Genomic DNA, 230,686 nt, shown 5'->3' on the forward strand with positions numbered 1-230,686 from the left:
CGGCTGATCGCACGACGCTGTCGCCCATAACCAGAACCGTCACCGTTGCCCCGCTTACGATGTCCACCTGCGGCGGCCGCTCAGCTCCCGACGCGACCAACTTCATGTCCTTGCCGATCAGGGTATTCATCGCATCGACGATGCGATGCTCGGGGATGCCGATGAGAACGATGGGTTCCTTATGGTCTACGAGCTTGACCTTAGTTACGATTCCTTTGGTATCAATTCCGACAAGAAGATTAATCGCTTTTCCGGAGTACCCGGTCGCGTTCGTGATATCGGAATTGAGATAGACATAGCCGAGCAGACGGTCTCCCTGATAAGCTGGGACGAGTGGCGGGTCTCCCTCGGGGGAACCGAATCTGTCTGCGCCTGGGAAGAACTCGCCAGGCCGTGCTTTTGGCAGAAACTCCTGCACGCGGCCTGCCGCCAGGGTTTGTCCAGACCACAGCAGCAGCATCACGGTTCCCAACAAAAGCAGAAACCGTAAGGGTGGCAGACCCAAGTCCGGTACGGACCAGACAGAATATGGAAGATGTGACCGCGCCAATAGGGACCATCCAGCCTGAGAACAATGTCCCCAAGCGAAAAAGAGAAACGCCGAGAAACTGAAACGTTTTGTCATTTCCGGAGCCGGTTCGAGAACGAACCTTAAGCCTGAAGCTTTATGGAGCAGCTGTAAGAGGAGCTCATTGATCCAAGTCAAACTGCGAAGATGATATTCGTGGTTCAATCCCATCTCGTTCCACCTGCCGGAGCCGCAGATGTCATTATTGAGAGCTGAACCACCCGGGCCTGTGAAATCACTTCAGGAGCTCTTCGCTATTGCCTCCGCCATGGAACAGGAGGCAGCAGTTCGTTACGCCGAAATCGCAAACCGCATGAGAAGAGACGGCCAGCCTTCTCTGGCGGATGTGTTCGAACGCCTGTCCGTCGATGAGCGGGGGCATCTCGACAACGTCATCGAATGGTCACAGAAAACCAAAGGGGAATTTCCTGATCCGGCCCGAATTCGTTGGCAAATGCCCGAGACCTTCGACGATGAGGGGATAGCAACGACGGACCCACGACTGCTGGGCGCGTATCGGGTCCTATCGATGGCCGTGCGTAACGAGGAGCGGGCATTCGCTTTCTGGAGCTATGTCGCCGCCCACGCGGAGGAGACGGAAATCCGCCAAGCGGCTGAGAAAATGGCCCATGAAGAGCTGGAGCATGTTTCGATTCTCAGGCGCGAGCGCAGGAAAGCGTTTCATGGAGAACGCAGACAGCTGGGCACGGACCCGGAAGGTGACAACATCGGGAAAGGTCTTGCAACGTTGGAACGGACGCTTGCTGAATTGCTCGAGACTCTCGCAGGTGAAGCGCCAGACGTGGAAAGTTCGCGCCTTAGAGATTTTGCCAGCGAAGCAAGACGCCACGCAGATGAACTCACCCGATTGCCAATTTTCATAGATAGGGCAATTTCGCTTCGCCAGATATCAAACGATCCATTGGTCATCGCCGAACTGCTCGCCGACCGATATCTCGAAGCCGGAGATATTCTTCGCGATGAGAAGGACATGGAACGTGCGCAGGCGCTGGCCGGACACGCTATAGCCCGGCTGGCGTGGTTGAGATCCGATCTCCCAGAGCTACAGAGGCCCTGAAAGAGGCACATTCTGCCTGTCGCACAAGAAGCATGACCGATTGTTCCTGCAGAAGCTGCCGCGTAAATCCGTCGTGCTGACTGAATGAGAAGTCATCATGACACCAACAGTGTCATGGGTCATAGTCCGACTGTCGTTCCCTGATATTCGCGCTTCATCTGAAATGGCATTATTCAGCCTATCTTAGAAATCATCTAAGATATTGATATTATTTGATTTTTATAGATCGCCTTGTTATCGGCCTAGAACATGACAAGGAGGAGACGATCAACGGAAGAACCTGGGCTGCATGTAAGGCCCCCGGTCTCGATGCACTTCTTCTCAAAGAAGGTCAGCTAAGGAGCGGATGCTGTTCCATGAGCGTATGTCTTACGGAAGGTCTGGGCCAAAAGGTATGGGCAACGCGCGAAATTCAATCCTGGTTTGACAGGCCAGCCAGGAAGCCTCTTCTCCTTATATTGCTTTCGACGATCACATGAGCTGCTGCGGATCGAGTACAGGCCCAGCCCGAGCTGGTTCTTGACCCCGTCGAAGTTCAGGCCGAGGCTGAGCGCACTAGCGGTCCGGTTGACGGCTATGTGGCGCGGCGCAGCGAATCTGCAACCAAGTCCGACACGCCACTCATCGAAACGCCGCAATCCGTTACCGTTGTCACTCCCGACCAAATGGATGATCAGGCAGTACAGAGCGTTGTACAGGCGCTCCGCTATTCTGCGGGCGTTCAATCCGAAACAAGACTCTCATCCGGGCGCTACGACAGTGTTTTCATCCGTGGTTTCGGCGGCGGTGGCTCAAACGCCGGTTATGTGAACTTTCTGGACGGCCTTCACCTTCAACGTGGCATCAACTATCTGGTCCCGACAGTAGAGCCATATAGCCTCGAGCGTATCGAGGTGCTGAGGGGGCCTGCGTCGGTCATCTTCGGACAGGTTAAGCCCGGCGGCATCGTCAATCTGATCAGCAAGCGCCCGGTTGAGGAGCGTTTCGGTGAGGTAGAGCTTCAGGTCGGTTCCTATCAGCGCGGACATCTTGCGTTTGACGTCGGTGGCCCGGTGAACCAGGACAAAGCAGTGCTTTACCGCATTGTCGGCTTGGGCTGAGCCGGCGATACCCAGGTGGATTTCACCCGAGAGCAGCGCATTTACTTCGCCCCCTCTCTGACGTTCCGTCCGGACCCCGTGACCAAGTTGACGCTCCTTGCCTCTTATCAACGAGATCCTAAGACCGGGTTCTATGGCTTTATTCCAGCCGTGGGAACGGTGCTTCCAAGCCGAGGCGGGAGGATCCGTAGTTCGTTTTTCCCGATTTTCGAGTACTCACCGTCTGCGAGGTCAAAAATATTACTCCGTATATGCGCCGCATGACCTTCCGTGGAGAGGGCCTCGCACGCTTTGACACTCTTGCGGCGCTTCATGTGAGACTCTTTATTCCTCCTGCGGTGTTAGCGGAGCCGGTCTGGCCGATGCTTGGAAGAGATGGCCTGCTGAAGCTGCCTTCGGGGGATGAGCGGCCGGCCGTACGGAAATACACGATCAGAACGATCGATCCTACAGCCGGAACAGTTCAAATTGACTTCATGCTGCACAACGTCGCTGGGCCAGGTTCGATGTTCGCCGTGCGTGCCAAGCCCGGTGATCGGGTCGGTCTGGCGGGCCCGGGTGGGCGCGGGCTGCGCACGGCCGATTGCTATGCGTTTCTTGGTGACGAAACGGCGGTTCCCGCCGTCGCGCGCATGTTGGAGAATCTGCCGTCGAACGCGCGGGGCATTGCCGTGCTGGAAGTCGACAATGTCGGTGAGGAACAAGGCCTTATCGCACGTCCCGGAATCCACGTTCGTTGGTTACATCGCAATGGAGCCGAGGCCGGCACGACCACATTGCTTCAAGATGCCTTCTCGACCTTGATATGGCCCGATCATGACGTCCAGCTGTATTTGTGGCCGGGATGGAACACTCTTCGTTCAAGGCCGTTCGGATGACCGCTCAAGAGCATCCGCGTTTGCATAGAAACGACCGTCTTATCGTCAGCTATTGGCGGCATGGAAACACTGAAACGTAGCGCATCCCGAGCAAGTTGAAAGGTGCCCTCCATTTATAAGACTCGACTCCTAGTCGGTAAAGAAACTAAAACCCCGACAGAATCTTGGGAGTGAATGGAGGTTGGGTGCTCCTCCTGTTCGCGGCGCGATAGCGAGCGGTGCTCTCAAATAGAACCAGAAAGGTCACGGCATGGTTGTCCGTATTCTTGCGTCCCTCATTGTTGGTGCCATCGTTGGTATCGGTTGGATGTATATTGATCGCGTTCGCGGCGCGGAATGGGAAGTCTCACCTCAGCAAATCGCAGACGCCAAAGCGCAAGGCAAAGTAGGTTATGAAAGCCGGCCGGGAACTGTGGCGGTGTTGCCCATTCGGAGTGAGAAGGCGGATATTCTCCCCTTTAAATGGGCAATTGGTGGAATTGTTGCCGCGGGGCTTGCGTTCTCTGCATTGAAACGTAGGAAATCGGCTTAAGGACGAGCTCTGCAAGAGAGGAGGGAGAACCCTCCTTCCTCGGTTGCGCAAGAGGGGCTACCGAAATATATCGAATGCGGTCGTGCTCAACGTCAGCGTTATTTAGTTATAGCAAGTAGCGTTTAGGCGGTCACCCTGAATAGCTTACTTGCCATTCATACTCGAAAATCTGTGTCGGTTGTTGAAAGCCCTTGAGGTATCTCGAACCTCGATCGATGAATTTGAATATTTCTGCGACCTCCGCGCGAACATTTGGCGAAACAAGAACCTGATCGGAACCAGCTTCCATACACATCCGGGATGCGCATTGCACAGTCGATCCAAATAGATCGTGACTATCCTCCACGGGCTCGCCGCAATCTAACCCGATGCGGATATGAATAGGCTCCGCGCTCGCGCGGTTATAGTATTCGAAGGAGGTTTGAATTTCGCCCGCGCATTTCAATGCGGCTTCGCTCGAGTCGAATGAGCCCATGATGCCGTCGCCAAGGTGCTTGATCTCGCGTCCGTCATGATGGGCGAGCGCGCGCCGCACCAAGGCATCGTGGACGCGAACAAGTTCGGTGGCAGCTTTGTCGCCAAGCCGAACTGTCATCTCTGTCGATCCTACGATGTCGGTGAACATAATGGTGCGATGCGCGGATTCCTTATTTCGGTTGTCGGCTTGAGGAGAGGAGTGCGGATCGCTAATGCGTCCCAGAAACGCCTCCACTGTTGAGAGTGCAACCTGAATGACTTCGCCGGCTACGTGTCCATGGGCATCCTGATGAACCCGCTGGGCTGTCTCATGGTCTGGGGCATCGATCAGACAGAAGACGGTTCCCCGCTCTTCGTCGAACCAATAGGTCAGGAACTTGACCCCATAGCGATCCTGAATCGACAGGTCTTTGAGGTGCGCTTCCGCAACCTCCGTTGCGTTCGTGCCTTTCATGTCATGACGGTCTAGGAAGATTGGCATTGTCGTCTCCTTCCCGGTTTCCAACATGGCGGGCGAGCCTTGCTGATGGGAGATCATAACCTGTTGCGAAGGTCCTCGTATCCACCCGATCTGCCACATATGAAGTGACTAGAAGGTCCAGGACCCGCCGGCCGAGAGGCCACGCTTGGAGGCCCGCACGCCGTTCGGTAATCGGACATGAAGATGGCTCCCGAAGCGGTTTCGATATTCCGCGGGACCAATGCCCGTGTGGCGCCTAAAGAGATCGCGGAAGAACATGACATCTCCGTAACCAACAGCTTGGCTGACTTCCTGAATGGTTTGATGTTCCTCCTCAAGAAGCCTTTTCGCCATGTTCATGCGGATGGCATGCATATAGCTCAAGGGCGTATGGCCGGTTGCCGCCTTGAAGCGGCGAACGAAGTTTCGCGGACTCATGCCCACCTGCACGGCAATGGCGTCCAGACTGATGGACCGCTGGAAATGGGTGTGAATCCAGTCCTGAGCGCGCCGGATGCTCTCATCGCGGTGATCGGTGCGGAGCGCCACATCTGCGAAGGCGACCTGCCAGGTCCGCGGCATCTCCAGCAGGAGAGCCCTGGCGCATTCGCGGGCAAGATCGTGGCTGCCGAACCTTTCGACCAGGTAGAGGCTCAAGTCCGCGGCGGAGTTGACGCCGCCGCCGCAGAACACATTGCCGGCATCCGTTATGAGATACTCCGGTTGCCAGTCCACATGGGGAAACCGCTTCTGGTAGGTGTCGGTAAGCCCCCAGTGCGTGGTCGCTCGCTTACCATCGAGCAGGCCCGCTTCGGCCATGAGAGCGACACCGGAGCAGACCCCCGCGATCTTGGCACCCTCTGTAGCCCAGCGTTGAAGCCAGGGAATGACCGCGGCATTGCGCTCGATCACTGCGTCGATGGCATATCCCGTGCGCACCAGCGTCTCGAAGGGCAATCCGCCGGCAGGGACGAAAACGATGTCCGGGCGTTCTACGTTTTCCATGGCGCAGGACGGGATGAGCGAAACCAGCCGGTCCGTCACGGCCGGTTCGCCGCCCGGAGAAGCGGTGGTCACGCGGAACCGGGGGGCGGGGGCACGCCCGGTAAGCAGATTCCACAGTACGCCCGCGTTCCGGAAGATCTCCAAAGGGAGCAAGGCAGTCGAGGCGCATCCGCCATTGAGAAGTAGAACAGCCACATGGAGCATCGGAAATCTCCCCTTGGCAGTCTCGCCCCTCCAGTTTGTCATGATCGCCCGTTCCGGAACAAGGCCGATGTGAGGCAATTTAGGGCCACTCGCTTCCGGCCTGCGAAGGCGCGGACCGATCCGCCGGGCCCCGGCGCGGCCCTCAACCCTCCCAGCGAGGAGAGCCCAGATGACGCCCGTCTCGATTGCCACCGTCAATGGACAAGCTGCAACCATTCCGCCTGAGATCCTGTCGGCCCTCAAGAGCGGCTTGCGGGGCCGGACACTGACCCGGGACGAGGATGGGTACGACACGGCGCGCAGCATCTGGAATGGCATGGTCGACCGTTCGCCTGGGCTGATCGTGCGCTGCCATGGCGCTTCCGACGTCATCCAGGCCGTGAACTTCGCGCGGGAGCACGAGCTGGTCGTGGCCATTCGGGGAGGTGGGCATAACATCGCCGGGAACGCGGTCTGCGAGGGTGGACTGATGATCGACCTGTCGCCGATGAACTTCGTCCGGGTGGGCCCCACGGCCAAGCGCGCCTGGGTAGGGCCCGGCGCGACGCTGGGAGATCTCGACCGTGAAACCCAGGCATTTGGCCTTGCCGTGCCGACGGGGATCAACTCGACCACCGGGGTCGCTGGGCTCACGCTCGGTGGCGGGTTCGGTTGGCTCACGCGGAAATACGGTCTTACCATCGACAGCCTCGTCTCGGCCGACATCGTGACCGCCGACGGACAGCTCCTGACGGCCAGCGCCCGTGAAAACCCGGATCTGTTCTGGGCGATCCGGGGCGGTGGGGGAAACTTTGGGGTCGTGACGGCCTTTGACTTCAACCTGCATCCGGTCGGACCAGAGGTCCTGTCCGGGCTCGTGGTGCATCCGTTCGATCATGCCAAGGAGCTTTTGAGATCCTACCGGGAGGCTGTGATCAACGCGCCTGAGGAACTCACATGCTGGGTGGTGATGCGCAAGGCGCCGCCGCTCCCGTTCCTGCCGGCCGAGTGGCATGGGCGCGAGGTGATGATTTTCGCCATGTGTTACGCGGGTGACTTCGCCGAAGGTGAGCGGGCAACGCGGCCAATCCGCTCTCTCGGTCAGCCGATTGCCGATGTGGTCGGCCCCCACCGGCTCGTGGACTGGCAGGCCGCGTTTGACCCGCTCCTGACGACGGGGGCTCGCAACTACTGGAAGAGCCACGACTTCGAGACCCTTCCTGACGAGGCCCTCGACGTGCTCACCCAGGCCATCCGTACCCTTCCTGGGCCGGAATGCGAGGTCTTCATTGCCCAGATCGGTGGCGCCATGAGCCGGGTCGCGCCCGATGCGACGGCCTATCCGCAGCGCGCCGCGCATTTCGTCATGAACGTCCACACCCGCTGGCGCGAGAACAAGGATGACAATGCCTGCGTCGCCTGGGCGAGAAACCTGTTCCGGGCGACTGAGCCCTTCGCGATGGGCAGCGCTTATGTCAACTTTATCCCCGAGGATGAGACCGACCGGATCGAAAAGATTTACGGGCACAACTACAACCGCTTGGCTCACATCAAGGGACGCTATGACCCGCGCAATATGTTCCGGATGAACCAGAACATTCCGCCCATGCAGTGAGCGTCGCTTCATCTTCCGATGTCCGGCCCTGGTTCGGGCCTGCTGGAGGCGGGACGCTAACTCCCCTTGTCATTCCGGGACGGCCCTGCGGGCCGGGCCCGGAACCCATTGCCGCTGACGGCGCCGGAAAGGAACGCAGCGGCTGCCATAGCTCTCTATCTTGAACTGCCAGCACTTATGGGTTCCGGGCTCTCGCGATGCTCGCCCCGGAATGACAGAGCACCGCCGCTGAGTGTGGTGCTGGAACAGCGAGCACTATGAGGAAGAGTGCTGTGAGGGCTTGATAAATGAGGAGCAGTGCGGCTCACATCTCAACCTGCGAGGATTGCAGGTGAAATTACGATGAGCTTCCGCGCAAGGTCGGATCGAGGCGGTCTCTAATCCAATCGCCCAGGATCGAAATTGACATGGTCGTCAGGAAGATCACGGTGCCGGGCAGAACTGCGATCCACCATGCGGTCGTCAGGTAGGCGCGTCCGGCGCCTAGCATCTGGCCCAGGCTAGTGAGAGGCGGCCTGATTCCAAGTCCAAGAAAACTCAACGAGGTTTCCAGAAGGATGACCTGCGGAAAGTTCAGCGTGAATTGGACGATGAGCACGCTCATAATGTTGGGAAGGATATGCCGGGTGTAGATCGTCCATGGTGTGGCTCCGAGGGCCGTCATGGCAGTAGCATAACCCTGGCCCTGCGCCGAAATGACGACACCGCGTGTCAGACGGGCGAAGATCTCCCAACCGTAGAAGCCCATGATGAAGATGAAGAGCAGAAAGCTGCCGCCAAAAGCCGCGATCAGAGCGAGCGCGATGAGCATGAACGGCAGGGAGGCCTGCACGTCCGCCAACATCATGATAATTTCCTCAACCAGTCCCCGAAAGTGAGCCGCCAGGAAGCCCAGCATCGTCCCGACCAAGGCGCCGATCGCAGTGCCCCCGAGTGCCACGAGAATGCTGAACCGGATCGCGTAGATCAGGCGGCTTAGGACATCGCGTCCGAGTTCGTCGGTGCCTAGAAAATGGGTGCCTGTGCCGCCCAGAAAGATCGGAGGCGCCAAGCGATGACGCAGGGATTGGGCGCGGTAGTCATACGGGGCCAAAACGTCAGCGAAGCAGAAGATGCAGAAAAGGAAGACGATAAACAGCATCGCCAGCACGACAACGGCAGGGTAGCGCTGTCTGGTTTTAGTCGGAGCCGTACGGCCCCACCGGCGCCAGGGGAGAGCGAGGGTCATGGCCTCCTGCCTTCCTGCGGAACCGCCCGCATCCGGGGATCAATCAACGTATAGATGAAATCGACCGCGAAATTTGCCAAAACCATCGTGACGGCCACCATGATGAGAATGGCCTGCACGACGGCGAAATCCCGAGATGTGACCGCGCCTACGAGGAGGCGTCCGATGCCTGGCCAAGCGAATACGGTTTCGACGATAATCGATCCCGCCACGAGGTCGCCTAGCTTGAGCCCGACCACAGTCACGATGGGGATCGCGGCATTGGGCAGGGCGTGCCACAGGATGCGACGCAACCGTGGCGCACCCTTGGCACGGGACGCCACCATATATTGCTTGTTCAGCACCTCGAGCATGGCCGACCGCGTGAACCGCGCGAAGATCCCGGCGAAATGCGTGCCAAGCGTGATAACCGGCAGGACGAGATGCCATGCCGTGTCGGCCCCCGCGCTCGGCAGGACCCGCCAGCGGAGCGCGAAGAGGAGGATCAGAAGAATTCCCAAAAAGAAGTTGGGAAGGCTAAAGCCCAGAACCGCAAAGCTCATGACGAAGCGGTCGATCCAGCTGTTGCGGTTGAGCGCGGCAACGATGCCCAGCACGATGCCCAGTATCAGGCCGAATATGAAAGCTGTCAGACCCAGACGCAGAGTGTAGGGCAGGGCTGCCGCAATCAGATCCACGGCGGGCTTCTGGTCGGATAGGGAAAGACCGAAATCGCCCTGCACGATGTTGCCCAGATACGAGAGGTATTGCTCCCAAAGAGGCCGGTCGAGCCCGAACTTTTCGCGATAGTGAGCAATGACGGCCGGGGAGGCCTGATCTCCCACCAATGCCTCGATCGGATCGCCGGACAGGTTGAGGGCGATAAACGTGAAGGAGACTATGAGCCAAATCGTCAGGAGGCCCCGAACGAGCTTCGTAGTGAGCATTCCCTTGTTCATGTCGTTGAGCCACCCTCACTGTCGTCCGGTGCAGACATCGTCGCCATCCCGGCCAGCATCAATGGATCGTTAAGCAGGATGGCGCTGGGTCGGTGGTCAAGGATGCGCCGGAGACGGTCGCGAGTCGTGTCGCCCACGTCCAACCGGGTTCCACGCCCTCCTGCCGTTACCCAGACCTGCCTTTCCTTGAGAAGCGCCGCAGTCTCCGGCCGGTCGAGGTCACCCTCCCAAACCCTCAGCACGGTGGCGCCTGCGCTTTCGAATGTGTCTGCCAAGGTGTAGTCCGGCAGAAAGGCCAGGAAGGAAAGGCGCGGCTCAAGCCTTCGTGCCCGGCGCATCTGATCGGGACTGCGCATCCCGATCCACACTCGATCCTGCACCTGCGCCTCTTTGACATCGCGCACGATGGCATAGATGAGGTCTGACTCGACGGTCTTCACGTCGATCAACACTTTTCGCTCCGGTGCAACCTGAGCCAGAACATCGCGCAGCATGACAAGGCGCTCATTACCCGGAAGGACGATGCTCCCCAATTCCATGCTGGTGAGGTTCGCGACGGCCCGTTTATCCCCTGTAAGGCGTTCGAGGGTCGCGTCGTGGCATGACCAAACTGCGCCATCTTTCGAGAGACGTGCGTCGCTTTCGACGAGGTCAACACCCGCAGAGATCGCAGCGCGGTAGGCCGTGAGGGTATTCTCCGTATAGCGTGCCGAATAACCTCGATGGGCGATGACGAGAGGACGGGTCATGACGCGACTTTCAGCTCTTCCGCAAAGTGGCACCGCGCCTTGTGTGTGATGCCTTCTCCAGCAATGGCTCGGAGGGCCGGCATCTCGTGCCGGCACCGCTCCCGGGCAAAGGGGCAGCGGGTGTGGAAATGGCACCCGGCCGGCGGGGCTGCGGGGCTTGGCGGGTCTCCCTGCAGCACGATGCGCCGGGAATCATGCCGGCGCAACGCCATGGCAATATCTGGAATCGCCGACAGAAGCGCTTTGGTATAGGGATGTAGCGGTTCGTCATAAAGCTCGTCGGTCAGTCCTTCTTCGACGATCTGACCGAGATACATCACCGCGACCCGGTGGCTGAGCATCTTCACCACGCGCAGGTCGTGAGAGATGAACAGATAGGAGACACCCAGCCGCGCTTGTAATTCTTCCAGCAACGCGACGACTTTAGCCTGCACGGAGACGTCAAGGGCTGAGACGGGTTCGTCGCATACGATTAGGCTCGGCTTCAGGGTGAGCGCGCGGGCGATGACCACACGTTGTGCTTGTCCGCCACTAATCTCATGAGGAAAGCGGTTACCTAATTCGTGCGGTAGAGACACGGCTTCCATGAGTTCCGTGACAGCGGCCTCGCGCTCGGAGGGAGCGCCGATCCGGTGCAGGTCGAGAGGCTCGCGGATTTGCCGCCGAACGGAGAGGCGTGGGTCAAGAGCGGATTGCGGGTTCTGGAAAACGATCTGCAATTCGCGGCGCTTGGCGCGCCATTCCTTCGCAGACAAGCCCGAGAGATCTTGTCCGCGGAATGCGATTGCTCCGGTGGTAGGTTGCTCGAGGCCCACGATCATACGCCCTGTCGTGGATTTTCCGCATCCGCTCTCGCCCACAAGACCCAGTGTCTCGCCTGCTCGGAGCTGGAAGGTCACATCCTCGACGGCCTTGATGGTGGCGTGCTTCGAGGTCTCATGTCCCGACCCGAAATAACGCTTGAGGCCGGTGACCTGCAAAAGCGGGCCGGACCGTTGGGGTTCCTGCATCTCAGGCATTCTCCCGGTAAATAGGCGCCTTGCGGTTGAGGTGTGGCATGGAGGCCAGCAGCTCCTGCGTGTAGGCCATTTGGGGGCGGACAAAGATGTCCTGAATTGAGCCAACTTCGACTTGGCGCCCGTGCCGCATGACGACCACGTCGTCTGCCATTTCGGCTACGACACCGAGATCATGCGTAATGAAGAGGATTCCCATGCCGATTTCCGTCTTCAGGCGGTTCAGAAGATCGAGGATCTGTGCTTGGATCGTCACGTCGAGAGCCGTTGTAGGCTCATCGGCGATGAGCAGCTTCGGATTGCAGGCGAGCGCCATGGCAATCAATACGCGCTGTGCCATGCCACCCGAGAATTGGTGTGCATACGAAGCCAGGCGTCGCTCCGGTTCCGGGATACCTACCATACGCAGTAGCTCGACCGCGCGGCGCTGCCGCCCTCTCTCATCTAAGTCCGTGTGCAGGATGAGCGTTTCACGCAGCTGCCGCCCGACCGTATGAATCGGGTTCAGCGAGCCAAGTGGGTCTTGGAACACCATTCCAATCCCCTTGCCCCGGATTGTCTCCATCTCACGTTCGGAGAACGTGCAAAGGTCGCGCCCCTCGAACAGGACACGCCCGCCGGTCCGACGCCCATTTCGGGCTAGGATGCCGAGGATCGCTTGGCAGACGACACTCTTCCCGCTGCCGCTTTCTCCGACGATGCAAAGGGTCTTGCCCCGCTCGACGGAGAAGCTGACCTCATGTACGGTTTCCCTGAAGCCGAGGTCCGTCAGGAAACCGACGCTCAAGCCCTCGACTGATAGGATCGGCGCCACCTATTTGGATCCAAAGGAGAGATTCGAGGGGCGAAAGTCCATATAGTACTGAGCATAGGGCTGCCACTGCACCGTCTTCTTCATGGCGTAACCCGTCACAGGGTTGTAGAGCATGGTCATGGCCATATCGTCCTCGAACAAGTCCAGCATCCGCGTGTAGGTCGCTTTGCGCTTAGCCGGATCGGTTTCCGAATAGAGCGTCTTGGCGAGAACGTTGAACTCGGGATTCGCCTTGTAGAGGTTGTGCGATTTTTGCGTATCGGTATCGGGTCCCCAAAGCACCAGCAGAGAGCCTGTGGGGTCGGGGATGCGGTAGGTGTTCGACCATGGGAAGATCTGGACGCCGGCCTTGCGGACTTCCTTGAAGCTGTCCACGAAATCGATGCGTATGTTCACCCCGATGGCGCGCCACATTTCCTGTATGATTTGCGCCGCCTCGACGTTGTAGAGGTAGTAGTTGGGGATAAGGCGATAGGAGATTTCCTGGCCATTGTATCCGCTTTCCTTGAGGAGTTGCCGGGCTTTCTCGGGGTCATATCCGTAAGCGTTTCGGTTCTTGTCGTAGAGAGGTCCGAAGCTTGGAAGCTGGTAGCCGTTGGGTGTAAAAGTCTGGCCCTTCCAGAGCGCGTCGATAAGCGCCTTGCGGTCGATGGCGAGGTTCAGCGCGTGACGCAGCTTCTTGTTGGAGAGTAATGGATCGTTGGTGTTGAATACGACGATATGGCTGTTCTCAAGCGGCACGACCTTCAAGGCTATGTCGGGATAGGCCTTGAGGCTTTCCCACTGGTCCGGTGGGATCTCGACCGCAAGGTCGTAATCCCCTGCAACGAGTCCGGCGATGCGGGCCGCCACTTCCGGCACGGATTTGAAGGTAATCGCCTTGGCGGCCTGCCTGCCTTCATAATAGCGGTCGAACGCTTCGAGCTTGACGCGATCGTTCTTTTGGTAATCCACGAACTTATACGGGCCTGTTCCGACAGGGTTCCAGCGCAGCGCCTTCGCAGCCTCGTCCATCCAGACCTTATGGTCGACACCGTCTTTCTTGAACTTGGTCCAAGCCTCATCGCAGATCACGAAGGACTGGTAGCTGGAAAGTCGATGCTCCAGGGATGCGTCAGGCTCGCTGGTGATAAATCGTACCGTGCTGTCGTTGACCTTCTCGACGCTCTTGAGCCCGCCGAAATAGGCCTGCCCATCAGGATAAAAGGCGTTAGGCCCCCAAAGACGCTCAGCCGCGAAGGTCGCAAGAACGTCGTTGGCGTTGAAAGGGCTGCCATCGTGGCAGGTGACGCCCTGCCGAAGCTTGAGCTCAAGGGTCGTGGGCGTTGTCCAGGACCAGCTTTCCGCAAGGCCAGGTACGAGCTTGGCGCCGCCATCGGCGGTTGGGTGGGCGAAGTCACGCCGGATAAGCGTGTCAAAAATCGAATAGTAGATCCGCACGTCCACGTTACCGGTGTTCTCGCCGGGATCGAGGCTGCGGGCCAGTTCGTTCACCGCGACCGTGAGACTGGGACGGTCATCGTTCTGAGCCATCGCCGGAAACGTGGTGGCCAAAAGGACTGCAAGGCCGGCATGCAGGGTGTGGGATCTTTGTCTCGACATTGCTTCCTCCTTTGTCCCGCTCTGGCGGTGGGCGTAACGGCTTGCGCGTTTCAACGCCTGCGCCGTGGGGTCTTCGCGGTTTCGAAAATGCGACGCAGGGTCTCGAACCGACCCAGGGCTTCAAGGGAATGCCCTTTGTCAGCCTGCGAGAGTTCGAGGATCAGGGTGTTGCAGATCGCCATGGGCACCGTAAGAGAGTGGAATTCCCCGGCCTCGCCCCGGCGGACAGTCATGACAAGGCTCGCTTCTGGCGGTGCCGCACGGTCCGTTAGAAGGACGGTCCTGGCACCGAGTTCGGCCGCCAGCGCGAAAGCGCGCTCGATGCCGGGATCTTCATGACGAAAGATCATCCCGAACAGGAGGTCGTCTTCCGTCAGGCCCATCAGATCATCCGCGGCTTCCCAATCCAAATGGGCGAGCGCGGAAGCCTGGTAGCCCGAGCGCTTGAGGCGACGAGCGAATATCTCCGCAAGGCTGCTGGCATGACCCTCGCCCAGCACGAAGATGCGCCGGGCCGCTCCGAGCCATTGGGTCGTGCGGTCGAGGGTCGATTGGTCGACCTGGGACGCAAGGGCGCTGAGTGCCCTGATTTCCCCGTCGATGACCGATTGGAGCAACGTCTGGCCGGCCGCCCGGTCCACGCGTTTTCGGACCCGCTTGGAAGCGTCGAGGTCCGATAGCACCGCATTGCGAAGCTCTTCCCGCATGGCGCGGTAAGATTCGAAGCCGAGCTTGCGGGCGAGGCGCCCTGCCGTGGAAGGGTGGACACCAGCCCGCTCGGCAATCTCGTGCGCTGGAAGAAAGCTGCCTTCCGTCTTGTCGAGCAGAAGCACATCGATCAGACGAAGGTCGGATGCGGTGAGTTCGTCGCGGCGCTCGGCGATGACTTCTTCCAACAGCATTCACCATCCTAACGGCTAAGATGCTGCAAGATAAATTGCAGAATATGAAGATTGCAAGACAATTTGCCGCCTTGCTATTATTCTTTGGTCTGGATGGTCGAAAGCAGGAAACGGACATGCCACGTAGGACGAAAATCGCAGCCCATCGCGGCGGGGCTCAGCTGTGGCCCGAGAACAGCCGCATGGCGTTTCGCAACGCTATTCTGCTGGACGTGGACTTTATCGAGTTCGATGTTCACCGAACCAGGGACGGCGTCTTGGTTGTCCATCACGATGCGGTTCTAGGGCGGACTTGCGAGGGCACCGGCCCCATCGCGGATCAGGACTGGAACACCCTGAAGGCCCTCAAGTTGCACGACACCGACGGGGAAGGGCTTCCGAGCCTGTCCGAGGTCCTGGATATCTTGGCGGAGGGACGTCCGGCTTTGCGGTTGGAGATCAAGTACCGGGCGGATCGGAGCCGATATCCGGGTCTGGAGAGAGAGACCCTGGCGGCGTTGCGCGAGCATGACTTGCTCCAGCGCACGACGGTGACGGCATTTGAGCTTGAGGTGCTTCGAGAAGTGGTGGCACAGGCTCCAGGCCTGCCGACCATTCACTTAGTTCGCGAGCAGGAATACCAATCCGAAGGGCGCCAGGTTGCTCCTTACGCGGAGCGGGCACGCGCTGCGGGCGTACGCGAAATCGCCTTGCGAATTGAACATATTCAAGAAAGAGACCGAGAGTTATGTGCAGCGTTCGGAGTGGAATTAGGGGTGTTCGCCGCCCATGATATTCCTGCAATCAGACATGCCTTCGATCTCGGCGTGTCGGCTTTTACGACTGACAGGCCCGACCTGGCGCTGCTTGTGGAGCGAGACCGCTCTGTATCCGAAACTACGGCTCACAGATAGTTCATCCTGTGACCAGCTTCGACTTGGTGCAGTTCCGTTCACGACATGTTTGACAATTCAACGGTCATCGCCAGCCTAATGCCGGGGCGACATGCTTCAGAATGGCTTCGATCACATGAACGTTGTAATCGACACCAAGCTGGTTCGGCACGGTTAGAAGGAGCGTGTCGGCTTCGGCAATGGCCTCGTCCGTCTTGAGCTCTTCCACAAGTCTGTCTGGCTCTGCGGCGTAGGAGCGGCCGAAGATCGCCTGCATTTTGTCGATGACGCCAATCTGGTCAGTGTCCTTGCCATGCCCGAAATAAGCGTGGTCGCGCTCATCCACGAGCGCGAAGATCGAACGAGAGACTGATACCCGAGGCTCACGGGCATGTCCTGCTTCCTTCCAGGCTTCCCTGTAACGGCGGATTTGCTTGGCCTGTTGGACGTGGAAGGGCTCGCCTGTCTCATCCTCCTTCAGGGTCGAACTCTGCAGATTCATGCCTTTCTGCGCGGCCCAGACAGCGGTCGCGTTGGACGCTGACCCCCACCAGATGCGCTCGCGCAGGCCCTCCGCGTGCGGTTCGAGGCGCAGCAGGCCGGGTGGGTTCGGAAACATCGGACGAGGGTTCGGTTCGGCAAACCCCTCACCCTTGAGCACATTGAGGAGCACTTCCGTATGATGGCGGGCCATATCGGCGTCGCCTTGTCCCTCTTGAGGCACATAGCCGAAGTAGCGCCAGCCATCGATCACCTGTTCAGGTGAGCCGCGGCTGATGCCAAGCTGCAGACGTCCTCCGCTGATCAGGTCGGCCGCCCCGGCGTCCTCGGCCATATACAGAGGATTCTCGTAACGCATGTCGATGACGGCCGTACCGATCTCAATACGCTTGGTTTTTGCCCCGATCGCGGCCAGCAGCGGAAACGGCGAGGCGAGCTGGCGCGCGAAGTGATGGACGCGGAAATACGCGCCATCCGCGCCGAGTTCCTCGGCCGCTATTGCAAGGTCGATGGACTGGAGGAGGGCGTCACGAGCCGAGCGTGTCTGCGAGTGCGGGGAGGGGGACCAGTGCCCAAACGAGAGAAATCCAATCTTCTTCATGAGCGGGCCCTATCCATATGCGTTCCGTCAGTTTGATACGACAGCAGCCTGTTGGGCTGATCGTGCCAAAAATAGACTACGAGTGTTGCGGCATTGTTGCAGTAACCCGGCCAGGGCACAACGAACTTCGCCGTAGAGCCGTCAAAAGTAAACTCCGGTCGGAGCGAACAATAGATGCGCGGCAGAACCCTTAGAATCCACTCTCTCGTATGAGGACCGTGACGAAACGCCTCCAGGCCTGCCTCAAAAGACTTTCCGGCTCGCTGCTCAGAAGGACGGTCCCAATCTCAACCCTGGACGACGCGGTCGGCTGATGAGGCTCCAGGATGACACGATAGACCGGAAGTTCTGGAATGACCGTTTCATTGGCACCCTGCCGGGAGGCGATGGGGCCGCCGTTGATTGATGCCAACTCCGGATGGGACATTGATCGCAGAGCGGTCTTGTCGACAGAAACGACTGTCGCTCCGATCTTCGCGTTGGTCGCGTCATAAGGGATGAACGTCGCGGGCCTATCGGGCCGTATCCTGGCCAAATCGGTTTCGTCCATGTAGGCTTCGATACGATCTGCAGAAAGGTCGGCGATTGACGCGAGTTTCTCTCCCAGCTTGACCCATTCGCCCTGCGCCAACGGATCAGCAAGCTCAACGATGGTTCCGGAAACCGGAGCCCTGATGTCGAGACGGTTGAGCTCAACCGCCAGGGCGTTTCGCTCCGCTTTGGCACCGTCCCATTCACGCATCAGGATCCGCGATCGTGCCAAAGACTCCGCATCCTGGGGCATTGCCGCAATCTGATCCGCGAGGTTCTGTACCTTCCGCTCAGCTTGCGCGGCCTTGTAGGTGATATCTGGAGAAGCGATCCGGAACAGGATGTCGCCCTCCGAAACCCGTTCTCCGACCTTCACGCGAATTGCGGTGATCTGACCGGCCGCATGGGCGAAGACGTCGGATCGGACTTGAGCGATGAGCAAGCCCGGTGCGTGGATGTTGCTGCGCCACGGGAAGACGACGATGACGAAGGCAAGAACCACAAGCGAGAGAGTGACAATCGTTTGGCGATTGAGCTTCATGGATTCGCGCCGACGCCCCCAGGTGACAAATTCTCTGATGATTGGGCCTGCAATGAACCACCAAAGCTCAACCGCGAACAGCGCGATGCCGAGCGCCTTGAAGAACATATGGTAGACGAGAAACGCGATGCCGAGAAAGAGAACAAGCCGATAGATCCAGGTCGTGACCGCATAGAGAATGAGGATGCGGCGCATGCTTCCTGACCAGAATTCTGGGGGAGGATCGCCGAAAGCGAACATGATCTCGCGGAGGAAATGGCGTGCGAGGGCGAATGAGCGCTCCTGAAGGTTCGGCACATCGAGAATATCCGCCAACAGATAGTAGCCGTCGAAACGCATGAACGGCGACATGTTGATCAGAACCGTCAGGAACCACGTCGTTGTCGCCCACACGAAGACGACGCTGCGGAGAATACCGTCAGGCAGAAAGCTCCATAGCAACAGGGCATACGCGGCGAGGCAGCACTCAGCTGCGACGCCTGCGCTGCCGATCGCCAGGCGTTTGGATCTCGCACGCAGGCGCCAGGCCTCGGTCGTGTCCGTGTAAAGCACGGGTGTCAGGACCAGAAACGCAACGCCCATGCTCGGAACGCGACAGCCGAAGCGCTTTGCGGTCAGCCCGTGGCCCAGTTCATGGAGGCATTTGGACAGAAAGAGCGACAGCCCCGCAATGGATGCGCCCTCCAACGAGAAGAACCACGGAAATGAAGCCGAGAACACATCCCACTGACGAAGAGCAAGGTAGAGGCCTGCAAGCGCCGCGATAATCGTGATCAGGAGAAACCGGAACGAATAGAGCCACTTCAATCGCGGCAATGCTGTCGCGAGTGCGCGATCCGGCCGCAGGATCGGAACACGGATGAACAGGTAATGGTGCAGAAGCCAGGCCCAGACACTCTGCTTGCGTGCGGCCTTCTGTGTCAGGAGGCGTTTCGTCCCTTCCGCCGTTGGGAGGCGTAGCAGGTTGGCTGTGAGAAGAAAACGCCCGAAGGTCTCCACATCATCCTCGTCGGCATCGAGCGCAGTCTCCGCTCGAATGCGTTCTGCGATGTCTTTCCCCGAGCCCAGATGCCAGCGGCAAAGGATCTCGAACTCGCGCCACCCAATGCGAAAAAAGCGGTTGGCGGCAGGATCATGGAGGGTCCAGGACGGTGATCCATCCCGGAGGCTCGGTCCAGGTTCAAGGGTGAGTTCGTCTCGCAGGGGCGCGAAGGAAGACCGTGACGTCTCCTCCGTGAGGCCGACCGCGTCTGTGATGGGCGAATTTAGAGCCCCAGCCATTGACGCGCAGCCGCAATGGGACGCCGGAACAGATAATAGGCGAGGGTCACCTGTTCACCATAGAGCTTGGCAGTTCCTTTCAAACCAATCCGCAGGGGCGACTCATTCTCGCTCAACTGAGCCTTGATCCGAAAAGTCAGTAGATTGTCTGCGCCGCGTTGGGCGCGATAGGACGCAAAGGTCAGGGTTCCGTCGCGCGGGTTCTCAGGATCTGAGTTGAGGAAGAGGCGAACCGGAGCACCGGCGTCCAAGTCAATCGCATCCGCAACGGGCAGTCGAACCTCGATTTCCACCTTCTTCGGATCAGCCACCTGCATGACCCTCTCGCCGATGGCAACGGGACGGCCAAGCCATTCGTTCGGGTCGTCGAAGACGGCCAAACCGTCCTTCGGGGACTTGACGACGATCCGCGACAGCTGGTCCGTGAGATATGCCGCTTCTGCTGCCTGTTGGTCGAGCTTGCCCTGAAGGACGGGCAGGGATGCGCGTGCCTTCTGGTCCGCCACGGAAAGCTGTCGCGCTTGGCGGAGTTCCGCCTCGGCAACCTCGCGCGCCCGACGGGCGATCTCCAATTGATTTTCCAGACGGCGCGGGTCGAGGGTGAAGAGCACTTGTCCCTCGAGGATGGCTTCGTTTGGCCGCACCGCCACCGTCTCGATGACACCTTCTAGCGGCGCACGGATCACAGCAGGATCGCGCGGAATGATTTCGGCCGGAGCCAGCACCGACTGGCGCACCGGAATAAAGCCGGCGCACATGATGAGAAGGGCAGCTCCTCCTGCGAGAACCCGGTATCTGGTCGGACCGACTTGCGCCAGACGCTCGCCAAGGCCACGCCGCGAGAGATGCGCCATCCATGCATGTCCATAGCAATCCCGGAGGATGTCGAGAAGTTGGGTGTCGCTCGTAGCCCAGGGTTCCTCACGTGCCAGAAGCAATCCGCCGAGCGATGGATCGCCGAGCGGCACCCATAAGACCTGTGGGGGCAGCCACTCCGACCATTCCTGCGCAAGAGCTTCTGGGAGGTCAGACGGCTGGAAAGCCCTGATCTCGTTCATTGTACCGAGATGCCAGTGTGCCGCAATGCGACCGATCCATGCCAGAAAGGGCGAGTGCGGATCCGTCGACGACAGGCCCGAAACGGCCGCGACCTTTCCCTGCCGCCCATTGTTGCGCCACAGAAGCGCTTGGCGATAGGGAACAATCGCGTGCGTCTCGTTGACCATCACGAACATCAGTTCGTCGAGCGACGCGTTTCGGGCACGCCCTTCCAGCTGCACGAGCAACGTCATGCGCAGAAGCTGCCGCGCCTGTGGTTCGCTCATGGCTGCTGGGCCGCCAGCCCCGTGTGAGAAAACTGCGCGAGGCCGCTCATGCCGGTCCGAAGCTCAGGAAAGACACCATCGATCCGTGCATAAATCTTGACGGTCTGGCTGACCGGGTCGATGCGAGCGCCGATGCGCGTGACGATTGCCGGAAAGGTCCGTTCCAGCTCGTCAACTCGCACACTCAGCTTCTCGCCGGCCTGCAGCCATGCGAGCCAGCGTGATGGCGCCACGAGCTCAAGTTCGAGCTCCTTGTCGCTGAGTATATCGAGCAGCGGCTGACCTACCGTTACATATTGATAGCGCTGGACCTTCGATTCAGACACTCGACCCGAGAACGGAGCCGGCACACGGCAATGCGCAACGTCGATCCTGGCAACCTCGAGATCTGCCTTGGCGGCCGTGGTATCGATCACTGCAAGATCGAGATCGACCTTTCCAGTCGCTCCGCGCTGATCGAGCTGCTTCAACGCGACGAGTTTGCGCTCGGCACGGTCGAGCTGAGCCTGGGCAAGCGACAGACGAGCCTGTAATGCCGAGCAGTCGAGTCCAGCAAGTTCCTGGCCTGCCTCGAAGGCATCGCCCTCTCGAAAGGGGAGCGAGACGACCTTGCCGGCAATCTCGCTTGATAGGATCGTCATATGCCTCGGAGTCAGCTGCGCGCGAACCTCCGCCTCATCGGCAGGCGCCTGTGCGAGCGTAGGCCCGCACCATGCGCTGAAGAGAATGAGGCCGATAACGGCAACGGGCTTCACGAGGCTTCGCTCCTTCCAGTCAGATCAGGATTGCGCTCCTGAGGCTCCTGTTGCGTCGGATTAAGGCGCCACTACGGCCGCTGCGGTGACATTATTCTGAACGATGTCGAGCTTGGGTACATCCATCTTGCCTGCGGCCCATTCACGCGACTTCTGCTTGATGGCTGCGACAAGGCTGGGGAGATCCGTGCTATCGACGTCGATCGGCAGTGGATCGAGCCCGAGAGTAACGAAGATCGTCGCATAGGAGTTCTGCAGTTCGGCATAGTTTCGGCTGCGGGACAGTTCTGCGAGTACGGCATTGGCCTGGTCGCGGATCCGGTCGAGTTCGGACGAGGTCTGGGCGTCGCTCGCGTCTTTCGACAAGGAGGCGATACGCTGGTCAATCCGCGCTATGGATTGGGCGCGCTCGTAACCCTTGCGGGACAGCTGATATTGTTGCGCGGCTACCTGCACCTGAGCCAGAACCGCCATGCTCATCGCAAGACGACGGGTTTCCGCGATGTCTCGCTGGGCTTCCCCGAGTTTCATGACGGTCGGCACGGACATGAGATTCACGAGGCTTGCCGTGACTCGGGCTCCGGCCTCGGCCCAGTTATTGTAGAGAAGGTAGCTGTTGCTGTCGGCATTCAGCGATGCCAACATCGAGACACCCGGCACGAGCTTGAGAAGAGCGCGCCGGCCCTCGAGCTGGGCGATGCGTGTATTATAACCTTCTTCTCGGATCTCGGGACGATTGACCAGGGCAATCCGCTCCATCTGGTCAACGGTCAGGCGAATGCCTGGCAGCGCCGGATTGCTGGCCGGGAGTGCGAGACGATACGGTGTTCCCGGACGCAGGCCCATCAGCTGTGCGAGCTGAATCTTGGCGATAGCGAGCTGATCGTCCACGGACTCGAGCTGTTGGATGAGTTCAAGGAGACCGCGTTGATAGCGCAGCGAGTCCATCGGCTGTTGCGCGCGCTGTTCCTCGAGCGCACGGGAATTGCCAAGTGCGCGCCTGGCATCGGCCAGGATCGGCCTGATGCTTGGGCGGATCCGCTCTGCCGCCACGGCGGTCCAATAGGCGGAGCGCACCTGCTGGAAGATATTGTTAACCACGCGACGGCGCTGCTCCCGGGCGACCAGCGCGCGGTCAGCCTGCTGACGCGACTGCAGGTAGCTGACGCCGAGGTCGATGACGTTCCACGTGACGCTCAAGTCGCCGAAACCGCGTGTCCGATCCACTGAAACCGTTTCGTCTTCGGAAATCTGTCCAGTGAGAATGCTGCGGCTTGAGCTTACAAGTTCCTTGTTGCGGGCAACATAGCCGGCATTCGCCGTAATGCTCGGAAGAAGATCGAACTTTGTCAGATCGAGCTGCCGGTCCTGCAAGACGGCGTTGAACATCTGGAGCCGATTGTCGAGGTTGTATGCAACGGCGCGGGCCTGAGCTTCCTCAAGGGTGATCGGCGCCACCGGCACGGGCGAGATCCCATCCAGCTGCGCACGGTCGACCGACGCGCGCAAGAGGTGTTCTTCAGCCGTAAAAGGCTCTGGTGTGAGAGCGCAGCCTGCCATCCCCAGGCAAAGCAGGGCGACGCTCAATAACTTCGGGCGCATCGGGACCTCGAACTCAAAACATCATAAGGAAAGCGGGTTTCATTTAGCTCGCGCGATCAAGTTCGTCCGCCATCGCCTGCATGAGGCGTGCGGCTTCTATGAATTGACCGGTGCGACCCGCATTGAAGAGAACCGCGGACAGGGAGAGTTTACCGTTAGTGGTTTCTTGGCGGGTTTCTACACGTGACTCATCCGTTTTCTTAGGCTGAGGTGATTTCGTCTCTGGCTGTTGCGGAACTTCATCACTCTTGCCCGTCTCAGGCTCGTTGTCGTTGGCCTTCGGCTGGTCAGCCGGTAGTTGCTTCTGTTCATCGTCCGACGAGGGAAGTTTCTCCGCAGGCTCGCCGTTCTTGCGATCGTTGACGCCTTCGCCTTGCGACGGCGTGACCTGGTGGTTGTCGCGGATCACGTGCACCGTAAAGGTCGCCTGGGCCTCGTTGCCTGCCACGTCTCGAGCCACGACCCGGATCACGTAGACACCGGGCGGCACGAAGTCGCCGGGCGTTGCCGTGACGGTCTGTGTCGATGCATCGAAGCTGACCCAAGCCGGCAGCGGCATGTTGTCGCCCATACGGGCTTCATAGAACAACGGACCCTGTTGCAGCGCATTGATCTGCCGGAACATCAACTGATGGGAGATCGTCTGCCAAGTTGTCGCAACACGCTCCACTGAGCGCGCTTCGAGATACGGGAAGCTGTCGAAGGCCTTCTCAGTCAACGCCTTGTCGGACTGCCAGAACGGTGCTGTTCCGGGCGTATAGCTCTCCGGTAGACGGCCGACCGGGGTCATCGTCGGCTGCACGCGTGCAGCCGGGTTGATGAAGACATTGAATGTTCCCAAGCTCATGGCCGCGGGAGCGCCCTGATCGACGCTGATACCGCGCACGGTCAGAACGAGTGTCCGACCGCCATTGTGATCGCGGCTATTCCAGCCTGCCGCCGGCACAAAGGTCAGGCCGGCCAGCATAGCCGGATCGATGGGGGCCGACTGACCGTTCTGTACTGTGATGAGCGTCTCGCCGCTACGCAGCACCCAGCCGGCCGGGATCCCGGAGATGACGACCGACAGTGTCTCGCCGGGGCCGTTGAGGTCAACGTCCCCGATTTGAATGCCGATCGGGAACGGCTGATCCTGGTTCACGACCACATCCAAGGGAACCTGCAGCGACGGTGCATTGGAAACCGGCGTTACGGTGATGGAAATGGTCCGCGTGGTTACGAGCGCGCTCGAGGTGCCATCGGCAAATGCGAAGTCGCCGGGATTTGCCAAAGGATTATTGGTATCGAAGTAGGATCCGCTCACGGGATGATCCGGACGCGCGCCCGTGGATCCGCTGTCCGACACCTTGAGGGTTACGGCGAAGGTGCCGCTATAGTGGGCAGCCGAGCCCGGACCGGTGCCATCTGGTCCCGAAAGGGCGACGTGCAGCGCGTCGAGGTGGGCCTGGAGCTGTGCCTGTGTGACGCCAGCGATGACGACCGTCCCAGTCCCAAGGCCTGTCACAATGCCCCCCGCTCCTCCAAGGGAGAGGATCCGGAAACCTTCTGGTACCGAGAGGGTGGCACTCAGGAGACCTTTTCCGAGATCCGGATCGGAGACAGCGAAGAGGCCAGCCAGGGAAACGCTCGGGCTGCCCTCCGGCACTGTCAGATCCTTCCCGATGATCTGCGGGGCGTCGTTGACGGGATCGATCGTCGTCCCGAGGGCGACCTGAGAGGCTGACCATGCGCCGGTCTGCGTGCCGAGCGCCCCGTTCGCAGCATCAGACAGGTTGCGACGGTCTGCGACGTCAGTGGAAACAGGGACCACGACCGTCCCGTCCGAAAGGCGAACCGACAGTTCTCCAGGCTGGCCCGTGAAGTCACGAGCCGGCACGAACCGGATCAAAGCGGTTGTTGGGAGCACCAGTGCGTGTGCGTCGTCGAGACCGGATGCCGGAACGGTCCGCCAGCCTGCTCCATCGCCGAGATCGTACTGCCAGACGCCCTGCCTGACAGTAGCTGCATTGCCGACGATCGCGATCGCCACCAGTGGGGTCGCAGCATCGGTACCATGGCTCACGGCGGCGGAGTCGGCTACGTCAGAGTAATTGCCGCCGAATAGGTCCGCAACGGTACGCCCGGGGGGATTCACCGCATCTTCCGCGACCGAGGGAAGTGTTGCCGAGCCTGTCGCCACGGGCCGATCGTTCGCGGGCATCACGTCGATGACCATCGTGCCGTTGGCCGAAGGCGCAGTTCCGTCGCTCACTTTGTAGACGAAATTGCCGTAGCCGCTTCCGTTCTGGTCTCCCGCGGGTCGGAACACGAGCTTGCCGGCCGCTATGTCGGCCGCCGAGATTGTTGCTCCATCCGGGACGAGGATTCCGTCGAGGTAAAGGCCGCCATTGATCGGCTTCGTCACGATGATAACCGATGCGAGTGCGTCTCCCGTGTCGACATCGGCGAAGTGGAAATCGGAGACCGACAGCACGATCTGTCCGTCTTCGACGGTGCTGAGCACATTGCCGCCGCCCGAGATCGTTGGCGCATTGTTGATCGGATCGATGGTAACGCCGAGAGAGTGCGGGTCGGACCACTGGCTCGTCTGGCCGGGAACGACCACGCCGGGACCAGAAGCGGCGATGGGTACGTCGGAAACCCGCATCGTGAGCGCGGGCGGTGTACCGTTGTAGTACTGGACGGGCAAGAACCGAATTTCGGTCTCGTTCGTCAGAAACAACGCGTTGCTGTCTGTTAGACCAGTTGGAATGTCGATCCAGGCTCCACCATCGCGGCACTGCCACCGGCCTTCCGTTGTCGGATTGGCATTGTTTGCAACGATCGCGATGCCGCCGAGGGGAGTCGAGGAGTCGATGCCACCGACGATGCCTGCCTTGTTGTCCGTTGCGTCGCCATAGCCGGAGCCGAAAAGGTCCCGTACTTTCGCGATCGAGGGGGCTTGATCCTCATTGAAGGTCGGAAGCGTTGCGTCCGTACCGATCGGCCGGTCATTCACTGCGTTGACAACCGTCGAGAGATCGACGGTTGCAGCCGACCAGCGTCCCGTCCGGGTGCCGAGGGCGCCATTTCCGGCCATGCCGAGGTCTCTCAGATTGGCCGGATCCACCGAGATGTTCAGTGCTTCAGTGCCGTCGGCGAGACGAACCGTGAGTTTGCCGGGCGTGCCCGCGAAATCCGCCGCTGGTACGAAGCGGATCAGGGCCGTTGCCGGAATGATCAGCGCGTGGCCATCGTCCAAGCCGGAGGTGGGGATCGTCTGCCAATGTCCATCCCCGAGGTCGTACTGCCATACGCCCTGCGCCGCCACGGCGGCATTGCCCGTGATCGCGATGCCTTTGAGCGGTGTCGCTGCCTCGGCCCCTTTGCTGACCGCGGTCGAGTCCGTGGTATCCGAGTAGTTCCCGCCGAACAGGGAAGACACGGTCTGCCCAGGTGGATTGGCAGTGTCCTCATTGACCGAGGGCAGGATCGCGTTACCGCTGGCTATTGGCCTGTCGTTGATAGGTCGAACTGTAACCTCAATGGTGCCCGAGAGGGTTGCTGGTGTCGCCGCCCCGTCCTTGCTCACGGCCGTTAAGCCCAGAACAAGCGGTGTACCGGGAGCCGTATTCACGTCGTTCGGAGCGTGAATGGAAAGACCCCGTGCCAAATCGGTGCCGGAGAATGTGAAGATTTGGCTTGAACCTATGCTTGTCAGCGCCGCGTCGTTGCCAATCCGAATCTGCCATCCGGCGGGCAGGTTCGTTAGTTGGAGCGACAATGTCTCGGAACCGTCCGGATCTGTCTGTCCGACGACGATGTCTAGTGGGATCCACGTATCCTCGTCACCTGCTGCAGCCGATACGGTCAGGGTCGGCGTGTCCGAGACAGGCGTAATCGTAATGTCCACGGTCTTGCTGGCTGTTGGTGAGCCAGCGCCTGGTCCGCCACCGCCGTTCGTGCCGTCATCTACCAGGAGGATCAGTTGGTCGGTGCCGCTGTAGCCGCTTGTCGGCCGGTAGGCCAGGGTCGCGAGAGCTGCCGTCAACTCCGCCTGGGTCCCACTTAGTGTCACGGACGTGCCGTTCACGAGACCTGAAGGCCCGGTCATCGAAACCGTTCCATGGGACACGCTGACCGTGATGGTGAAGTGGTCCGTCGCGCCTGTCTGGCTCAGGTCGATGACATCCGTGAAGGACAGGCCACCCGCGTGATTGGCCCCGGCAACCCCATCGAACACAAGAGTCGTGTCTTCAGTCACGCTCGCCGTGGACGGACCGGATGGGACCGGTGTGTCGTTCACAGGTGTCACGTCGATGGTCATCGTTCCGGTTGATGAGAAAACCGTTCCGTCGCTAACCTGATAGCCAAAGCTCACAAGTGCAGGGCCATTGCGGTTGGTTGCTGGTACGAACGTGAGCTTGCCTGCATTGATCTCCGCCACGGTGACGACCGTGCCGGCAGTCACGGCCACGCCGTTGCGCAACAGAGTGCCGCTGGCAGGAAGGCTCGTGATCTTCACCGATGCCAGAGTGTCACCGGAATCGACGTCCGCAAATTTGAAGTCCGACGCAGTAAGTGTGAGGGGCGTATCCTCGCGGCCGGATAGCGTATTTCCGCCACCGTCGATAGCTGGGGCGTCGTTTACGCCGTTGATGGTGATGGTCAGCGTCGCAGTCTGGGCAGCGCTTGTTCCATCAGTCATCGTATAGGTGAACACGTCGGTAATGGTCTGTCCCGAGCGCAAAGCTAGAACTGCCGGATCAGCGTTGTTCAACGTGTAGACATAGGAGCCATCTGCCTGGAGTGTCAGGGTTCCATGTGCACCTGTGATTGCAGAGCTGACTCCGGCAGATGATGCAGCGCCCGTATTCCCGGCTGCGACACCCTGAACGCTTAGGTTCTGACCATCGACCTCCTTGTCGTTCTGCAGTACACCCGTCGCGGCGTTCTTGCTGATGCTGGTCGCTCCGGCCGTAATGGTGTTCGTATCGTTGACCGGCCGAGGCGTATCCTCAACCGGCGTGATCGAGACGCCAATCGTATGAACTGTCGACCAATGCGAAGTTTGAGTGAGCGTGCCAAGATTGGTTGACGCGCTGAAGGAAACGGGCGTGTCTGACGCGAGAACTTGAAGAGCGGGCGGCGCGCCGTTGTAGTCCGCGACAGGAAGGAATCGAACTGAGTATCCCGCGCCCAGCAAAATCGCATTTGCAGTCGATACCGTGGTCCGGATATCGGTCCAAGTGATCCCGTCAGCCGAATATTGCCACTTGCCCTGTGTGGTCGCGTTGGCGGTGTTGCCAATGATGGCTACGCCGCCAAATGGAGTTCCGGCGGAGCCGGGCTGGTCATCCGTCGCGTCAGAATAGTTCGTGCCGCTGAACAGATCTGACAGCCTGCCTGACGATGGCGTCGTATCCTCGTTGAATGCAGGGAGCTGTACGTCCGATGCCGTCGGCCGGTCGTTCACCGGCGTAACAGTCATCTGAACGCCGACCGTGTCGGCGCTCCAACTGCCAGTGCCGAGATTCAGGTTGCCATTGGCCGGCAGCGTCAGATCGAAGAGTTGCGCCGGCGTCGTGGATTTGGTCAGGGTAGTAGAACCGTCTGCGAGGCGGACTGTCAGTTTGCCTGGCGCTCCGTTGTAGTCGGCATTCGGCACGAAGCGGATCTGAGCCGAGGCATCGAGCACCAACGCGGAGGAATCGCTCAAGCCATTGACAGGAATATCCGTCCAGGTTCCTCCTTGGAGCCATTGCCATTTGCCCTGTGCGGCGGTCGCGGCATTGCCGATGATCGCCACATAGGCCATCGAGGTACCCGGCCCAGCGCCATCGACAGCATCGCTAAACCAGCTCGCGAGTAGGACGCCGAGGGTTTGCGGCGTGCTCGTCGCGTCCTCTGCGGTCGAGATGGCTGCGTCTGTTCCCACTTTGGCGGGCGGAACAACCGGTCGGTCGTTCACAGGCGTGATGTTGGTCTGGAGCACCACGGTGCCGGCACTGTAGATGGTCGTACCGCCGCTCTGGGTAAGATTGGCGATCCGACCGCTGATATAGTCGGGCGTCCCACCAGTCTCAACAATCCGGACGGTGAGCGTTGGGGCCGCACCATTGTAGTTTGCTGTTGGAACGAAACGCACCTCATCCGTGGCATTCAGGATGAGGGCCTGACCGTTGGCGACCGTACCGATAAGTACCCAGTCGGTAGAGCCCTGAGGGCGGTAGTACCACTGCCCCTTTGAAGCATCGGCCGTATAGCCGACGACTGCCACGCCAGCAAAGGAGTTCGATGTCGAGCCGCCGGGGTTCGTGGCTCCCCCGATCTTCGTCGCGTCGTCGCCTGGATCGCTGAACCGGCTGCCAAAGAGGTCTTGGACCGTCTGAGGAACGGTGCCAGCCGAATCTTCCTGTACCGAAGGGATGACGACCGCGCCCGTGTTTGTCCACACCGGCGCATCGTTCTCAGCCGCGACCGTAAGAGTGAAGATGCGCGTCGTCACGAGAGCGGAGGATGTGCCGTCCGCATAGTCATAGGTGCTCGGGTCCGATCCGTCATAGTCGATCGGCAGCGGTGAGCCAGGTCGTGAACCGACGCTGCCGCCGTCATTCACGACAACTGTGATGTCGACTGGGCTACCGTTGTAGTTGTAAGCACTGTTTCCATCCGGCGTCGGGAAGAAGATCGAAAGACCAGCCAGCCAGGTGTTGATCTGAGCGGGCGTCGCATTCGTGAGCGTGATGGTCCCTGACGCGCCGCTCCGTCCATCGAGAGTCTTGCCGATCAGGAAGTTTTGCGGGACCGAGATCGTGATGCTCATGGTTCCGTTGCCGCCGTTGTCCACGTCCGTGACCGTGATGCCCGTCAACACGACGCTGTCCACAGTGCCATGCTCGGACACAACGATGTTGCCGGCCGTAATCTCGGCAGGGTCGTTGATGCCGGAAACGAAGACGTTTCGGGTTCCGGTAACCACGTTATAGACGGCGGGAGCAGCCTGGTAGGGTGTGAAGTCCGTCGAAGGGACAGCTTGGGGGAAAGTGCCCGGGCTTCCGGAGTTCGTCTGATTGACGTTGCCGCCGTTGGCGCCTCCTGCAAGCATGCCGCTTGCATCGCGGGCCCGGTCGTCGACGACTACTTGCAAGCTGTAGTACTTGCCATCCCCAGCCGCGCCGAGACCGAACGACAAGGTTAGCGACTGGAGGATCGCATTGACCTCCGATACGCTGCCCTGGATCACGAGCGGCTTTCCGGCGCCATCGAAGCCCTGGATGATGCTGACGCCGCCGAGCGCTCCGTATCCGAAACTCACGCCCGAATAGCCACCAGAGGCGACCGGGGTGCCGCTGTCCAGCAGGCGAACCGTCACCGTAACCTGACCGTTGCCGTCGGTGTCGGCAACGGCGTTAGGGCCGAAAATCCCGCCGACCGTGTTGCCGGCCACATTGATCTGCCCACTGCCGACATTGAGGGTCGGCTTGTCGTTGACGTCAACTGCGTCGAGAAGCGTGAGAGTCAGGGTCGAGGTTCGGATATCTGATGTCCCATCATGATCCGCATCGCCGCCGTTCCGCTGGTCATCGATGGTGAGGGTGACAGTGTCGCCGCCGTTGTAGTTGGAATTGCCCCGATAGGTGACACCAGCATCGAGCAGGGCTTGGATCTCCGTGATCGTGCCGGTAATCACCACTGTCCCGGTAGTGCTGCCGCTGACGTTGAGGGTCCCACCTCGGGGGCCATTGGCTCCCACGTCGAGAATGCCGTTGTCCGCTTTCAGGGTCAGCGTCACGACGTTGTTGAGATCCTGGCCCTCTACGTCGCCGATTACCACCCGGTTGGCCCCGTCATTCCTGATGATGACGATATTGGTGTCTTCCGTCGGTTGAATCGGAGGAGCGGTACTCGTCAGAGTCGGCGGGTTATTGATGTTCGTCGCGTAGATCCGGAACGACGCGAGGGCCACGTTTCCGGCAAGTTCCGTAAGTGGCGTCTTGCTCGCTGCGTCGCCAAAATTGCCAGACGTCGGGTCCGGATCGGTTGCCGGAATGTCCGTCAGATCTCCGCCAGGTGTCGCCGGAGCGTTCTTCGAACCACCATTGGCGCTCGCCTGGATCGTATTCGTGGCTGCGTCACGGGTGCGATCGTCCGCGATAATCTCAACGCGATAGAAGTGGTTCCTATCGGTATCGAAGGTAATGCTGAGGCCGGCGAGCGCCGCATTGATCTGGTCCAAAGTGCCGTAGAGCGTGAGAACGGAATCGACGCCGGAATTGACGACGCGTACTCCGGCGGAGGCCGCAGCATCATAGCCGATGGTGATGCCTGCATAGTTCGACAGAAGCACGCCGGTCGCGTCGTCGCGCAGGCGAATTGTTACCTGAATCTCGGAGTGTTCATTGGAGGCGCCCGCCGCGTAGTTCGGATATGTCTCGATATCTACGTCCTTGATCGAGATGCCCGGGATTTTGTTGAGTCCGGAGGCTGGATCGCTGCTTCCGACTACTTTTACGACGGTCGGAATGCCGCCGATCGTCGGCGCGTCATTGGTGGGCAGAATCTTGATGTTGAAGACGTTGCCCGTGGTCTCAGCGGAACCGTCGGCGAGCGTGAACTTGAAGTTGTCCTGCGGGACGGTCTTTTCCTGGTAGGTTTCCTGCCCGTCCTGGATGTAGAAAATCCGACCGGCCAGGAGATCCGCGTAGGTAAAGGCGGACCCGATCCCGATCACATCGTAGCGACCATCGGCAATGCTTCCATCGCCGTCGCGGTCGCGCACGATGCGACCGTACTTCGTGGCCTCGGTGATTCTGACCTGTACCTGTAGGTTCGTGCTGTCGGGGTCATCGAGGTTGAGGAAAGCCGTCGTCAGTTGAGCCGCTTGGCCCTCGTAGACGATCTGCTCCACATTGACGATGACTCTCGGAGGGTCGTTGACAGGCGTGATATCGAAGCCGACCGACGTAGCAGCAGTCTGGCCGAAATTGTCCACGACTTGCACGTCGAAGGAATCCGCATTGGCTTCGCTGCCACCGTTCACATACCGCAGGCCGGTCGTTCCAGTGGTTCCGGCGATCACGATGATGGGCGCGCCGAGACCAGTATTGTTGGGATCTCCGTTGAGCGTGTAAATAGTGTTTGCCTGGATGGCTACCCAGGCGGATCCGTTCCAGAATTCCAGCGTTCCGGCGGAGGGCAAGCGCGTAAACATGATCTGGAGCGGCTTAAAGCCAGCGGATCCGTTGTTGCGCCCGGAATTGCCCAGGTATGTGGAACCGTCCGGGTAATTTTCCGGGTGTTCGATATAGTCTTCGCTGTTAGCGTCGTCCGGATCGCTGAAGTTCAGCATTCCGGTAGTAATATAGCGAACGCCTGTACCGTCCTGAGCTGGGGCCGATACGCCTGTGCTAGTATCGCGCTCGGTCAGAACATTTCCAGATGAACCATTGGCAGTCGGGGCGTCGTTGACAGGCGTCGCGTAGAGATCGAAGGTTCCGGTCGTCGCAAGCGGGGACCCGCCGGACATGCCGCCAGCCGTGACGCTGAAGCCGAACTGCGATTTGAAGACTTCGTTGCCGTCATGAGTGAAGCGTAGGTTGCCGGCATTGATATCAGCCTGCGTGAAAGTCGCGAAGGCGCCGAGTGCAACCCAGCCTGCCCCGACCTTCAGTTCCAGGGCGCCATTCGACGGGAGGCCGGTCAGTGTGTAGACAATCTGCTCCGGTGGTACGGTTCCCGACGAATAACTAAGCATCCCCTGCGTGATCACGGAGGAGGCGCCCTCCAGGAACTGAGTGTTCGTACCGGGCACGGACGGATTGTCGCCCATGTAGAGACTGCCCGCCGGAACGGGAGCCGTTACGGTCGGGAAGTCGGTTCCCGTGAAGGTTCCGTCGCCGGACATGACCGCGAGGTCGATGTTGAACCGGAAGACCGTGAGCGCGTCGGAGGGGGAAAGGCCGCTGTTGTCGTAGACGCCGCCCGGCCGAGTGAAATCGGTTCCGTTAGCCTGCCATGCCAAGCGCAAGGCGCCATCAGTCACAGTATAGGTGAAATGATCGAGCGGGCGCGAATCGTCACTATTCGACGTCAGCTGCAGATAGATAACCCGGCCGTTTCGGATGTCTGCCATCGAAAAGGCATCTCCGGCCTTGAGGCGGTACCAGGCGTCGTCCGAGCCCTTTATCAGGATTACGCCATCGGTTGGAGCTTCCTTGATGTTGAATGTCAGGGATTTATCAGTGGAATCGACATCCGTTACATTAAGCATATCGGGGGTCAGGATGACGCCCTGGCCTGGAACTCCGAGAACGTCGCTTCCGACGCTGGCGCTGACGACATTGTTGTTGGTCGGAATATCGATGAGGCCACTATGCTGCGGATCGTCATCCACGGGGCGGACATTGATCCCGATGGTCCGAGACGCGCTCTTCTGTGTGCCAGTCCCGCCGCCTGCGTCGGTGACCGTGATGCTGAAGCTGTCTTCCGCGCTAGCCGGATCCTGATCCGGCTCGGCGCCAAAATGGCGATATGTCAGTTTCGCGCGGTCGGCATAAGCAAAGGAGAACGACGTGCCGGTAATCTTCACGCCGTTGAAATAGAGTTCGCCTTTCGTCGGCAAAGCGGTGACCGTAACCGTCAGGGTGTCGCTCGACAGGTCACCGCCATTCGTCGCGACGATCTGGTCGCCGATTGATGTATAGGTCCGGCCGCTGCCACCGGCAGGAGAGGGGTTGTAGGGTTGCCCTTCATAAACGGAAACGATCGAGGTCCCGATAGTCGGCGAACTGTTGACCGGTACGATCTGAAGATTTATCCGCGCGTCCGCCGATTGCGCGATCGGTGTCGCGCCGTCGTTGACGCGCACACGGAAACCATCGGTCGTGTTCTGCGATTCGCCGGTTGCCGTGTGAGTGTATTTCACCCGGTTCGCCTCGACATCCGCTTGCGTGAAGATCGATCCGACTCCGAGTCTCTGCCCGTTCAGAGTAATATAGCCGTGGGCCGGACCTTCGGTCACGGTATAGACGATTTGGCCCGCTGTCTGATAGCCGCTGCTTCCGGTGCCGACCTCCGGATCGATCACGGTCGGCGATCCACCTGCCCGTGTCAGAACCGTGATATCGACATTGGCTGCGCCCTCCGTCACGTTCTGGGTGATTGTGCCCGAGAGAACTGTCGGATCGTTGGACGGCGTCACGGTCACGTCGATGGATTTCGAGGTGCTTACGCTGTCGGCATCCGTAATCGATAGGGTAATGGCAGTTTTCGCCGAGGTCGTTCCGAGTTCGACGTCCTTTGCTCGGAAAGTCAGTGCCTGAAGCCAGGTATTGGCTTCCGCAAGCGTGCCGGTGAACCGCCAGCCGCCGGTGATTGTCGTTCCTCTGCCGGACGCGTCGAAGAGGGATCCGACCGAAGTATCGCCAACAACAGCTGTAACTGTCACGTTGCCGATAGCGGTGGTGCCAAAGCTCCAGTCGTGCAGCGTCACGCGGTCAGCCAGCGCGTCAGCATTGAGCGCGCTTGGCTCGACAACGGTGAGAGACTCTTTCGTAGACGTGATCGAAGGAGGATCGAGCAGGTGGTCCCAGGCGGCGAGAGACGAGGCCTCGAACGGCGCGGTCGTTTCGATGGAACCCGTTGCGTGCTCTAGGGTCCAGTTTCCGCCGCGTTCAGCACTGCCGGTTAGGTCGACAGATGCCGCTACATCGGCTCCAGTGAGGGCCGAGAGGCCGCTGATAAGTGCGTCGCCGGCTGGGACGGCTGCAACGTCGCAACCCCAGATCATGATGTCGGAACCGGACTTCAGGGCTGCGCTCCAGCCGGCAATGGCGGAGGCGCGTGCGCCGAGTGTATCGGCATTGAGGTTTGTAGTCCCGAAGCGTATTTCGCCGCCGTCTCCGTGGCTGACCACATGAATGGCCGTCAGGTCGTGACGCTGTGCAAGAACTTCCGAGATCTGAGCAATGCCGTCCCTCGTCGGATCAAGCATGACAATCTCGACATTCCGGCGGGCCGCCAAAGTCTGTACATCTGCAACGGTGGAGTCTACGAATGCGATCTCGGAAGGCTTTTCCACATGGGAGACGCCCGTGTTCTGCGCTTGAGCGAGGGCGGCTGCACCCTTGTCGCCGAACGGACCAACGTCGGTCGCATGTTCCGGCTGCTGCCCGGATCCGCGGGTATCTACAGGCTCGCCGGAGGCGCGCTCAACTTTTCCCTGATCTGCTGCATGCTGAGCCGTGTCAGCGAGTGTTTTTGCGGTCGCAGCGATTGCTGCGTCATACATGAATCTCGGCTCAAGCGCTATTGCGAACGAACTACTAGCTCCAGTGGATCTTCTGCCAGCTTTCGCCTTCGCGCTCATTTTTCTGCCCCGCGTCAATGACTATTGGCATCGGGAACGGCCGACGCCCTGACGGAGCCGATCCAGACACCTCCCTCCGGGCCAACTCTGGTCATTGCTGCAACGTGGACAAGCGATCCAGCTGAGCCCGATACAAGGACCCGCACTTGCTGACTGAAACGGGGCCAACACAGCTGCAAGCAGCCTCTGCAGACACCCGTCAAGACACAGCGCCGCGTAAGCGTGCTGCGCACACGGTGAAACGATGTCCAAGGTTTGTGAGGAAACCCGGAAGATCAGGGAACACTTACCAGTCGACCAGCATTTCCGTATCACCCTGTAGGGGGACAAATAGGACAATTAACTTGTAAGAATGCAATCATATCCAGTATGTCGGGGGCTAATGTTGTGATGCAAAGTAATTGCCAAGCCACGTTCATGATTCTGGAAGAATTGCTCCATATCTTTTCTTAGCGCTGCGTAGGGCGCGCAACTTATCCAGATACATCGGGACGGAGGCGAATGGCTGGTCGAGAGGACAGCGGTAACAAGCTGAGTAGCAATCTTCGCGCGGCTGAACTCGAGCCGCAGTATTGGCCAAAGGTGCTGGGGCAAATTGCGCAGGAAACGGGGAGTACCGAATGTGTGCTGCTCATTAGGAGTCAAAGAGGATACCGGTGGCTCGCGGCTGCCGGGGCAAACGTATCGCATGCTGCTCAACGAAAAAGGGACGGCGCAGCACGTCAGGAAATACCTTTCTCGCTCAATGTCGGAGCAAAGCGGGACTTCCGCTTTTTGGAGGCTGACGAAGTTAGGTTGATCGTATCGGCGATCGACGCGAGCGACGATGCAAACTTTCGAGGAGCCAGCACAGGCACGGTTGCGCGACTAAGCAGCAATGACTCTCTCATCACGGTGATCCGGAATAGCGGCAATGCACGAACTTTCGATGCACGCGCAGTCGAGCAGCTTGAGAGGCTTCAGCCGCATATCATACATGCGGCGGAGAGGTCGCGCATTCTGGCTTCCCAAAGCATGAGTGCGACACTGGACACCCTCGCAGCGCTCGGGTATTGCGGCGTGGTTATCGACGCGCAAGGAGCTGCGCTTCTCGTCACGCCGGGTTTCAACGAAATCCTCGGATCGACGTTAGCTGTTCCAAACCAGGTCTTGTCTTTCGCGGACACGAGGACTGATCGTGTGTTTCGCCGACTTCTCGCTGAGACGCAGCAAAAGGCGGACTCTGCGGCCCGTTCGATTGCATTGCAGCCGCAAGCGACGGGGGGCCCTGCAGTTATTCATCTTGTTCCATTGCACGGCATCGGGGTGGAACTCTTCTTCGGTGGAAAGTGGGTGCTGGTTCCAGCTCTCCCCGAGGCATCCGTCGTGCCGCGACGAAGCGTTCTGGCTGCTTTGTTCGGTCTCACCCCAGCGGAAGCAAAAGTCGCCAAGCTGCTTGCGAAGGCCATGACGGCAAACGAGATTGCGGCGGCCTTGAAGATAAGCCGTGAAACAGCACGGACGCACATTAAAGCGGTACTGGGAAAATCAGGCAGTCATCGGCATGCGGATTATGTTGCCAAGATCGCGGGACTTCATGCTGCACCGGCGCTTGGTCTCCGGAAGTCAATTTGATCTCCGCTAACCGGGGCGCTGCCGGAAAAGAATGCGACGAATACCATAGCGCATTAACCGAGCCATTGGCGTCTATGGGTTCCGGGCTCTTGCGACGCTCGCCCCGGAATGACAAGCGTGCCGCCGCCGTCATTCCAGATTGACGTCTAGCAAGTCCGGAACCCTGAACAGCAATGCGTGCGAGGGACACTGAGGTCGCCGCAGCTCTTGATGCTGAACCGGGGTAGCTGTGAGTTCCGGATCCTTTTACCTTCCCATCGAGAATAGAAATCAGAACAAGAGCTCGGTGAGAGCGTGAGCTCTTTGGTCTCGCTTTGAAAGACATGCGGTCCCATCCCGGCACTTTCATCTCCGCGCAGGCAGGGATCCGCGCGGAGATGGCAGGCTGGGCGAAGGGGAGCCGTACCATAGTGCTGTTCCTGACATTGGTTGCGGTGATAGGTCAGCGCCTGAGCGGGCGATAGCAGTACGGCATAGATCAGGGGCAGTGTGGCTTCAGACGTTGAAAGCCAGGTTGCCGAATGTGATATCGTTAGAAAGAGCGTTCGAAAGCGCACCGCCATGTTGTCGAACCAGATTGCCAGTCGAACGCCACAGGACCCCAGCGTTGCTTGTCTCAAACTGCAAAGTGCTTGTCCCGAAGTATCAAGCATAGTGATGTGAACCCAGGATGCTTATCCAAGAGCAGGGACTGCTCCGCGGAGGCAGTCCTTCCTGGACCTCTGATCCAGCGGCAGCGCGGGTGCTGCGCTCTGGCTCGCTCAATGTTGAGGGGAGAGGTGCATGCACAACCAGCGTTCAGGCCAGGTCATCGTTCGGACGTTCGGAGCAGCCTGTATGTTCGGTGTGCTGACTGTCATTGGGACACCAATCGAGGCGAGCTCCCTGCCGTCCGACGAACGAATGAAGTTACCGTCTAAACTGCCTGAAGTCGTCAAGAATGGGAACCTTGAGTACGCGAGAGCGGCAGCGCGCGGTCCCCGGGGCGGCGCAGTTGCACGCGGGCCGAGGGGAGCGGTGGCGCGCGGCCCTCAGGGCGGGGTCGCAGCGCGGGGACCTTATGGTGGGGCCGCTGCGCGCGGTCCTGCCGGCAATGTCGCTGTCCGTCCCGGATATCGGCCTCCTGTGCCGGCAGGCGGGTGGTACCGGCCTCCGTCATACTGGTGGCGGCCCGGAGCTGCGGTGGCCGCTGGAGCGGCACTCGGTTTCGTGACGGCAGCCGCGGCTACGGCCTATGTGAGTTCACCTGCGCCAGCAGCCGGGTCTTGCTGGTACTATACCAATCCGCAGCGCACCCAGGGTTTTTGGGATGTCTGCCCAAAGTAACTGGAGCACGCGGGCATGGTCTAGCCTATGGCATGTCCTGAAGCCTGTGTCCGCGCGGTACTGGGTGCCAAGATCCCTTGCGACTGACGGACTTCTACTTGGCGCGCGACGGCCAGGGGATCACGTGCTAGCGTAAATTCGCCGGGGCTCCGCGGTTGTAGGCAGCTGCCACGCAGTCCTCAGATCGGTCCTTCGAACCCGATGGGGTACGACGATGAGCGATGATACAAATCCGGCACGCAACGGCGCACGGGTTAGTCCCGGCCAGCCGATTATGGTCCCATCATTCGCATCGGCGCTCGATGGGCGAACAATTCCTCCCGGCTACATCCACCTCGGTGCCAACAAGGAGATCGCCCCAGTCCTGCGCGAGCTCGGCCTTGATCCTGACCCGATTATCAGCGCTGCCGGACTTGATCCCAACTTGTTTGCTGATGGCACGAACATCGTTTCGTTTGCCGCCTTGGCCCGGTTGTACACCCTGTGCGTGGTCCATACCGACTGCCCGCACTTCGGATTGCTGGTGGGCTGCCGCGCCAACATCCTGTCAATGGACCTGATCGGGCGCCTGATGCAGCACTCGGAGACTGTGGGCGCGGCGTTGGATGGACTTGTGTCGAATCTAGGGGTCCAGGATCGTGCCGTAGTTGCCTCTTTGACGACCGCTGACGGCATGGTCTCGCTCACATTTGCTGTCCTTTCACCGCAGGACGAGAGTGCTGATCAGATCATCGATGCGTCGATAGCTATCGTGGTCAATGCGCTGCGAGCTTTGTGCGGCTCCGAATGGAGACCGGCCGAAGTGCTCCTGTCTCGTGCGAAACCGGCTGATCCGGATCCCTACCGGCATCATTTCCGGGTTCCGGTTCGGTTCAGCCAGAAGAGCGCCACGCTGGTGTTCCCAGCTGAGGAGTTGCAGCGCAAGGTGGCCGGGGCCGATCCGCTCCTGCGCACCGTGCTGGAGGAGCGCATGCGGCGATTAAGAGCCGATGCGGGCTCCGGGTTCTCTGACGACATCAGGCGATTGTTGCGTACGCGGCTGATGAGCGCCGGCTGCTCGGCAGAAAACATGGCTCGGTTGCTGGCTGTGCACCGCCGGACCCTGAGTCGTCGTCTCAAGGTTAGCGGCCAGGGATACCGGTCCATGACGAACGAGATTCGGTTTGAGCTTGCTCGGCAATTGTTGGAGGAGACCGAGTTGCAGCTTGGGGAAATCGCAACGGCCCTTGGCTACTCCGAGCCGAGCGCGTTTACGCGCGCCTTTCGCCGTTGGTCGGGCCAAACTCCAACGGCCTGGCGTGCAGAGCGTGTTTTCAGTGCATAGCCCACCATCGGAACAGATAGCAGCCGTCGATCAGCAAAACCCGGCTAACCTTCAGCGGCTATGGCGCTCATCGAGGCTAAAGGCCTTGGAGGCCGTGGCACATTGGGGCCTTGCTCTCAGGACCAGTCGCCCGCGGACACTTCATCCTGACGATGTTGCGTCATCGCCTCGCGATCATTGAGCTGAGTCGAGCCGGTCTGAAAGCGGATTCAGGCCGGTTAGGCCCAATCTGTCAATGGATTGTCCCGGCCGATCAAGCAAGGCGTAAGGTCCGGCCTAAGGTGGTGCTTTCGCCACCCCTTGCCGAAATAGGGCATGAGGCCATGATGGATAAGTCGCGTCTCAAAATACGTCCCGTGACTGCAATGGGAATGCCGCGGTCAGTTCCATTCAGACCCTCCCTCCTGTGGCTCCTGGTTCTCGCGCCCGTTGCAGCTTTGTTCCGGTATGCCGGCACCGTGCCGGCGGGGGTAGTCTTCTTCTGCGCCGCTCTAGCGATCGTACCGTTTGCCAAGCTCATCGTTCAGGGCACAGAACAGGTTGCCGCCCACACCGGCGCCACTGTAGGAGGCCTCCTCAACGCCACCTTCGGCAACTTGCCAGAGCTGATCATCGCCACGGCGGCCTTGCGGGCAGGCCTGTTGGAAATGGTGCGTGCCTCCGTCGTTGGAGCGCTTCTTGCCAACCTGCTGGTAGCGCTCGGCGCTTCCTTCTTGTTCGGCGGCTTGCGCTACCACAATCAAGAGTACAATCCGAACGCGATCCGGAGCTACTCCTCGACCATGATGTTGGCGTGGATCGGCCTTGCGCTGCCGAGCGCATTTCACCGCGCCTTGGAGTCCGAACCTCACTCTGGCGTGCACGCCACCCTGGACCTCCTCGTGGCCGTCGTGCTGCTCGGCCTCTACGGGCTCTTCCTGTTGTATTCCCTGAGAACTCACCCGGAGACCTTCGCTGAGCTGAACTCGCCGTCATCGGAGGAGAATACAGGCGAGCACCCGAGTCTTGTGTGGGGAATTGTAACCCTGCTGGTTGCATCGCTCGGCGCAGCCTGGATGAGCGAGATCCTGGTCGGGGCCGCCGAGCAGGCCGGGCACGCGCTGGGCATGTCACAGATGTTCATGGGGGTGATCGTGCTCGCGCTTGTCGGCGGCGCTGCCGAGTCCGGCTCCGCCATCGCCATGGGCCGAGCCAACCGTCCCGATCTCAGCATTGGCATCGCCCTGGGAAGCTGCGTGCAGATCGCTCTGTTCGTAGCTCCGATTCTGGTGCTGATCGCGCCGGCCATGGGACAGCCGCAGTTCCGGCTGATGTTCTCGCAGGCGGAAATGTGGATGCTGTTCGGGGCAGTCCTGCTCGGGGCGACCGTGACTACGACAGGCCAGTCCAATTGGTTCAAGGGTGCGCAACTGCTTGCGCTCTACCTGATCATCGCGGCTATCCTTTACCTGATCCCGGCGGGTACACAGTAGGAGTGGGATCATGCTGCGACAGCTTCTCCTCGGCGGAGCCATCAGTCTCGGCAATATCGCCATCCATGCCGTGGTGATGGCCGGGGTTGTCGATATCGCCCGCCGCTCCCTAAAGTGGCGCCGCGGTGGATCCCAACCGTGGCTCGCTGTCGTTATGGTTGCAACAGTTGCCATCCTGATGATGGCTCATGCCGCCGAGGTGACGACCTGGGCGCTCGCCTATGCGATCCTGGATGTGGCGCCTGCTCGAGCGGATGCCATGTATTTCGCGTTCGTCAACTATACGACGCTCGGCTATGGCGACGTTGTGCCGGTCGAGCGCTGGCGCCTGCTCGGGCCGGCTGCCGCTATGAACGGGGTGTTGCTGTTCGGCTGGTCAACGGCAGTCATCTTCGAGGTGCTGAGGCAGGCCATGCGTAACCGGTCTTGATGCCTGGAAGGACGGGCTGCGGTCCACAACGCTCAGGGAGGTGCGTTGCTCAGCAATCCCAGATTTGACCGTGAGGCCCACTACTATTCCGGCGCTGCTGAGGCGAGAACAGCCTGCCGCTTGGCCTTTCGTTTTTCAGATTTCGGCGAGGATGGAGCCTCATGCGCGAAAGTCCCGACGTTCGTTCGATCTCGTTGTTCATCCCCCTTGGGCTGCGAACCATTCCGCTGACCAGAGAGCCGACGCAACTGCGGCAGCGCCTGCTCCAGTTTCTTGAGGAGTGTTCCGATTGAAGCGTCATTAAGGTCGCCCCTGACCGTCAGCTTAGTAAGCGTGCTAGCCAGTTTTTCGCTGCGGCGAAGAGCTTTCGCCGTCAAATCCTGAAGCTTCCGTTGTTTCCTTAGGGATTTCTCTCGCTTCATGACACATCTTCTCCCTCGTGGGCTTCGTTCCACATCCCCAGGGTTGCCCCTAGTCTGTCGGCAAGGCGCCAGCTTCGGTAGCGCTCGTCATCCGTTGCCTCCTCGCTGAATCGCGACGGCGATCTTGCCGCTGCAAAGATAGCCCTGGTGATGTCGGTCGCCGGATTCTGGCGTGCACCATCCATCGTGCTTCATTATGACCTGCTCTCGATCTCGATAGTCATCGCCGGGCTCCCTTCATGTCGTTCCGTGAAATCGCGACACGGCCGCGTCGATCGTGGGAAATAATCGCGCTTCACCGAACCTTTCGAATAGCCCAAATCTTCTCAGCTTGTCCTTGACCGGGTCCTTCAGTTCGGCAAATCGAAGCTCGATCTCGCGCGCCAGTAGGGCATCGTCAAGTTCGGTCAATGCGTCGGCCGCAGTCACGTCAACACTCGTGACGGGCGCTGCTGCGACGACGACGCAACGCACCGGAGTGGGGGATTCAGCGACGGCCGCAAGCACGCGCTCGCGGAACAGTTCTGCGTTGGCAAAGAACAGGGGTGCATCCCAGCGGAACAGCACGAGACCGGGAATCCGGTGGGCTTCCGGATAGCGTGTGACGTCGTGGTATCCCTCGATGCCGGCTGGATGCCCGAGAACCGCAGAGTACGGACGCCAGCCGTCCCACAGAAACTCAATAATGGCGATTACGATCGCCAATCCGATCCCCGGAATGGCACCAAGTACAGCGACGCCGGCGAAACAGACGATCGAGAGCCAGAATTCCCACTGCTGGATCTTATAGATCCGCTGCAGCTCGGCCACCTCGAATAGCCCGATGGCTGACGCGATTACCACGGCTGCCAAGGCGGAGGTCGGCAGGTTGCGCAGGAGGTCGGGTGCCGTCATCAACAGCAAGGCGATGGCGAGTGCTCCGACGACGCCAGTCAGTTGCGTTCGCGCTCCAGCAGCTTCTGCCACAGGAGTACGCGAGCTGCTGCTACTGATCGGAAATCCTTGGAAGAAGCCGGTGACCAGATTGGCGGCTCCGAGCCCCGCCATCTCCTGGTTGGGATCGACGTCGGTGCGGGTTCGCGCAGCGTAGGCACGGGAAAGCACACTGGTGTCGGCGAATGACACCATAGCAACTGCACAGCCCCCGATTAGCACCGGAACGATGTCGCTGATCCCGATCCAGGGAATCGCAAAGCGGGGCAGACCCTGGGGCAGGGAGCCGAGGATCGAGACGTCATGACGCTCCGCAAGGTTAAACATACCGACGAGGATGGCGGCACCAACGACCGCAACGAGGATGCCGGGCACACGCTTGCTGCCCCGCAGCAACAGGATGGCCGTCAAGGCGCCGAGACCGATCGACAGGGCTGCCCAGTTCGTCTTGCCGGACAGAATGGCCCCACCGATCGCCCACAGGTCCCGCAATGGTCCCATGTTCTCGATCGAAAAGCCAAAAAGCTTGGGAAGCTGGCTGATCAAGACGGTCAGGGCGATTCCGTTCATATAGCCGTAGCGGATCGGCTTGGACAGAAGTTCGGTCACGAAGCCCAGGCGTCCCAGCCCTGCCAAGATCAGGACCGTTCCGGACACAACAGCCATCATGCCGCCGAGGATGACCGCACGCTGTGGATCGCCGCCGGATAACGGAAGCACAATTCCGAGGATGACGGCCGCGAGGGCAGAGTCCGGCCCAAGGACGAGGATGCGGCTCGGACCGAACACCGCGTAGACGAGTAGAGGGACGATCGTGGCATAGAGGCCGCAAATCCCTGGTAGGCCGGATGCCTCGGCATAGGCGATTCCGACGGGGACGAGCATAGTCGCTAGTACGAGACCGGCCACGACATCGTGTCTGAGCCATGCCGCCTTGTAATGGAGGAGAGTGCTGAGCCCAGGCATCCAGCGCAGCCACTTGGCCCTGCCGCTGATTCCAAGGGAGGCCGATGCCGCGCTCTGTATGCCTGCGCACTCATGCCCCTCGGTTTTATTACCTTTACCGGCGGGCGCCGTTGTATCTCCTACCGGGCCGGAGGGAAGCGGATCCACTGAATGCATGCCGGTCATAACCGCGCTCCAGGATTCTCCCTCGTGACTGCTTAGTACTCGGACGGCACGATATTCGCCGTGTGAAGTCCTTCCTTGGCACCCTTAGGCCTCGGCTCGGCTTTGGGTACTTTCGGCAGGTCGACTTTAACTTTCTTGTATGGAATCTTGCTCAGCATATGGGCGATCAGGTTTAAGCGAGCACGCCGCTTATCGTCTGACGGAACGATGTACCATGGGGCATGTGGGGTGTCGGTGCTACGTAGCATGTCCTGGTATGCAAGAGTGTAGTCCCACCAACGGCGCACTGACTCCGTGTCCATCGGGCTTAGCTTCCAGTGCTTTACGGGATCCTCGATCCGGTCGGCAAAGCGCCGCCTTTGCTCGTCCTGGCTGACATCAAGAAAGTACTTGAGAAGGATAATACCGTTGTCGACGATCTCTTTCTCGAACGATGGCGCAAGACGCATGAAGCGCTCGTACTCGTCGTTCGTACAGAAGCCCATGACACGCTCAACCCCGGCACGGTTATACCAGGATCGGTCGAACAGGGTGATTTCGCCGGCGGCCGGGAACTGGGCGATGTAACGCTGGATATAGAGCTGACTTTTCTCCCGCTCCGTCGGAGCGGGAAGGGCGACATGTCGGAACACCCTCGGGCTAACCCGTTGGGTGATCCGGCTTATCACGCCGCCCTTGCCAGCGGTGTCGCGACCCTCGAACACCACAATGATCCTGGCTCCTGTCGCCTTGACCCAGGTTTGCAGTCGCACGAGCTCAACCTGAAGCTTTCTCAGTTCGCTCTCGAATTCTTTCCGCTTCATCGTCCCTCGGTCATCGGCAACAACTGTCGCGTCGACCTCGGCTCGCTCGTTTTCCGAAGGCTTCTGATGCTTCATGGCATGCACCGCGTCGCTGAAATGCTGGAGTCGTACGTCCACAGGTCTGGGCGCTATTCAGGCTCGCTGCGAATGCCGACCAACGGCCAGTATAGCCAGGTTCGCTTTCATCGCTTGACCGGACGTGACGATGGCTTGCCATTTTTGGACATCCCTCTCCGGTTCCTGCGACCCTAATGAACCACCTATGGTCCATGCGTCATGGCATGGGTACCAGGAATTCGACGTCCTCCCCATCATCTATTTCCATTCGGCGGTTTTCCACAGCGGCGCGCAAACCCTCTATCGCATGCACGGTTACGAGCCTTAGCCGCATCTTCTGGTCGGGGCTGAGGCTCTGGTAAAGCGGTTGCCATGCATCAGCAAGTTTCTTCAGACCTGCTGCACGGTCCGTCAAGACTTCGGCACGGGTGCGGTAGAATTGAACCGGATCAATGTCGCGCCATTGGCCCATGGCCTCTCCCAGGGAAGTCAGCCGACGGTAGCGTGTCTCGGCTCTAGCGCGGATCGCTTCCTCAACCGCAGGCCAGAGCTTCTCCTGCTCCGGCGTGAGTTGCAGCGCTGCTCTGATCACGCCGACCCGAATATCAGTGAGCATCTTGAATTCCGACGGATTCAGCCGTTCGCTCTCGGGTTTGTTTCCAGCGCCCGGGGGCGTTTGCTGGGCATGGACCAAGGACGCACTGACGATGAACAAAGCTGTGATGGTACCGATCATTCCCTTCCGCATGGTCGCCTCCTGATTGCAACGCGTGCCAGCCTAACGATTGGGACACAGGCTGCTTGATGCCTTGAGACGCTGCCTTGTCAGTTTGGGACGCGTCATGGTTGCGATACGACCTTGGCGTGGTTCGTCCCGTAACGAGCGCTTCTTTCAGCATCGTTCTCGTACGATCCGCGTCCGACGCGACTGCCAGGATAGGCATCCGGGCTTTTTCGGCGAGGTTGAGGCCCGAAGTGCAAAGCGATTGTCCCAAGCGGACAAGAAGAAACTCCGGATCCAGGGATAATAGCGGCGCGGTTGACGCTGTGTGGGAATGGGAGGAGTCCATGCCTCGCTTCTTCTTTCATGTCAGGGACGCTCACCGGGAACTCAGCCGCGATGAGTTTGGACTAGACTTTCATGATGTTGAGACCGCCTTCGTCATGACATGCTTTGCAGCCCGGCATATGCGGATCGCGTTCACGGTCTGCGGCCGGGACCCACGAGATTACATCATCGAGGTCATGAATGCCGCGGACGAGCTGGTCTTCGAACTTCCGTTCTCGATGGTCTTTGACCATGAGATCGTACGGCGCCCAATCCTCTCTTCTTAGGGCGCCCCCAGCAGGCAACGCCGCGTCGGACCTTGGAGGGTCGTTGCTATCGGATCGGCGGGGCGTAGAGGATGCCCCCCATGCTCCAGAGCTGGTTGAGGCCACGCGGGATGCCAAGCCGCGATCCGACACCGAGATTACGCTCGTAGATCTCGGCGTAATTGCCCGCCGCCCGAACAGCGTACAGGGCCCAGTTGTCATCCAGGCCCAGCATTCTTCCGGTTCCGCCCTCCAGCCCCGCGAAGCGACGCACGTCGGGTTTGTGCGAGGTCCTTGCCTCGTCTGCATTTGCTGACGAAATGCCAAGCTCCTCAGCATTAACCAGAGCAAAGTTCACCCACTTCACGATGGTGAACCATGAGAAATCATCTGCCCGCGTCACCGGCCCAAGCGGCTCCTTCGAGATGATGTCTGGAAGGATGATCGCATCGTTCGGGCGAGATAGCTTCAGACGCTCGGCGAAGAGCGCCGATTGGTCGCGCGTCAGAACATTGCACTGACCTGACTGGAAGGCGGCAAGAGCCTCTGCCGCATTCGGAAAGGCGCGCTCCTCGAAGGTCATCGAGTTGGTGCGGAAATAGTCCGCCAAATTGAGTTGGCTCGTGGTTCCCGTCTCGACGCATATCCTGGCACGCTCAAGTTCGAGCGCCGAGGTGACAGAGAGATCCTTCATCACCATGAAACCTTGTCCATCATGGTAGGTAATGCCGGCGAATGCGAGCCCAAGCCCGGCCTCCCGTTCGAGGGTCCAGGTTGAGTTTCGGGACAGCAAGTCTACCCGATTGGCACGCAGAGCATCGAACCTGTCCCCGGCGGAGAGTGGCACGAACGTCACCTTGGCTCGGTCCCCGAAGATGGCGCCGGCGACAGCCCGACAAAAATCGACGTCGAAGCCTGACCACTGATCCTGATCGGTGCGTTCTGAGAACCCGAACAAGTTCTCGCTGACACCGCATTGCAGAGTGCCTCGTTGCTTCACCGTATCGAGAGTTCCCGCGCCTGCAGGGACGGCTAGAATAGTCATCAATCCCGCGCGTATAAGGGTTTTTGCTACGCTCAACATGATCCTCGGTCTCCGACGCATGATAGGCCCTTTTTGTGGTTATTCAGGCTCCGGCGGGGTCGGCCGTTTACAGGCTAGCACCGTGGCGGATCACCACTTTCGTTCCGATTGGCACCCGTCCATAGAGGTCGATGATGTCGCCGTTAGCCAAGCGGAAGCAGCCGGACGAGATGGCGTGGCCGATCGTCTCCGGCTGGTTTGTGCCGTGAATGCGAAACACTGTCGAGCCGAGATAGAGTGCCCGTGCGCCCATCGGATTGCCCGGCCCGCCAGCCATGAAACGCGGGAGGTAAGGTTGGCGAGCGATCATCTCCGGCGGCGGCCGCCAATCCGGCCACTCGGCTTTGCGGCTCACCTGCACCAGTCCGGACCATTGAAACCCTTCGCGTCCAACGCCAATGCCGTAGCGCAGGGCCCTGTTGTTACCCTGGACGACATAGAGGAAGCGCTCCGATGTATGGATGACAACTGTGCCTGGCGCCTCGCTCGATCTGAAGAACACCATCTGCCGGGCATAGGGGCCGTCGCTGATGATGACCTCCTCCGTCGAGATGCGGCCTGGCTCGTCACCGATCTCAAACGTCTCCTGCGAAAGCTTGGCCTGGGCCTGGGCCGCAGCCGGGTCGGCGAGGCTTATCGTCAGCGAGAGCCAAGCGATTACTGCCAGCGCCTTGCAACCTACGGAGGTTTGGTGATGGCTGGTTCGTTGGTGCTGCAAGGTGCTATCCTCCGATTGCTGGCCTACCGGGGTTACGCGCCGCAGCGAACGTACACGAATGTGCCATAGCGTCGGTTTGCGTCCGGATCGACGAAGCGCATGGTCATCAAATTGTCGGTCGCTGTCAGGATTTCACGATCCTGCGGGTCGCCCGGAGGAGCCTCGAAGCCGAGGAAGGTTCTGTTTGAGGTATCGCCCTTGAGCCTGAGCTCATAGATCTTGGGATCGTCTGCGACGTGCATCATCACGCCGTCGGTCGGGCCTTTGGCAATTCTATAAGGCTGGCTGCACTGTGCCCGAGCCTCGCGCTCCGTCCTTTGTCGATCCTTATCGGTGTGGAATGACGCGACCCCCCACTGCCCAACCAAGCGCTCCCGCGCAAAGGCTGCTGGAGCCGCGGCACTGGCCGACGGAGGCGCGTCGTTAGATGTGAGGGTGCAGCCAGCAGCCAGAAACGTAACGGCCGCTGCAGCGGCACATCCCATACGTGGTCGATTCCACCGGAAGAAAGGCCAGAGGGAAGCCAAATGCGATCCGTGCCTCTCCCGCATTTCCTCGGCATCGTTTTGGGTGACCCAAATTTGTTGTGACATATCCCGTTCCAAGCAGTTGCCCGTCACTTGCATGGCTTTGGTGCGTTGCGCCTGTGCGGCACGGGCGCATTTTGATACTTTCCTCGCAGTTTGCCTTCCCAGCTTGACCCGTTCACCTCACCCGCCGGACGAGACGCTAGGGTGCTCCATGTGAGATTGCTTGACACTTCGGGACGATTGCTTGGCAGTTCGGGACAACCAGGATGCTTGGGAGACGGATGGTCCCGAGATTGTGGCGATCGCGGCGGCATTACCAATTTGTGAGCACAAAGCTTGGCCGGGAGAACGGCTGGACCGTATCGACTAAGAGAAAAAGGAGTAGGTTTGTTCCTCAAGCTTGGGTCAAAGCTGGATTTAACTATGTTAATCTGATGTAAATCAAAGCGAGCGCGTCCGGCTACGTCAGCCTCATAGTCGTGCGATCGCTCTCGGCATGACGCGAGGGGTGACGACGATGAAGGACATTGTGCTTTCGTCCACGGCCGCCGAGGAACATGATCCTTTCTCGACTCAGCGATCCGGCCGGACGCTTCCTCCTGGCTACATACACTTGGGGGTGGTCAAGGAGATTGCCCCGATCCTGCGGGAATTCGGCATCGATCCGGAGCCGATCATACGCGAGGCTGGGCTCGACCCGCGCCTTTTCGACGACGGCGCGAACGTGATCCCACATGCCTCATTGGGGCATTTGCTCACCCTATGCGTGGCTCGCACTCAGTGCCCTCATTTTGGCCTGCTGGTGGGCCAGCGAGCCACGATCCTGTCACTGGGCATAGTCGGGCGGCTGATGCAGCACTCGGAAACGGTTGGAGACGCCTTGCGGGCTCTCGTGTCCAACCTCAGCATACAAAATCGCGGTTCCGTGCCATCTCTGACGACAATGGGCGACGTGGCCCTATTCACCTTTTCGGTCTACCAACCAGAGACGGAGAGCGTCGACCAGATCACGGACGGATCCCTGGCGGTGGCCGTTAATGCCCTTCGAGCGGTGTGCGGACACGAATGGAATCCGGTGGAGGTCCTGTTGCCGCGTGTGGCGCCTGCGGATTCCGAGCCCTTCCGCCGCCATTTCAGGGCTTCTGTTCGGTTCAATCAGGAGGTTGCGACCTTGGTCTTTGCGTCCCGCGACCTGGAGCGCAAGGTGGCCGGGGCTGATCCTCTGCTACGGGCCGTGCTAGAGGAGCGGATCAAGGGAATGAAGGGACCTACGGCTTCCGCTTTCGCGGATGACATCCGACGGCTGCTACGTGCTCGGATGACGAGCAATCGGTGCTCGGCGGAGGACGTGGCCGACCTGCTAGAGATGCATCGCCGCACGCTGAGCCGTCGCCTCAAGGGCAACGGAGTAGGATACCGGTCCATCACCAGCGAGATCCGGTTTGAGATCGCCCGTCAACTGTTGGAGGATACCGAGGTGCCGCTTGCCGAGATCGCGGCCGCGCTCGGTTACTCAGAGGCCAGCGCGTTCACTCGGGCGTTTCGGCGCTGGTCCGGCCGCACTCCCACGGCTTGGCGGATAGACGGCCGTCAAGGCTGACGCGACGACGGCCCAAACTGTCAAAGGAATGTCACAGCTGGTCAAGCGCGCCCCTTGGGCGTGGCTAAAGTGATCCGACTGGCTGTTCCCGGTCGGCCGAGCGTGGGTACTCCTCCTCACTCCGGGAAGCCAGGGAGGATGACAGCATGAACCGATGGATCCGTTCGCGTCCAAACGCGGCGTCGGCGATATCGGCGCTGGCTATTCCCGCCAGCACGACCATCGAGAATATCATCGTGTGTATCGTGGGGTTCGCAGAAAGCGCAGCCAGGTCCCACCGTCATGCCACGCCCCGGTCCCGGCAGGCCACAAACGCCCACACCCAGATCGTCTATCGCTGTCACTAGGCAGCGGAACCGGAGCAGATCATGAGAGTGGCAAGTTTCCGTCCGTTGGCCGGGGCCATGTGGTGCTTGGTGTTCCTGGCTGTAATCCAGATCGAAGCCAATCCCGCTCGCGCGCAAACTGCGGCCGCTCCCGCAGTGACACAGGGTGAGGAGGCGGCCCCGCTACAGGACATCCACTCTGAGATTCTGGCTGCCCGTGTGGAGGCGATCCGGGCGCATCTTGCTGCCTTGGGTGCGGCGGTGCCTCGTCTTTCGCAGGAGGTCAGCGGGGCTGCCGACTTGCTTTCTCAGGAACTCCGGGGCCGATCGCTGTTGGATATCATTCTCCTCATGCTTGGCTCCCTCAGCCTCGGCGCAGGGGCAGAGTGGTTTTTTAGGAGGGCCACGGCCACCGCGCGCCAGCGGGCCGTCTCACGCATGGTGAGCACAGCAGGGGAACGTGCGCGCGCAGTCGGCTCGCGCTTGGCCTTCGGTCTGGCCGATCTGTCAATTTTCGGATTGGGAAGCATCGCCGCGTTCCTTATCCTTGACTGGCCGCCGCTGCTGAGGCGTACCGTTCTCGCCTATCTGTTTGCGGTCCTCCTGCTTCGGGTCGCTCTCCTAGGAGGCCGGATCCTGCTCGCGCCCCGGTCCGCGGCCCACTCCGATCCTGAAGCTCTTCGCGTCATTCCCATGACCGACGAGGCGGCGCGGTTCTGGTATCACCGCCTGCTGCTGTTCGCCGGCTGGTTTGTTTTCGGCTGGGCCACCGTAGAGCTCCTGCGAACCCTTGGGTTCTCGCCGGATGGACGCCGGCTTGTGGCCTACGCGCTGGGAATCGGCCTCTTGGCTATCGCGATAGGGACCGTTTGGACATGGGCTGATCAGCCTTCGGCTGTCGCAACCGAAACGGAAAATCGTCCTCGGCACTATGCCCTTAGAATGTGGTTGCTGTCCCTCGGCTTGCTTGTGCTGTGGGGGCTGTGGGTTGCAAGCTTGATGGGGCTGTTCTGGCTGCTGGTCGTCGCGCTCATTTTGCCGCAAGCAATCAAGATTACGAAGCGGTCCGCCCGTCACCTGCTGCGACCTCCGGAGGGTGCAGAGGCTTCCCACAACCATGAGCTTGCTGCCGTTTACCTGGACCGGGGCGTGCGCGCGCTTCTCCTGGTTGGCGCTGCCTTGTTCCTCGCTTGGGTGTGGGGGATCGACCCGAGCGAAATGACGACCCGCGATACGGTCGCGACGCGACTTGTGCGAGGTGTTCTGAGCAGCGTGGTGATCCTGCTGGTGGCAGATTTCATCTGGCAGGTCGTGAAGACGCAGGTTGATCGACGCCTTGCGGCCACTCAGGTCACCGGCTTGCCGGGTAGTGCTGAGGCATTACGACAAGCACGGCTTCGGACACTGCTACCGATGCTGCGGATGGCCGTATTCATCGTGCTGGCTACCGTGGCCGTTCTCATGGCGCTCTCATCATTGGGAGTGGAGATCGGCCCTCTGATCGCTGGCGCGGGTATTTTCGGCGTCGCAGTAGGGTTTGGATCGCAGACGCTGGTGAAAGACGTCATCAGTGGGATCTTCTACCTGCTCGACGACGCCTTCCGGGTGGGCGAGTACGTCCAAAGCGGCAGTTATAAAGGGACCGTGGAGTCGCTTGGATTCCGCTCCGTCAAGTTACGACACCATCGTGGCCCGATCTTCACTGTTCCATATGGACAGCTCGGGGCAGTGGAGAACATGAGCCGCGACTGGGTCATCGACAAGGTGACTATCAATGTCACCTACGACACCGATCTCGACAAAGCAAAGAAAGTCATCAAGCAGGTTGGCAAGGAACTAGCTGCGGATCCGGAGTTCGCCCCTAACATTATCGAGCCCCTGAAAATGCAGGGCGTCGAGCAATTCGGCGAATTCGCCATCCAGTTGCGAATGAAGATGACGACGCGTCCTGGCGAGCAGTTCGTCATCCGTCGCAAGGCGTTCGCGATGCTCAAAACGGCCTTCGACGAGAACGGTATCCGGTTTGCGTTTCCCACTGTGCAAGTGGCTGGCCGTGATGAGGCTGAGCCAGCCGCCGCACGTCAAGTTCTTACCCTCGTCAAGGGAAAGCAGTCCGAAGAGGGTGTCCAGCCAGGATAGCAGCCGTTGGTTTGGTGTTATCCCGGAGAGGTATCGAGGGACCAAGCACCCGGATCCGGGAGTGCTTTGCTGTGGTGGGTCGGCAACCGGCCGGTGACACGACGAAGGAGGGTGCGGTGGAGACGTCATTCGCCGACAAAATAGACGGCCTGAGGGTACCTCAAGCATCCGACGCACTCCTTGAGGATCTTCGCAGGGTACTTCGGATCGAGCTGCTCCGGGACGCCTGCTCGGCCGCCCGGATTGCGCACCTTTTCTCAATGCATCGCCGCACCATGAACCGATACCTGCGTACTCGGGGGCTAGCGTTCCGGCAGGTGGCTAACGAAGTACGCTTCGAGATCGCGTGCGAATTGCTGGAGAACACGGATATGGCGCTGGGTCAGATCGCGGCGGCGCTGAGATACTCCGAGCCGAGCGCCTTCACGCGTGCTTTCCGGCGCTGGTCTGGAAGAACTCCATCTGAATGGCGCGCTGGCCATCCCAGGGTTCCGAGATCCAAGCGCTCCCGGAAATTACTCCGCCCGGATCCCGTGCCGGTTTCCGACCGGATAAGCCGAGATAAGTCACAAGACAAAGCTCCTGGATCCCGATGATCATATTGCTTGCGTGCTGGACGGCAGTCCCAAACTGTCAATGCAATGGCCCAAGGGGTCAAGCAGCCTGGAAGGGAAGGGACATACTCGCTTGGATCAACTGGCCGGGCGGTCACATACACGGGCTTGAGCCCCAAAACAGTAAGTTCCTCGGCACATCTGTCTTAAGCTGCGACAGCACAGGGGAAGACCATCATGACGGCTGCGGTTCCTGTCCATGACATGTCTCAGCAGACCCTGCGACGGCATGACAAGTACGACCGGCTGATCGCGGCGGCCCAGTCCCTTCCAAAGCTGAAGGTGGCCGTGGCGCATCCGTGCGATTCAGCCTCGCTGTCCGCGGTGTTCGAGGCGATCGGACTGGGCCTGATCGAGCCGATTCTCGTGGGGCCTCAGAGCAAGATAGAGGCCGCCGCAGAGGCGCTCGGTCAGGATGTTGCTCAGGTCCGGATCGTCGACGCGCCGCACAGCCACGCTGCGGCCGATGAAGCCGTCAATCTTGTGCGAGCGGGTCAAGCCGAGGCGCTGATGAAGGGCAGCCTGCACACGGACGAACTCATGGGCGCCATTGTTCGTCGCGAGGGGGGACTGCGCACCGCCCGCCGGATCAGCCACTGCTTCGTCATGGACGTTCCGACCCATGAGACTGCCCTGATCATCACCGATGCCGCAGTCAACATCGCACCGACGCTCGAGGATAAGGTCCATATCGTTCAGAACGCCATCGACCTTGCTTGCGCGCTGGGGGTCGATCTTGTTCGGGTTGCGATCCTGTCCGCGATGGAGACCGTCAATCCGAAGGTCCCCTCGACCATCGAAGCCGCGGCTTTGTGCAAGATGGCCGACCGAGGGCAGATCACAGGGGGGATCCTGGACGGACCGCTTGCGCTCGACAACGCCATCGATCTCGGGGCCGCCACGATCAAGAGGATCCAATCCCCGGTGGCCGGACAGGCCAACGTCCTTGTGGTTCCGGACCTTGAAGCCGGCAACATGCTTGCCAAGAGTCTGACCTTTTTGGCCAACGCGGACGCCGCGGGCATCGTGCTGGGGGCTCGTGTACCTGTCATCCTGACGAGCCGGGCAGACTCGACAATCACACGCCTTGCTTCCTGCGCAGTCGCCTCGCTGGTTGCCGATGCGCAGCGCAAACAGCTCGCCCTTGCGGAGGTCTGAGCCATGATCCCCGTCCTGATCGTCCTCAACGCGGGGTCATCAAGCCTCAAGTTCCAGGTCTTCGACATGCCGGACGGAGCAGAGCCGGAGCTAGTCTGGAAAGGCCTCTATGAAGGTCTGGGGGGATCCGCGCATTTCATCGTCAAGGATGCGAGCGGAGCCCCGCTTGACGAGATGACCTGGAGCTCCGGCGACCCGATTGGACACGAGGAGGCGCTGATGCACCTTGTGTCGTGGTTGAGCCGGTTTCGGGAGGAACGCAGGCCCATCGCCATCGGGCATCGGGTGGTTCATGGTGGCGACGCCTTCTCCAAGCCGGTTCTGGTCGACGACGGCGTCATTCAAAGGCTTGAGGCGCTGGTGCCGCTTGCTCCCCTGCACCAGCCCCACAACCTGGAACCGATCCGGATCGTGCGCCGCCGCCTGCCCGGAATGCCGCAGGTCGCCTGCTTCGATACCGCCTTTCACCAGACCCAGTCCGATATTGCCACCCTGTTCGCCTTGCCGAGCGGGATGCGCGAGCGCGGCGTGCGGCGTTACGGCTTCCATGGCCTCTCCTACGATTATATATCGTCCGTGCTCAAGGATTATGATCCGCGCCTGGCAGCCGGGCGGGTGGTCGTCGCGCATCTTGGCAACGGTGCGAGCCTGTGCGCTCTCAACGGCGGCACCAGCGTCGCGACCACGATGGGTTTTTCCGCTCTCGACGGCCTGCCGATGGGTACCCGGTGCGGCGCCATCGACGCCGGCATCGTCTTTTACATGCTTCGCGAGATGAAGCTCAGTCCGGAGGATGCGGAGCGCATGCTTTACACCAAGTCCGGCCTCCTCGGTGTGTCCGGAATCTCGAATGACATGCGAATCTTGCGATCTAAGGCGAAAGGAGATGTGAACGCCAAGCGCGCCATTGACCTGTTCGTGTATCGCATCGGTCGTGAGATCGGATCGTTGGTAGCGGCACTCGGTGGGATCGACGGTCTCGTCTTCACGGCCGGCATCGGCGAGAACGATGTGGCCACCCGCGCGGAGGTGATGACTGGCCTGCCATGGGCAGGCTTCAACCTTCACGAGGCCGCCAACAGCGCAGGCGGCCCTCAGATCGCATTCGGGCCTGGACCTACTGCGTGGGTCATTCCGACCAACGAGGAACTGGTGATCGCCCGGCAGACACGGAGCGTGCTCGATGCCGGGCAGGCTCGGCTCGCGTCCTGAATAGGGAGACTGAAGTCATGGAAACACTGAACACAAAGCCCGAAGACGGCAAGGTCAAGCACGAACTTGCTGACGAAACGTTCATGTCGGCTGCCGATCTGCGAAACTACATGGCCGAGATGCAAATGGCGAAGGCTTCAAAGTCGCTCGAGGGCATGGACCGGGCTGAGAAGGCACGTGAGAGCCTGATTAGACGGATGTCCGAGCCGCTTGAGCTCACGCCTGAGCAGTTGAGAGACATTCTCGTGCCGCTGAAGGCAAAGCTGCGGGCGGCGGCGGAACGCGGCCAGACCGAGCTCATGGTCATGCGCTTTCCCAATGCCATCTGTACGGACCATGGTCGGGCCATCAACAATGCAGACCCGACATGGCCGGACACGCTGACCGGGCGCCCACGTCAGGCTTATGAACTCTGGCGTGATCAGCTTCGAGACGCCGGATTTAAATTGAATGCCATGATCATCGAATGGCCGGGCGGTATGCCCGGTGACGTCGGCTTCTTCCTCAGGTGGAGTGAAACCAAGCGATAACCTCGATCAGTCGGGTGGTACCATGCAGCCGAGCGACCAGACGAACGGGTTCAATATGGTTAAACCGCAAGCTCGGTTGCGCGAATTCATCCCCATAGAGATGACGATCGCGCGGGAGGTGCAGCGCTACCTCGATGACATGCGTCTCGCTGCGGCATACCTGTCGGTTACCTTTCGCGTGACGGCTAACCTGGACGACCTGTGTCGACAGCGGCCTCAGCATCATTACAAGGATGTGCTCAGTGTGGAATGAAGAACGGAAATCTGCAGGAGAGCATGCATGACATCTTCGCTGAATCCCGTGGCGCCGCACCACCTTCCGATGTTCATCACCGCGCCCGGTGAGACCGATGTCCTAATGGTCGTTATGGCGTTGGTGCTCGTGCTGGCGGTGTTGGGTGTCGGTATCCTGTTTCTCCGCCTGCACACGATGCCCGAGCGCATGGCTCACAAATCACAGAAGATCCAGTTCGAGATCGTTGCGGTATTGGGCTTACTCGCGCTCTTCACCCACATGCACATCTTCTGGGTGGCAGGGCTTCTGCTCGCCTTGATCGATGTGCCAGACTTCGGCAATCCGCTGCGGCGCATCGCCGGATCGCTCGAGAAGATGGCGGGGCTGAAACCCGGCGAGGGGATGGGGCAAGCACCCGACGAAGTCGGCATTTCAGAGCCGCTGCCGGAAGTGCAAAAAGAAGAAGCCGCTGTGGTTCCTCCTTCCATCACTCCATCCCGGATATCGAAGGGAAAGATCCATGCTTGAGCTTCTTCTCTGCTCGCTGCTGACCATTCTACCGGATTATCTCTACCGCCGCTACGGCCAAGGCAAACGGCTCGGCAAGGAGATCACGCTGTTCTCGGTCTGGTTCGAGTTGAGGTGGGGCATTACCGCCTGCCTAATGCTCACCATTGGGCTGATCACGGTGATCTTCTACAATCACCCCTCTACAACGAACGCAACGGCTTTTTTCCGCACCATCCCGATCCTGCCGGAGACCAACGGGCGGGTCGCGCAGGTCTATGTCGATGGCGTGAGCGGCCCGGTCAAACAAGGCGCACCGATCTTCAGGCTCGACAATTCAAAACAGGAGGCAGCAGTGGAGACGGCCCGCCGCAAGATCGTCGAGAGCGAAGCGGCGATGACGGTTGCACAAGCGGACATCGTGGGTGCGGAAGGGCGGATCATCGAGGCGAAGAGTGCCTACCAGCAGGCAGTGGACGAACTGGAGACCAAGCAAGAGATCTACAGGCGCAATCCCGGCGCCGTTGCCACGCGAGACATCGAGAAGCTCCAAGTCGCCGTTCAGGGGCGTCAGGGCAGTATCAATGCCGCCATGGCCGCAAAGGCGCAGGCGGAAGCACGCCTCTCTATTCTTTTGCCCGCCGAGAAGGCCAGTGCAGAGGCTGAAATGGCGCAAGCGCAGGTGGAGCTCGACAAGACCGTTGTAAAAGCGGGTATCGATGGCCGGGTGGAGCAGTTCACCTTGCGTGTGGGCGATATCGTCAACCCGCTCATGCGTCCGGCCGGCGTGCTGATCCCGGATGGTGCCGGAAGGGGACGACTGCAAGCCGGGTTCGCGCAGGTCGAGGCACAGGTGATGAAGATTGGAATGGCGGCCGAGGTGACGTGCGCATCAAAACCATGGACGGTGATCCCGATGGTGGTGACAGGAGTGCAGGATTTCATCGCCGCCGGCCAGATCCGAAGCGGCGAGCAGCTGATCGACCCGCAGCAGGTGGCCCGGCCGGGTACAATCCTGGTTTTCATGGAGCCGCTCTACGAGGGTGGGCTCGACGGGGTCACTCCGGGTAGCAGTTGCATTGCCAACGCGTACTCCAGCAACCATGATTTGATCGCCTCGGGTCAGGTTGGCAATCTCAAGGGGATCATCCTTCATGGAGTGGACGCTGTCGGGCTCGTGCATGCCATGATCCTGCGCATCCAGGCGCTGATGTATCCCATACAGACCTTGGTGCTGGGGGCGCATTGAAAGAGCTGCCGCAACCAATGGGACGAGATGAATCGACACAGTCAGCAGCTGTCAGGGAACGGGCACGGATTCTTTCGCATTATCGGTCGAACGACGGTGCATAACCGCTCGACATGAGACCTTGGCGCTTCCGATCAGGCTTTCGGGCGGGATGTAGACGCCATCTTCACCGCGAACACTGCCGGTATTCGGTTCCGACAGTATCCTGGTCGTTGAAATAGCGTCTGAGCGAACCTCCTGGCTGTGGCGCCATGAGCACTCGCACCTGCTCGCTAGCAACGGCGTTGGCGCAGCTGAGAAGGAGCAACTGCCGGTCTCCACTAGGCTGGACCGATTTTATGCGGCACGAGGCTTGGGGTGTTCTCAGGCGGTTGCCGGAGATGACGAATGCGGGCGCAAAGATGTTGATCGGTCGCTTGAACGATGTGCCCGACCCTGCTGTTGAGTAGATTTCGGCGCAGTCGGGGCCTCCGGCAAGCCAAGCGCCTTGGTAGGGTGTGAGGCTTGCCTGCGCGATCGCTTCTTCCATTCCTGTGGGTGGCACCAGTATTAGACCAAGAGCAGCGGTTCCGATGAATCGCGCAATCCGCATCGTATCCTCCCCAGGGACGTTGCGCTTGACCTGATCACGCCGTCATCGGAGATCGTTAGCGCCGATGATGGCACTCTAGGTCAGTGAGAGTACGACGCTTGACCGGATGGGACATCGCCTTGACAGTTTTACCCATCGAACTCGGCGCAGGTCTGGACATCCTCTATCGCGCTGCAGCTTTGTCCGGCGGATCGGCTGCCTGTGCCCGGCCGGTGACAATCGCCGCGCATCCAAGCAGAGTTCAGACAGACTCCATGGTGCAAGCGTCATGGAGAGGCCTAGCGGCGTCGTTCAGCTCAGAAGAACCTGAACGGCGATGATTTTGACGATGGTCATGCTCGGAAAGCAGATCGCATAGCCGATATCCGTTCGCTCGGTCGGAGCCAAGCGCCCTGCGGCAACGACAATCGCGGGATTGCCCGTCGAGCCGGCGCAGACCCCAAGCAGATCATCGAAGGGGATGCGCAACAGATATCCTGCGACCAGCACAATCAGCACCAGGGTGAACAGCACAGCGGCACCCCCAAGCAGGATCTGGATGCCGTTGGTGGCCACAGTCTGGACGAAGGGGGTGCCCGCGCCGATGGCGACGGAGCCTATGAACACCGACAGGCCGAGATTGCGCAGAACCAGATTGGCGACCACGGGAATCTTCCAGCCGAGCGGACCGGTACGTCCAAGCCAGCCAAGGACAAGCGCCATCATGAGCGGTCCGCCTGCAACACCAAGGCTGAAGGTGCCACCGCCCGGTAAGGGAACCGGGATCATTCCGAGCAGGAGACCCAGTGCAATTCCCACGCCTATGGAAACGAACGAGAGTTCGGCGTTGCCCTTGATGCTGTCGCCGAAGTGCCGTTGAACGTCGGCCTTTCGATCCGAGGGTACAGCCGCCACGAGCACGTCGCCAAACTCGATTGTGAGATCGGACGATGCGACGAGGTCGGCGTCGCCGCGGCGGATGTGCGAAATCAGAACAGGAAAGTCGGGAAGCGGGAGTTCGCCGATAGTTCTGCCGACGAAGGTTCCTTTTGAAACGTACACGCGAACCGCGTCGTAATTGGCACGGTCGCGGCTTATGCGGCCCGGGTCCTCACGCCCCATGACCGCCTTTGCCTGTTCGATGCTTGTAGGACTGCCGACCAGCAGCAATCCATCTCCTTCATGGAGCCTCATTTCGGGAACAGGTGGCGCGTTGACATGATGCTGGCGGACGGCGACGATCTTGGTGTCGGATGGCAGAATCGCGGAAAGATCTGCGACCGTCCGGTTCTCGCATTTGGTCTCAAGGGTCAGTTCGGCGATCCGAACATTCTGCGATGGCGCCTTGAAGGTCGGCTTGACCCAAGCAGTCATGATGGTCATCAGGACAATCGGCCCGACAACCCCGAAGGGATAGGAGACTGAGTAGCCGATTGCCGGGTCCTGATTTCCTGCTGCCACCAAGGCGGCCTGGAGGGTCGGCGTGCTCGTGCCCGAGCCTGCGAACAATCCGGCCGCCGTGGCCAGCGAAATGCCGAGCGGTTGGGCAAGCGACACTGCCACGAGGAGCGAGGCGATCACAGCAACCGCGGCGAGGGCGATGTACTTAAGGCCGGGTCCCTTCAGGCTTGTGAAGAACTGCGGCCCGTACTGGATACCGACGCCGTAGACGAACATGACCAGTCCTAACGTCCCGACCAATCCAGGGGGCGCTGCCTTGGGTGCGATGGCTCCGATGAGAAGACCGGTAAACAAAACAGCGCCTGCGCCGAACGAGACGCCTGCAATCGAGATCTGTCCAATCGCATAGCCGGTGGCAATGGCGAGAAACAGCGCCAGCAAGGGAGACGATTCAAGCAATGTACGAACCATGTCGAGCATTGGATTCCCTCATCTTGCGCGGCAGCCGGCTTCCCGAAACTGCCCGATCACCCGCGCCACCATGTCGGAGGATGGGCTGGGGGTATCTGACAGTTGGTAGTCGAGGCCCATCGCCTTCCACTTGAACGTGCCCATCTGATGGAACGGGAGAACTTCGACCCATTCCACGTTTTTCATAGGTGCGACGAAACGTGCGATGCCCTCAACATTGGAGGGATCGTCGGTCAGGCCGGGGACCAGCACAAACCGCACCCAGACCGGTTTGTCGAGAGCCGCCAACCGTTCAGCAAATTGAAGGCTCGGCGCTACTTCCTGGCCGACGGCCCGGCGGTAGGTCGCCGGATCCCAGGATTTGATGTCGAGCAGCACGAGGTCGACCTGGCGCAGATACTCGTCATCCGCTCGCGCCCCGAGAAACCCGGACGTGTCCAATGCCGTGTGAAGGCCCATTTCCTTCGCTGCTGCGAAGAGTCGCTTCGTGAAGTGCACTTGGACGAGGGGTTCGCCTCCTGAGATGGTCAGACCCCCGTCCATGGCACGCAATGGCGCAGCATAGGCTTCAAGCGCAGTCCTGGCGCGTTCGAAGGGAATGCGAGTTCCGTCCTTGAGATGCCAGGTGTCTGGATTGTGGCAGTACAGGCAGCGCAACAAGCATCCGCTCATGAACACAACGACCCGGATGCCGGGCCCATCGAGAGTGGATCCGGTCTCGTACGAGTGGATCCATCCAATATCGCCTCTCGGGTCGTTAAACTCAGCCGTCTCCGGAGCGTCCGGCGATTGAGCCACCCGCAGGTCGTATCGGCTCTTGGCCCAGGGTTCGTCGGCCATGACTTCAGGAGTCCCCATGGAACGTTCGGCTGATGACGTCCATTTGCTGTTCGCGTGTGAGGCGGACGAAGTTGACCGCGTAGCCTGAAACCCGGATCGTCAACTGTGGATACTTGTCCGGGTGCTCCATCGCATCCAGCAGGGTGTCTCGGTTGAGGACATTGAGATTCATATGGAACCCGCCCTGACCGCAATAGGTATCGAGCACCTTTACCGCCTGTTTGACCTTTTCGCCCTGGTCCAGGCGATTGAGGCTCGGGGTGACCGACACGGTGTAGCTTATGCCATCCTGTGCGTCCGCATAGGGAAGCTTCGCCACCGACAGGCACGAAGCGAGCCATCCGTGGCTGTCGCGACCGTGCATCGGATTGGCGCCCGGAGCAAACGGCTCACCGGCCCTGCGACCATCCGGTGTATTACCGGTGTGTTTACCATAGACGACATTGCTTGTGATGGTCAGCACCGACTGCGTGTGAACGGCATTGCGGTAAGTCGGATGCTTCCTGATCTTGCGCATGAAGGTCGAGACCAGATCTGCCGCGATGCTGTCTACACGGTCGTCGTTGTTGCCGTATTTCGGGAAGTCGCCCGTAATCTCGAAGTCGACGATCAGTCCGTCGTCGCGTCGGACGGGTCTGACCTCGGCATGCTTGATGGCCGAAAGGCTGTCAGCCACCACAGACAGGCCGGCGATGCCGAAAGCCATCGTTCGCAGGATCTGCTGGTCGTGCAGCGCCATCTCCAGGCGCTCGTAATAGTACTTATCATGCATGTAATGAATGCAATTCATGGCGTGGACGTAGGTTCTCGCCAGCCATTCCATCATGGTGTCGAACTTCGCCATGACATCCGCGTACTCGAGCACATCACTCAGGACAGGTGACGCCGCCGGCCCAATTTGCTGGCCGCTGACTTCGTCCCGCCCGCCATTGATGGCGTAGAGCAGGCACTTGGCGAGGTTCACTCGCGCGCCGAAGAATTGCATCTGGTTGCCGATGCGCATCGCCGAGACGCAGCAGGCGATGCCGTAATCGTCCCCCCAATACGGGCGCATCAGATCGTCATTCTCATACTGGAGGGACGATGTCTCCGCGGAAACCTTGATGCAATAGCGCTTGAACGGATCCGGGAGCTGCTTTGACCAGAGCACCGTCATATTGGGCTCCGGCGCGGGACCGAGGTTGGTCAGCGTGTGCAGCATCCTGAAGCTTGTCCGCGTCACCAAAGGACGTCCGTTCAGATCCATGCCCCCGACGCATTCGGTGGCCCAATAGGGGTCGCCCGAGAACAGGGCATCGTAGTCGGGTGTTCGCAAGAAGCGGACGATGCGTAGCTTCTGAACCAACTGGTCGATGAGTTCCTGAGCGCCTCCCTCATCAAGCATGCCGTTCTTCATGTCGCGCTCGATATAGATGTCGAGGAAGGACGAGATGCGGCCGATAGACATGGCTGCACCGTTGGCCTCCTTGATGGCTCCGAGATAACCGAAATAGGTCCATTGCACGGCTTCGCGCGCGTTGTTGGCGGGACGCGTGATGTCGAACCCGTAGTTTCCAGCCATCACCGCCAGGTCAGCCAGCGCCCGCATCTGCTCCGCCAGTTCCTCACGCTCCCGGATGACATCGTCGGTCGGCCACTTGGCGTCGAGGAGCGCCCGCTCGGCGCGCTTTGCCGCCAGCAATTTGTCCGTACCGTATAGGGCCACTCGGCGGTAGTCGCCGATGATCCGACCGCGTCCGTAGGAGTCGGGAAGGCCCGTGATGATGTGGCTCCGTCGGCAGGCCATGATTTCGGGCGTATAGGCATCGAAGACTCCGTCATTGTGGGTCTTCCGATACTTGGTGAAGATGTCGTGCACGATGGGGTCAGGCTCGAACCCCGCGGCCATCAGCCCTGCTTCAACCATGCGCAATCCGCCATATGGCATGATCGCTCGTCGGAACGGCGCGTCGGTCTGCAACCCGACGATCACCTCGTTGTCGCGGTCGATGTAGCCGGGCTCATGGGATGTCATCGAGGAGGGCGTTTTGGCATCGACGTCGAGGACACCCTTGCGGATCTCCTCCTGGAAGTAAGGTTGCAGCTTGGCCCATACCGCTTTCGTCCGTTCGCTCGGTGCGACCAGGAACCCCTCGTCGCCGTCGTAGGACGTGACGTTGCGCTGAATGAAGTCGCGAACGTCGATGGTTTGCTGCCATCGTCCGGGCGCGAAGCCGGACCATTCGTCAGCCCGGTCCGACGCTTCAGTGACGGGAGCAGTTCCCGCATCCGATGCGGCTTTCGCGGAACTCCAGCTGGCTACGGCTTCCTCTGACATGACAGGTTCCTCCCGCCCTTGATCGTTCAGGGAAGAAACAACCTAGTCCAATCGGTGCGCAGTGCTTGACCGGCGGGGACAATCCCTTGACAGTTTGAGCTATCCGGTCACGCCGGCCTGTCACTCGGCAATCAGCTTTGGCGCCTGCGTCGCGGTCGTGACCCGTTTGGATTTGCTGCGAGCATCCAGGCAGGAAGTCTGCCAGACCCATTGCCGCGCCCCAAAGTGTCAAGAGGTTGTCCCCGTCTATCAAGCAGGGGGAGGAGACAGGGGTAAGTTCAGGTTGTGGAGAGATGAGATCGCAGGACGACGGCCTTGCTTCCACACCAGAACAGGGGCGGAACCACCTGCGATGCACACGCCGGCTCCGCCGTGGCCAGGAGGATGCGCCGATGACAAATCCGATCGTGGACGAAACCCTCGAATCCTTTCCCGACATCCCGGAAGCACCGAGCGATATGAGCCGACGGACATTCTTCGTGCGCCATGCGGCCATTGGCGCGGCGGCGGTGATGACAGGCACCACGTGGTCTCCGGAGGTTCGCGCGCAGCAGGCCGCGACGGAGGCTGCGGCGCAGCAGAAAGCGAAGGCCGCTGCAGGAGGCGAAGCCGGTCTCAAGATGAGTTCGGCCCTGTCGCCCGATCTCGATGTCGTCAAGGCGTCGAAGGGCCCGGTCATGACCGTTGCGGACGAGTTCTACAAGGTCGGCCCCGGCCCCTCGAGTTCGCACACCATCGGGCCGATGCGCATCACCTATGATTTCTACCAACGCTGCGCGAAGCTGCCTGCGGAGCAGTTGGCCCAGGCGACGGGTTTGAAGGTCCACCTCTTCGGCAGCCTCAGCGCGACGGGGAAGGGCCACGGCACGGAACGCGCCGCTCTCGCCGGCCTTGTCGGCAAGGAGCCGGCGACGGTGGATCCGCGGTTTCTCGACGAGATGATCGCAAAGCCGGAGCAGACCTATCCGGTTAAGCTGGGCAACAAGACGTTCAATCTCTCGCTTGCCGATATCGTGTACGATGCACCGAAGGGTGATTTCCCGCATCCCAACACCATGACGGCCCGCCTCATGTCCGGTGACAAGGTCCTTTATGAGCAGGAATACTATTCCGTCGGCGGTGGGTTCATCGAATGGAAGGGCTATGAACCTCCCAAGAAGGGGAGCCCGAAATATCCCTACGCGACGATGAAGGAGCTTCGTCAGCACGCGGAGAGCAACAACCTTTCGATTGCCGATGTGGTGATGGCGAACGAGATCGCGGTGTCGGGGAAGAGCGAGGAGCAGATCAACGCGTTCCTGGACAAGATCGCCAATGCGATGATCGCCACGGTCAAGACGGGCCTTTCCTACAAGGACGATGTCCTGCCTGGGCCGATCAAGCTCCATTCGAAGGCCGCCACGGTCTATGAGCGCGCCAACGACGACGCCTATATGAGCGATCGCGCGATCGGATTGGTGGCGGCCTTCGCCCTCGCGGCGTCCGAGGAGAATGCCCGCGGGCATCTCGTCATCACCGCGCCGACGGGCGGCTCGGCGGGGGTGATGCCGGCCGTGGTCTATGCGCTGACGCAGAGTCCCCGCGCGGTGCCGATGGACAAGATCCGGCAGGGACTGCTGGCCGGACTGGCCGTCGGCTATCTGTGCAAGCACAATGCGACGTTGGCCGCGGCGGAAGGCGGATGCCAGGCCGAGATCGGCGTTGCCTCCGGGATGGCCGCCGCGCTGATCACGCAGGTCCTGAACCAGCCGCCTCACGTCGTCGAGAACGCGGCGGAGTCGGCGCTCGAGCATCATCTCGGCATGACCTGCGATCCCGTCGCGGGCTATGTGCAGGTTCCCTGCATCGAGCGCTGCGCCTTCGGCGCGGTGAAGGCCTGGGCGGCCGCCATGATCGCCACCAACGAGATCGCAAGCCGCCATCGGGTCGATCTCGACACGACGATCCAGACGCTGTCCGACACCGCCAAGGACATGAATCCGAAATACAAGGAGACGAGCGAGGCTGGTCTCGCGCAGAACCTCGTCCTCTGCTGATCGCCACGCAGCGAGCGGAAGGCCCGCCGGCGCTTTGAGGCTATGCCGGCTGGCCCCCGGTCGGGGAGACCAGTGGGTCGCGGGCCCGGTCCGCCTCCGGATCGATCAGCCCGAACCCCGCCAGCGCCCCAAGGATCACGAAGGCTCCGGCGAGCAGGAGGGCATGGCGGATGCCGTCCGCCGCCCCGGGGCTGACATCGAGGATCATGCCCGTCACGGCGGGAGCGAGAGGACCGGCCAATGTCGTGATGGCGTTGACGATGCCGAGGGCGGCGCCGCGCTGTCCGACCGGCGTGACCTCGGCGACGAGGACCGGGCCGAGCACGAAGATCACGTTGCCGAGGGAGAACGCGATGATCGTGCAGGCGACCGCCGCCAGCCCGCCCGATTGCGACAGCAGGATCGTCACCAGACCGGCCGCGAGGGTGCTGGCGCAGGCTATCGACCCGCAGGCGTGCCGGCTCGCGGCGCCGAGGCGCTTCAACCCGTCCGACAGGGCCGACACGGCGGGCAGGAGCACGATCTGGCCGAGGGACACCAGCATCATGATCCAGCCCGCCTGGATCGACGTGTAGCCGAAAGCCTGCGTCAGGAAGGTCGGCAGCCAGATGACCGCAAGGGTGAGCAGCCAGTAGGCGGTGAACCCGACGATGAGGACGCCGACGATCGTCCGGCACCCGAGCAGCCGCCGATACGACAGGCGCGCGGCGGGGTCGGCTACCGCATGGGCGGTGGCGGCACTGTGGCCCGCGAGGGAGCCTTCGCGCGCCAGCGCCAGCCACGCGGCGCACCAGATCAGCCCGAGAACGCCGAGGAGGCCGAAGGCGGCCTGCCACGACCACGCGGCGATGACGGCGACGATCACGGGCGCGGCGATGCCGTTGCCCGCCAGGGCGCCGATGGCGATGACGCTGGTGGGCAGGGCCCGGCGCTCGCTGGGGAACCACTTGTACGCCGCATGGGCCGCGACCGGGTAGGCGGGTCCCTCGCCGAAGCCGAGGACGATCCGGTTCGCCACGAGGGTGGCGACCGTCGCCGACAGCATCAGGGGCAGCTGGCACAGGGACCAGACCAGCGCGAGGGCGGCCAGCACCCACTTGGCGGCGACCCGGTTCACCAGAAAGCCGCCGATCACGGCCCCGAACGAGAACAGGGTGAAGAAGCTCGTCGCGATCAGGCCGAACTGGGTGTTGCTCAGCCCCAGGTCCCGCATGATGGGACCGGCCGCGAGGCCGAGCACCGCCCGGTCCGCGAAGTTGATGAGCATGAACAGAAACAGCAATCCCACCACGAGCCATGCCTCGGCACGGTCCACGGCCGCCTTCGGGAGCAACGCCAGCAGGCGCATTCGCTTCATGGTCGGGCCACCTGTCGCTCCGTGAGTGTCCCACCAAGGCCAAGCATGCGCAAGCGGGCCCGACACGCCGCCCGCCGTTCCGCGCGCACCGCTGTCATTCCGAGCGGCCCGACGGGCCGGGCCCGGGCGGGCCGAGCGCCCCCCGTCATTCCGGGACGGCCCTGCGGGCCGGGCCCGGAACCCAGAGCCGCTGAGGTTTGTGGACGGGTGCGTGGCTGCCATGGCTCCTGATCCGAGATCGTTAGCGGCTCTGGGTTCCGGGCTCTCGCGCTGCTCGCCCCGGAATGACAGAGCACCACCGTCATTCCGGGGCGCCGCAGGCGAGCCCGGAACCCATACGCGCTGAGGGTGCTGGAAAAGAACGCACCGGCTGCCATGGCTCTTTCTCCTGCACGGTCGTGTTTATGGGTTCCGGGCTCTCGCTGATGCTCGCCCCGGAATGACGGTAGAGCGCATGACGGGCGAGCCCGTGACGGCGGGGCTCATGACAGCGGAGCGCGTCACGGCATGGGGCGGTGGCCTCCGGGCTGAGTGGCCCGGAGGGGAAGCTGATCGAGGGTGGCGCGTCGGGCAGCCCGGCTCGCGGATGATGAGAAGGGAAGAGCCGGGAGGCCTCTTCGCGCACGGTTCTTTTAGGCGAACAGGAGAGGCAAGGCTCAGGCATCGCCGCAGGCGGGATCCGTCTCGTGCGACGGGGGCCTGCGACCGATCCCGACAACCCGCCCAGCATCCTGGGCCTCCCATCCGGTGCGGCTGCGTAACCGCACGGACGGGACCGTGTCCGGTCCCGCTCTTGCGACGCCTCGCGAGTGCGCCCCTCGTCAGGACCTGATCTGCGTAACGATATAGCTCAGCTTGTCCCGTCCGTCAAGAACAAAATGAGAACAAAAGCCATTGGACGGCCCGAGCACCCGAGCCATCCGGCACGCGCCCGGGCTTGGCGCGACGGACGGCGTGCCCCCACTGTCATTCCCGCGCAGGCGGGAGCCCGGAAACACCGACGCTGCCGGATCAGAAGCCATGGCATCCGTTGCGTTCTCTTTCGTCACCCTCAGCGGTTATGGGTTCCGGGCTCGCCTGCGGCGCCCCGGAATGACGGAAGCGCAACCCCCTGTCATTCCGGGACGGCCCAGAGGGCCGGGCCCGGAACCCATAACCCCAACGATCCCGGAAAAGACGCGGTGGCTCCCGCTTTGCCCTGTTCGGCCTCGTGAGCGGCTCTGGGTTCCGGGCTCCGCTGCGCGGCCCCGGAATGACGGAGAGCGCCGCCCCTCTGTCATTCCGGATTGCCGCAAGGCAAGTCCGGAACCAAGAACCGCTGACGATGGAAGACAACCCACACCGCCCCCGCAGCTCTCGATCCACAACCCTGGTGCGGCGGCTCCCGCCCGCGCGGAGACGGCGGTGGCGGCGGCATGACACGAGAAGAGGGGCGGGGATGATTGTGGGACGCGCGGCTCGCGCCATTGACCCCGCACCGCTTCCCCGTGTTATCTCGTTGCCGGAACCGGGCGCACCCGGTTCCGGGGCGTCAGAACCCCATCAGGGCGGCGCAAGCATCCGCCGCAACGATGCCTTCCCAACCTTACGGTCGGGGAGGCGTTGCCGTATGTCCAAGGCTTCGGCCCAAAGGGCAACGCGGTCGTCCCTGACGGCTTCTGAACTCCCCGGCCACCAGCGTTGCTGGTGGTCGCTTCACATCAGGGGAGGGCCGCCATGTTCTTTCGCCGCAAACCGAAACCGCCATTGATCCACGCGTCCCAACTGGTGCGCGACGCCGTCGTGCTGGCGCATGCCTATTGGCGCGACCGGGATTACCGTCCGAGCGAAACGGATCTCGCTCTATTCCGTCAGTTGGAACAAGCCCTGTTCGTCAGCTACGCCACCATCCGCCGCATCACCATCCGCATGGAACGCCGCTTTCATGGGGAACCGGAGGTGGATGAGGGAAAGTGGTTGCGGTGATTGCTCAAAACGTACGCAGAATATCCGGAACACGGGTGTCCGGCGTTAGATTGAAATGGGTTGGGCATCGAAGCCCAAGGATGTGAATGCGGAAGATCTAGGCCTTATGTCAGTTGCCTGTAATACTCGTTAGCTCTGCTTTGTAACATCGGTTTAGTTGTGGACTGTGGCAGTGGAAGCCACTTGCTCCTGATTTTGCTTTCTGCCATGGTAGGCGTGTCGGCGAATGGACTTTCGCACGACAGCAACACCACGGTCGCCGGAGGCGGCACGTATTAGGAGCTAAATTATGACGATCTCATCGCTCGTCCTGTATTCTACCTATGCCCGTAGAATGCCTGATCCCGTTTTCAAGGGAATTGATCACTACTTTTTTTGGGTTCCCGCTCACACGCTCGTGGAAGGCGTATCGTACGGCCCCAATGCCCGCAATCCAAATACACGAAAACACGTTTACAAGACAGTCAACAACAGTCTGCTCAATATCGACTGTATCGAGAACTCATTTCACCTGAAGAACCTTGGCATTTTCATCAATGCCAAAGGTGTAAAAAAGATCAACGAAGAAGAGTATCTGATTGATCTTTCAGACTATGAGCACACGGGTGTTCTAAATGGGGGACATACGCTCGACCTGATCGTGAAGCGGATCAATGATGGCTCAATTCCTCCGACGCAGTTCGTAAAAGTTGAAGTGAGGACGGGGATACCCAATGACTGGCTATCTGAGATTGCTGGTGGACTGAATACCGCTCTTCAGGTTGAAGACATGTCTCTGGATGATCTGGCCGGAGCGTTCGATTGGATCAAAGATGCTCTTAGAAATGAGCACTATTTCAAGGTCATCGCTTGGAGCGAGAATGATCCCGGTGAGTATGACGCTAGGGATCTCGTCAGCTTGCTCACGTGCTTCCACATCGGCCTCTATCCAAATGACGGCTCCTCTCATCCGGTTGAAGCCTATGAAAAGAAATCGAAAGCTCTAGACAATTTCCGCAAGGACTTTGAGTTGAACGATAGTGAGGAGTTCCGGCGGCTCCGTCCTATTATGAAGGACATTTTCGTTCTTCATGACACTATCCAATACGAGTTTGCCATGTATCACAACAAGAATGGTGGCAAGGCAGGCAAGCTCAACATTATGGATGTAAAGGACGAGAACTCGAAAACGCTGTTCAACTATGTATTCATCGGTAAGCAGGATCGGATGCAATTGCAAACCGGCGCGCTTTACCCGTTGCTTGCAGCATTCCGTTGGATGGTCGAGGAGAAGCCGTCTGGTGAATATGGATGGCGTGGTGGCTTCAAGGCAGTTTTGAAGCGGTGGAAGGATACGGCGCCGGAGCTTGTGCGAAAGACATATGACCGGAGTCGTGAGCTCAGTGGTAACGCAAATGCGATAGGCAAAAGCCGAACGCATTGGGAGACACTCCACCAGACAGTCGCTTTTCGTGACTTGATTGCACAGGCAGCGGGTAACGCTCGTGCGCCTTCAGTAATTCAGCCTCGCCCAAAGTCGCGTAGCAAGTAGAAACCGTTGAGTCTCCGGTTGTCGGATGCGGCCGGAGACTCAACATATTAATGCTAGGCACCAAGCTAGGCACATTCGGCCGTGTCAAAAGAGTTCGGGGCTTATCCGCCAGTGAGCAACTGGCCAACTTCATCCTTCCGGGTTCAAAAGCACTTTTAGCGGTGTTTCTGTGAGGGTAAAGACTCACAGTTTATTGCATAATTTGTAGCGTGCCTAAGCCAGTGATGCTGCTGATTTGGGGGGAATGAAAATGGCCGCCTATTCGGCGGCCATTTTGATATTAGGGATATGAATTCTACGACAGTGTCGGGATATCCCGGAACTTATATTATCCGTACCGCCACGAGCACACTCGGAACAATCACGAGCACCCCGTCGTGCTTCCGCACGTGTCACACTTCAAACACGTCCCGTTCCGCACGAGCGTAAAATTCGCGCATTCGGGGCAGGCTTCGCCCACGTAGCCCTTCATCTTCGCTTCCGCGCGGCGGTCGGCAATGGAGGGGGCGGCGAAGCCGAGTTTGGCGAGGTCGGCTTCGCCCACCTTGTCCTCGGGTGTCGCGGCGGGCTCTTCCTTGAGTGCTGTCGCGCCCATGGTGAGGCCCGTGGTGCCCGTGCGCTGGCCTGCTCCGCCCGGAATGAGCATGAGCCGGTCGACGGTGCCGCGGGTGAAGCCGCGGGACACGACGGCCGTGGCGGGCGCGGGCTCCGGCGCCTTCGACTGGGCTTCGCCCGAGCCGATGGTGGTGGGGCCGGCTTCCGACGGATCGACGTGGGCGAGATCGTTGCGTCCGAGATAGGAGATGGCGAGTTCGCGGAACACGTAGTCGAGGATCGAGGTCGAGCTCTTGATGCGCTCGTTGCCCTGCACGAAGCCTGCCGGCTCGAAGCGCGTGAAGGTGAAGGCCTCCACGTATTCCTCCAGCGGCACGCCGTATTGCAGGCCGAGCGAGATCGCGATGGCGAAGTTGTTCATCATCGCCCGGAAGGCCGCGCCTTCCTTGTGCATGTCGATGAAGATCTCGCCGAGACGGCCGTCGTCGTATTCGCCAGTACGCAGATACACCTTGTGGCCACCGACGACGGCCTTCTGGGTGTAGCCCTTGCGGCGGTCGGGCATCTTCTCGCGGTCGTGGATCTTCACGACGCGCTCGACGATCTTCTCCACGATCTTCTCGGAGAGGTTCGCGGCCTTCGCGGCGGCGGGGAGGGCGGTGAGCGCCTCGGCGGCGTCCTCCGCATCCTCGTCCTCATCGGCGATGAGGGCGGCGTTGAGGGGCTGCGAGAGCTTGGAGCCGTCGCGGTAGAGAGCGTTCGCCTTCAGCGCCAGCTTCCACGAGAGCATGTAGGCGCTCTTGCAATCCTCGACCGTCGCGTCGTTCGGCATGTTGATGGTCTTGGAGATCGCCCCCGAGATGAAGGGCTGCGCCGCCGCCATCATGCGGATGTGGCTGTCCACCGAGAGATAGCGCTTGCCGATCTTGCCGCAGGGATTGGCGCAATCGAACACCGGGTAATGCTCGGTCTTCAGGTGCGGCGCGCCTTCGAGGGTCATGGCGCCGCAGATGTGGATGTTCGCGGCCTCGATGTCGGCCTTCGAATAGCCTAGGAACTGGAGCAGGTCGAAGGACGGATCGGTGAGCTTTTCCGCCGGCACTTTCAGCGTGCCGGTGAGGAAGTCCTCGCCCAGCGTCCAGCGGTTGAACACGAACTTGATGTCGAAGGCCGACTTCAGGCCCTTCTCCACCGCGTCGATCTTGTCCTGCGGGAAGCCCTTCGCGGACAGCGAGCCCGGGTTGATGGCGGGCGCCTGCTTCATCGAGCCATGGCCGACCGCGTAGGCCTCGATCTCGGCGATCTCGGATTCGCGGTAACCGAGGGCGCGCAGGGCGTCCGGCACGGCGCGGTTGATGATCTTGAAATAGCCGCCGCCGGCGAGCTTCTTGAACTTCACCAGGGCGAAGTCGGGCTCGATGCCGGTGGTGTCGCAATCCATCACGAGGCCGATGGTGCCCGTCGGCGCGATCACGGTGGACTGCGCGTTGCGGTAGCCGTTCTTCTCGCCGAGTTCGAGGGCCTGGTCCCAGGCGCGCTTGGCGTGGGCGATCAGGTTCTGATCCGGGCAGGAGGCGGCATCGAGCGGCACGGGATTGACGGACAGGCCCTCATAGCCTTCCGCGAGGCCGTGCGCGGCGCGGCGGTGGTTGCGGATGACGCGCAGCATGTGCTTCGCGTTGGCCTTGTAGTTCGGGAACGGCCCGAGCTCGCCCGCCATCTCGGCGGAGGTCGCATAGGACACGCCGGTCATGATCGCGGTGATCGCGCCGCCGAGCGCCCGGCCCGCGTCGCTGTCGTAAGGCAGGCCCATGGTCATGAGCAGGCCGCCGATATTGGCATAGCCGAGGCCGAGGGTGCGGTACTCGTACGAGAGCTGCGCGATTTCCTTGGACGGGAACTGCGCCATCGTCACCGAGATTTCGAGCACCACCGTCCAGAGGCGGCAGGCATGCTCGAAGGCGTCCGCGTCGAAGGCCTTGGTGGCGCGGTCATAGAACTGGAGCAGGTTGGCGGAGGCGAGATTGCACGCCGTGTCGTCCAGGAACATGTATTCCGAGCACGGGTTCGACGCCCGAATCCGGCCACCGGCGGGGCTGGTGTGCCAGTCGTTCATGGTGGTGTTGAAGTGCAGGCCCGGATCGGCCGAGGCCCAGGCCGCATAGCCGATCTGCTCCCACAGGTCGCGGGCCTTGAGGGTCTTCACCGGCTTGCCGTCCTTGCGGGCGGTGAGGTGCCAGTCCGCATCGTTCTCCACCGCGCGCAGGAAGTCGTCGGTGAGCGAGACCGAGTTGTTGGAATTCTGGCCGGACACCGTCAGATAGGCTTCCGAGTCCCAGTCCGTGTCGTAGATCGGGAAGTCGATATCCGTGTAGCCCTGCCGCGCGAACTGGATCACGCGCTTGATGTAGTTGTCCGGGATCTGCACCCGGCGGGCCATCTTGATCTCTTTCTTCAGGGCCGGGTTCTTTTCCGGATCGAAGCAGGCATCGCCCTCGGCCTCGCAGTTCACGCAGGCCTTGAGGATCGCCTTCAGGTGCTTGGCGGCGAGCTTGGAACCGGTGACGAGGGCGGCGACCTTCTGCTCCTCCTTCACCTTCCAGTCGATGTAGGCCTCGATGTCCGGGTGATCCACGTCCACCACCACCATCTTGGCGGCGCGGCGGGTGGTGCCGCCGGACTTGATCGCGCCGGCGGCCCGGTCGCCGATCTTGAGGAAGGACATCAGGCCCGAGGAGCGGCCGCCGCCGGAGAGCTTCTCGCCCTCGCCGCGCAGGCGGGAGAAGTTGGAGCCCGTGCCCGAGCCGTACTTGAACAGGCGCGCCTCGCGGACCCACAGGTCCATGATGCCGCCTTCGTTCACCAGATCGTCCTCGACGCTCTGGATGAAGCAGGCATGGGGCTGCGGATGCTCATAGGCCGACTTGGACTTGGTCAGCTTGCCGGTCTTGTAATCCACGTAGAAGTGGCCCTGGCTCGGCCCGTCGATGCCGTAGGCCCAGTGAAGGCCGGTGTTGAACCATTGCGGGGAGTTCGGCGCCACCATCTGGTTGGCGAGCATGAAGCGCAGCTCGTCGAAGAAGGTCCGGGCGTCCTCCTCGGAGGAGAAATAGCCGCCCTTCCAGCCCCAGTAGGTCCAGCAGCCCGCAAGGCGGTCGAACACCTGCTTGGAGGAAATCTCGGAGCCGTAGCGCTGGTCCTCCGGCAGCTCGGCGAGGGCCGTCTCGTCGGCCACGGAACGCCACAGCCAGGACGGGACGTCGTTTTCCTCGACCTTTTTCAGCCGCGCCGGAACGCCGGCCTTGCGGAAATACTTCTGCGCCAGGACGTCGGACGCCACCTGGCTCCAGGTCTCCGGCACCTCGATGTTCTCAAGCTTGAAGACAACCGATCCGTCCGGATTGCGAATCTCGCTCGTGGCGAGCCGGAAGGCGAGGGAGGAATAGGGCGATTGCCCGGTTTGCGTGTAACGCCGCTCGATCCGCATCGGTCTTGATCCTTCATGTCGGAGACAAAACGTCCCCGGGCTGCGAAACGCATCCGCAGCGCTTAGCCCCACATAATTTTTTGACGCCCCCACGGTCCGTTGTTCGAACCGCCACTCTGCACGCCCGAGTCACGCCTCCTTTGGACACCATCGGCCGCGCGGCATGGATCTGCCACGTGGCTCTGACGCTGAACTCTTGGGAGATTCAACCGCCCTTCTCAGGTCGGTCGCCGGTCTCGATCGGCACTTCCGCAAGCTAGTCGCCTCGTGAGCCTTACGTCAAGAACTTGTAGCGAGTTCCTGAGTTCCAACTATATATAGTGGGCAAATGTTAAAAATGTGGAAAACTGGCTAAGCCTCGGAGAATCCTTTCAGAATCCGGAAGGGCTTTTTTTCCCGGCCAAGTTTGGCCGGCTCGATAGTTGCGTATTTGTTTGGCTCGATGGGGGCGAATGTTGTGCCGGCGCATCAGTCGGCAGTGGGGCGATTGAAGTCCCATAAAGTGCCTCGAACGGCCAAAATCCCACAGATCCGGGAGAATTCCTTTAAGGGTGGTTCAAACGAATCGGAGCGCTGATTCTGTTAGGTGGAGCTTTGGGCAAACGCGCGCTGCACAATTAACGTTAAGGCAGGGGGCAAAGCTCTGCTGAAGTCATGTCCGATGCGCCAATGTTAGCTATGGATTCAGGTTGCGACCGTTCGCCGTAGCGCTCACCAGCCACCATGGCAAACCCCGTAAAGCGCACAGTCCTGTTCACGCCCATCAGCTGCAGAATGGGCGCTAGAATGTGCGAGGGGGCACGTTCGTGCCTGTATTGCAACGTTATATCTCAAAAGTCGGCAGCGATTAAAAACACGTATCAACACTCGCGCTGACGAAACAGTCTGTCTCTAACAAGGGGAAAACATGACTTTCTCAATCCAACAAGCGTTTGAATCGTTCTTCAACAACAGCGGTGGCGGCGGCGTTTGGTACGGCGGCACCGCTATCAGCTCCGGGCCAGTTTCCAACGCCTCCGGAGGGGCATCCAATGATGCTTCATCCTCCGGATCTACAGGAGAAATACTTGAGCCTCAGGATGCAAATCCAGAATATAACTACAGTTTTGATCCAATCTACAGGAGTTTGCAGGATATCGATGCCGATTTCCCGCTAACGAATTTCTGGGAATCTACGAGGCCGTACGAATTGTACTATCACGACGGCAGCCACGTTAGAGACTACCTCAATGCCGAAATGGATGAGCTGGAGGATGCTCGTAATAGCGGCAACGATGGCGTTGAAAAGGGAGTGCTATTTGCCAGCCTCGATAACCAAGCAGCGATCGCCGTCACTGTCACGTTCGGTACACAGCGTGACGATCAGCTTTCAGGTGGCGGTATCCTGTCCGGTGAAGACGGAAATGATGTTCTGATCGGTCTTGAAGGGGACGACATTCTCAGGGGGGGCGACGGAAATGACACCCTGAGGGGGAATGGTGGTGCCGACTTGATTGTCGGAGGACAAGGCAACGACCTCCTTGAAGGAGGATCGGGCAACGACGATCTTCAAGGTGGCATCGGCGACGATACACTGCGCGGCCTAGATGGCGACGATAAGCTGCAAGGTGACGACGGCAATGACTGGATCGCGGGCGAAAGCGGCCATGACGTGATCAACGGCGGCGAGGGCAACGACATCGTCGGTGGCCAGGACGGCAACGACACCATCTCCGGCGGCGCGGGCGACGATCAGGTCTGGGGTGGAACCGGCAATGACGACCTCTCCGGCGGCTACGGCAACGATGCCATGTACGGCGAGGGCGGCGATGATCTGATGCACGGCCACGAAGGCAGCGACCAGTTGCGTGGCGGCGAGGGCAACGATCAGGTCTTCGGCGATGCGGGCGACGATTGGGTGGCTGGTGAAGCCGGCAACGACCGGGTCGAGGGCGGCGACGGCAACGATACGGTCGGTGGCCAGGACGGCAACGACAGTGTCTCGGGCGGAGCCGGCAATGACCAGGTCTGGGGCGGCACCGGTGACGACGTGCTCTCGGGCGGCGACGGCGACGACTGGCTGGCGGGCGAGGCTGGCCACGACCAGGTCAGAGGCGGCGCTGGCAACGACGTCGTGGGTGGCCAGGACGGCAATGACCTCGTCAACGGTGGCCAGGGTAACGACGAGCTCTGGGGTGGCACGGGCATGGACAGGTTCGTGTTCGACACCGTCCTCGGATCCGGCAACGTGGACCAGATTAAGGACTTTGCGTCCGAGGACGTGATCGTGCTGGACCACAACGTGTTCACGGCGCTGTCGCAGGGGCTTGGCGGCGTGGGCCTGAAGTTTGGCACGGTGGCGACAAGCGCCGGTCAGCACATCCTGTATGATCAGGGCACGGGAGCTCTGTCATACGACTCGGACGGTTCGGGGTCGCAGGCGGCGGTTCAGTTCGCCACGCTGACGCCCGGCACGCAGATCAGCGCTTACCAGTTCCTGGTGATCTGACCACAAAAGCAAGGGTGCGGCAGGACAATCCTGCCGCACCCACCCGCATCCATGAGGGCAGGCATGGGACGGAGCCGCCCTTTGCGTTCTTCTTCCCGATGGGCCATTGAAGGCTGGACTTCGCGCGGGCGGGAAGCCATATTCCGCCCAACTTTACGGACCCCTTCGGCGGTAGCGATGAAACAGTTTTTGACGGAATTCTTCACCTGGTGGAACGGGACGACCTTCGGCACCCGCTTCTACACGTGGCGCTTCGGCCAGTTCGTCGGTGAGGACGAGTTCGGCAACAAGTACTACCGTTACACCCAGAGCCAGGCGATCGATTCGAACGTCGGGGCGGAACGCCGCTGGGTCTCCTATAACGGCTACGCCGATGCCTCGCGGGTGCCTCCGGGCTGGCGCGCCTGGCTTTGCCACAACGGGGACGTGCCTCCCAGCGAGGAGACCTACAAGCCGCGGGAGTGGGAAAAGCCGTATGTTCCGAACATGACCGGAACCGCCATGGCTTATCGCCCGCAGGGCTCCATGCTAGCCACGGGCAAGCGCCCGTCCGCAACCGGCGATTACGTTCCTTGGACTCCGGGAGAGTAAGGGCTCAGGCAGCCCCTATCGCCGTGCCATGCTGAACAGCAAGAGACCCAAAGCCTGCGTCGAATGCGGTCTGCCCTTCGGGCATTCCGATTTCACGTACCATGCCGGCCGGGTCGAGAAGGGCCCGGCTTACTGGTCGGACCAGGGAATCCTCTGCTCCCATGCCTGCTCCACGGCGCATTTCCTGCGCCGGGAAAAGCAGGGCAACCCTATGACGGAGCCGGCACCGAACCCATTCGAAAAACGGTCGATCTTCGACTGAAGAGCTCTCGGCTCGCAGGTTCGGTTCAAGACGTACGATGACGGAACGCCGCGACGTTCTGCTCGAGATGCGCGGTACGCCCGGTGCCGCTCAGCACGATTGCATCAGGCAACGCATCTTCGATGAAGCGGAAGGCGGTGCGAGCGGCTTCCTCGAACGATTGCCCTAGGATCAAGCCACCCATAGCGAAAGGCCGGTTGACCACCGCCGTGCACCGTCTCGCCTGAAGAGCCGCCAGAAGCGGCGACATCCCGGTATTCTGCATGTTGAACGGAAATTGCAGGCTCTGGTAAAATCCGCTCTCGATGGCCAGCAAGCCCGACTCCACGTCGCTGACACTGGCGCCGAAAACCGTCACGCCGCAGCTTTTCGCATAATCCATCGCGGCGATGACATCGGGATGGGCCACGACATCTTTCGTCGCCTTGTGAATTTGAAGCACGTCGATGGAGCCGAGCAGAGCCAAGCTGCGGTCGATGCTGCGGATCAGGGCATCCCGGCCGTGATCGACGAAACTCGTTCCAGCGTCGTGGTCCCAGTGCTCGCCGGCTTTCGTCATGATAGCGAGCCCGTCCCTCGATGACCGTGGAAGCTGCGCGAGAAAGCGGCCCAGCCGTGCCTCGCTGGCCGCATAGGCCGGCGCGGTATCGAAAATGGCGATGCCGAGGTCCACGGCCCGGGACAGCAGCTCCTGCGCCTCGTCCTCGGTCGGCGGCGCGCTTTGCCCCACGCCCCAGATACGTCCGAGCGAGACCAGCCCGAGACCGAGCTTGAGACCGGGCGCGCTCAGCGGTGTCGTCGCCATGAGGAATATACCTTATCTGAGAGAAGCTTACTTCGGATGAAAATAGGATTGGCGCCTGAGCGTCCCTTCGGAAAACAAGCCGAAGGCTTGGATCACCGATCCCTGCGGAACATCGACATTACGGGCGACGCCCGAGCCCTTGAGAACGCCCCCGCGCTCGTCAGGGTCAGGGTCGCGATAGGTCGCGCCAGCGCCGAGACGACAGTTCTGGCAGCGAATCGGCCCGAGAATCTGGCCGCCACGACCGATGTCGTTGCCCCCCGAAAGTGAGCCGCCTCCCAGAAGGCGGGCGCCGTCGCCGACGGTTATGAGGCTTCCGGCTTCGGCCTTGAGCGTGAAGCCGCCTTCCTCCCCGATCTCCGCCTGTGCCCCGATGGCGATCCGCCCATCGACGGCGACCACCCGGGTTCCCGGAAAGAGAATCGTTCCCGCTCCGATCTCGATCGTTGCCCGGCCCACGGCCTGGAGGATCGTGCCGGGCCATAGGACCACGCCGCTTTCGAGGATCGTGCCCGGGGAAACGAGGACCGATGCGGGATCGGGCATCCGCACGTCTTCCCCGAACTGAGCCAGCATCTCGCTCAGGGTCAGGAAACCCATGGATCGACGTGAGGAATCGAGGGCGGCGATAACGTCCATGCTCAAGGATGACCCTCAGATGGGTTTCGGTATAACTTAATCGGGTGTCTCCACACCGCCAAGCTTTCCTTGCCCTTTTTCCATCATGGTTCACGTGTTATCGCGTTGCCGGAACCAAAGGCGGCCAGGCTTGGCCGACAGGATATGCCAGGATCACGCTGGCGCGGGCAGGTTATATGACTTCTGGTTGGACACGAGCGGCCCTGGTGCTCGCATCACTCGTCGGCGGCATCGGCGCGGCGCATGCGGACAGAATCAAGAACCCGACGGGAGTGTTCTCGGGACTCGACAAGATCACGGGGCGAATCGTTTCGTTCGAGGTCGCCGTCGGAGAAACGGTTCAGTTCGGCGCTCTGCAAATGAAGGCGGATGTCTGCTTCACCAAGCCGCCGACCGAAAACCCCAACACCACGTCGTTCGTCGAAGTCAGCGAGACAGGTGTGGACGGGAAGTCCCGCCGGGTCTTCTCCGGGTGGCTGTTCGCGGGAAGCCCCGGTCTCCACGGCATCGAGCATCCCGTCTACGATATCTGGCTCGTCGACTGCAAAGGCGGCACCGAGGTGGTTCCCGAGCCGAAGGATGTAGCGGAAGAGCCGCCACCCCTTGAGGCCGATCCGCGACGCCCTGTGGATGCATCCCGTCCCGGCGACATCATGAGCCCGCCCGGCGCGCCCGCGCCCGTCCAGGCGGCTCCGGCGCCGCCTCCGGCCGGTGTCGCTCCCGCGCCGCGCCAGCAGCCCGTCCGTCGGGGACCGGTGTCTCCGCCCTTGGTCGGCAACGACCGCTCGAACGATCGCTAGAGGAATCGTCTCAGGGCTTCGTCGGATCCGTCAGCGCCGCGAGAACTTCCTCGCCGCTGACGACCGTGCCCGCGGGCCAGACATTCCATTCCGCGTCGAGGTCCATGGCGGTGCGCAGCATCTGCTTATAGGCCCGCCTCGGAACCTCGATGGCGCCGAACTGCGCCAGATGGGGCGTGACGAACTGCGTATCGAGCAGGGTGAAGCCCCCGCGCTTGAGACGGGCGACCAGATGAGCAAGCGCCACCTTCGAGGCGTCGCGCTCCCGGTGGAACATGCTCTCGCCGAAGAACGCGCTGCGCAGGCGGACGCCGTAGAGCCCCCCGACCAGACGGCCGTCGTGATAGACTTCGACCGTATGGCAGTGACCCGTCTCGAAGAGTTCGCCATAAAGCTCGCGGATCCGGCGGCTGATCCAGGTTTTTTCGCGGTCCGGCCCCGGTGCGGCGCAGCCGGCGATCACCGCGTCGAAATCCTGGTCGACCCGGACTTCGAATTGGTCGGAGCGGATCGTCCGGGCCAGGCGCTTCCCCACATGAAATCCATCCAGGGGAATAATTCCCCGCTCCCGTGGCTCGACCCAGAAGAGAGAGGGATCGTCCGCATCCTCCGCCATGGGAAAGATGCCGGCCGCATAAGCTCTCAGAAGGATCTCCGGCGTGATTTCGAAGGCGCGATCGGAAGCCCTGCTCATGAGTGGGAACCTGCTGACGGTATCATTTCCAGAGAATAGAGCGGCAACCGAGCCTTGTCAGGCTGGAAAGGCAACACTTGGGCCCCAGGCCGAGTTGCATGCGTGAAACTCAATGCGGATTTGGTCCTGGGTCGGCTCAAGACCGCGCGGGTGTCAGGAAAGTCTGTGCCAGCTCGCGGATCTCAGCCTCGGTCCTGCGTCCCTTCACGGCCAGTCCCCAGAGGTCGTGGTGTTCGGGGCGGCGGAACCCGGCGAAACCCGCGAAACCGGCTCTCATGAAGGCATTTCGCAGGGAAGGCAGCGTGTAGCCCGTGTGATGGGCCATATAGAGGTTCCCCTGCTTGAGGGACGGCCGGAAGCCAAAAAGCACGTCGAGGGGCGTGATGGGCCCTGATGGGCTCTGATACAGGGGACTTTCGATATCGCCCGTCGCCAGCCTCTCCCCAAGGCTCTGAAGGTCGGGGCAGGTCACGATGGCGATGCCGGCGTCCCCGAGAACCCTGTGAAACGCGCTGAAGGCGAGGGGGACCTCGTGGGGATAGAGATGCTCGATGTTATGGGAGGAATAGACCGCATCGAAGCTGCCGTCTGCGACGGTGGCCAGTTCCGGGAGCTTGTCGACGATGTCGGGTTTGACGCTCTCGTCGATGTCGAGGGTCACTTCATGCCAGTCGGCCGAGGCGAAAGGCTGAACGGTTTGAGCCTTGCGCTTCATGCCGCAGCCGACGTGAAGAAATCGCCGCATGTCTTTCATCCTCCGTCGCCGGCGGTCTCGCCATCGACGGAGGATTAAAGTTGTCGCAACGATATATCAAGCCTGATCGGCGTTCTCCAACCCGCCGGTCTTGAGGAAGTTCTCAAGCCAGTGGATGTCGTACTGCCCGTTCTGAATCTCCGGATTGCGCACCAGGGTCCGGAAAAGGGGCAGGGTCGTGTCCACGCCGTCCACCACGAACTCGTCGAGGGCGCGGCGGAGGCGCATCAGGCACTCGTTGCGGGTGCGGCCATGGACGATCAGCTTGCCGACCAGGGAATCGTAGTGCGGCGGAATGCGGTAGCCCTGATAGGCTGCCGAATCCACGCGCACCCCAAGACCGCCCGGGGGATGGAAGTAACTGATCGTTCCCGGCGAAGGGCGGAAGGTCGAGTGATGCTCGGCATTCACCCGGCACTCGATCGCGTGCCCTTCGATCTTGATGTCTTCCTGCTTCACCGAAAGCGGAGCGCCCGCGGCCACGCGGATCTGCTCGTTGACGAGATCGATCCCGGTGATCATCTCGGTCACCGGATGCTCCACCTGGATACGAGTGTTCATCTCGATGAAGTAGAACTCGCCGTCCTCGTAGAGGAACTCGATCGTGCCGGCGCCGGCATATTGCAGCTCCTGCATGGCCTTCGCGACCACGCCGCCGATCCGCTCGCGCATTTCCACGTTGAGGGCGGGCGAGGGGCCCTCCTCCCAGACCTTCTGGTGGCGCCGCTGCAGGGAGCAGTCGCGCTCGCCCAGGTGGATGGCGTTGCCCTTCCCGTCACCGAGAACCTGGATTTCGATGTGGCGCGGCTTCTCGAGATATTTCTCGATATAGACCGCATCGTCGCCGAAGGCAGCCTTGGCCTCGGTCTTGGCGGTCTGCAGCGCATGGACGAGGTCGCCCTCGTTCCGCGCGACCTTCATGCCGCGTCCGCCGCCGCCGGCAGCGGCCTTGATGATCACCGGATATCCGATGTCCTTGGCGACGCGCTTGGCCTCGTCCTCGTCCGAAATGCCGCCCTCAGAGCCCGGGACGCAAGGGATGCCGAGGCGCTTTGCCGTGCGCTTGGCCTCGATCTTGTCGCCCATGATCCGGATATGCTCCGCCTTCGGGCCGATGAAGGCGATGCGGTGATGCTCGAGAACCTCGGCGAAGCGGGCGTTCTCGGAGAGAAAGCCGTAGCCGGGATGAATGGCATCCGCGCCGGTGATCTCGCAGGCTGCGATCAGCGCCGGAATGTTGAGATAGCTGTCACGGGCGGCGGGAGGGCCGATGCAGACGCTCTCGTCCGCCAGGCGGACATGCATGGCGTCCGCGTCGGCCGTCGAATGGACAGCCACGGTGGCGATGCCGAGCTCCTTCGCCGCACGCAGGATGCGCAGGGCGATCTCGCCGCGGTTGGCGATGAGGATCTTGTCGAACATCGGCGTTACTCGATCACCAGCAGCGGCTCGCCGTATTCCACGGGCGTTCCATCCTCGACCATGATGGCCGTGATGGTGCCTGCCCGCGGAGCGGTGATTTCATTGAAGGTCTTCATGGCCTCGACCAGCAGGACCTTATCGCCCGCCTGCACCTTCGAGCCGACCTCGACGAACGGCTTCGCGTCCGGGGAGGGGCGGCGATAGGCGGTGCCGACCATGGGAGACAGAACCGCGCCCGGATGGGCCGCGAGCGACTTCGCACCGGACGCGGCGTCCGACACGAGGGGCGGAGGAGCGATGACGGGCGCCGGAGCGGCGGCCGGGGCCGCGACCGGAACGGTCACCGCTGCGGTCACCGTGCGGGCGACCCGGATGCGAAGGTCTCCCTTCTCCACTTCGATCTCCGTGAGATCCGTGTCGGCGATCAGGGACGCCAGCTCACGTACGAGATCGGGATCGAAAGGGTTATCCTTGGCCATGGGGCTCACCTCTTATTCTTGAGGAATTCAATGGGTGGAGGGCTTGGCTTCCTGCGCCCGCTCGACCATGACGCGGTGGATCGCCTCAAGTCCGAGCAGGTAGCTCATCGGGCCGAAACCGCAGATCACGCCCACGGAGACCGGGGCGATGAGCGAGTGATGGCGAAAGCTTTCGCGGGCATGCACGTTCGACAGATGGATCTCGACCGTCGGAGCCGCGCTTCCGGCGATGGCATCCCTGAGGGCGATCGAGGTATGGGTATAGGCGCCGGCATTGATGACGACGCCGGCCCCTTGCGCTCCTGCTTCCTGAATCCAATCAACCAGATGTCCTTCGTGGTTGGACTGGCGGAAAGTGATCCCGACGCCCAGGCTTCCGGCTTTTTCGCGAACGAGCCGTTCGACGTCCGCCAGGGTCATTCTGCCGTAGACATCGGGCTCCCGGCGGCCAAGCAGGTTGAGGTTGGGTCCGTTGAGGACATGGACGTTGATCATGGGGCGCGGAGCGTTCCAGAAAGCTCCGGTACGTGGAGCCGAAACGCCCTCTTAGCCAAAAGGCAAAGCCGGGGAAAGGGGAAAACCAACCCTTTCCAAAGGTCAGCGTGGCCGCTTGGGCGGAGAAGGCGCTGAAAAAGCCCTCTCAGCAGCTGGCTTTTCCGCATTGGCGGACATTGCCGACCACCTGCTTCAGCGGCTCGAGCCCGACGGCCCCCGGGACGACCACGTCCCCGATGATGAAGGCGGGCGTTCCGGTCAGGCCGAGCTTGTCGCCGAGCGCGGCATTCTCCTGGAGGGCCGTGCGGATATCGGCGCCGCCCATGTCCTTCTGGAGCCGGGCCACGTCGACGCCCATGTCCTTCGCGAGGGCGATGGCGCGCTCGCCGTTGACCCGTCCGCGCGTGCCGAGAAGCTTGGTGTGGTAGTCGAACAGCTTTTCGCCGTGGAGCTGGTTCTTGACCGCGAGGCTCACGCGGCTGGCTTCAACCGAATCCGGGCCCAGAACGGGGAAATCCTTGAGCACGACCCGGAGCTTGGGGTCGCTCTTGACGAGAGTCTGAAGGTCGCCGAGCGCCTGCTTGCAGTAGCCGCAGTTGTAGTCGAAGAACTCCACGAGGGTCACGTCGCCCGACGGATTGCCGACCACCATGGAGTGCGGCGCGTTGAGCAGGGGCTCCCGCGTTTCCTTAAGGGCGCTGGCCTGCGCCACCCGCTGGGTTTCGGCTTGGCGCTTCTCGAGTTCCGCGATCACCTCCTGAAGGACCTCCGGGTTCTTGAGGAGGTAATCCCGGACGATTTCGCCGATCGCCTGACGCTGCTGGTCGGAGAATTCCGACTTCTGAGCCATGGCGGGCGCGCCGAGCAGAAGGGCGCCGGCGATCAGCGCGGCCTGGCAGGATCTGAAAAACGGGAAGCGCATGTGCCGTCCTTTGCGGAACTCTCTCGGTGTCGAGCGATGGGTGCTCGGATCAACCGATAAAATGACAACGGGGTCCATCGGGACGATCTTCCGGTCGCCGAAGGCCCATTCTATTGTCGCGAGAGTTACGGTTTTGCCACCAAGGCGTCAATTCACGCCTTCGTTGATCCGGATGGCCTTGAGACCCGACGGTCGAGGCGATACGAAGCCGACCCATGACAAAGAGCTTGCCCCCTCTGCCGCAGCCGCTGATCGCCCGCCGTATGGAGCGCGTGGCCTCGTTTCTCGCCATGGACGTCCTGAGCGCCGCCGCCGCCAAGGAAAGGCGAGGGGAGAGCGTGATCCATATGGAGGTCGGCCAGCCCTCCGCCCCGGCTCCCCGGGCCGCCCGTGAGGCCGCCAAGGCTGCCCTGGAGCATGGGCGCATCGGCTACACCGAAGCTCTCGGCGTCGCTCCCTTGCGCGAGCGGATCGCCAGGCATTACCGGGATGCCTATGGGGTGAGCATCGCGCCGGAGCGGGTGATCGTCACCACCGGATCCTCGGCCGGGTTCGTGCTGGCCTTCCTGAGTCTCTTCGACCCGGGTCAGAGAATCGCCATCACCGCTCCGGGCTATCCGGCCTATCGGAACATCCTCGAAGCCCTCGATCTGCAGCCGGTCGTTATCCCGCTCACGAAGGCGGACGGCTGGATCATGACGGCGCAGGCCGTCGAGCGCGCCCATGCCGAGAAGCCGCTCCACGGCATTCTGGCCATGAGCCCGGCCAATCCTTCCGGGACCATGATCGGCCGTGAGGCCCTGCGGCAGCTCGGCGAGACCTGCCGCAGGCTCGGTCTCTGGTTCGTATCCGATGAGATCTATCACGGATTGACTTACGGCGAGGCCGCGACGACGGCGTTGGAGAGCGACGACGACGCCATCGTCATCAACTCCTTCTCCAAATATTATTGCATGACCGGCTGGCGCATCGGCTGGATCGTCGTGCCGGAGCGTTTGGTCCGCCCCATCGAGCGGCTGGCCCAGAATCTCTATATCTCGCCGCCTTATCTGTCCCAGGTCGCCGCCCTCGCGGCTTTCGATGCCGCCGATGAGCTGGAGGCCGTGAAGGCGGGTTATGCCCGCAACCGCGCCATGCTCCTGCAGGAGCTCCCAGGCCTCGGCATCACCGAGATGCACCCGGTGGACGGCGCCTTCTACATCTATGCCGACATCGCCCGGTTCACGAACGACTCCATCGGCTTTTCCAAGCGCATGCTGGAAGAGGCGGGCGTTGCAGCGACACCGGGCCTGGATTTCGATTCCGCCGAGGGAGCGCATTACCTGCGCTTTTCCTTTGCCGGATCGGAGCAGGATTGCCGGGAGGCCATTCAGCGGCTCAGGCCTTGGATGAGCCGGGCGAGGTAAGCCTCCGGCATCGGGACTGAAGGGGGACGTCCCCCGCTCCCGGACGATCAACGATCAAATCACGGATGAAGACATGAATCTCCAGAGCGCAGCACGTTCGGGGCCCGCACCCCTGCAGCAGACGATCGGCCAGGACCGGTTCCCTTATGTCGACATGGGCAATGGCGTGCCGGTGGTTTTCCTGCACGGAGCTTTGGCCGATTGGCGAATTTGGGCGGAGCATTGCCGTCTTCTGTCGAAGCGGTTCCGGTGCATCTCCTTCACGCAGCGCTACTTCGGCGAAACGGCATGGCGTGAGGATGGGCCTCGTTTCGGCGTTTCCACCCACGCGGAAGACCTGATTGCCTTTGTGGAGGCCCTCGGGATCGGGCCCGTCAACCTGGTGGCATGGTCCTATGCCGGGCATGTGGCCCTCCATGCGGCGACTCAACGTCCGGAACTCTTCAGCCGCATCCTGGCCTATGAGCCGGGCGTGCGCACCCTGCCTCTGGGACCCGACGAGGCGGCCCTCGTCGGGCAGGATGCGCAGGCGGCGTTCGGGCCGATTTTCGCGGCGGTCGGCGAGGGGCGGCTGGAGGACGCCGTTCGGCTTCTGATCGACGCGTCTGGCGGGGCCGGGCATTTCGATGCCGAGCCTGCGGACAGCCGGCGCATCAAGCTGGAGAACCTTCACACGATGCCGCTGCTTCTGAGCCAGGAGGAGCCTCCGGCCATGAGCTGCGAGGACCTGAAGCGCCTGCCCGTGCCGGTTTCCGTCGCCTGGGGAGAAAAAACACGGCCGCTTTTCAAGTTTCCGTCCGAAGCGGTGGCACGCTGCGTTGCCCATGGAGCCCATCGCGAAGTCCCTGGCGTCGGCCATCTCTGGCCGGATGAGGATCCTCCGGGATTTTCCGCCTTCGTCGAGTCTTGGCTCGATGAGAAACCTTGACCGTCAGCTTTATGGGCGGATCTTGCGCATAAAAAGAAATCCCCGGCTGAACCGGGGATTTTTTGTCTCAGTGGCCGCTCAGGACCGATTTTGCCTTTGACCACCAGCCGGCGCGCTTCGGGCGATCCGGATCGGGTGGGGTGAGCACGACCGCCACGGGCTCGGGCTCCGGAGCCGCCGGAACCGGTGCGGGCTCCTCCGGTGCCGGGGTTACGATGTGAGACCGCGCCTCGTCCCGCGCCTCTTCCCGAACGGCGGGTGTCTCGGCTGCGGTGTCCGCCGCCGCTACAGGAGCTTCCGCTGAGGCGCCGTCGGAGTCCGCCGGGCTTTCCTGTGGCGCCACGAAGCCTTCCTCCATGGCGAACTCGACGGTCTCATCCCGCCCACGTCCACGGCCGCCGCGACGGCCACGGCGGCGACGGCGACCGCCGCGCTCGTCCCCATGGCCTTCATCGGAAGCGTCGGCGGAAACGGCCTCGCCTGTCTCGGAAGCAGATTCCTCGTTCTCGTCGCCTTCGCTCTCCGTGTCGGACGCCGAGAGGTCGGCGCCTTCCCCGCCTTCGGCGTGGTGTTCGGTCCGCGCACCATCCCGGTCGCGGCCCCGACGACGGCGACGGCGACGGCGGCGGCGGCCATTGCCTTCGCCTTCCTCCGACCGCTCCTCGCTGCCCGAGGCCTCTTCTGCCTCATCCTCATCCTCGACGGAGCTCTCGGATTCGATCTCGATCTCGATCTCGTCCTCCGCCTCATCGGCAGGCATGATCGCGTCGATCTGAATGCCGGTCGCGGCGGACTTCTGCTCGATCCGCAGGGCGGGTTCGCCCCGGTCGATCGCATAGGTCGTCGTGCCCATCAGGCTCTCGTCGGCGACGATCGTGATGGCGACGCCGAAGCGGTTTTCCAGCTCACGCAGGTGAATGCGCTTCTGATTCAGAATGTAGAAGGCCGCTTCCATCCGCGTGCGGACGATCAGGTTGAAGCCCGCATTCTTGATGAGCGTCTCCTCGATGGAGCGCAGCACGTGGAGTGCGACCGACGGAGTCGAGCGCACGAAGCCGGTTCCGGCGCAGTGCGCGCACGGGACCGAAGAGGATTCGAGCACGCCCGTACGGATGCGCTGGCGCGACATCTCCAGCAATCCGAAGGGCGAGATGCGCCCGACCTGGATCCGCGCACGATCGTTCTTGAGGCATTCGTTGAGCTTCTTCTCGACCGCGCGGTTGTTCCGCTTCTCTTCCATGTCGATGAAGTCGATCACCACAAGGCCGGCGAGGTCGCGCAGGCGGAGCTGCCGGGCGATTTCCTCGGCGGCCTCCAGGTTGGTGCGCAGCGCCGTGTCCTCGATATTGTGCTCGCGGGTCGAACGCCCCGAGTTCACGTCGATGGAAACAAGCGCTTCGGTCGGGTTGATGACCAGGTAGCCGCCGGATTTCAGAGTGACGTGATTCGAGAACATGGCATCGAGCTGAGCTTCGACGCCGTGTTTTGCAAAGAGCGGCTGCGGCTCCCTGTATGGTTTGACGATCTTCGCATGGCTCGGCATGAGCATGCGCATGAAGTCCTTGGCTTCGCGATAGCCGTCGTCGCCGGAAACCAGGATGTCGTCGATATCCTTGTTGTAGAGATCGCGGATCGCGCGCTTGATCAGCGAGCCTTCCTCGTACACCAGGGCAGGGGCCGAGGAGGTCAAGGTCAGCTCGCGGACGCTCTCCCACAAGCGCATGAGATATTCATAATCGCGCTTGATCTCGGGCTTGGTCCGGGATGCGCCGGCGGTGCGCAGGATGATGCCCATTCCTTCCGGAACCGACAGGTCCTGGGCGATCTCCTTGAGGCGCTTGCGATCGGCCGCATTGGTGATCTTGCGGGAAATGCCGCCGCCCCGGCCGGTGTTCGGCATCAGAACCGAATAACGGCCCGCCAGCGACAGATAGGTGGTCAGCGCGGCGCCCTTGTTGCCGCGCTCTTCCTTGACGACCTGAACCAGCAGGATCTGCCGGCGCTTGATGACCTCTTGGATCTTGTACTGCTTGCGGGGCGTGCGGGGACGCTGAGGAACGTCCTCCATGGCATCGCCGCCGCCGAGCTGCTCGACGGAATCCTCGTGGTCCTCATGGTCCTCGTGGTCCTCATGGTCCTCGTCGTCCTCATGAGACTCTCCGGCCTCTTCCGAGTCCGCTTCCTGGTCGCCGGACGACCGGCTCTCATCCGGGGCGGCATCCTCGGATGCGCCTTCCGCCGCTTCCAGGGACTGCTCCGTTTCGGAGGCGTGGCCTTCCCCCGTCTCGGAGGCCTGCATCACCGGCCCTTCGGCCTCATCGGAACCTTCGGCTCCCTCGCCATCTGCTCCAGCCTCGCCGGCGGCTTCGACCTCCGAGGAGGCGACGGCTTCGTCCGGGCGGGACCGCTTGGGGGATGAACGGCGGCGATGGCGGCGGCGCTCTTCCTCGAGTTCTTCCTCCCGTTGGGCTTCCGCTTCCGCCTCCAAGAGGGCGATGCGATCCGCAACGGGGATCTGGTAGTAATCGGGATGAATTTCACTGAAGGCCAGGAAACCGTGGCGGTTTCCGCCGTATTCGACGAATGCTGCTTGAAGGGAGGGTTCGACCCTCGTCACCTTCGCGAGGTAGATATTCCCTCGCAGCTGCTTCCGGTTGGCGGATTCAAAGTCGAACTCTTCGACTTTTTGACCACGCACCACCACAACCCGTGTTTCTTCCGGGTGGGAGGCATCGATAAGCATCTTGTTTGCCATGTTGAACTCTCGACATGGCGACCGAGGGCAGAGCCTGAGGCATGAGCCGCGCTGAGGGCGGGTGACCGCGCCGCCTTGAGGAGCGGCGGGCTGAAATTGCGTTCGGATTGCGTTCGGTCGCCATCGTGCGCCTCATCCGGGCGCATCTTGGGTTAAACCGGGCCGACGCCATGCTGACTTGGGCGAAGCATGGGGCGCGAAACAGCTCGCGCGCATCAAACGGTGCCGTGACGAGAGTCAGAACTGACTTCGCTTGCGCAACCATTCAACGACGGCCCTTTCGAAATCGATGTGCCAGTTTGGACTGACCACCGGACATAAAAGGCGAAAATCTCGCCATCTGAGCCTGTCCGTGAGCCTGTCGAGGATGGCGGAGGGGTCCAGTGGACCGGTCAACACAACCGTCCCCACGGACTCCCCGCCAGAATCGGCCATGCCGGACGGGATCCCCATCATTACAGATTGAACTATGCGTTTGGCAAGGTGTTGAGACACTGTGCCATCCCTGCAACAGTGGCGCAACAATGCTGCCGGGATGGTGAGCCTTCATTAACGAAGTCCGGAGTATGGAGTACGAGGGGCGCTCGAACTCAGCTGTCGGATGCAATGCTTTTAACGCGCTTCACACGCCTTGTCGGGTTTCTGGCCTTGGCTTTTTGGGCCGGGCTCGATGTCGCTTGGGCGGCCGGACCGTCCCCGCAGCACGCCAGTCATCCACAGGCCAACGGGGCCGTGATCGCCGCGGACATCGCTCTCGAAGCCGAAGCGGGACGAACCCGGTTCAAGATCACACTCTCCCGAGACGTTACCGTCCAGACCCACGTGATGGAGCGTCCCGATCGGTTGATCGTCGACCTCCCCGAAGTGTCCTTTCATCTGCCGCCTGACGTAGGCCGGAAGGCCGGAGGGCTCATTTCTTCCTACCGCTACGGTCTTTTCGCCCCTGGCCGATCCCGGGTCGTGATGGATCTCGCCCAGCCGGCCGTGGTGTCGGGGATCCGGACGGAACCGAGCGCGCTGAGCGGCGCCGTCGTGCTGATCATCGAGCTCACGAAGGCGGATCGGGACGATTTTCGCAAGGCCGCGGCTCTCAATGCGGCGGGCGCGACGGAGAATGCCGCTGCGGAGGTCAAGTCGACCCAAAGCAAATCCGCCCAGGGGGCGAAGGACAATCGACCCGTCATCGTGATCGATCCCGGCCATGGCGGCATCGATCCGGGGGCGAATGCCCTGACGGGCGCCGTCGAGAAGGATATCGTTCTCTCCTTTGCCCGGACCTTGAAGAAGAAGCTCGAGGCGCGGGGGCAATATCGGGTCGTGATGACCCGGGACACGGACGTGTTTATCGCTCTCGGCGATCGGGTGCGGGCAGCCAGGGCCGCCCATGCAGACCTGTTCATCTCGATCCATGCCGACTCCATTTCGGGCGGGCAGGAGGTTCGCGGGCTGACCGTCTATACCGGGTCGGAACGGGCGTCCGACGCCGATTCCGCCCAGCTGGCGGACCGGGAAAACAAGGCGGATGCGGTCGCAGGCGTCGAGGCTGGCGACGGCCCCGACGACGTGACGGACATCCTGCAGGACCTGACGTTGCGGGAAACGCGGAGCTTTTCCCACCGCTTCGCCGGCGGTCTGGTCGGAGAGCTCGAATCGATTGCGCGTCTGAACAAGAACGCTCGCCGGGAGGCCGGCTTCCGGGTGCTACGGGCCTACGACGTACCATCCGTTCTGGTGGAGCTTGGCTATCTGTCGAGCCGGCAGGACCTGGATCTGCTCATGTCCGAGGAATGGCGTGGAAAGGCTGTCTCGGCCATGACGGTCGCCGTGGACCGCTTTTTCGCTACGCGGCTCGCCCGCCAGGGTGCTGCCGCAGTTTTACCATAGAAACGGTGTGGATACCGATGGCGGGAGCGTGATTCCTCGGGTAACAGGGCGTCGAGGCCGAAAAGCCTCTGGGGTGCCCAGGATGAGGACTGCGTAGAAACTTGGGTGTGTGAGGCGCTGCAGGCGCCGGGAACGGAATACTTTCGGATGCGCTTCGTCCTACGATTTTTCGGATTTCTTTTCAGCGTTGGGGCGATCTTCTTCCTGATCGGTGCCGCTGGGCTCGCGTATGGCTACTGGTTCTTCTCCAAGGACCTGCCCGACCATGCCCAGCTCGCGAATTACGAACCGCCGGTCATGACCCGCGTTCACGCCGCGGACGGCAGTCTCATCGCCGAATATGCCCGCGAGCGCCGCCTTTATGTTCCGATCCAGGCCGTTCCCAAGCTTGTGATCGCGGGCTTCCTGTCGGCCGAGGACAAGAACTTCTACAAGCACGCCGGCATCGATCCCGAGGGCGTCGTCCGCGCGATCCTCGCCAACGTCCGCTCTGGCGGCAAGCGTGAGCAGGGCGCCTCGACCATTACCCAGCAGGTCGCGAAGAACTTCCTTCTCACCAACGAGCGGACTTATGAGCGTAAGGTCCGTGAGGCTCTTCTGGCCCTGAAGATCGAGTCGACCTTCCCCAAGGATAAGATCCTCGAGCTCTATCTCAACGAGATCTATCTCGGCCTCGGCAATTACGGCATCGCGGCGGCGGCCCTGAATTACTTCGGCAAGTCGGTCCACGAGCTCGGCATCGCCGAGGTCGCTTATCTTGCGGCCCTGCCGAAGGCGCCCAACAATTACCACCCGTTCCGTCAGCGTCAGGCAGCCCTCGAACGGCGGAACTGGGTCATCGACCGTATGGTCGACAACGGCTACATCACCCGCGAGGCGGCGGACGCGGCAAAGAAGGAACCGCTGAACGTCAATCCGCGCGTGGTTTCGCCCAACAGCATCGCCTCGGGCTATTTCGCCGAGGGCGTCCGCCGCGACATCGCGGAGCGGTACGGCGAAGAAAAGCTCTACGAGGGCGGTCTCGTCATCCGTGCGACCCTCGATCCGCAGATGCAGGCCATGGCGCGCAAGGCTCTCGTGGACGGCCTCGTCCGTTTCGACCAAGCCCGCGGCTGGCGGGGCGCGCAGCAGAAGATCGATCTGGCAGGCCGCGAATGGGGCTTGGCTCTCGCCGAAGTTCCATCCCTCGGCGACGTGCAGCCGTGGCGCATGGCCGTCGTCCTCGAGGTGTCCGGCGGCCGGGCCCGCATCGGTCTTCAGCCGAAAAAGGATGCTGCCGGCCGGGTGGTTCAGGAGCGTGAGGCAGGCGTCATTACGGCGGAAGGGGTCAAGTGGACCCGCCGCAGCGTCGATAAGGCCTTGTCTCCGGGCGACGTCGTCTATGTCGACCCCATCGAGGGTCGGGACGAGTACCGCCTGCGCCAGATCCCGGAGATTTCCGGCGCCATCGTCGCCATGGACCCTTATACCGGCCGCGTGATGGCGATGGTCGGAGGCTTCTCGTTCGATCAAAGCGAGTTCAACCGCGCCAACCAGGCGATGCGGCAGCCGGGCTCGTCGTTCAAGCCCATCGTGTACGCGACGGCTCTCGACAAGGGTTATACGCCGTCGAGCCAGATCCTGGACGCTCCTTTCGTTCTGGATATGGGGCCGGGGCAGGCCGCCTGGGCGCCCTCGAACTATGACGGCAAGTCCTCCGGTCTTCGGACCCTGCGCTACGGCATCGAGCACTCGAAGAACCTCATGACCGTCCGGCTGGCCAATGAAGTCGGCATGCCGGCCATCTCGGAGTACGCGCGTCGCTTTGGCGTTTACGACGACATGCTGCCGCTTCTCTCCATGTCCCTCGGAGCGGGCGAGACGACGGTGATGCGCATGACTGCCGCCTACTCCATGTTCGCCAACGGCGGGCGGCGCATCAAGCCGACCCTCATCGACCGTATCCAGGACCGGACGGGCCGGACGATCTACCGTCACGACGACCGCAAGTGCGAAGGCTGCGATTCCGATCGCTGGGACGGCAACGGACCGCCGAAGCTCGTCGACAACCGGGAGCAGGTTCTCGATCCCCTGACAGCCTATCAGATGACCTCGATCCTCGAAGGCGTCGTGCAGCGCGGAACCGCCCAGACCGTCAAGGCCGTCGGCAAGCCGCTCGCCGGAAAGACCGGCACGACCAATGACGCGAAGGACGTGTGGTTCGTCGGCTTCTCGCCCGACCTCGCCGTCGGCGTCTTCATCGGCTACGACAAGCCGCAATCCCTCGGAAACGCGGCAACCGCGGGCCAGTATGCGGCTCCGGTCTTCCGCGACTTCATGCAGATGGCCCTCAAGGACAAGCCCGCGACCCCGTTCCGGGTGCCGCCGGGCATCAAGCTGATCCGCGTGAACGCGTCCACCGGCACCCGCGCCGGCTCCGGGGAAAGCGGCGGCGTCATCGTCGAGGCGTTCAAGCCGGGGACCGGCCCGCCGGAATCCTACGTCCCGCCGGAGGCTGAAATTCCTCAGGCCGAAATCTCCCCCGAGGCCCAACGGGCCGTCGGGGTCGGGATTGGTGGATTGTACTGACCGGACCCAATCCCTAAATGGAAAGCAGCCGTCCGGGGGCGTCGAACCCGCGCCGCCCGGAAGGTTTCCTTTACACGCTGAAGCGGTGCCCCTAAGACACCGCCAGCCATCACCGCATGCAGATCAAGTGAGACAATGCGCGCCGAAATCGAGCATCTCGTAGAAGAGACCAAGCAGTCAGTCGGGCTGCTGAGGAGGCATCTTTGACTGGGATAATGCCCAGCGACGCCTCGCGGAACTGAACGCCAACGCCGAGGATCCCAATTTCTGGAACGACGCGGACGCAGCGCAGAAAATCATGCGTGAGCGTACGAGCCTCGAGGACCAGATCACGGCGATCAAGCGCCTGGAGCAGGAACTCGAGGACGCCATCACCCTCATCGAACTCGGCGAGGCCGAGGGTGATGAGGGGACGGTCAAAGAAGGCGAGGACGCGATCCGCGGCCTTCAGGCGGAGGCGGCGCGGCGCCAGGTCGAAACCCTCCTTTCGGGAGAGGCCGACGAGAACGACACCTATCTCGAAGTCCATTCCGGGGCCGGCGGCACGGAAAGCCAGGATTGGGCCAACATGCTCCAGCGCATGTATGCCCGCTGGGCCGAGCGCCGTAAGTACAAGGTCGAGCTTCTCGAGGTCACGGACGGAGAAGAGGCGGGCATCAAGAGCGCCACCCTGCTCATTAAGGGACATAATGCCTATGGCTGGCTGAAGACCGAGTCCGGCGTTCACCGGCTCGTGCGCATCTCCCCTTACGATTCGAACGCGCGCCGGCATACGAGCTTCGCGTCCGTTTGGGTGTATCCGGTGGTGGACGACCGCATCAACATCGAGATCAAGGAATCCGATTGCCGGATCGACACGTTTAGGTCATCGGGCGCGGGTGGCCAGCACGTGAACACGACCGACTCGGCCGTCCGTATCACGCATATCCCGAGCGGCATCGTCGTCGCCTGCCAGCAGGAGCGCTCGCAGCACAAGAACCGGGCCACGGCCTGGAACATGCTTCGCGCTCGCCTCTACGAGGCCGAGTTGAAGAAGCGTGAGGAAAAGGCGAATGCGGAAGCTGCGGCCAAGACCGATATCGGCTGGGGCCACCAGATCCGGTCCTACGTGCTGCAGCCCTACCAGATGGTGAAGGATCTGCGCACCGGCACACAGTCGACCAGTCCTCAGGACGTGCTCGACGGTGATCTGGATCCCTTCATGGAAGCCTCCCTCGCGCAGCGGGTCTATGGAGGCGGAGCCGAGGTCGAGGATATCGACTGACGGGCGAAACCCGGAGGCTGCCTCCTAAAGCAGCCTCTTTGCGCACCGCGCTCGGCTTTCAGAGCGCCTTGGCAGCCGCAAGGACCTCTTCCGCATGGCCCGGGACCTTCACCTTGGGCCAGATCTGCGCGATCTTGCCGTCCCGGTCGATGAGGATCGTCGTGCGCTCGACGCCCATGTACTTACGGCCGTACATGCTCTTTTCCACCCACACCCCGTAAGCCTGGAGCATGGCCTTTTCCTCATCGGAGGCGAGGGGGAATTCCAGCCCGTACTTCGCCCGGAACTTGTCGTGGCTCTTGAGGCTGTCGGGCGAGACGCCGATGACTTCGGTATCCGTCGCGGCGAATTCCCTCCGCAGGGCCTGGAAGTTCTGAGCTTCAAGGGTGCAGCCGCTGGTATCGTCCTTGGGATAGAAATACAGCACCGCCTTGCGTCCCTTGAGGCTGTCGAGGCTGATTTGCCGTCCGTCTGTTCCAGGCAGGGAGAAAGATGGGGCTTGGGCTCCGGTGGTGATCGTCATCGCTCGCCTTCCTTTCGACCGAATGTGATGTTTGGAGACGCCGCACGATTGGTTGCAAGAGATAGTCGCGACCGGCGCATAAGAGGGTTAAGGTCCCCTTTGATTCCTGCATCGCGACGAGAGTTCAAGACCTGATCGGCCGACAACAACAATATGAAGCCATTTCTTCGCACCAGATCGCCCCGGCCGCAGCCGGCCAAACGGAGCGCCATTCGGCGGGTGCTCCGTGGCGCTCTCTATCTGAAGCTTGGCCTTCTTGTTTTCGTCTGCATTGCCTTGGGCATCCTCTACATGCGTTTGTCGGCCGGGCCGCTGAACTTCGGACGGTTGCCCGAGCGCGTGGCGGAAGCCCTGGCCGCCAGGATCGGCCCCGGCTGGACAGTGACGCTGCGTAATACAGCGCTCGGCCTCGAGGGCGGCTCTCCCGTGCTGATGACGAACGGGCTTGATATCCGAGCACCCGACGGAGCCCTCGTCCTGCGGGCGCCTACCGCTCTGGTGAGCGTGGACGGAGTCTCGCTGCTGGCCGGAAACCTGCAACCGCGGTCGATCGAGCTGCGCGATCTGCAAATGCGTGTCCTTGTGAACCGCGATGGCTCCCTGACCTTCAGTTCCGTGCCATCTGCGGAGGCCGGCGACAATCCTGCCCCGACACCCTCCGCAGCCAGCCGACCCCCGGAAGTCGCGGCCTCACCGTCTCATGCCACGCCCGGCGCTTCGCCTGTTTCAGGGGTGGTCGGATCGCTGTTCGACCTGATCGTCGGGCAGCAGAGCGTCCTCAGTGCCCTCGACCGGGCTCAGGTGACGAACGCGCGCTTGATGTTCATCGACGCGGACGGCCGTCAGCGGGGGACGTTCGATCGGTTCGACGCAACTTTCGACTGGGCGGAAAGCGGCGGGCGTCACTTCTCGGCGGCCGTCGAAGGCCCGAAGGGCCCTTGGCAGCTCAGCGGCGATGCGGTGATCGAAGGACGGGGTACCTATCGCGCGTCGGTGATCGCCGATAACGCTCCGATCCAGGACATTCTGCTCCTGACCGGCCAGTCGGCCCTGCCTGCCACGACCGACCTCGAGTTCTCCGGACGCGTGGACGCCGCTTACGCGGAGGGTCGGGTGACGGAGCTGAAAGCCAAGCTCGACAGCAATGCGGGCTTTGTCCAAATCGACGACAAGGATACGTCGCCGCTTACGGTCGAACATACCACCATCGAAGCTTCCTGGGACGAGAAGGCGCGGGCGCTGGAGCTTCCTCGACTGGAGCTCACCGGCGGAGGCAATCACGTGCAGCTGCAAGGGCGCTTGCAGACCGCTATCCCGGCGGAGGGCTGGCATCTGTCCCTCGGCGGACGGGATTTGACCTTGTCGGGTGCGGCTGATGGTGACGCTCCCGTCAAAGTCGGATCCTTGGCGGCCGAACTGTCGGGGCCCGACGGGGTCAACCTCAGGAGCATCAAGCTCGACGGGCCGAATCTTTCGGCCGAAATCAGCGGATTGCTTGGGGCCTCCGCCGATCCTCATGGGTTGAAGATCGACGTTCGCGCGGCGAAAACCGACGTGCGGACGGCGATACGGATCTGGCCGGAAGCGGTCGCGCCTCCCGTTCGCAAATTCCTCAAGGCGAATCTGAAGGGCGGCGTTCTGGACAGTTTCGGCCTCAAGGTGTCGATGACGGGGGACGATATCGTCAAGGCGGTTTCCGGCGGTCCGATCCCTGACGGCTCCGTCGCCATCGCCTTCACCATCGCGAACGGTACGCTCAAGGCTGCCGAGGGTTTGCCGCCCGTCGTGGGGATGGGCGTGACCGGCCAGGTGACCGGCACGCGCGTGCTGCTCCAGGCTCCGACCGGACGGATCGACCTGCCGGGGGACCGCAGCCTTGCTGCGTCCGAGGGTGCCTTCCGGCTCGACAATTACTGGGACGACAACGCCCTTGCGAAGATCGACTTCCGATTGGCCGGCAATGCTGATGGTCTCGGCGCCTTGTTGCAGACGCCCCTTGTCCACGAAATCGCGGGTTTTGACGTCGATCCGGCAACGATGAAGGGCAAGACCGACCTGCGGGTCGGCATCGGCCTTGCGGTCAACCGGGTGCCGGCCATCGCCGATCTCCCCCTGACCGTATCGGGAACCATCACCGATTTCAGCATCGACAAGATTTTCGGGAAGGACCGCCTGGACAACGCCAACCTGAGCATTGCCTACGACAGGGGCAACCTGGCCATCAAAGGCGATGGGAAAATGGGCGGCAGTCAAACGTCCATCGATGTCCACAAGACTCCGCAGGGCGGCGAAGCGAATGTGGCGTTCACATTGGACGAGGCAGCCCGGGCGAAGCGTGGAGTATCGTTCGGCTCGCAGCTCACGGGCCCTCTGGCGCTCAAGGCCAGCATGCCGTTGGGCGAAGCGTCCAAGCAGGGCATCCGTATCGAGGCCGATCTGACGAAAGCAGGGGTGGACCAACTGATCCCCGGGTGGGTCAAACCCCCGGGACGGCCTGGAAAGCTGTCCTTCGTCATGATGGACGGACCGGCTCCCGAAATACGCGATCTGCAGCTTGACGCCGGTACCGTGCAGATCCACGGCAGCGCCCTGTTGTCCGGCGAAGGTGGACTGGACAAGGCCGACCTGCCGGTCTTCCGGCTCTCGCCGGGCGATGACATGCGCGCGCAGATCGATCGCGTGAACGGGACCTACAAGGTGGTCATTCGCGGCAATGTCGGCGATGCGCGTCCGTTTTCGAAGGCAATGGCATCCTCCCCCGCGCCGGCTGGACGAAACGGTTCGGCCGGTCAGCGGGACGTGAAGGATTTCGATCTCGACGTGATGCTCAACATCTTGGCGGGTTACAACAGCGAAGCGATCACGAATGTGTCTCTCAAAGTGTCCGTGCGCAAGGACAATATCCGCCAGCTCGACGTCAAGGGCCGGCTCGGCGCGAGCGACATCGTGGCCAAGACCCTCAGTCAGGCTGCGATGGGTCCGACCATCGTGCTGCAGGCCCAGGACGCGGGATCGCTCCTGCGCTTTCTCGACATCTATAAGCGCATGGTCGGCGGAGACCTCATCCTACAGATGTCCGCTGGCGACGGGCCTCAATCGGGAATGCTGACATTGAGGGATTTCGCTCTCAAGAACGAGCCCGCGCTGCGGCGGATCATCCCGACGCAGACCCAGATGGTGGCGGGACAGGACAAGGCGGGCAATCCGCAGACGGTCCGCGTGGACGTGAATGAGGTGGCCTTTACAAAGGCGCGCGTGGATTTCACCCGCAACGGCGGCCGCCTCGACTTCAAGGATGCGGCGATTTTTGGAAACCAGGTCGGTTTCACGCTCGGCGGCTATATCGACAATGCCCGCGAGCGAATGGACATTTCGGGCACGTTCGTGCCCGCCTACGGCCTCAACAACGCTTTCGCCCAGGTCCCGTTGTTCGGCCCATTGCTCGGGGGCGGGCAGTATGAGGGGCTCTTCGCCGTGAACTTCCGGGTGTCCGGCCCCAGCGATGCGCCGAACCTCACGGTAAATCCACTGTCAGCGGTCGCTCCGGGATTCTTGCGCAAGCTCTTTGGAGCCGGCGGGAGCGGGGAAGCGCAGGCGGCCGATGCACCCGCGCCTCCGGAACGTTGAGAACGGTCAGACCGCTCGGAGCAGAACGTGCTTCTTCTTTCCGAACGAGAGCTTGATCACGCCTTCCGCCGTCATGTCCGACAGTTTGAGGATGCCGTTCTCGTCGGTAACCGTCTGATCGTTGACCTTGAGGCCGCCGCTCTTCACCTGGCGCCGCGCTTCGCTGGTTGACGGAACGAGCTTGGCATAGGTCGGGCCGAACGCGGTGAGGATGCCGAGGCCGTCCGCCAGCGACGCGGAAGGGATCTCGATCGTCGGCAGACTTTCCGCAAGCGCGCCTTGCTCAAAGGTCTTGAGTGCCGTCTCGGCAGCGCGCTCCGCAGCCTCGCGTCCATGGATGAGCGCGGTGGCCTCCGTCGCCAGGACTTTCTTCGCCTCGTTGATGTCGGCCCCTTGAAGAGCCGAGAGCTGCGCAATCTCATCGAGAGGAAGGATCGTGAAAAGCTTCAGAAACCGACCTACATCCGCGTCCTCGGTGTTGCGCCAGAACTGCCAGTAATCGTACGGGCTGAGCAGATCCGCATTGAGCCATACCGCGCCGGATGCAGTCTTGCCCATCTTCGCGCCGGAGGAGGTGGTGAGAAGCGGGCACGTGATGGCGAACAGCTGCGACGTTCCAAGGCGACGGCCGAGATCGATGCCGTTGACGATGTTGCCCCACTGATCCGATCCGCCCATCTGCAGAATGCACCCGTAGCGCTTGTGCAGCTCCACGAAATCGTAGGCCTGGAGGATCATGTAGTTGAATTCGAGGAACGACAGCTCGTGCTCGCGCTCAAGGCGCAGCTTCACGCTGTCGAAGGACAGCATGCGATTGACGGAGAAATGGCGGCCCACGTCGCGCAGGAAGTCGATGTAGTTGAGCTTCGTCAGCCATTCGGCGTTGTCGACCATGCTCGCATCGCGCACGCCGTCGCCGAACTGGATCAGGCGCGAGAAGACGCCCTTCAGGCTCTCCTTGTTCTGATCGATCTGCTCGGGGGTCAGAAGCTTGCGGCTCTCGTCCTTGCCGGACGGATCGCCGACCCGGGTCGTGCCGCCGCCCATGAGAGTGATGGGCTTGCCGGCGCCGGTCTTTTGAAGCCAGTGGAGCATCATGATCGACAAGAGATGGCCGACATGAAGCGAAGGCCCGGTGCAGTCATAGCCCACATAGGTCGTGAGGCGGCCTTCCAACGCAGCCTCATCGACGCCCTGGAAATCGGACGTTTGATGGATAAAGCCGCGTTCGGTCAGAACCTTCATGAATTCCGATTTCGGCGCGTTCATCGCTTGTCTCATTCTTGAAATGTGATGGTGTCAGCAAGCCTCTATCAGGTTCACGCAGTCATTTCATCACCTACGTTTGCAACGTAAAGTAGAATTTCAGATGTGCCGCCACGCACGTCCCTAAGCTTGACAAGAACGCTTCCGACCTCAACTATGTAATTACGTTTCATTAACCAAGGGGGCGACTCATGTGCTATCTATGTCTCTCGAAAGAGAAGCTCGCATCATGGTCGAGTTTCGATCACGGCACGTCCTCCGATGTCGCGTCTGCGCTAAACTGGCTGCAGCAAGCGAACTCCGACATGTCCCAGTCCTTCGGGGAAGGCGCGCAGGATCCATACGGCATGTATGCGGGCATGGCGGCGGGCGCCCCGGTGTGGCAGAACCCGGTGAACTGGATCAAGGGACAGGTCACGGACCTTTATAACAACGTCTATGACTGGGCGTCGGACAACGTATCCCGCGCGCCCATCGGCATCTTCTCCATTCTGGCTTCCGCCGCTCCAACCGCGATCGGCGGCGTCAAGTTCAACATTCCGACAGGGGTGGATAAGGACGTTCTCGGCATCATGTCGGGTTCTCAATGGAGCGGCGGCACCATCACCTACAGCCTGCCCGACTCCCGGTCGGACTATCAGCTGATCAACCCGAGCGCGGGCGGATACCGGCCGTTGACCTTCGAAACCGAGCAGGCGGTAAGGTATGCTCTGGAGGGCTATAGCCCTTATGCGGGCGGCCCGAAGATGGGCCTGTCTTCCGTGGAGGGGGTCACCGCGCTTTCGCTCGATTACGCCGGCCGTAATGGTGGAACGCTCCAGGTTTCCGGCTTCGACGCGGGCAGCATGATCAATCGCAGCCACGGCTATTACCCGGGTGTGCCGATCTATGGCGGCGACGTGTGGCTGGAGCTGAACAGCGGCAAGCCGGGAACGTATAGCTACATGGTCGTCCTGCACGAGCTCGGCCACTCGCTCGGCCTCAAGCACTCGCACGATTCCGGCGGTTACCTCCCGGCGATGAGCAAGCTGCATGACTCGCCCGAATATACGGTCATGTCCTACACGAGCATGTGGGATAATCCTCAAACCTACATGCAGTATGACATCGCTGCGCTTCAGGAGATGTATGGCGCTGATTTCGCCACGAACAGCACCAACACCGTATACAAATGGTCCCCGGAAACAGGTGAGGCGTTCGTGAACGGAGTCGGGCAGGGCGCTCCGGTCACCAACAAGATCTTCATGACGATCTGGGATGGTGGCGGAAACGACACTTACGATGTGTCGAACTACAGCGAAAACGCGCTTATCGACCTCTCGCCCGGCGGATTTATCAAATTCTCTCAGGCTCAGCTTGGGATAAAAACCTCGACGTCATACGTCAACGGCAACGTCTACAACGCCTTCCAATATCACGGGGATCCGCGGTCCCTGATCGAGAACGCGGTCGCCGGTTCCGGCAACGATACGATCAAGGGCAACACGGGCGACAACGTCCTGACGGGCAACGCCGGGAACGATGGCATAACGGGCGCGGCCGGCAACGACACCCTTCTCGGCGGTGATGGAAACGATTGGCTCGATGGTGGCGTCGGACGGGATCTCATGAACGGCGGCGACGGCTGGGACATGGTCTCGTATGTCGGCACCTCCAGCTCGCTGGGCGGCGTGACCGTTGACCTCACGACGAACCAGAACAGCGGGGCGGCCGCCGGGGACTACCTCATGGATATCGAGGCCCTGCAGGGGACCAATGCAGGCGACGTGCTGATTGGCGTCTACCGTGGAAATGGAAACGGAGCCGAACTCTACGGCGAGGCGGGCAACGACTACCTCACCGGCAAGGCGGGCGGCGATCGCCTCTATGGCGGTGCCGGCAACGATTGGCTCGACGGCGGGGCCGCAGGTGACCTGCTGGACGGCGGAGCGGGCTGGGACATGGTCTCCTACTCCGGCATGTCCTCCGGCGTGGTCGTCAACATGACCACCAATCAAAATGGCGGTGCCGCCGCTGGCGACACGCTGGTCGGCATCGAGGTTGTCCAGGGCACGAATGCAGGCGATACCATCACCGGTATCGACTTTGGATCCGGCAATGGCGTTCAGCTTCATGGCGAAGGTGGCAACGATGTCCTGACCGGTAAGGGCGGCGGAGATTATCTCTATGGCGGCGCCGGCAATGACACGCTCGATGGCGCTGGAGGCAGCAACGTGTTGTGGGGTGGGGCCGGTCGTGACCTGTTCCGCGTCACGAGTTCGGGCGGCACAACCACCATCGGCGACTTCACGTCGGATGAGCAGATTGCCCTTTATGGCAGCCCCTTCGCGGACTTCACGTCCGTCCGGGCCGCAGCGGTTCAAAGCGGAAGCGATGTCGTCATCGCGAAGAATGGCTTCCACTTGGTGTTGAACAGCTTCACGGTTTCGTCTCTGGCTGCCGACGACTTCGCCTTCGTATAAATAGGGGCGCTCATTCAAAAAAATGGCAGGTCCTACCTCGGGACCTGCCATTTTTTTGTTTTGGCGTAAGGCTCCGGGCGTGTCAGGCCGCTTCCGCAGTCCCCAGACGCTTGTCGAGATAGGCATCGACCGAAACCATGAGTTCCTCGATCTTCCCGTCGAAGAAGTGGTTGGCGCCCTCGACAACCGCGTGCTCGAGCTTGACGCCCTTTTGGGTCTTCACCTTCTCGATCACGCTGACCACGTCCTTCACCGGAGCGACGCGGTCTTCCGAGCCATGGACGAACAAGCCGGAGGATGGGCAGGGAGCCAGGAACGAGAAATCGTAGCGGTTTGCCATGGCGGCGATCGAGATGAATCCTTCGATCTCGGGACGGCGCATGAGAAGCTGCATGCCGATCCAGGCTCCGAACGACACCCCGGCGATCCAGCAGGCCCGGGCATCCGGGTTCATGGCCTGCGCCCAGTCGAGCGCGGCGGCCGCATCCGACAATTCGCCCTGGCCGTGATCGAAGGCCCCCTGGCTCCGGCCGACACCGCGGAAGTTGAAGCGAAGAACCGAGAACCCCCTGTTCAGGAAATCATAGTACAGGTTGTACACGATCTGATTGTTCATCGTGCCACCGAATTGCGGGTGCGGGTGAAGCACGATGGCGATGGGGGCACCCTTCTGCTTGGCTTGCTGGTAGCGGCCTTCGATGCGACCAGCGGGACCCGTAAAGACGACCTCAGGCATTTATGCGAACCTCTCAACCGGCCTCTCACTGAAGAAGAGGGACGTCCTTCAGCCTTGACTTCAGGCCCCGGATTTCGGTAAAATCTTTAGAACGTTTCTAAAGTGTAATTGTATTCTCTAGAGGTTGCGACGTTCCGTCTGTTGGCCGCGCAAGCCCAAAGAGAATGTGGTTGCGGTGCTTTAGCATAGCAACCGGGGGCAATTGCAAGACATTCGTGCAGTTTGGCGATCAGGATGGCACCGCATCGACGCATCTACCTCGACTATAATGCCACTTCCCCGGTTCGGACCGAAGTGGCGGATGAGGTCGTGCGCGCGCTTCAGCTCCCAGGAAATGCTTCCTCCGTTCATGCGGAAGGGCGGGCTGCGCGAACCGAAATCGAGCGCGCCCGGGAAAAGGTTGCCCGCCTCGTCGGCGCCAAGGCGAAAAACACCATCTTCACGAGCGGTGGGACGGAGGCCAGCAACATGGTTCTCTCGCCGTCCTTCCATCGCCTGGGCCAGGCGGGTTCGACCCGTCTCCTGATCGGCGCAACCGAACATCCCTGCGGTCTCAGCGGTCACCGGTTTCCGGCCGATGCGGTGGAGACGATCCCCGTGACGGAGGCTGGCCTCATCGACATCGATTGGCTCAGCCAACGCCTTGAGCAAGCGGGCGAGACGGTTCTAGTGTCGGTTCAGGTCGCGAACAACGAAACCGGAGTTCTCCAGCCGGTCGGCGAAATCGCCGCCCTGGTGCGCCGGCATGGCGGCCTGTTTCACGCGGATGCGGTTCAGGCCGCCGGCAAGATCCCTGTCGACATCATGGCTCTCGGGGTCGATGCTTTGTCGCTCTCCGCCCATAAGATCGGAGGGCCGAAGGGCGTCGGAGCCCTGATTCTCGCCTCGGACCAGCTCGAGGTCGCGGACCGGCTGATCCGTGGGGGCGGCCAGGAAAAAGGTCATCGGGCGGGAACCGAGAACGTGGCCGCCATAGCCGGATTCGGAAGGGCGGCTGAAATAGCCCAGGAAGAGCTCGCCCAGGAGGCTGCCCGGCTCGTGGCGTTGCGTGACGAGGCGCAGGCCCGTGTTGTGGCTATCGCGTCCGATGCCGTGGTCATTGCGGAAGCGGCTGAGCGGTTGCCCAACACCTTCGCTTTTGCCATACCCGGCCTGAAGGCTGAAACCGCCTTGATTGCCTTCGACCTTGAGGGAATTGCCCTGTCTTCGGGCTCGGCCTGTTCCTCCGGCAAGGTCCGGCGGTCGCATGTCCTCGACGCCATGGGGGTTTCCCCAACGCTGGCGGAAGGGGTGCTGCGTGTCAGTTTGGGGTGGAAGACTGAAAAAGACGACGTGATCCGCTTCGCGGAGGCGTGCGAAAGGGTAGTCAGTACCCTATATAAGCGGAGGGCAAGCGCAGCCTGAACGGCGACGCTTGCATTTCCATGTCATCAACCCGCGGCCCTTGAAGCCGTGAGCGGTGGGAGAGACAAATGCCTGCAGTGCAGGAGACGATCGATCAGGTCCGATCGATCGACGTCGACCAATATAAGTACGGCTTCGAAACCGAAGTCGAAATGGAGAAGGCCCCGAAGGGCCTGTCAGAGGATGTCATCCGGTTCATCTCGGCCAAGAAGGGCGAGCCTGAATGGATGCTCCAATGGCGCCTGGATGCCTATAAGCGTTGGCTTACCATGAAGGAGCCGAACTGGGCGCGGGTGTCGTACGACAAGATCCGTTATAACGACATTTATTATTACGCGGCGCCGAAGAATAATCCTGCGCCGAAATCCCTCGACGAGGTGGATCCGGAGATTCTCAAGACCTATGAGAAGCTCGGCATTCCTCTGCGCGAGCAGGAGATTCTCGCCGGGGTCGAGCCACGGAACCGGGTCGCGGTGGATGCGGTGTTCGATTCCGTGTCCGTCGCCACGACCTTCAAGGAAGAGCTGAAGAAGGCCGGTGTGATCTTCATGCCGATTTCCGAAGCGATCCGCGAATATCCGGATCTGGTGCGCCAGTATCTCGGGTCCGTCGTTCCGGTGACCGACAACTTCTTCGCCACCTTGAATTCCGCTGTTTTCACGGATGGTTCGTTCGTCTACGTGCCGCCGGGTGTCCGCTGCCCGATGGAGCTGTCGACCTATTTCCGGATCAACGAGAAGAATACGGGTCAGTTCGAACGCACGCTGATCATCGCCGACAAGGGCTCCTACGTCTCGTATCTCGAAGGCTGCACGGCTCCCAAGCGGGACGAGAACCAGCTCCATGCCGCCGTGGTCGAACTCGTCGCCCTCGACGATGCCGAGATCAAGTACTCGACGGTTCAGAACTGGTATCCGGGGGATGCGGAGGGCCGGGGCGGCATCTACAACTTCGTGACCAAGCGCGGCGATTGCCGCGGGCGCAATTCGGTCATCACCTGGACCCAGGTGGAAACCGGCTCTGCCATCACCTGGAAATACCCGTCCTGTATTCTGCGCGGCGACAATTCCCGCGGCGAGTTCTACTCGATCGCCGTGTCGAACGGCATGCAGCAGGTCGATTCCGGCACGAAGATGATCCATCTCGGCAAGAACACCACGAGCCGGATCATCTCGAAGGGCATCGCGGCGGGCAAGTCCGAGAACACCTACCGGGGGCTCGTCTCCGCTCACCGCAAGGCGACGGGCGCGCGCAACTTCACGAACTGCGACTCGCTCCTGATCGGCAACCAGTGCGGTGCGCACACGGTGCCGTACATCGAGTCGAAGAACGCAAGTGCCGTGTTCGAGCACGAGGCGACGACGTCCAAGATTTCCGAAGACCAGATGTTCTATTGCCTGCAGCGCGGCCTCTCCGAAGAGGAAGCGACGGCGCTGATCGTCAATGGCTTCGTGAAGGATGTGTTGCAGCAGCTGCCCATGGAGTTCGCGGTCGAGGCTCAGAAGCTCATTTCGATCTCGCTCGAAGGCTCGGTCGGTTAACCCAAAGAACAGGATGCGGATGCCCGGGCTCGATCCGGGCATGACGTGGAACCCATCAGGCCCGTCACGGCTGGACGCGATTCAGCCATCCGCCTCAACAACGGAATACTCAGATGCTCGAAATCAAGAATCTCGTGGTCCAGATCGAGGACAAGCGGATCCTCAACGGCCTCGACCTGACCGTGAACAACGGCGAAGTCGCTGCCATCATGGGACCCAACGGCTCCGGCAAGTCGACCCTGTCCTATGTGATCGCCGGCAAGGAGGATTATGAAGTCCTCGACGGTGAAATCCTGCTCGACGGCCAGAACCTCCTGGAAATGGAGCCGGATCAGCGCGCGGCCGCCGGTGTCTTCCTGGCCTTCCAGTACCCGCTGGAAATTCCGGGGGTCGCCTCGATGACGTTCCTCAAGGCGGCGATCAACGCGCAGCGCAAGGCCCGGGGCGAGGGTGAACTGACCACCCCGGACTTCATCAAGCGCGTGAACGCCGCAGCGGGCCAGCTCGAAATCCCGAAGGACATGCTCAAGCGCGCCCTCAACGTCGGCTTCTCCGGCGGTGAAAAGAAGCGCATGGAGATTCTGCAGATGGCGCTGCTCCAGCCGACCTTCTGCATCCTGGACGAAACCGATTCCGGCCTCGATATCGATGCTTTGCGCATTGTGTCGGAGGGCGTGAACGCGCTTCGCTCGGCCGACCGGTCGTTCCTCGTGATCACGCACTATCAGCGGCTGCTCAATCATATCGTGCCGGATACGGTGCATGTGATGTCGTCCGGGCGGATCGTGAAGTCCGGCGGCAAGGAACTGGCCCTCGAGCTCGAAGCCAATGGCTACGCCGATTACCGGGAAAGCGAGGCCGCCTGACATGGCCGACGTCACTCTCATGAAGACACCCGCCGAAACAGGGCTGGTGCAGGCGTTCGAAAGCGCCAAGACGCTTCTGCCGGGCAATGCCGAATCCCGCGCCAAGGCTTTCGAGCAGTTCAATCTCCGCGGGCTGCCGCACCGGCGCGTCGAGGAGTTCAAGTATACCGATCTTCGCGCTTTGATGCGCGAGGCCGCCCCGTTCGCGGGCACGCCGTCTGCGGTGCAGGCGAAGGAAGCCCTTGCCGGCGCGAAAGCCTTGGCCGGAGTATCGGCGCTGCAGGTTCCGTTCGTGAACGGACACTTCATGCGCGATGCGGTCAGGTTCGATGCCCTTCCGGAAGGAGTGGAGATCGTTCCGCTGGCCGAGGCTCTCGCCAGCGGTCACGACTGGCTGGCCCGGTTGAGCCCGATCCCGTGGGCCGCCGACAATCCGGTCTATCAGCTCAATACATCCTTCATGGCGGATGGGGTGATGCTGAGGATCGCCGGTCCTGTCGAGACACCCATTCACCTGCGCTTCGTCACCTCGGAGACTTCCGCGGTCGCAACCGCGACCCGGGTGCTCGTTCTTGTGGAGGACCGGGCCTCGGTCACCCTGCTCGAGACCCATGAAAGCGGAAACGGCACCGGGCATCAGCCCAACGACGTGGTCGAAATCATCGCGGGCGACGAGACGAATGTCCGGCATGTCCGCATGAACGCGGAAGGCGACCAGGCGCTCGCGCTCTCGACGCTTGCCGTCAAGATGGGAACCGAGGCGCAGCTCACCAGCATCAACGTTGTGGTCGGCTCTGCGGTCTCCCGGCACCAGGTCTTCGCCAACTTCGATGGCGAAAACGCCCGGGCGCAGATCAACGGCGCCACCATGGTCAAGGGACGTCAGCACGCGGATTCGACCCTCGTCGTCGAGCATGCCGCTCCCAACTGCGAAAGCCGCGAGCTGTTCAAGACCGTCATCGATGACGAAGCGACCGGTGTGTTCCAGGGCAAGATCATCGTGCCCCATCACGCGCAGAAGACCGACGGCCGGATGATGTCGGCCGCGCTTCTGCTTGCCGACGGCGGCAGCATGAACAACAAGCCGGAACTCGAAATCTTCGCGGACGACGTGCAGTGCGCCCACGGCGCCACCTGCGGTCAGCTCGACGAGGACCTCCTGTTCTATCTCATGGCGCGCGGACTGCCGAAGAAGGAGGCCGAAAGCCTCCTGGTTCAGGCATTCCTCGGTGAAGCCATCGAGTTCGTCGAGAACGATACCGTGCGTGACGCGCTTACGGCCACCGTCGAAGGATGGTTGCGGGCTCGTTCCTGAGGTTCATGGGAAAAGGCCGGATGAACAGGTCCGGCCGTCCCCGTCCTGCCATGCCCGTCCGGGCCTGATGCCCCGGAAGCAGGACGGCGGAGGAAGGTCAGCGATGAACATTCAAGCAAAGCTTTACGACGTCGAAGCCGTCCGTGCCCAGTTTCCGATCCTGTCGCAGCAGGTCTATGGGAAGCCGCTCGTCTATCTCGATAACGCGGCCTCCGCCCAGAAGCCGCGAGCGGTGATCGACGCCATGGTGAACACTATGGAAACCGGCTATGCCAACGTTCATCGCGGGTTGCACTTCATGGCGAATGCGGCAACCGAGTCGTTCGAGCGCGCGCGAGAGACGGTCCGCAGCTTCCTGAACGCGGAGTCGATAGACGAAATCGTCTTCACCAAATCCGCGACGGAGGCCTACAACCTCGTTGCGGACTCCTTCGGCCGCATGGCGATCGGGGAGGGGGACGAGATCATCCTCTCCATCATGGAGCACCATTCGAACATCGTGCCCTGGCATTTCCTCCGGGAACGCAAGGGGGCGGTCATCAAATGGGCCCCGGTGGACGAGGAGGGCAACTTCCTGCTCGAAGAGTATGAAAAGCTCTTCTCGCCCCGGACCAAGATCGTCGCGATCACCCACATGTCGAACGTGCTCGGCACCATCACGCCCATGAAGGAGATCATCCGGATCGCCCATGGACACGGGGTTCCGGTTCTGGTCGACGGGGCTCAAGGGGCAGTCCATCTCGATGTGGACGTGCGGGATCTCGACGCCGATTTCTACGTGCTGACCGGCCACAAGGTCTATGGCCCGACGGGAATTGGAGTCCTGTACGGCAAGAAGGAGCTTCTGGCCCAGATGCCCCCCTACCAGGGCGGCGGCGAGATGATCCGTGAAGTGACCCGGGAAGGGATCACCTATAACGATCCTCCTCACCGCTTCGAGGCGGGGACGCCTGCGATCATCGAGGCTGTGGGACTGGACGCTGCTCTGCGCTTCATGATGGAGCTGGGCCGCGACAATATTCGGGCCCATGAGGCGGCTTTGTCGGACTATGCCCACCAGAGGCTCGGCGCCATCAACTCGCTTCGGATCTATGGCAAGGCCAAAGGCAAGGGAGCGATCATCGCTTTCGATATGAAGGGCGCCCATGCCCACGATATCGCCACGGTCATCGATCGCCAGGGCGTGGCCGTACGGGCGGGCACGCACTGCGCCATGCCCCTGCTCGAGCGCTTCGGCGCGACCGCGACATGCCGCGCGTCATTCGGGCTCTACAACACACTGGAAGAAGTCGATAAACTGGTAGAAGCCTTGCAAAAGGCCGAAGCCCTGTTCGCGTGAGGATTGCCTGTGAACGACCTGACACCGATCAATGACGCGCCCAATGCGCCGCAGGTGGCCCCCGGCAGCGGGATCCCGCCCGAGGAACTCGACCGGATGACGGACGACATCGTGGCTGCCCTCAAGACCGTGTACGACCCGGAAATTCCGGCCGACATCTACGAACTGGGCCTCATCTACCGGGTCGATATCGATGACGATCGCAACGTCAAGATCGACATGACTCTGACGGCCCCCGGCTGCCCCGTGGCCGGCGAGATGCCCGGATGGGTTGAGAACGCCGTGGCGACTGTGCAGGGCGTTCAGAGCGTGAGCGTCAGCATGGTCTTCGATCCTCCGTGGGATCAAAGCCGTATGTCGGACGAGGCACGCGTCGCCCTCGACATGTGGTGAGCCGCAGGACCTAAGGTTTCGAGGCCCTTAAGGGCTTCCTGAAGTAGACGACTCGCTCCGTCTCCTCGAATCCCAGCTGTTTGTGCATGTCGTGCGACGCGGTATTGGTCAGTTCCGCGTCCGACGCGAACTCCTGGCAGTTCTGTTCCAGCGCCCAGGCTTCGGCGGCGGCGACCAGGCGCGCGGCAATTCCCCTGCGTCGATGGGACGGGTCGACATAGATGCCTTCCAGGAAAGCCACAGGAGACGACACGCAGCCATTGACGTAATCGCGGCGGAGGGAAACCTCGGCAAAGCCGATCGGCTCTTCTCCGGTCAGGGCCAGAAAAGCGACGCTGTCGACGGCTGAAAGGCTCTCCTCGACTTCAGCCCGGTGTTCTTCCTCCGCTCCGTCCGGCCAAAGCGCCGCTCGAAGCCGGGCCCATGCATCCAAGTGCGTCGACTGGGGCGGTGCGATTCGAATGGTGTCGCTTGCGCTCATTCCGCAGCGGGCCCCGCGACTTCTTGCGCTCTCATGTCGTTTTCCACCGTCTTAGGCCGGTCCGGCGCCGTCGGCGGCCGGGCCGGAATACTGTCCGCGAGGGCGCGGCCGATTTCTTCCTTGCCCAGCATCACGCGTGTTGCGCCCAGCCGCGCCAAGTGCTCGCGCTCCGCGTCGGAATGGCCCCGCGCGATGATCGGCAGGAGAGGGTTGATGGCCCGCGCCTGCTCGACGATCTGGCCGCTTTCGAACGTATCCGGGATCGCAATCAGCAGGCAGCGCGCAGCTCCGATATTCGCGGCAGCGGCGACGCTCGGATCGGCAGCGTTTCCGGCGATGACGGAAATACCGTCATGGCGCAGCTTGGCGACCCTGTCGTCGTTGTTCTCGATCACCAGGTAGGGCAGACCCGCTTCCCGGAGCTTGGCGGCGACGAACTGGCCCACCTGCCCGTGACCGACCACGACCACGTGATCGGTCAGCGATGTTCGAGGAAGAGTATCCTCCGCCGCATCGGGCGCGGCCGTCGGCTCGACCGCGGGCGCAGGCTTCTTGGTCTCGTACCGAGCGACCCACTTGTCGAGAAGGGTGAACAGGAACGGGTTGACGAGAATGGACAGGATCGCCCCGGCGAGGACGAGGTCCCGGCCCCGTTCGGGAAGGATCTGAAGATCGACCCCTAACCCCGCGAGGATGAACGAAAATTCTCCAATCTGCGCGAGGCTTGCCGCAATGGTGAGAGCCGTGCCGCGCGGGTGGCCGAACAATCGCACGATAACCAGGGCGGCGAGCGATTTGCCAACGACGATAATGAACAAGGTCGCCAGAACGGGGCCGAGATCCCGGATCAGAATCGTCGGGTCGAACAGCATGCCGACGGAAATGAAAAAGAGCACCGCGAAGGCGTCACGCAGCGGGAGCGACTCGGAGGCCGCCCTGTGGCTGAGCTCGGATTCGCTCAAGACCATCCCGGCGAAGAATGCTCCGAGAGCAAAGGACACGCCGAAGAGGACAGCCGCCCCGTATGCGACGCCCAAAGCGATGGCGAGGACGCAGAGGCGGAAGAGTTCGCGGGAGCCCGTGTGGGCAACGAAGTGAAGAATCCAGGGAATGACTCGCCGCCCGACGATCAGCATGATCGCCACGAAGGCCGCGACCTTGCCGAGGGTGATCGCCAAGGACAGGACGATGGACGAGGGGTCCGAGGGCGTATCGGACAGTGCCTTGGCGATTGCCGGCAACAGAACGAGCGTCAGGACCATGGCCAGGTCCTCGACGATGAGCCATCCGACGGCGATATGGCCCCGTTCCGTCTCGACCAGCCGCCGCTCCTGAAGGGCTCGCAGAAGAACCACCGTACTGGCGACCGAAAGTGCCAAGCCGAACACGATCCCCGCGCCGATCGGCCAACCGAGCGACCACGCCAGCCCCATGCCCAGAAGAGTCGCGAGGGTGATCTGTACGATGGCTCCCGGAATGGCGATTGCCTTGACGGACAGAAGATCCTTCAGGGAAAAATGAAGGCCGACGCCGAACATCAGAAGAATGACGCCGATCTCGGCAAGCTCGTTGGCCAAGCTCTGATTGGCCACATAGCCGGGAGTGAACGGCCCGACCAGAACGCCGGCGAGCAGGTAGCCGACAAGCGGGGAGATCCGGAAGCGATGCGCGACTGCACCGAGGATGAATGCCAGCACAAGGCCGACCACAATGGTGGAAATCAGCGGTGTGTGATGCGGCATCGGCTCTCCTTCTGGTGGGTGCACCCCTTAGATTAGATCAGGTGCCGGAGCGTCAACCTCGGCGGCGACGAAGAGGCGATAAATCTCGACGTTCCCGATCACATCTCCTATCTATATGGAAACGGACTCGTTCTGCCCGGGCCTTGAACCCGGACGTCAGGAGAGAATTCAATGGCTTTACCCGGTTTCAAGGTCGTAACCTTGACGGACGCGGCAGCAAACCGCGTCAAGGACATCATCGCGAAGGCTGACCGCTCCATTGTCGGGGTGCGCGTCGGCGTGAAGAACGGCGGCTGCGCCGGGATGTCCTACACCATGGAATATGCCGACAGCGTCTCGCCCCTCGACGAGGTGGTCGAGGACAAGGGCGTGACGGTTCTGATCGATCCGAAGGCCGTGCTGTTCCTGCTCGGCACCGAAATGGATTTCCAGACCACGAAGCTGTCATCCCAGTTCGTGTTCAACAATCCCAACCAGACATCCGCCTGCGGCTGCGGCGAGTCGGTGGCGATCACTCCGGCGACCCCGGATAAGCTCCCGCCGGTGGAGTAGGAGCTTCATGGACCCGGAGGCTATTCGCGACGTCTTCCAAGCTCTTGGGCCGATCCGCATTCGCCGGATGTTCGGCGGCCAGGGGATCTACCGGGACGAGGTGATGTTCGCTCTCGAAGTCAGGGGTGAACTCTATCTCAAGGCGGATGCCGAAACGCTTCCGGTCTTCGAGGAACTCAGTTCCCGGCCCTTCAGCTACCAGACCCGGAACGGGCGAACCACAGTTATGAGTTATTGGCTTATGCCCGAAGGGGCGCTGGAGGATGAGGCGGAAGCCCGACGCCTGGGGATATTGGCACTCGATGCCGCCCGCCGAGCCAGGACTGCCAAGCCATCAAGGCGCCGCGCGAAGGGACGAGTGGCCTGAACCGACGGCTCAGCTCGCTTTTTTCACGGCCTCGATCCAGGCGGCGAAGCTCTGCATGAACTTCGCCAGGAACGTGCGCGTGCCCTCGTTCGTCAGCTTGCCACCCTCATCGAGCAATTGCGTGACGTTCCCGATATAGGCCTCGGGCTGCTGCATCGTCGGCACATTGAGAAATACCAGTGATTGCCTCAGATGATGATTGGCCCCGAAGGCTCCGATCGCCCCGGGCGAGACGCTCACGACGGCGCCCGGCTTCCCGTCCCAGGCGCTCTTCCCGTAAGGGCGAGAGCCGACATCGATGGCGTTCTTGAGGGCACCCGGCACAGACCGGTTGTATTCCGGCGTGACGAACAGCACCGCATCCGCGGAGGCCACCGTCTGGCGGAACACCCGGTACGACTCGGGGGGATTGGGCTCGTCGTCCTGATTATAAAGAGGAAGCTGGCCGATCTCGACGAAGTCGAGCGTCATTCCTTCCGGGGCGAGCTCCGCAAGGGCCTGGGCAATCTTCCGGCTGAAGGATTCCTTGCGAAGGCTTCCGACGAAAACGGCGACGCGTGTAGCCGGCATATGACGCTCCCAGTGATGTTTTCAGCAAGATGCCGGATGCAGCGGATTCGGCAACCCCGCCTATTTGCCGGCCTATTTGGTCTTCTTCACGGTCACCGGCCGGAGAAGGAAGGCGGGCACGTGATCGCCAAGGCCGATCACCGGCTCATCCATATCCGGCTCCCTGCGGCCCCCACGGCTGCGCTCCCGCTGCGGAGCCTTGTCGGGAGTCCGCTCCCGACGCGGAGCCTTCTCCTCACGCGGGGTGTCGGTTTCCTCGACCGTCGCATCTTCCGCCGCCCGAGTGCTGACTTTGCGTCCGCGCGTCCGTTCGGACCCACCACCACGGCCCCGGCGGGCCGTTGGCCGGCCAGAGGAGGAGGCGGGACGCTCGGCGAGACTGGGGCCTTCCCATTCGACGGGCTGGCCGATGAGCTTCTCGATCGCCGCGAGAGACTTCTCGTCGCCCGGTCCCACGAGCGTGAAGGAATAGCCCGTTCTTCCGGCGCGCCCGGTTCGGCCGATCCGGTGAACATAATCTTCCGCATGGTGCGGAATGTCATAGTTGAAGACGTGGCTGACCGCGGGAATATCGAGCCCACGGGCTGCGACGTCGCTGGCGACGAGCAGCGGCGTCTCGCCGTTGCGGAAGCCGTCGAGCGCGGCCATGCGGGCGCGCTGGTCCATGTCGCCGTGGAGCGCCGCGGCATTGAAACCATGCTTCTGCAAGGAGCGATGGAGGACGGCCACGTCACGCTTGCGATTGCAGAAGATGATCGCGTTGTTGAGATCGGTTGCGTTGCGGATGAGTTCCCGAAGGGTCTCTCGCTTTTCGTAATCCTGCGAGCCGGTAGCAATGAGGCGCTGGGTGATCGTGGAGGCGGTCGACGCGGCGCGCGCCACCTCTACCTTGACGGGATTGTGCAGGAAGGCGTCCGCCAGCCGCTGGATCTCCGGCGGCATGGTCGCGGAGAAGAAGAGGGTCTGCCTTGTGAAGGGCACCAGCTTCACGATGCGCTCGATATCGGGAATGAAGCCCATATCCAGCATCCGGTCCGCCTCGTCGATGACGAGGAGCTCGACACCGGTCAGCAGAAGCTTGCCGCGTTCGAAATGGTCCAGCAGGCGCCCCGGGGTCGCGATCAGCACATCGACCCCCCGGGTGATCTTGGCATCCTGGTCGCCGAACGAAACGCCGCCGATAAGGAGAGCCACCGACAGCTTGTGGTTGGCTCCATACCGGTCGAAATTCTCTTCGACCTGGGCCGCCAGTTCGCGCGTCGGCTCGAGGATCAGCGTCCGGGGCATGCGCGCGCGGGCCCGGCCGGTCTCCAGGAGAGTCAGCATCGGCAGCGTGAAGGCGGCGGTCTTGCCCGTTCCGGTCTGGGCGATGCCGAGAACATCCCGCCGGGCCAGGACGTGCGGGATGGCCTGGGCCTGGATCGGGGTGGGCTCGGTGTAGCCAGAGGCGGTGACCGCCTGTTGAACTTTTTCGCTAAGTCCGAGTTCGGCAAACGACATGAGAGGTATAACCGTGAGGGCTGGACGCGCTTTCAATGCCGGCCGCTCGATACGGCAACAAACTGGCGCATAACTGGTTTCACCTGAGATCTTTTACTCAAGCAAAGGTGCGGCGGGACCATAGGACAAGCTATGGCCTTGTCAATCCAAGGGGAAAGGCCCAATGGCCGAGACACTCGTACTGATTCCCGGCCTCGGCAATACATCCAGGCTCTACGAAGAGCAAATCGGGGCGCTTTCGCCAACCCGCCGAATCATCGTCGCTGACCATATGCGGGATGATTCGCTGGAGAAAATCGCGGGCCGACTCCTGAAGACGGCGCCGGAGCGCTTCGCGCTCGCCGGCCTGTCCATGGGCGGATACGTGGCTATGGAGGTCCTTCGCCACGCTCCGGAGCGGGTCGAGCGGCTCGCGCTTCTCGATACCACGGCTCGCCCGGACACGGATCAGGCTCGCGAGGATCGCCTGCGTCAGATCTCTCTGGCGGAGAATGGACGTTTCGACGAGATCCTGACAGCTCTCTGGCCGCGCCTTGTTTCCCCCGAGCGGCAGGCGGATCGCGATCTGAATGCGGTCGTGACGGGGATGATGAGGGACGTGGGGCCGGAAGCATTCGTGCGCCAGCAGAAAGCCATCATGGCCCGGCCCGATTCGCGCTCGCTGCTGCCCGGCATAGAGATTCCCACGCTCATTCTGGTCGGTGACGAGGACGTCATCACTCCGCCCGAGGTCGCCCGCGAAATGGCCGAGATGATCGAGTGGGCGTCGCTGGTCGTTGTGCCGGGAGCCGGCCACCTGTCGACGCTGGAGCAGCCTGCGCGGGTGAGTCAGGCTCTGGAAGCCTGGCTGACGCGCTCCTGAGGCGTGCCGCCCCGCTCGGGATCAGGGGGCCATTCGATTGTCCTGTCCAAAAGGCCACGGTTTCGGTGGGCTGTTGCAATATTGTGACAGACGGGCAGGGCTTTGTTAATTAATACCGTTGCAAGTTCAATTCATCAGCAATGGGATGATTAACATGAAAAAGATCCTGCTCTCCTCTGTGGCCCTGCTGGGTCTCACTGTCGGCGCCGCGGCGGCCGACCTTCCGTCTCGCACGGCTCCCGCTCCGATCATGGCGGTTCCGGTCTTCACCTGGACCGGCTTCTACATCGGCGTGAACGCCGGCTACGGCTGGAACACCAACAACGGGAACGGCTACTACGACCCGGCGTTCGGCTATTACGGCAACGGCAATGACGGCGGCTTCGTCGGCGGCGCCCAGGCCGGCTACAACTACCAGATCGGCCAGTTCGTCATCGGCGTCGAAGGCGACGTCCAGTATGCCGACCGCGGCCATGGTGACCGTGGCTATTACGGCCTCGGCTACTACTACGGCGACAACGGCTCGAACGATTGGTTCGGCACCGTCCGCGCCCGCGCCGGTGTGGCCTTCGATCGCGCGCTCATCTACGCCACCGGCGGTTTTGCCTTCAACGGCAACGACGGCGGCTGGGCGCTGGGCGGCGGTCTCGAATATGCCTTCACGAATAACCTGACCGCGAAGATCGAAGGTCTGTACGTGAACATCGATAACGGCGGCCGCAACGATTACGGGTTCGGCTACTACGGTCACGGCAAGGACGAGTTCGGCGTTGTCCGCGCCGGTCTGAACTACAAGTTCTCGTCGTACTAAGATCGTTCGCTTCGGCGAGGGAAGGCCCGGCGGAAACGCCGGGCCTTTCTTTTGGCGATATCCGGCCGGTACGCGGCGTGCCATCCTGCCTTGTGACGGGCAGCGGCCAGCCGTTATGAATCATGCGGGAGCGCGCCGACGCTGAGGACGGAGCTCTCAAGACGCAGGTCGGGATCCGGAAATCCTATTTTCGGCAGGCAAAGGGAGGGAAGGTGCTCGCCGTTCCGCTGTTCATGGCCGCGATCACCATCATATTCGCCACATCCAGTTCTTCAGCCGACCGGGGGCAAACATCGGCCTGTCGCGTGCAATTCGACTCCAGGAAAGCCTCATGGCGGGCCAGAAATGCCGGACCAACTCCTTGCGTTCCTCGCCGTGCGAGGAGCTCCGCCCAGGCGTTTTTATAACGAGCGCATTTCACCTCAGGCCAACTTGGTTTGCCTGGCTGCTGCGCGAAAGAGGCCTCGATGGTCGCCGCCAGCATGAATGCAGCGACGAGTGCCATCAACGGTATCGCGGAACGGGCCATTCGCGGCTCCTCTTTCGTCCATCCTGTGCTGTGGGTCGGAACATGAGAACAGCGAGCGGTCAAGCCGTTGCGGAGCATTCAACCCTCGACATGCGGATCCTCGCCGGTATCCTCTTCCTCAGCCATCGATGCCGGGCAGGCGCCTTACAGGGCCGCACGCCAGGCGGTTGTCAGAGCAACGGCGATGAACAACAGACCCGCGGCTCTTCCGATCATCGTGGTCGCCTTTGGGCGTGATACGAGGAACTTCCGGCTTTGGCCGGCGGCGACGGCTAGGCTGCCATAGACCGCAAGCTGCATCAGCACCGTCATGATCCCGAGAATGGAGGCCTGAAGCCAGATTGCGCCGTATTGGGGCAGCAGGAACTGAGGATAGACCGCAAGAACGAATAAATAGGCCTTCGGATTGAGGAGGCAGGTCACCGCACCTTGGCGAAAGGCGACCCAAAGAGACCGGGTCCGCGCGACATCGACCCCATGAACCGTGATCGAACTGCGCATGAGCGTCAGGCCGATCCAGGCCATATAGGCGGCGCCGACATAGAGCAGGGCCATGAACACGGAAGGGCTCAGGCTCGCCAGCACTGTCACGCCGACAGCGCCGAAGACCGTATGAGCAGCGCCTCCGACCATGATCCCTGCCGTCGCGGCGAGTCCGGCCCGCCGGCCTCCGGAAAGGGAATTCGCCAGAACGAACAGCATATCCATGCCCGGAATGACGATGATCCCGAACAGGAGGGTCAGAAAAAGCCAGAGGTTTGCAGTGTAGCTCATGTCAGGAACTCCGGGGCGCGGAGATCCTTCATGCACTCATTCTCTTGTATACCCAAGGAGTTGAGCCATATGTGGCGGAAGGATAACTGACAGCGTTATGTCAGTTGCAGGAGGGTTGAGGATGAGGAAAGCATCTCGTCTCTTCGAGATCATCCAGATCTTGCGTGTGGCGGAACAGCCCGTGACCGCGGCCCAGATCGCCGAGAAACTGGGCGTGACCTCCAGGTCCATCTATCGCGATATCGCCGCGCTCCAGGCCATGGGCGTTCCGGTCCAGGGCGGGCGCGGAATCGGCTATCTTCTGCGGCCCGGATTCGACCTGCCACCCCTCATGTTCTCCATCGAGGAGACCGAAGCGATCGTGCTGGCCCTGGCCCTTCTGGAGCGCACCGGGGATACCGGACTCAAGCAGTCGGCGAAGCGCGCCAGCCAACGGCTTGCCGCCGCGATGCCACAGCCCCTGCGTCAGGCGCTGTCGGGAAACGCCCTATTTGCCTGGGGTGCCGTCACGCCGCCGCCGGCCGGGATCGATCTGGGTATGGTGCGCGCGGCCATTCGCGACGAACGGAAGATCGAGATCGCCTACCGGGACGAGCAGGGGCGAGAGACGCATCGGACGATCCGGCCCATTGCGCTGATCTATTATTCAGAGGCTGCCAATGTGGTCGCCTGGTGTGAATTGCGCGAAGGGCTGCGCAACTTTCGGGCGGACCGCGTGAAGGTGAGCAGGCTGAGCGACACGTTCTTCAAGGGCGAAGGTGAGGCGCTTCGCCGTGCCTGGATGGCCGGATGGGCCACAAGCCAACCCGCGTCGACCCCGTAAGGCTCACAGCATGTACAAAAAGAAGCCGGAGCCCGAAGGCTCCGGCAAAGGAAGGCTGCTTCCGCAGCCGGGAGGAAATCCTCGTCCTGCCGATCAGCAGGAGTAGTACATCTGGAACTCGATCGGATGCGGGGTCATCTCGAAACGGGCGACCTCGGTCATTTTCAGCTCGATATAGCTGTCGATGAAGTCGTCGTTGAAGACGCCGCCGGCCTTCAGGAAGCCGCGGTCCTTGTCGAGGCTGGCGAGAGCTTCGCGCAGCGAGCCGCATACGGTCGGGATCTTCTTCAGCTCGCGCGGGGGAAGATCATACAGGTCCTTGTCCATGGCCGCGCCAGGATCGATCTTGTTCTGGATGCCGTCGAGACCGGCCATGAGCAGGGCTGCGAAAGCGAGATAGGGATTCGCCGTCGGATCGGGGAAGCGAACCTCGACGCGCTTGGCCTTCGGCGACGTCGTCCACGGAATACGGCAGGAGGCGGAGCGGTTGCGGGCCGAGTAGGCAAGCAGAACCGGAGCCTCATAGCCCGGAACGAGGCGCTTGTAGGAGTTGGTCGACGGATTCGTGAACGCATTCAGCGCCTTGGCATGCTTGATGATGCCGCCGATGTACCACAGGCATTCCTGGCTGAGGTCGGCATACTTGTTGCCGGCGAACATGGGCTTGCCGCCCTTCCAGATGGACTGGTGCACGTGCATGCCCGAGCCGTTGTCGCCATAGACCGGCTTCGGCATGAAGGTCGCGGTCTTGCCGTAGGACTGGGCGACGTTGTGGATGCAGTACTTGTAGATCTGCATCTCGTCGGCGGTGCGCACGAGGGTGTTGAACTTCGTGCCGAGCTCATGCTGGGCCGAGGCCACCTCGTGGTGGTGCTTCTCGACCGTCACGCCCATGGCGGCCATGGCGGCGAGCATTTCGCCACGCATGTCCTGGGCGGAATCGAGCGGCGGGACCGGGAAGTAGCCGGCCTTGGTCTGGATGCGGTGTCCGAGGTTGCCGCCTTCGTAATCCGTGTCGCCGTTCGTCGGCAGCTCGGAAGCGTCGAGCTTGAAGCCGGTGTTATAAGGATCGGCGGTGAACTTCACGTCGTCGAACACGAAGAACTCGGCCTCGGGACCCACATACACCGTGTCGCCGATGCCGGTCGACTTGAGGAAGGCTTCCGCCTTCTTGGCGATGCCGCGGGGGTCGCGGTTGTAGGGCTCGCCGGTGGCGGGCTCGAGGATGTCGCAGACGATGGAGAGGGTCGCGGCGGAGAAGAAGGGATCGATCTGCGCGGTGCTCGGATCGGGCATGAGGGTCATGTCCGACTCGTTGATCGCCTTCCAGCCCGCGATGGACGAACCGTCGAACATCACGCCGTCCGCGAAGACCTCTTCGTCGATCATGGACTGGTCGAAGGTCACGTGCTGCCACTTGCCGCGCGGGTCCGTGAAACGGAAGTCGACATACTTGATGTCGTTGTCTTTGATCGCCTTCAGCACATCCTTGGCGGTCTGCATGATGGTCTCGTCCTCTTTACCCTTGATGGTTGTTCACGGCGCCCGGCCGTGGCTTTGCAAAGCGAGTTCAGATCGCATCCGATCCGGTTTCGCCTGTTCTGATGCGGACGGCTTCTTCCACCGTCGACACGAAGATCTTTCCGTCCCCGATCCGGCCCGTTTGGGCTGCCTTGCGGATCGCCTCGATGGCGTTCTCGACCATGTCGTCTGCCAACACGATCTCGAGCTTCACCTTGGGAAGGAAATCGACCACATACTCGGCGCCCCGATAAAGCTCGGTGTGACCTTTCTGACGTCCAAAACCCTTGGCCTCGATGACGGTGATGCCCTGAAGGCCGACCTCCTGGAGTGCTTCTTTGACTTCATCGAGCTTGAAGGGCTTGATGATGGCTTCGATCTTTTTCATCCCAGGGACCGTTCGTTTCGAGGTTTTGCCGCTTTTAGCACCACGAGGAGGGCGCTTCCATGGCCGCATTGCTCCAGGACAGGCAGTTCTGCTGCCTTGAGAAGCAGTTTGTGATTAAACTTTGTGCAAGTGCCGCAATGGTGGTCTTCCCGATCAAAGCTGAGCAGTTTTTCCGCCATGTCCCGTCTTGAGCTTCTCCCAACCGCCCAGCAGATGCGGGATGCCGATGCGGCAGTCATCGCAGCCGGAACCCCAGGGCTGACATTGATGGTCCGCGCCGGAGAGGCCGTGGCGGAAGCTGTCCGGCGCATGGCTCTCCCCGGCTCACGGATTCTCGTCGTTGCTGGTCCGGGGAACAACGGCGGCGACGGCTTCATCGCAGGACGGCTGCTGGCGGAGCGCGGACATCGGGTCACTCTTGCGCTCCTGGGCCGGCGCGAAAGTCTCAAGGGAGACGCGGCCCTCGCCGCCGAGATGTGGAAAGGCGATGTCGATTCCATCCAAGGAGCCCCTTTCGAGGCCGCCGATGTCATCGTGGACGCGCTTTTTGGGACGGGGCTCGTGCGTGTGCTGGACGGTGACGCCCGTCTTGCGGTTGAACGCATCAACGCTTCCGGGCGACCGGTGCTCGCCGTGGATCTGCCGTCCGGAATCGACAGCGATTCGGGGGAGGTCAGGGGAGCGGCCGTCCTGGCGGATCGCACCGTCACGTTCGCGGCCCGAAAGCCAGGTCATCTCCTGATGCCGGGGCGTCGCTTCTGTGGCGCCGTGGAGGTGGCGGATATCGGGATCGATCCCCAAGCCTATCCCCAAGCAGATCGCCAAGTGCCTGGGCGAAATCCTATCGTGACGTTCGCCAACCATCCGGTTCTATGGCGTGGGGCACTGCCGCGGCCGGACCTCGGTTGGCACAAGTATGAAAGGGGCCATACGCTGGTCGCCTCCGGGGGCGCCACCCGAACGGGGGCGGCTCGCCTGGCAGCCGGAGCGGCCCTGCGGATCGGGTCCGGCCTTGTGACGATCGCCTCGCCCCCGGAGGCTCTGGGCATCAATGCGGCTCATCTGACCGCCGTGATGCTGCGAGGATGCGATGGGCCGGAAGGGCTTTATGAGATTCTGAAGGATCCGCGCTTCAATGCCCTGGTGCTGGGGCCGGCGCTCGGCGTTCATGCCGCCACGCGCGCCATGGTCGCCGTCGCGATGCAGGCCCGCAGAAATCTCGTTCTGGATGCCGACGCCCTGACGTCGTTCGAAGGTCTCGCGTCGGAGTGGCATCAAGCGTTCCATGGGTTTCCCGCCGTCATCACTCCCCATGACGGAGAGTTCAGCCGTTTGTTTAAAGGGCACCCCGATATCCTTGATCCGCCTTCGAAAATCGAGCGGGCCAAGCGCGCCGCGGGCTACACGGGCGCGATCGTCGTTCTAAAAGGGGTCGACACGGTGATCGCCGCTCCCGACGGGCGCGCCGCGATCAACGAGAACGGTACGCCCTATCTGGCGACAGCCGGATCCGGCGATACGCTGTGCGGCCTCATCGCGGGCTTGATGGCGCAGCACGTCCCAGCCTTCGAGGCGGCCTGCGCCGGGGTGTGGATCCATGCCGCTGCGGGGGCGAGCTTCGGCCCCGGACTGATCTCGGAGGACTTGGCCGAGCTGATCCCCGCCGTGTTGCGCGACCTGCTCAGCTGACTTCGATCCAAGTCCACAGGCCGGAATCGAACCGCTCCATCACGGTCGAGGCCAGGAGCCATTTGCCGGGGTTGTCGGCGATGAAGGCAATCCGGCTCGTTTTGTTTTCAGGCACTTGGATGGTGTCGAGAAAATAAGGCTGCCAGCCGTCGTCCAAGGCATGAAGGAGACGGAAAACGTGCCCGTGCAGGTGGAGGGGCTGGGCGACCGGCGTCTTGTTGATCAGGGTCAGCACGACCGGCGAGCCCCGCTTAACCTTGAGGACCGGCGCGTTCGCGTCTCCGGCCACGCCGTTGATCGTCCAGCCCGACACGGTTTTGTCGCCCGTGGTTTGAATCACCAGATCCTTTCGGACGGCCTTTTCCAGAGCAATGGCCTTCGGGAGCTTGTCATTGGGCGCGAGAGACGCGATCGGCGGAGGTTCCGTCTTCCCATTCCCGGCGGTGTGGAATTCGACCAACGGAATGCCATCGCCCAAAGCGGCAACAACGGCCGAGCGCGCATCCGCCTCAACGGGAAGGTCGACGAGCAGGTCGTAGCGGCTGCCAGGAGCGATGGGTAGAGAGGATCTGAGGGGCTCGAAGGTATCCGTCGGCTGCCCGTCAACGGCGATCACCGTCGCCCTGAGATTGTCGAATCGCAAGCGCATGGCCCGTGCATTGCAGGCATTGGCGAGGCGCAGGCGTAAGCGGCTGCCGGGCCGAAGGCTGAGTTTCTGCGGCACGGCGTCGCCATTCACCGTCAGGAAATTGCCGAGGCGGCCGGCCGGATTGTCGTCGGCGGACTTGGAAAAGGGCGCGAGCCGTCCGTCATCCCCGAGCCGCCAGTCATCGATCAGGATGGGCAGGTCGAGGTCGACGGGAGGCGGGTTGGCTTCTTCGACGATGAGCAGGGCGGAGAGCCCCCGCTCCAAAGGCTCCGCGCTGCCGCCAGGAATGCTCGGGCGTATCAGAAAGGTGCCGGGCGCCGGGGGTGGCTCGCGGTACGTGAAGGTGCCGCCCTGGGGGACGGGGGCCTGCGTGACGCGGGCGACGCCGTCATGGGCGTTGGCGCCACGCAATCCTTGGATATGAAGGCTCAAGGGCAGGGAGGTCTCATTCCGGAAGGTGAATTCGAGAGGGGCGCCGGCCCTGAGGCGGAACGCCGGGCCAAGGCGCTCACCCAACGTCAGGACTTCCGTCTCCTGGGCCGCATCGGCGCGGAGCCGCTTGAGTGATGGCCGGGCGGTCAGCTCGGCGGGAAGGTCCTGGATCAGGCCGCCCCCATCCCCGCTCTTCGGTTGGGTCCAACCCGGCCGGGGGAAGCCCAAGAGAGCCGTGGCGAGGCCGGCAGTGGCGGCGCGGCGCGTGATCATAGGGAAGCAGCCTCTTGTGACGGGCAGGATGGAACGACGTACAGGCTTGAACGCAAACGGCCAAGTTTTGTTGCTTTTCAAGCCGGAAGCACGCTGTCGCCGTACACGAACTTTTTTGATGCACCCTTTTGCAACCATGCTATAGAGCCCCGTCCCGGACGAGGGGTGCATTGCGCCGCCTCCCGAGCGGGCGTGGCGGAATTGGTAGACGCACTGGATTTAGGTTCCAGCGGCGAAAGTCGTGGGGGTTCGAGTCCCTCCGCCCGCACCAATCCCGTCAGGATTGGTTTCCGGACGGCTCCATCGGGCCGCGTCGACGGCGGCAGCCGCGGCGGCCGGGGCCTGGGACAAGGAATTTTTTCGAGTAAGCGAAGGCGATATAACCATGCAGGTGACGGAAACTCTGTCCCAAGGCTTGAAACGGGAATTCAAGGTTGTTCTTCCGGCAACGGAGTTGGAACAGCGTCTGAACAATGAGCTGTCGACCCTTAAGGACCGGGTGAAAATCAACGGTTTCCGTCCGGGCAAGGTGCCGGTTGGGCATCTGCGCAGGGTCTATGGCCGTTCGGTGATGGCCGACGTGCTTCAGAACGCGGTCAACGAAGCGAACCGCAGGATCGTCGAGGACAATAGCCTCAAGCTCGCCCATGAGCCTCAGGTCCAGTTTCCGGAGAACCAGGACGAGATCGAGAAGGCCATGGACGCCAAGGGCGACCTGGCTTTCACCGTCGCCCTCGAGGTGCTGCCCGTTTTCGAGCTCGCCGATCTGTCCGACGTCTCGGTCAAGAAGCCGGTCGCCGAAGTGACCGACGGCGAGATCAACGAATCGCTGGAGCGGATGGCCAAGCAGAACCTTACCTTCGAGGCGAAGGACGGCAAGGCGGAGCAGGGCGACCGGGTGCTTGTCGACTTCGTGGGCCGCATCGACGGCACGGAATTCGAAGGCGGCAAGGGCGAGGATATCCGGGTCGAGCTCGGCTCCAACACCTTCATTCCGGGCTTCGAGGACCAGCTTGTCGGCGTAAAGGCCGGCGACACGAAGCTCGTGAAGGTCACCTTCCCGACCAATTACCTGGCCGCCCACCTGGCCGGCAAGGATGCCGAGTTCGACGTGACGGTGAAGGCCGTCGAGGCTCCGGGCGAGCTGAAGATCGACGACGAGCTTGCCAAGGGTTTCGGCTTGGACTCGCTCGATGCCCTGAAGGACGCCATTCGTAGCGCTATCCAGCGTGATTTTGACGCCCAATCCCGTCGTAAGGTTAAGAAGGACCTGCTCGACGCTCTGGACGCGAAGTACTCGTTCGAGTTGCCCCCGAGCCTCGTGGAGCAGGAATTCGCGGCCGTTTGGGGTCAGGTCGAGGGCGATATGCGGTCCAACAACCGCACCTTCGAGGACGAGGACACCACCGAGGAGCAGGCTCGGGCGGATTACCGGAAGATCGCCGAGCGTCGTGTTCGGCTCGGGTTGGTGCTTGCACAGATCGGTGAGAAGACCGATATCAAGATCTCCGACGACGAGGTCACCCAGGCGCTCGTCGAGCGGGTTCGCCAGTATCCGGGCCAAGAGCAGCAGGTTTGGGATTTCTATCGTAAGAATCCGCAAGCTCTGGCCGAAATCCGGGCGCCGCTGTTCGAGGAAAAGGTCGTCGACCAGATCCTGTCTCAGGTGAAGGTCGTGGACGAAACCGTTTCCAAGGAAGCGCTTTTCGGTGACGACGAGGCTGAGGAAGGTGATTCCAAGGCCGAGTCGAAGCCGAAGGCCAAGGGCGCCAAGAAGTCCAGCAAGAGCGAGTAACGCTACCTCCAGCGTCTCGCCGCTTGCATCATCTAACGGCCGCGCGTCCGCGCGGCCGACTTTGGAGCAGTGAGACGATGAGAGATCCGGTTGCGTTGTTTAACAACACGCTCGTGCCGATGGTGGTCGAGCAGTCGAATCGTGGTGAGCGCGCATTCGACATCTATTCGCGTCTCTTGCGCGAACGGATTATTTTCCTCACCGGTCCTGTCGAGGATTACTCGGCATCCCTGATTGTGGCTCAGCTTCTGTTCCTCGAGGCTGAGAATCCCAAGAAGGAAATTTCCTTCTACATCAATTCGCCAGGCGGGGTCGTGACGTCCGGCCTGTCGATCTACGACACCATGCAGTTCATTCGCTGCCCCGTCTCCACCCTGTGCGTGGGGCAGGCGGCTTCGATGGGCTCCCTTCTCCTTGCGGCAGGCGAGGCCGGGCAGCGCTTTGCGTTGTCGAACGCCCGAATCATGGTTCACCAGCCTTCCGGCGGATACCAGGGCCAAGTCACCGACATCATGATTCACGCCCGCGAAAGCGAGGCTTTGAAGCGCCGGCTCAATGAAATCTACGTGAAGCATACGGGCCGCGACATCGCGGCTGTCGAGCAAGCGCTCGAACGTGATAACTTCCTGACAGCCGACGCCGCCCAGGAATTTGGTCTGATTGACCAGGTTCTCGCCAAGCGTCCCGAGCCCACGACGCCTCAGCCCTGATTCTGAATAGTTGGGGACAAGTTCAGGGGCAGTGCGTCTTTTTGGCGTCCTGCCCCGTTCCTATTGATCAGGTCCCCTTCGCGTGTTTGCATGCGGATTCGGGACGCGGGAAGAATAGGTGGCTCGAAATTTTTAAGTGCCGGAACCTTTCATTAGCTTCGGCGCTCCTAAACTTAAGGATGCTGGGTCGGCATGGGCCGCTCCAGTGTCGATTGGAGATGTGATAATGACCAAAGCTGGCGGCAACGACTCCAAGAGCACGCTTTACTGCTCCTTCTGCGGCAAGAGCCAGCACGAGGTCCGTAAGCTGATCGCTGGCCCCACCGTGTTCATCTGCGATGAATGCGTCGAGTTGTGCATGGATATCATTCGCGAGGAATCGAAGTCGTCGCTGGTGAAATCCCGCGATGGCGTGCCGACCCCGAAGGAGATCAGCCGCGTTCTCGACGATTACGTGATTGGCCAGGAGCACGCCAAGAAGGTGCTCTCGGTGGCCGTTCACAACCATTACAAGCGTTTGGCCCATGCGGCGAAGCACAACGACGTGGAGCTGGCCAAGTCCAACATCCTCCTGATCGGGCCCACGGGCTCGGGCAAGACGCTGTTGGCCCAGACCCTCGCCCGAATCCTCGACGTTCCCTTTACCATGGCCGACGCCACGACGTTGACCGAGGCCGGTTACGTGGGCGAGGACGTTGAGAATATCATCCTCAAGCTCCTCCAGGCGTCCGATTACAACGTGGAGCGGGCGCAGCGCGGCATCGTCTACATCGACGAGATCGACAAGATCTCGCGCAAGTCCGACAATCCGTCGATTACCCGCGACGTGTCGGGCGAGGGCGTGCAGCAGGCTCTCCTGAAGATCATGGAAGGCACGGTCGCTTCGGTGCCGCCCCAGGGCGGCCGGAAGCATCCGCAGCAGGAATTCCTGCAGGTGGATACGACGAATATCCTGTTCATCTGCGGCGGTGCGTTCGCCGGGCTGGAGCGGATCATCTCGGGCCGCGGCAAGGGAACCTCCATCGGCTTCGGAGCCAGTGTGGAGGCGCCGGATGACCGCCGGACCGGCGAGATCTTCCGCAGCGTCGAGCCGGAAGACCTGCTGAAGTTCGGCCTCATCCCCGAATTCGTGGGACGTCTGCCCGTTCTGGCGACGCTCGAGGATCTCGACGAGGAAGCCCTGAAGCGCATCCTCCAGGAGCCCAAGAACGCCCTGGTGAAGCAGTATCAGCGCCTCTTCGAGATGGAGAACGTCAATCTGACCTTCCAGGAAGAGGCCCTGTCGATGATCGCCCGCAAGGCCATCGAGCGCAAAACTGGCGCCCGTGGGTTGCGCTCCATCATGGAGGGCATTCTGCTGGAAACCATGTACGACCTGCCGGGTCTCGACTCGGTGGAGCAGGTGGTGATCGGCCCCGAGGTCGTCGAGGGCAAGGCCAAGCCTCTCTTCATCCACGGCGACCGCGCGGATCAGACCGCGAGTGCCAGCGCATAAGACCTATGTCTATCGTGCCGGGGACTGTTCTTGAAACGTTGTCTCCGGCACGCCAAATTACCTCTTGCGTGATGACCGTCCGCTCATTGTCCCGAGGGATGGCGCCACGTACCGGACGCAGCCAATCACAAAAGCTTGAGCGTTTCGGTTACCCGTCCCTGAGCTCGCTCATCCGAGGGGTTCTCCGGACGTTTCGAAAGGATGTCGTCTTATGACACAAGCAAAGCCACGTCAGCCTGTCGTTCCAGGCTCGACCGGAACCTACGCGGTTCTGCCTCTGCGCGACATCGTCGTTTTCCCGCACATGATCGTGCCGCTCTTCGTCGGCCGCGAGAAATCGATCCGCGCGCTCGAGGAAGTGGTCAAGGGGGACCGCCACATTCTTCTGGCTACCCAGATCGATGCGACGGATGACGATCCGGCAACGGATGCGATCTATAAGGTCGGAACCCTGGCCAACGTGCTGCAGCTTCTCAAGCTGCCCGACGGCACCGTAAAGGTGCTCGTGGAAGGCGCGAGCCGCGCACAGGTGAAGGCCTACACGCGGACAGACGAATATTATGAAGCGGAAGCCGAAGTGCTCCCGGACTCGCTGGGTGACCAGATCGAGGCCGAAGCCCTGGCGCGCTCCGTCGTGTCCGAGTTCGAAAATTACGTAAAGCTGAACAAGAAGGTTTCTCCCGAGGTCGTCTCGGCAGTGACTCAGCTCGACGAGCCCTCAAAGCTTGCCGATACGATCGCCTCGCACCTTGCGATCAAGATCGCCGACAAGCAGGCGATCCTCGAAATCCCGACCGTTGCCCAGCGGCTCGAGAAGGTTCTCGGCCTGATGGAGAGCGAAATCTCCGTCCTCCAGGTCGAGAAGCGGATCCGTACCCGCGTGAAGCGTCAGATGGAGAAGACGCAGCGCGAGTACTATCTCAACGAGCAGATGAAGGCGATCCAGAAGGAGCTCGGCGACGACGAAGGTCGCGACGAGCTGGCCGAGCTCGAGGAGAAGATCGAGAAGACCAAGTTCACGAAGGAAGCCCGGGAGAAGGCGCTCGGCGAGCTGAAGAAGCTTCGCCAGATGTCGCCCATGTCTGCCGAAGCGACCGTCGTGCGCAATTACCTCGACTGGTTGCTCGGCATTCCGTGGAATCGCCGCTCGAAGATCAAGAAGGACCTCAAGGCGGCCCAAGACCTGCTCGATGCCGATCATTACGGTCTCGACAAGGTCAAGGAACGGATCGTCGAGTATCTGGCTGTCCAGCAACGCGCCAATAAGCTGACCGGACCGATCCTCTGCCTCGTCGGCCCTCCGGGCGTCGGCAAGACCTCCCTTGGCAAATCCATCGCCAAGGCGACCGGTCGCGAATTCGTGCGCATGTCCCTCGGCGGCGTGCGGGACGAGTCCGAGATCCGTGGTCACCGGCGGACCTATATCGGTTCGATGCCTGGCAAGATCATCCAGTCGATGCGCAAGGCCAAGACGTCCAACCCGCTCATTCTGCTCGATGAAATCGACAAAATGGGCATGGATTTCCGGGGCGATCCGTCGGCGGCCTTGCTCGAGGTTCTCGATCCCGAGCAGAACAACTCGTTCAACGACCATTACCTGGAGGTCGACTACGACCTGTCCAACGTGATGTTCGTGACGACCGCCAACACCCTGAACATCCCGGCGCCGCTTCTCGACCGTATGGAAGTGATCCGCATCGCGGGTTACACCGAGGAAGAGAAGGCCGAGATTGCCAGGACTCACCTGATTCCGTCCGCTGTGAAGAAGCACGGTTTGGCGGAGAAGGAGTGGACCATCGGCGACGAGGCTCTCCTCATGCTCATCCGGCGGTACACCCGTGAGGCGGGTGTCCGTAACCTGGAGCGGGAGATCTCGAACCTGATCCGTAAGGCCGTGAAGGAGATCCTGATCTCCAAGGTCAAGACGGTCGAGGTGACGACGGCGAACCTTCCCGACTTCTTGGGCCCGCCCCGCTTCCGTTACGGCGAGGTCGAGTCCGAGGACATGGTGGGTGCGGTCACGGGTCTCGCCTGGACCGAGGTCGGCGGCGAGCTGCTCACCATCGAAGGCATCATGATGCCGGGCAAGGGCAAGATGACGGTTACCGGCAACCTCCGGGACGTCATGAAGGAATCGATTTCTGCGGCGGCTTCCTATGTCCGCTCGCGGGCTGTCGATTTCGGTGTCGAGCCGCCCATGTTCGACCGTCGCGACATCCACGTGCACGTGCCAGAGGGCGCGACGCCCAAGGATGGACCTTCGGCCGGTATCGCGATGGCGACTGCCATCGTGTCGGTGATCACCGCAATTCCGGTTCGGCGTGACATCGCCATGACGGGCGAGGTGACGCTGCGGGGCAGGGTGCTGCCGATCGGCGGGTTGAAGGAAAAGCTCCTGGCTGCTCTGCGCGGGGGGATCAAGAAAGTCCTGATTCCCGAGGAGAACGCCAAGGATCTTGTCGACATCCCGGCGAGCGTGAAGAACGGCCTCGAGATCGTCCCCGTTTCCCGGATGGATCAGGTGCTCCAGCACGCTCTCGTGCGGATGCCCGAGCCCATCGAGTGGGAAGAGCCGACGGTCATCAATCCGGCCAAGCCGGCTGAGGTCGAGGACGATTCGGCAAACGTGGTCGCCCACTAGTCTGACCTTGCGTCACGATTTTGACGGAGGCCCCCGGATGCAAATCCGGGGGCCTTTTTGATGTGGAATGTCCAGAACCGGCCCATTTAGGCCGTTTCAGGACTTGCGTACGGTCGAGCTTTGCGCCACAGGGTTTCTCCCTGAAACGGTGGCACATCTGATATGGCGCCGCCGGGATCACTGGAGGATATCAAATGAACAAAGGCGAGCTCGTTGCGGCCGTCGCCGACAAGGTGGGGCTGTCTCGTGGTCAGGCTGGTGAAGCCATTGACGCCGCTATCGAGGCCATCACCGGCGCCCTGAAGAAGGGCGACGAAGTGAAGATCGTTGGTTTCGGCACCTTCGTGGTGACCGACCGGGCCGCCGGCGAGGCGCGTAACCCGCGCACCGGCGAGAAGGTCAAGGTTCCCGCTTCCAAGACCCCCAAGTTCCGCGCCGGCGCGGGCTTGAAGGAAGCCGTGAACGCAAAGTAATCGCTTTTACGCGATCTTTTCTTCGTCAAAGGGCCGACAGCGCTTGCGTTGTCGGCCTTCTCTTTTTATGTGAGGCCGGAGGGGCGGTTAGCTCAGTTGGTAGAGCATCTCGTTTACACCGAGAGGGTCGGCGGTTCGAGCCCGTCACCGCCCACCATTCCTTTCCTTACGGTATGATCTTGTTCGAGAGTTCCTCCTGAAGAATCTTCAAGAGGATCGCTTGACAGGGTCAGGGGGCGACCTTAAACCGCCCACACCGCTTCGGCGGTATGCGCGGGCGTAGCTCAGTCGGTTAGAGTGCCGGCCTGTCACGCCGGAGGTCGCGGGTTCGAGCCCCGTCGCCCGCGCCACTGCAGATCCTGACAGAGATCTGCTTGTCTCTCCCGCTTCAGAATTTTGGATCCCTCGGAGTTCTTGCAGAAGCGCGTTGCGCTGAGTGCATGGCTCATGGAGCAATTGCTCAAGCTGGGCGTTGTCGGTCCAGCAGGAGAGGGTAACTGCCATGGACTTCTCAAAAATCTTCACCAATCTCTCCAACTGGGTCGCGCAGGTCTCCGGGCGTCCCATCACGTTCGTAATCTGTCTTGCCGTGATTCTGATATGGGCTCTAAGCGGACCTCTCTTCGGCTTTTCCGACACGTGGCAGCTGATCGTGAATACGGGCACCACCATCGTGACGTTCCTGATGGTGTTTCTGATCCAAAACACGCAGAATCGCGACGGCGCGGCTATTCAGGCCAAACTCGACGAGCTGATCCGCGCCAGTGCCGCCCAGAACGTATTTATCGGTATCGAGCATCTGACCCAGGACGAGCTGGACGAAATCAGGGCCAAGTGCGAAGCAAAAGCGAAGCTGGAAACGGCCGCCGGCCGGGCCGCGGACAAGGCGGAGGATTCTGCCAATCGCAAGGCGGCAAACGCCGCCGAGAAGGCCACATCCTAGTTTGGAAACATTCTTTTGCGGTGCCGCAAACACTTGTCAGAACAGGGGATCTCAGATAAGCCTCCCCCGCAATCCATGGTTTGTCGCAGGGCCTTTTATTAAGCTGTCTGTGGCTTAAATCCATGGGCTGGTGCTGGTTTTGTACCGGCTCTGTTCCTTTTGGGTGTCGCATGACGAATCTCCTCGCCGACTACCTGCCTCTCGTGATCTTTATCGGCGTGTCGCTCCTGATCGGGGTGGCGCTGCTCGTGGCGCCTTTCATCGTCGCCTATAGCCGCCCGGACACGGAAAAGCTCTCTGCTTACGAGTGCGGGTTCAACGCTTTCGATGATGCCCGCATGAAGTTCGACGTGCGGTTCTATCTCGTTGCTATTCTTTTCATCATCTTCGACCTCGAAGTCGCCTTCCTGTTCCCCTGGGCCATCACGTTCGGGAATCTGGGCTGGTTCGGCTTCGTCTCCATGATGATCTTCCTCGGCGTTCTGACGGTCGGATTTGTGTACGAGTGGAAGAAGGGGGCCTTAGAATGGGATTGATCACCGATACGCGGTCGCCCCTGGTTTCGCCCGCACCGACGGGCGTGATCGATCCCTCGACCGGACAGCCGGTCGGATCGACCGACCCCTATTTCGTCTCCATCAAGGACGAGCTGTCCGACAAGGGCTTCATCGTCACCTCCACGGAAGACCTGATCACCTGGGCCCGTACCGGCTCGCTGATGTGGATGACCTTCGGTCTGGCATGCTGCGCCGTCGAGATGATGCAGATGTCCATGCCGCGTTACGATGCCGAGCGGTTCGGATTTGCTCCCCGGGCCAGCCCGCGCCAGTCCGATGTGATGATCGTTGCCGGAACCTTGACCAACAAGATGGCGCCCGCGCTCCGCAAGGTCTATGACCAGATGCCTGAGCCCCGGTACGTCATTTCCATGGGCTCCTGCGCCAATGGCGGCGGCTATTATCACTACTCCTATTCGGTGGTACGTGGGTGCGACCGCATCGTGCCGGTCGACATCTATGTGCCGGGCTGCCCCCCGACGGCGGAGGCGCTTCTCTACGGTGTGCTTCTTCTCCAGAAGAAGATCCGCCGCACGGGCACGATCGAGCGCTGAGCAAAGGCCATCGCATGAATGCTGAACTGCAAGCTCTGAGCGATCATATCGCCTCATCCCTCGGTGAGGCCGTAACTGCGCGGGATATCGCCTATGACGAGCTCACGCTTGTCGTCCGTGGGCAGGACATCGTCAAAACGGTGACGTTCCTCCGGGATGATTCCCAATGCCGCTTCGTGTCGTTCATCGACATTTGCGGCGCGGATTATCCCGGCCGCGAGAAGCGCTTCGACGTCGTGTATCATTTTCTGTCTCCTCAGTTGAACCGGCGTATCCGGATCAAGGTCGAGGCGGATGAGACGACACCGGTTCCGTCCCTCGTCGGCGTGTTTCCCGCCGCCAACTGGTTCGAGCGGGAAGCCTATGATCTTTACGGGATCCTCTTTTCGGGGCACCCCGATCTGCGGCGTATCCTCACCGATTACGGCTTCGAAGGGTTCCCGTTGCGGAAGGACTTTCCGCTCACCGGGTTCGTCGAGGTTCGCTATGACGAGGGCCAGGGACGCGTCGTGTACGAGCCCGTGAAGCTCAGCCAGGAATTCCGCAACTTCGACTTCCTCTCGCCGTGGGAGGGCACCGATTACGTGCTGCCCGGCGACGAGAAGGCAAAGGCGTAGAGCGGAGAGGGATCAGCCGATGGGCGAGCATAATATCCGCAATTTCTCGATCAACTTCGGTCCGCAGCATCCGGCGGCTCACGGCGTTCTGCGCCTCGTGCTCGAACTCGACGGCGAAATCGTCGAGCGGGTCGATCCGCATATCGGCCTTCTGCACCGCGGCACCGAAAAGCTCATCGAGTTCAAGACCTACGTTCAGGCCAATCCTTATTTTGATCGTCTCGACTATGTCGCGCCGATGAATCAGGAGCATGCGTACTGCATGGCCGTCGAGAAGCTGCTCGGCATTTCGGTTCCGCGCCGCGCCCAGCTGATCCGTGTCCTTTACTCGGAGATTGGCCGCCTCCTGTCGCACCTTCTCAACGTGACGACCCAGGCGATGGACGTCGGCGCCCTCACGCCGCCCCTCTGGGGCTTCGAAGAGCGCGAAAAGCTGATGATCTTCTATGAGCGGGCGTCCGGATCGCGCATGCACGCGAACTACTTCCGGCCCGGCGGCGTCGTGATGGATCTTCCTCCGGAGCTCATCGACGATATCGAGGCCTTCTGCGATCCGTTCCTGAAGGTTCTCGACGACCTCGACGAACTCGTCATGGGCAACCGCATCTTCAAGCAGCGCAACGTGGATATCGGCGTCGTGTCGCTGGACGATGCGTGGAAGTGGGGCTTCTCCGGCGTCATGGTGCGCGGCTCGGGAGCGGCGTGGGATCTGCGCAAGGCCCAGCCCTACGAATGCTACGAGGAAATGGAGTTCGACATTCCGGTCGGACGTAACGGCGACAACTACGACCGTCAGGTCATCCGCATGCTCGAGATGCGCGAAAGCGTCAAGATCATGCGCCAGTGCCTCGACAAGCTCCGGGCGCCGGACGGGCAGGGGCCGGTCTCGACGTTGGACGGCAAGGTTGCGCCGCCCTCACGCAAGGACATGAAGCGCTCCATGGAAGCGCTCATTCACCACTTCAAGCTTTACACGGAAGGCTTCCACGTCCCGGCGGGCGAGGTTTATGCGGCCGTGGAGGCGCCGAAGGGGGAATTCGGGGTCTATCTCGTGGCGGACGGCACCAATAAGCCGTATCGCTGCAAGATTCGCGCTCCGGGTTTCGCCCATCTTCAAGCCATGGATTTCATGTGCCGCGGCCACATGCTGGCCGACGTCGCGGGCATCCTTGGGTCGCTGGACATCGTGTTCGGCGAGGTTGATCGATAAATCACGAGCCCGGCGGAGAGCCGGGCAACCGCGTGAGAGCGCGGATCAAGGTTCAAGTCGTGAGTGGCGGCCGCTTCCGGTGCCGGCCACAGCGATGAGGAGAAGAACTCTATGGCCGTCCGCAAGCTCGCGCCTGAAGAAATCCAGCCCGACAGCTTCACGTTCTCGTCGGAGAACATGGCGTTCGTCGCGCAGCAGATCGCGAAATACCCGCCGGGCCGTCAGGCGTCCGCGGTCATTCCGCTCCTTTGGCGTGCTCAGGAGCAAGCCGGCGGCTGGTTGCCGCGCAAGGCGATCGAGAAGGTCGCCGAGCTGCTGGACATGCCGCACATTCGTGTCATGGAAGTGGCGACCTTCTACACGATGTTCAACCTGGAGCCGGTCGGAAAATACTTCATTCAGTTCTGCGGCACGACGCCTTGCGCCCTTCGCGGCGCGGGTGACATCAAAAAGGTTCTGGAGCGCCGCGTCGGCGAGCAGAACCACGTCAGCGCCGACGGCAACTTCTCATGGCTCGAAGTCGAGTGCCTGGGGGCGTGCTGCAACGCGCCGATGGTCCAAATCAACGATGATTACTACGAGGACCTGACCACCGAGAATTTCGAGAAGCTCCTCGACGATCTCGCCGCCGGTCGGCCGGTCAAGAAGGGCTCGCAGGTCGGTCGCCGCTCTTCCGAGCCGCAAGGCGACGTCAAGACCCTGACCGATCCTCACCTTTATGATGGCTCCCAGGTCGGAGCATGGCGCAAGCGCTTCGAGGAGGAAGCTGCCAGCACGGCTTCCGCTGGCGAGGCTGCCGCCGCGACCGCTTCGGCCCCTTCGACGCCGAAGCCGGCAAAGCCCGAGGCGGGACGCGCCATCGAGTCCGAGGCGGCCGATACGCCTGCCAAGCGCGCCAAGGAAGGCGAGGCGCCTATCAGCCAGACCGAGCGCAAGGAAGCCTCGGACGGCAAGCGGGCGACCGCCGTCGAGGCCCGCACGGAGGACGCCGCGAAGCCTGCGCCGCAGAGCGATAAGTCTTATGTTGCAACGCCAAGCAAACCCAGCGGCGGAGCGCCGACTCCGGACGCGCCGTCGACGCCGGTTGCCGGCACCCCGCCTTCCGATACGCCTCAGCGCCGCGACGGCAGCGAGAGCAAGCCGGACGTCACGCTCGATAAGAGCAACAAGCCGTCCTGATGGAGTGAACTGAACATGCTTCAGGACAAAGATCGCATTTTTACAAATCTCTACGGCTTCCATTCGCCGGACCTGCAGGCGGCGAAGATGCGCGGCGCCTGGGACGGAACCAAGTTTCTCCTGGAGAAGGGCCGCGACTGGATCATCGATGAGATGAAGAAGTCGGGTCTTCGCGGCCGTGGTGGCGCAGGCTTCCCGACGGGACTGAAATGGTCCTTCATGCCCAAGCAGTCGGACGGACGTCCGCATTATCTGGTCGTGAATGCCGACGAGTCCGAGCCCGGCACCTGCAAGGACCGGGAGATCATGCGGCATGATCCGCACCTGTTGATCGAAGGTTGCCTCCTCGCGTCCTTCGCGATGGGCGCCCATGCCTGCTACATCTATATTCGTGGCGAATATATCGGCGAGAAGCATGCGCTTCAGCGCGCCGTCGACGAGGCCTACGAGGCCCGGCTCATCGGTAAGGACAACATCCACGGTTATCCGTTCGACCTTTACGTGCACCATGGTGCCGGCGCTTACATCTGCGGCGAAGAAACGGCCCTGCTCGAAAGCCTGGAAGGCAAGAAGGGCATGCCGCGCCTGAAGCCGCCATTCCCGGCCAATATGGGCTTGTACGGCTGCCCGACGACGGTCAACAACGTGGAGTCGATCGCGGTTGCCGGCACGATCCTCCGCCGCGGCGCCGCCTGGTTCTCAGGCATCGGCCGCCCGAACAATGTGGGCACGAAGGTCTTTTCCGTTTCCGGGCACGTGAACAAGCCGTGCAATGTGGAAGAAGCCATGGGACTTACGTTCCGTGAGCTGGTTGATACCCATTGCGGCGGCATCCGCGGCGGCTGGGATAACCTTCTGGCCGTTATTCCCGGCGGATCGTCGGTGCCTTGCGTTCCGGCCGAGCAGATCATCGACGCCAATATGGACTTCGATACCTTGAGAAATCTCAAGTCGGGTCTGGGTACGGCCGCCGTGATCGTGCTGGACAAGTCTACCGATATCGTTCGAGCCATTACCCGGATCTCGTACTTCTATAAGCACGAGAGCTGCGGCCAGTGCACCCCATGCCGGGAAGGAACCGGTTGGATGTGGCGGGTTCTGACCCGCATGTCCGAGGGCCGGGCCCAAAAGCGTGAAATCGACATGCTTCTCGAAGTGTCCACCCAGATCGAGGGTCACACCATCTGCGCGCTGGGAGATGCCGCGGCGTGGCCGGTTCAGGGGCTGATCCGTCACTTCCGGCATGAAATCGAAAAGCGGATCGACGACTATGCGGCGAACCCGCATTCAGAACCCGCCATGATTGCGGCGGAGTGAGAGTGAAGATGGCCAAGATCATCGTTGATGGCGTCGAGGTCGACGTCCCGCCGGAATACACCTTGCTGCAGGCCGCCGAAGCGGCAGGTGCGGAAATTCCGCGCTTCTGCTTCCACGAGCGGCTGTCCATTGCCGGCAACTGCCGCATGTGCCTTGTCGAGGTAAAGGGCGCTCCGAAGCCCGTCGCATCCTGCGCCTGGGGCGTACGCGATTGCCGCCCGGGACCGAACGGTGAGCCGCCGGAAATTTCGACCAAGTCGCCGACAGTCAAGAAGGCCCGGGAAGGGGTGATGGAGTTCCTCCTCATCAACCACCCGCTCGATTGCCCGATCTGCGACCAGGGCGGCCAGTGCGACCTGCAGGACCAGGCCATGGCCTACGGGGTCGATACCAGCCGCTATCACGAGAACAAGCGCGCGGTGCCGGACAAGTATCTCGGCCCGCTGATCAAGACCTCCATGAACCGCTGCATCCACTGCACGCGGTGCGTCCGGTTCACCACGGAAGTGGCGGGCGTCTCCGATCTCGGCGCCATCTGGCGTGGCGAGGATATGGAGATCACGAGCTATCTGGAGCGTGCCCTCGGTTCCGAATTGCAGTCGAATGCCGCTGACCTGTGCCCGGTCGGAGCGCTCACGCATAAGCCCGAGGCTTTCCACTATCGCCCGTGGGAGCTCACCAAGACCGATTCCATCGATGTCATGGATGCGGTCGGCTCTTCCATCCGGGTCGATTCCCGCGGCCGCGAGGTCATGCGCATTCTGCCGCGTGTGAATGAGGCCGTGAATGAGGAGTGGATCACCGACAAGGCCCGTCACATCGTCGATGGCCTGCGCATGCAGCGTCTCGACCGGCCCTTCGTTCGCGTGAACGGCCAGCTCCGCCCTGCCTCATGGCAGGAGGCTTTCGGCGCCATCGCGACGAAGCTCAAGGGCACCGATCCGAAGCGGGTCGGCGCTGTCGTGGGCGATTTGGCGGCCGTGGAGGAAATCTATGCGCTGAAGCTTCTCATGGAGAGCCTCGGCGTGACGAATATCGATGCCCGCCAGGACGGAACCGTTCTGTCGCCTACCTATGGCCGCGGCTCCTATCTGTTCAACACGACCATCGCCGATATCGAGGATGCGGACGCCATCCTGATCGTCGGCTCCAATCCGCGTATCGAGGCCTCGCTGGTCAATGTCCGCATTCGGAAGCGCTGGCGGGTCGCGCCGCCTGCGATTGCATTGATCGGGGAGCATGTGGATCTGACCTATCCCTATGCCTATCTCGGCGCGGGTCCTGAGACTCTGACCGAGCTTCTGGCGGGCCGCCACAGCTTCGCCGAGGCTCTGAAGGGAGCGGAGCGGCCGCTGATCATCGTCGGGCAGGGGGCTCTGGTCCGTCCCGATGGATTGGCCGTTCTTTCCCTTGCGGCCCAGCTTGCCCAATCGGTCGGCGCGGTGAAGGAAGGCTGGAACGGCTTCTCGGTTCTTCATACCGCGGCTTCGCGGGTCGGCGCGCTCGATCTCGGTTTCGTGCCGGGAGCCGGCGGCCTGACAGCAGCGGAAATGGCGAACGGCGGAGTGGACGTTCTGTTCAGCCTCGGCGCCGACGAGATCGCGGTCGCCCCTGGCACTTTCGTGATCTACCAAGGGACGCACGGAGACCGGGGCGCGCACCGGGCTGATGTCATCCTGCCGGCCGCCACCTACACGGAGAAGTCCGGCACCTACGTGAACACGGAAGGCCGGGTTCAGCTTGCGAACCGCGCGGCGTTTGCCCCGGGCGAGGCCCGCGAGGACTGGGCGATCCTTCGGGCGCTCTCCGATGTTCTGGGACATCGCCTGCCGTTCGATTCGCTCAATGCCTTGCGTGCGAAGCTCTACGAGGCCTATCCTCACTTCGCTGATTTCGACCGGATCGCTCCTGCCGATGTGGCGAGTGCCGTTCAGGCGCTCGCTGGCCTTGGCGGCAGCGCCGGCCGTGAGGCCTTCGTGAGCCCCATCAAGGACTTCTATCTGACGAACCCGATCGCGCGGGCGTCCGGCGTCATGGCGGAGTGCTCGGCACTCGCTCAAGAGCGCCGGCTCGTGGCGGCCGAGTAAAGGGACGTAACCATGGAATCCGGAGACATCCTGCTCGCAGTCGCGATCATGTTGGGCAAGAGCCTGCTCATGTTGGTCGCGCTCCTTATCTTCATCGCCTACGCCCTTCTGGCCGACCGCAAGATCTGGGCCGCGGTCCAGCTGCGTCGCGGCCCGAACGTGGTCGGCCCCTGGGGATTGCTGCAATCCTTCGCGGACCTTCTGAAATTCGTGCTGAAGGAGCCGGTCATTCCCGCGCCGGCCAACAAGGGCATGTTCCTGCTGGCTCCGCTGGTCATGTGTACCCTGGCGCTGGCCGCCTGGGCGGTGATCCCGCTCAATGCGGGCTGGGCCATCGCGGACATCAATGTCGGTATCCTCTACATCTTCGCCATCTCATCCCTGGGCGTATATGGCGTGATCATGGGCGGCTGGGCTTCGAACTCGAAGTATCCGTTCCTTGGCGCGCTCCGTTCCGCCGCCCAGATGGTGTCGTACGAGGTGTCCATCGGCTTCGTGATCGTGACGGTGCTCATGTGCGCCGGCACCCTGAACCTGTCGAGGATCGTCGAAGCACAGAACTCGAGCCTGGGCATTCTCGGCTGGTACTGGCTGCCGCTGTTCCCGATGTTCGTAGTGTTCTTCATCTCGGCCATGGCCGAGACGAACCGCCCGCCCTTTGACCTTCCGGAGGCTGAATCGGAGCTCGTTGCCGGTTATATGGTCGAGTATTCGTCCACGCCGTACCTGCTGTTCATGCTCGGCGAATACGTGGCCATCATGACCATGTGCGCCCTCGGCACGATCCTGTTTCTCGGCGGCTGGCTTTCACCGATCCCGTTTGCGCCCTTCACCTGGGTGCCGGGCGTCATCTGGTTCGTCCTGAAGGCGAGCTTCCTTTTCTTCCTCATCGCCATGGTCAAGGCCATGGTGCCGCGCTACCGCTACGACCAGCTGATGCGTCTCGGCTGGAAGGTCTTCCTCCCGCTTTCGCTCGCCATGGTCGTGATCGTGGCCGGCGTCCTGATGCTGACCGGCACCGCGCCGGGCATGCACTGAATAAGGAGATCAGCTCATGAAGCTCGATCAGGTCGCAAAATCGCTTCTTCTGAGGGAGTTCGTCGCCGGCTTTGTGCTGGCCATGAAGTACTTCTTCAAGCCGAAGGCGACGATCAACTATCCCTTCGAGATGGGTCACCGCGGACCGCGGTTCCGGGGTGAGCACGCGCTTCGGCGCTACCCGAACGGGGAAGAGCGCTGCATTGCCTGCAAGCTCTGCGAAGCCATCTGCCCGGCCCAGGCTATCACCATCGAGGCCGGACCTCGCCGGAACGACGGCACCCGGCGCACCACCCGGTACGACATCGACATGGTGAAGTGCATTTACTGCGGGATGTGCCAAGAGGCGTGTCCGGTCGATGCCATCGTCGAGGGGCCTAACTTCGAGTTCTCCGTGGAGACCCGCGAGGAGCTCTACTACGACAAGGCCAAGCTTCTCGCGAACGGCGAGCGCTGGGAGCGTGAGATCGCGCGCAACATCGCGAAGAACGCACCTTATCGGTAAGCGTTTCCTGCCCTTCATAGGGCAGGGGGCAAACTGGTCCGGCGGGTTGTTCCCTCCGGATTCGCACATTATAGACGGGCCGCCGGATCCCCCGGCGCCAGGTTTGGAAGGGGCCGCTCTGGCGCGGCTTGAGCTTGAAGCATGACGGTCACTGCCGCCTTCTTTTATCTTTTTGCGACCTTTACCGTCGCTTCGGGATTCATGGTGATCGCGTCTCGCAATCCCGTGCAATCGGTGCTTTTCCTCATTCTCGCCTTCGTGAATGCGGCGGGATTGTTCCTGATGATGGGGGCGGAGTTCCTGGCGATGATCCTGGTCATCGTCTATGTGGGCGCGGTCGCGGTGCTGTTCCTCTTCGTCGTGATGATGCTCGACGTCGACTTCGCCGAGCTTCGTCAAGGCTTCCTGCAGTATCTCCCGGTCGGCGCGCTGATCGGCGTGATATTCCTTCTTGAGTTGATCCTGGTCATCGGCGCCTATGTGATCGATCCGAACATCATCCGGACCGCTGCCGTGCCGATCCCAGCGCCCGACGTCATGACGAATACCGAGGCGCTCGGCCAGGTTCTCTACACCCGGTATTTCTACTTCTTCCAAGCCGCAGGGCTGATCCTGCTGGTGGCGATGATCGGTGCGATCGTCCTGACGCTGCGTGAGCGCGTCGGCGTCCGGCGCCAAGACATCTCCCGGCAGAACGCCCGGACCCAGGAAGAGGCCGTGCAACTGCGGAAGGTTCCCTTCCGCCAGGGTATCTAAGGAGCGCATGCGATGGTCATCGGACTTGGTCATTATCTTACCGTTGCCGCCGTGCTCTTCACCCTCGGCGTGTTCGGTATCTTTATCAACCGGAAGAACGTGATCGTGATTTTGATGTCGATCGAGCTGATCCTGCTCGCCGTCAACATCAACATGGTCGCCTTCTCCACTCACATGAATGACATCGTCGGACAGGTCTTTGCGCTGCTGATCCTCACGGTCGCGGCGGCGGAGGCGGCTATCGGCCTTGCCATTCTGGTGGTGTTCTTCCGCAACCGCGGCTCCATCGCGGTTGAAGACGTCAATATGATGAGGGGCTAAGCCCGAGCGGATCGATCATGTATCAAGCAATCGTCTTCCTGCCGCTCGTCGGCTTCCTCATTGCAGGTTTGTTCGGTCGGATCATCGGTCCGCGTCCGAGCGAGATCATCACGACCGCGCTTCTGTTCGTCGTCGCGGTGCTGTCCTGGATATCCTTCATCCAGGTCGGCTTCGGCGACGGCGCAACTCGCGTCCAGGTCGCCCAGTGGATGTCCGTCGGCGATCTGCAGGTGGACTGGGCGTTCCGGATCGACACGCTCACGGCCATGATGCTCGTCGTGGTCAATACCGTTTCGGCTCTCGTGCACCTCTATTCCATCGGCTACATGCACGAGGATCCGCACCGGTCGCGGTTCTTCGCCTACCTGTCCCTGTTTACCTTCGCCATGCTCATGCTGGTGACGTCGGACAACCTGGCCCAGATGTTCTTCGGCTGGGAAGGCGTGGGTCTCGCCAGCTATCTGCTGATCGGCTTCTGGTACCACAAGGAATCCGCCAACGCGGCGGCTATGAAGGCCTTCATCGTCAACCGCGTCGGCGATTTCGGTTTCGTTCTCGGAATCTGCCTGGTGTTCGTGCTGTTCAACAGCATCGCATTCGACCAGATCTTCCCCCGCGTTGCGGACCTTGCCAATAACCGCTTCCATTTCCTGGGTTTCGACTGGAACGCCCTGACCCTGACCTGCCTGCTGCTGTTCATGGGAGCCATGGGCAAATCGGCTCAGTTCCTGCTGCACACCTGGCTGCCGGATGCGATGGAAGGGCCGACGCCGGTCTCCGCACTCATCCATGCGGCGACCATGGTGACCGCCGGCGTTTTCATGGTGGCGCGCCTGTCTCCACTCTTCGAACACGCCCCGACGGCGTTGACCGTCGTCACCGTCATCGGCGGCATCACGGCCTTCTTCGCCGCGACGGTCGGTCTGGTTCAGAACGACATCAAGCGGGTGATCGCCTACTCAACCTGTTCGCAGCTCGGCTATATGTTCGTCGGACTTGGCGTCGGCGCCTATAGCGCGGGGGTGTTCCACCTGTTCACGCACGCCTTCTTCAAGGCTTTGCTGTTCCTCGGCGCCGGCTCCGTCATTCATGCCATGCATCATGAGCAGGATATGCGCAGCATGGGAGCCCTCCGCCGTTACATTCCGTTCACCACGGCGATGATGGCGATCGGCACTCTGGCACTGACCGGATTCCCGTTCACGGCCGGATATTACTCCAAGGATGCCATCATCGAAGCGGCGTTTGCATCGCACAGCGCCGCTGGGAACTTCGCGTTCCTGTCCACGGTGATCGCAGCCTTCATGACGTCGTTCTATTCCTGGCGCCTGTTCTTCATGACCTTCGAAGGTCAGGCCCGCTGGGGGGATTCACACCATCATGCCAGCGCCCATGAGGGGGTCGAGCATGACGACCACGGCCATGATGTCGAGCCTGCCTCGCATGCGGATCACGAGCATGGCGGACACGGTCACGCTCATACACCGCACGAGAGCCCGCTCGTCATGCTGGTGCCACTGGTGGTTCTGGCGATCGGCGCGCTCGTGGCCGGCCTGGTCTTCCACGAGGCATTCCTCGGCCATGGCGCCGCGGAGTTCTGGAAGGGGTCGCTCTTCACCCGTCCCGAGAATCACATTCTCGAGGAAATGCACCACATTCCGGGCTGGGTTCCCTTGATCCCGACCGTGATGATGGCCCTTGGGTTCCTGCTTGCGTACTACATGTACATCCTGGACTCGAAGAAGCCCGTGCAGCTGGCGGCGGATCATCCGATCCTGTACCGCTTCCTGCTCAACAAGTGGTATTTCGACGAGATCTATGACGCCATCTTCGTCCGTCCTGCGATCCGTCTCGGCCGTTTCTTCTGGCGGACGGGCGACCAGCGGGTCATCGACGGGCTCGGTCCCGACGGCGTATCTGCCCGTGTCCTCGACGTGACCCGGGGTGTCGTCCGGGTCCAGACGGGCTATGTGTATCATTACGCCTTCGCCATGCTGATCGGCGTCGCCGCTCTCGTGTCCTTCTATCTCCTCAGGGGAACGCACTAATGCTCGGGTTCGGCATTCTCTCCGGACTTCTTGTCCTTCCCCTTATCGGTGCGGCTTTCATTCTCACCTTGAGAGGGGACAGCGAGGCCGCGCGCGCGAACGCCCGCTGGATCGCGCTGGCGACGACCGTCCTGACCTTCCTGCTGTCGCTCGTGGCCTGGAGCCGGTTTGACAGCGCCTCCTCGGCTTTCCAGCTTGTCGAAAGCCATGCCTGGCTCACGGATACGATCCGGTTCAAGCTCGGGGTCGACGGCTTCTCGATGCCGTTCATCCTGCTGACCACGTTCCTGATGCCGTTCTGCATCGTGGCATCGTGGGAATCGATCAGCCACCGGGTGAAGGAGTACTTCGTCGCCTTTCTCGTCCTCGAAATGACGATGATTGGTGTCTTTGCGGCGTTGGATCTCGTTCTCTTCTACCTGTTCTTCGAAGCGGGCCTCATCCCGATGTTCCTCATCATCGGCATCTGGGGTGGCAAGCGGCGCATCTACGCGAGCTTCAAGTTCTTCCTCTACACGCTGCTCGGCTCGGTCCTGATGCTCCTTGCCATCATGGCCATGTACTGGGCGGCAGGAACGACCGATATCCCGACGCTCCTGAAGTTCAAGTTCGCCGCGAACCTGCAGACTTGGCTGTGGCTCGCCTTCTTCGCCTCCTTCGCGGTGAAGATGCCCATGTGGCCGGTCCATACCTGGCTGCCGGATGCTCACGTCGAAGCTCCGACGGCGGGATCGGTGATCCTGGCGGCAATCCTGCTGAAGATGGGCGGTTACGGGTTCATCCGGGTTTCCCTGCCCATGTTCCCGGATGCCTCGGTGTATTTTGCCCCGCTCGTCTATTCCCTGTCCGTGATTGCGATCGTCTACACCTCGCTCGTGGCTCTCGTGCAGCAGGACATGAAGAAGCTTATCGCTTATTCGTCCGTGGCTCATATGGGCTTCGTGACGATGGGGCTCTTCAGCATGAACCCGCAGGGCATCCAGGGCGCCATGTTCCAGATGGTGTCCCACGGCCTGGTCTCCGGAGCGCTCTTCCTTTGCGTCGGTGTGGTCTACGATCGCCTTCATACCCGGGAAATCTCCGCCTATGGCGGGCTGGTGGAGCGGATGCCGTTCTATGCGGTTGCGTTCCTGATCTTCACGATGGCCAATGTCGGCCTGCCCGGCACATCCGGCTTCGTCGGCGAGTTCCTGACCCTCATCGGTGCATTCCGGTCTAACCCTTGGGTCGCATTCTTCGCCGCCAGCGGTGTGATCCTCTCGGCCGCCTATGCATTGTGGCTCTATCGTCGCGTGGTCTATGGAGCGCTCACCAAGCCGTCCCTCCAGACCATGACGGACCTGACCGGCCGCGAAATGCTCACCCTCGTGCCGCTCGTTCTGCTCGTCATCTACTACGGCGTGCAGCCCGGTCCGATCCTCGACACCTTCGCGGCACCGACCAATGCTCTCATGCAGGGCTACCAGGCCGCCCTCGAAACCGTGAAAACGGCGGCCGTTGCCGCACACTGAGGTCACGATGAATACCGCCCTCGTCTTTCCCGCCCTTGGTCCAGCGTTGCCGGAAATCATTCTGGCAGCGGGCGCTCTCATCCTGGTTTTGTTCGGAGCGTTCCGTGGCGAGCGATCCGCCGGGGCCATGAACGGCGTCGCGCTGGTGCTGCTTGCGCTCGCATTCGTGGCGTTGCTCATGCTGCCCTCCGGGCGCATGGAGACGATGAGCGGGTCCTTTGTGGTCGACTCGTTCGCCAAGTTCATGAAGGCCCTGACGCTGATCGCTTCCGCAGGCGGCGTTATCCTGTCGATCGACTATATGCGCCGCGAGGGGATCAATCGGTTCGAGTATCCGATCCTGATCATCCTCTGCACCATCGGCATGCTGATGGTGATTTCGGCCAATGATCTGATCGCTCTTTATCTCGGCCTGGAGCTTCTGAGCCTCTCGTCCTACGTCATCGCGGCGTTCGACCGCGACAATGTCCGGTCGACGGAAGCCGGCTTGAAGTATTTCGTTCTCGGCGCCCTGTCCTCAGGCATGCTGCTCTATGGCGCCTCGCTGGTCTACGGCTTCACCGGCTCGGTATCCTTCCCGACAATCGCAGCGTCGCTTCACGGCACGGTGAGCAACGGGCTGATCTTCGGCCTGGTCTTCGTCGCTGCGGGCATTGCCTTCAAGATCTCGGCCGTCCCGTTCCACATGTGGACGCCGGACGTCTACGAAGGTTCGCCGACGCCCGTCACGGCGTTTTTTGCCGCTGCTCCGAAGATGGCCGGCATGGCCATGGCGACCCGCGTGTTCGTTTACGCGTTCCCCGGCATCCTGGGCCAGTGGCAGCAGATCATCGTGTTCATCTCGATCGCCTCTATGGTTCTCGGATCGTTCGCGGCGATCGGTCAGCGCAACCTCAAGCGCCTGATGGCTTACTCTTCCATCGGCAATGTGGGCTACGCCCTCATCGGTCTCGCCACCGGCACGCCGGAGGGCGTGCAGGGCGTCGCCATCTACATGGCGATCTATCTGGCCATGACACTCGGTTCATTCGCGGTCATTCTCGGGCTTCGCCGCGGCAACGTGATGTTCGAGAAGATCGAGGATCTTTCAGGCATCGCCCGCACGCATCCCGTGCTGGCGTTCTGCCTGGCCATGATGATGTTCTCGCTCGCGGGTATCCCGCCTCTCGCCGGCTTCTTCGCCAAGTTCGCAGTGTTCAACGCCGCCATTAAGGCGAATCTCGTGACCCTGGCTGTGATCGGCGTGGTGACCAGCGTCGTCGGCGCGTACTACTATCTCCGGATCGTCAAGGTGATGTATTTCGACGAACCGGCGGAGCGTTACGATGCTATGCCTGCAGGTGTGAAACTCGTTTTGGCCCTGTCCAGCGTGTTCGTCGTTCTCTATGTGCTCGTCCCGGCTCCCCTGAATGCGGCGGCTGCCGCCGCTGCCAGGTCTCTGTTCTGACGTGCATCTTTCGCGTGAGACAGAGACCGCCGGCTACAGGCTGCTCTCGCTCGAGGCGACGGGCTCGACCAACGACGACGCTCTACGGGCCGCCCAACAGGGTGACCCGGGAAAGCTCTGGATCGTAGCTGCAGAACAGAATGCGGGCAGGGGACGGCACGGTCGTCAGTGGTCGTCACCGGTCGGCAATCTCTATGCCAGCCTTCTCCTGATCGACCCGTGTGATGCGCCGTCTGCGCCGCAGCTCGGTTTTGTTGCGGGACTGGCGCTGCATGAGGCTATCGAGGCGATCACCGGCACAGGTCATCCGCGCTTGGCCCTCAAGTGGCCCAACGACGTTCTGCTCGATGGGGGAAAGGTATCGGGGCTCCTTCTGGAAGGGCATCGTATTGGCGGCACGCTGGCGATCATCATCGGATGCGGTGTGAACATCGCATTGGCTCCATCTGGAACGCCCTATCCGACGGCCTCGTTGCGGACGCTCCGTGAGGATGTGACCCGAGAGGCCATTTTCGAAGCACTTTCCAGTGCGTTTGCGCGGACCTTCAGCGCGTGGCAGGCTGCCTCGCGCCTTGCCCCGTCCGATCGCTTCGGAGCCATCCGGCATTTATGGCTCGAGCGGGCCGCCGGTATCGGACAGAACGTGACGATCCGCCTTCCGGCCGGCAATCGGCAGGGATGCTTCGACGGGCTTGATCGGCATGGGCGTTTGATGCTGAAAACGCCGACAGGAACGGAACTGATCGACGCGGGCGATCTTTATTTTCCTCATTTGCAACACGATATAGACAAGCTCGCACCCGGTACGACAAGGTCCTGATCGATGGCTTCCTCTGACGATGAACTGGTCTTTCTGCCCCTCGGAGGCTTGGGCGAGATCGGGATGAACGCCGCGCTCTATGGTTTCGGCCCGGAACTGAGCCGTCAGTGGATTCTGGTCGATTGCGGTATGGGATTTGGCGGGGAGGAGCATCTTCCCGGCATCGATCTTGTGTATCCGGATCTTCGGTTCATCGAGGAGGAGCGGCATAACCTCCTCGGGATCTTCATCACCCATGCCCACGAAGACCACATTGGCGCGCTCGTCGAGATGTGGCCCCGTCTCCGGGCGCCTGTTTATGTCACGCGCTTTGCGGCCGGCCTGCTCGAAACCCGCCGACTGTCCGAACCGGGAGCGCCGAAGATCGAACTCAAGGAGATCGTGCCGGGCCAGCGGCTCCAGACCGGCCCCTTCAACATCGAGTATGTGCCCGTCGCTCACTCCATTCCCGAATCCAATGCGCTTGCGATCCGTACGCCCCTCGGGCTCGTGGTCCACACCGGCGACTGGAAACTTGATCCGACGCCCTATCTCGGCAGCCTGACTTCGGAGACGACGTTCCGCGCTCTGGGCGATGAAGGTGTGCTGGCGCTCGTCTGCGACTCCACCAACGTTGTGCGTGAAGGGGAGAGCCCGAGCGAAGCCGATGTCGCGAAAAATCTTGCGACCCTGATCAAGGACGCGCCGCATCGCGTCGCCATCACGACCTTTGCGTCGAACGTCGCCCGCATTCGCTCGGTGGCCGAGGCCGCTCGGGAATGCGGACGTGAGGTCGTGGTGGTCGGACGCGCCATGGATCGCGTTCTCGATGTCGCCACGGAATGTGGTTATCTCGACGGGCTTCCCGAGTTTCGAAAGCCCGACACATTCGGCTATCTGCCGCGCGACAAGGTCGTCGCGCTTCTCACGGGATCGCAAGGCGAACCGCGGGCCGCTCTGGCCCGTATCGCTCAGGACGAGCATCCCGACATCGCGCTTTCCGCTGGGGATCGCGTGATCTTCTCGTCCCGGGCCATCCCTGGCAACGAGAAGGATATCGGCTCGATCATCAACAGCTTGATCGAACAGGGCATCGAAATCATCACCGACCGCAACGAGCTCGTCCATGTTTCGGGCCACCCGCGGCGGGGTGAACTCGCCCAGATGTATCAATGGACCAAGCCTAAGATCGCGATTCCGGCTCATGGCGAGGCGCTTCATCTCGCAGAGCACGCGAAATTCGCCCGTAAGCAAGGGGTCGATGAGGTCGTCCAGGCACGAAACGGCACCCTCGTGCGTCTCGCCCCGGGGCGCCCCGAGATCATCGATCGGCTGCCCGCCGGGCGGCTCTACAAGGATGGCAATATCGTCATCGGGGCGGGCGAACGGGCCCTGCCGGAGCGGCGCAAGCTAGCGTTTGCGGGAATTGTCACGGTTGCCATCGCCATCGATGACAAAGGTGACTTGGCCGGTGATCCGATTGTCGATGCCATGGGCCTACCCGAGAAGAACCGACAGGGCGAAAACATGCTCGATCTTATCGCCGATGTTGTCGGGGACGTGCTCGATGGGTTGCCAAAGGCACGGCGCCGCGATCCGGAAGCGGTGGAGACGGCCGTGCACCGCGGTGTACGCTCGGCCGTCAACGAGGCATGGGGCAAGAAGCCCGCCTGCCATGTGCTCGTCGTCGAGGTATGACGCCGCCGCTGTGAAGAGGATCTGCGAATGATCGGGCGCCTTAACCATGTTGCCATCGCGGTTCGGGATATCGAAGCTGCGTCCGGGATTTACCGCAGCACTCTCGGGGCGCAGGTTTCTGCCCCCGAGGCTCTGCCGGAGCATGGAGTCACGGTGGTCTTCATCACTCTCCCGAACACCAAGATCGAGCTGCTCGAGCCGCTTGGAGTGGATTCTCCTATCGCCAAGTTTCTCGAGAAAAATCCCGACGGCGGCATTCATCACCTCTGCTACGAGGTGGACGATATTGAACAGGCCCGGGATCAGTTGCTCTCGAAAGGGGCTCGGGTGCTCGGCTCGGGAGAGCCTAAAATCGGAGCGCACGGAAAGCCGGTGCTGTTTCTCCACCCGAAGGATTTCCTGGGAAGCCTTGTCGAGCTTGAGCAGGCGTAGGAAAGGTCTTGAACCGAATGGTTAAAGCTCTCGCGGCATCTTTTTGGACGACCGCCGCCGTTGTCGTGGCAGTTTCGGCCGTAGCCATTGCCATTGTGGTCAACGCATTCGACCTGCGGGTCAGCGGCGGCACGGCCCTCTACTTCATTATCTGGTGGACCCTGCTGTTTGCGATCCTGCCGTTCGGCGTACGGAGCCAGGCTGAGGCGGGGGAGGTGGTGCATGGGAGCGAGCCGGGTGCCCCGGCCGCGCCGGGCCTGCGGGAAAAGGCGCTCTGGACGACCTTCGTGTCGGCCGTCGTGCTGGTGATCGTTGCCGGCATCCTGCCGCTTTCAGGACTATAGTTTTACGTCCGCGACAGCTCAGAAAAGAAAAAAGCAAGGCTTTCGCCTTGCTCTACTGCCTTTTGGCAATTTTTAATCCTTGGCTTTCTTTCGCCGTCGCCTGCAATGGCGCACGAGGATCTTGTTCCTCCCGAAACTCGGACCGCAACCTCTGACTTTTTGAAGTCTAAGACGTTAGCCCTCGGTTTATAGGGGGACCAAAGCGGGATGTCACCTTTTTTAGCAACGAGTGATGTAATTTTTGGCACAATTCCCCTTACTCTTTCGTATAAGGGGAGTCGCAATACCTCCTCCGGAGCGATGACTGCTTGTCTTTTGCCCAGGGGCTGTGTTGTGTGCTGAAACCGAGTCGTCCCCCGTCCACTTCGTCTGAATCATCCGAAGGCGTTCCATGCGTTTGAGCCGCTATTTCCTGCCTATCCTCCGCGAAACGCCCAAAGAGGCGGAGATCGTCTCCCACCGGCTCATGCTGCGGGCCGGACTGATCCGCCAGGAAGCTGCAGGAATCTATGCCTGGCTGCCCCTGGGACTTCGCGTTTTGAACAAGGTCAACGCGATTATCCGGGAGGAGCAGAACCGTTCAGGGGCGATCGAGCTCCTCATGCCGACCATCCAGTCGGCGGACCTCTGGCGGGAGTCGGGACGGTACGATGCCTATGGCAAGGAAATGCTGCGCATCGAGGACCGGCACGAGCGGGAGATGCTGTTCGGTCCGACCAACGAAGAGATGGTGACGGAGATCTTCCGGGCCTATGTGCGCTCCTACAAGGATCTTCCTCTCAATCTCTACCATATTCAGTGGAAGTTCCGGGACGAAGTCCGGCCCCGCTTCGGGGTGATGCGCTCCCGCGAGTTCCTGATGAAGGACGCCTATTCCTTCGACCTTGACCAGGCCGGGGCCCGGCACTCCTACAACAAGATGTTCGTCGCCTACCTGCGGACCTTCGCCCGGCTCGGCTTGAAGGCCATCCCCATGCGGGCCGATACCGGTCCGATCGGTGGCGATCTGAGCCACGAGTTCATCATTCTCGCGTCGACCGGCGAAAGCGAGGTGTTTTGCCACGCCGACTATCTCGACTTCACGGTCCCGGCTGCGGATACGGATTTCGATAATGTCTCGGGATTGCAGGGCATCGTCGACAAGTGGACTTCGCTTTACGCCGCGACCTCCGAGATGCACGACACGACCGGGTTCGACGCTGTTCCGGACGACAAGAAGATGTCGGCGCGCGGCATCGAGGTCGGCCATATCTTCTATTTCGGCACCAAGTATTCGGCTCCCATGGGAGCAAAGGTCATGGGGCCGGACGGGCAGGAGCACGAAGTCCACATGGGCTCGTACGGTATCGGTCCGAGCCGGCTGATCGCCGCGATTATCGAGGCGAGCCATGACGAAGGCGGGATCATATGGCCCGATGCGGTCGCTCCCTTCGACATCGCTCTTCTCAATCTCAAGGCCGGCGATGCTGCGACGGATGAGGCATGCGGCACCCTTTATCGGCAGCTGTCTGCTGCCGGCTATGATGTGCTCTACGATGATCGTGACGAGCGTCCGGGCGGAAAGTTCGCCACTGCCGATCTGATCGGCGTTCCCTGGCAGATCCTGATCGGGCCCAAGGGGCTTGCGGACGGCAAGGTCGAACTGAAGCGCCGTGCAACCGGAGAACGTGAGATTCTTCCCCTAGGCGACGTAATCGCGCGGCTCGGCACCCGTTCCTAATCGCACGATGGCCCAGGCAGAGCAAACCGGAACGAAGCCTTTCTCGCTCTTCGAGTGGATGCTCGCGGGACGCTACCTGCGTACCCGCCGGCGGGAAGGGTTCGTGTCGGTTATCGCCGGCTTCTCCTTCCTGGGGATCATGCTCGGTGTTGCGACTCTGATTGTCGTGCTCTCCGTGATGAACGGCTTTCGCAAGGAGTTGCTGGACAAGATCGTCGGGATCAACGGTCATATTTTCGTTGCTCCCATTGAAACGCCGTTGACGGATTACGAGGAGGTCACCAAGCGGATCGCTGCGGTGCCCGGCGTGAAACGGGCATTGCCGATCATCGAAGGGCAGGCTTTCGGATCCTCGCCCTATGGCGGCAGCGGCGTCCTCGTCCGCGGCATTCGCGGCGAGGACTTGGGCAAGATTTCGCACATTGCCGACAACATTCGGCAGGGCACCCTGGAGAACTTCGACCAGGACAGCGGTGTCGCCATCGGACGACGCCTCGCGGAAGCGTTGTCGATCCAAGCAGGTGACACCTTGACGCTCATCACGCCCCGGGGCGCATCGACCCCGTTCGGGACGGCTCCCCGCATCAAGGGATATCCGGTCAAGGCCGTGTTCGAGATCGGCATGTCGGAATTCGACTCGAGTTTCGTCTATATGCCGCTGGCGGAAGCGCAAAGTTACTTCAATCGTCCCAACGACGTGCAGTTGATCGAGGTTTATCTCGACAACGCGGACAAGGTCGATGAGGCAAGAGCCGCCATCGAGGAAGCCGCCGGACGACAAATCCTGATGACGGACTGGCGCCAGAGGAATCGCACGTTCTTCGGTGCGCTCGAAGTGGAAAGAAACGTGATGTTTCTTATCCTCACGCTCATCGTTCTCGTGGCGGCGCTGAACATCATTTCCGGCCTGATCATGCTCGTGAAGGACAAATCCAGCGATATCGCGATTCTCCGGACCATGGGTGCGACGAGAGGCGCGGTCATGCGCGTCTTTCTGATCACGGGCGCATCCATCGGAATCGTCGGCACGATTGCCGGATTTGGGCTCGGATTGCTGTTGGCGCTCAACGTGGAGAGCATCCGCAACTTCATCTCCTATCTTACCAACACCAACCTGTTCCCGGCGGAGCTCTACTTTCTCAGCCGCCTTCCGGCCGACGTGAATCCAACCGAGGTGATCACGATCCTCGTGATGGCGATGGTCCTGTCCCTGCTCGCGACGCTTTATCCGTCATGGCGGGCCGCCAAGCTCGATCCCGTCGAGGCTTTGCGCTACGGGTAAATCATGTCGTCCGGCCACCAGAAACCCGCTCTCTATCTGTCGAAAGTCGAACGGCGCTATCCGCAAGGGGAGGGCTTCCTCGAAGTCTTGCGCGGCGTCGATCTGGCAATCTGGCCGGGCGAGATCGTCGCTCTCATCGCGCCCTCGGGCACCGGCAAGTCAACGTTGCTGCATGTGGCGGGCTTGCTCGAAAAGCCGGACGGCGGCGAGGTTTTCGTCGGGGGAAAGCCGACCGCCGCCATGGGCGACCATGAACGCACACGCCTCCGCCGGGAGGAGCTGGGATTCGTGTACCAGTTCCACCATCTGCTGCCGGAATTCTCGGCCCTGGAAAACGTTGTGCTGCCTCAGCTCATTCGTGGCCTGAAGAAGGGTGATGCGCAGGAAAGGGCAACGCAGATTCTGACGTTCCTCGGCCTTGCCAAGCGCCTCGACAACCGTCCCGGCGAGTTATCCGGCGGCGAGCAGCAACGCGTCGCCATCGCACGCGCTGTCGCGAACGCGCCCCGTCTGCTGCTTGCGGATGAGCCGACCGGCAATCTCGATCCCAACACGGCTGATCGGGTGTTTCAGACGCTCGTTGCCATCGTGCGTGCATCGAAGCTCGCTGCCCTGATCGCCACCCACAATCTCGATCTCGCGGCCCGTATGGATCGCCGGGTCACGATTCGCGACGGATTGGTTGTGCAGCTGCCCTGAATCAGGGCCCTTCACCGTTTCATCGCCTGCAGGCCGGCCAGCCGCTTTCGGCTTTTACCCGCCCGCGTCCTCTGCGTCGTGCTGCCTTTGCCCTCTGCCAGATCATCCCGATCCGCCCGACGGATGGCTCTTAACGCTTTGTTGACTCAGCGAGCAAAGCAGCAATATCCACTGCTTTACACAGAACATACAACGAACAATGATGAACTTATCGAGAACACGGAGGTCATCATCATGCTTCGCCTTATTCTGGAAACGGCCGCTGAAATCGCTTCCCTTGCCATGTTCGGTTCTGCCATAGCCTTGTGGGCATTGGCGCTGTCTCCGATGGCATAATCCACCACGATGCACAGGAAGCTTTTCCTTCCGCAGGCTAGCAACCTTCGAGTCAGGAGAATCGTGCCACAATACGCGCCGTACCGAGTTTGGTTTCCGAGTAGGCTTCATGGCGCGCGTCCTCCACGATATCGGCTTCGTGCATCTGCACGTGCATTCCTCGTACTCTCTGCTCGAGGGGGCCCTGAAGATCGCGCAGCTGGCAAAGCTGGCGGCGGCGGACAAGCAACCGGCGCTGGCACTCACGGATACCAACAATCTGTTCGGCGGCTTGGAATTCTCCGAGAAGCTCGCAGGGGCGGGCATTCAGCCTATCGCCGGCGTTCAGCTGTCGGTTTGCTTCGAAGAGCCTGATCCGGTTGCCCGCGTTGCTCCACAGCCGGCAAACGTCGTGTTGCTTGCGCAGACCGACGAGGGCTATCGGAACCTCATGCGGCTTGTGAGCCATGCCTATTTCGGAGTGCCGCTGGGTGAGGCGCCGCGTGTCTTCGCTCCCGCCCTGGCTCAACACTGCGAAGGATTGATCGCGCTCACCGGCGGGTTTACGGGCCCCCTCGACTCCGCCCTGCGCAATGGGCGCCACGAAGTCGCGCAGGCCCGTCTCGATGTTCTGAAACATGCCTTCGGGCATCAACTCTATGTCGAGATCCAGCGGCATGGACTGGATGAGGAGCGTCTCGTCGAGAACTCCCTGATCGATCTGGCGGACCGCAATGGCCTGCCCATCGTCGCTGCGAACGAGCCGTTCTTCTCTTCGCCCTCCGACTACGAAGCCCATGACGCCCTGCTGGCGATCGCGGAAGGCCGCATCGTTTCCGACGACAATCGTCGCCGGCTGTCGCCGCAGCACGATTTCAAGACGCGCAAGCAGATGATGGAGCTTTTCGCCGATCTGCCCGACGCGCTTCAAGCGACCGTCGAGATCGCGATGCGCTGCTCCACGCGCGTTCGGACCCGCAAGCCCATTCTGCCGAATTTCGGCGTCGGGCCCGGTGCCGCGACGCTCGACGAAGGCGAGGAGTTGCAGCGTCAGGCAGAGGAGGGGCTGCGCAGGCGTCTTGCCGCCCACGGTCCGGCGCCCGGGCTGACGGAACAGGATTATCACGACCGTCTCGCCTATGAGATCGGGATCATTCGGAACATGAAGTTTCCGGGTTACTTCCTGATCGTGTCGGACTTCATCAAGTGGGCGAAGGACCACAATATTCCGGTCGGTCCTGGGCGTGGTTCCGGTGCGGGATCCCTCGTGGCCTATGCGCTTACGATCACCGACCTGGATCCCCTGCGCTTCAGCCTTCTGTTCGAACGCTTTCTCAACCCTGAACGCGTCTCGATGCCTGACTTCGACATCGACTTCTGCGTCGAGGGGCGCGAACGGGTGATTGAGTATGTGCAGCAGCGCTACGGCGAGGAGCAGGTAGCGCAGATCATCACGTTTGGAACGCTGCTCGCGCGCGGCGTGATGCGGGATGTGGGCCGCGTGCTCGAAATGCCGTACGGGCAGGTCGACAAACTCACCAAGCTGGTCCCGCAGAATCCGGCAAATCCGGTCACGCTGGCCCAGGCCATCGAAGGCGAGCCGAAGCTCCAGACCGCCATCGAGGAAGAGCCTGTCGTCAAACGCATGCTCAATATCGCGCAGAAGCTGGAAGGGCTTCATCGCCATGCTTCGACCCATGCCGCCGGCGTGGTGATCGGCGACCGTCCGCTCCAGGAACTGGTGCCGCTCTACCGAGACCCGAAAACCGGCATGCGGGTGACCCAGTTCAACATGAAATGGGTCGAACAGGCCGGTCTGGTGAAGTTCGACTTCCTCGGACTGAAAACCCTTACGGTCCTTCGAACCGCCGTGGATCTCATCCGCCGAAGAGGAATCGAGGTGGATCTGTCGGCGCTGCCGCTCGACGACCGCAAGACCTACGAAATGCTCTGCCGCGGTGAAACGGTCGGTGTGTTCCAGGTGGAATCCGCGGGCATGCGCAAGGCCCTCGTGGAAATGGAAACGGACCGCTTCGAGGACATCATTGCTCTCGTGGCCCTCTATCGCCCGGGCCCGATGGCCAACATTCCCGTCTACTGCGCCCGCAAGCTCGGAAAGGACGAGCACAACAAGAAGGACTGGTATCCCCACGACAAGCTGGAGCCGATCCTCCGAGAGACCTTCGGCATCATCGTCTACCAAGAGCAGGTGATGGAGGTGGCGAAGGTCCTCTCCGGCTACTCGCTGGGAGACGCCGACCTGCTTCGCCGCGCCATGGGCAAGAAGATCAAGGCCGAGATGGACGCCCAGCGCGAGCGCTTCGTGTCCGGTGCGAAAGAGGGCGGTCTCGACAAGGCGAAGGCAAACGAGATCTTCGACCTTCTCGCCAAGTTCGCCGATTACGGCTTCAACAAGAGCCACGCTGCGGCCTATGCGCTGGTGGCGTTTCAGACGGCCTATCTGAAGGCGAATTACCCGGTCGAGTTTCTGGCCGCGTCGATGACGCTGGACTTGGACAACACCGACAAGCTCTCGGAATTCAGGCGTGAGGCGCAGCGTCTCGGAATCAAGGTCGAACCGCCGTCCATCAACCGCTCCGGTGTCGTGTTCGATGTGAAATACGACGGGGAGGGCAACGGCGCCATTCTCTATGCGCTCGCCGCCGTCAAGGGCGTCGGGCGTCAGGCGATCGAGGCCGTCATCGAGGCTCGCGGAGACAAACCCTTCGAGAGCCTCGCGGATTTCGCAAGGCGCATCAATCCGCGCATGCTGAACAAGCGTACCCTGGAAAACCTCATCGCGGCCGGGGCATTCGACGAGATCGAGCCGGATCGCGCCAAGGCCTGCGCGGCCGTCGATGCCGTCATGAGCCTTGCCCAGCAATGCCACGAGGCCGCAAACGGCGGGATGATCGACATGTTCGGCGGCGTCGCCTCGGCGGATGTCCAGTTGCGAATCCCCCAGTATGAGCCCTGGCCGGCGGCGGTGAAGCTGCAGAGGGAATACGACGCGGTCGGATTCTTCCTGTCGGGCCATCCGCTGGATGAGTACGGTGACCTCCTCAAGAAGCTGCGAGTCCAGACCTGGGCCGAATTCAGCAGGTCCGTGAAGGCCGGCAATTCGGTCGGCCGCGTGGCCGCAACCGTGCTGGATCGCCAGGAGCGGCGGACCAAGACCGGCAACAAAATGGGCATCATCAACCTTTCGGATCAGACAGGGCATTTCGAAGCGATCATCTTTTCGGAAGGATTGCAGCGCCTGCGCGACATCCTCGAACCGGGAAATGCCGTTGTCCTGATGCTTCAGGCCGGTGTCGACGGGGAAGAGGTCCGGGCCCGGATCGGTATGGCCGAGCTTCTGGAGGAGGCTGTTTCCAAGCACCAGAAGGGGATGCGGATTTTCCTGCGCGACGAGCGGCCGATCATCAGCGTCTTTGAGCGTTTGAAGGCCCGGGGCGAAGGCGAGGTCTCGCTGGTTCTGATTCTCGACGACGGGGACCGCGAAGTGGAGGTAAAGCTGCCCGGTAAATACATGGCGTCTCCACAAGTGGCCGGGGCCATCCGCGCCGTTCCAGGCGTGGTGGACGTCCACATCAACTAGCGCTCCGATGGGCGGCAGGCCTGAGCTTTGCAGAGCCGCCTGGCCAAAGCCGATGGCCGAAAGAGGTGCCGTGTCCCGGTTCCACCCTAGGTAAAACGCCGAAAAGCGAGTGTATCGGTCTCAGGCCCGGATCCGGGAGGCTCGGCCGTAAGAGGCAGTTTTCGCTTGCATTTCGAGGTCTTGGCACCTATATGCGCGCTTATTCCACACGCGGAGCCTGCTTCATGAGCCATGAAGCGTCCCGGTGGCCGGCAGAGCCGGTTCACTGCTCCGCGGAGGCTTAACCGGAGAAAAGATTATGGCGCTTCCTGATTTCTCGATGCGTCAGCTGTTGGAAGCTGGCGCTCACTTTGGCCACCAGGCCCACCGTTGGAACCCGAAGATGGGACAGTACATCTTCGGCACCCGCAACAACATCCACATTATCGATCTGGCCCAGACGGTTCCGATGCTGCACCGCGCCCTTCAGGCGGTCAGCGACACGGTAGCCAAGGGCGGCCGCGTGCTGTTCGTCGGCACCAAGCGTCAGGCGGCCGATTCGGTTGCAGATGCGGCCAAGCGTTCGGCGCAGTATTACGTGAACTCCCGTTGGCTCGGCGGCATGCTGACCAACTGGAAGACGATCTCGGGTTCGATCCAGCGTCTGCGGAAGGTCGACGAGGTTCTCGCCGGCGGCGGCCAGGGCCTGACCAAGAAAGAGCGTCTCATGCTCGCCCGCGAGAAGGAAAAGCTCGAGCGCGCGCTTGGCGGTATCAAGGACATGGGCGGCACGCCCGACCTGATCTTCGTCATCGACACCAACAAGGAACAGCTGGCGATCCAGGAGGCCAAGCGCCTCGGCATTCCGGTTGCGGCCATTGTTGACACGAACTGCGATCCGGACGGTATCACCTTCCCGGTTCCGGCCAACGACGATGCTGGCCGCGCGATTTCGCTTTACTGCGATCTTATTTCGCGCGCTGCTCTCGACGGCATCTCCCGCAGCGCCGGCGCGATGGGCATTGATATCGGCGAGTCGGATAACCCGATGGCCGAGGAACTTCCCGCGAGCGACGTCGCCCTGTCCGAGCAGGAAGAGCAGTTCGAGCGTCTCGCGGCTCCCCGTGGCGCCCCGGACGATCTGACCAAGCTCACGGGCGTCGGCCCGCAGCTCGAGAAGAAGCTGAATGAAGCCGGTATCTTCCACTATTGGCAGATCTCCGCCATGAAGCCGGCCGATGTCGAACAGCTGGACAAGGATCTGAAGCTGAACGGTCGTGTCGACCGCGACGGCTGGATCAATCAGGCCCGCACGCTGATCGAGGCGGCCTAAAGCCGATCCGGCGCCATGAAGACGGCGCCTCTCGACTGGAAGTGATCAGCCCGGCGTTCTCTGGACGCCGGGCTCCCCATATGTACGAACCCGTGAAAGGACGAGCCATGGCGAACATTACCGCTGCGATGGTGAAGGAGCTGCGCGAAAAGACCAGCGCCGGCATGATGGACTGCAAGACGGCTCTCAACGAGACCAACGGCGACATCGAGGCTGCGGTCGACTGGCTGCGCAAGAAGGGTCTTTCCAAGGCTGCCAAGAAGGCCGGCCGCGTGGCGGCCGAGGGTCTCGTCGCGGTTGAATCCTCCGGGCACACGGCGGCGATCCTCGAGGTCAACTCCGAGACGGACTTCGTGGCCCGCAATGACAGCTTCCAGGCTTTCGCCCGCGAAGCCGCCAAGATCGCCCTGATGGGCGACGGCTCGATCGAATCCCTCGAGGGCGCCCATTTCCCGGGCTCGCAGACCACGGTGAAGGACCGCCTTCAGGAACTGATCGCGACGATCGGCGAGAACATGACGTTGCGTCGTGTTTCCAAGCTGACGGTGTCGAAGGGCGTCATCGCCTCCTATGTGCACAATGCGGTCAGCGAGGGTCTCGGCAAGATCGGCGTGCTCGTTGCCCTGGAATCCGAAGGGGATGTGGAGGCGCTCAGCGCCCTCGGACGCCAGATCGCCATGCACGTGGCCGCCACGAACCCGCTTGCCGTCGATGCCTCGGGTATCGACGCGGCGACGCTTGAGCGTGAAAGCGCGATCCTGCGTGAGAAGAACGCCGGGAAGCCGGACCACGTCATGCAGAAGATCGTCGAGAGCGGCCTGAAGAGCTATTACAAGGAAGTCACTCTCCTTGAGCAGTCCTTCGTGCACGACCCGTCGAAGACGGTGACCCAGGTCCTCAAGGAGGCCGAGTCGAAGGCCGGCAAGCCCGTGGCTCTCAAAGGCTTCGTCCGCTATGCCCTCGGCGAGGGCATCGAGAAGGAAGAAGCCCCCGATTTCGCGGCCGAGGTGGCTGCGGCGGCCGGCGGCAAGGCCTAAGACCTCACTTTTTCTCTCTCCGAAACGGCGGCTGAAAAGCCGCCGTTTTCATGAGAGCCGGAGAATGCTTCACTAAAGGGAAGTACGGTCGGTTCGGGCGGGCATACCATCCACAACAATGAGAGGTCTGGCAGTGACGAAATTCCGGCGCATCCTTGTGAAGCTTTCCGGTGAGGCCCTGATGGCTCCCGATGGCTACTGGCTCGATCCTCAGACCTTGTCGGGTCTTGCTGACGATCTCGCCAATGCGACCCGCGCCGGGTTCGAGATCGCTCTCGTCATCGGCGGCGGCAACATCATCCGTGGGGCGCGCATGAGCGCCGCCGGCTGGATCGACCGGCCGACGGCCGATTCCATGGGCATGCTGGGCACGGTCATGAATTCCCTGGCCATTGAGACGGCCCTTAACGCCGCCGGGGTCTCGGCTCGCACCATGGCGGCGGTCTCGATGCCCACCATTTGCGAAACCTATGCCCGGCAGCCGGCTCTCCATCACCTGGATAAGGGGCAGGTCGTCGTCCTCGCGGGAGGAACCGGCAATCCCTTCTTCACCACGGATACGGCCGCCGTCCTTCGGGCCGCCGAATTGCGTTGCGACGCCGTTCTCAAGGCCACCCAGGTCGATGGGGTTTATTCGGCCGATCCGAAGAAGGATCCGGACGCCATCCGTTTCGACCGGCTGACCCACGACGAGGCCATTGCCAAGGACCTGAAAGTCATGGATACGGCCGCCTTCGCGCTCGCTCGGGAAAGCCGTCTCCCGATCATCGTCGGCTCCGTTCACGCCCCGAGCTCGGTGACGGCCATCCTCAAGGGTGATGTGCGCTCGACCATTGTCGCCCCTTGATGCTTCCGGCGTGGAAGCGTAAGCCCGTTAGAACAGTTTGAGTTGGGATCAATCACGATGGCAACGACTTTTGACCTCGAAGACGTGAAGCGCCGCATGCAGGGCGCGATCAACGCGTTCAAGCACGACCTCGGCAGCCTCCGCACCGGCCGGGCCGCCCCCAGCCTTCTCGATCCGATCCAGGTCGACGCCTATGGTTCGCTGATGCCGATCACTCAGGTCGCGACCGTCAGCGTCCCCGAGCCGCGCCTCCTCAGCGTCCAGGTCTGGGACCGGGGGATGGTGAATGCCGTCGAGAAGGCGATTCGTGAATCGGACCTTGGCCTTAATCCGCAGACGGAAGGTCAGGTCATCCGCCTGAGAATTCCGGAGATGAACGAGCAGCGCCGCAAGGAGATGGTGAAGGTCGCGCACAAATACGCCGAAGAGGCCCGGGTGGCGATCCGCCATGTCCGCCGCGACGGCCTCGACCTTCTCAAGAAGCTCGAAAAGGACAGCGCCATCAGCGAAGACGATGCCAAGCGGCATGGGGATCAGGTCCAGAAGGCAACCGACCATTTCGTGGCCGAGGTAGAGACGGTTCTCACCTCCAAGGAAAAGGAAATCATGCAGGTCTGAACTCCGGACCTGTATGCAAATATGCCCATGAACGGAGAAGCGAAGCGCGCGATGACGGCCTTGCCCGGCGGAGATGCGGGGCAGGGGATGCCTGCGCATGTCGCGATCATCATGGACGGGAACGGGCGCTGGGCCGCGCAACGCGGCCTGCCCCGGTTCGAGGGGCATCGCCGGGGGGTCGAAGCGATCCGCCGGGCCGTGCGGACCGCCCGCGAGCTCGGCATTCGCTATCTCACCGTTTACAGCTTCTCGGCGGAAAACTGGCGGCGGCCGCCCCAGGAGGTTTCCGACCTCATGGGTTTGCTGAAGCTCTTCGTGCGGCACGACCTCGCCGATCTGCACACTCACAATGTCCGGGTTCGGATCATCGGAGAACGGGAAGGGCTGTCGTCCGATATCCGTCCGCTGCTCGACGAGGCGGAGCATATCACCCGCGACAATACGGGATTGAACCTCGTCATCGCCTTTAACTATGGCGGCCGGCAGGAAATCGTGCGGGCCATGCAGGTCATCGCCCACAAGATCAAGAACGGCGTCTTGAACCCGGAGGATATCGACGCGGCGGCGGTGGAAGCTCATCTCGATACGGCGGAGATTCCGGACCCCGATCTCGTGATCAGAACCTCGGGCGAGCAGAGGGTTTCCAATTTCCTGACCTGGCAAACGGCTTATTCAGAGTTTGTTTTCATTCCGGATTACTGGCCGGACTTCGACGAAGCCATTTTCCGCGCCGCCATCGATGAATACTTCAAGCGAGATCGCCGCTTCGGCGGCTTGAGCGCGAAGGCGGTGTAGGGATGGCGGCGGACGAGGGCGCATCTTCTCCTGACGCGGTCAAGAAGCCCCGGAGCGATCTCTTCGCCCGGATCCCCTCCGCCATTGTTCTGATCGCCGTTGCATTGTTCACCGCCTATGCGGGCGGTTGGACGTTCGCCTTGTTCTGGCTCGCCGCCGGAATCGCCATGATGGTCGAGTGGACCAATATGACCCGGGTCGAGCCGCGCCGGCCTGTGCAGGTCGTGGAGGGACTGGGACTCGTGGCCCTGACCGTCATCCTGCTGCGGGACATGTCTCTCATGACCGGCGTTGCGGTCGTTATCGTCACGGGCGCGCTCGCGGTTCTGATCGCACGGGGAAGAGCCGGTCGCCTTTGGGCGGTGAGCGGCTTTGCCTACGGGGCGATCATTGTTCTGGTTCCGCCCCTGGTCCGGGCTCATCCGTTTCTGGGGCTGGTCGGCCTTCTCTGGATGTTCGCGGTCGTTTGGGCCACGGACATCGCGGCCTACTTCACGGGCCGCAAGTTCGGAGGACCCAAGCTCTGGCCCCGTGTCAGCCCGAAGAAGACATGGTCGGGGTTCGTTGGAGGCCTCGTGGCGGGAGCGCTCGGAGGGCTTCTGGTCGCTTGGGGGGCACAGCGCCTTGGCTGGATTCAGCCCTTCAGCCTGCGCAATACCCTGCTTCTCTCCATTGTCGCGTCGACGGCCAGCCAGCTGGGCGATCTTGGAGAATCGGCTCTCAAGCGGCATTGCGACGTAAAGGACTCCAGTCAGCTCATCCCGGGCCACGGCGGCGTTATGGATCGCCTCGACGGTTTTTGGGCAGTTTCGCTGATTCTTGGAGCTGTTCTCCTGATCGCCAGACTGGCAGCATAGGACACATGACACGAACTCTTACGATTCTGGGTGCGACCGGCAGCATCGGCCGCTCCACAGCCGATGTGGTATTGGCCCATCGGGATGACCTGCAGGTTGAGGCCGTTGTCGGTGGGCGTGACGCCGAGGCCTTGGCGCAGACCGCGCGCAGGCTCGGGGCGAAGTTCGCCGCTTTGGCCGATGACAAGGGCGGATCTGCCTTGAAGGCGGCCCTTTCCGGATCGGGCATCGGATCCGGCGCAGGGGCTTCTGCCGTTGTCGAGGCGGCGGAAAGGGATGCGGACATCGTCCTGGCAGCGATCAGCGGAACGGCGGGCCTGCGTCCGACCCATGCTGCCCTGAAGCCGGGGCGGCGGATTGCCCTTGCCAACAAAGAGAGCCTCGTTTGCGCAGGTGCGGCCTTCATGGCCGAGGCGCGACGCATCGGCGTCGAGGTCATGCCGGTCGATTCCGAGCATAATGCCCTCGATCAGGCCCTCGCGGCCGGACGCACGCGTGACGTGGAGAAGGCTTTCATCACGGCCACGGGTGGCCCGTTCCGGACGTGGGACCGGGAGCGGATTGCAAAGGCGAGCGTGGCCGAAGCCTCCGCTCATCCGGTCTGGTCCATGGGGTCCAAGATCAACATCGATTCCGCGACCTTGATGAACAAGGGCCTCGAGCTGATCGAGGCCCACCATCTCTTCGGTCTTGAGCCTGAGCGTCTCGATGTGGTGGTCCACCCCGAGGCCATCGTCCATGGGCTGGTCCAATGGACCGACGGGGCGGTCACGGCCGGGCTCGCGCTGCCGGACATGAAAGTCCCGATTGCCAACGCCCTGCGTCACCATGAGCGCCTTGCCATGGCGTTGCCCCGTCTCGATCTTGCCGCTATTGGCCGTTTAAGCTTCGAGAATGCCGACGAGGCTCGTTTCCCGTGCCTTGCCTTGGCCAGGGCTGCCCTTCGGGCCGGAGGTGCGATGCCGACGATTCTCAATGCCGCCAATGAGATTGCCGTTGCGGAGTTCATGGCCGGTAAAATCGGATTTTATGCTATATCCGAGAAGGTTGAGCTGGTCTGTTCAAGTTTTGCCGGAAGAAACTTGGGGGCACCGGCCACGGTTTCGGATGCTCTTGCAATCGATGAGGAAGCTCGGGAAGCGGCGCGGCAGCTCATGCCGGCTTAAAGCGAGAATGGCTGCTGCACGACCGATGCGAAAGGAACGATGATGGACTGGCTTTCAGCAATTACCGGAGCGACGGGCTCCTTCCTCCTTACGATCATCTCATTCCTTATCGTTTTGACGGTGGTCGTCTTTATCCACGAGTTCGGACATTTCTGGGTCGGACGCCGCTGCGGCGTCGGGGTCACGGCCTTTTCGGTCGGATTTGGGCGTGAACTCTTCGGTCGGACTGACCGTTACGGCACCCGCTGGAAGATCTCGGCGATTCCCTTAGGTGGTTACGTTAAGTTCGTTGGGGATCTGAACGCGGCCAGCGTTCCCAATCAGGACCAGCTCGCCCACATGAGCGCCGCCGAGCGCGCCGTGAGTTTTCCCCACCAAAATGTGCTCAAGCGTGCCGCCATCGTCGCGGCCGGCCCGATCGCCAACTTCATCCTGGCGATCGCGATTTTCGCGAGCTTCAACTATTTCAGCGGCCGGCAGGTTCTGGAGCCGCGGATCGAGGCGGTGCAGCCGGGCAGTGCGGCTGAGAAGGCTGGCTTCCAGCCTCATGACCTGATTCTGTCCATCGATGGGCGCCAGATCGAGACCTTCGCCGACATGCAGCTCCTCGTCAGCTCCAGCGCCGGCGAGGCCCTGAATTTCACCGTGAACCGGGACGGCCAGACGGTGGCGCTGAGCGCCGCTCCGAACTTCGTGGAGAGGTCGACGCCCTTTGGGAAGCAGCGGATTGGGCTTTTGGGGGTCGAGGCTTCCCGCGACCCCGCCGCCATCAAGCGAATCTCCTATTCGCCCCTGGGTGCCCTAAAGGCAGGGGCGGTCGAGACCTGGAACCTGGTGGAGCGCACCCTGAACTTCATGCGCCGGCTGGTTCTCGGCTGGGAATCGACGGACCAGCTGTCCGGTCCGATCGGCATCGCCCGGGCTTCGGGAACGGCTTTCGACGTCGGAGGAGTCTCGAGCCTGATCAGCCTCATCGGCTTCATGTCGGTCTCGATAGGTCTCATTAACCTTTTTCCCATTCCGTTGCTCGACGGCGGCCATCTGCTTTTTTACGCGATCGAGGCCGTTCGGGGCCGTCCTTTGAGCGAAAAAGCCCAGGAAATCGGGTTTCGGATCGGTTTCGCCATCGTCGCGATGCTGATGTTGTTCGCGACGTGGAATGATATTGTTCACCTTGGCACAAGTTTTCTGGCTCGCGGAACGTGACAAGGACGCCACGCAGGACAAAAATGCTACTGTGTTGGGGAAAGCGCCGTTTGCAATAGCGGCGAAAGTTTGTACAAGCGGATCACACCGATAAGGTTGGGTGCCTCAGTTCCCAGCCTGCGGAGCGATCCGCTGTAGGACAAAAGATAAAGAGACGGGCCAGTTGATGATGTCGACGACCACGCCACGCCGGAAGAAACCGGCCGCCACCGCCATGATCGCCGTTAGCGCGATGATCGCCGGAATCACTGCAGCCGACAGCGCGTTCGCTCAGCAGTCCAGCCGCCGGGCTTCCGTTGCCCAGGGGCCGATCGTCAATCGCGTTGTGATCGAGGGTAACAAGCGCGTTGAGAAGGGGATGATCGAGGGCGAGCTTCAGGCTCGGGCCCGCGCCCCCTACGATCAGCGGACCGTCGATGCCGACGTCCAGCGTATTCTCGAGGTCTACCGCCGCCAGGGCCGCGGCCTCGCCCAGGTGACTCCCCGGATCGTCGATCTGCCCAACGGCCGCATCGACGTCGTCTACACGATCGTCGAAGGCGACAAGACGGGCGTGAAGGAAATTCGGTTCGTCGGAAACAGCCAGATCTCGTCCAGCCGCCTTCGTGGCGTCATGGCGACCACCGAGTCGAACATCCTCAGCTTCCTCAAGAGCACGGACGTCTACGACCCGGCCCGCATCGCCAATGACCTGGAACTGATCCGCCGTTATTACCTGAAGAACGGCTATGCCGACTTCCGTGTTGTTTCGAGCGACGTTCAGTTCGACCCCAATGCCGGCGGCTACGTCGTCACCATCTCGGTCGAGGAAGGGCCTCAGTATCGGATCGGCAGCGTCAATGTCGATTCCCGGCTTCCCGAAGTTCCGGCCGAGACCGTCCGCGGTGATCTGTCCACTTCGGCGGGTTCGACCTACAACGCTGACCAGGTTCAGCGCTCCCTGCAGGATGTGACCACCGACATTGCCCGTCGCGGTCATCCCTTCGCGCAGGTTCGTCCGGTCGCCACCCGCGATCCGGCTACGCAGACCATCAATCTCTCCTACGTGGTGGAGGAGGGTCCCCGCGTCTACATCGAGCGGATCAATGTCCGCGGGAATAGCCGCACCCGCGACTACGTGATCCGCCGCGAGTTCGATCTCGGTGAAGGCGACCCCTACAACCGCGTCCTGATCGACCGGGCGGAACGCCGCCTGAACAACCTCGGCTACTTCAAGAACGTTCGCATTTCCAACGAGCCGGGCTCCGCGCCCGACCGCGTTGTGGTGAACGTGGATGTGGAAGATCAGTCGACTGGCGCCTTCTCCATCTCGGGCGGTTACTCGACCCAGGACGGCCTGATCGGCGAAGTCGCGGTCACCGAGACCAACTTCCTCGGCCGTGGTCAGTTTGTCCGCGTCGCCGGCCAGCTCGGCCAGCGCACCAACGGTATCGACTTCTCCTTCACGGAGCCGTATTTCCTCGGTTACCGTATGTCGGCTGGTATCGATCTGTTCTCGAAGTTCAGCGATCAGACGAAGTATTCCCGCTACGAGAACCGCGTTACCGGTGGTCAGCTGCGTTTGGGCCTTCCGTTCACGGAAGAGTTCACCCTTACGCTGCGGTACTCGCTCTATCAGCAGGATCTGAAGATCCCCAACGACTACAAGCAGCCTTACAACGACTGCTCGGAGCCGCTGCCGGGGTACACGCAGCTTAATACATCCGGACCCGGGGCCGGAACGCCGAACCGCTTCTTCTGCGAAGGCAACGGCGAAGCGTCCCTGGCGATCAAGGAATCTCAGGGCAAGACCCTGACCTCGCTCGCGGGCTTGACCTTCAACTACAACAAGCTCGACAACAACAAGGATCCGCGCAACGGCTTCTATGGTGAAGTGAAGACCGATTTCGCCGGCCTTGGCGGTGACTCGCGCTACTTCCGCGCTACCGGCGATTTCCGCTACTACAAGGAGATCTGGGAAGACGTCGTGGGTATCGCCCGGTTGCAGGGCGGCCATATCAAAGGCTTCGGCGACAACGGCAACGGGTTCGGCAGCGGCGGCGATCTGCGTATCGTCGACCAGTTCTTCCTTGGCCCGACACTCGTCCGCGGCTTCGCCAGCAACGGTATCGGCCCGCGCGACATTTCGAGCTACGACACGAACGCGAACGCCGTGGGTGGTACCACGTATTTCGGCGGATCGGTCGAAGTTCAGTTCCCGATCTTCGGTATTCCGCGGGAGCTCGGGCTTAAGGGCGCCGTGTTCGCCGACGCTGGTACGCTGTTCGGCTATCAGGGCCCGACGAACTTCAATATCGGTGGCAACGCCATTCTCGATGGCTATGCTCCCGGAACCTGTGTTCAGGATCCGACGATCCCGCAGAACTGCATCGTGGTTCGCGATAGCCACAAGATCCGCTCCTCGGTGGGCGCCTCCATCCTGTGGACCTCGCCGCTCGGCCCGATCCGGTTCGACTACGCGATCGCTCTCTCGAAGGACGAAGGTCTTCCGACGCCGAACGGCGCGCGGATCGGTGGAGACCGGACACAAGCTTTCCGCTTCTCAGGTGGTACACGCTTCTAACAACTGGAGAGGGCGCTCCCCCGGTAGCGCCCTCGCTTCTTTTTCATGACAGATTTGAGTTTCTTTCCGCAAAGCCAGACGCTTCGGTTGCGTCAGGTGGCGGAGATGGCCCATGCAACGCTCCCCGACGGTGTCGACGGGGAGCTTTTGCTTCAAGGGGCTGCGCCTCTCGAGACGGCAGGTCCGCTCGACGTGGCCTATATGGACAACGCCGCCTACGGGGACGTTCTGAGCCAAACCCAGGCAGGCGTCTGTCTCGTGACACCGCGCTTTGCCGGCAAGGTTCCGGCGCACACGGTCGCGCTCGTGACACCTCAGGCCTATCGGGTTTTCGCGCAGGTTCTGGCACTTCTCTTTCCGACCGCCATGCGGCCGGAATCGTCCTTTGCCGCCACGGGCATCTCTCCCGGATCCTTCGTTCACCCGACAGCGCGCCTGGAGCATGGGGTCAAGGTTGATCCCGGTGCCGTAATCGGTCCTCATGCGGAAATCGGGGCGGGAACTCTCGTAGGAGCCCACGCGGTTATCGGCGCTCATGTGAAGATCGGGCGCGATTGTGCGCTTGGCGCCCACGTGACCGTGTCGCACGCCTTTCTTGGAAATCGTGTGATCCTTCATCCGGGTGTGCGGATCGGCCAGGACGGGTTCGGCTTCGCCATGGGCCCGCAGGGACACCTGAAAGTGCCCCAGGTCGGGCGGGTCATCATCCAGGATGACGTGGAGATCGGTGCCAACACCACCGTCGACCGGGGAGCCAGCCGCGATACGGTGATCGGGGAGGGGACCAAGATCGATAATCTGGTCCAGATCGCCCATAACGTCGTGATCGGGCGCCATTGCGTGATCGTGGCCCAAGTGGGTATCGCAGGTTCGACCACGATCGAGGATTATGTTGCTCTCGGTGGCCAGGTCGCCGTGAAGGGGCATCTTCGGATCGGAATGGGGGCTCAGATCGCAGCGACCAGCGCCGTCAACGGCGATGTTCCGGCCGGTGCCCGGTGGGGAGGCATCCCGGCCCGGCCCGTCAGGGAGTGGTTTCGGGAAATCACCGCCCTGAAAAAGCTTGCATCGAAGAGCGATTCCGGCGATTCCGCCAGCAACGACGGTTCGTCTTCCGCAACCTAAAGACGTCCTTGAGCCCCGGAGTGAAGCACATGAGCGAAGCGCCAACCACGCTTCAGACTGCCGATATCATGCGGATCCTCGATTTGCTGCCGCATCGGTATCCGTTCCTCCTGGTGGACAAGATTATCGAGATCGACGGGGACAATTCCTGCATCGGCATCAAGAACGTGACGTTCAACGAGCCGCAATTCACCGGGCACTTCCCCTCCCGTCCTATTTTTCCGGGGGTTTACCTGATCGAGGGAATGGCGCAAACCGCCGGCGCGATCTGCGTCGCCTCCAAGCTCTCGCTGCAGGCCAAGCCCAAGCAGGTCTTCTTCATGACCATCGACAAGGTGAAGTTCCGGAAACCGGTGGAGCCCGGGGATCGGGTCGAGTTTCACATGAAAAAGCTCAACAATCGCCGCAACATGTGGTGGTACCGGGGTGAAGCCAAGGTTGAAGGTGCCGTCGTGTGTGAGGCCGAGGTCAGTGCCATGCTGGTGATGGACTGATGGAAACCGTGATTCATCCCACAGCCGTCATCGAGGACGGCGCCACCATCGGCGCCGGGGTCAAGATCGGCCCGTTCTGCATGGTCGGCCCTGAAGTCGTCCTCGGCGACGGATGCCAGCTCCTCAGCCATGTGGCTGTCGCCGGCAAGACCACCATCGGGCCGCGGACACGGATTTTTCCCTTCGCATCCATCGGCCATATTCCGCAGGATCTCAAGTATCGGGGTGAGCCGTCGACCCTGACGATCGGTGCCGATTGCATGATCCGCGAGGGTGTGACCATGAACCCCGGCACCGAGGGCGGCGGCCTTCAGACGGTCATCGGCGACCGTTGTGCCTTTCTGGCCAATTCCCACGTCGGCCACGATACCCGCGTCGGCAACGATGTCATCCTGTCGAACAACGTCATGCTGGCAGGCCACGTGACGGTGGGCGACTACGTGATCTTTGGCGGCGGGTCCGCGGTCATCCAGTTTGCGCGCGTCGGCTCTCATGCCTTCGTCGGCGGGATGTCCGGCCTCGAGAACGATCTCATTCCCTATGGCATGGCCATGGGGAACCGGGCACATCTGGCCGGTCTCAACATCATCGGTCTGCGCCGTCGCGGTTTCACGCGGGAGCAGATTCACGATATTCGGCGGGCCTATCGGCTTCTCTTTGCCGATGAGGGCACATTGTCTGAGCGGGTGGAGGATGTCGCGGCCGAGTTCGACAGCCATCCTTTCGTTCATGAAATCCTTGATTTCATCCGTGAAGGCAAGGATCGGGCGATCTGCACGCCCCGGGATCCGGTCGGTTCGGTCGGATGACGGATACCGGCCCGATCGCGATTCTCGCCGGGTCCGGACAGCTTCCCATTCAGCTGGTCGAACACCTGGAGCGAACCGGACAGGAATGCCGGGTGCTAGCCTTTCGAGGGTTCGCAGCGCCTGAGTTGCGGCGGCGTGCGCAGGCCAATGTCGATCTGCTCGACCTCAAAACCATCATGGCGACCCTGGAGGCCTGGAAGCCGCGGGCCGTTGCCCTCGTCGGCGCGGTGCGCCGTCCAGGTTTTTCGGCGCTTCTCGGTGCTTACTCCCTCTTGCGCAATCGCCAGGAGGTGAAGGAGGTCATCACGCGGGGGGATGATCAGGTCCTGCGCGGGGCGGTGATGCTGCTCGAAGAGCGTGGATTCCGGGTGGTCGGCGCCCACGAACTCGCCCCCGGTCTTGTCGCGCCCCTCACCTTGAGCGGTCGGCATCGGCCGACGGAGGACGACCGGCATTCCGTCACCTTCGGGATCGATCTCCTGTCCTCCCTGTCGGCCTTCGATATCGGGCAGGCCGCGGTGGTGGCCCGTCGACACGTCCTCGCCGTCGAGGGGCCGGAAGGAACCGACCGCATGCTGCGGCGAGTGTCAGGCTTCCGGCAGGCGTGGTTCGGCCTGCGTCGTCGACGTGAGGGCGGGGTCCTCATCAAAGCTGCCAAGCGCGGGCAGGACCTACGGGTGGATATGCCTGCCATCGGTCCGCGGACCGTCGCCGAGGCGGCACGGGCAGGCCTCTCCGGTATTGCGGTCGGCGCAGGATCCACCCTGATCCTCGAGCAGGACAGGACGATGGAGCTGGCCGACAGGCTCGGCCTATTCCTTGTCGCGGTGACCTTGCCGTGGATGGAAGGCGGTCATGACTAAAGACCCCGCACGCCTTCGCATATGGATCGTGGCCGGGGAGGAGTCCGGCGACCAGCTCGGGGCCAAGCTCATGCGGTCGCTCAAGGCCCGTCTCGGTGCCGACCGGATCGGGTTCGAAGGTGTCGGCGGGCACGCCATGGCTCGGGAGGGGCTCACGAGCCTGTTTCCCCTCGAGGATATTGCGGTCATGGGCATTTCGGCCGTCATCGCCCGACTGCCCACGATCCTGAGCCGCATCCGTCTGACGGCAGACGCCACCATCAAGGCGGAACCCGACCTCCTGGTCATTATCGACAGTCCGGACTTCACTCACAGGGTTGCCAAGGCGGTCAGACGGCAAGCGCCCGATATTCCTGTCGTTGACTACGTCAGCCCATCCGTCTGGGCTTGGCGGCCCGGCCGTGCCCCGAAGATGCGCGCGTACGTGGACCATCTTCTGGCCCTGTTGCCCTTCGAGCCGGAGGCGCATCGCCGTTTAGGCGGCCCTCCCACGACCTATGTCGGACACCCGCTCATCGAACGCCTGAGTGAAATCCGCCCGGCGCCCGGGGAGCGCGGATCGTCCTTTGACGAGCCCGCCAAACTCCTTGTGCTTCCCGGCAGCCGCCGCTCGGAGGTCGGCCGATTGATGGAGCCATTCGGGGCGGCTCTCGCGCTGCTCCAGGAGCGCTCGTCCCGACCGTTCACCGTGACCATTCCGGCGGTGCCGCATCTCGCCCATGAGATTCGGGAGCGGGCCGCGTCGTGGAGCATCAGACCGACCATCGTCGAGGGCGAGGCTGCAAAGTGGACGGCATTCCGCCAAGCCGACGCGGCCCTTGCCGCCTCCGGCACGGTGACCCTGGAGCTGGGCCTGTCAGGTGTGCCGATGGTCGTGGCCTATCGGGTCTCGAAGCTCGAAGAAGTCCTGAAGTACCTTATCAAGGCGCCGTCCATCGTCCTGACCAACTTGGTTCTGGGAGAGAACGTCATTCCGGAACTGATCCAGTGGGATTGCACGCCGGAGAAACTTGCCGGGACCGTTCTGCCGCTTCTGACTGATACGCCTGAGCGCAGACGGCAGGAGGAGGCGTTCCGGCGTCTCGACGATCTCATGCGTATCGGCGATGAAGCGCCGAGCGAGCGAGCCGCTCGCATCGTGGAGGACGTGCTGAGGACGAGGAAGCCCGGGCAGTCATAAAGAGCAACTTCCGTCAGGTTTCTCGGAATCGTCCAGGCGAGAGTCAGGCCGCACGGCGTTGCCGATGAAACCTGAGAGCCTTGTTCGATACCACCGATTCCACGCGCCAATGCAGCCTGTATCGACCCATATCGCCCTTGGTACTGTTCGGCTCCATGGCGGCTTCTCCATGCTGAGCTTTGCAGCTTGAGGGCCTGGACGCTATCATGCGTCACTGGTGGGACACCTTTGATGCGGCAACGGACCTTGCCCTTATTGGATGGCAGCACCTGCGGGAGGACGTGGCAATGACCTCCGACCTCGATTGCTTCGACGTTGCCGTCATTGGCGCCGGATGGGCCGGACTCGGCGTGAGTTACTACTTGGCTCAAGCCGGACTGCGGCACTGCGTGCTCGAGCGAAGCCGGATCGGCGAGACCTGGCGCACGCAACGGTGGGATACCTTTCGGTTGAACACGCCCAATTGGGCATCGATGATGCCCGGCGACCGATATGATGGCCCCGATCCTGACGGCTTCATGACGCGCGACGCATTCGTCGCGCTCCTCGAGGACTTTGCCGCGCGAAACAACTTGCCCGTCGAAACGCAGACCCCTGTATCCGCTCTGACCTTCGATGGCGAGCAGGACAAGCTCCGTCTCGAAACCAGCCGCGGCGTGCGATGGGCGCGCAACGTGGTGATCGCGAGCGGCAGCCTGAACCGACCGCGCCGCCCGCAGGCGGCTGCATCTCTGCCCCTCGGCCTCCTGCAACTCGACGCATCGGACTATCGAAATCCGACATCGCTTCCGGCGGGCGCCGTATTGGTCGTCGGCAGCGCACAATGCGGCGGCCAGATCGCCGAGGACTTGGTCCGGGCCGGTCGCACGGTCTTTCTCGCCACGGGCAGGGTTGGGCGCGTGCCACGTCGATACCGGGGCCGCGATATCGTCTTTTGGTTTACGCGGAGCGGCCTCTTCGATGTGCCGCGCAAGGAGTTCGTCGAGGCGTCGGGCTATATCATGGGACGGCCGCTGCTCGGCGCCGGCCGCACCATCAGCCTGCAATCGCTCAGTGCACAAGGGGTCGTTCTTCTCGGCCGCTTGATTGGGATCGAGGATGGATGCCTGACCTTCGCGGCAAACCTTGAGGAGAACGTTCAATTCGGGGACGCGGTGTCGACGAGGATCAAGCGCTCCATCGACGCTCATATCGCAAGCGAGGGCATCGATGCGCCCGCGGCGGACGATGATCCCGATGAGACGGTCGCCCCGCGTCTTCCCGATCCGCCCATCCGCTCACTGAACCTGGCTGAGGATGGTATTGCGTCGCTGATCTGGTGCACCGGGTTCGAGGGGGATTTTGGATGGGTGCGGGTTCCGGGTGTGCTCGACGCACGCGGCCAGCCGGTGCAGGAGGAGGGGATCACGGCGCAGCCAGGCCTCTATTTCGCGGGCCTGGACTTCGCCTTCACCCGGAACTCCGGTACGCTCCTGGCGCTCGCTAAAGAGAGTCAACACTTGGTCGGCCATCTCCTGGCTCGCCATGCGCCGACTTACCAACGCGGCTTAAACTCTTCCGGGCCCTGAACGCGGCGCCTCTTCAGGGGCTGGCTCTGAAACGAGTGGCTTTGCCGAACGGATGACGTTCTTTCGGATGAGCCCGAGCACGAGGCGATCACGGCTGTCTTCCTGCCGCTTCGATAGCGAGAAACAAAAAGAAAGGGGCCCGGTCGGCCCCTTTCTCATATTCCCTGTCCGGATGACTTAGCCGCGCTGGGCAACGGTCACGTAATCGCGCTTCGGGGATCCGATATAGAGCTGGCGCGGACGGCCGATGCGCTGGGACGGATCCTCGATCATCTCGCTCCATTGAGCGATCCAGCCGACCGTGCGGGCGAGAGCGAAGAGCACCGTGAACATGGAGGTCGGGAAGCCCATCGCCTTGAGCGTGATGCCCGAATAGAAGTCGATGTTCGGGTAGAGCTTCTTCTCGAGGAAGTACTCGTCCTTGAGCGCGATCTGCTCGAGTTCCACGGCGACGTCGAGGAGAGGATCGTCCTTGATCCCGAGTTCGTTGAGCACTTCGTGCGTGGTCTTCTGCATGATCCGGGCGCGCGGGTCGTAGTTCTTGTAGACCCGGTGACCGAAGCCCATGAGGCGGAACGGATCGTTCTTGTCCTTCGCCTTGGCGATATACTGCGGAATACGGTCGGGGGTGCCGATTTCTTCCAGCATCTTCAGAGCCGCTTCGTTGGCGCCGCCATGGGCCGGCCCCCAAAGGCAGGCAATGCCGGCCGCGATGCATGCGAAGGGGTTGGCGCCGGACGAGCCTGCCAGACGCACCGTCGAGGTCGAGGCGTTCTGCTCGTGATCGGCGTGCAGGATGAAGATCCGATCCAGGGCACGGGAGAGCACCGGGTTGACCTTGTACTCCTCGCAAGGAACCGCGAAGCACATCCGCAGGAAGTTCGACGTATAGTCGAGGTCGTTCTGCGGATACACGAAAGGCTGGCCGATGGAATACTTGTACGCCATGGCCGCCAGGGTCGGCATCTTTGCGATCATACGCATCGACGCAATCATGCGCTGCTGCGGATCGGAGATGTCGGTGGAGTCGTGATAGAAGGCCGACAGGGCGCCGACGCAGGCCACCATGATCGCCATGGGATGCGCGTCGCGGCGGAAGCCCATGAAGAAGCGGTTCATTTGTTCATGAACCATCGTGTGGCGGGTGACACGATAATCGAAATCCGCCTTTTGCGCCGCTGTCGGGAGTTCCCCGTAGAGAAGCAGATAGCAGGTCTCGAGGAAGTCCCCATGCTCGGCAAGCTGCTCGATGGGATAGCCGCGATACAGCAGGACCCCGGCGTCACCGTCGATATAGGTGATTTTCGACTCGCAACTTGCAGTCGATGTAAAACCCGGGTCGTAGGTAAAGGCCCCGGTTTGGCCGTAAAGCTTGGAAATGTCGATGACGCTCGGACCGATGGTGCCGTGTTTCACCGGCAGTTCGACCGACCTGTCCTCAACATTGAGCGTGCTGGAATTGGAGCTCATGCGTCTTCGCCCTTTCAACAAGAGGCCGGGCATAACCTAGGGCAGTCGTAGATCAGGAGAAGGTCTCTTGTCGGGGCTGCCGAACCGAGGTCGCCGGTCGGTGGGAGGATGGGTTTGGGTAGCTTATCCATACGGAGGGGGCAAGCACGTCTAAAGGAGAGTGCGCCTGCTATGCAGCAGGCGCAGCGCTGAGCTGATCGCCGAGACGTGACAGGGTTTCATCCTTGCCGAGCACGGCCATGACGTCGAAGAGACCTGGCGAGGTCGCGCGGCCGGTGAGGGCGGCGCGCAAAGGCTGAGCGACCTGGCCGAGCTTCGCGCCGATAGCCTCGGCATGCTCGCGCACGACGGCCTCCACGTTCGCCGCGGTCCAATCCTGGACGGCGGCGAGCTTGGCGCCGATCCCGTTCAGCCTCGCCGCACCATCGGCAAGCAGGCCTTTGGCCTTTTCATCGAGATGCAGCGGCCGCTGCGCATAGAGGTAGTAAGCGCTGTCGAGGAGTTCCACGAGGTTTTTCGCGCGCTCCTTCAGACCCGGCATGGCGGCGATCAGCTTTTCACGGAGTGCAGGCGTAAAGGTGCGCCCGAGATGATGCTCGTCGCCGTCGAGCTCCGGGAGGAGCTGCTCCAGCGCTTCCACGAGCTCTTCGTCGCTGCTCTGACGCATGTAATGGCCGTTGAGATTCTCCAGCTTGGCGAAATCGAAGCGGGAAGGGGAACGCCCGATATTCTTCAGGTCGAAAGCGTCCACCATTTCCTGGGTCGAGAAGATCTCCTGGTCCCCATGGCTCCAGCCGAGGCGGACAAGATAGTTCCGCAGCGCGACCGGGAGATAGCCCATGCTGCGATAGGCTTCGACACCGAGGGCGCCATGACGTTTGGAGAGCTTGGCGCCGTCCGGTCCCAGGATCATCGGGACATGGGCCATCTTCGGCACGTCCCAGCCGAGGGCTTGGTAGATTTGAGTCTGGCGGGCCGCATTGGTCAGATGGTCGTCACCCCGGATCACGTGGGTCACGTTCATGTCGTGATCGTCAACGACGACGGCGAGCATGTAGGTCGGCGTTCCGTCGGAGCGGAGAAGAACGAGGTCGTCGAGATCCTTGTTCTGCCACACCACACGCCCCTGCACCTCGTCCTCCACCACGGTCTCGCCTTCCGTAGGGGCCTTGAGGCGGATGACGGGCTTTACATCGGCAGGTGCTTCGGATGGGTCCCGGTCGCGCCAACGGCCGTCATAGCGCAGAGGACGGCCTTCGCGGCGGGCGGTCTCGCGCATTTCCTCGAGTTCCTGAGGGGTGGCGTAGCAATAATAGGCGCGTCCCTTGGCCAGAAGGGACTCGGCGACCTCGCGGTGCCGGGCGGCGCGCGCGAACTGGTAGACGACGTCACCGTCCCAGGAAAGGCCGAGCCAGCTCAAGCCGTCGATGATGGCTTGGATCGCTGCTTCCGTGGACCGCTCCCGATCCGTGTCCTCGATGCGCAGGAGCATCTTGCCCCCGTGCCGCTTGGCAAAAAGCCAGTTGAACAAGGCCGTGCGCGCCCCGCCGATGTGCAGGAAGCCGGTGGGAGAGGGGGCAAAGCGGGTGACGACGGTCATCGGTGTAAGAAACCTTGGCAAAAAGCGAGGCCGTGAGGCTCCGCGGGAGTTATCGACTCACATCCACAGGCGGACTTGGCTGAAACGTGGCGTCGTCTACCATGTAATCCACCCTGACGTTAAGCCGCAGCAATGAACGACATCGACAAGAGGGAGCAAAGCCGTCCACCGCGCCTCGCCGCGCGGGCCGTGGCGTTGCCGGTCAGGTTGGTACCGGCGATCGGAGCGGGAGCATGGACCATCCTTCCGGAGATCCCAAGTTGGATCAGGCGCGAGCTGTCCGTCGAGGTCGTCCAGCGGCGGCTTTTTCCCTGGATTGCGGTTTGCTTCGGTCTTGGCATCATACTGTTCTTCCAAGCGGACGAGCCCACTCTCTGGGCTCCGCTGGTCGGTATGTTCGCCAGTTGCGCCGGTGCGTGGCTTTTCCGGCAGAGCCTACCGGCCTTCGCACTCTGCGTTGGGCTCGGCGCTCTCTTTGGGGGCTTCGCCGCAGGGGTATTCCGCACTCAAGCGGTGACCGCGCCAATCCTCTCCCGCATCACCATCGCTACGACCACCGGGTTCGTTGAAACCGTGGAAAATAGGGGCGAGGGGAGGCGCGTTCTCCTGCGTGTCAGAACCATTGAGGGCTTACCGCCCGAGGCAACCCCGAAGTTCGTGCGCGTGAATGCCCGCAAGGGCGAGAATTTGGCGCCGGGCCAGTTCATCGAAGCAAAGGCCCGCCTCCTGCCTCCGCCCCAGCCGGAATGGCCCGGCGGATACGACTTCGGACGCGATGCCCGATATCGTGAGATCGGTGCCGTCGGATCGCTTCTGGGAGGCGCGAAAGCGCTGCCTGCCGCGCCGGAGCGCCCTTGGCTCCTGAGCGTGAGCGCATCGGTCGATGCCGCCCGCAATGCCCTCACGCAGCGGATTGCCTCCACCATCGGCGGCGCGGCCGGCGGCGTCGGTGCGGCGCTCGTGACCGGAAAACGGGGTCTGATCGGCGAGTCGACCAATGACGTGCTCCGGTCTGCCGGGATCTATCACATCGTCTCTATTTCGGGGCTTCACATGGTCCTTGCCGCCGGGACCTTCTTTTGGCTTACACGGGCACTGCTCGCTCTCACGCCTGCGCTTGTCCTCCTCTGGCCGATCAAGAAGATCTCCGCATTGGCCGCGATGATCGGTGCCACGGCTTATTGTATCTTCACGGGGTCCGACGTAGCGACCGAGCGCTCTCTCATCATGACGTTGGTGATGTTTGGGGCGGTTCTGGTCGATCGCCCTGCCTTGAGCATCCGTAATCTCTCGGTGGCTGCGCTCCTGGTGCTTGCCCGGGAGCCCGAGTCGCTGCTCGGTCCGAGCTTTCAAATGTCGTTTGGAGCTGTCGCGGCACTGACGGCTTTTGCTCCCTTGTTGACCCTGAAAATCCCGGAAAGCTCCTTGCCGACGGTCTTCGGAACGATTGGACACTGGGCTCTGAGGCATATGTGGAGCCTCTTTGCGACCACGCTGATTGCAAGTCTCGCGACGGCGCCGTTCGCCGCCTACCATTTTCAGACGATCAATCCCTACGGATTGATCGGCAACGCTCTCGCGCTGCCGCTGGTATCGATCGTGGTGATGCCGTCCGCCGTTCTTGGAGTGCTGGCCTATCCCTTTGGCCTGGACGGTCCTGTTTGGCAGGTGATGGGATACGCGGTGAACCATGTGCTCGGCATTTCCGCCTGGGTCGGCGGTATCAGCGGGGCGACGATGATCGTGCCGGCCCTCGGGGTTGCGGCTTTCGGGGCCTTGAGCGCCGCTCTCCTGATGCTGACGCTTCCCGCATCGTCGCTTCGATGGTTCGCGGCCGTGCCGATCGGTGCGGGTTTGCTGGCGGCAGCCCCTGCACGCTACGACGCTTTCGTCGATCGGGAGGGCGCGGGAGCGGCGGTCCGCAATGCGGCAGGGCTGCTCACCCTCGTCGGCAAACCATCCGCCTTCGTGGCGGAACAGTGGCTGCGGGCCGATGGAGATGGAAGACGCACGGACGATGCCGGTTTGAAACGAGATGCCCGATGCGACAGGACCGGCTGCATCGTCGAGGGCGACGGCGGCCGGACAATCGCCTTTGTTCAGGAGTTTTCAGCCTTCGAGGAGGACTGTCGCCGCGCGACTGTCGTGTTGTCCCGGCTCAAAGCGCCGCCCTCCTGCGAAGCCAGTCTCGTTCTCGACCGGGAAGCCTTGGCGGCTCGCGGAGCCACGACCCTTCGCTTCCAGGATCCGGCGACAATCGAGGTACGTTCCGTTCGAAAAGGAACGGAACGCTTCGCAGTGAAAGCGGCTCATCGCGAGATCGCGGCGCAGACTATGCAGGATCGGCCGGCAAAGGCCCCGCCGATCCCGGAGCAGGATCTTCCCGAGGAGGAAGTCAGTAGCGACGAACGAGACTGACGAGCTTGCCCTGGATCTTGACCCGATCCGGACCAAGCACGCGGGTCTCATAGGCTTGGTTGGCGGCCTCCAGCGCAATGGAGGATCCACGGCGGCGAAAACGCTTCAGGGTCGCCTCCTCGTCATCGATGAGAGCCACGATGATATCGCCCGTGTTGGCCGTATCCTGCTTGCGGATCACCACCAGGTCACCATCCAGAATACCGGCCTCCACCATCGAGTCGCCACGGACCTCGAGGGCGTAATGCTCGCCCTGGCTGAGGAAATCGTTCGACAGGGTGATGGAATGGCTGCGATTCTGGATAGCGGAGATCGGCGTACCAGCCGCGATCCGCCCCATGACCGGGATCGCCATGTCGCGGTTCTTGTCTTCCGCAACCGGCATCGGTGCGGCCTTGGCCTTGCCTGCAAGGCCACCCTCGACGACGCTCGGCGTGAAACGCTTCTGTCCCGATGCCCCGCCGACCGTCTCCGGCAGCCGGAGAACCTCCAGCGCCCGGGCCCGGTTCGGCAAGCGGCGGATGAAGCCGCGCTCTTCCAAGGCGGTGATCAGGCGGTGGATACCGGACTTCGACTTGAGATCGAGAGCATCCTTCATTTCGTCGAAGGATGGCGGAACACCGGATTCGCGCAGCCGCTCATGAATGAAGCGGAGCAATTCGTGCTGTTTACGCGTCAGCATGGCTGGCCCTTACTGCTCCGCAGAGGAGCGATTCTGAAAACAAAGCAGGAACAGGTTAGCTGTTCTTGCTGTGTTCTGCAAGCCTATGGCTACGCTCTCGTAACCAAAATCAACAGAATCGCCCGAGGCGGATGATGCGGCAGGCCTCTCCGGCGAGGGCCGCCGGAGCACGAGGCGGCCTGACAAGGAGGGCTTCGGAGCGTCCGAGAATGCCGAGCATGGACGAATCCTGCCGCGTGTGCGGCTTCACCGCAGGCACGACGAGGGGACCCGCGGACGTCGTGACTTCATGCCATGAGAGTTCCGCCCGCATATAATCCTGGCGGTCGCCGTTGGCAGGCAGATCCGTGCCCAGCACGGCGCTCTCCGTGAAATCCGCGCCGGCATCGGGGTCTCCACACAGGGCACGGATCAAAGGGATCAGGAAGAGAATACCGCACACGAGGGTCGATACGGGATTGCCCGGAAGCCCAAGGACCAACATCTTGCCGAGGCGACCGGACATCAGCGGCTTGCCGGGTTTCAGGGCGACGCGCCAGAAACCCAGCTCCATGCCTTGCTGCGCGAGCGCCTTCTGCACCAGATCATGCTCGCCGACCGAGGCGCCGCCGAGGGTGACCAGGATATCGGCGTCGGCCGCTCGTGCCGCCGCGAGGCGGTCGTTGAGCGACGCGAGCGTATCGCGGGCGATGCCGAGATCGATCGGCTCGGCGCCTGCCTTTTCCACGAGAGCCATGATCGAGGGAAGGCTGGAGGCCGTGATCTGATCGGGGCCGGCGACCTCGCCGGCGCGCACGAGTTCGTCGCCGGTGGCAAGGATCGCCACGCGTGGGCGCCGCCGCACTGGGACTTCGCCGTGACCCATGGATGCGGCAAGGGCGATGTGGCGGGCGTCCATGCGACGGCCCTTGAAAAGAAGAACGTCGCCGTTCTTGAAGTCGAGACCCGCCGACCGGATATGGCGCTGCGGTCGCGGGGCTTCCTTGAGCACCACTTGGTCGCCGTGAGCCTCCACGTCCTCCTGGAGAACGACGGCGTCGGCTCCCTCCGGCAACGGAGCGCCCGTGAAAATCCTCACCGCTTCGCCTGGACCGACATGCCCGCCGAAGCGATGACCGGCAGCGCTGGTGCCGATCACACGCAACGTGCCCGGAACGGCAGGCACGTCGGCACTTCGCACGGCATAGCCGTCCATAGCGGAAGCCGGGAAGGGGGGCTGATCGCACCGGGCCGCCACATCTTCCGCCAAAGTGCGACCGGCGCCGGCATTCAGCGGAACGCGCTCGGCATCGACCGGGCCCGGCACGCTCGCCAGAATCCGGCCAAGGGCCTCGTCCACGGAGATCAGGCTCATGGAAACGCCCTCACGGTGCTTCGAACAATCCGGAACGTCCGCCGCTCTTCATCCGAAGGCGGATGTTGTCGATCCGCATGGTTCGGTCCGCGGCCTTGACCATGTCGTAGATCGTCAGGCACGCAATCGAAACGGCGGTCAGTGCCTCCATCTCGACTCCGGTCTGGCCCGAGACCTTCACCTCCGCCGTTACGCGAACGCCTGGAAGCTCCTCATCGAGAGCGCAATCGACTTTGACCTTGGAGATCAGCAAGGGATGGCAGAGCGGGATCAGCTCGTGGGTCCGCTTCGAGGCCATGATGCCGGCGAGACGGGCCGTGCCGAGCACGTCTCCCTTCTTGGCGTCCCCCTGACGGATCAGCGCGACCGTTTCGGGATTCATCACCACCTCGCCCTCGGCTATCGCCGTGCGGCTCGTGACGTCCTTCTCCGAAACATCGACCATGTTGGCCGAACCGGACGCATCGAGGTGGGTGAGCTTGGTCATGCGGCGTCGCCGAACAGAAGGCGCCGCGTCGCCGTCGCGACGTCGGCCTGGCGCATGAGGCTTTCCCCCACGAGGAATGTGCGGATCCCGACCTGTCCGAGCCGCTCGATGTCCTGGATCGTGAAGATGCCGCTTTCCCCGACAACGATGCGATCGGACGGAATGAGCGGCGCGAGTTCCTCGCTCACGGCCAGCGATACCTCGAAGGTTCGCAGGTTCCGGTTGTTGATGCCGAGAAGCTTGGTGCCGAGCGGGAGAGCGCGCTCGAGTTCAGCCCGGTCGTGAACCTCGACGAGCACATCCATGTGAAGGTCATGAGCCGTGTCGACGAGAGTGCGCGCCTGCGCATCGGACACGCTCGCCATGATGACCAGGATGCAATCCGCGCCCCATGCCCGCGCTTCATAGACCTGATACGGCTCGAAGAGAAAATCCTTCCTGAGGGCCGGAAGGCCGGAAGCCTCGCGCGCTTGCGCAAGATATTCGGGCTTTCCTTGAAAGGAAGGACTATCGGTGAGAACGGACAGGCATGTCGCGCCTCCTTGCGCGTAAGCCTTTGCGAGCGACGGCGGATCGAAATCCGCACGGATCAGGCCCTTTGAAGGACTGGCCTTCTTGACTTCCGCGATGAGCGCCGGCCTTTCTTCGGAAAGATGCCTTTCGATCGCCGCCGCGAAGCCGCGCGGCGCTGAAGCCTCCCGCGCCCGTCGCTCGATCTCGGATGGCGGAATGGCTGCCTTCGCGGCAGCGATCTCCTCGCGCTTATAAGCTTCGATGCGGGCGAGCACGTCGCTCATGGTCTTGCTCCGCTCAGGCGTTCGATACTTGGATCAGGCGAACAAGGGCCGCCTTCGCGGCGCCGCTGTCGAGGGCGCGGGTCGCACGGTCAAGGCCATCGCGCAGATCGGAGGCGGCATCGGCAATCACCAGGGACGCGGCGGCATTCAGGAGGGCAACGTCCCGGTAGGGAATGCGCGCACCTTCCAAGACGGCGCGCAGCTGCGAGGCATTGTGTTCCGGATCGCCGCCTTTCAGGTCTTCCGGTTTCGCGACCGGCAGGCCGACTTCCTCCGGGGTCACGGTGAAGCGGCGCACCGTTCCGTTTTCCAGGGCGGCCACGTGGGTCGGGCCGGTCGTGGTCATCTCATCGAGACCATCGGAACCGTTCACCGCCCAGAGCTTCTTGGCGCCGAGCTCCTTCATGACCTGCGCCAGCGGCTCGAGCCATGCTTCCGAGAACACGCCGAGAAGCTGACGTGAAACGGAGGCCGGGTTTGCGAGAGGACCAAGGAGGTTGAAGATCGTGCGCGTCCCGAGCTCAACCCGCACGGGAGCCACGTGGCGCATGGCGGCATGGTGAGTCTGCGCGAACATGAAGCAGAGCCCCGCTCGGTCGAGGCACTGCTCCAGCCCCTCGGGATCAAGCCCGAGCTTAACGCCGAGCGCCGACAGCACATCGGCGGTGCCGGACTTGGACGAGGCCGCGCGGTTGCCGTGCTTCGCGACTTTGACACCGGCCCCGGCGACGATGATCGACGCCAGCGTCGAGATGTTGTAGCTACCCGAATGATCGCCGCCAGTGCCGACGATGTCGATGGCGCCGTCGGGAGCGTTCACCTTCAGCATCCGGCCCCGCATGGCGGAGACCGCACCGACGATCTCCTCCAGCGCTTCCCCACGTACCCGCAACGCCATCAGGAATGCGCCGCTCTGGGCAGGGGTCACCTCGCCGGAGAGAATATCGTCGAAAGCCGAACGGGCCTCTTCGCGCGTCAGCGACGCGCCGGTGGCGACCTTGGCGAGATAAGACTTGAAGGATTCCATCGGTTCAGTGCCCGGCTGCGGGAGCGTCGTTGCGTCCCTGGCGATGCGCGGCATTCCAGGCCGCCGCGAGATCGAAGAAATTGCGCATGATCGTCACACCATGCTCCGAGAGGATGCTCTCGGGATGAAACTGCACCCCATGCACGGGAAGCGAGCGGTGGGACAGGCCCATGATCAGCCCGTCCGCGGTTTCCGCCGTCACGGCAAGATCGGCCGGACACGTTTCACGGTCGACGATCAGCGAGTGATAGCGCGTCGCCTTGAAAGGACCGTTGAGTCCCCGGAAGATCGTCTCGCCGCGATGCTCCACATCGGACACCTTGCCGTGCATCGGTATCGGCGCACGGCTGACCGTGCCGCCATACACCTGGCCTATGGTCTGCAGGCCCAGGCACACGCCGAAGGTCGGGATCGCGGCGCCTGCCCGTTTCACGAGATCAAGGCAAATCCCCGCCTCATTCGGGGTGCAGGGACCCGGAGACAGCACGATGGCATCGGGTGACGCCTTCAGCACATCGTCCGTGGTGAGCGCATCGTTGCGCACGACCTCGACCTCCGACACCAGCGGTGCAACGAGATGCACCAGATTCCAGGTGAAGCTGTCGTAATTGTCGATGACGAGAACGCGGGTCATGGTGTCCCGACGTTTGCGCATGGAAGAAGGGAGGTCAAGCGAAGCGTCGCCGCCGGGGTCATTGGCCGATCCTCGCGCGGCTCGCGAAGCGAACGGCATCTTCGGCTGCGCGAAACAGGGCCTTGGCCTTGTTGATGCATTCCTGTTGCTCGGATTCGGGATCGGAGTCGTAAACGATGCCGGCGCCCGACTGCACAGCCATGCGACCGTCCTTGACGAGAGCCGTCCTGAGCACGATGCAGGTATCCATCTGGCCGTCGGCGCCGAAATAGCCGATGCAGCCTGCATAAGGTCCCCGTTTGTGCTTCTCGAGCTCGTCGATGATCTCCATGGCACGCACCTTGGGGGCACCGGAGACCGTCCCGGCCGGGAACCCGGCGACGAGCGCCGCGAGGGCATCGAACTTCGGATCGAGGCTCCCCTCCACGTTCGAGACGATGTGCATCACCTGACTGTAGAACTCGAGAAAGAACGAGTCCGTGACCTCGACGGAACCCATCGAGGAGACGCGCCCCACGTCGTTTCGTCCGAGATCGAGGAGCATCAGATGCTCGGCGCGCTCCTTCTGGTCAGCCAGAAGGCTCTCGGCATGTGCGCGGTCTTCCGCAGCGGTAGCGCCACGGGGACGCGTTCCGGCGATCGGACGGATCGTGACCTTGCCATCCCTGACCCTCACGAGGATCTCCGGCGAGGAGCAGACGATCTGGAACTCCTCGAAATCCAGATAGCAGAGGAAGGGGGCAGGATTCACCCGCCGCAGGGAACGGTAAAGGGCGAAGGCAGGAAGCGGAAAATCCGTTTCGAAGCGTTGAGACAGCACGACCTGAAAAATGTCGCCGGCTCGGATGTATTCCTTCGCCTTAGCCACCATGGCCTTGAATTCCTCCGGGGTCGTGTTCGACACCGGGGGCTCGAAATGGATGGCCGTGGGATCCGTTCGGTCGTCGATCGGAAGCGGACTGTCGAGAGCGAGGCTGACCTCATCGAGGCGAGACAGGGCCGTCTCATAGGCGGCTTTCGCCGAGACACCGGTTTGCGGCCTGACAGGCGTGATTAGGAAAACCTCATCCTTCACCGCGTCGAAGACAACCATAACGGTCGGCCGGACCAGAATGGCGTCCGGAACCTCGAGCACATCCGGGTTCGGCTCCGGCAACCGCTCCATCAGGCGAACCATGTCGTAGCCGAGGTAGCCGAAGAGGCCGGCTGACATCGGTGGCAGGTCCTTTTCCAAGGGCAGGGCGCTTTCGGCGATCAGCGCTCTCAAGCTCTCCAGGGGTGGGCGGGTGTCGGGCTGAAAGTCCTGAGCATGGCTCAATGCCCTGCGGTCGATCGATGCCTTGCCCTCCTGGCAGCGCCAGATGAGGTCTGGATCGAGGCCAATCATCGAGAACCGGCCTCGAACCGCGCCGCCTTCGACGGATTCGAGCAGAAACGCAGGTCCTCTGCGCCCTTGCCGCAGTTTCAGAAAAGCCGCGACCGGGGTCAGGAGATCGCCCACGAGGCTGGTGCGGAGAACGCCCGCCTCTCCGGCCTCGTAAGCCCTGGCAAATGTCTCGAAATCCGGAGTGATGACCATCGCCTTAGAGTTCGCCGCCCGTCGCCTGGCGCAGGGCCTGCTGATTGATGGTGACACCAAGCTCCTTGCGGACCTGGGCGATATATTGGTTGATCAGGTCGTCGCCCATTCCGTTGCGAAGCTGCGTCTCAACTCGCTGTGCTTCGGGGGCGGTGGCGACGAAGGGCGGAACCGTCGCCGACGTCACCTTGAAGACCGCGCGGGTGTCGGCGCCCGTCGCCGTATTCCCTGCCTTGCCGACCGGAACCGAGAAGATGCGGTTTACGGCATCGGCTGAAAGGTCGTCCTTGGCCGCCGAGCGGGCGAGATCCGTCGCCGTTTTGACTTCGGCGCCCGCACTCTGCGCCGCCGCCTCGATGGCTTCACCCTTCTCGACGCGCTCGGTGAGATCACGGGCCTTGTCGGCAAGGCGCTTCGAAATCTCGTCCTCCCGCCACTGGGCGGCCACTTGGTCACGGACCTCATCGAGGTTCTTCTCGCGGGACGGCTCGATGCCCGTCACGTCGAACCAGATATAGCCGCCCTCGGTGGTCCGCAGGGGCTCGTTGTCGACCCCGATATCGGACGCGAAGGCCGCTTTCACGACCGCGTCGCGATTGGGAATGTCGACCGGATTGCCCGCCTTGTCCCGGCCCTGGTTGTCGATCGCCGGGATCTGAACCAGATTGAGGCCCTTCTCCTTGGCGATTTCCGCAATCGGACGGGCACCGGCACGCTGGTCCTCGATGGCGTCGTGAATGTCTTCCATCTGTCCACGCGCACGGGCCTGGGCGATTTCGGCCCGGATCTCGCCGGCGACCTCCTCGAACGGACGGACCGCTTCAGGCTGAATATTGGTGACGCGCACCAGAACGGGACCGAACCGGCCGGCCACGGGGCCGCTGGTCGCTCCCTGATCGAGCGTGAAGGCGGCATCGGCCACGGCCGGATCGAGCATTTCCGCCCTCGTAAAGGTGCCGAGCTCAAGGTCCTGGGGCGCAACATTGCGCTCCTGGGCTATCGTGTCGAAGGTCGCCCCTTCCTTGATGCGCTTGAAGGCGGCTTCGGCCTCTTCCTGATTCGGGAAGCTGATCTGCTGGATCGTCCGCTTTTCCGGCGTTCCGAACTTGGCCTTTTCCTGCTCGTAGCGCTGGCGGGCCTCGTCATCGCTGACGGCGTCCGGCTTCGCGGCCGCTGCGGTATCGAGCACCATGAAGGACACCGAACGGTATTCGGGGGCCTGGTACGAGGACTTGCGGTCGTTGAAGAAGCTCTGGAGCTGCTCCGGGGTCGGCGCGGGAAGATCCCCCGCCATCGCTGCCGTCAGGACGAAATAGGACGCGGCACGACGCTCGGTGGTGTACCGGTTCATCGCCTCGCGGGCGGCCATCGGCACGGTCAGATCCCCGGCGATGGCTTCCGCAAGGTGAATACGGGCCATGGCATTGCGCTGCTCGCGCACGAATCCGGCCTCCGTCAGGGAGGCGTTGCGCAGGGCCTGGTCGAACAGGGCGCGGTTGAATTGTCCGTCAGCCCCCCGGAAGGTCGGGTCGTCGAGGATGGAGCGGGCCACGAGCTGATCGGAAACGGAAAGGCCCAGCTTCTGGGCCTGCTCCGACAGGACCGCCTCGTTGATCAGATTGGAGAGAACCTGCTGGTCGATGCCGAAAAGGCGCGCCTGATCCGGGGTGATGACGGTACGGAACTGGCGTCCAAGCCGCTGCAGCTCGTTGTTATAAGCCACCCGGACGGTTTCGACGCCGATCTCCGTCTTGCCGACCTGGACCACCGTCGTCGGCGGCGTCGCCCGGAAGATGTCGCCGATGCCCCAGATCGCGAAGCTGACAATCAGGAGGCCGAAAAAGATGGCGATGATCGTCTTGCCGATCAGACCTTGCCCGGCCTTGCGCATTCCTCGAAGCATAGCGAACCCGTTCTCTCGAAACTCGTTAGAGACGGCGATAACCGATCATAAGCCCGGGGAAAAGGGCAAGTCTGGTTGAAAGAGGCTTCAAGTCTCTGATAGTGCCACCTTATCAAGCGTCACAGGAGTGCCTGAATGAGCGTCGATCGGCCGCGCCCGCTGGTAGCGGGCAACTGGAAGATGAACGGACTGAAGTCGTCCGCCAAGGTCATGAGCGAGATCCAAGCCGGATACACGCCCGGCCTGAGGGCCAAGGTGGAACTCGCCGTTTGCCCGCCCGCCACGCTTGTCGGCATGTTCGCCCTGATGGCCGTCGGCTCCCGGGTCGCGGTAGGCGGCCAGGATTGCCATGCCAAGGAGACGGGGGCCTTTACCGGGAACCTGTCCGCCGAGATGCTGGCCGATGCGGGCGCCGCCTATGTTCTGGTCGGGCACTCGGAGCGTCGGCAATATCATGGCGAGAAGGATCAGGACGTCTGCGCCAAGGCCCTTGCGGCCCGTAGGGCCGGCCTGACGGCCATCATCTGCATCGGCGAAACCCGCGAGGAGCGGGAGGCCGGCCGCACGCTGGCGGTCGTGAAGAAGCAGCTTCGAGGGTCCGTCCCGGCCGATTCGAATTCGCAGAACATCGTCATCGCCTATGAGCCTGTCTGGGCCATCGGCACCGGCCTGACCCCGACGGCCGCCGACGTGGCCGAGGTTCACGCCCTGATCCGTGACGAGTTGCGGCGGCTGGTTGGAAAAGGGGACCATGCCAAGGTCCGGATCCTGTATGGCGGCTCCGTCAAGCCGTCGAACGCGGCCGAGCTGATGGCTGTGGAGAACGTCGACGGGGCCCTCGTCGGAGGAGCAAGCCTTGTCGCCGCGGACTTTCTGGGGATCGCCGGGGCTTATCTGGGCTGACGTTTCGGCAAAAGGGTGCTTGCGGGTCTTTGATCCCGTACACACCTATGCTACAGCCCGCCCAACGAAGAGATGAATGCGAGCGGCTGGCGCCCTTCGGCGCGGCCGCTTGAGGTTTTTGGAACGATGCAAACAGTTCTCATCATTATCCACCTGATCATTGTTCTGGCGCTGATCGGCGTGGTTCTCCTGCAGCGCTCCGAGGGCGGCGGCATGGGCCTCGGCGGCGGTGGAGGCGGCGGCGTCTCCGGCTTCATGACCGGTCGCGGTCAGGCCAACGCCCTGACCCGGACCACGGCGATCCTGGGCGGGCTCTTCTTCATCACCAGCCTGGTCCTGACGATCATGGCGGGCTACAGCGGCGCTCCGCGCTCCATCATCGATGGAGCGTCCCCGGTCGCACCGGCTGGCCAGCAGGCTCCCGCGGGCGGTCAGGGCGGCAATGTCCTCGAGCAGCTCCAGCGCATGCAGGGCGATCAGCCGGCCAATCCGGCGCCGACCGCTCCGGCCCCCGCGCCGACAGCGCCTCAGGTGCCTCAGTCGCAGTAATCTGACGATCAGGGCCGGAACTTCCGGCCCTCTCTTTTTGTGGATGGCAATCGAGCGGACCGGTTCGTTCTTGCGAATCGGCGCTCATTTTTGATGGATAGGGGTCCATGACGCGGTACGTATTCATCACCGGCGGCGTGGTGTCTTCGCTCGGCAAGGGCTTGGCTTCAGCGGCCCTCGGAGCACTTCTCCAGGCACGCGGTTACAAGGTTCGGCTCCGCAAGCTCGATCCTTATCTGAACGTCGATCCGGGGACGATGAGCCCCTACCAGCACGGCGAAGTCTTCGTCACCGACGACGGGGCGGAGACCGATCTCGACCTGGGGCATTACGAGCGCTTCACGGGCGTTCCCGCCACCAAGGCCGACAACATCACGACGGGCCGGATCTATCTCGACATCATCACCAAGGAACGGCGGGGCGATTATCTGGGCGCCACGATCCAGGTGATTCCCCACGTGACGAACGCCATCAAGGACTTCGTCGTCACCGGCAACGAGGGCTTCGACTTCGTTCTGGTGGAGATCGGCGGCACGGTCGGCGACATCGAAGGCCTGCCGTTCTTCGAGGCCATCCGCCAGCTCGGCAACGATCTGGAGCGCGGCCAGGCGATCTATACCCACCTGACCCTCCTGCCGTTCATTCCCTCCGCCGGCGAGCTGAAGACGAAGCCGACCCAGCATTCGGTGGCTGAGCTGCGCTCCATCGGCATTCAGCCGGATATCCTGCTCTGCCGTACCGATCGGGAAATCCCCCGGGACGAGCGCCGCAAACTTGCCCTTTTCTGCAATGTCCGTGAAACGGCCGTGATCGAAGCAAGGGACGCTCCGTCGATCTACGACGTGCCGCTCGCCTATCACGAGGCGGGTCTCGACAGCGAGATTCTCGCAGCGTTCGGCATCGAGAATGCCCCCGCGCCCGATCTCAGCCGGTGGACCCGCATTTCGAGCCGGGTCCACAATCCGGAAGGCGAGGTGACCATCGCCGTCGTCGGCAAGTACACGGGCCTCAAGGACGCCTATAAGTCCCTCATCGAGGCGCTTCACCATGGCGGCATCGCCAATCAGGTGAAGGTGAATCTCAACTGGATCGAGAGCGAGATCTTCGAGCGCGAGGACCCGGCTCCCTTCCTGGAAGGTATTCACGGCATCATGGTCCCGGGGGGCTTCGGCCAGCGGGGCGCGGAGGGCAAGATCCGCGCGGCACGGTTCGCCCGCGAGCGGAAGGTGCCGTATTTCGGCATCTGCTTCGGCATGCAGATGGCGGTGATCGAGGCGGCCCGCTCCCTGGCCGGCATCGAGTCGGCGAGCTCTACGGAATTCGGCCCGACTTCCGAGCCCGTCGTCGGCCTGTTGACGGAGTGGCTACGCGGCAACGAGCTGGAAAAGCGCGCGGCGGACGGCGATCTCGGCGGCACGATGCGCCTTGGCGCGTATCACGCCTCCCTGAAGCCCGGCAGCAAGGTGGCGGAAATCTACGGCGGAACGGAGATTTCCGAACGTCACCGCCACCGCTACGAGGTCAATATGGGCTATCGCGAGCAGCTGGAACGGAAGGGCCTGCGCTTCTCCGGCGTCTCTCCCGACGGAGTGCTGCCGGAGATCGTGGAGTACGAGGATCATCCCTGGTTCATCGGTGTGCAGTACCACCCAGAGCTGAAATCCCGCCCCTTCGAGCCGCACCCGCTCTTCAAGAGCTTCATTCACGCGGCCGTGGAACAGAGCCGACTGGTATAACCGACAACAACGCCGCGGCATCGTGTGCCCCGCGGGAACATGGAAGCCGAACATGAGCCGCCGCATCGACCATCTCGTGGTTGCCGTCCGCGATCTCGATCAGGCCGCGGCGTTTTATAAGCGCCTCGGCTTCCAGGTCGGAACGCGAAATCGCCATCCCTGGGGCACGGAAAACCGCATCATCCAGTTCCGAACCTCGTTCATCGAGCTGATCACGATCGGGGAGGGTGCGGCCATCGCGGCTCCCACGGATCGTGCCTTCAGCTTCGGCGCCTTCATTCGCGACTATCTGCAGGACCGGGAAGGCCTGGCGATGCTGGTGCTCGACAGCCAGGATGCGGAAGCAGATGCACGAGCCTTTGCCCAGGCCGGGATCGGAGCTTTCGAACCCTTCCATTTCGAGCGGAAGGGCGTGCGGCCGGACGGTTCGGAAGTCCATGTGGCCTTCAGCTTGGCCTTTGCGGCCATGCCGTCCCTGACCCGTGCGGGCTTCTTCGTCTGCCAGCAGCACTACCCGGAGAATTTCTGGAATCCGGCGTTCCAGATTCACGACAACAGGGCAGAGGACGTCGCCGTCGTGGCTCTCTCGATCCCGGACCCGGATCGTCACGAGGGGTTCCTGCGGGCTTTCACCGGAGAAGTGCCGAGCCGCCCCTCCCTGAACGACCTGTCCTATCGATTGGCCGGAGGGCACCTGGACGTCATGACCCCGGACGATGCCGGGGAGAGCTACGGATCCGTGGAAGCGGAGATGGACCAGCCGTCCTTTGTGGCGTTCACGGTGCGGATCGACGACGTCGCCCGGCAGGCCAAATGGCTCGAGGCCGCCGAAATACCCTTTGTCCATATCGGCACGCGGCTCGTCGTTCCGGCAAGCGCGGCCATGGGCGTCGCGGTCGCGTTCGAAGCAACGTAATATAAGCCGCGAATCGGCCCATGAATCTGGGCTCCAAACGAACATGATCCAAGGGGGACAGATCATGGCTTCTTCTCTGGCGGGCTTGCCCGATTTTCTGATCTTCTTCGTGATCGCGACAGTGCTGGTGGCGCTTTATCTCGCCATTTATACCCTCGCGACGATGCACAATGAGTTCGCTCTCATCCGCCAAAATGTGATCTCGGCGGCAACCTCGCTGGGGTTCAGTCTCGTCGGCTTCGCGTTGCCGCTTGCGAGCGCCATCGTGCATGCCCAATCCATCGTCGATTGTCTGGTCTGGGGGCTCGTGGCTCTCGCGGTGCAGATCGTGGTCTATTGGCTCGTCCGCATCGTGATGCCGAACCTTTCCCAGAGGATTGCCGCAGGGGAGATGGCCGCCGCGCTCTTCCTCGGCGCCGCATCCCTCTCGGCGGGCATCATCAACGCGGCGGCCATGACGTTCTGACGCGCCGGTGCGGGGTCGCTCCTGCGGAAACCTGCCGCATCGGTCAGGTTTCCGCGGCTTTGCCTCCCGGCGCAAAACAGGGTAGGGACGGCTCATGAACGCATCGACATCCAACGCCACTCAACCTCAAACGGTCGTGGAGGCAGGCTCCGTCCGCTTCGGCAACCATCTGCCGTTGAGCATCATTGCCGGACCCTGCGCCATAGAGAGCCGCGATCATGCGCTCGAGATGGCCTCCGCCCTGAAGGAAATCACCGCCAAGCTCGGAATCGGGCTGGTGTACAAGTCGTCCTTCGACAAGGCGAACCGCACCTCCATCGCAAGCGCCAGGGGCATCGGCATCGAAAAGGCGCTGTCGATCTTCTCCGAAGTGAAGGAAAAGTTCGGCCTGCCCGTCCTAACCGACGTGCACGAGAACGATCAATGCGCGCCCGTCGCCGAGGTGGTGGATATTCTCCAGATCCCGGCCTTCCTGTGCCGCCAGACGGATCTTCTGGTGGCTGCGGCCAAAACGGGGCGGGTCGTCAATATCAAGAAGGGTCAGTTCCTCGCTCCCTGGGACATGGCGAATGTTGCCGCGAAGGTTACGGCTGCCGGTAATCCCAACGTCATGCTGACCGAGCGCGGCGCTTCGTTCGGCTACAACACCCTGGTGTCGGACATGCGCGCCCTGCCTGTGATGGCTGAAACCGGAGCACCGGTGATTTTCGACGCCACACACTCCGTGCAGCAGCCCGGCGGAAACGGGGCAACGTCCGGAGGACAAAGGGAATTCGTGCCGGTTCTTGCCCGGGCGGCGGTCGCGGTCGGGGTCGCGGGCGTCTTCATCGAGACGCATCAGGATCCCGACAAGGCTCCTTCCGACGGCCCGAACATGGTGCCCTTGAAGGAAATGGAAGCGCTCCTGACCCGGCTCAAAGTCTTCGACGCGCTCGCCAAGGGTGCTGAGGCCTGACAAAACATAAGGCGACTTATGCTTCCTGCCCAGGGGAGATGCGCGCCGCCGTTGCTGCGCGGCCTCGGTCTCACGTGTTAAGGAGCAGGACCGTTCCGCCTTCTCCACCCCGTGAAAAGTCATGTCGTCCCGCAACCTGATCCGGATTCTCGCCGTCAGCGGTTTTGCCGGCACCTTTTCGTCCCGCGCCGTCGAGCCGATGGTGGGGATCATTGCCCGGGATGTGGCCGCCAGCCCTCAGACCGTTGCGCTGCTGTCCGCAGCCTTTGCCCTGCCTTACGCCTTCATCCAGCCGATTCTTGGTCCGATCGGCGATGCACTCGGCAAGGAGCGCGTCATGAAGGTCGCCCTGGCGCTCCTTTTCGTCGCGCTGGCGGGGTCCGTGATCGCCCCGAACCTCACGGTTCTGTTTCTCCTGCGTATCGTCGCCGGCACGGCGGCGGGCGGCGCGGTGCCGCTGTCCATCGCTCTCATCGGCGACCGGGTCGAGATGGCGCAGCGTCAGGTCGCCTTGAGCCGCTATCTGGTCGCGGTGATCATGGGCCAGTTGGCCGGATCGTCCCTTGCGGGCCTGATTGCGGAATTCGTCGGTTGGCGCGGCGTCTTCACGCTCTCCACCGTCATGATGGCCTGCGCTCTCGCCGCGACCGTTATCGGCTTCCGTCACGCGGCACCGGGTGGACGCTTCGACCTCGGGGCTGCCCTGCGGCGCTATCGCGAGATTCTCTCCAACCCCCGCGCCCTGGCACTTTTCAGCCTCGTGTTCGTGGAGGCGACCGCGATTTTCGGGATCTTCCCCTACGTGGCGCCTCTCCTAGAACAAACCGGGGGAGGCGGGGCCGCTCAGGCCGGGTTCGCAATCGGAGGCTTCGCGGTCGGCGGCCTCATTTATTCCGTTCTCGTGACCTGGCTTTTGAAAACCCTCGGGATTCCACGGATTCTTGTCACCGGGGGAATCTTCGCGTCCGTAGCCCTGGTCGCTCTGGGCCTGACGACCGATTGGACGTCTTATGGGGCTGCCATGGTCCTGATGGGTCTCGGCTTCTACATGCTGCACAATACTTTCCAGGCCCAGGTTACGGAGGTCGCCCCTTCGGCCCGGGCCTCCGCCGTTGCGCTTCATGCCTTCTCGTTCTTCGTCGGCCAGGCTCTTGGTGTCGTCTTCATGGGGTTCGGCCTGCGCCATATCGGCCTCACCCCTTCGACGGGCATTGCCGCCGCCATTATTCTCGGCGTCGGCGTCACGGCTTCCGTTGTCCTGATGCTGCCCCGGTTTCAGACCCGGGGCCGATAGGGCGCGACACCCTGGTCCGGGAGCCAGAGATTCTTGGGAAGTTCTCCCGTTTGCCAGAAAACATCGATGGGGATGCCGCCGCGCGGATACCAATAGCCACCGATGCGGAGATAGCGGGGCTCGAGAAGGCCGGCCAGCCGCTTGCCGATGGCAACGGTGCAATCCTCATGAAAAGCCCCATGATTGCGGAAGCTGTGCATATAGAGCTTCAGGGACTTCGATTCGACGAGCCAGGGGCCCGGAACGTAATCGATCACGATGATCGCGAAGTCCGGCTGACCGGTTACCGGGCAGAGGGACGTGAATTCCGGCACCGTGAAGCGCGCCAGATAATCCGTGTCCTGATGGGGGTTGGGAACCCGATCGAGAACCGCCTCCTCGGGAGAGCCGGGCAGGGAAGATGCGTGACCAAGCTGGAGATGAGTGTCCGTCACCGTAATTGACCTTGGATGGTTGTGTTGAAACGTACCGTCGTCCTTGCTCACCTCTGCGTTTCGGTCAATAAGCCCATGAATGACGTGAGGCCGCACCTTTCGCCCAATCCTGGAGCTTGTTCATGACCGCAATCATCGACGTCCATGCCCGTGAGATCCTCGACAGCCGTGGCAATCCCACGGTCGAGGTGGATGTGACCCTGGAAGACGGCTCCATGGGCCGGGCTGCGGTTCCGTCCGGCGCTTCCACCGGCGCGCATGAGGCGGTCGAGCTTCGGGACGGCGACAAGAAGCGCTATCTCGGCAAGGGCGTCACCAAGGCGGTGGATGCCGTCAACAACGAGATCCTGGATGCTATCGGCGGGCTCGATGCCGAGGAGCAGGTTCTCATCGACGAGACGATGATCGCGCTCGACGGCACGCCCAACAAGTCGCGCCTCGGCGCCAACGCCATTCTCGGCGTGTCACTGGCCGTCGCCAAGGCGGCCGCCGATGCCGTGACGCTACCGCTCTATCGCTACGTCGGCGGCACGCAGGCCCGGGTCCTGCCGGTTCCGATGATGAACATCATCAACGGCGGCGCTCATGCGGACAACCCCATCGACTTCCAGGAATTCATGATCATGCCCGTGGGCGCCCCGACCCTGTCGGAAGCCGTGCGCATGGGCGCCGAGGTGTTCCACACCCTGAAGAAGGCCCTCAAGGACGCCGGTCACAACACGAACGTCGGCGACGAGGGCGGTTTCGCCCCCAATCTGCCTTCCGCGGAAGCCGCTCTCGATTTCATCATGAAGTCGATCGAGCAGGCGGGATACAAGCCGGGCCAGGACATGGTGATCGGTCTCGATTGCGCCGCCACCGAGTTCTTCAAGGGCGGCGCCTACCATTATGAAGGCACGGGACAGAAACTCTCGCCCCAGCAGCAGGCCGAGTACCTGGCAAAGCTCGTTTCCGCCTATCCCATCGCCACCATCGAGGACGGCATGTCCGAGGACGACTGGGAGGGCTGGAAGGCAGTGACCGATCTCGTCGGCGACAAGTGCCAGCTCGTGGGCGACGACCTGTTCGTCACCAACGTGAACCGTCTCTCGCAGGGGATCGCGAAAGGCGTCGCCAACTCCCTGCTCGTGAAGGTGAACCAGATCGGCTCCCTCACCGAAACCCTCGCCGCCGTCGATATGGCTCAGCGTGCCGGCTATACGGCCGTCATGTCCCATCGTTCCGGCGAGACCGAGGATTCGACGATTGCCGACCTCGCGGTTGCAACCAATTGCGGGCAGATCAAGACCGGATCCCTTGCCCGTTCGGACCGGCTGGCCAAGTACAACCAGCTCATCCGGATCGAGGAGGAGCTCGGGGAACAGGCCCGCTATGCCGGCCGGTCGGCCCTGAAGGCCCTGGCCTGACGGTTTCCGTTCGATCCATCCCGAGAAAGCCGCCGAGAGGCGGCTTTTCTTTTGAGCGCTCGCCGGCCGATACCGCGCAAGAGCGACGCCTCTAAACCCCTCCTTAACCATGGTGGATCTAAGATTCCCCCATGGTCATTCGCAGGCGTGCAAGACGAATTCTCATCCCGCTGGTGCTCTACAGCATCTCGGCGGCCGTTGCCGCTTACTTCGTCCATCACGCCCATAGCGGAGCGCGGGGCTTCGAGGCGCGGGAGCACTATGAGGCGCAAGCCGCCGATCTCAACAAGGAGCTCGAGGGTCTGAAGACCGAGCGGGGCGACTGGGAGCGGCGCATCGCGCTTTTACGGAACGACCAGATTGATCGGGATTTGTTAGAAGAACGGGCTCGCGTCATCCTGGGACGTGTGCACCGCAACGATCTTGTGATCATCCTCGGAAATGAGGAGTCCAAGCCGTAATTTCCGCTTAACTTAATTTCAGTTTATTGAAAATTCATTTGAACTTATAATGGGTTAGCGCGTTCACTGTAGTATTGAAACGCGACTTCCGCCCTCTCGCTTTCCGATTCCGAGTGCGCTACATCTTTAGTCGAGGAAACCCTTCGGAGGACCCGATGGCTGTTGCTGCCCGCAAGGCGGGCCGCGCTGGATCTGGCGCGGCCAACAAGACGAAACAGGCTCTTAACTCTCCACAATTCGAAAAGGACCAGGATCTTCACGCTTATCGTGAAATGCTCCTGATCCGCCGCTTCGAGGAAAAGTCCGGCCAGATGTACGGCATGGGACTCATCGGCGGCTTCTGTCACCTTTATATCGGCCAGGAAGCTGTCGTCGTCGGCATGCAGATGGCGACCAAGGAAGGCGACCAGGTGATCACCGGCTACCGGGATCACGGTCACATGCTGGCCTGCGGCATGGACGCTAAAGGCGTCATGGCCGAGCTGACGGGCCGACGGGGCGGCTTGTCCAAGGGCAAGGGTGGCTCCATGCACATGTTCTCCAAGGAAAAGCACTTCTACGGAGGCCATGGCATCGTCGGAGCTCAGGTCTCCCTCGGAACCGGGATCGCGTTTGCGAACCGCTATCGCGAAGACGACAGCGTGTGCCTGACCTATTTCGGCGACGGCGCCGCGAACCAGGGCCAGGTCTACGAGAGCTTCAACATGGCGGAGCTGTGGAAGCTCCCTGTCGTGTACGTGATCGAGAACAACCGCTATGCCATGGGCACCGCGGTGAGCCGCGCGTCCGCGCAGACGGATTTCTCCAAGCGCGGCGTCTCGTTCAACATCCCCGGCGAGCAGGTGGACGGCATGGATGTGCGCGCGGTTTACGCCGCTGGCCAGCGGGCCATCGAACATGCCCGTTCCGGCAAGGGTCCGTACATTCTGGAGATGCAGACCTACCGCTATCGCGGGCACTCCATGTCGGATCCGGCCAAGTACCGCACGAAGGACGAAGTGACTCGCATGCGCGAAGAACACGATCCGATCGAGCAGGTGCGGCGTCGCCTTCTGGAAAGCTGGAAGCTCTCCGAGGACGAGCTGAAGTCGATCGACAGCCGCGTCCGCGAGATCGTCAACGAGGCGGCCGAGTTCGCCACGCACGATCCCGAGCCCGATCCGTCGGAGCTCTACACCGACATCCTTCTCGAGGCGGCGCGCTGAGCGCCCTCGAACTTCGCCGCAGCGACAATCACACAAGAGTCTTCCATGGCGATTGATATTCTCATGCCCGCCCTTTCTCCCACGATGGAGCAGGGCAAGCTGGCCAAATGGCTGAAAAAAGAAGGCGATCCGGTCAAGCCGGGCGACGTTCTTGCGGAAATCGAAACCGACAAGGCGACCATGGAGGTCGAGGCGATCGACGAGGGGATCCTCGCCAAGATCCTCGTCTCCGACGGAACTGACAACGTGGCGGTGAACACACCGATCGCGGTGCTCGCCGGCGAGGGCGAGGATGTCTCGGCGGCCGCCGCCAAGGCGCCTGCGCAGGGCGGCGGCGGGCCTCCTCCCGCGCCGGGTCCGAGCGCACCACAGCCCGCTCCGGTTCCCGACATGCAGGCGGAAGGGATGACGGATCGTCCCGCGCCCATCAATCGGTCCGACGCGGACCGGCCCGCGCAGCCGGCCGCGCCGTCCGTCATCACCAATCGCTCGACCGACAAGGCGATGGCCGAGATCCCGGAAGGCACCGAGATGGTCAACATGACCGTTCGCGAGGCGCTGCGGGATGCGATGGCCGAGGAAATGCGCCGGGACGAGAACGTCTTCGTCATGGGTGAGGAAGTCGCCGAATACCAGGGCGCCTACAAGGTCACTCAAGGGCTGCTGCAGGAATTCGGTGCCCGCCGCGTCATCGACACGCCGATCACCGAGCACGGTTTTGCCGGCGTCGGCGTCGGCGCGGCCTTCACGGGCCTGCGTCCCGTCGTCGAGTTCATGACCTTCAACTTCGCCATGCAGGCCATTGACCAGATCGTGAACTCCGCCGCCAAGACCCTGTACATGTCCGGCGGACAGCTCGGAGCTCCCATCGTGTTCCGCGGGCCGAACGGCGCTGCGGCGCGGGTGGCGGCGCAGCACAGCCAGGACTATGCGGCATGGTATTCCGCCATTCCGGGCCTGAAGGTCGTGGTGCCGTACTCGGCATCCGATGCGAAGGGTCTCCTGAAGAGCGCGATCCGCGATCCGAACCCGGTCATCTTCCTTGAGAACGAGATTCTGTACGGACAATCGTTCCCCGTTCCGAAGCTCGACGACTTCACGATTCCGATCGGGAAGGCCCGCATCCATCGCGAAGGCAAGGATGTGACCATCGTGTCCTTCGGCATTGGAATGACCTACGCGCTCAAGGCGGCGCAGGAGCTCGAGGCGGAAGGCATTCAGGCGGAAGTCGTCGACCTGCGCACGATCCGCCCGATGGATACGGAAACGGTGGTCGCCTCGGTGATGAAGACCGGTCGCTGCGTCACGGTGGAAGAAGGTTATCCGCAATCTGGCGTCGGCGCCGAAATCGCCGCCCGGATCATGGAGCATGCCTTCGACTACCTCGATGCTCCGGTCGTTCGTGTCACCGGCAAGGATGTGCCGATGCCTTATGCGGCCAACCTCGAGAAGCTGGCGCTTCCGACGGTCGGCGAGGTCGTGCAGGCGGTGAAGACCGTTTGCTACAGGTGACGTCATGGCTGAACGGAAGTTCGAAGCTCTCAATATTCCGCCCGATGCTCTCGAAAACGGCGGCATCGAGATTCTGAGGGCTTCGGTGTCGGAAGGGGCGGTGAGCATCGCGCTGCGCCGCGCCTTCGACGATCCGTTTACCTGGGGCGTGCTCCTTGTGGATCTCGCCCGTCATGCGGCCCGGATCTATGCCATGGAAACCGACCTCTCCGAAGAGGAGGCCATGCAGGAGATCGTTGCCGGTATTCAGGCCGAGTTGGACGATCCGTCCAACCCTGGCTCGACCCAAGCCATCAATTAGAGTTCTCCGGAGAGCCCTTCGCGGGCCCTCCGGAAAAATCACGCGGTTCAACAACCCCTCATTCGGTCAGGATCCTTAGAACGCCATGCCCATCAATATCCTGATGCCTGCGCTTTCACCCACCATGGAAAAGGGCAACCTCGCCAAGTGGCTGAAGAAGGAAGGCGACACGGTGAAGTCCGGCGACGTGATCGCCGAAATCGAAACCGACAAGGCCACCATGGAGGTGGAGGCCGTGGACGAGGGCATCCTCGCCAAGATCCTGGTGGCCGAAGGCACCGCGGACGTGCCGGTGAACCAGCCGATCGCACTGATTGCCGGTGAAGGCGAGGACCCGAAGAGCGTGAGCGCTCCGGCATCGGGAGCCCCGGCACCCAAGGCAGAGACTGCTCCGGCGCCGCAAGCGGCACCGGCCGCTGCGGCTCCGCAGCCTCAAGCCAACACGGTTTCGGGCGACGCGGCGGCGCACATGTCCTACGCCCGCGTCGATCAGGCGCCCGCCGGGCCCGCGCAGGCGTCCCGGCCGAACGGCGCGAGCCAGGGCAACGGGGCCGGCCAAGGCGGCAATCGCATTTTCGCTTCCCCGCTGGCCAAGCGCATCGCCAAGGAGGCCGGCCTCGATCTCGCGCCCATCCAAGGCTCCGGCCCGCACGGGCGCGTGGTGGAAAAAGATGTGCGCGCCGCTATCTCCGGGGGCACCGCCAAACCAGCAACAGCGCCGGCCGCCACTCCGGCTCAGGCTCCGGCCGCGAAGCCTGCTGCTCCGCAGCTCGCATCCAGCATGGGCGCGGATCAGGTGAAGGCCATGTTCGAGGCCGGCACCTACGAGGAAGTGCCGCTCGACGGCATGCGGAAAACCATTGCCAAGCGTCTGGTCGAGTCGAAGCAGACCGTCCCGCACTTCTATCTGTCCCTGGATTGCGAGCTTGACGCCCTGATGGCCCTGCGCGAGCAGATCAATGCCGCAGCCACCAAGGACAAGGACGGCAAGCCCGCCTACAAACTGTCGGTGAACGACTTCGTCATCAAGGCTCTCGCCATCGCGCTTCAGCGCGTGCCGAATGCCAACGCCGTGTGGGCGGAGGATCGGATCCTGAAGATGAAGCACTCGGATGTGGGCGTGGCCGTCGCCATCGAGGGTGGCCTGTTCACGCCGGTGATCCGCAAGGCGGAGCAGAAGACCCTCACAGCCATCTCGGCCGAGATGAAGGATCTGGCCGGTCGCGCCCGCAACCGCCGCCTGAAGCCGGAGGAATATTCCGGCGGCTCCACGGCGGTCTCGAACCTCGGGATGTTCGGCATCAAGAACTTCCAGGCCGTGATCAATCCGCCCCAGGGCACGATCCTCGCGGTCGGCGCGGGCGAACAGCGGGTCGTGGTCAAGAACGGCGCTCCTGCCGTCATCCAGGCCATGACCGTGACGCTCTCCTGCGACCACCGCGTCGTCGACGGCGCCTTGGGCGCCGAGCTTCTCGCAGCATTCAAGGTGCTGATCGAGAATCCGATGGGGATGCTGGTCTAACCGTAACGTCATGGCCGGCCTGGTGCCGGCCATCCACGCGTTTTTCAACGGTCCGGAGGCACGCTGACGCGGATTCCAGGACCAAGCCCGGGCATGACGGGGGAATCCATGGCAAACCAATACGACATCATCGTCATCGGCGGCGGGCCGGGGGGCTATGTGGCGGCGATCCGCGCCGCGCAGCTCGGATTCAAGACCGCCGTGGTCGAGCGTGAGCATCTGGGCGGCATCTGCCTTAACTGGGGCTGTATCCCAACCAAGGCGCTGCTGCGCTCCGCCGAGATCTACCACTACATGCAGCATGCGAAGGATTACGGTCTCTCGGCCGAGAATATCGGGTTCGATGCCGGTGCCGTAGTTCAGCGCTCGCGCGGCGTTTCGGGTCGTCTCAACGGCGGCGTCGGCATGCTGCTCAAGAAGAACAAAGTTGACGTGATCTGGGGCGAGGCCTCGATCTCCAAGCCAGGCGAAGTGGTCGTGACGGCGACAAAGAAGCCGGCGATGCAACCGCAGGCTCCCGCTCCGAAGGGTATTCTGGAGCCCGGTACCTATCAGGCCAAGCACATCATCGTCGCAACGGGCGCGCGCCCGCGCGTTCTGCCCGGCATCGAGCCGGACGGCAAGCTGATCTGGACCTATTTCGAAGCCATGGTCCCGCAGGCGATGCCGAAATCGCTTCTCGTCATGGGTTCTGGCGCGATCGGGATCGAATTCGCTTCCTTCTACCGCACCATGGGTGCCGAAGTGACGGTCGTCGAGGTGATGCCGCAGATCCTGCCTGTCGAGGATGCGGAGATCGCCGGTCTTGCCCGCAAGCGCTTCGAGAAACAGGGCATCAAGATCATCACCGGCGCCAAGGTCACGAAAGTGGAGAAGGGCGGCAACACCGTCACGGCCACCATCGATGACGGCAAGGGCATTCAGACGATCACGGCGGAGCGGATGATCTCAGCCGTCGGCGTCGTCGGCAATATCGAGAATCTCGGTCTTGAAAAGCTTGGTGTGAAGATCGAGCGCGGCACGATCGTGACCGATGGGCTCGGACGCACCAACATTCCGGGCATCTACGCCATCGGAGACGTTGCGGGGCCGCCGATGCTTGCGCACAAGGCGGAGCATGAGGGCGTCATTTGCGTCGAGACCATCAAAGGCCTGCATACCCATGCCATGGATAAGGGCATGATCCCGGGTTGCACCTACTGCAATCCGCAGATCGCGTCCGTGGGTTTGACCGAAGCGAAGGCCAAGGAGCAGGGCTACGACATCCGCGTCGGCCGCTTCCCGTTCGTCGGTAACGGCAAAGCCATCGCTCTCGGCGAGCCGGAAGGGCTGGTCAAGACGATCTTCGACAAGAAGACCGGTCAGCTTCTCGGCGCGCATCTGATCGGCGCGGAAGTGACCGAACTGATCCAGGGCTTCGTCATCGCCATGAATCTCGAGACGACGGAGGAGGAGCTGATCCATGCAGTCTTCCCGCATCCGACCCTTTCCGAGACCATGCACGAAAGCGTCATGGACGCATATGGCCGGGTGATCCACATCTGATCCGCCCGGCAGGTGTGAGTTCCGTCCTATCAGGAACAAGGTCGTTCCGCTTTTGTTCTTGACGGACGAGACAAGCTGAGCTATATCGTTTCACAGATCAGGTCCTGACGAGGGGCGCACTCGCGAGGCGTCGCAAGAGCGGGACCGGACACGGTCCCGTGCTCGCTTCCCACGCAGAAGCAAGTGATGGGAGGCCCAGGATGCTTGGGCGGGTTGTCGGGATCGGTCGCAGGCCCCCGTCGCACGAGACGGATCCCGCCTGCGGCGATGCCTGAGCCTTGCCTCTCCTGTCCGCCTAAAAGAACCGTGCGCGAAGAGGCCTCCCGGCTCTTCCCTTCTCATCATCCGCGAGCCGGGCTGCCCGACGCGCCACCCTCGATCGCTTCCCCTCCGGGCCACTCAGCCCGGAGGCCACCGCCCCATGCCGTGATGCGCTCCGCTGTCATGAGCCCCGCCGTCACGGGCTCGCCCGTCATGCGCTCCGCCGTCATTCCGGGGCGAGCATCAGCGAGAGCCCGGAACCCATCAACACGACCGTTCAGGAGAAAGAGCCATGGCAGCCGTTGCGTTCTGTTCCGGCACCCTCAGCGCGTATGGGTTCCGGGCTCGCCTGCGGCGCCCCGGAATGACGGTGATGCTCTGTCCTTCCGGGGCGAGCCGCGCGAGAGCCCGGAACCCAGAACCGCCAACGATCCCGGAGAAGACACGATGGCACTCGTGCACCCTTCCACAAACCTCACCGTTTATGGGTTTCGGGCCCGGCCCGCAGGGCCGTCCCGGAATGACGGGGGTGCTCTATCGTCCCGATCCGCTGCGCGGCCCCGCAATGACGGAGCTGGCACTCGGCAGCCACTGCATAAGCCATAGCGTGACGGTTTTCGGATTGCGCCCCGGCCATGCACCGGAGGGATTTGCGAAAGGGGCCGGAAACCCTTAAGTCATCCTCATACGCCTTCGCCTCGTTTTGCGCTCAAGGTTCACGCTTCATGGCCGTCGTTCTCGACCTTCTGAACAAGGACAATCGTCCCCGTCACCCGGAAAAGGCTCATCGGCCGGACCAGCCGGTTCAGCAGCGCAAGCCCGATTGGATTCGGGTCAAGGCGCCGGGATCGCCGAAATGGGCGGAAACCAACCGCATCGTGCGGGAGAACAAGCTCGTCACCGTTTGTGAGGAGGCGGGTTGCCCGAATATCGGTGAGTGCTGGGAAAAGAAGCACGCCACCTTCATGATCATGGGCGATACGTGCACCAGGGCCTGCGCCTTCTGCAACGTGAAGACCGGACTGCCCGAAGCGCTCGATCGCGATGAGCCGGAAAATGTCGCCAAGGCCGTTGAGAAGCTGGGCCTGGAGCATGTGGTCATCACTTCCGTGGACCGGGACGATCTGGCCGATGGCGGCGCGCAGCATTTCGCCGATGTGATCAAGGCGATCCGCATCCGGTCGCCCAAGACCACCATCGAAATTCTCACTCCGGACTTTCTGCGCAAGCCCGGCGCCCTTGAGGTCGTCGTGGCGGCCAAGCCCGATGTGTTCAACCACAATCTCGAAACGGTGCCTTCCAAGTACCTCAAGGTTCGCCCTGGAGCGCGGTATTTCCATTCCATCCGCCTGCTTCAACGGGTCAAGGAGCTCGATCCGACGATCTTCACGAAGTCCGGCATCATGGTGGGACTCGGCGAGGAGCGGAACGAGGTTCTCCAGCTCATGGACGATCTGCGCTCGGCCGACGTGGATTTCATCACCATCGGCCAGTATCTGCAGCCGACGAAGAAGCACCATCCGGTCATCGGCTTCGTGACGCCGGACGAGTTCAAGGCATACGAGACCACGGCCTACGCGAAAGGCTTCCTGCTCGTTTCAGCCACGCCGCTGACCCGCTCCTCCCACCATGCGGGCGAGGATTTCGCGCGGCTCAAGGCCGCCCGGCTCGGGACGATCAAAGCCTGAGGCGTCCGGATGCCGCGAATCCTCGTCATCGGCTCGCCGGGGGCGGGCAAGACCACGCTGGCTCGCCGCATCGCGGCGGCTTTCGGCCTGCCGCTGGTCCATCTCGATCGGGAATATTGGCGGCCCGGCTGGGCCAAGCCTTCCGACGCGGATTGGGATAAGGAGGCCGCCGCTTTGGCCGAGCGTCCTGCCTGGGTCATGGACGGAGAATATTTCGATCTTTCCGGCAAGCTTTTGGCGCGAGCGACGACGGTGGTGTGGCTTGATCTGCCGAACTGGCTCTGCCTGTCCCGCGCCTTGCGGCGTCTCGCGCGCCATTACCGGCAGGAACGGCCCGACCTCGCGGATGGATGCCCCGAGTATTTCAACTGGGACTATGTCACCTTCATCCGCGATATCTGGACCTATCCGTCCCGGTTGCGTCCCGCGGTACTGAAGCGCCTGAAAACCCTGAGGCCGGATCAGGACTGCATCGTCCTTCGTTCCTCCCGCTCCGTGCGGGCCTTCGCCGACGGCTTGCCATCAACTCTTTCGGAGGCCGCCTGACATGCCGTCGTTCCGCTCGACCCGTTCCGTGAAGCACTCGTCGGCACAGATGTTTGCCCTGGTGGCCGACGTTGAAAGCTATCCGGAATTCCTCCCGCTGTGCGAGGATCTTCGCATCATCCGCCGTGCCCAGAGCGGGGAGGGGATCGAGACGCTCGTGGCCAACATGACCGTCGGCTACAAGGCCATTACCGAGAGCTTCACAAGCCGTGTCGAGCTTGATCACCCCCGCCTTCGCATTCACGTGGAATACGTGGACGGCCCCTTCAAATACCTCGAAAACCGCTGGAGTTTCCGCGAGACGCCAACCGGCTCGGACGTCGAGTTCTATATCAACTACGAGTTCAAGAGCTTCTCGCTCGGGCTCCTGATGGGCAGCGTCTTCGACAAGGCCTTCCGAAAGTTCTCGGAAGCCTTCGAACAGCGGGCAGATGAAATCTACCGGCCTTCATCACTTGCTGCGAAGGCCTGATCAGGACAGTGCCGCCTCGAGGAGCCCAAGGGCATCGGCCAGCGCGCTTTGTCGAACCGCAGCCCTGCCAAGGTCCCCATAGCGCCGTTCCAGGTGAACAGTCTCGCCGCCGGTTCTGGCAAGGCCGAAATGGACCAGGCCGACCGGTTTCACAGGAGTGCCGCCGCCAGGTCCGGCAATGCCGGTAATGGCCACCGCGACCTGCGCGTGGGAACGCGCCAGTGCCCCCTCGGCCATGGCCCTGGCAACGGGCTCGCTGACGGCGCCGTGGAGCACGATGAGGTCCATGGGCACGCCGATCGCCTCGGCCTTGGCTTCATTGGAATAGGTCACGAAGCCTCGTTCCACCACCGCGGACGAGCCCGCGATCTCCGTCAGCAGCCCCGCAACAAGGCCCCCGGTGCAGGATTCCGCCGTTGCGATCATCCAGCCTCTCCCGGCATAGGCAGTGATCAGCGCCGCGGCGCGGGCTCTCAGATCATCGGTCATGAACGATCTCCGGGAGACGGATGGTTGCCGCGGCTTGCGCCGCCAGGCCCTCGCTGCGGCCGGTAAATCCCAGCTTTTCGGTTGTCGTCGCCTTCAGGGAGACCTGATCGAGCCGCAGGCCCGCGATCTCGGCGATCCTCTCACGCATGGCTTCACGATAGGGACCCAGGCGGGGCCGTTCGCACAGAAGCGTCGCATCCAGGTGGTCGACCATTCCATCACGCTGCCGGACCAGCCCGACCGCATGGGCGAGAAACTGGTCCGACGAAGCTCCACTCCAGCGAGGGTCGCTCGGTGGGAAATGTGTCCCGATATCTCCGTCCGCCAAGGCACCGAGAATGGCATCGGTGAGGGCGTGCAGGATGACGTCGCCATCCGAATGGGCCAGTACGCCCTGGTCGTGGGGAACCCGGATTCCACCAAGCCAAACATGGTCGCCATCTTGGAAAGCATGGACATCGAAGCCGGTTCCGAGGCGGGTTACATAGCTCATCGGGTCCTCGTTCAGGCGCCTCTCGGCGGCCGCAAAGTCCGCATTGTGGGTGAGTTTGATGTTGCGAGCGTCGCCGTCGAACACGTGAACCGATAGACCAGCCCATTCGGCGATAGCTCCATCGTCCGTGAACGTGGTCAACCCAGCCGCGTCCGCCGCCCGATGTGCATTCAGCAAGGCCTCGAACCGGAAAGCTTGCGGCGTCTGAACGGCCCGGAGCGTTGCCCTCTCGGGAGTTGAGACAACCGTGTGATCGGATCCGATGGTCTTTATCGTATCGGTTACGGCGATTCCAGGAACCGCTGCCTCAAACTGTTTGGCGGCTCGAATCGACCGATCGATAAGGTCCGCGTCAACGAATGGACGAGCCGCATCGTGGATAAGAACAATATCTGGCCGTGAACGCTCGAGGGCTTTGAGCCCCTGAAAAACGGATGCTTGACGGGTTTCGCCGCCACCTACGGGAGAGAGGAGCCGCTCGCCAGGATCAGCGATCTCGGCAACCGCAGATCCATAAAGATCCCCGTCGTCAGGATGTACAACCGTCACGACGTAAGAGACATCCGGGTGGACCAGAAAAGCTTCGAGCGTCCGTGCCAGGACGGACCGACCCAGCAAGCGCCGATACTGTTTCGGAATCCCGGTTCCAGCGCGGGTTCCGCGTCCTGCTGCGACGATGAGGGCGGCAACGGACATTGATTTCACGCTCTCCATGGACACGCCCTCCTAAGGGGCACAGCCCGGGAACGCAACTCTCCGAGGCGCCAGGCGGAAATCGTCTCCGCGATGCATGGAACCCATCTCGCCTGAAGGCTTGCATCGGAACCGATTATGGCTATTGACTAGGCACAATGAGAATTGATCAAAAAATAGGCGAAGCGCGTCTGCGGATAGGCCCCGTCGCGGTCGAGGGACAGGCTGTCCTTGCCCCGCTTTCTGGCGTGACAGATGCAGCCTTCCGCCGAATTGCCAAGCGGATGGGAGCAGCGCTTGTCGTTTCGGAGATGGTTGCCTCCGACGAGCTGGCACAGGGCTCATCCGAGGCGCGGTTGCGGGCAGAAGGGGACGGGATTACGCCCCACGTGATCCAACTGGCGGGATGTGACCCCAAGTGGATGGCCGAGGCGGCCCGTATTGCCGAGGAGGCCGGGGCGGACATTATCGACATCAATATGGGGTGCCCAGCAAAGCGGGTGATCGGCGGCTACGCCGGGTCGGCCCTTATGCGTGACTTGGATCATGCGTGCCGCCTGATCGAGGCCACCGTCGCGGCTGCCCGTGTCCCCGTGACCGTCAAGATGCGCCTCGGCTGGGATCATACGGCCATCAATGCCGCCGACTTGGCAAGCCGGGCGGAGAGTCTCGGGGTCGGAGCCGTGACGGTACATGGGCGGACTCGGCAGCAGTTTTACAAGGGTCATGCGGACTGGAACGCGGTTGCGCCGGTCTCGCAGGCGGTCTCCATTCCGGTCATCGTCAACGGCGATATCCGCACCGCGGACGAGGCCCGGCTCGCCTTGAAAGTTTCCGGTGCCGACGCGGTCATGATCGGTCGCGCCGCCATGGGGCAACCTTGGCTCGTGGGGCAGATCGGCGCGGCACTTCAGGGCCAGATCGTTCCAGAGCCAACGCCCATGGCGAAGACACAGGCGATCCTCGAACATTACACAGGCCTTCTGTCCCTCTACGGCACTCAAGTCGGTATCCGCCACGCCCGCAAGCACCTTGCCGCTTATGCGGATGTTGCCGCCGGGGCCGGCTTCCATGTGCCGAAAGACCTGCGTTCGGTCTTGGTGACCTCAGACGATCCAACGGTGGTGTCGGCCATCTTGAGCCGCCTGTACGCCCATCCCATCAGGGAGGCCGCATGATGATGGGGCAGGGCATCAACGACCTGATCATGAATGCCTTGCCCCTGCCGGTCCTGACCATCGGGCCGAGCGGACAAGTCCGCCATGCGAATGCGGCTGCGGAAGCATTCTTCGAGATCAGCCTTCGCGTCATGCAACGCCAGAAGCTCCAGGATATGGTGCCCTTCGGGTCCCCCGTGATGGGACTGATCGACGACGTGCGGCTGCGCGGCGCCAGCGTGAGCGAGCACCGGGTCGATATCGGCAGTCCGAAGATCGGCGCGGAACGGATTGTCGATGTCTTCGCGACGCCCCTTGGCGATGAAAGCGACGATGTCGTCATCATGCTGCAGGAGCGCACCATTGCGGACAAGATGGACCGTCAGCTCACCCATCGGGGGGCCGCACGTTCCATCACGGCGCTCGGCGCCATGCTCGCCCATGAGATCAAGAATCCCTTATCCGGCATTCGGGGAGCCGCACAGCTCTTGGAACAATCCGCTGCGGATGACGACCGGGTGCTGACGCGCCTGATCTGCGACGAAACCGACAGGATCGTAAAACTTGTCGAGCGGATGGAGCTGTTCGGCGAGGAGCGGCCCGTGGAGCGCGGCCCCGTCAACGTCCACGGGGTCCTGGACCACGTCAAGCGGCTTGCCCAGTCCGGCTTTGCCCGGCACATCCGTTTCGTCGAGAACTACGACCCGTCCTTGCCGCCGGTTCTCGGCAGCCGCGATCAGCTCATTCAAGTTGTCCTCAACCTCGTGAAGAACGCGGCGGAAGCCGTCGGCATTGACGCGACCGATGGCGAGATCGTCCTGACGACGGCGTTTCGCACCGGCGTCAGGCTTCAAGTGCCGGGGGCGCGCGAGAAGGTCAGCCTTCCCATCGAACTGGCGGTCAGCGACAACGGCCCTGGCATTCCGGCCGATCTCGTCAGCGATCTTTTCGATCCATTCGTGACCACCAAGGCCCAGGGAAGCGGGCTAGGTCTTGCTCTCGTCGCCAAAATCGTCGGCGACCACGGCGGGATCGTCGAATGCGATCCTGCGCCCCGGCGCACGTCTTTCCGAATTCTCCTCCCCATGCACCGCGCCAATGACGGGCGCGAGGCCGACTTGTGAGGCCCTACCATGCCTAGCGGACAGATTCTCCTTGCCGATGACGATGCCGCCATCAGAACCGTCCTCAACCAGGCGCTCTCGCGCGCCGGCTACGAGGTACGCTCCACAAGCAATGCCGCCACTCTTTGGCGCTGGGTTGCTCAGGGGGAAGGCGATCTCGTGATCACCGATGTGGTCATGCCGGACGAGAATGCGTTCGACCTGTTGCCACGCATCAAGAAATTGCGGCCGGACCTGCCGATCATCGTGATGAGCGCTCAGAACACGTTCATGACCGCCATCAAGGCGTCCGAGCGCGGCGCTTATGAATACCTGCCGAAGCCCTTCGACCTCAAGGAGCTCGTGGCCGTCGTCGGACGGGCGCTGGCCCGTCCGCGGACAATGGTCCAGCCGCCGCCGGCACCGGAGGAAGGGGAAATTCCGCTGGTCGGGCGCTCCCCGGCCATGCAGGACATCTACCGGGCCCTGGCCCGGCTGATGCCGACTGACCTGACCGTGATGATTACCGGCGAATCCGGCACCGGGAAGGAACTGGTTGCGCGAGCCCTGCACGATTATGGCAAGCGGCGTCAGGGACCATTCGTGGCAGTCAATATGGCCGCGATCCCGCGGGAACTCATCGAATCCGATCTTTTCGGCCACGAGAAGGGGGCCTTCACGGGAGCAACCGCGCGCAGCACCGGGCGCTTTGAACAGGCGGAAGGCGGCACGCTGTTTCTGGACGAGATCGGCGATATGCCCATGGAGGCGCAGACCCGGCTTCTGCGTGTTCTACAGCAGGGCGAATACACGACCGTGGGCGGGCGCATCCCCATCAAGACCAATGTCCGAATCGTCGCGGCGACCAACAAGGATCTGCGCGTCCTGATCCAGCAGGGCCTGTTTCGGGAGGATCTGTTCTTCCGCCTCAATGTGGTCCCGCTCCGGCTGCCGCCTCTCCGGGAACGCGTGGAGGACATTCCGGATCTCACCCGGCATTTCTTCGCCCTGGTCGAAAAGGAGGGGCTGTCCCGCAAGCAGCTGGATCCCGAGGCGATGGACCGGCTCAAGCGCTACCGCTGGCCCGGCAATGTGCGCGAATTGGAGAATCTGATCCGGAGGCTCGCAGCCCTCTATCCTCAAGACACCATGACCGGCGCCATCATCGATGCGGAACTCGATGCCCAGCCAATGCCTGTCCCGCAATCGATCGGAAAGACACCCACCCTGGCAGCGGCTTCCGAGGGCTTGTCGGACGCGGTCGAGCGTCACCTCGTGGAGTATTTTTCCGGCTTCAAGGATACCCTGCCTCCCCCCGGCCTCTATCACCGCATTCTCAGGGAGATCGAAGGGCCGCTGATCGGTGTGGCGCTGGCGGCGACCCGCGGGAATCAGATCCGTGCCGCCGAGCTTTTGGGAGTCAATCGTAATACGCTCCGCAAGAAAGTCCGCGATCTCGAGCTGCAGGTCGTGCGCTCGGGCGCGCGCTGAGGATCATCCTTTCGGATGTAATAATTTGACCACAGTGTTGTGTTGGTGCATCACCCACTTGTAAGGCGCACGGATCGATGCGTCTCAATCGTGGGGCACCCGTCTTGATAAGCCAAGACAATCAAGCGCAACGCCAGACGACCGACGTGGTCCAGCGCAGCCTCGGCTGGCTGGGACCGATCGCGGTTCTGCTGGCTTTGGCATCGGCCCTGACGACGTTTCTGGTGCTGGCAGGCCTGACCCCGATCCTGCCCACGCATAATGTGGTGATCTGGGTCTTCATCCTGAACGGCGTCCTGATTCTCCTTCTGCTGGGGATCGTCGCCTGGCAGACCAAGCGATTGATGCGCGAGCGGCGGGCCGGAGCGGCCGCCGCGGGACTCCATGTCCGTATCGTCGGCCTGTTCAGCCTCGTGGCGGTTCTGCCGGCCATTCTCGTGGCAGCGGTCGCAACGGTCACGCTCGAGCGCGGTCTCGACCCCTGGTTCACGGGTTCGATCAAGGACCTGATGATCAATACGGTGGAGATTGCCCGCTCCTATCGGGAACTCCAGTGCCGTACCCTGGCGCGGGAGACCCAGCTGATGGCTGCGGACCTGAACCGCGCGAAGGTCCTTTACGATGCTGATCGGAAGGTATTCCGGGACTTCATGAATTCCCGGGCGATCTTCCTCGGCTTTCCACTGGTCGAGATGCTGGAACCCGACGGCACTGTCGTCGAGAAGCTCGAAGCGAAGCCGATCGAGGGCGCTCAGGCCCCAACTCTCGAGGACCTTCGCGATGCGACAGAAAGTGAGGCTCTCTGTCTCTTTCCTCGCAGCGGCAACGTCTTCCGCTCGATCCTGAAGCTCCAGGCCCATGGAGGCCGCATTCTTTATGTGGCGCGCGAAGTTGATCCGCGTGCCGTCGAGTTTCCGCCCGTCGCTGAAGCGGGAGTCGCGTTCTACGAGGCTCTCGAACAGAAGAAGGTCGGTATCCAAGTGGCGTTCGCGTCAATGTTCGCGCTGATCGCTCTCATCGTACTCCTGTCGGCGATCTGGTTCGGACTGAACTTCGCCAATCGCCTGGTCGCGCCCATTCGCCGTCTCATTCACGCGACCGATCAGGTGGCGACCGGCAACTTCTATGTGCAGGTTCCGGTCCGGCGCGGGGAGGGCGACCTCGCTCACCTTGGTGAGACGTTCAACAAAATGACGTCCGAACTCCGGCATCAGCATGATGGATTGACGGCCGCGAGCGAGCTTATCGACCGGCGCCGGCGGTTTACGGAAGCGGTGCTCGATGGGGTCTCGGCAGGCGTCATCGGTATCGATGCCCGGGGACACATCACCATCGTCAATCCCTCGACCGAGGCCCTGCTTTCCGCCTCTGCCGGGGAGCTGCTCGGACGTCCGGCGGTCGACGTTCTTCCGGAGATCGCGGAGCTGATCGAGGAATCAGGGCAGGGGCGCCAGCGCCTGACCCAGAAGCAGATCCAGATGGCCCGCAAGGGCAAGGAGCGGACGATCAACGTGCGCGTCACGAGCGAAAATGTCCGCGGGGAAGAGCGGGAACTGGTCGTGACCCTCGACGACATCACGGACCTGGTCTCGGCCCAGCGGACATCCGCCTGGGCCGACGTGGCGCGGCGCATCGCACATGAGATCAAAAATCCTCTGACGCCGATCCAGCTTTCCGCCGAGCGGATCCGCCGCAAGTACGGGAAAGTCATCACGACGGACCGGGAGGTCTTCGATCAATGCACGGCAACCATTGTCCGTCAGGTGGATGACATCAAGCGAATGGTCGATGAGTTCTCGTCCTTCGCCCGCATGCCGAAGCCGACCATCGGGGACGACGATCTCGTCGAGACGATCCGCCAGGTCGTCTTCATGATGCGGATCGCCCATCCCGAAATTCAATTCACGGATGAACTTCCGGACAACACGGTCATTGCGCCGTTCGATCGCCGGCTGCTCTCCCAGGCTGTCACGAACATCGTGAAGAATGCAACGGAAGCGATCGCAGCCGTTCCAGACGAGGAACGGGGCGAGGGGCGCATTTCCGTTCTTCTGGACGATACCCATCCCCTGTACCTGATCCTCGCGGTCACCGATAACGGCAAGGGCTTTCCGGTGGAGGGCCGGCAGAGGCTCCTGGAGCCCTACATGACAACTCGCGAAGGCGGAACGGGGTTGGGACTTCCCATCGTGGCGAAGATTTTGGAAGAGCACGGCGGAGGCATGGAGCTTGTCAATAACCCGCAAGGTAGGGGTGGACAGGTCCGTATGTGGATACCAAAGACGAAACATGTTGCACTGGAAGAGACTTCTGTTGGGGCTGCCAGGGCCAATTCGCGGGGAGCTGGCCTGTGAGCGCTGATATTCTTGTTGTTGACGATGAAACCGATATTCGCGAACTGGTCGCGGGCATCCTGGAGGATGAGGGGCACCGCACGCGCACGGCCGGCAGCTCCGACGAGGCTCTGGCCAGCATTGAGGCTCGCCGTCCTCATCTGGTCTTTCTGGACATCTGGCTCCAGGGCAGCCGCCTCGACGGGCTGCAGGTGCTCGACCTGATCAAGCAGCAGCATCCTGATCTGCCTGTGGTCATGATCTCGGGGCACGGCAACATCGAAACCGCTGTTTCGGCCATTAAGTCCGGGGCTTACGACTTCATCGAAAAGCCATTCAAGGCCGATCGTCTCGTCTTGGTTGCCGAACGGGCTCTCGAAGCGTCCCGCCTCAAGCGCGAAGTTCGCGACCTGAAGGCGCGGTCCGTGCAAGCGAGCCGGATCGCCGGGCGTTCGGTTGCCATCAATCAGCTGCGGCAATCGGTGGAACGTGCCGCACCGACCAATGCACGGATTCTCGTCACCGGCGCTCCCGGTTCCGGAAAAGAGCTGACGGCACGGACGATCCACAGCCTGTCCACAAGGGCAAACGGATCGTTCGTGGTTCTCTCCGCAGCGACGATCACCCCGGAAAACATGGAAGCGGAACTCTTTGGAACTGAGGGGGAAGACGGCCGCGGACGGCGGGTAGGCGCCCTCGAGGAAGCTCATGGCGGAACCCTCTATATCGATGAAATCGCCGATATGCCGAGAGAGACCCAGAACCGGATTCTGCGCGTCCTGGTGGATCAGAACTTCCAGCGAGTCGGCGGCACGACCCGGGTCCACGTGGACGTCCGCATCATTTCCTCGTCCAGCCGAGACCTCCCGGCCGAGATTGCGTCCGGTCGGCTGAGGGAGGATCTGTTTCATCGTCTCAGCGTGATCCCGATTCGCGTTCCGTCCTTGGCGGAAAGGCGTGAGGACGTGCCTGAGCTGATCGAGTTCTTCATGGACCAGATTTCCGCCGCCACCGGCCTGCCGAAGCGCCGAATCGCCGATGACGCGATGGCGGTTCTCCAGTCCCACGACTGGCCGGGCAACGTTCGCCAGCTGCGCAACAACGTGGAACGGCTGATGATCCTGACATCCGGCGACCTGGAGGCGGCCGTCACGGCCGACATGCTGCCCTCGGAAATAGGAACGCTGGTGCCGTCGACCCCAGGCGGGGCAGGGGGCGAGAAGTTGATGAGCCTCCCCCTCCGGGAGGCCCGCGAGATTTTCGAGCGTGAGTATTTGCTCGCTCAAATCGCGCGTTTCAGCGGTAATATCTCCCGAACGGCTGAGTTTATCGGTATGGAGCGCTCGGCTCTTCACCGTAAACTCAAGTCTCTCGGGATCGGCGGATGAGGCACGATCCACGGGAAATTATGCTGGTCGGACAGATAAGAGGGCGGAGACCTCTTGCTTAACCTTATGGTTCGCCCTGTAATAAGCATGCCGGTCAACCACCCCTAGGGGACAATCATATAGTGGCGGCCCTATAGCCAAGATCGGCGGCGACGGGCTGGCGAGGCAACTTCAATGGCGGGCGATCGCGCGCAGAACCTTCAGGACACCTTCCTCAATTACGTCCGGAAGAATAAAATACCTCTCACGATCTTTCTCGTGAACGGAGTGAAGCTCCAGGGCGTTGTCACTTGGTTTGATAATTTCTGCGTTCTTCTCCGCAGAGATGGTCATTCTCAACTGGTCTATAAGCACGCTATCTCCACAATTATGCCGGGACAGCCTGTTCAACTCTTTGACCAGATCGACGAGGCTAGCGAAAAGGCTTGAAGTGACAGAACCCATTTCTCCGGGTGAACAGCGTCTGGCGCAGCTCGCAGAGCCCGAAAAGGAGGTCGCTGCGGGTACCAATACCCTTGTGGTTGGCCCATACCTGACCCGGAGAAGACGCTTTTCCGCAGGAAGTGGATCCAACGACGCGGAGAATAACCCTCGCCCCGCGGAAGCACGGCTGGACGAGGCGACCGGCCTTGCCGGAGCCATCGATCTCCATATTGTCGATTCGATCATCGCACCGCTTTCCGCGCCCCGACCTGCCACCTACATCGGCAGCGGAAAGGTCGACGAGCTGGCGGGTTTTATCCGTGCCGAGAACATCGGCCTCGTGGTCATGGATTGCGCCTTAAGCCCGGTCCAGCAGCGGAATCTGGAAAAAGCCTGGGGCGCGAAGGTCATCGACCGAACTGGGTTGATCCTCGAGATTTTCGGCCGCAGGGCCCGGACCAAGGAAGGGACCCTCCAGGTCGAGCTGGCGCACCTGTCGTACCAGAAGGGCAGGCTTGTCCGGTCATGGACCCACCTGGAGCGTCAGCGCGGCGGCTTCGGGTTCCTCGGCGGCCCTGGCGAAACCCAGATTGAAGCCGACCGGCGGATGATCCAGGAGCGTATGTCCCGAATCGAACGGGAACTCGAAACGGTCGTGAAAACCCGTTCGCTCCATCGGGCGAGCCGCCGGCGGGTGCCGTACCCCATCGTCGCCCTTGTCGGATACACCAATGCCGGGAAATCGACGCTGTTCAACCGTCTGACAGCGGCTGACGTTCTGGCGGAGAACATGCTCTTCGCGACGCTCGATCCGACCTCCCGGGCCATTGACTTGCCGCACGGAGAAAAGGCCATTCTCTCCGATACGGTCGGATTTATCTCGGACCTGCCGACCATGCTGGTCGCGGCCTTCCGGGCGACGTTGGAGGATGTGATCGAAGCGGACATCCTGCTCCATGTCCGCGATGTGTCCCACGGCGAAACCGAGGCTCAGGCCGATGACGTGGCCCTTGTCCTACGGGAGTTGGGCATCGACCCGGACGACACGCGTCGCATCATCGAAGTGTGGAATAAGGCCGACCTTCTTGCTCCCGATGCCCGGAGCCGCCTTGAAACCACATCCCACCGGACGAGGGAGGAAGGGCGACCGATTCTCATTTCGGCGATGACGGGAGAAGGTATCTCGGATCTCCTCGCAGCGATCGAGGATCACCTGGCGGCGGGGCGCTCGAATTACGAGGTCGACATCGCTCCCGAGGATGGTCAAGGACTTGCCTGGCTTCACGAAAATACGGAAATTCTGGACCGACAGACGACGGAAAGCGGCCATTCGATCCTGCAGGTCCGCCTCGTCGCCGGCAAGGAGCCCCGCTTTCTCAACCGCTTCCCGCAGGCGAAGGTTCTTTAGCCGACGTCATCAAGGGGCGGCGTTCCGCTCCTTGTGTTTCGCCTTCACCCAGAGTTCTTCCATCTTATCGAGTGAGGCATCCTGAAGAGTTCGTCCCTGTTGGGCCAAGGCCTCTTCAATTGACCGAAAGCGTCGTTCGAACTTGAGATTGGTGCGTCGAAGGGCGCTCTCAGGGTCAATTCCGTAGTGGCGTGCAAGGTTGGTGACGGCAAAAAGCAGATCACCGATCTCGTCCTCGATCCGGTCTGCATCCCTCGAGGTTGCAGCTTCGCGCACCTCATCAAGCTCTTCGTGAATCTTGTCGATAACCTGGGCAGTATCAGGCCAATCGAAGCCGACCTTGGCGGCTTTGGTCGTGAGTTTCTGCGCCCGAGTAAGAGCGGGAAGGGCAGTGGGGACGCCGCTCAGGAAACCGGACTCCGGTCCCGTTTCAGCCGACTGGCTTAAGCGGGCTCTCTCTGCTGCCTTGTCAATCTTTTCCTGCCGCTTGATGTCGTCCCAGAGGTTCTTCACCTCCTCCGGACTGAGGTTGCGCGTGCCGCCAAAAACGTGAGGATGCCGCCGGATGAGTTTGCGTGTAATTGCCTCGACTACATCCGGAAATGCGAAAGCACCTTGTTCTTCCGCCATCCGGGCATGAAAAACCACCTGCAACAGCAGATCGCCCAGCTCATCCTTCAGATCACTGAGGTCCCCGCGCTCGATCGCATCGACGACCTCGTAGGCCTCTTCGATGGTATAGGGCGTAATCGACGCAAACGTTTGCTCGACGTCCCAAGGACAACCTGTTTCCGGAGTCCGGAGCGCCGCCATGATTTCGAGCAGGCGTGAAATCTCACGCGAAGGCTTGAAAGAGGGATTCATTGATCTGGTTCAGCTCCTGGAAGGTCCGCTGTCTAGTGGCCAGGAATAACCTTAGACCGCGCCGGGCACCACAGATTATCTAGCGCAGTCCCTTCAGGGCTTTTCCGGTCTGAATTTCCGTCCTGCCGCACCAAGCGTGATAATGAGAATGCCGCAGAGAGCCAGAGTGGTGCCGAGGAGCATTCGCAAGTCAAACCGATCCCCTGTGATCAGAACCCCCAGGGCGACAGTCATCAACGGGTTCATGATGAGCAGCGGAGCGATGAAGTTTGCGGGGTATTTTCGGATCAGATCATAGTAGATCGTGTGACCAACGAGCGAGACCACCAGGGCGGAAAACAGCACCGCGAGGATGAACGGCCAGCCCGCGTGCTCGGCCAGAGCAAACTGGCTGGATTCCAGGCCGGCGGATAGAAAGGTGAGGGGGATCACCGAGGCGAGTCCGACCCATGCCTGGAACTGCAAGGGCTTCACTCCCTTGATCTGCTTCATCATCACTGCCGCCAGGGAAGCCACGAAGGCGGAGCCAAGAATAAACACCAAGCCTCCGGATATGGGAAACCGCTCGTCGGGGTTCCACATCACGATCAGGCCACCGAGGAATGTCAGTGCAATGCCGATGCCCCGCTTCCACTGAATCTTCTCGTCCAGCATCACGACGGACAGAAGCGCGGTCATCGGCAGTCCCAGTTGACTGACGATTGCGGAACTTGAGGGGGTTGCCGTCTTGATCCCGATGAAGAAGAGCGCAAATCCGCCCCCTCCCATCAGGAAGCCGACAAGGACCATGCGCCATCGGGGTCTCGGGACCGGAAGCAGCCAAGGGATAGTGACCAGAGCAACGATTCCGTAGCGGATCGCCGCATAGAACAGCGGAGGGATCTCCATTCCCGATACGACGATTTTGCTGACGATGGTGTGCGCCGCCCATGTGAGGCAGACAAGAATCATCAATGACAAATCGCGCAGGGCCATGGTCTTGCTTAGAGTGCATCAGCCTCGCCGATCAACCGGCGGAGAGTGATGGGCAGGTATGTTCCGAGCGCTGCAAGCTTCAGGGAACAGAAGGCGAAACCGAAGTGGCTTCAGGAAATTTCGCGGCGGAGCCATTGCTCCAGAACGGCGAGGATATGTGTTCTTTGGTCCTGGGTGAGAGGATATCCGCGGCTGATCCCATGCCACTTCTCCAGACAGGAACGACAACACGTCCCAGTGGCGTGCTGGGCGATGAAAACCGGATGCCCTCGGAAGGGCGTTTGCTTGCCATCCCTTGCTGGCTGAGCAGGTGCGAGACGCTGATCGACGAAATCTCCTGCGTGTTCCATGACCCGTTCCAGGCCCCTAGCGTCAAGGTAGGCCCGTTCCTTGGAACCGAGGTGAAACCTCTGCCGAAACGGGGATTTCTCTAATTTTTCAAAGATTTCTTCGATCTTTCTCACACGTTTTTTCCCATTTTTCGGTCAATCGAGAAGCTCACTGCGGTCGGCGAAAAGCCCAGGGTCGAGATCTGATGAGGCCGACCTATATCAACTCCATGAGACATTGTGCCGATACCGCGAGGAGAGGGGGGTGAGAGCCTCTTTCCTGACTGTTCCGATAATGCTCCATGTGTGGCTCACGGTGGCGCGCGCCGCCGCTGAGCCGGTTCCTCTGCCGCCTCCCCGGCCCCCGGAGCCCCCAATTCCGGAGCCTGTGAAGCCTGCGATGCCTAATGCGGCACCTGCGCCAGGCTTAGGTCCCGAAACCAGCTCCGAGAATTGCCTCAGCCGGTTACGGGAACTTGGCTTTACTTTAGAACCAGCGGAGCCACCGCATACTCGAAACGCTCAATGCCAAATCGATGTCCCCATCCACCTTCTCTCGGTGCCTGTCTCATCCCATCCCCAACAAACCGTCGTGCTGAAGGAAAAGCCTATCCTGGCCTGCGCCTTCGCGGAAAATTTCGGGCGTTGGATCAGCGATTTAGCTGCCCCCGTGATCGCGGGACGCATGGGCATCGATCTCGTCGCCGTGCGGACAGGTCCTGGTTTTGAATGTCGGAACCGTAACGGGTCTCCGACCGGCAAACTCTCGGCCCATGCGCAGGGTAGGGCTATTGACGTATCTCATTTTGAGCTCTCGGATGGTGGGAGTCTTTTCATCAAACCGAACGGGAATGCATCCCACGCCGATACGATCGCTACCCTGCGTAGAGCGGCGTGCGGATGGTTTACGACGATCCTCGGACCTGGTTCCGATCCGTCCCATACAGATCACCTTCATCTTGATGTGGAGCCTCACGGGTCCAGCGACCGTTACCGGATATGCCAGTAACGGCTTCTCTCGGGATGACAGGATTTAACGGCGGTCTAGTCGCAAAGCGCATATTCAAAGGGTGCTTGATCGGTTTATTCTTGAGTCTCCAAAGGCTTGATAATCGTGAGCGCCAGCATGTCCGATGCGGTTTTCGGGGATCGGATGATCGTCGATCCCGAGGCTGAGTACCTTCGCCTGCGTCTGTTAGGCGAGCCCGGCTGGGGCGGCTCCAATTTTCCGACGCGCCGTGCGGGTTGGGCTAACTCAATCGTCTATTTGAACGAAGCCGATGCCATTCCTCGACCGCCGGCCAGATTGCTGGAGCTGGGATGCGGCAACGGAATGGTTTCGGCGCTTTTTGCGGAACGCGGATACGATATTGACGGGGTCGACCTGTCGTCAGTCGCCGTTGCCTGGGCTCGCGAACAATTTGCCGAAAAGTCTCTCCAGGGTCGGTTCCAATGCGGAAACGTCAGCGCGATGCCTTTCTTTCCGGCGAAGACATTTGATCTGGTGATCGATGGAAACTGCCTTCATTGCCTGTTGGACGAAGCGCGGGGCCTTTGCCTCGCAGAGGTCCGACGCGTATTGAAAGCCAACGGCACTTTCGTGGTGAGCACCATGTGCGGGGAGCCGAAAACAGATATCCTGAAGCGAAACTTCGATCCGGCCAAGCGACAGCTCTTGGAACGGGGCCAGCCGTATCGCACGTTAAAACCCGTCAATGAGTTGACCCGGGAGATCCACGAAGCCGGCTTCCAGATTACCCATCAAATCCTGGGCGAGGGCCGTCTATGGGATCATGCGGTCATCGTTTGCAGGATGAAGCCCTAGACTTTCAAAGGGCAGCAGCGCCCTGCTGCTCCAAGATCGTTGCGAACGCAAAATAGAGATGTCCCAATCCGTGCCATTTGGAAATGTCAGTCTCGCCACGCGCGAGGGGTAGGCTTTGGCCCCCGGCCGCGCTGGCCGGAGGGCATCATTGGGCGCATGCCCAACTTTTAAGGCTCCGCAAGTGTCCAACGATGCCCTGTGGGCTCTTTGCGAGAAGAGCCCACAGTTGCTTACCTCCTCATAAGAGGCCGCCTTTATGACGCCTCAGTGGCTTGCAGGGCCTCGCGCGGCCTCAAGAACAGCCACCGCCTCTTGCCGGCGCCGCTCGGCCAGTCGACGGGCTCCATTGGCGCTCGCTTCCTCGCCGAGCGCATAGGCGAGGAATTCCGGAAGCCGGCGGATCACGCCGCGACCACCCCAGCGGCCGTCCGCGATCTCGGTAGGGAACACCCAAACGCGCGGTGCGACGTCTTCGAATGTCGCTCCCTCCGCTCGAGCCACCGCTTCAGTGATCTCACGCACGATCGCGCTCCTCCGCTCGTCGTCGTAGAGGCCCTCCATCACGGAAGGGATGAACCGATAGCGCGGCGAGGTCGTCGGTACTCCCGCGACGTACACGACCGGCCTATGCAGGAAGATGAGGCTCACCGCCCGCGCCTTTTCGTTCGCTGGATCAATCCCCTCGTTCCGCATCAAGAGGTCCGTGACCTCCCGCAGCAGCCGTGCTTCCGCGTCGGGTGCCAGTGCGCCTTCCGGAATAAATGCATCGAGCATCGGCATCGCTAAACTCCATTCGCCATTTCGATACGTCCAAATTAGGTCTTCACGGGCCTATCAGAAATTGGCAGGATCGCCATCTTTGGAGGAAAATCAGACACAGATGAGAATGATCCGTATCTGGGTATATGACGGGATCCTAGCCTCGGGCGTATCGGGTCCAATCGACGTCTTCGCAGCGGCCAACCGCATTGCTGCCAAGAGCTCCGTGAACCGTCGTCAGCCGATCCGGTGGCGTGTGGAATCTCTTGATGGCAAACCGGTGCATACTGCCTCTGGTCAGACCGTTGCGGTCGACGGGAGGATCGATGCCCGCGGGCGCGCCGACGCAATTCTGGTGACCGCGCCGTTTCTCGCCGATATGGAGGAGTTTGTCTCCCGGCACGAGCAACTGCGCGCACTGTCGTCTGCACTGCGGCGGCAACACGTAGCTGGCGCGGTGGTGGCGTCCTACTGTACCGGCAGCTATCTGCTGGCCGAAGCGGGACTACTTGATGGCCGTATCGCCACCACCCACTGGGATCGAGCTACGGACTTCTCGCGGCGATACCCAAGGGTCGAACTTCGGGCCAACGAAGTTCTGACCGAACAGGATCGCGTTCTTTGTACCGGCGCTGTGACATCCTTCCTCAACCTGGCCCTGCGCCTCGTGGAGATGTTCGGCGATGCACATTTGGCCACGACGACCGCCAAGGCCCTATTGATTGACACCAATCGTGTGTCGCAGGCATCCTATGCGACGTTGCTCGACGAGCATGGACACTCCGATCGCCTTGTCGCCCGCGCCCAGCTCCGGATGGAGGCGACCCTTCAGCACGGGTTTCGACTGTCCGAACTCGCGGCTTATCTTGCCGTCAGCGAACGGACCCTCAATCGACGTTTCAAGCAAGCGGTAGGTGACTCGCCTCTGGAGTATCTCCAGTCTCTCCGTATCGAAGTCGCGAAGCGGTTGCTCGAGGCGGGCCACGCAAGCCTTGAAGGCGTGAGCCAGCGTGTCGGTTATGGGGATCTCAGCACATTTCGTGAGCTCTTCAAGCACAAGACCGGGCTGACTCCGCGCGAGTACCAACGCCGCTTTGTGCAGCACGCGTGTCGGAACAACCTTAAGTCATGAGGCGTGCGTTCCCCGATAGGCAAGGCAGCCGCCAAACCTGGCGCTTGGTAGATGGAGTTGGGCGGCAGCTTGCGCCACAGTCAGGCGGTCTTCGACCAGATCCATCACAACACGCGGCCGATACAGTTCCTGGTGGCGCGTACTGACCACCATCATGGAACCCGAGTTCACCGTTGTCCGCACACGGGGAGGGCGACCTTTATAACGGGCGGACCGGCAACATCTCTAACGGCGGCCTACAATCATTGTCAAAGCCCGTTAGACAAGTCGCTGATTGTCCTCATTAGAGATGTCACCCTCGGGCGCTTCCTTGCGGTGTCAGGGACTTTGGTTAAGGTTGAAGGCTCCGAGCAGCATGGGAATTGATTAGCCAGAGGCAATTGGCTCTATATCTGTCTAATCCTTTCCTTCTCTGCGTAGAGAGACCGTGTCCAATCATCGTTTCACCTCCGGGTTGCTGTTCCGGTCAGCCATTATTGCCTTTGCGATCATTGGCTTAGGAGTGGTTTGGAGTGCTGGTTGGCTCCCGATCGAACAAAAGCCATACTTCTTCGAAGTGGATGGGATCCGCCGGCTGAACTGCTACGGTGGGCCCGGCACCCACCCCTCTAATCCGCTCGCCCTTGAGTTTACGGACCAGGGATATGTTGCGGTCCTGCAATCGAGTCAGACTCAACTTAGATTGAAGTACACGCCTGGCAATCTGTTTTCCAGCGTTTGGAAAGACGGCAAAGTCGAACTTACCATGGACCCGGAAATCTATATCTCTGGTCTGGAAGATCATGAGATTGGGCCGTGTGAGCGGATTTAGATCGATGGCTGTGTATCAGAACTTGTTAAACAACGAGCAGCGCGGCGGAGCTGATCAAGTTGCGCAGCCGCGCTGCGCCCGTCGGACCGCGCGTCAACCGACCTTGAACAGGCTCTTGGCCTGGCCGCGTTGGACCGGATCAGAGCCAAGGCCTCGGCCCGCACAGCTGGCGGATAGCTGCGGTTGCTGGGTTTGCCACGACGGCTCGACACCAGAGCTTCCGGTCCGCGTTGGCGAAACTTCTTCAGGATACGAAATACCTGTCGGCGTGTCATACGCAGCAGTTGCGCCGCGTCCCGGACCGCGATGTGCCGCGCCATGACATCACGCAACACCTGCATCTGATCGATCTCTCGACGACTCATGGCGATCACCGTCATGGCACCCGAGCTTCCCGTTGTCCGCACCCGGGGAGGGTGGCATCTGTAACGGGCAGATCGGTGACATCTCTAACGGTGTTCTACAATCTAATTTCGCATAAGATATATTATGGAACCAAAGCTATGAGGTGGAACTACACCTCGGTGGAGCGGCGGACCTCGCGAGTATGACCAGAGCGTGCCGACTTTCTTCTCGCATGGCGGCCTGATAGGATTTCACCGTCGAAAAGGACCATGAGCGGCATTGGTAAGTCCGCTCCCTTCGTCAGAAGGCTCCGTCTCGTCCACTAGGCGAACCCGCGACAAGCAACTGGCGCAACCGCGCTAGCGGCTTGGCGCGTTCCTTGGTCTTTCGCGTCTCAAGCTGTCGGTCGGCTGCGCTACTTCGAAAAAGGAAGCAGCATGCCTATCATTCGTGCCAACGCCGGTATCATAACGCAGATTAACGTGTTCACCGTTCCGCCAGGCGGCCAGCAAGCTCTTATCGACCACTTGTCGGAAGCAGCCCAATTCGTTCGCGACGTCCCTGGCTGGATATCCGCCAGCCTTCATCGCAGTGAGGATGGGACACGGGTCGTCAATTATGCCCAGACGCAAGGGTTGGAGGCCGCACATAGAGTCGTCGATCGGCTCCGCCTGGGCGGGTTTCTTGACCATCGGGAGCTGGGACAACCAAGCCCAGGATTATATGAGGTGGCATTCACGCTAGAGCGATAACGACGATGGCGGCGCTCTTGCGCCGCCCAACGCCTCAGACCGCCCGATCTGCCGGGAGGCAGCTTAAGCGGCCTGCCCCGACGGAGAATTGGGCTTGAGGTCGCCCAGGACGGTTGGGATCAATTCCGATACGGTCGGATGAATAGGCACCGACCATTGTAGCGTGGAATACGGCACGCGCGCGTTCATCACGTTGAGGATCCCGTGGATGGCTTCGTCGCCGCCAACTCCGAGAATGGCGGCGCCGAGAATCTGGTTCGTTTGGGAATCCGCGACGATTTTCATGAAGCCCTTCGTCTCGTCCTTTTCAATCGCACGCCCGACACGGCTCATGGGGCGCTTCGAAACGAGCACATCCCGTCCCAATTTGAGCGCTTCCGTCTCAGACAAGCCAACCCGGCCAAGGGGCGGATCGATATAGAGTGCATAAGCCGGAATCCGGCTGCTGACCCGATGATCCGCGGCATCGAGGAGGTTGGCGGCCACAATTTCATAATCGTTATAAGCCGTATGAGTGAACGCACCGCGGCCATTGCAATCGCCCAGAGCCCATATGCCGGGCACATTTGTGGCCAAGAAGTCGTCCACGACGATGTAGCCGCGCGAATCTGTGATGACTCCGGCCTGATCCAGGCCGAGGTCGTCCGTGTTAGGGCGCCGGCCGATTGCGAGAAGAACATGAGAACCCACCACAAACGGATCGCCAGACGTGCAATCGACGTCAACTGCAATGCCCTCCCCGTCAGGCCTCAAGGCTATGCATGTGGCGTTGGTACGGACGGCTATTTCCTCGTCAGCAAGAATCGCACGGATCGCTTCCGAGATATCTTCATCCTCACGACCAATAAGCCGCGGCCCTTTTTCAACGACCGTCACCTCCGAGCCAAAGCGGCGATACATCTGGGCAAACTCAAGTCCAATATAGCTTCCTCCGACAACAACCAGGTGCCGGGGAGGGCTCTCAAGTCGAAGCATGGAGCTGTTGGTGAGGTAGCTGACCGTGTTCACACCGGGCAGGTCAGGAATATTGGCGCGGCCGCCTACGTTGATGAATATCTTCGGGGCCTGCAGCAACCTTTCCCCGACCCGAACACGGCCCTGCCCTTCGAGCCTGGCATGACCATTCATGACCGTTAAACCGTCCATGGTCCGCAGCCACCGTTCGATGCTGTCTCGCGCGTTCCTTGCCACCGTATCGGCCCGCGTCTTGATCCGCCCGAAATCGATTTCGACCGGATCCTTGAGCCGAATACCGTAATCCGCCCCTCGCCTTGCAAGATAAGCGGCGTAAGCACTCGCCACGAGCGTCTTTGTGGGCATGCAGCCTGTGTTAACGCACGTGCCGCCGAACAATTCGCGCTCTACCAGGGCAATCTTCATGCCCGCCCCGGTCAGCCGCCCCGCCAGAGACGGTCCCGCCTGCCCTGCCCCTATGATGATAGCATCGAACCTGTCGTTCATGATCCGGCCCCCACAATAAGCACTGCGCCCACTATCGCTATGGCGTCTTCCACGAACGCTGCCGGCCGATCTTTGCCGAATGCCAGAGCCAGATGTTTTCGGAATGCAGCACCGCCAAGCGTACCAATGACCGCCCCGACAGCTCCAGCCAGGATGCCTCCCAAGAAATTCCCGCCGCTCGCCATCGTGACCGCCGCACCACATACGCCGCCAACGACGATCCTGGTGATGAACGCGCCAGAGGCTTTGCGGCTCGGCGTGGAGGGAAGCTGATCGGCGATAAGCTCTCCGATCGCCAGAAGGGTGAATATCCAGGGAGAGACAGGGTGCGCAAGGAAAGAGAGCCATGTACTGCTGAGGTTGAGCAGCCCCAGATAGGCGCCCCAACTGACGGCCGCAGGAGCCGTCATTGCACGCAAGCCACCGATGATCCCTATGGAAAGAGCGGCAAGGTATAAGAGCATTTGGGTTCCCCGAAATTTGGACCAGGGTGCCTGCTTGATATCCCGTTTGCAATCCTTGCGTTCAGGGCAAGTCGGTGTCGAGCTGTGCCCCGTGACTGCTTCTTACCGGTCGAGGAACTTCAGCATATGATCGACGATCTCCCTATGTGCCTGATGCCTATCCGTTCCAGCCGCATCGTCGCAAACCGGATCGTCTCGTTCCTCTGCGAGAAGCTCGCGTCCCTGGGGCTTGCACTCCGACAGAAACGTAAAGTGATTGGCCGGTTTCACGACCGCGTATCGTGCATTCGGCAGGCGCCGGAGAAGGTCACTGCCGTTTTGGGTGACATCAAGCGCTTTCCATCTCTCCTCTCCACCTAAGTTGATGAGCAGGATGGGTAATTTCATTTCGGCGATGCTCTCAGGAGTGAATGCGTAAGTCAGGCCAGGATCAACCGCGATAGCGGCGGAGATCCGAGAATCTCGCATATCGCTCTCGAAGACTTCGGGAAGATTGTCGAATGAAACTCCGCCTTTCTGGAAGAATATGCAGTCCCCCTCCCCGCTCAGCCGCTCACAGTAACTTTTGTAGGAAGCCCGGTTCAGCCGCGCGCCCGCGAGATTCAGGGCGGTTGCTCCGCCGAGGGAAAACCCGAGCGACACGATACGCGCTCTATCGACATAGGGTCCCAAATTCGGGTCCGAAAGAACGGTATCGAGAGCCGCGCGCAGATCGGCGGCGCGCTCGTCGAGCCGGATCGACCGACGAGGTGAGGAGTCGCCGCTCGTGCTTCCCGGATGGTTGACGGCGAGTACCATTACACCGTGCAAGGCCAGCTGGGAGGACAGCCACCCGAGGCCGTCCATATTTCCTCCCGAGCCGTGTGACAGCACCACAAGAGGATGCCGACCCTCGGCAACGGCGGCTCCTACGGACGCCCAAGTACCTTTGAAAACTGCATTATCTCCGATCAGCCCCCGATAGGTCGGCTTTCCCAGGGGGTACCAGACCGATGCGGCAACCGGAGCACTCCTGTGGACGGCATTCACTGTGATTCTGTCATACCCGGCAAGAGAATCGGCAAGGGCCGGTGATGCTACATTTAAGCAAGCCACCGCAGCGGCAATCATGAGAGGCTTCATTGGGGAGTCCTTTCTGGATGATAGACGTCCCGACGATGCTTGATTGGAGCAAAAACGCGTCCTCAATCCGGTTTTAGGTCGAGCCGAACCGAATTTGAGCCTAAGGAAAGCCGGAATTCCTGGAACAGACCCATGCTTGCTTTGCCAGTCTCGATCGTCGTTTCGCTCGCCTTGTGCTTTCTGCTTCTGCGCAGACTTTTAACGGGCCGTAGATCAACGATTGTGATAGCGCTGCTTGGGGCCTGCGCCGTCCAAGGGATTGTCAACGCATTGGCCCAGTTCTATGCGGTGCCCGTGATGCGGCTGGTGCAGCCGATCACCGCTACTCTTATTCCGCCTTTGGCATGGATCGCTTTGGAAACGACAGCGGTCAGACGCTTCAATCCTCGGCGCGACCTACCTCATCTTGCCGTACCGGCCTTTACGACATTCTGCATCGGTTTTGCGCCCCAAACACTCGATATAGTCGTACCAGGCATCTTCACGATCTACGGCTTGGCGATGTTCCAGTCGCTCCGGGCCGGCCCGGACGGGCTGCCACTAATCCGTTCAGAGGTTGATGACTGGCCGATATTGATCTGGCGGGGCGTTGCCCTGGCATTGATGTTGTCGGCCGCCAGCGACTGGCTAATAGCCGCCGCCCAGATCGCGGGCGAAGCATGGCTCCAGTCTTGGATCATCACCCTTACGTCGTCCGTATCGCTGCTCCTCATTGGAGCGCTCAGCCTTTCGGAAAGCCTCGAGACGGACGAAGAGCCAATCCAAGATCCCGAGACTGCCCCCTCCCCTGCGGATGTCGAAAAGGACATGGAGCTCATGTCGCACTTGGACGCGATTCTGGCTGAACACCAGATGTTTC

193 protein-coding genes, 3 tRNA genes and 1 pseudogene (2 of these 197 only partly in view) are annotated in these 230,686 nt (G+C 61.7%); 126 read left to right on the forward strand and 71 right to left on the reverse strand.

The annotated features are described in order from the left end of the window. Window positions 1–460: the 5' end (the start) of a NosR/NirI family protein gene (locus LJD17_RS08380; RefSeq protein ID WP_227383730.1), read on the reverse strand. It extends 1,838 nt beyond the left edge of the window; the window shows 460 of its 2,298 coding nt (coding positions 1–460); it begins with the start codon at window positions 458–460; the stop codon falls past the left edge of the window. Between the two features lie 304 nt (window positions 461–764). Here LJD17_RS08380 and LJD17_RS08385 point away from each other — a divergent pair, with 304 nt between their 5' ends. From LJD17_RS08385 to LJD17_RS08400, 5 genes and pseudogenes are all read left to right on the forward strand, one after another. Beyond that, the gene (locus tag LJD17_RS08385; protein WP_227383731.1) at window positions 765–1,646 is read left to right on the forward strand and encodes a ferritin family protein; all 882 of its coding nucleotides are present in this window, start codon (window positions 765–767) and stop codon (window positions 1,644–1,646) included. 578 nt (window positions 1,647–2,224) lie between these two features. Further along, the gene (locus LJD17_RS08390) at window positions 2,225–2,746 is read left to right on the forward strand and encodes a TonB-dependent siderophore receptor (RefSeq protein WP_227383732.1); all 522 of its coding nucleotides are present in this window, start codon (window positions 2,225–2,227) and stop codon (window positions 2,744–2,746) included. A 233-nt stretch (window positions 2,747–2,979) separates the two neighbouring features. After that, window positions 2,980–3,300 (forward strand): annotated as a pseudogene (locus LJD17_RS24005) (siderophore-interacting protein); the annotation flags it as partial. 15 nt (window positions 3,301–3,315) lie between these two features. Beyond that, on the forward strand, window positions 3,316–3,624 hold the full coding sequence (locus LJD17_RS24010; protein ID WP_264478351.1) for a siderophore-interacting protein: 309 nt from the start codon (window positions 3,316–3,318) through the stop codon (window positions 3,622–3,624). Window positions 3,625–3,874: 250 nt separating this feature from the next. After that, window positions 3,875–4,156: a hypothetical protein gene (locus tag LJD17_RS08400; protein WP_227383733.1), complete on the forward strand. Its 282-nt coding sequence runs from the start codon at window positions 3,875–3,877 to the stop codon at window positions 4,154–4,156. Between the two features lie 130 nt (window positions 4,157–4,286). On the opposite strand, the gene LJD17_RS08405 is transcribed toward LJD17_RS08400, so the two are convergent. Both LJD17_RS08405 and LJD17_RS08410 read right to left on the reverse strand, forming a co-directional pair. After that, window positions 4,287–5,114, reverse strand: a complete 828-nt coding sequence (locus LJD17_RS08405) for a nickel-binding protein (protein WP_227383734.1) — start codon at window positions 5,112–5,114, stop codon at window positions 4,287–4,289. A 108-nt stretch (window positions 5,115–5,222) separates the two neighbouring features. Continuing rightward, window positions 5,223–6,302: a GlxA family transcriptional regulator gene (locus LJD17_RS08410; protein WP_227383735.1), complete on the reverse strand. Its 1,080-nt coding sequence runs from the start codon at window positions 6,300–6,302 to the stop codon at window positions 5,223–5,225. A 169-nt stretch (window positions 6,303–6,471) separates the two neighbouring features. On the opposite strand from LJD17_RS08410, the gene LJD17_RS08415 reads away from it, so the two are divergent. Next, on the forward strand, window positions 6,472–7,896 hold the full coding sequence (locus LJD17_RS08415) for an FAD-binding oxidoreductase (protein WP_227383736.1): 1,425 nt from the start codon (window positions 6,472–6,474) through the stop codon (window positions 7,894–7,896). Window positions 7,897–8,233: 337 nt separating this feature from the next. Here LJD17_RS08415 and LJD17_RS08420 read toward each other — a convergent pair whose 3' ends face one another. The 7 genes from LJD17_RS08420 to LJD17_RS08450 are packed head-to-tail and all read right to left on the reverse strand — an operon-like array spanning window position 8,234 to window position 15,145. Beyond that, a complete protein-coding gene (locus LJD17_RS08420) occupies window positions 8,234–9,124 on the reverse strand; it encodes an ABC transporter permease (RefSeq protein WP_227383737.1) in 891 nt (296 codons plus the stop codon). After that, a complete protein-coding gene (locus LJD17_RS08425; protein WP_227383738.1) occupies window positions 9,121–10,062 on the reverse strand; it encodes an ABC transporter permease in 942 nt (313 codons plus the stop codon). Before LJD17_RS08425 ends, LJD17_RS08420 begins: the two co-directional genes overlap by 4 nt. Then, entirely contained in the window at window positions 10,059–10,811 is a 753-nt protein-coding gene (locus LJD17_RS08430; RefSeq protein ID WP_227383739.1) for a glycerophosphodiester phosphodiesterase, read from the reverse strand. The genes LJD17_RS08425 and LJD17_RS08430 overlap by 4 nt, the downstream gene beginning before the upstream one ends. After that, complete coding sequence (locus LJD17_RS08435; protein ID WP_227383740.1) at window positions 10,808–11,821, reverse strand: ABC transporter ATP-binding protein; 1,014 nt, start codon at window positions 11,819–11,821, stop codon at window positions 10,808–10,810. The genes LJD17_RS08430 and LJD17_RS08435 overlap by 4 nt, the downstream gene beginning before the upstream one ends. A gap of 1 nt (window position 11,822) precedes the next feature. Next, window positions 11,823–12,641, reverse strand: a complete 819-nt coding sequence (locus LJD17_RS08440; protein WP_227383741.1) for an ATP-binding cassette domain-containing protein — start codon at window positions 12,639–12,641, stop codon at window positions 11,823–11,825. Beyond that, the gene (locus LJD17_RS08445; protein WP_227383742.1) at window positions 12,642–14,243 is read right to left on the reverse strand and encodes an ABC transporter substrate-binding protein; all 1,602 of its coding nucleotides are present in this window, start codon (window positions 14,241–14,243) and stop codon (window positions 12,642–12,644) included. 50 nt (window positions 14,244–14,293) lie between these two features. Continuing rightward, window positions 14,294–15,145 (reverse strand): MurR/RpiR family transcriptional regulator, encoded by an 852-nt coding sequence (locus LJD17_RS08450; protein ID WP_227383743.1) that lies wholly within the window; start codon window positions 15,143–15,145, stop codon window positions 14,294–14,296. 116 nt (window positions 15,146–15,261) lie between these two features. Between LJD17_RS08450 and LJD17_RS08455 the strand changes: the two genes are divergently transcribed. Further along, window positions 15,262–16,038, forward strand: coding sequence for a glycerophosphodiester phosphodiesterase (locus tag LJD17_RS08455; protein WP_227383744.1), 777 nt, complete (start codon window positions 15,262–15,264; stop codon window positions 16,036–16,038). A gap of 64 nt (window positions 16,039–16,102) precedes the next feature. On the opposite strand, the gene LJD17_RS08460 is transcribed toward LJD17_RS08455, so the two are convergent. From LJD17_RS08460 to LJD17_RS08485, 6 genes are all read right to left on the reverse strand, one after another. Beyond that, window positions 16,103–17,119: an LLM class flavin-dependent oxidoreductase gene (locus LJD17_RS08460; protein ID WP_227383745.1), complete on the reverse strand. Its 1,017-nt coding sequence runs from the start codon at window positions 17,117–17,119 to the stop codon at window positions 16,103–16,105. 190 nt (window positions 17,120–17,309) lie between these two features. Then, window positions 17,310–19,472, reverse strand: coding sequence for an HlyD family efflux transporter periplasmic adaptor subunit (locus LJD17_RS08465; RefSeq protein WP_227383746.1), 2,163 nt, complete (start codon window positions 19,470–19,472; stop codon window positions 17,310–17,312). After that, on the reverse strand, window positions 19,457–20,797 hold the full coding sequence (locus LJD17_RS08470; protein ID WP_227383747.1) for an efflux RND transporter periplasmic adaptor subunit: 1,341 nt from the start codon (window positions 20,795–20,797) through the stop codon (window positions 19,457–19,459). Before LJD17_RS08470 ends, LJD17_RS08465 begins: the two co-directional genes overlap by 16 nt. Then, window positions 20,794–21,552, reverse strand: a complete 759-nt coding sequence (locus LJD17_RS08475; RefSeq protein ID WP_227383748.1) for an efflux RND transporter periplasmic adaptor subunit — start codon at window positions 21,550–21,552, stop codon at window positions 20,794–20,796. The genes LJD17_RS08470 and LJD17_RS08475 overlap by 4 nt, the downstream gene beginning before the upstream one ends. A 60-nt stretch (window positions 21,553–21,612) precedes the next feature. Further along, window positions 21,613–23,154, reverse strand: coding sequence for a TolC family protein (locus LJD17_RS08480; protein WP_227383749.1), 1,542 nt, complete (start codon window positions 23,152–23,154; stop codon window positions 21,613–21,615). 43 nt (window positions 23,155–23,197) lie between these two features. Next, a complete protein-coding gene (locus tag LJD17_RS08485; protein WP_227383750.1) occupies window positions 23,198–35,425 on the reverse strand; it encodes a cadherin-like domain-containing protein in 12,228 nt (4,075 codons plus the stop codon). A 579-nt stretch (window positions 35,426–36,004) separates the two neighbouring features. On the opposite strand from LJD17_RS08485, the gene LJD17_RS08490 reads away from it, so the two are divergent. The 4 genes from LJD17_RS08490 to LJD17_RS08505 all read left to right on the forward strand — a co-directional run bounded on the left by LJD17_RS08490 (window position 36,005) and on the right by LJD17_RS08505 (window position 41,669). Further along, complete coding sequence (locus LJD17_RS08490) at window positions 36,005–37,117, forward strand: helix-turn-helix transcriptional regulator (protein WP_227383751.1); 1,113 nt, start codon at window positions 36,005–36,007, stop codon at window positions 37,115–37,117. A 1,540-nt stretch (window positions 37,118–38,657) separates the two neighbouring features. Further along, a complete protein-coding gene (locus tag LJD17_RS08495) occupies window positions 38,658–39,767 on the forward strand; it encodes an AraC family transcriptional regulator (protein ID WP_227383752.1) in 1,110 nt (369 codons plus the stop codon). A gap of 323 nt (window positions 39,768–40,090) precedes the next feature. Continuing rightward, entirely contained in the window at window positions 40,091–41,239 is a 1,149-nt protein-coding gene (gene cax, locus LJD17_RS08500) for a calcium/proton exchanger (protein WP_227383753.1), read from the forward strand. A 10-nt stretch (window positions 41,240–41,249) separates the two neighbouring features. After that, entirely contained in the window at window positions 41,250–41,669 is a 420-nt protein-coding gene (locus LJD17_RS08505; RefSeq protein WP_227383754.1) for a potassium channel family protein, read from the forward strand. An 83-nt stretch (window positions 41,670–41,752) separates the two neighbouring features. Here LJD17_RS08505 and LJD17_RS08510 read toward each other — a convergent pair whose 3' ends face one another. The 4 genes from LJD17_RS08510 to LJD17_RS08525 all read right to left on the reverse strand — a co-directional run bounded on the left by LJD17_RS08510 (window position 41,753) and on the right by LJD17_RS08525 (window position 45,763). Further along, complete coding sequence (locus tag LJD17_RS08510) at window positions 41,753–42,091, reverse strand: hypothetical protein (RefSeq protein WP_227383755.1); 339 nt, start codon at window positions 42,089–42,091, stop codon at window positions 41,753–41,755. A gap of 237 nt (window positions 42,092–42,328) precedes the next feature. Then, complete coding sequence (locus LJD17_RS08515) at window positions 42,329–43,990, reverse strand: SulP family inorganic anion transporter (RefSeq protein WP_227383756.1); 1,662 nt, start codon at window positions 43,988–43,990, stop codon at window positions 42,329–42,331. A 197-nt stretch (window positions 43,991–44,187) separates the two neighbouring features. Beyond that, the gene (gene ppk2, locus LJD17_RS08520; RefSeq protein ID WP_406600781.1) at window positions 44,188–45,033 is read right to left on the reverse strand and encodes a polyphosphate kinase 2; all 846 of its coding nucleotides are present in this window, start codon (window positions 45,031–45,033) and stop codon (window positions 44,188–44,190) included. A gap of 199 nt (window positions 45,034–45,232) precedes the next feature. Continuing rightward, complete coding sequence (locus tag LJD17_RS08525) at window positions 45,233–45,763, reverse strand: Spy/CpxP family protein refolding chaperone (RefSeq protein ID WP_227383757.1); 531 nt, start codon at window positions 45,761–45,763, stop codon at window positions 45,233–45,235. 320 nt (window positions 45,764–46,083) lie between these two features. Between LJD17_RS08525 and LJD17_RS08530 the strand changes: the two genes are divergently transcribed. Continuing rightward, window positions 46,084–46,350, forward strand: a complete 267-nt coding sequence (locus tag LJD17_RS08530) for a DUF6894 family protein (RefSeq protein WP_227383758.1) — start codon at window positions 46,084–46,086, stop codon at window positions 46,348–46,350. 46 nt (window positions 46,351–46,396) lie between these two features. On the opposite strand, the gene LJD17_RS08535 is transcribed toward LJD17_RS08530, so the two are convergent. The 3 genes from LJD17_RS08535 to LJD17_RS08545 all read right to left on the reverse strand — a co-directional run bounded on the left by LJD17_RS08535 (window position 46,397) and on the right by LJD17_RS08545 (window position 48,376). Continuing rightward, a complete protein-coding gene (locus LJD17_RS08535; RefSeq protein ID WP_227383759.1) occupies window positions 46,397–47,413 on the reverse strand; it encodes an amino acid ABC transporter substrate-binding protein in 1,017 nt (338 codons plus the stop codon). 67 nt (window positions 47,414–47,480) lie between these two features. Continuing rightward, the gene (locus LJD17_RS08540; RefSeq protein ID WP_227383760.1) at window positions 47,481–48,131 is read right to left on the reverse strand and encodes a L,D-transpeptidase; all 651 of its coding nucleotides are present in this window, start codon (window positions 48,129–48,131) and stop codon (window positions 47,481–47,483) included. Between the two features lie 32 nt (window positions 48,132–48,163). Further along, complete coding sequence (locus tag LJD17_RS08545; RefSeq protein WP_227383761.1) at window positions 48,164–48,376, reverse strand: hypothetical protein; 213 nt, start codon at window positions 48,374–48,376, stop codon at window positions 48,164–48,166. A gap of 802 nt (window positions 48,377–49,178) precedes the next feature. Here LJD17_RS08545 and LJD17_RS08550 point away from each other — a divergent pair. Beyond that, the gene (locus tag LJD17_RS08550) at window positions 49,179–50,261 is read left to right on the forward strand and encodes an AraC family transcriptional regulator (protein ID WP_227383762.1); all 1,083 of its coding nucleotides are present in this window, start codon (window positions 49,179–49,181) and stop codon (window positions 50,259–50,261) included. Between the two features lie 64 nt (window positions 50,262–50,325). Here the strand turns inward: LJD17_RS08550 and LJD17_RS08555 are convergent, their stop codons facing one another. Further along, window positions 50,326–50,496: a hypothetical protein gene (locus LJD17_RS08555; protein ID WP_227383763.1), complete on the reverse strand. Its 171-nt coding sequence runs from the start codon at window positions 50,494–50,496 to the stop codon at window positions 50,326–50,328. 310 nt (window positions 50,497–50,806) lie between these two features. Here LJD17_RS08555 and LJD17_RS08560 point away from each other — a divergent pair, with 310 nt between their 5' ends. The 8 genes from LJD17_RS08560 (at window position 50,807) to LJD17_RS08595 (ending at window position 58,231) form a co-directional block, all read left to right on the forward strand. Then, the gene (locus LJD17_RS08560; RefSeq protein WP_227383764.1) at window positions 50,807–52,726 is read left to right on the forward strand and encodes a mechanosensitive ion channel family protein; all 1,920 of its coding nucleotides are present in this window, start codon (window positions 50,807–50,809) and stop codon (window positions 52,724–52,726) included. Between the two features lie 116 nt (window positions 52,727–52,842). Beyond that, the gene (locus LJD17_RS24015) at window positions 52,843–53,322 is read left to right on the forward strand and encodes a helix-turn-helix domain-containing protein (protein ID WP_319799687.1); all 480 of its coding nucleotides are present in this window, start codon (window positions 52,843–52,845) and stop codon (window positions 53,320–53,322) included. Window positions 53,323–53,517: 195 nt separating this feature from the next. Continuing rightward, the gene (locus LJD17_RS08570; RefSeq protein ID WP_227383765.1) at window positions 53,518–54,498 is read left to right on the forward strand and encodes a phosphate acetyltransferase; all 981 of its coding nucleotides are present in this window, start codon (window positions 53,518–53,520) and stop codon (window positions 54,496–54,498) included. 3 nt (window positions 54,499–54,501) lie between these two features. Further along, entirely contained in the window at window positions 54,502–55,710 is a 1,209-nt protein-coding gene (locus LJD17_RS08575; protein ID WP_227383766.1) for an acetate/propionate family kinase, read from the forward strand. A gap of 17 nt (window positions 55,711–55,727) precedes the next feature. Further along, the gene (locus tag LJD17_RS08580; RefSeq protein WP_227383767.1) at window positions 55,728–56,240 is read left to right on the forward strand and encodes a hypothetical protein; all 513 of its coding nucleotides are present in this window, start codon (window positions 55,728–55,730) and stop codon (window positions 56,238–56,240) included. Between the two features lie 22 nt (window positions 56,241–56,262). Further along, the gene (locus LJD17_RS08585; RefSeq protein ID WP_227383768.1) at window positions 56,263–56,493 is read left to right on the forward strand and encodes a hypothetical protein; all 231 of its coding nucleotides are present in this window, start codon (window positions 56,263–56,265) and stop codon (window positions 56,491–56,493) included. A 27-nt stretch (window positions 56,494–56,520) separates the two neighbouring features. Then, window positions 56,521–57,003: a hypothetical protein gene (locus LJD17_RS08590; RefSeq protein ID WP_227383769.1), complete on the forward strand. Its 483-nt coding sequence runs from the start codon at window positions 56,521–56,523 to the stop codon at window positions 57,001–57,003. Beyond that, window positions 56,996–58,231, forward strand: a complete 1,236-nt coding sequence (locus LJD17_RS08595; RefSeq protein ID WP_227383770.1) for an HlyD family secretion protein — start codon at window positions 56,996–56,998, stop codon at window positions 58,229–58,231. Before LJD17_RS08590 ends, LJD17_RS08595 begins: the two co-directional genes overlap by 8 nt. An 883-nt stretch (window positions 58,232–59,114) precedes the next feature. On the opposite strand, the gene LJD17_RS08605 is transcribed toward LJD17_RS08595, so the two are convergent. From LJD17_RS08605 to pflB, 3 genes are read right to left on the reverse strand one after another with little or no spacing between them, the layout of a single operon-like run. Next, a complete protein-coding gene (locus LJD17_RS08605; RefSeq protein WP_227383771.1) occupies window positions 59,115–60,683 on the reverse strand; it encodes an aspartate:alanine exchanger family transporter in 1,569 nt (522 codons plus the stop codon). Window positions 60,684–60,692: 9 nt separating this feature from the next. Continuing rightward, complete coding sequence (gene pflA / locus LJD17_RS08610; protein WP_227383772.1) at window positions 60,693–61,532, reverse strand: pyruvate formate-lyase-activating protein; 840 nt, start codon at window positions 61,530–61,532, stop codon at window positions 60,693–60,695. Continuing rightward, window positions 61,519–63,831 carry a formate C-acetyltransferase gene (gene pflB / locus LJD17_RS08615; RefSeq protein ID WP_227383773.1) on the reverse strand — a complete coding sequence of 771 codons (2,313 nt, stop codon included), beginning with the start codon at window positions 63,829–63,831 and terminating at the stop codon, window positions 61,519–61,521. The genes pflA and pflB overlap by 14 nt, the downstream gene beginning before the upstream one ends. A 392-nt stretch (window positions 63,832–64,223) precedes the next feature. Here pflB and LJD17_RS08620 point away from each other — a divergent pair, with 392 nt between their 5' ends. Next, window positions 64,224–65,867: an L-serine ammonia-lyase gene (locus LJD17_RS08620; RefSeq protein WP_227383774.1), complete on the forward strand. Its 1,644-nt coding sequence runs from the start codon at window positions 64,224–64,226 to the stop codon at window positions 65,865–65,867. Between the two features lie 40 nt (window positions 65,868–65,907). Here the strand turns inward: LJD17_RS08620 and LJD17_RS08625 are convergent, their stop codons facing one another. Beyond that, window positions 65,908–67,446 (reverse strand): MFS transporter, encoded by a 1,539-nt coding sequence (locus LJD17_RS08625; RefSeq protein ID WP_227383775.1) that lies wholly within the window; start codon window positions 67,444–67,446, stop codon window positions 65,908–65,910. Window positions 67,447–68,940: 1,494 nt separating this feature from the next. On the opposite strand from LJD17_RS08625, the gene LJD17_RS08630 reads away from it, so the two are divergent. After that, a complete protein-coding gene (locus tag LJD17_RS08630; RefSeq protein WP_227383776.1) occupies window positions 68,941–69,189 on the forward strand; it encodes a hypothetical protein in 249 nt (82 codons plus the stop codon). Window positions 69,190–69,478: 289 nt separating this feature from the next. After that, entirely contained in the window at window positions 69,479–70,720 is a 1,242-nt protein-coding gene (locus tag LJD17_RS08635) for an AIPR family protein (RefSeq protein ID WP_227383777.1), read from the forward strand. A 361-nt stretch (window positions 70,721–71,081) separates the two neighbouring features. Here LJD17_RS08635 and LJD17_RS08640 read toward each other — a convergent pair whose 3' ends face one another. Continuing rightward, window positions 71,082–74,762 carry a vitamin B12-dependent ribonucleotide reductase gene (locus LJD17_RS08640; RefSeq protein ID WP_227383778.1) on the reverse strand — a complete coding sequence of 1,227 codons (3,681 nt, stop codon included), beginning with the start codon at window positions 74,760–74,762 and terminating at the stop codon, window positions 71,082–71,084. A 907-nt stretch (window positions 74,763–75,669) separates the two neighbouring features. Between LJD17_RS08640 and LJD17_RS08645 the strand changes: the two genes are divergently transcribed. The 3 genes from LJD17_RS08645 to LJD17_RS08655 all read left to right on the forward strand — a co-directional run bounded on the left by LJD17_RS08645 (window position 75,670) and on the right by LJD17_RS08655 (window position 78,103). After that, on the forward strand, window positions 75,670–77,250 hold the full coding sequence (locus tag LJD17_RS08645; protein ID WP_227383779.1) for a calcium-binding protein: 1,581 nt from the start codon (window positions 75,670–75,672) through the stop codon (window positions 77,248–77,250). 177 nt (window positions 77,251–77,427) lie between these two features. Next, window positions 77,428–77,841, forward strand: coding sequence for an NADH:ubiquinone oxidoreductase subunit NDUFA12 (locus LJD17_RS08650; RefSeq protein WP_227383780.1), 414 nt, complete (start codon window positions 77,428–77,430; stop codon window positions 77,839–77,841). A gap of 28 nt (window positions 77,842–77,869) precedes the next feature. Next, window positions 77,870–78,103, forward strand: coding sequence for a hypothetical protein (locus tag LJD17_RS08655; RefSeq protein WP_227383781.1), 234 nt, complete (start codon window positions 77,870–77,872; stop codon window positions 78,101–78,103). 25 nt (window positions 78,104–78,128) lie between these two features. On the opposite strand, the gene LJD17_RS08660 is transcribed toward LJD17_RS08655, so the two are convergent. Together LJD17_RS08660 and LJD17_RS08665 are read right to left on the reverse strand one after the other, a co-directional pair. Next, window positions 78,129–78,908, reverse strand: a complete 780-nt coding sequence (locus tag LJD17_RS08660; protein ID WP_227383782.1) for an aldo/keto reductase — start codon at window positions 78,906–78,908, stop codon at window positions 78,129–78,131. 27 nt (window positions 78,909–78,935) lie between these two features. Then, a complete protein-coding gene (locus tag LJD17_RS08665) occupies window positions 78,936–79,547 on the reverse strand; it encodes a hypothetical protein (protein ID WP_227384283.1) in 612 nt (203 codons plus the stop codon). A gap of 176 nt (window positions 79,548–79,723) precedes the next feature. On the opposite strand from LJD17_RS08665, the gene LJD17_RS08670 reads away from it, so the two are divergent. After that, entirely contained in the window at window positions 79,724–80,347 is a 624-nt protein-coding gene (locus LJD17_RS08670) for a DUF2155 domain-containing protein (protein ID WP_227383783.1), read from the forward strand. 10 nt (window positions 80,348–80,357) lie between these two features. Here the strand turns inward: LJD17_RS08670 and aat are convergent, their stop codons facing one another. From aat to LJD17_RS08700, 6 genes are all read right to left on the reverse strand, one after another. Continuing rightward, a complete protein-coding gene (aat, locus tag LJD17_RS08675; RefSeq protein ID WP_227383784.1) occupies window positions 80,358–81,041 on the reverse strand; it encodes a leucyl/phenylalanyl-tRNA--protein transferase in 684 nt (227 codons plus the stop codon). Between the two features lie 136 nt (window positions 81,042–81,177). Then, window positions 81,178–81,786 carry a class I SAM-dependent methyltransferase gene (locus tag LJD17_RS08680; RefSeq protein ID WP_227383785.1) on the reverse strand — a complete coding sequence of 203 codons (609 nt, stop codon included), beginning with the start codon at window positions 81,784–81,786 and terminating at the stop codon, window positions 81,178–81,180. A gap of 66 nt (window positions 81,787–81,852) precedes the next feature. Then, window positions 81,853–83,217: an acetyl-CoA carboxylase biotin carboxylase subunit gene (accC, locus tag LJD17_RS08685; protein ID WP_227383786.1), complete on the reverse strand. Its 1,365-nt coding sequence runs from the start codon at window positions 83,215–83,217 to the stop codon at window positions 81,853–81,855. 5 nt (window positions 83,218–83,222) lie between these two features. Further along, entirely contained in the window at window positions 83,223–83,696 is a 474-nt protein-coding gene (accB, locus tag LJD17_RS08690) for an acetyl-CoA carboxylase biotin carboxyl carrier protein (RefSeq protein WP_227383787.1), read from the reverse strand. A 27-nt stretch (window positions 83,697–83,723) separates the two neighbouring features. Then, on the reverse strand, window positions 83,724–84,191 hold the full coding sequence (gene aroQ, locus LJD17_RS08695) for a type II 3-dehydroquinate dehydratase (RefSeq protein WP_227383788.1): 468 nt from the start codon (window positions 84,189–84,191) through the stop codon (window positions 83,724–83,726). A gap of 145 nt (window positions 84,192–84,336) precedes the next feature. Continuing rightward, window positions 84,337–85,113: a DsbA family protein gene (locus LJD17_RS08700; protein WP_227384284.1), complete on the reverse strand. Its 777-nt coding sequence runs from the start codon at window positions 85,111–85,113 to the stop codon at window positions 84,337–84,339. 215 nt (window positions 85,114–85,328) lie between these two features. Between LJD17_RS08700 and LJD17_RS08705 the strand changes: the two genes are divergently transcribed. After that, window positions 85,329–86,519 (forward strand): pyridoxal phosphate-dependent aminotransferase, encoded by a 1,191-nt coding sequence (locus LJD17_RS08705; RefSeq protein WP_227383789.1) that lies wholly within the window; start codon window positions 85,329–85,331, stop codon window positions 86,517–86,519. Between the two features lie 73 nt (window positions 86,520–86,592). Then, window positions 86,593–87,447, forward strand: coding sequence for an alpha/beta fold hydrolase (locus LJD17_RS08710; RefSeq protein WP_227383790.1), 855 nt, complete (start codon window positions 86,593–86,595; stop codon window positions 87,445–87,447). A 67-nt stretch (window positions 87,448–87,514) separates the two neighbouring features. On the opposite strand, the gene LJD17_RS08715 is transcribed toward LJD17_RS08710, so the two are convergent. After that, window positions 87,515–90,202, reverse strand: coding sequence for a ribonuclease E/G (locus tag LJD17_RS08715; protein ID WP_227383791.1), 2,688 nt, complete (start codon window positions 90,200–90,202; stop codon window positions 87,515–87,517). A 606-nt stretch (window positions 90,203–90,808) separates the two neighbouring features. Here LJD17_RS08715 and LJD17_RS08720 point away from each other — a divergent pair. The 3 genes from LJD17_RS08720 to prfB all read left to right on the forward strand — a co-directional run bounded on the left by LJD17_RS08720 (window position 90,809) and on the right by prfB (window position 95,918). Then, a complete protein-coding gene (locus LJD17_RS08720; protein ID WP_227383792.1) occupies window positions 90,809–92,086 on the forward strand; it encodes an N-acetylmuramoyl-L-alanine amidase in 1,278 nt (425 codons plus the stop codon). Window positions 92,087–92,233: 147 nt separating this feature from the next. Further along, the gene (locus LJD17_RS08725; protein ID WP_227383793.1) at window positions 92,234–94,654 is read left to right on the forward strand and encodes a penicillin-binding protein 1A; all 2,421 of its coding nucleotides are present in this window, start codon (window positions 92,234–92,236) and stop codon (window positions 94,652–94,654) included. Window positions 94,655–94,789: 135 nt separating this feature from the next. After that, a protein-coding gene (prfB, locus tag LJD17_RS08730; protein WP_227383794.1) for a peptide chain release factor 2 occupies window positions 94,790–95,918 on the forward strand; the annotation gives its coding sequence in 2 pieces (ribosomal slippage) (window positions 94,790–94,858 and window positions 94,860–95,918; 1,128 coding nt in all). Window positions 95,919–95,976: 58 nt separating this feature from the next. On the opposite strand, the gene LJD17_RS08735 is transcribed toward prfB, so the two are convergent. Continuing rightward, the gene (locus tag LJD17_RS08735; RefSeq protein WP_227383795.1) at window positions 95,977–96,441 is read right to left on the reverse strand and encodes a peroxiredoxin; all 465 of its coding nucleotides are present in this window, start codon (window positions 96,439–96,441) and stop codon (window positions 95,977–95,979) included. Window positions 96,442–96,594: 153 nt separating this feature from the next. Between LJD17_RS08735 and LJD17_RS08740 the strand changes: the two genes are divergently transcribed. After that, on the forward strand, window positions 96,595–100,068 hold the full coding sequence (locus tag LJD17_RS08740) for a DUF3971 domain-containing protein (RefSeq protein ID WP_227383796.1): 3,474 nt from the start codon (window positions 96,595–96,597) through the stop codon (window positions 100,066–100,068). Window positions 100,069–100,074: 6 nt separating this feature from the next. On the opposite strand, the gene tyrS is transcribed toward LJD17_RS08740, so the two are convergent. Further along, window positions 100,075–101,337 (reverse strand): tyrosine--tRNA ligase, encoded by a 1,263-nt coding sequence (gene tyrS / locus LJD17_RS08745; protein ID WP_227383797.1) that lies wholly within the window; start codon window positions 101,335–101,337, stop codon window positions 100,075–100,077. Between the two features lie 302 nt (window positions 101,338–101,639). Between tyrS and LJD17_RS08750 the strand changes: the two genes are divergently transcribed. Further along, window positions 101,640–103,796, forward strand: coding sequence for a M10 family metallopeptidase (locus LJD17_RS08750; RefSeq protein ID WP_227383798.1), 2,157 nt, complete (start codon window positions 101,640–101,642; stop codon window positions 103,794–103,796). 82 nt (window positions 103,797–103,878) lie between these two features. Here the strand turns inward: LJD17_RS08750 and LJD17_RS08755 are convergent, their stop codons facing one another. Then, a complete protein-coding gene (locus tag LJD17_RS08755; protein ID WP_227383799.1) occupies window positions 103,879–104,532 on the reverse strand; it encodes an alpha/beta hydrolase in 654 nt (217 codons plus the stop codon). A gap of 234 nt (window positions 104,533–104,766) precedes the next feature. Here LJD17_RS08755 and LJD17_RS08760 point away from each other — a divergent pair, with 234 nt between their 5' ends. The 6 genes from LJD17_RS08760 (at window position 104,767) to LJD17_RS08785 (ending at window position 111,390) form a co-directional block, all read left to right on the forward strand. Then, the gene (locus LJD17_RS08760; protein WP_227383800.1) at window positions 104,767–105,936 is read left to right on the forward strand and encodes a cysteine desulfurase family protein; all 1,170 of its coding nucleotides are present in this window, start codon (window positions 104,767–104,769) and stop codon (window positions 105,934–105,936) included. A gap of 68 nt (window positions 105,937–106,004) precedes the next feature. Next, on the forward strand, window positions 106,005–107,477 hold the full coding sequence (sufB, locus tag LJD17_RS08765; RefSeq protein WP_227383801.1) for a Fe-S cluster assembly protein SufB: 1,473 nt from the start codon (window positions 106,005–106,007) through the stop codon (window positions 107,475–107,477). A gap of 113 nt (window positions 107,478–107,590) precedes the next feature. Continuing rightward, window positions 107,591–108,343 carry a Fe-S cluster assembly ATPase SufC gene (sufC, locus tag LJD17_RS08770; protein ID WP_227383802.1) on the forward strand — a complete coding sequence of 251 codons (753 nt, stop codon included), beginning with the start codon at window positions 107,591–107,593 and terminating at the stop codon, window positions 108,341–108,343. Window position 108,344: 1 nt separating this feature from the next. Then, window positions 108,345–109,658, forward strand: a complete 1,314-nt coding sequence (gene sufD, locus LJD17_RS08775; protein WP_227383803.1) for a Fe-S cluster assembly protein SufD — start codon at window positions 108,345–108,347, stop codon at window positions 109,656–109,658. A gap of 103 nt (window positions 109,659–109,761) precedes the next feature. Further along, window positions 109,762–110,997, forward strand: a complete 1,236-nt coding sequence (locus tag LJD17_RS08780; RefSeq protein WP_227383804.1) for a cysteine desulfurase — start codon at window positions 109,762–109,764, stop codon at window positions 110,995–110,997. 96 nt (window positions 110,998–111,093) lie between these two features. Continuing rightward, window positions 111,094–111,390, forward strand: a complete 297-nt coding sequence (locus LJD17_RS08785; RefSeq protein WP_227384285.1) for an SUF system Fe-S cluster assembly protein — start codon at window positions 111,094–111,096, stop codon at window positions 111,388–111,390. Window positions 111,391–111,400: 10 nt separating this feature from the next. On the opposite strand, the gene aac(6') is transcribed toward LJD17_RS08785, so the two are convergent. Continuing rightward, complete coding sequence (aac(6'), locus tag LJD17_RS08790; protein WP_227383805.1) at window positions 111,401–111,871, reverse strand: aminoglycoside 6'-N-acetyltransferase; 471 nt, start codon at window positions 111,869–111,871, stop codon at window positions 111,401–111,403. After that, window positions 111,868–113,613: a YbaL family putative K(+) efflux transporter gene (gene ybaL / locus LJD17_RS08795; RefSeq protein WP_227383806.1), complete on the reverse strand. Its 1,746-nt coding sequence runs from the start codon at window positions 113,611–113,613 to the stop codon at window positions 111,868–111,870. Before ybaL ends, aac(6') begins: the two co-directional genes overlap by 4 nt. A gap of 171 nt (window positions 113,614–113,784) precedes the next feature. On the opposite strand from ybaL, the gene sufA reads away from it, so the two are divergent. Both sufA and LJD17_RS08805 read left to right on the forward strand, forming a co-directional pair. Continuing rightward, window positions 113,785–114,165 carry a Fe-S cluster assembly scaffold SufA gene (sufA, locus tag LJD17_RS08800; protein WP_227383807.1) on the forward strand — a complete coding sequence of 127 codons (381 nt, stop codon included), beginning with the start codon at window positions 113,785–113,787 and terminating at the stop codon, window positions 114,163–114,165. Between the two features lie 7 nt (window positions 114,166–114,172). Beyond that, a complete protein-coding gene (locus LJD17_RS08805) occupies window positions 114,173–114,532 on the forward strand; it encodes a TfoX/Sxy family protein (RefSeq protein WP_227383808.1) in 360 nt (119 codons plus the stop codon). Between the two features lie 9 nt (window positions 114,533–114,541). Here LJD17_RS08805 and LJD17_RS08810 read toward each other — a convergent pair whose 3' ends face one another. Further along, entirely contained in the window at window positions 114,542–115,102 is a 561-nt protein-coding gene (locus tag LJD17_RS08810; RefSeq protein WP_227383809.1) for an NADPH-dependent FMN reductase, read from the reverse strand. A gap of 72 nt (window positions 115,103–115,174) precedes the next feature. Further along, window positions 115,175–116,602, reverse strand: a complete 1,428-nt coding sequence (locus tag LJD17_RS08815; RefSeq protein ID WP_227383810.1) for a DEAD/DEAH box helicase — start codon at window positions 116,600–116,602, stop codon at window positions 115,175–115,177. Between the two features lie 163 nt (window positions 116,603–116,765). On the opposite strand from LJD17_RS08815, the gene LJD17_RS08820 reads away from it, so the two are divergent. Both LJD17_RS08820 and LJD17_RS08825 read left to right on the forward strand, forming a co-directional pair. After that, complete coding sequence (locus LJD17_RS08820; protein WP_227383811.1) at window positions 116,766–117,464, forward strand: alpha/beta fold hydrolase; 699 nt, start codon at window positions 116,766–116,768, stop codon at window positions 117,462–117,464. A 154-nt stretch (window positions 117,465–117,618) separates the two neighbouring features. After that, on the forward strand, window positions 117,619–118,275 hold the full coding sequence (locus tag LJD17_RS08825) for an outer membrane protein (protein WP_227383812.1): 657 nt from the start codon (window positions 117,619–117,621) through the stop codon (window positions 118,273–118,275). A 673-nt stretch (window positions 118,276–118,948) separates the two neighbouring features. Here the strand turns inward: LJD17_RS08825 and LJD17_RS08830 are convergent. Continuing rightward, window positions 118,949–119,578, reverse strand: coding sequence for a LysE family translocator (locus LJD17_RS08830; RefSeq protein WP_227383813.1), 630 nt, complete (start codon window positions 119,576–119,578; stop codon window positions 118,949–118,951). A 121-nt stretch (window positions 119,579–119,699) separates the two neighbouring features. Here LJD17_RS08830 and LJD17_RS08835 point away from each other — a divergent pair, with 121 nt between their 5' ends. Next, window positions 119,700–120,401 carry a helix-turn-helix transcriptional regulator gene (locus tag LJD17_RS08835; RefSeq protein WP_227383814.1) on the forward strand — a complete coding sequence of 234 codons (702 nt, stop codon included), beginning with the start codon at window positions 119,700–119,702 and terminating at the stop codon, window positions 120,399–120,401. 93 nt (window positions 120,402–120,494) lie between these two features. Here the strand turns inward: LJD17_RS08835 and glnA are convergent, their stop codons facing one another. Continuing rightward, window positions 120,495–121,904, reverse strand: coding sequence for a type I glutamate--ammonia ligase (glnA, locus tag LJD17_RS08840; protein ID WP_227383815.1), 1,410 nt, complete (start codon window positions 121,902–121,904; stop codon window positions 120,495–120,497). A gap of 67 nt (window positions 121,905–121,971) precedes the next feature. Next, window positions 121,972–122,310: a P-II family nitrogen regulator gene (locus tag LJD17_RS08845; RefSeq protein WP_224310998.1), complete on the reverse strand. Its 339-nt coding sequence runs from the start codon at window positions 122,308–122,310 to the stop codon at window positions 121,972–121,974. A 59-nt stretch (window positions 122,311–122,369) separates the two neighbouring features. On the opposite strand from LJD17_RS08845, the gene LJD17_RS24020 reads away from it, so the two are divergent. Both LJD17_RS24020 and LJD17_RS08850 read left to right on the forward strand, forming a co-directional pair. Beyond that, window positions 122,370–122,501, forward strand: a complete 132-nt coding sequence (locus LJD17_RS24020) for a hypothetical protein (RefSeq protein ID WP_264478327.1) — start codon at window positions 122,370–122,372, stop codon at window positions 122,499–122,501. Beyond that, window positions 122,488–123,999, forward strand: a complete 1,512-nt coding sequence (locus LJD17_RS08850) for an NAD(P)H-hydrate dehydratase (protein ID WP_227383816.1) — start codon at window positions 122,488–122,490, stop codon at window positions 123,997–123,999. The genes LJD17_RS24020 and LJD17_RS08850 overlap by 14 nt, the downstream gene beginning before the upstream one ends. Here the strand turns inward: LJD17_RS08850 and LJD17_RS08855 are convergent. After that, window positions 123,992–125,353, reverse strand: a complete 1,362-nt coding sequence (locus tag LJD17_RS08855; protein WP_227383817.1) for a multicopper oxidase family protein — start codon at window positions 125,351–125,353, stop codon at window positions 123,992–123,994. The two genes, LJD17_RS08850 and LJD17_RS08855, sit on opposite strands and share 8 nt — an antisense overlap. 186 nt (window positions 125,354–125,539) lie before the next feature. On the opposite strand from LJD17_RS08855, the gene LJD17_RS08860 reads away from it, so the two are divergent. From LJD17_RS08860 to LJD17_RS09090, 47 genes are all read left to right on the forward strand, one after another. Further along, window positions 125,540–125,624 (forward strand) — tRNA-Leu (locus LJD17_RS08860). Between the two features lie 114 nt (window positions 125,625–125,738). Beyond that, window positions 125,739–127,148, forward strand: coding sequence for a trigger factor (gene tig, locus LJD17_RS08865; RefSeq protein WP_227383818.1), 1,410 nt, complete (start codon window positions 125,739–125,741; stop codon window positions 127,146–127,148). 77 nt (window positions 127,149–127,225) lie between these two features. Next, the gene (locus LJD17_RS08870; RefSeq protein WP_227383819.1) at window positions 127,226–127,858 is read left to right on the forward strand and encodes an ATP-dependent Clp protease proteolytic subunit; all 633 of its coding nucleotides are present in this window, start codon (window positions 127,226–127,228) and stop codon (window positions 127,856–127,858) included. Between the two features lie 226 nt (window positions 127,859–128,084). Further along, window positions 128,085–129,353, forward strand: coding sequence for an ATP-dependent Clp protease ATP-binding subunit ClpX (gene clpX / locus LJD17_RS08875; protein ID WP_227383820.1), 1,269 nt, complete (start codon window positions 128,085–128,087; stop codon window positions 129,351–129,353). Between the two features lie 211 nt (window positions 129,354–129,564). Continuing rightward, complete coding sequence (gene lon, locus LJD17_RS08880; RefSeq protein WP_227383821.1) at window positions 129,565–131,994, forward strand: endopeptidase La; 2,430 nt, start codon at window positions 129,565–129,567, stop codon at window positions 131,992–131,994. A gap of 194 nt (window positions 131,995–132,188) precedes the next feature. Next, window positions 132,189–132,467, forward strand: coding sequence for an HU family DNA-binding protein (locus LJD17_RS08885; protein ID WP_227383822.1), 279 nt, complete (start codon window positions 132,189–132,191; stop codon window positions 132,465–132,467). Window positions 132,468–132,548: 81 nt separating this feature from the next. Continuing rightward, window positions 132,549–132,624, forward strand: a tRNA-Val gene (locus LJD17_RS08890). 116 nt (window positions 132,625–132,740) lie between these two features. Continuing rightward, a tRNA-Asp gene (locus tag LJD17_RS08895) sits at window positions 132,741–132,817 on the forward strand. A gap of 152 nt (window positions 132,818–132,969) precedes the next feature. Further along, window positions 132,970–133,410, forward strand: coding sequence for a low affinity iron permease family protein (locus LJD17_RS08900; RefSeq protein ID WP_227383823.1), 441 nt, complete (start codon window positions 132,970–132,972; stop codon window positions 133,408–133,410). A 170-nt stretch (window positions 133,411–133,580) separates the two neighbouring features. Next, window positions 133,581–133,946, forward strand: coding sequence for an NADH-quinone oxidoreductase subunit A (locus LJD17_RS08905; protein WP_227383824.1), 366 nt, complete (start codon window positions 133,581–133,583; stop codon window positions 133,944–133,946). After that, on the forward strand, window positions 133,937–134,521 hold the full coding sequence (locus tag LJD17_RS08910; protein WP_227383825.1) for a NuoB/complex I 20 kDa subunit family protein: 585 nt from the start codon (window positions 133,937–133,939) through the stop codon (window positions 134,519–134,521). The genes LJD17_RS08905 and LJD17_RS08910 overlap by 10 nt, the downstream gene beginning before the upstream one ends. A 14-nt stretch (window positions 134,522–134,535) precedes the next feature. Next, window positions 134,536–135,138: an NADH-quinone oxidoreductase subunit C gene (locus tag LJD17_RS08915; protein WP_227383826.1), complete on the forward strand. Its 603-nt coding sequence runs from the start codon at window positions 134,536–134,538 to the stop codon at window positions 135,136–135,138. A gap of 19 nt (window positions 135,139–135,157) precedes the next feature. Next, complete coding sequence (locus LJD17_RS08920) at window positions 135,158–136,348, forward strand: NADH-quinone oxidoreductase subunit D (protein ID WP_227383827.1); 1,191 nt, start codon at window positions 135,158–135,160, stop codon at window positions 136,346–136,348. Between the two features lie 111 nt (window positions 136,349–136,459). Continuing rightward, window positions 136,460–137,527 (forward strand): NADH-quinone oxidoreductase subunit NuoE, encoded by a 1,068-nt coding sequence (gene nuoE, locus LJD17_RS08925; protein WP_227383828.1) that lies wholly within the window; start codon window positions 136,460–136,462, stop codon window positions 137,525–137,527. Window positions 137,528–137,542: 15 nt separating this feature from the next. Next, window positions 137,543–138,844 carry an NADH-quinone oxidoreductase subunit NuoF gene (nuoF, locus tag LJD17_RS08930; RefSeq protein ID WP_227383829.1) on the forward strand — a complete coding sequence of 434 codons (1,302 nt, stop codon included), beginning with the start codon at window positions 137,543–137,545 and terminating at the stop codon, window positions 138,842–138,844. 8 nt (window positions 138,845–138,852) lie between these two features. Further along, complete coding sequence (gene nuoG / locus LJD17_RS08935) at window positions 138,853–140,931, forward strand: NADH-quinone oxidoreductase subunit NuoG (RefSeq protein ID WP_227383830.1); 2,079 nt, start codon at window positions 138,853–138,855, stop codon at window positions 140,929–140,931. Window positions 140,932–140,943: 12 nt separating this feature from the next. After that, on the forward strand, window positions 140,944–141,969 hold the full coding sequence (nuoH, locus tag LJD17_RS08940; RefSeq protein ID WP_227383831.1) for an NADH-quinone oxidoreductase subunit NuoH: 1,026 nt from the start codon (window positions 140,944–140,946) through the stop codon (window positions 141,967–141,969). Window positions 141,970–141,985: 16 nt separating this feature from the next. Next, window positions 141,986–142,474 (forward strand): NADH-quinone oxidoreductase subunit NuoI, encoded by a 489-nt coding sequence (nuoI, locus tag LJD17_RS08945; RefSeq protein WP_227383832.1) that lies wholly within the window; start codon window positions 141,986–141,988, stop codon window positions 142,472–142,474. Between the two features lie 141 nt (window positions 142,475–142,615). Continuing rightward, window positions 142,616–143,230: an NADH-quinone oxidoreductase subunit J gene (locus tag LJD17_RS08950; protein ID WP_227383833.1), complete on the forward strand. Its 615-nt coding sequence runs from the start codon at window positions 142,616–142,618 to the stop codon at window positions 143,228–143,230. Between the two features lie 12 nt (window positions 143,231–143,242). Then, on the forward strand, window positions 143,243–143,551 hold the full coding sequence (gene nuoK, locus LJD17_RS08955; RefSeq protein WP_114771644.1) for an NADH-quinone oxidoreductase subunit NuoK: 309 nt from the start codon (window positions 143,243–143,245) through the stop codon (window positions 143,549–143,551). 17 nt (window positions 143,552–143,568) lie between these two features. Then, entirely contained in the window at window positions 143,569–145,599 is a 2,031-nt protein-coding gene (nuoL, locus tag LJD17_RS08960) for an NADH-quinone oxidoreductase subunit L (RefSeq protein ID WP_227383834.1), read from the forward strand. Continuing rightward, the gene (locus LJD17_RS08965) at window positions 145,599–147,110 is read left to right on the forward strand and encodes an NADH-quinone oxidoreductase subunit M (protein WP_227383835.1); all 1,512 of its coding nucleotides are present in this window, start codon (window positions 145,599–145,601) and stop codon (window positions 147,108–147,110) included. Before nuoL ends, LJD17_RS08965 begins: the two co-directional genes overlap by 1 nt. Window positions 147,111–147,117: 7 nt before the next feature. Then, entirely contained in the window at window positions 147,118–148,557 is a 1,440-nt protein-coding gene (gene nuoN / locus LJD17_RS08970; protein ID WP_227383836.1) for an NADH-quinone oxidoreductase subunit NuoN, read from the forward strand. Window position 148,558: 1 nt separating this feature from the next. Further along, window positions 148,559–149,377 carry a biotin--[acetyl-CoA-carboxylase] ligase gene (locus tag LJD17_RS08975; protein ID WP_227383837.1) on the forward strand — a complete coding sequence of 273 codons (819 nt, stop codon included), beginning with the start codon at window positions 148,559–148,561 and terminating at the stop codon, window positions 149,375–149,377. A gap of 3 nt (window positions 149,378–149,380) precedes the next feature. Continuing rightward, window positions 149,381–151,054, forward strand: a complete 1,674-nt coding sequence (locus tag LJD17_RS08980) for a ribonuclease J (RefSeq protein WP_227383838.1) — start codon at window positions 149,381–149,383, stop codon at window positions 151,052–151,054. 27 nt (window positions 151,055–151,081) lie between these two features. Beyond that, window positions 151,082–151,486, forward strand: a complete 405-nt coding sequence (gene mce / locus LJD17_RS08985) for a methylmalonyl-CoA epimerase (RefSeq protein ID WP_227383839.1) — start codon at window positions 151,082–151,084, stop codon at window positions 151,484–151,486. A gap of 17 nt (window positions 151,487–151,503) precedes the next feature. After that, complete coding sequence (locus tag LJD17_RS08990) at window positions 151,504–151,830, forward strand: DUF1467 family protein (protein WP_227384286.1); 327 nt, start codon at window positions 151,504–151,506, stop codon at window positions 151,828–151,830. A gap of 391 nt (window positions 151,831–152,221) precedes the next feature. Next, window positions 152,222–153,550, forward strand: a complete 1,329-nt coding sequence (proS, locus tag LJD17_RS08995; RefSeq protein WP_227383840.1) for a proline--tRNA ligase — start codon at window positions 152,222–152,224, stop codon at window positions 153,548–153,550. Between the two features lie 7 nt (window positions 153,551–153,557). Next, window positions 153,558–154,832: a lipoprotein-releasing ABC transporter permease subunit gene (locus LJD17_RS09000; protein WP_227383841.1), complete on the forward strand. Its 1,275-nt coding sequence runs from the start codon at window positions 153,558–153,560 to the stop codon at window positions 154,830–154,832. 3 nt (window positions 154,833–154,835) lie between these two features. Continuing rightward, window positions 154,836–155,531, forward strand: a complete 696-nt coding sequence (locus tag LJD17_RS09005) for an ABC transporter ATP-binding protein (protein WP_227383842.1) — start codon at window positions 154,836–154,838, stop codon at window positions 155,529–155,531. Between the two features lie 123 nt (window positions 155,532–155,654). Further along, window positions 155,655–155,867 (forward strand): hypothetical protein, encoded by a 213-nt coding sequence (locus LJD17_RS09010; protein ID WP_227383843.1) that lies wholly within the window; start codon window positions 155,655–155,657, stop codon window positions 155,865–155,867. Window positions 155,868–155,976: 109 nt separating this feature from the next. Beyond that, entirely contained in the window at window positions 155,977–159,447 is a 3,471-nt protein-coding gene (gene dnaE, locus LJD17_RS09015) for a DNA polymerase III subunit alpha (RefSeq protein WP_227383844.1), read from the forward strand. Window positions 159,448–159,745: 298 nt separating this feature from the next. Further along, complete coding sequence (locus tag LJD17_RS09020; RefSeq protein WP_227383845.1) at window positions 159,746–160,759, forward strand: 30S ribosomal protein S2; 1,014 nt, start codon at window positions 159,746–159,748, stop codon at window positions 160,757–160,759. A gap of 107 nt (window positions 160,760–160,866) precedes the next feature. Beyond that, window positions 160,867–161,796, forward strand: a complete 930-nt coding sequence (gene tsf, locus LJD17_RS09025; RefSeq protein ID WP_227383846.1) for a translation elongation factor Ts — start codon at window positions 160,867–160,869, stop codon at window positions 161,794–161,796. 118 nt (window positions 161,797–161,914) lie between these two features. Next, a complete protein-coding gene (gene pyrH / locus LJD17_RS09030; protein WP_227383847.1) occupies window positions 161,915–162,643 on the forward strand; it encodes a UMP kinase in 729 nt (242 codons plus the stop codon). Window positions 162,644–162,700: 57 nt separating this feature from the next. Beyond that, window positions 162,701–163,261 carry a ribosome recycling factor gene (gene frr / locus LJD17_RS09035; RefSeq protein ID WP_227383848.1) on the forward strand — a complete coding sequence of 187 codons (561 nt, stop codon included), beginning with the start codon at window positions 162,701–162,703 and terminating at the stop codon, window positions 163,259–163,261. A gap of 27 nt (window positions 163,262–163,288) precedes the next feature. After that, a complete protein-coding gene (locus tag LJD17_RS09040) occupies window positions 163,289–164,056 on the forward strand; it encodes an isoprenyl transferase (protein WP_406600782.1) in 768 nt (255 codons plus the stop codon). A 2-nt stretch (window positions 164,057–164,058) separates the two neighbouring features. After that, a complete protein-coding gene (locus tag LJD17_RS09045) occupies window positions 164,059–164,913 on the forward strand; it encodes a phosphatidate cytidylyltransferase (protein ID WP_227383849.1) in 855 nt (284 codons plus the stop codon). 5 nt (window positions 164,914–164,918) lie between these two features. Beyond that, a complete protein-coding gene (dxr, locus tag LJD17_RS09050) occupies window positions 164,919–166,079 on the forward strand; it encodes a 1-deoxy-D-xylulose-5-phosphate reductoisomerase (RefSeq protein WP_227383850.1) in 1,161 nt (386 codons plus the stop codon). A 42-nt stretch (window positions 166,080–166,121) separates the two neighbouring features. Further along, window positions 166,122–167,285, forward strand: coding sequence for an RIP metalloprotease RseP (rseP, locus tag LJD17_RS09055; protein WP_227384288.1), 1,164 nt, complete (start codon window positions 166,122–166,124; stop codon window positions 167,283–167,285). A 166-nt stretch (window positions 167,286–167,451) separates the two neighbouring features. Then, window positions 167,452–169,848, forward strand: a complete 2,397-nt coding sequence (gene bamA, locus LJD17_RS09060) for an outer membrane protein assembly factor BamA (protein WP_227383851.1) — start codon at window positions 167,452–167,454, stop codon at window positions 169,846–169,848. Window positions 169,849–169,893: 45 nt separating this feature from the next. Further along, the gene (gene lpxD / locus LJD17_RS09065; RefSeq protein WP_227383852.1) at window positions 169,894–170,973 is read left to right on the forward strand and encodes a UDP-3-O-(3-hydroxymyristoyl)glucosamine N-acyltransferase; all 1,080 of its coding nucleotides are present in this window, start codon (window positions 169,894–169,896) and stop codon (window positions 170,971–170,973) included. A 29-nt stretch (window positions 170,974–171,002) separates the two neighbouring features. Then, window positions 171,003–171,467 (forward strand): 3-hydroxyacyl-ACP dehydratase FabZ, encoded by a 465-nt coding sequence (gene fabZ, locus LJD17_RS09070; protein WP_227383853.1) that lies wholly within the window; start codon window positions 171,003–171,005, stop codon window positions 171,465–171,467. Continuing rightward, the gene (lpxA, locus tag LJD17_RS09075) at window positions 171,467–172,276 is read left to right on the forward strand and encodes an acyl-ACP--UDP-N-acetylglucosamine O-acyltransferase (RefSeq protein ID WP_227383854.1); all 810 of its coding nucleotides are present in this window, start codon (window positions 171,467–171,469) and stop codon (window positions 172,274–172,276) included. The genes fabZ and lpxA overlap by 1 nt, the downstream gene beginning before the upstream one ends. Next, window positions 172,273–173,139: an LpxI family protein gene (locus LJD17_RS09080; RefSeq protein ID WP_227383855.1), complete on the forward strand. Its 867-nt coding sequence runs from the start codon at window positions 172,273–172,275 to the stop codon at window positions 173,137–173,139. Before lpxA ends, LJD17_RS09080 begins: the two co-directional genes overlap by 4 nt. Continuing rightward, window positions 173,132–174,319, forward strand: coding sequence for a lipid-A-disaccharide synthase (gene lpxB, locus LJD17_RS09085; protein ID WP_227383856.1), 1,188 nt, complete (start codon window positions 173,132–173,134; stop codon window positions 174,317–174,319). Before LJD17_RS09080 ends, lpxB begins: the two co-directional genes overlap by 8 nt. Window positions 174,320–174,525: 206 nt before the next feature. Next, window positions 174,526–175,887, forward strand: a complete 1,362-nt coding sequence (locus LJD17_RS09090; protein WP_319799688.1) for an FAD-dependent oxidoreductase — start codon at window positions 174,526–174,528, stop codon at window positions 175,885–175,887. A gap of 177 nt (window positions 175,888–176,064) precedes the next feature. Here LJD17_RS09090 and gltA read toward each other — a convergent pair whose 3' ends face one another. Together gltA and gltX are read right to left on the reverse strand one after the other, a co-directional pair. Further along, window positions 176,065–177,357 (reverse strand): citrate synthase, encoded by a 1,293-nt coding sequence (gltA, locus tag LJD17_RS09095; RefSeq protein ID WP_227383857.1) that lies wholly within the window; start codon window positions 177,355–177,357, stop codon window positions 176,065–176,067. Between the two features lie 169 nt (window positions 177,358–177,526). Next, window positions 177,527–178,957, reverse strand: a complete 1,431-nt coding sequence (gltX, locus tag LJD17_RS09100; RefSeq protein WP_227383858.1) for a glutamate--tRNA ligase — start codon at window positions 178,955–178,957, stop codon at window positions 177,527–177,529. Between the two features lie 132 nt (window positions 178,958–179,089). Between gltX and LJD17_RS09105 the strand changes: the two genes are divergently transcribed. Next, complete coding sequence (locus tag LJD17_RS09105) at window positions 179,090–181,375, forward strand: ComEC/Rec2 family competence protein (protein WP_227383859.1); 2,286 nt, start codon at window positions 179,090–179,092, stop codon at window positions 181,373–181,375. Here the strand turns inward: LJD17_RS09105 and lexA are convergent. From lexA to LJD17_RS09145, 8 genes are all read right to left on the reverse strand, one after another. Then, complete coding sequence (gene lexA, locus LJD17_RS09110; protein WP_227383860.1) at window positions 181,353–182,057, reverse strand: transcriptional repressor LexA; 705 nt, start codon at window positions 182,055–182,057, stop codon at window positions 181,353–181,355. The two genes, LJD17_RS09105 and lexA, sit on opposite strands and share 23 nt — an antisense overlap. A gap of 109 nt (window positions 182,058–182,166) precedes the next feature. Then, window positions 182,167–183,411 carry a molybdopterin molybdotransferase MoeA gene (locus LJD17_RS09115; RefSeq protein ID WP_227383861.1) on the reverse strand — a complete coding sequence of 415 codons (1,245 nt, stop codon included), beginning with the start codon at window positions 183,409–183,411 and terminating at the stop codon, window positions 182,167–182,169. A 10-nt stretch (window positions 183,412–183,421) separates the two neighbouring features. Next, window positions 183,422–183,898 (reverse strand): cyclic pyranopterin monophosphate synthase MoaC, encoded by a 477-nt coding sequence (gene moaC / locus LJD17_RS09120; protein WP_227383862.1) that lies wholly within the window; start codon window positions 183,896–183,898, stop codon window positions 183,422–183,424. Next, window positions 183,895–184,695: an indole-3-glycerol phosphate synthase TrpC gene (gene trpC, locus LJD17_RS09125; protein ID WP_227383863.1), complete on the reverse strand. Its 801-nt coding sequence runs from the start codon at window positions 184,693–184,695 to the stop codon at window positions 183,895–183,897. Before trpC ends, moaC begins: the two co-directional genes overlap by 4 nt. Window positions 184,696–184,708: 13 nt before the next feature. Next, window positions 184,709–185,722 carry an anthranilate phosphoribosyltransferase gene (gene trpD / locus LJD17_RS09130; RefSeq protein WP_227384290.1) on the reverse strand — a complete coding sequence of 338 codons (1,014 nt, stop codon included), beginning with the start codon at window positions 185,720–185,722 and terminating at the stop codon, window positions 184,709–184,711. Between the two features lie 4 nt (window positions 185,723–185,726). Then, window positions 185,727–186,356, reverse strand: coding sequence for an anthranilate synthase component II (locus LJD17_RS09135; RefSeq protein WP_227383864.1), 630 nt, complete (start codon window positions 186,354–186,356; stop codon window positions 185,727–185,729). A 58-nt stretch (window positions 186,357–186,414) separates the two neighbouring features. Further along, window positions 186,415–187,935, reverse strand: coding sequence for an anthranilate synthase component I (trpE, locus tag LJD17_RS09140; protein WP_227383865.1), 1,521 nt, complete (start codon window positions 187,933–187,935; stop codon window positions 186,415–186,417). A 4-nt stretch (window positions 187,936–187,939) separates the two neighbouring features. Further along, complete coding sequence (locus tag LJD17_RS09145) at window positions 187,940–189,838, reverse strand: SurA N-terminal domain-containing protein (RefSeq protein ID WP_227383866.1); 1,899 nt, start codon at window positions 189,836–189,838, stop codon at window positions 187,940–187,942. A 135-nt stretch (window positions 189,839–189,973) separates the two neighbouring features. Here LJD17_RS09145 and tpiA point away from each other — a divergent pair, with 135 nt between their 5' ends. The 7 genes from tpiA (at window position 189,974) to LJD17_RS09180 (ending at window position 196,657) form a co-directional block, all read left to right on the forward strand. Then, entirely contained in the window at window positions 189,974–190,741 is a 768-nt protein-coding gene (gene tpiA, locus LJD17_RS09150; protein WP_227383867.1) for a triose-phosphate isomerase, read from the forward strand. Window positions 190,742–190,867: 126 nt separating this feature from the next. Next, window positions 190,868–191,290 carry a preprotein translocase subunit SecG gene (gene secG / locus LJD17_RS09155; protein ID WP_227383868.1) on the forward strand — a complete coding sequence of 141 codons (423 nt, stop codon included), beginning with the start codon at window positions 190,868–190,870 and terminating at the stop codon, window positions 191,288–191,290. A 107-nt stretch (window positions 191,291–191,397) separates the two neighbouring features. Next, window positions 191,398–193,026 (forward strand): CTP synthase, encoded by a 1,629-nt coding sequence (locus tag LJD17_RS09160; RefSeq protein ID WP_227383869.1) that lies wholly within the window; start codon window positions 191,398–191,400, stop codon window positions 193,024–193,026. 52 nt (window positions 193,027–193,078) lie between these two features. Next, window positions 193,079–193,942: a VOC family protein gene (locus LJD17_RS09165; protein WP_227383870.1), complete on the forward strand. Its 864-nt coding sequence runs from the start codon at window positions 193,079–193,081 to the stop codon at window positions 193,940–193,942. A 64-nt stretch (window positions 193,943–194,006) separates the two neighbouring features. Continuing rightward, window positions 194,007–194,408, forward strand: coding sequence for a DUF350 domain-containing protein (locus tag LJD17_RS09170; protein WP_227383871.1), 402 nt, complete (start codon window positions 194,007–194,009; stop codon window positions 194,406–194,408). Between the two features lie 94 nt (window positions 194,409–194,502). Continuing rightward, on the forward strand, window positions 194,503–195,363 hold the full coding sequence (kdsA, locus tag LJD17_RS09175; RefSeq protein WP_227383872.1) for a 3-deoxy-8-phosphooctulonate synthase: 861 nt from the start codon (window positions 194,503–194,505) through the stop codon (window positions 195,361–195,363). Between the two features lie 121 nt (window positions 195,364–195,484). Next, complete coding sequence (locus tag LJD17_RS09180; RefSeq protein ID WP_227383873.1) at window positions 195,485–196,657, forward strand: MFS transporter; 1,173 nt, start codon at window positions 195,485–195,487, stop codon at window positions 196,655–196,657. Here the strand turns inward: LJD17_RS09180 and queF are convergent. Further along, on the reverse strand, window positions 196,639–197,091 hold the full coding sequence (gene queF, locus LJD17_RS09185; RefSeq protein ID WP_406600783.1) for a preQ(1) synthase: 453 nt from the start codon (window positions 197,089–197,091) through the stop codon (window positions 196,639–196,641). The two genes, LJD17_RS09180 and queF, sit on opposite strands and share 19 nt — an antisense overlap. 122 nt (window positions 197,092–197,213) lie before the next feature. Between queF and eno the strand changes: the two genes are divergently transcribed. The 7 genes from eno to lpdA all read left to right on the forward strand — a co-directional run bounded on the left by eno (window position 197,214) and on the right by lpdA (window position 205,043). Then, window positions 197,214–198,497, forward strand: coding sequence for a phosphopyruvate hydratase (gene eno / locus LJD17_RS09190; RefSeq protein WP_227383874.1), 1,284 nt, complete (start codon window positions 197,214–197,216; stop codon window positions 198,495–198,497). 131 nt (window positions 198,498–198,628) lie between these two features. Then, window positions 198,629–198,958 (forward strand): FtsB family cell division protein, encoded by a 330-nt coding sequence (locus LJD17_RS09195; RefSeq protein WP_227383875.1) that lies wholly within the window; start codon window positions 198,629–198,631, stop codon window positions 198,956–198,958. Window positions 198,959–199,113: 155 nt separating this feature from the next. Continuing rightward, window positions 199,114–200,163 (forward strand): pyruvate dehydrogenase (acetyl-transferring) E1 component subunit alpha, encoded by a 1,050-nt coding sequence (pdhA, locus tag LJD17_RS09200; RefSeq protein WP_227383876.1) that lies wholly within the window; start codon window positions 199,114–199,116, stop codon window positions 200,161–200,163. A 45-nt stretch (window positions 200,164–200,208) separates the two neighbouring features. Then, the gene (locus LJD17_RS09205; protein ID WP_227383877.1) at window positions 200,209–201,675 is read left to right on the forward strand and encodes a pyruvate dehydrogenase complex E1 component subunit beta; all 1,467 of its coding nucleotides are present in this window, start codon (window positions 200,209–200,211) and stop codon (window positions 201,673–201,675) included. 4 nt (window positions 201,676–201,679) lie between these two features. Next, window positions 201,680–201,976 carry a DUF5076 domain-containing protein gene (locus tag LJD17_RS09210; protein ID WP_227383878.1) on the forward strand — a complete coding sequence of 99 codons (297 nt, stop codon included), beginning with the start codon at window positions 201,680–201,682 and terminating at the stop codon, window positions 201,974–201,976. Between the two features lie 85 nt (window positions 201,977–202,061). Further along, window positions 202,062–203,498 (forward strand): pyruvate dehydrogenase complex dihydrolipoamide acetyltransferase, encoded by a 1,437-nt coding sequence (locus LJD17_RS09215; protein WP_227383879.1) that lies wholly within the window; start codon window positions 202,062–202,064, stop codon window positions 203,496–203,498. 108 nt (window positions 203,499–203,606) lie between these two features. Beyond that, entirely contained in the window at window positions 203,607–205,043 is a 1,437-nt protein-coding gene (gene lpdA, locus LJD17_RS09220; protein ID WP_227383880.1) for a dihydrolipoyl dehydrogenase, read from the forward strand. A 341-nt stretch (window positions 205,044–205,384) separates the two neighbouring features. On the opposite strand, the gene LJD17_RS24025 is transcribed toward lpdA, so the two are convergent. Further along, a complete protein-coding gene (locus tag LJD17_RS24025) occupies window positions 205,385–205,519 on the reverse strand; it encodes a hypothetical protein (RefSeq protein ID WP_264478328.1) in 135 nt (44 codons plus the stop codon). A gap of 510 nt (window positions 205,520–206,029) precedes the next feature. Here LJD17_RS24025 and lipA point away from each other — a divergent pair. The 3 genes from lipA to LJD17_RS09235 are packed head-to-tail and all read left to right on the forward strand — an operon-like array spanning window position 206,030 to window position 208,010. Continuing rightward, window positions 206,030–206,992, forward strand: a complete 963-nt coding sequence (lipA, locus tag LJD17_RS09225; RefSeq protein WP_227383881.1) for a lipoyl synthase — start codon at window positions 206,030–206,032, stop codon at window positions 206,990–206,992. Between the two features lie 9 nt (window positions 206,993–207,001). Continuing rightward, window positions 207,002–207,538: an AAA family ATPase gene (locus LJD17_RS09230; protein WP_227383882.1), complete on the forward strand. Its 537-nt coding sequence runs from the start codon at window positions 207,002–207,004 to the stop codon at window positions 207,536–207,538. Window position 207,539: 1 nt separating this feature from the next. Continuing rightward, window positions 207,540–208,010 (forward strand): type II toxin-antitoxin system RatA family toxin, encoded by a 471-nt coding sequence (locus tag LJD17_RS09235; protein WP_227383883.1) that lies wholly within the window; start codon window positions 207,540–207,542, stop codon window positions 208,008–208,010. Here LJD17_RS09235 and LJD17_RS09240 read toward each other — a convergent pair whose 3' ends face one another. Both LJD17_RS09240 and LJD17_RS09245 read right to left on the reverse strand, forming a co-directional pair. Continuing rightward, window positions 208,011–208,499: a CinA family protein gene (locus LJD17_RS09240; RefSeq protein ID WP_227383884.1), complete on the reverse strand. Its 489-nt coding sequence runs from the start codon at window positions 208,497–208,499 to the stop codon at window positions 208,011–208,013. Next, window positions 208,489–209,706, reverse strand: coding sequence for a bifunctional 2-C-methyl-D-erythritol 4-phosphate cytidylyltransferase/2-C-methyl-D-erythritol 2,4-cyclodiphosphate synthase (locus tag LJD17_RS09245; protein ID WP_227383885.1), 1,218 nt, complete (start codon window positions 209,704–209,706; stop codon window positions 208,489–208,491). The genes LJD17_RS09240 and LJD17_RS09245 overlap by 11 nt, the downstream gene beginning before the upstream one ends. 137 nt (window positions 209,707–209,843) lie before the next feature. On the opposite strand from LJD17_RS09245, the gene dusB reads away from it, so the two are divergent. The 7 genes from dusB (at window position 209,844) to hflX (ending at window position 218,988) form a co-directional block, all read left to right on the forward strand. Beyond that, window positions 209,844–210,863 carry a tRNA dihydrouridine synthase DusB gene (dusB, locus tag LJD17_RS09250; RefSeq protein WP_227383886.1) on the forward strand — a complete coding sequence of 340 codons (1,020 nt, stop codon included), beginning with the start codon at window positions 209,844–209,846 and terminating at the stop codon, window positions 210,861–210,863. After that, window positions 210,860–211,966: a two-component system sensor histidine kinase NtrB gene (locus LJD17_RS09255; protein ID WP_227383887.1), complete on the forward strand. Its 1,107-nt coding sequence runs from the start codon at window positions 210,860–210,862 to the stop codon at window positions 211,964–211,966. Before dusB ends, LJD17_RS09255 begins: the two co-directional genes overlap by 4 nt. Before the next feature lie 9 nt (window positions 211,967–211,975). Next, the gene (gene ntrC, locus LJD17_RS09260; protein WP_227383888.1) at window positions 211,976–213,436 is read left to right on the forward strand and encodes a nitrogen regulation protein NR(I); all 1,461 of its coding nucleotides are present in this window, start codon (window positions 211,976–211,978) and stop codon (window positions 213,434–213,436) included. A gap of 104 nt (window positions 213,437–213,540) precedes the next feature. Continuing rightward, complete coding sequence (locus LJD17_RS09265) at window positions 213,541–215,790, forward strand: sensor histidine kinase NtrY-like (protein WP_227383889.1); 2,250 nt, start codon at window positions 213,541–213,543, stop codon at window positions 215,788–215,790. Next, a complete protein-coding gene (gene ntrX, locus LJD17_RS09270) occupies window positions 215,787–217,157 on the forward strand; it encodes a nitrogen assimilation response regulator NtrX (RefSeq protein WP_227383890.1) in 1,371 nt (456 codons plus the stop codon). The genes LJD17_RS09265 and ntrX overlap by 4 nt, the downstream gene beginning before the upstream one ends. A gap of 174 nt (window positions 217,158–217,331) precedes the next feature. Further along, complete coding sequence (gene hfq, locus LJD17_RS09275; protein WP_227383891.1) at window positions 217,332–217,586, forward strand: RNA chaperone Hfq; 255 nt, start codon at window positions 217,332–217,334, stop codon at window positions 217,584–217,586. Window position 217,587: 1 nt separating this feature from the next. Next, window positions 217,588–218,988, forward strand: a complete 1,401-nt coding sequence (gene hflX / locus LJD17_RS09280; protein ID WP_227383892.1) for a GTPase HflX — start codon at window positions 217,588–217,590, stop codon at window positions 218,986–218,988. A gap of 9 nt (window positions 218,989–218,997) precedes the next feature. Here the strand turns inward: hflX and mazG are convergent, their stop codons facing one another. From mazG to LJD17_RS09295, 3 genes are all read right to left on the reverse strand, one after another. Continuing rightward, the gene (gene mazG / locus LJD17_RS09285) at window positions 218,998–219,852 is read right to left on the reverse strand and encodes a nucleoside triphosphate pyrophosphohydrolase (RefSeq protein ID WP_227383893.1); all 855 of its coding nucleotides are present in this window, start codon (window positions 219,850–219,852) and stop codon (window positions 218,998–219,000) included. Window positions 219,853–219,945: 93 nt separating this feature from the next. Beyond that, window positions 219,946–220,827 carry a DMT family transporter gene (locus LJD17_RS09290; RefSeq protein ID WP_227383894.1) on the reverse strand — a complete coding sequence of 294 codons (882 nt, stop codon included), beginning with the start codon at window positions 220,825–220,827 and terminating at the stop codon, window positions 219,946–219,948. 110 nt (window positions 220,828–220,937) lie between these two features. Continuing rightward, entirely contained in the window at window positions 220,938–221,291 is a 354-nt protein-coding gene (locus LJD17_RS09295; protein WP_227383895.1) for a DUF4186 domain-containing protein, read from the reverse strand. A 265-nt stretch (window positions 221,292–221,556) separates the two neighbouring features. Between LJD17_RS09295 and LJD17_RS24345 the strand changes: the two genes are divergently transcribed. Both LJD17_RS24345 and LJD17_RS09305 read left to right on the forward strand, forming a co-directional pair. Further along, a complete protein-coding gene (locus LJD17_RS24345) occupies window positions 221,557–222,165 on the forward strand; it encodes an extensin-like domain-containing protein (protein ID WP_227384292.1) in 609 nt (202 codons plus the stop codon). Window positions 222,166–222,282: 117 nt separating this feature from the next. Further along, entirely contained in the window at window positions 222,283–222,981 is a 699-nt protein-coding gene (locus tag LJD17_RS09305; protein ID WP_227383896.1) for a class I SAM-dependent methyltransferase, read from the forward strand. Between the two features lie 264 nt (window positions 222,982–223,245). Here the strand turns inward: LJD17_RS09305 and LJD17_RS09310 are convergent, their stop codons facing one another. After that, window positions 223,246–223,761: a tautomerase family protein gene (locus tag LJD17_RS09310; protein ID WP_227383897.1), complete on the reverse strand. Its 516-nt coding sequence runs from the start codon at window positions 223,759–223,761 to the stop codon at window positions 223,246–223,248. Window positions 223,762–223,861: 100 nt separating this feature from the next. On the opposite strand from LJD17_RS09310, the gene LJD17_RS09315 reads away from it, so the two are divergent. After that, on the forward strand, window positions 223,862–224,872 hold the full coding sequence (locus tag LJD17_RS09315; protein WP_227383898.1) for a GlxA family transcriptional regulator: 1,011 nt from the start codon (window positions 223,862–223,864) through the stop codon (window positions 224,870–224,872). Window positions 224,873–225,299: 427 nt separating this feature from the next. Beyond that, a complete protein-coding gene (locus LJD17_RS09320; protein WP_227383899.1) occupies window positions 225,300–225,683 on the forward strand; it encodes a hypothetical protein in 384 nt (127 codons plus the stop codon). Here the strand turns inward: LJD17_RS09320 and LJD17_RS09325 are convergent. Continuing rightward, window positions 225,680–226,063: a helix-turn-helix domain-containing protein gene (locus LJD17_RS09325; protein WP_227383900.1), complete on the reverse strand. Its 384-nt coding sequence runs from the start codon at window positions 226,061–226,063 to the stop codon at window positions 225,680–225,682. The genes LJD17_RS09320 and LJD17_RS09325 overlap by 4 nt on opposite strands. A gap of 402 nt (window positions 226,064–226,465) precedes the next feature. On the opposite strand from LJD17_RS09325, the gene LJD17_RS09330 reads away from it, so the two are divergent. Further along, window positions 226,466–226,780, forward strand: a complete 315-nt coding sequence (locus LJD17_RS09330) for an antibiotic biosynthesis monooxygenase family protein (protein ID WP_227383901.1) — start codon at window positions 226,466–226,468, stop codon at window positions 226,778–226,780. A 63-nt stretch (window positions 226,781–226,843) separates the two neighbouring features. Here the strand turns inward: LJD17_RS09330 and LJD17_RS09335 are convergent, their stop codons facing one another. The 3 genes from LJD17_RS09335 to LJD17_RS09345 form a co-directional block, all read right to left on the reverse strand. After that, the gene (locus tag LJD17_RS09335) at window positions 226,844–228,241 is read right to left on the reverse strand and encodes an FAD-containing oxidoreductase (protein WP_227383902.1); all 1,398 of its coding nucleotides are present in this window, start codon (window positions 228,239–228,241) and stop codon (window positions 226,844–226,846) included. Further along, the gene (locus tag LJD17_RS09340; protein ID WP_227383903.1) at window positions 228,238–228,705 is read right to left on the reverse strand and encodes a DUF4126 domain-containing protein; all 468 of its coding nucleotides are present in this window, start codon (window positions 228,703–228,705) and stop codon (window positions 228,238–228,240) included. The genes LJD17_RS09335 and LJD17_RS09340 overlap by 4 nt, the downstream gene beginning before the upstream one ends. Window positions 228,706–228,807: 102 nt before the next feature. Beyond that, complete coding sequence (locus LJD17_RS09345; protein ID WP_227383904.1) at window positions 228,808–229,827, reverse strand: alpha/beta hydrolase family protein; 1,020 nt, start codon at window positions 229,825–229,827, stop codon at window positions 228,808–228,810. 270 nt (window positions 229,828–230,097) lie between these two features. On the opposite strand from LJD17_RS09345, the gene LJD17_RS09350 reads away from it, so the two are divergent. Beyond that, on the forward strand, window positions 230,098–230,686 hold the 5' portion of the coding sequence (locus LJD17_RS09350; protein ID WP_227383905.1) for a helix-turn-helix domain-containing protein. 335 nt of this gene lie beyond the right edge of the window; only the first 589 of its 924 coding nucleotides appear in the window; it begins with the start codon at window positions 230,098–230,100; its stop codon lies beyond the right edge, outside the window.

This window comes from Microvirga rosea, from assembly GCF_020595095.1.
Taxonomy (GTDB): domain Bacteria; phylum Pseudomonadota; class Alphaproteobacteria; order Rhizobiales; family Beijerinckiaceae; genus Microvirga; species Microvirga rosea.

Bases quoted from the DNA above. Each gene is read 5' to 3' on its own strand.
- tyrS (WP_227383797.1), bottom strand. From the start codon at position 101,337: ATGAACGCGCCGAAATCGGAATTCATGAAGGTTCTGACCGAACGCGGC.
- LJD17_RS08645 (WP_227383779.1), top strand. From the start codon at position 75,670: ATGACTTTCTCAATCCAACAAGCGTTTGAATCGTTCTTCAACAACAGC.
- LJD17_RS08825 (WP_227383812.1), top strand. From the start codon at position 117,619: ATGAAAAAGATCCTGCTCTCCTCTGTGGCCCTGCTGGGTCTCACTGTC.
- LJD17_RS08870 (WP_227383819.1), top strand. From the start codon at position 127,226: ATGAGAGATCCGGTTGCGTTGTTTAACAACACGCTCGTGCCGATGGTG.
- hfq (WP_227383891.1), top strand. From the start codon at position 217,332: ATGGCGGGCGATCGCGCGCAGAACCTTCAGGACACCTTCCTCAATTAC.
- LJD17_RS08480 (WP_227383749.1), bottom strand. From the start codon at position 23,154: ATGCGCCCGAAGTTATTGAGCGTCGCCCTGCTTTGCCTGGGGATGGCA.
- LJD17_RS09215 (WP_227383879.1), top strand. From the start codon at position 202,062: ATGCCCATCAATATCCTGATGCCTGCGCTTTCACCCACCATGGAAAAG.
- LJD17_RS08450 (WP_227383743.1), bottom strand. From the start codon at position 15,145: ATGCTGTTGGAAGAAGTCATCGCCGAGCGCCGCGACGAACTCACCGCA.
- pflB (WP_227383773.1), bottom strand. From the start codon at position 63,831: ATGTCAGAGGAAGCCGTAGCCAGCTGGAGTTCCGCGAAAGCCGCATCG.
- LJD17_RS08750 (WP_227383798.1), top strand. From the start codon at position 101,640: ATGTCCCAGTCCTTCGGGGAAGGCGCGCAGGATCCATACGGCATGTAT.
- LJD17_RS08625 (WP_227383775.1), bottom strand. From the start codon at position 67,446: ATGGCAGCCACGCACCCGTCCACAAACCTCAGCGGCTCTGGGTTCCGG.
- LJD17_RS09210 (WP_227383878.1), top strand. From the start codon at position 201,680: ATGGCTGAACGGAAGTTCGAAGCTCTCAATATTCCGCCCGATGCTCTC.
- LJD17_RS09010 (WP_227383843.1), top strand. From the start codon at position 155,655: ATGGCTCTTAACGCTTTGTTGACTCAGCGAGCAAAGCAGCAATATCCA.
- LJD17_RS08705 (WP_227383789.1), top strand. From the start codon at position 85,329: ATGACAAAGAGCTTGCCCCCTCTGCCGCAGCCGCTGATCGCCCGCCGT.
- LJD17_RS08570 (WP_227383765.1), top strand. From the start codon at position 53,518: ATGACGGCTGCGGTTCCTGTCCATGACATGTCTCAGCAGACCCTGCGA.
- kdsA (WP_227383872.1), top strand. From the start codon at position 194,503: ATGAACGCATCGACATCCAACGCCACTCAACCTCAAACGGTCGTGGAG.
- LJD17_RS08460 (WP_227383745.1), bottom strand. From the start codon at position 17,119: ATGAAGAAGATTGGATTTCTCTCGTTTGGGCACTGGTCCCCCTCCCCG.
- LJD17_RS08780 (WP_227383804.1), top strand. From the start codon at position 109,762: ATGAACATTCAAGCAAAGCTTTACGACGTCGAAGCCGTCCGTGCCCAG.
- LJD17_RS08990 (WP_227384286.1), top strand. From the start codon at position 151,504: ATGGTTAAAGCTCTCGCGGCATCTTTTTGGACGACCGCCGCCGTTGTC.
- LJD17_RS09255 (WP_227383887.1), top strand. From the start codon at position 210,860: ATGATGATGGGGCAGGGCATCAACGACCTGATCATGAATGCCTTGCCC.
- LJD17_RS24020 (WP_264478327.1), top strand. From the start codon at position 122,370: ATGGCCGCATTGCTCCAGGACAGGCAGTTCTGCTGCCTTGAGAAGCAG.
- nuoL (WP_227383834.1), top strand. From the start codon at position 143,569: ATGTATCAAGCAATCGTCTTCCTGCCGCTCGTCGGCTTCCTCATTGCA.
- LJD17_RS08620 (WP_227383774.1), top strand. From the start codon at position 64,224: ATGACAAATCCGATCGTGGACGAAACCCTCGAATCCTTTCCCGACATC.
- gltX (WP_227383858.1), bottom strand. From the start codon at position 178,957: ATGACCGTCGTCACCCGCTTTGCCCCCTCTCCCACCGGCTTCCTGCAC.
- mazG (WP_227383893.1), bottom strand. From the start codon at position 219,852: ATGAATCCCTCTTTCAAGCCTTCGCGTGAGATTTCACGCCTGCTCGAA.
- lpxB (WP_227383856.1), top strand. From the start codon at position 173,132: ATGACTAAAGACCCCGCACGCCTTCGCATATGGATCGTGGCCGGGGAG.
- LJD17_RS08630 (WP_227383776.1), top strand. From the start codon at position 68,941: ATGTTCTTTCGCCGCAAACCGAAACCGCCATTGATCCACGCGTCCCAA.
- dusB (WP_227383886.1), top strand. From the start codon at position 209,844: ATGAGAATTGATCAAAAAATAGGCGAAGCGCGTCTGCGGATAGGCCCC.
- LJD17_RS09310 (WP_227383897.1), bottom strand. From the start codon at position 223,761: ATGCCGATGCTCGATGCATTTATTCCGGAAGGCGCACTGGCACCCGAC.
- LJD17_RS08900 (WP_227383823.1), top strand. From the start codon at position 132,970: ATGGACTTCTCAAAAATCTTCACCAATCTCTCCAACTGGGTCGCGCAG.
- LJD17_RS24345 (WP_227384292.1), top strand. From the start codon at position 221,557: ATGCCTAATGCGGCACCTGCGCCAGGCTTAGGTCCCGAAACCAGCTCC.
- LJD17_RS08400 (WP_227383733.1), top strand. From the start codon at position 3,875: ATGGTTGTCCGTATTCTTGCGTCCCTCATTGTTGGTGCCATCGTTGGT.
- LJD17_RS09105 (WP_227383859.1), top strand. From the start codon at position 179,090: ATGAACGACATCGACAAGAGGGAGCAAAGCCGTCCACCGCGCCTCGCC.
- LJD17_RS08525 (WP_227383757.1), bottom strand. From the start codon at position 45,763: ATGCGGAAGGGAATGATCGGTACCATCACAGCTTTGTTCATCGTCAGT.
- LJD17_RS09080 (WP_227383855.1), top strand. From the start codon at position 172,273: ATGACGGATACCGGCCCGATCGCGATTCTCGCCGGGTCCGGACAGCTT.
- trpC (WP_227383863.1), bottom strand. From the start codon at position 184,695: ATGAGCGACGTGCTCGCCCGCATCGAAGCTTATAAGCGCGAGGAGATC.
- LJD17_RS08920 (WP_227383827.1), top strand. From the start codon at position 135,158: ATGGGCGAGCATAATATCCGCAATTTCTCGATCAACTTCGGTCCGCAG.
- lon (WP_227383821.1), top strand. From the start codon at position 129,565: ATGACACAAGCAAAGCCACGTCAGCCTGTCGTTCCAGGCTCGACCGGA.
- LJD17_RS08710 (WP_227383790.1), top strand. From the start codon at position 86,593: ATGAATCTCCAGAGCGCAGCACGTTCGGGGCCCGCACCCCTGCAGCAG.
- LJD17_RS08815 (WP_227383810.1), bottom strand. From the start codon at position 116,602: ATGTCGTTTGCCGAACTCGGACTTAGCGAAAAAGTTCAACAGGCGGTC.
- LJD17_RS08755 (WP_227383799.1), bottom strand. From the start codon at position 104,532: ATGCCTGAGGTCGTCTTTACGGGTCCCGCTGGTCGCATCGAAGGCCGC.
- LJD17_RS08575 (WP_227383766.1), top strand. From the start codon at position 54,502: ATGATCCCCGTCCTGATCGTCCTCAACGCGGGGTCATCAAGCCTCAAG.
- LJD17_RS08965 (WP_227383835.1), top strand. From the start codon at position 145,599: ATGCTCGGGTTCGGCATTCTCTCCGGACTTCTTGTCCTTCCCCTTATC.
- LJD17_RS08405 (WP_227383734.1), bottom strand. From the start codon at position 5,114: ATGCCAATCTTCCTAGACCGTCATGACATGAAAGGCACGAACGCAACG.
- LJD17_RS08555 (WP_227383763.1), bottom strand. From the start codon at position 50,496: ATGATATTCTCGATGGTCGTGCTGGCGGGAATAGCCAGCGCCGATATC.
- LJD17_RS08530 (WP_227383758.1), top strand. From the start codon at position 46,084: ATGCCTCGCTTCTTCTTTCATGTCAGGGACGCTCACCGGGAACTCAGC.
- LJD17_RS09160 (WP_227383869.1), top strand. From the start codon at position 191,398: ATGACGCGGTACGTATTCATCACCGGCGGCGTGGTGTCTTCGCTCGGC.
- fabZ (WP_227383853.1), top strand. From the start codon at position 171,003: ATGAGCGAAGCGCCAACCACGCTTCAGACTGCCGATATCATGCGGATC.
- LJD17_RS08635 (WP_227383777.1), top strand. From the start codon at position 69,479: ATGACGATCTCATCGCTCGTCCTGTATTCTACCTATGCCCGTAGAATG.
- LJD17_RS09290 (WP_227383894.1), bottom strand. From the start codon at position 220,827: ATGGCCCTGCGCGATTTGTCATTGATGATTCTTGTCTGCCTCACATGG.
- LJD17_RS09325 (WP_227383900.1), bottom strand. From the start codon at position 226,063: ATGACGGTGATCGCCATGAGTCGTCGAGAGATCGATCAGATGCAGGTG.
- nuoN (WP_227383836.1), top strand. From the start codon at position 147,118: ATGAATACCGCCCTCGTCTTTCCCGCCCTTGGTCCAGCGTTGCCGGAA.
- LJD17_RS08580 (WP_227383767.1), top strand. From the start codon at position 55,728: ATGGAAACACTGAACACAAAGCCCGAAGACGGCAAGGTCAAGCACGAA.
- secG (WP_227383868.1), top strand. From the start codon at position 190,868: ATGCAAACAGTTCTCATCATTATCCACCTGATCATTGTTCTGGCGCTG.
- LJD17_RS09115 (WP_227383861.1), bottom strand. From the start codon at position 183,411: ATGAGCCTGATCTCCGTGGACGAGGCCCTTGGCCGGATTCTGGCGAGC.
- LJD17_RS08665 (WP_227384283.1), bottom strand. From the start codon at position 79,547: ATGGACGTTATCGCCGCCCTCGATTCCTCACGTCGATCCATGGGTTTC.
- LJD17_RS09305 (WP_227383896.1), top strand. From the start codon at position 222,283: ATGTCCGATGCGGTTTTCGGGGATCGGATGATCGTCGATCCCGAGGCT.
- LJD17_RS09330 (WP_227383901.1), top strand. From the start codon at position 226,466: ATGCCTATCATTCGTGCCAACGCCGGTATCATAACGCAGATTAACGTG.
- LJD17_RS08455 (WP_227383744.1), top strand. From the start codon at position 15,262: ATGCCACGTAGGACGAAAATCGCAGCCCATCGCGGCGGGGCTCAGCTG.
- pyrH (WP_227383847.1), top strand. From the start codon at position 161,915: ATGAGAGGTCTGGCAGTGACGAAATTCCGGCGCATCCTTGTGAAGCTT.
- LJD17_RS08700 (WP_227384284.1), bottom strand. From the start codon at position 85,113: ATGCGCTTCCCGTTTTTCAGATCCTGCCAGGCCGCGCTGATCGCCGGC.
- LJD17_RS09000 (WP_227383841.1), top strand. From the start codon at position 153,558: ATGGCCCAGGCAGAGCAAACCGGAACGAAGCCTTTCTCGCTCTTCGAG.
- LJD17_RS08505 (WP_227383754.1), top strand. From the start codon at position 41,250: ATGCTGCGACAGCTTCTCCTCGGCGGAGCCATCAGTCTCGGCAATATC.
- LJD17_RS09020 (WP_227383845.1), top strand. From the start codon at position 159,746: ATGGCGCTTCCTGATTTCTCGATGCGTCAGCTGTTGGAAGCTGGCGCT.
- LJD17_RS08720 (WP_227383792.1), top strand. From the start codon at position 90,809: ATGCTTTTAACGCGCTTCACACGCCTTGTCGGGTTTCTGGCCTTGGCT.
- LJD17_RS08655 (WP_227383781.1), top strand. From the start codon at position 77,870: ATGCTGAACAGCAAGAGACCCAAAGCCTGCGTCGAATGCGGTCTGCCC.
- LJD17_RS08845 (WP_224310998.1), bottom strand. From the start codon at position 122,310: ATGAAAAAGATCGAAGCCATCATCAAGCCCTTCAAGCTCGATGAAGTC.
- LJD17_RS09315 (WP_227383898.1), top strand. From the start codon at position 223,862: ATGAGAATGATCCGTATCTGGGTATATGACGGGATCCTAGCCTCGGGC.
- LJD17_RS08430 (WP_227383739.1), bottom strand. From the start codon at position 10,811: ATGACCCGTCCTCTCGTCATCGCCCATCGAGGTTATTCGGCACGCTAT.
- nuoI (WP_227383832.1), top strand. From the start codon at position 141,986: ATGAAGCTCGATCAGGTCGCAAAATCGCTTCTTCTGAGGGAGTTCGTC.
- LJD17_RS08805 (WP_227383808.1), top strand. From the start codon at position 114,173: ATGGACCCGGAGGCTATTCGCGACGTCTTCCAAGCTCTTGGGCCGATC.
- LJD17_RS08585 (WP_227383768.1), top strand. From the start codon at position 56,263: ATGCAGCCGAGCGACCAGACGAACGGGTTCAATATGGTTAAACCGCAA.
- lpdA (WP_227383880.1), top strand. From the start codon at position 203,607: ATGGCAAACCAATACGACATCATCGTCATCGGCGGCGGGCCGGGGGGC.
- LJD17_RS09240 (WP_227383884.1), bottom strand. From the start codon at position 208,499: ATGACCGATGATCTGAGAGCCCGCGCCGCGGCGCTGATCACTGCCTAT.
- LJD17_RS09090 (WP_319799688.1), top strand. From the start codon at position 174,526: ATGCGTCACTGGTGGGACACCTTTGATGCGGCAACGGACCTTGCCCTT.
- LJD17_RS08590 (WP_227383769.1), top strand. From the start codon at position 56,521: ATGACATCTTCGCTGAATCCCGTGGCGCCGCACCACCTTCCGATGTTC.
- sufD (WP_227383803.1), top strand. From the start codon at position 108,345: ATGGCCGACGTCACTCTCATGAAGACACCCGCCGAAACAGGGCTGGTG.
- nuoE (WP_227383828.1), top strand. From the start codon at position 136,460: ATGGCCGTCCGCAAGCTCGCGCCTGAAGAAATCCAGCCCGACAGCTTC.
- LJD17_RS08415 (WP_227383736.1), top strand. From the start codon at position 6,472: ATGACGCCCGTCTCGATTGCCACCGTCAATGGACAAGCTGCAACCATT.
- LJD17_RS08385 (WP_227383731.1), top strand. From the start codon at position 765: ATGTCATTATTGAGAGCTGAACCACCCGGGCCTGTGAAATCACTTCAG.
- tpiA (WP_227383867.1), top strand. From the start codon at position 189,974: ATGAGCGTCGATCGGCCGCGCCCGCTGGTAGCGGGCAACTGGAAGATG.
- LJD17_RS08905 (WP_227383824.1), top strand. From the start codon at position 133,581: ATGACGAATCTCCTCGCCGACTACCTGCCTCTCGTGATCTTTATCGGC.
- LJD17_RS08715 (WP_227383791.1), bottom strand. From the start codon at position 90,202: ATGGCAAACAAGATGCTTATCGATGCCTCCCACCCGGAAGAAACACGG.
- LJD17_RS08735 (WP_227383795.1), bottom strand. From the start codon at position 96,441: ATGACGATCACCACCGGAGCCCAAGCCCCATCTTTCTCCCTGCCTGGA.
- LJD17_RS08850 (WP_227383816.1), top strand. From the start codon at position 122,488: ATGTCCCGTCTTGAGCTTCTCCCAACCGCCCAGCAGATGCGGGATGCC.
- LJD17_RS08910 (WP_227383825.1), top strand. From the start codon at position 133,937: ATGGGATTGATCACCGATACGCGGTCGCCCCTGGTTTCGCCCGCACCG.
- LJD17_RS08670 (WP_227383783.1), top strand. From the start codon at position 79,724: ATGACTTCTGGTTGGACACGAGCGGCCCTGGTGCTCGCATCACTCGTC.
- proS (WP_227383840.1), top strand. From the start codon at position 152,222: ATGCGTTTGAGCCGCTATTTCCTGCCTATCCTCCGCGAAACGCCCAAA.
- gltA (WP_227383857.1), bottom strand. From the start codon at position 177,357: ATGAGCTCCAATTCCAGCACGCTCAATGTTGAGGACAGGTCGGTCGAA.
- tig (WP_227383818.1), top strand. From the start codon at position 125,739: ATGCAGGTGACGGAAACTCTGTCCCAAGGCTTGAAACGGGAATTCAAG.
- LJD17_RS08485 (WP_227383750.1), bottom strand. From the start codon at position 35,425: ATGTATGACGCAGCAATCGCTGCGACCGCAAAAACACTCGCTGACACG.
- aroQ (WP_227383788.1), bottom strand. From the start codon at position 84,191: ATGATCAACGTCCATGTCCTCAACGGACCCAACCTCAACCTGCTTGGC.
- LJD17_RS08680 (WP_227383785.1), bottom strand. From the start codon at position 81,786: ATGCGGCGATTTCTTCACGTCGGCTGCGGCATGAAGCGCAAGGCTCAA.
- rseP (WP_227384288.1), top strand. From the start codon at position 166,122: ATGGACTGGCTTTCAGCAATTACCGGAGCGACGGGCTCCTTCCTCCTT.
- ppk2 (WP_406600781.1), bottom strand. From the start codon at position 45,033: ATGAAGCATCAGAAGCCTTCGGAAAACGAGCGAGCCGAGGTCGACGCG.
- LJD17_RS24025 (WP_264478328.1), bottom strand. From the start codon at position 205,519: ATGACGGGCGAGCCCGTGACGGCGGGGCTCATGACAGCGGAGCGCATC.
- glnA (WP_227383815.1), bottom strand. From the start codon at position 121,904: ATGCAGACCGCCAAGGATGTGCTGAAGGCGATCAAAGACAACGACATC.
- tsf (WP_227383846.1), top strand. From the start codon at position 160,867: ATGGCGAACATTACCGCTGCGATGGTGAAGGAGCTGCGCGAAAAGACC.
- LJD17_RS08515 (WP_227383756.1), bottom strand. From the start codon at position 43,990: ATGCCTGGGCTCAGCACTCTCCTCCATTACAAGGCGGCATGGCTCAGA.
- LJD17_RS09180 (WP_227383873.1), top strand. From the start codon at position 195,485: ATGTCGTCCCGCAACCTGATCCGGATTCTCGCCGTCAGCGGTTTTGCC.
- dnaE (WP_227383844.1), top strand. From the start codon at position 155,977: ATGGCGCGCGTCCTCCACGATATCGGCTTCGTGCATCTGCACGTGCAT.
- frr (WP_227383848.1), top strand. From the start codon at position 162,701: ATGGCAACGACTTTTGACCTCGAAGACGTGAAGCGCCGCATGCAGGGC.
- LJD17_RS09005 (WP_227383842.1), top strand. From the start codon at position 154,836: ATGTCGTCCGGCCACCAGAAACCCGCTCTCTATCTGTCGAAAGTCGAA.
- LJD17_RS09340 (WP_227383903.1), bottom strand. From the start codon at position 228,705: ATGCTCTTATACCTTGCCGCTCTTTCCATAGGGATCATCGGTGGCTTG.
- LJD17_RS08410 (WP_227383735.1), bottom strand. From the start codon at position 6,302: ATGCTCCATGTGGCTGTTCTACTTCTCAATGGCGGATGCGCCTCGACT.
- trpD (WP_227384290.1), bottom strand. From the start codon at position 185,722: ATGGAATCCTTCAAGTCTTATCTCGCCAAGGTCGCCACCGGCGCGTCG.
- LJD17_RS08495 (WP_227383752.1), top strand. From the start codon at position 38,658: ATGAGCGATGATACAAATCCGGCACGCAACGGCGCACGGGTTAGTCCC.
- moaC (WP_227383862.1), bottom strand. From the start codon at position 183,898: ATGACCAAGCTCACCCACCTCGATGCGTCCGGTTCGGCCAACATGGTC.
- lexA (WP_227383860.1), bottom strand. From the start codon at position 182,057: ATGCTGACGCGTAAACAGCACGAATTGCTCCGCTTCATTCATGAGCGG.
- LJD17_RS08535 (WP_227383759.1), bottom strand. From the start codon at position 47,413: ATGTTGAGCGTAGCAAAAACCCTTATACGCGCGGGATTGATGACTATT.
- nuoK (WP_114771644.1), top strand. From the start codon at position 143,243: ATGGTCATCGGACTTGGTCATTATCTTACCGTTGCCGCCGTGCTCTTC.
- ybaL (WP_227383806.1), bottom strand. From the start codon at position 113,613: ATGCCGCATCACACACCGCTGATTTCCACCATTGTGGTCGGCCTTGTG.
- dxr (WP_227383850.1), top strand. From the start codon at position 164,919: ATGACACGAACTCTTACGATTCTGGGTGCGACCGGCAGCATCGGCCGC.
- LJD17_RS08550 (WP_227383762.1), top strand. From the start codon at position 49,179: ATGAAGGACATTGTGCTTTCGTCCACGGCCGCCGAGGAACATGATCCT.
- pflA (WP_227383772.1), bottom strand. From the start codon at position 61,532: ATGGGGACTCCTGAAGTCATGGCCGACGAACCCTGGGCCAAGAGCCGA.
- LJD17_RS08725 (WP_227383793.1), top strand. From the start codon at position 92,234: ATGCGCTTCGTCCTACGATTTTTCGGATTTCTTTTCAGCGTTGGGGCG.
- aat (WP_227383784.1), bottom strand. From the start codon at position 81,041: ATGAGCAGGGCTTCCGATCGCGCCTTCGAAATCACGCCGGAGATCCTT.
- LJD17_RS08660 (WP_227383782.1), bottom strand. From the start codon at position 78,908: ATGGCGACGACACCGCTGAGCGCGCCCGGTCTCAAGCTCGGTCTCGGG.
- nuoH (WP_227383831.1), top strand. From the start codon at position 140,944: ATGGAATCCGGAGACATCCTGCTCGCAGTCGCGATCATGTTGGGCAAG.
- LJD17_RS08810 (WP_227383809.1), bottom strand. From the start codon at position 115,102: ATGCCGGCTACACGCGTCGCCGTTTTCGTCGGAAGCCTTCGCAAGGAA.
- LJD17_RS08420 (WP_227383737.1), bottom strand. From the start codon at position 9,124: ATGACCCTCGCTCTCCCCTGGCGCCGGTGGGGCCGTACGGCTCCGACT.
- accB (WP_227383787.1), bottom strand. From the start codon at position 83,696: ATGGCCAAGGATAACCCTTTCGATCCCGATCTCGTACGTGAGCTGGCG.
- LJD17_RS09135 (WP_227383864.1), bottom strand. From the start codon at position 186,356: ATGACCCGCGTTCTCGTCATCGACAATTACGACAGCTTCACCTGGAAT.
- lpxD (WP_227383852.1), top strand. From the start codon at position 169,894: ATGACAGATTTGAGTTTCTTTCCGCAAAGCCAGACGCTTCGGTTGCGT.
- accC (WP_227383786.1), bottom strand. From the start codon at position 83,217: ATGTTCGACAAGATCCTCATCGCCAACCGCGGCGAGATCGCCCTGCGC.
- LJD17_RS09345 (WP_227383904.1), bottom strand. From the start codon at position 229,827: ATGAAGCCTCTCATGATTGCCGCTGCGGTGGCTTGCTTAAATGTAGCA.
- trpE (WP_227383865.1), bottom strand. From the start codon at position 187,935: ATGGTCATCACTCCGGATTTCGAGACATTTGCCAGGGCTTACGAGGCC.
- LJD17_RS08425 (WP_227383738.1), bottom strand. From the start codon at position 10,062: ATGAACAAGGGAATGCTCACTACGAAGCTCGTTCGGGGCCTCCTGACG.
- clpX (WP_227383820.1), top strand. From the start codon at position 128,085: ATGACCAAAGCTGGCGGCAACGACTCCAAGAGCACGCTTTACTGCTCC.
- LJD17_RS08465 (WP_227383746.1), bottom strand. From the start codon at position 19,472: ATGGCTGGGGCTCTAAATTCGCCCATCACAGACGCGGTCGGCCTCACG.
- LJD17_RS08510 (WP_227383755.1), bottom strand. From the start codon at position 42,091: ATGAAGCGAGAGAAATCCCTAAGGAAACAACGGAAGCTTCAGGATTTG.
- sufA (WP_227383807.1), top strand. From the start codon at position 113,785: ATGGCTTTACCCGGTTTCAAGGTCGTAACCTTGACGGACGCGGCAGCA.
- sufC (WP_227383802.1), top strand. From the start codon at position 107,591: ATGCTCGAAATCAAGAATCTCGTGGTCCAGATCGAGGACAAGCGGATC.
- LJD17_RS08490 (WP_227383751.1), top strand. From the start codon at position 36,005: ATGGCTGGTCGAGAGGACAGCGGTAACAAGCTGAGTAGCAATCTTCGC.
- LJD17_RS08605 (WP_227383771.1), bottom strand. From the start codon at position 60,683: ATGCTCGACATGGTTCGTACATTGCTTGAATCGTCTCCCTTGCTGGCG.
- nuoG (WP_227383830.1), top strand. From the start codon at position 138,853: ATGGCCAAGATCATCGTTGATGGCGTCGAGGTCGACGTCCCGCCGGAA.
- eno (WP_227383874.1), top strand. From the start codon at position 197,214: ATGACCGCAATCATCGACGTCCATGCCCGTGAGATCCTCGACAGCCGT.
- LJD17_RS08760 (WP_227383800.1), top strand. From the start codon at position 104,767: ATGGCACCGCATCGACGCATCTACCTCGACTATAATGCCACTTCCCCG.
- LJD17_RS08980 (WP_227383838.1), top strand. From the start codon at position 149,381: ATGGCTTCCTCTGACGATGAACTGGTCTTTCTGCCCCTCGGAGGCTTG.
- LJD17_RS08545 (WP_227383761.1), bottom strand. From the start codon at position 48,376: ATGATGCACGTCGCAGACGATCCCAAGATCTATGAGCTCAGGCTCAAG.
- nuoF (WP_227383829.1), top strand. From the start codon at position 137,543: ATGCTTCAGGACAAAGATCGCATTTTTACAAATCTCTACGGCTTCCAT.
- LJD17_RS08640 (WP_227383778.1), bottom strand. From the start codon at position 74,762: ATGCGGATCGAGCGGCGTTACACGCAAACCGGGCAATCGCCCTATTCC.
- cax (WP_227383753.1), top strand. From the start codon at position 40,091: ATGATGGATAAGTCGCGTCTCAAAATACGTCCCGTGACTGCAATGGGA.
- LJD17_RS08835 (WP_227383814.1), top strand. From the start codon at position 119,700: ATGAGGAAAGCATCTCGTCTCTTCGAGATCATCCAGATCTTGCGTGTG.
- LJD17_RS08785 (WP_227384285.1), top strand. From the start codon at position 111,094: ATGACGGACGACATCGTGGCTGCCCTCAAGACCGTGTACGACCCGGAA.
- LJD17_RS09235 (WP_227383883.1), top strand. From the start codon at position 207,540: ATGCCGTCGTTCCGCTCGACCCGTTCCGTGAAGCACTCGTCGGCACAG.
- LJD17_RS09045 (WP_227383849.1), top strand. From the start codon at position 164,059: ATGGCGGCGGACGAGGGCGCATCTTCTCCTGACGCGGTCAAGAAGCCC.
- LJD17_RS09245 (WP_227383885.1), bottom strand. From the start codon at position 209,706: ATGGAGAGCGTGAAATCAATGTCCGTTGCCGCCCTCATCGTCGCAGCA.
- lpxA (WP_227383854.1), top strand. From the start codon at position 171,467: ATGGAAACCGTGATTCATCCCACAGCCGTCATCGAGGACGGCGCCACC.
- LJD17_RS09165 (WP_227383870.1), top strand. From the start codon at position 193,079: ATGAGCCGCCGCATCGACCATCTCGTGGTTGCCGTCCGCGATCTCGAT.
- LJD17_RS09230 (WP_227383882.1), top strand. From the start codon at position 207,002: ATGCCGCGAATCCTCGTCATCGGCTCGCCGGGGGCGGGCAAGACCACG.
- LJD17_RS09170 (WP_227383871.1), top strand. From the start codon at position 194,007: ATGGCTTCTTCTCTGGCGGGCTTGCCCGATTTTCTGATCTTCTTCGTG.
- LJD17_RS08740 (WP_227383796.1), top strand. From the start codon at position 96,595: ATGAAGCCATTTCTTCGCACCAGATCGCCCCGGCCGCAGCCGGCCAAA.
- LJD17_RS09335 (WP_227383902.1), bottom strand. From the start codon at position 228,241: ATGAACGACAGGTTCGATGCTATCATCATAGGGGCAGGGCAGGCGGGA.
- pdhA (WP_227383876.1), top strand. From the start codon at position 199,114: ATGGCTGTTGCTGCCCGCAAGGCGGGCCGCGCTGGATCTGGCGCGGCC.
- LJD17_RS08820 (WP_227383811.1), top strand. From the start codon at position 116,766: ATGGCCGAGACACTCGTACTGATTCCCGGCCTCGGCAATACATCCAGG.
- LJD17_RS08855 (WP_227383817.1), bottom strand. From the start codon at position 125,353: ATGATCACGCGCCGCGCCGCCACTGCCGGCCTCGCCACGGCTCTCTTG.
- LJD17_RS08470 (WP_227383747.1), bottom strand. From the start codon at position 20,797: ATGAGCGAACCACAGGCGCGGCAGCTTCTGCGCATGACGTTGCTCGTG.
- ntrC (WP_227383888.1), top strand. From the start codon at position 211,976: ATGCCTAGCGGACAGATTCTCCTTGCCGATGACGATGCCGCCATCAGA.
- LJD17_RS09205 (WP_227383877.1), top strand. From the start codon at position 200,209: ATGGCGATTGATATTCTCATGCCCGCCCTTTCTCCCACGATGGAGCAG.
- LJD17_RS09195 (WP_227383875.1), top strand. From the start codon at position 198,629: ATGGTCATTCGCAGGCGTGCAAGACGAATTCTCATCCCGCTGGTGCTC.
- LJD17_RS08950 (WP_227383833.1), top strand. From the start codon at position 142,616: ATGACGGTCACTGCCGCCTTCTTTTATCTTTTTGCGACCTTTACCGTC.
- LJD17_RS09145 (WP_227383866.1), bottom strand. From the start codon at position 189,838: ATGCTTCGAGGAATGCGCAAGGCCGGGCAAGGTCTGATCGGCAAGACG.
- LJD17_RS08885 (WP_227383822.1), top strand. From the start codon at position 132,189: ATGAACAAAGGCGAGCTCGTTGCGGCCGTCGCCGACAAGGTGGGGCTG.
- sufB (WP_227383801.1), top strand. From the start codon at position 106,005: ATGCCTGCAGTGCAGGAGACGATCGATCAGGTCCGATCGATCGACGTC.
- LJD17_RS08915 (WP_227383826.1), top strand. From the start codon at position 134,536: ATGAATGCTGAACTGCAAGCTCTGAGCGATCATATCGCCTCATCCCTC.
- LJD17_RS08445 (WP_227383742.1), bottom strand. From the start codon at position 14,243: ATGTCGAGACAAAGATCCCACACCCTGCATGCCGGCCTTGCAGTCCTT.
- mce (WP_227383839.1), top strand. From the start codon at position 151,082: ATGATCGGGCGCCTTAACCATGTTGCCATCGCGGTTCGGGATATCGAA.
- LJD17_RS08595 (WP_227383770.1), top strand. From the start codon at position 56,996: ATGCTTGAGCTTCTTCTCTGCTCGCTGCTGACCATTCTACCGGATTAT.
- LJD17_RS08830 (WP_227383813.1), bottom strand. From the start codon at position 119,578: ATGAGCTACACTGCAAACCTCTGGCTTTTTCTGACCCTCCTGTTCGGG.
- lipA (WP_227383881.1), top strand. From the start codon at position 206,030: ATGGCCGTCGTTCTCGACCTTCTGAACAAGGACAATCGTCCCCGTCAC.
- LJD17_RS08650 (WP_227383780.1), top strand. From the start codon at position 77,428: ATGAAACAGTTTTTGACGGAATTCTTCACCTGGTGGAACGGGACGACC.
- LJD17_RS08435 (WP_227383740.1), bottom strand. From the start codon at position 11,821: ATGCAGGAACCCCAACGGTCCGGCCCGCTTTTGCAGGTCACCGGCCTC.
- LJD17_RS09040 (WP_406600782.1), top strand. From the start codon at position 163,289: ATGAACGGAGAAGCGAAGCGCGCGATGACGGCCTTGCCCGGCGGAGAT.
- bamA (WP_227383851.1), top strand. From the start codon at position 167,452: ATGATGTCGACGACCACGCCACGCCGGAAGAAACCGGCCGCCACCGCC.